At 40.8% G+C, this 230,686-nt stretch carries 167 protein-coding genes, 1 tRNA gene and 2 pseudogenes (1 of these 170 cut by a window edge); 74 read left to right on the top strand and 96 right to left on the bottom strand.

Translation table 11 applies throughout. The annotated features are described in order from the left end of the window. Window positions 1–89 precede the first annotated feature (89 nt). The 8 genes from H6G41_RS00005 to H6G41_RS00040 form a co-directional block, all read right to left on the bottom strand. Window positions 90–1,628 carry a transposase family protein gene (locus H6G41_RS00005; protein WP_242037764.1) on the bottom strand — a complete coding sequence of 513 codons (1,539 nt, stop codon included), beginning with the start codon at window positions 1,626–1,628 and terminating at the stop codon, window positions 90–92. Window positions 1,629–2,178: 550 nt separating this feature from the next. After that, window positions 2,179–2,712 carry a hypothetical protein gene (locus H6G41_RS00010; RefSeq protein ID WP_190742420.1) on the bottom strand — a complete coding sequence of 178 codons (534 nt, stop codon included), beginning with the start codon at window positions 2,710–2,712 and terminating at the stop codon, window positions 2,179–2,181. A 355-nt stretch (window positions 2,713–3,067) separates the two neighbouring features. Further along, window positions 3,068–5,974: an NHLP bacteriocin export ABC transporter permease/ATPase subunit gene (locus H6G41_RS00015; RefSeq protein ID WP_190742422.1), complete on the bottom strand. Its 2,907-nt coding sequence runs from the start codon at window positions 5,972–5,974 to the stop codon at window positions 3,068–3,070. Window positions 5,975–6,105: 131 nt separating this feature from the next. Then, entirely contained in the window at window positions 6,106–8,289 is a 2,184-nt protein-coding gene (locus H6G41_RS00020) for an NHLP family bacteriocin export ABC transporter peptidase/permease/ATPase subunit (RefSeq protein ID WP_190742424.1), read from the bottom strand. A gap of 322 nt (window positions 8,290–8,611) precedes the next feature. Then, on the bottom strand, window positions 8,612–10,063 hold the full coding sequence (locus H6G41_RS00025; RefSeq protein WP_190742426.1) for an NHLP bacteriocin system secretion protein: 1,452 nt from the start codon (window positions 10,061–10,063) through the stop codon (window positions 8,612–8,614). A 100-nt stretch (window positions 10,064–10,163) separates the two neighbouring features. Beyond that, window positions 10,164–11,261, bottom strand: a complete 1,098-nt coding sequence (locus H6G41_RS00030) for a cyclic nucleotide-binding domain-containing protein (RefSeq protein WP_190742428.1) — start codon at window positions 11,259–11,261, stop codon at window positions 10,164–10,166. 185 nt (window positions 11,262–11,446) lie between these two features. Continuing rightward, window positions 11,447–11,731, bottom strand: coding sequence for a CTB family bacteriocin (locus H6G41_RS00035; RefSeq protein ID WP_190742430.1), 285 nt, complete (start codon window positions 11,729–11,731; stop codon window positions 11,447–11,449). Between the two features lie 124 nt (window positions 11,732–11,855). Then, window positions 11,856–12,413 (bottom strand): hypothetical protein, encoded by a 558-nt coding sequence (locus H6G41_RS00040; protein WP_190742432.1) that lies wholly within the window; start codon window positions 12,411–12,413, stop codon window positions 11,856–11,858. A 14-nt stretch (window positions 12,414–12,427) separates the two neighbouring features. Here H6G41_RS00040 and H6G41_RS00045 point away from each other — a divergent pair, with 14 nt between their 5' ends. Further along, window positions 12,428–12,622, top strand: coding sequence for a hypothetical protein (locus H6G41_RS00045; RefSeq protein WP_190742434.1), 195 nt, complete (start codon window positions 12,428–12,430; stop codon window positions 12,620–12,622). 49 nt (window positions 12,623–12,671) lie between these two features. Here the strand turns inward: H6G41_RS00045 and H6G41_RS00050 are convergent, their stop codons facing one another. Next, window positions 12,672–13,124: an orange carotenoid protein N-terminal domain-containing protein gene (locus H6G41_RS00050; protein WP_190742436.1), complete on the bottom strand. Its 453-nt coding sequence runs from the start codon at window positions 13,122–13,124 to the stop codon at window positions 12,672–12,674. Window positions 13,125–13,696: 572 nt separating this feature from the next. On the opposite strand from H6G41_RS00050, the gene H6G41_RS00055 reads away from it, so the two are divergent. Together H6G41_RS00055 and H6G41_RS00060 are read left to right on the top strand one after the other, a co-directional pair. Further along, on the top strand, window positions 13,697–14,044 hold the full coding sequence (locus H6G41_RS00055; RefSeq protein ID WP_190742438.1) for a DUF6717 family protein: 348 nt from the start codon (window positions 13,697–13,699) through the stop codon (window positions 14,042–14,044). A 423-nt stretch (window positions 14,045–14,467) separates the two neighbouring features. Continuing rightward, entirely contained in the window at window positions 14,468–17,416 is a 2,949-nt protein-coding gene (locus tag H6G41_RS00060) for a HEAT repeat domain-containing protein (protein WP_190742440.1), read from the top strand. A gap of 596 nt (window positions 17,417–18,012) precedes the next feature. Here the strand turns inward: H6G41_RS00060 and H6G41_RS00065 are convergent. The 7 genes from H6G41_RS00065 to petC all read right to left on the bottom strand — a co-directional run bounded on the left by H6G41_RS00065 (window position 18,013) and on the right by petC (window position 27,257). Further along, window positions 18,013–18,540, bottom strand: a complete 528-nt coding sequence (locus H6G41_RS00065) for a GrpB family protein (protein WP_190742442.1) — start codon at window positions 18,538–18,540, stop codon at window positions 18,013–18,015. 115 nt (window positions 18,541–18,655) lie between these two features. After that, on the bottom strand, window positions 18,656–19,153 hold the full coding sequence (locus H6G41_RS00070) for a DUF427 domain-containing protein (protein ID WP_190742444.1): 498 nt from the start codon (window positions 19,151–19,153) through the stop codon (window positions 18,656–18,658). Between the two features lie 255 nt (window positions 19,154–19,408). Further along, window positions 19,409–21,010 (bottom strand): HlyD family type I secretion periplasmic adaptor subunit, encoded by a 1,602-nt coding sequence (locus H6G41_RS00075; protein ID WP_190742446.1) that lies wholly within the window; start codon window positions 21,008–21,010, stop codon window positions 19,409–19,411. Between the two features lie 123 nt (window positions 21,011–21,133). After that, window positions 21,134–24,190, bottom strand: coding sequence for a peptidase domain-containing ABC transporter (locus tag H6G41_RS00080; RefSeq protein ID WP_190742448.1), 3,057 nt, complete (start codon window positions 24,188–24,190; stop codon window positions 21,134–21,136). Between the two features lie 896 nt (window positions 24,191–25,086). Then, window positions 25,087–25,320: a photosystem II protein, Psb35-related gene (locus H6G41_RS00085; RefSeq protein WP_190742450.1), complete on the bottom strand. Its 234-nt coding sequence runs from the start codon at window positions 25,318–25,320 to the stop codon at window positions 25,087–25,089. Window positions 25,321–25,548: 228 nt separating this feature from the next. Beyond that, window positions 25,549–26,550, bottom strand: coding sequence for a cytochrome f (petA, locus tag H6G41_RS00090; RefSeq protein WP_190742451.1), 1,002 nt, complete (start codon window positions 26,548–26,550; stop codon window positions 25,549–25,551). 167 nt (window positions 26,551–26,717) lie between these two features. Further along, on the bottom strand, window positions 26,718–27,257 hold the full coding sequence (gene petC / locus H6G41_RS00095; RefSeq protein ID WP_190742453.1) for a cytochrome b6-f complex iron-sulfur subunit: 540 nt from the start codon (window positions 27,255–27,257) through the stop codon (window positions 26,718–26,720). 229 nt (window positions 27,258–27,486) lie between these two features. Here petC and H6G41_RS00100 point away from each other — a divergent pair, with 229 nt between their 5' ends. Then, window positions 27,487–27,795: a DUF3067 family protein gene (locus H6G41_RS00100; protein WP_190742456.1), complete on the top strand. Its 309-nt coding sequence runs from the start codon at window positions 27,487–27,489 to the stop codon at window positions 27,793–27,795. 42 nt (window positions 27,796–27,837) lie between these two features. Here H6G41_RS00100 and H6G41_RS00105 read toward each other — a convergent pair whose 3' ends face one another. The 3 genes from H6G41_RS00105 to H6G41_RS00115 all read right to left on the bottom strand — a co-directional run bounded on the left by H6G41_RS00105 (window position 27,838) and on the right by H6G41_RS00115 (window position 30,803). Next, on the bottom strand, window positions 27,838–28,437 hold the full coding sequence (locus H6G41_RS00105; RefSeq protein ID WP_190742458.1) for a cytochrome b/b6 domain-containing protein: 600 nt from the start codon (window positions 28,435–28,437) through the stop codon (window positions 27,838–27,840). Between the two features lie 84 nt (window positions 28,438–28,521). Continuing rightward, window positions 28,522–29,865 (bottom strand): DUF3131 domain-containing protein, encoded by a 1,344-nt coding sequence (locus H6G41_RS00110; RefSeq protein ID WP_190742459.1) that lies wholly within the window; start codon window positions 29,863–29,865, stop codon window positions 28,522–28,524. A 743-nt stretch (window positions 29,866–30,608) separates the two neighbouring features. After that, on the bottom strand, window positions 30,609–30,803 hold the full coding sequence (locus H6G41_RS00115; protein ID WP_190742461.1) for a type II toxin-antitoxin system HicB family antitoxin: 195 nt from the start codon (window positions 30,801–30,803) through the stop codon (window positions 30,609–30,611). A gap of 452 nt (window positions 30,804–31,255) precedes the next feature. Here H6G41_RS00115 and H6G41_RS00120 point away from each other — a divergent pair, with 452 nt between their 5' ends. Then, complete coding sequence (locus H6G41_RS00120) at window positions 31,256–31,834, top strand: TIGR04376 family protein (protein ID WP_190742462.1); 579 nt, start codon at window positions 31,256–31,258, stop codon at window positions 31,832–31,834. 480 nt (window positions 31,835–32,314) lie between these two features. Next, window positions 32,315–32,887 (top strand): nitrate transporter, encoded by a 573-nt coding sequence (locus H6G41_RS00125; protein ID WP_190742464.1) that lies wholly within the window; start codon window positions 32,315–32,317, stop codon window positions 32,885–32,887. Between the two features lie 11 nt (window positions 32,888–32,898). Here the strand turns inward: H6G41_RS00125 and H6G41_RS35570 are convergent, their stop codons facing one another. The 8 genes from H6G41_RS35570 to lepB form a co-directional block, all read right to left on the bottom strand. Beyond that, window positions 32,899–33,024, bottom strand: coding sequence for a hypothetical protein (locus H6G41_RS35570; protein WP_277877966.1), 126 nt, complete (start codon window positions 33,022–33,024; stop codon window positions 32,899–32,901). Between the two features lie 70 nt (window positions 33,025–33,094). Beyond that, complete coding sequence (locus tag H6G41_RS00130; RefSeq protein ID WP_190742466.1) at window positions 33,095–34,834, bottom strand: R3H domain-containing nucleic acid-binding protein; 1,740 nt, start codon at window positions 34,832–34,834, stop codon at window positions 33,095–33,097. A gap of 40 nt (window positions 34,835–34,874) precedes the next feature. Further along, a complete protein-coding gene (ldpA, locus tag H6G41_RS00135; RefSeq protein WP_190742469.1) occupies window positions 34,875–36,062 on the bottom strand; it encodes a circadian clock protein LdpA in 1,188 nt (395 codons plus the stop codon). A 294-nt stretch (window positions 36,063–36,356) separates the two neighbouring features. Further along, window positions 36,357–37,643 carry a response regulator gene (locus H6G41_RS00140; protein ID WP_190742471.1) on the bottom strand — a complete coding sequence of 429 codons (1,287 nt, stop codon included), beginning with the start codon at window positions 37,641–37,643 and terminating at the stop codon, window positions 36,357–36,359. A 131-nt stretch (window positions 37,644–37,774) separates the two neighbouring features. Next, window positions 37,775–39,610, bottom strand: coding sequence for a GGDEF domain-containing response regulator (locus tag H6G41_RS00145; protein ID WP_190742473.1), 1,836 nt, complete (start codon window positions 39,608–39,610; stop codon window positions 37,775–37,777). After that, a complete protein-coding gene (locus tag H6G41_RS00150; RefSeq protein WP_242037765.1) occupies window positions 39,607–42,471 on the bottom strand; it encodes an ATP-binding protein in 2,865 nt (954 codons plus the stop codon). Before H6G41_RS00150 ends, H6G41_RS00145 begins: the two co-directional genes overlap by 4 nt. A gap of 619 nt (window positions 42,472–43,090) precedes the next feature. After that, window positions 43,091–43,876, bottom strand: a complete 786-nt coding sequence (locus H6G41_RS00155; RefSeq protein ID WP_190742478.1) for an MOSC domain-containing protein — start codon at window positions 43,874–43,876, stop codon at window positions 43,091–43,093. 283 nt (window positions 43,877–44,159) lie between these two features. Continuing rightward, window positions 44,160–44,801 (bottom strand): signal peptidase I, encoded by a 642-nt coding sequence (gene lepB, locus H6G41_RS00160; protein WP_190742480.1) that lies wholly within the window; start codon window positions 44,799–44,801, stop codon window positions 44,160–44,162. Between the two features lie 243 nt (window positions 44,802–45,044). Between lepB and H6G41_RS00165 the strand changes: the two genes are divergently transcribed. Together H6G41_RS00165 and H6G41_RS00170 are read left to right on the top strand one after the other, a co-directional pair. After that, complete coding sequence (locus H6G41_RS00165) at window positions 45,045–46,388, top strand: dihydroorotase (RefSeq protein WP_190742481.1); 1,344 nt, start codon at window positions 45,045–45,047, stop codon at window positions 46,386–46,388. A gap of 227 nt (window positions 46,389–46,615) precedes the next feature. After that, window positions 46,616–47,797, top strand: a complete 1,182-nt coding sequence (locus H6G41_RS00170) for a patatin-like phospholipase family protein (protein ID WP_190742483.1) — start codon at window positions 46,616–46,618, stop codon at window positions 47,795–47,797. Window positions 47,798–48,867: 1,070 nt separating this feature from the next. Here H6G41_RS00170 and tsaE read toward each other — a convergent pair. Together tsaE and yvcK are read right to left on the bottom strand one after the other, a co-directional pair. Beyond that, window positions 48,868–49,362: a tRNA (adenosine(37)-N6)-threonylcarbamoyltransferase complex ATPase subunit type 1 TsaE gene (gene tsaE, locus H6G41_RS00175; RefSeq protein WP_190742492.1), complete on the bottom strand. Its 495-nt coding sequence runs from the start codon at window positions 49,360–49,362 to the stop codon at window positions 48,868–48,870. Continuing rightward, a complete protein-coding gene (gene yvcK, locus H6G41_RS00180; RefSeq protein WP_190742495.1) occupies window positions 49,352–50,722 on the bottom strand; it encodes a gluconeogenesis factor YvcK family protein in 1,371 nt (456 codons plus the stop codon). The genes tsaE and yvcK overlap by 11 nt, the downstream gene beginning before the upstream one ends. Before the next feature lie 168 nt (window positions 50,723–50,890). Between yvcK and ruvC the strand changes: the two genes are divergently transcribed. Further along, window positions 50,891–51,382, top strand: a complete 492-nt coding sequence (gene ruvC / locus H6G41_RS00185; RefSeq protein WP_190742497.1) for a crossover junction endodeoxyribonuclease RuvC — start codon at window positions 50,891–50,893, stop codon at window positions 51,380–51,382. A 21-nt stretch (window positions 51,383–51,403) separates the two neighbouring features. On the opposite strand, the gene H6G41_RS00190 is transcribed toward ruvC, so the two are convergent. Further along, entirely contained in the window at window positions 51,404–52,255 is an 852-nt protein-coding gene (locus H6G41_RS00190) for a D-alanyl-D-alanine carboxypeptidase family protein (RefSeq protein WP_190742500.1), read from the bottom strand. A gap of 180 nt (window positions 52,256–52,435) precedes the next feature. Here H6G41_RS00190 and mnmG point away from each other — a divergent pair, with 180 nt between their 5' ends. Both mnmG and H6G41_RS00200 read left to right on the top strand, forming a co-directional pair. Further along, window positions 52,436–54,391 (top strand): tRNA uridine-5-carboxymethylaminomethyl(34) synthesis enzyme MnmG, encoded by a 1,956-nt coding sequence (mnmG, locus tag H6G41_RS00195; RefSeq protein ID WP_190742502.1) that lies wholly within the window; start codon window positions 52,436–52,438, stop codon window positions 54,389–54,391. 211 nt (window positions 54,392–54,602) lie between these two features. Beyond that, the gene (locus H6G41_RS00200; RefSeq protein WP_190742504.1) at window positions 54,603–55,913 is read left to right on the top strand and encodes a hypothetical protein; all 1,311 of its coding nucleotides are present in this window, start codon (window positions 54,603–54,605) and stop codon (window positions 55,911–55,913) included. A gap of 550 nt (window positions 55,914–56,463) precedes the next feature. Here the strand turns inward: H6G41_RS00200 and H6G41_RS00205 are convergent. The 11 genes from H6G41_RS00205 to hepA all read right to left on the bottom strand — a co-directional run bounded on the left by H6G41_RS00205 (window position 56,464) and on the right by hepA (window position 77,085). Beyond that, a complete protein-coding gene (locus tag H6G41_RS00205) occupies window positions 56,464–57,915 on the bottom strand; it encodes a hypothetical protein (RefSeq protein WP_190742505.1) in 1,452 nt (483 codons plus the stop codon). 424 nt (window positions 57,916–58,339) lie between these two features. Beyond that, window positions 58,340–60,967 carry a CHAT domain-containing protein gene (locus H6G41_RS00210; RefSeq protein ID WP_190742506.1) on the bottom strand — a complete coding sequence of 876 codons (2,628 nt, stop codon included), beginning with the start codon at window positions 60,965–60,967 and terminating at the stop codon, window positions 58,340–58,342. 89 nt (window positions 60,968–61,056) lie between these two features. Continuing rightward, complete coding sequence (locus H6G41_RS00215) at window positions 61,057–64,581, bottom strand: filamentous hemagglutinin N-terminal domain-containing protein (protein ID WP_190742507.1); 3,525 nt, start codon at window positions 64,579–64,581, stop codon at window positions 61,057–61,059. Window positions 64,582–64,616: 35 nt separating this feature from the next. Next, window positions 64,617–66,911, bottom strand: a complete 2,295-nt coding sequence (locus H6G41_RS00220) for a DUF11 domain-containing protein (protein ID WP_190742508.1) — start codon at window positions 66,909–66,911, stop codon at window positions 64,617–64,619. Between the two features lie 1,280 nt (window positions 66,912–68,191). After that, window positions 68,192–69,622, bottom strand: a complete 1,431-nt coding sequence (locus H6G41_RS00225; protein WP_190742509.1) for an O-antigen ligase domain-containing protein — start codon at window positions 69,620–69,622, stop codon at window positions 68,192–68,194. A 104-nt stretch (window positions 69,623–69,726) separates the two neighbouring features. Continuing rightward, on the bottom strand, window positions 69,727–70,686 hold the full coding sequence (locus tag H6G41_RS00230) for a glycosyltransferase family 2 protein (RefSeq protein ID WP_190742511.1): 960 nt from the start codon (window positions 70,684–70,686) through the stop codon (window positions 69,727–69,729). Then, window positions 70,604–71,806: a glycosyltransferase family 4 protein gene (locus tag H6G41_RS00235; protein ID WP_190742512.1), complete on the bottom strand. Its 1,203-nt coding sequence runs from the start codon at window positions 71,804–71,806 to the stop codon at window positions 70,604–70,606. Before H6G41_RS00235 ends, H6G41_RS00230 begins: the two co-directional genes overlap by 83 nt. 351 nt (window positions 71,807–72,157) lie before the next feature. After that, on the bottom strand, window positions 72,158–73,126 hold the full coding sequence (locus H6G41_RS00240) for a glycosyltransferase family 2 protein (RefSeq protein WP_190742513.1): 969 nt from the start codon (window positions 73,124–73,126) through the stop codon (window positions 72,158–72,160). Further along, a complete protein-coding gene (locus H6G41_RS00245) occupies window positions 73,120–74,268 on the bottom strand; it encodes a glycosyltransferase family 4 protein (protein ID WP_190742514.1) in 1,149 nt (382 codons plus the stop codon). Before H6G41_RS00245 ends, H6G41_RS00240 begins: the two co-directional genes overlap by 7 nt. A 1-nt stretch (window position 74,269) precedes the next feature. Further along, window positions 74,270–75,127 (bottom strand): hypothetical protein, encoded by an 858-nt coding sequence (locus tag H6G41_RS00250; RefSeq protein ID WP_190742516.1) that lies wholly within the window; start codon window positions 75,125–75,127, stop codon window positions 74,270–74,272. 107 nt (window positions 75,128–75,234) lie between these two features. Continuing rightward, window positions 75,235–77,085: a heterocyst formation ABC transporter subunit HepA gene (gene hepA, locus H6G41_RS00255; RefSeq protein WP_190742518.1), complete on the bottom strand. Its 1,851-nt coding sequence runs from the start codon at window positions 77,083–77,085 to the stop codon at window positions 75,235–75,237. Window positions 77,086–77,224: 139 nt separating this feature from the next. Here hepA and H6G41_RS00260 point away from each other — a divergent pair, with 139 nt between their 5' ends. Beyond that, window positions 77,225–77,461 (top strand): hypothetical protein, encoded by a 237-nt coding sequence (locus H6G41_RS00260; RefSeq protein WP_190742521.1) that lies wholly within the window; start codon window positions 77,225–77,227, stop codon window positions 77,459–77,461. On the opposite strand, the gene hepC is transcribed toward H6G41_RS00260, so the two are convergent. The 13 genes from hepC to H6G41_RS00325 all read right to left on the bottom strand — a co-directional run bounded on the left by hepC (window position 77,438) and on the right by H6G41_RS00325 (window position 94,374). Beyond that, a complete protein-coding gene (hepC, locus tag H6G41_RS00265; protein ID WP_190742523.1) occupies window positions 77,438–78,184 on the bottom strand; it encodes a heterocyst development glycosyltransferase HepC in 747 nt (248 codons plus the stop codon). The genes H6G41_RS00260 and hepC overlap by 24 nt on opposite strands. A gap of 617 nt (window positions 78,185–78,801) precedes the next feature. Next, window positions 78,802–81,051, bottom strand: coding sequence for a polysaccharide biosynthesis tyrosine autokinase (locus H6G41_RS00270; protein ID WP_190742525.1), 2,250 nt, complete (start codon window positions 81,049–81,051; stop codon window positions 78,802–78,804). Window positions 81,052–81,056: 5 nt separating this feature from the next. Beyond that, complete coding sequence (locus H6G41_RS00275; RefSeq protein WP_190742527.1) at window positions 81,057–82,193, bottom strand: glycosyltransferase; 1,137 nt, start codon at window positions 82,191–82,193, stop codon at window positions 81,057–81,059. A 233-nt stretch (window positions 82,194–82,426) separates the two neighbouring features. Next, window positions 82,427–83,740, bottom strand: a complete 1,314-nt coding sequence (locus H6G41_RS00280) for an NAD(P)H-dependent oxidoreductase (RefSeq protein WP_190742529.1) — start codon at window positions 83,738–83,740, stop codon at window positions 82,427–82,429. Window positions 83,741–83,859: 119 nt separating this feature from the next. Continuing rightward, entirely contained in the window at window positions 83,860–84,414 is a 555-nt protein-coding gene (gene rfbC, locus H6G41_RS00285) for a dTDP-4-dehydrorhamnose 3,5-epimerase (RefSeq protein ID WP_190742864.1), read from the bottom strand. Window positions 84,415–84,509: 95 nt separating this feature from the next. Beyond that, window positions 84,510–85,358 (bottom strand): phytanoyl-CoA dioxygenase, encoded by an 849-nt coding sequence (locus tag H6G41_RS00290; RefSeq protein WP_190742531.1) that lies wholly within the window; start codon window positions 85,356–85,358, stop codon window positions 84,510–84,512. 30 nt (window positions 85,359–85,388) lie between these two features. Further along, window positions 85,389–86,396: a glycosyltransferase family 2 protein gene (locus tag H6G41_RS00295; protein ID WP_190742533.1), complete on the bottom strand. Its 1,008-nt coding sequence runs from the start codon at window positions 86,394–86,396 to the stop codon at window positions 85,389–85,391. Between the two features lie 209 nt (window positions 86,397–86,605). Further along, on the bottom strand, window positions 86,606–87,634 hold the full coding sequence (locus H6G41_RS00300; protein WP_190742535.1) for an NAD(P)-dependent oxidoreductase: 1,029 nt from the start codon (window positions 87,632–87,634) through the stop codon (window positions 86,606–86,608). A 256-nt stretch (window positions 87,635–87,890) separates the two neighbouring features. After that, window positions 87,891–89,102: an L-2-hydroxyglutarate oxidase gene (gene lhgO / locus H6G41_RS00305; protein WP_190742537.1), complete on the bottom strand. Its 1,212-nt coding sequence runs from the start codon at window positions 89,100–89,102 to the stop codon at window positions 87,891–87,893. Between the two features lie 70 nt (window positions 89,103–89,172). Then, window positions 89,173–89,949 (bottom strand): glucose-1-phosphate cytidylyltransferase, encoded by a 777-nt coding sequence (gene rfbF / locus H6G41_RS00310; RefSeq protein ID WP_190742539.1) that lies wholly within the window; start codon window positions 89,947–89,949, stop codon window positions 89,173–89,175. A gap of 685 nt (window positions 89,950–90,634) precedes the next feature. After that, window positions 90,635–92,809: a tetratricopeptide repeat protein gene (locus H6G41_RS00315; protein ID WP_190742541.1), complete on the bottom strand. Its 2,175-nt coding sequence runs from the start codon at window positions 92,807–92,809 to the stop codon at window positions 90,635–90,637. A gap of 58 nt (window positions 92,810–92,867) precedes the next feature. Then, window positions 92,868–93,650 carry a PP2C family serine/threonine-protein phosphatase gene (locus tag H6G41_RS00320; protein ID WP_190742543.1) on the bottom strand — a complete coding sequence of 261 codons (783 nt, stop codon included), beginning with the start codon at window positions 93,648–93,650 and terminating at the stop codon, window positions 92,868–92,870. A 49-nt stretch (window positions 93,651–93,699) separates the two neighbouring features. Further along, window positions 93,700–94,374, bottom strand: a complete 675-nt coding sequence (locus H6G41_RS00325) for a VWA domain-containing protein (protein ID WP_190742545.1) — start codon at window positions 94,372–94,374, stop codon at window positions 93,700–93,702. Window positions 94,375–95,096: 722 nt separating this feature from the next. On the opposite strand from H6G41_RS00325, the gene H6G41_RS00330 reads away from it, so the two are divergent. The 5 genes from H6G41_RS00330 (at window position 95,097) to H6G41_RS00350 (ending at window position 101,752) form a co-directional block, all read left to right on the top strand. Continuing rightward, the gene (locus tag H6G41_RS00330; RefSeq protein WP_190742547.1) at window positions 95,097–96,500 is read left to right on the top strand and encodes a response regulator; all 1,404 of its coding nucleotides are present in this window, start codon (window positions 95,097–95,099) and stop codon (window positions 96,498–96,500) included. Between the two features lie 43 nt (window positions 96,501–96,543). Then, the gene (locus H6G41_RS00335) at window positions 96,544–96,906 is read left to right on the top strand and encodes a response regulator transcription factor (RefSeq protein ID WP_190742549.1); all 363 of its coding nucleotides are present in this window, start codon (window positions 96,544–96,546) and stop codon (window positions 96,904–96,906) included. Between the two features lie 372 nt (window positions 96,907–97,278). Continuing rightward, entirely contained in the window at window positions 97,279–99,714 is a 2,436-nt protein-coding gene (gene pheT / locus H6G41_RS00340; protein ID WP_190742552.1) for a phenylalanine--tRNA ligase subunit beta, read from the top strand. Between the two features lie 503 nt (window positions 99,715–100,217). Then, window positions 100,218–101,327, top strand: coding sequence for a hypothetical protein (locus H6G41_RS00345; RefSeq protein ID WP_190742553.1), 1,110 nt, complete (start codon window positions 100,218–100,220; stop codon window positions 101,325–101,327). A gap of 152 nt (window positions 101,328–101,479) precedes the next feature. Beyond that, window positions 101,480–101,752 (top strand): YciI family protein, encoded by a 273-nt coding sequence (locus H6G41_RS00350; RefSeq protein WP_190742555.1) that lies wholly within the window; start codon window positions 101,480–101,482, stop codon window positions 101,750–101,752. A gap of 245 nt (window positions 101,753–101,997) precedes the next feature. Here the strand turns inward: H6G41_RS00350 and H6G41_RS00355 are convergent, their stop codons facing one another. Next, window positions 101,998–103,341: an HlyD family efflux transporter periplasmic adaptor subunit gene (locus H6G41_RS00355; RefSeq protein ID WP_190742557.1), complete on the bottom strand. Its 1,344-nt coding sequence runs from the start codon at window positions 103,339–103,341 to the stop codon at window positions 101,998–102,000. Between the two features lie 359 nt (window positions 103,342–103,700). On the opposite strand from H6G41_RS00355, the gene H6G41_RS00360 reads away from it, so the two are divergent. Beyond that, window positions 103,701–105,845, top strand: a complete 2,145-nt coding sequence (locus H6G41_RS00360) for a peptidase domain-containing ABC transporter (RefSeq protein WP_190742559.1) — start codon at window positions 103,701–103,703, stop codon at window positions 105,843–105,845. Window positions 105,846–105,953: 108 nt separating this feature from the next. Here the strand turns inward: H6G41_RS00360 and H6G41_RS00365 are convergent, their stop codons facing one another. Both H6G41_RS00365 and H6G41_RS00370 read right to left on the bottom strand, forming a co-directional pair. Further along, entirely contained in the window at window positions 105,954–106,343 is a 390-nt protein-coding gene (locus H6G41_RS00365) for a hypothetical protein (RefSeq protein WP_190742561.1), read from the bottom strand. A 215-nt stretch (window positions 106,344–106,558) separates the two neighbouring features. Then, window positions 106,559–106,888: pseudogene (locus H6G41_RS00370) on the bottom strand (response regulator); the annotation flags it as partial. Window positions 106,889–107,623: 735 nt separating this feature from the next. Between H6G41_RS00370 and namA the strand changes: the two are divergent. Both namA and H6G41_RS00380 read left to right on the top strand, forming a co-directional pair. Next, window positions 107,624–108,691 (top strand): NADPH dehydrogenase NamA, encoded by a 1,068-nt coding sequence (gene namA, locus H6G41_RS00375; RefSeq protein ID WP_190742563.1) that lies wholly within the window; start codon window positions 107,624–107,626, stop codon window positions 108,689–108,691. Between the two features lie 239 nt (window positions 108,692–108,930). Beyond that, on the top strand, window positions 108,931–110,430 hold the full coding sequence (locus H6G41_RS00380) for a site-2 protease family protein (RefSeq protein ID WP_190742564.1): 1,500 nt from the start codon (window positions 108,931–108,933) through the stop codon (window positions 110,428–110,430). 110 nt (window positions 110,431–110,540) lie between these two features. Here the strand turns inward: H6G41_RS00380 and H6G41_RS00385 are convergent, their stop codons facing one another. Then, window positions 110,541–111,791 carry a glycoside hydrolase family 10 protein gene (locus tag H6G41_RS00385; RefSeq protein WP_190742565.1) on the bottom strand — a complete coding sequence of 417 codons (1,251 nt, stop codon included), beginning with the start codon at window positions 111,789–111,791 and terminating at the stop codon, window positions 110,541–110,543. A gap of 495 nt (window positions 111,792–112,286) precedes the next feature. On the opposite strand from H6G41_RS00385, the gene H6G41_RS00390 reads away from it, so the two are divergent. Together H6G41_RS00390 and H6G41_RS36140 are read left to right on the top strand one after the other, a co-directional pair. Further along, window positions 112,287–112,784 (top strand): hypothetical protein, encoded by a 498-nt coding sequence (locus H6G41_RS00390; protein ID WP_190742566.1) that lies wholly within the window; start codon window positions 112,287–112,289, stop codon window positions 112,782–112,784. Between the two features lie 1,568 nt (window positions 112,785–114,352). Next, complete coding sequence (locus tag H6G41_RS36140; protein ID WP_374939403.1) at window positions 114,353–115,453, top strand: hypothetical protein; 1,101 nt, start codon at window positions 114,353–114,355, stop codon at window positions 115,451–115,453. A gap of 100 nt (window positions 115,454–115,553) precedes the next feature. Here the strand turns inward: H6G41_RS36140 and H6G41_RS35575 are convergent, their stop codons facing one another. Further along, a complete protein-coding gene (locus H6G41_RS35575; protein ID WP_277877969.1) occupies window positions 115,554–116,927 on the bottom strand; it encodes a CAP domain-containing protein in 1,374 nt (457 codons plus the stop codon). Window positions 116,928–117,691: 764 nt separating this feature from the next. On the opposite strand from H6G41_RS35575, the gene H6G41_RS00410 reads away from it, so the two are divergent. The 4 genes from H6G41_RS00410 (at window position 117,692) to H6G41_RS00425 (ending at window position 125,046) form a co-directional block, all read left to right on the top strand. Beyond that, window positions 117,692–118,444 carry a peptidylprolyl isomerase gene (locus tag H6G41_RS00410; protein ID WP_190742569.1) on the top strand — a complete coding sequence of 251 codons (753 nt, stop codon included), beginning with the start codon at window positions 117,692–117,694 and terminating at the stop codon, window positions 118,442–118,444. Then, window positions 118,441–121,362: a peptidase domain-containing ABC transporter gene (locus H6G41_RS00415; RefSeq protein ID WP_190742571.1), complete on the top strand. Its 2,922-nt coding sequence runs from the start codon at window positions 118,441–118,443 to the stop codon at window positions 121,360–121,362. The genes H6G41_RS00410 and H6G41_RS00415 overlap by 4 nt, the downstream gene beginning before the upstream one ends. A gap of 158 nt (window positions 121,363–121,520) precedes the next feature. Then, on the top strand, window positions 121,521–123,422 hold the full coding sequence (locus H6G41_RS00420; protein ID WP_190742573.1) for an HlyD family efflux transporter periplasmic adaptor subunit: 1,902 nt from the start codon (window positions 121,521–121,523) through the stop codon (window positions 123,420–123,422). A gap of 325 nt (window positions 123,423–123,747) precedes the next feature. Continuing rightward, window positions 123,748–125,046, top strand: coding sequence for a sodium:proton antiporter (locus tag H6G41_RS00425; RefSeq protein ID WP_190742575.1), 1,299 nt, complete (start codon window positions 123,748–123,750; stop codon window positions 125,044–125,046). A 170-nt stretch (window positions 125,047–125,216) separates the two neighbouring features. Here H6G41_RS00425 and H6G41_RS00430 read toward each other — a convergent pair whose 3' ends face one another. The 6 genes from H6G41_RS00430 to H6G41_RS00455 form a co-directional block, all read right to left on the bottom strand. Beyond that, window positions 125,217–127,505, bottom strand: a complete 2,289-nt coding sequence (locus H6G41_RS00430) for a PAS domain S-box protein (RefSeq protein ID WP_190742577.1) — start codon at window positions 127,503–127,505, stop codon at window positions 125,217–125,219. Between the two features lie 13 nt (window positions 127,506–127,518). Next, complete coding sequence (locus tag H6G41_RS00435; protein ID WP_190742868.1) at window positions 127,519–127,944, bottom strand: response regulator; 426 nt, start codon at window positions 127,942–127,944, stop codon at window positions 127,519–127,521. Window positions 127,945–127,952: 8 nt separating this feature from the next. Next, window positions 127,953–129,383, bottom strand: a complete 1,431-nt coding sequence (locus tag H6G41_RS00440) for a GAF domain-containing protein (protein ID WP_190742579.1) — start codon at window positions 129,381–129,383, stop codon at window positions 127,953–127,955. A gap of 214 nt (window positions 129,384–129,597) precedes the next feature. Beyond that, window positions 129,598–130,164 carry a phycobiliprotein lyase gene (locus H6G41_RS00445; protein ID WP_190742581.1) on the bottom strand — a complete coding sequence of 189 codons (567 nt, stop codon included), beginning with the start codon at window positions 130,162–130,164 and terminating at the stop codon, window positions 129,598–129,600. Window positions 130,165–130,360: 196 nt separating this feature from the next. After that, window positions 130,361–131,035, bottom strand: a complete 675-nt coding sequence (locus H6G41_RS00450) for a HEAT repeat domain-containing protein (protein ID WP_190742583.1) — start codon at window positions 131,033–131,035, stop codon at window positions 130,361–130,363. Next, window positions 130,956–131,141 (bottom strand): hypothetical protein, encoded by a 186-nt coding sequence (locus H6G41_RS00455; protein WP_206756933.1) that lies wholly within the window; start codon window positions 131,139–131,141, stop codon window positions 130,956–130,958. Before H6G41_RS00455 ends, H6G41_RS00450 begins: the two co-directional genes overlap by 80 nt. A gap of 180 nt (window positions 131,142–131,321) precedes the next feature. Between H6G41_RS00455 and H6G41_RS00460 the strand changes: the two genes are divergently transcribed. Both H6G41_RS00460 and H6G41_RS00465 read left to right on the top strand, forming a co-directional pair. Further along, window positions 131,322–132,458, top strand: coding sequence for a saccharopine dehydrogenase family protein (locus H6G41_RS00460; protein WP_190742587.1), 1,137 nt, complete (start codon window positions 131,322–131,324; stop codon window positions 132,456–132,458). Between the two features lie 44 nt (window positions 132,459–132,502). Next, the gene (locus H6G41_RS00465; RefSeq protein ID WP_190742589.1) at window positions 132,503–132,769 is read left to right on the top strand and encodes a hypothetical protein; all 267 of its coding nucleotides are present in this window, start codon (window positions 132,503–132,505) and stop codon (window positions 132,767–132,769) included. A gap of 54 nt (window positions 132,770–132,823) precedes the next feature. On the opposite strand, the gene H6G41_RS00470 is transcribed toward H6G41_RS00465, so the two are convergent. Further along, entirely contained in the window at window positions 132,824–134,023 is a 1,200-nt protein-coding gene (locus H6G41_RS00470; protein WP_190742591.1) for a DUF1624 domain-containing protein, read from the bottom strand. Window positions 134,024–134,241: 218 nt separating this feature from the next. Beyond that, on the bottom strand, window positions 134,242–139,680 hold the full coding sequence (locus H6G41_RS00475; RefSeq protein WP_190742593.1) for a phytase: 5,439 nt from the start codon (window positions 139,678–139,680) through the stop codon (window positions 134,242–134,244). A 680-nt stretch (window positions 139,681–140,360) separates the two neighbouring features. On the opposite strand from H6G41_RS00475, the gene H6G41_RS00480 reads away from it, so the two are divergent. After that, on the top strand, window positions 140,361–140,726 hold the full coding sequence (locus H6G41_RS00480) for a type II toxin-antitoxin system HigA family antitoxin (protein ID WP_190742595.1): 366 nt from the start codon (window positions 140,361–140,363) through the stop codon (window positions 140,724–140,726). A gap of 32 nt (window positions 140,727–140,758) precedes the next feature. Here the strand turns inward: H6G41_RS00480 and H6G41_RS00485 are convergent, their stop codons facing one another. From H6G41_RS00485 to H6G41_RS00495, 3 genes are all read right to left on the bottom strand, one after another. Then, entirely contained in the window at window positions 140,759–141,925 is a 1,167-nt protein-coding gene (locus H6G41_RS00485; RefSeq protein WP_190742597.1) for an alpha/beta hydrolase, read from the bottom strand. Between the two features lie 385 nt (window positions 141,926–142,310). Beyond that, a complete protein-coding gene (locus tag H6G41_RS00490) occupies window positions 142,311–142,988 on the bottom strand; it encodes a Coq4 family protein (protein WP_190742599.1) in 678 nt (225 codons plus the stop codon). 360 nt (window positions 142,989–143,348) lie between these two features. Further along, the gene (locus H6G41_RS00495) at window positions 143,349–143,813 is read right to left on the bottom strand and encodes a CYTH domain-containing protein (RefSeq protein ID WP_190742601.1); all 465 of its coding nucleotides are present in this window, start codon (window positions 143,811–143,813) and stop codon (window positions 143,349–143,351) included. Window positions 143,814–143,895: 82 nt separating this feature from the next. Here H6G41_RS00495 and H6G41_RS00500 point away from each other — a divergent pair, with 82 nt between their 5' ends. From H6G41_RS00500 to H6G41_RS00510, 3 genes are all read left to right on the top strand, one after another. Then, entirely contained in the window at window positions 143,896–144,558 is a 663-nt protein-coding gene (locus H6G41_RS00500) for a bifunctional 4-hydroxy-2-oxoglutarate aldolase/2-dehydro-3-deoxy-phosphogluconate aldolase (RefSeq protein WP_190742603.1), read from the top strand. A gap of 23 nt (window positions 144,559–144,581) precedes the next feature. After that, on the top strand, window positions 144,582–145,094 hold the full coding sequence (locus H6G41_RS00505) for a L,D-transpeptidase (RefSeq protein WP_190742605.1): 513 nt from the start codon (window positions 144,582–144,584) through the stop codon (window positions 145,092–145,094). A gap of 194 nt (window positions 145,095–145,288) precedes the next feature. Beyond that, window positions 145,289–146,410: an amidohydrolase family protein gene (locus H6G41_RS00510; protein ID WP_190742608.1), complete on the top strand. Its 1,122-nt coding sequence runs from the start codon at window positions 145,289–145,291 to the stop codon at window positions 146,408–146,410. Window positions 146,411–146,493: 83 nt separating this feature from the next. On the opposite strand, the gene H6G41_RS00515 is transcribed toward H6G41_RS00510, so the two are convergent. After that, complete coding sequence (locus H6G41_RS00515) at window positions 146,494–146,955, bottom strand: hypothetical protein (RefSeq protein ID WP_190742610.1); 462 nt, start codon at window positions 146,953–146,955, stop codon at window positions 146,494–146,496. Between the two features lie 467 nt (window positions 146,956–147,422). Next, a complete protein-coding gene (locus H6G41_RS00520) occupies window positions 147,423–148,277 on the bottom strand; it encodes a DUF72 domain-containing protein (protein ID WP_190742612.1) in 855 nt (284 codons plus the stop codon). Between the two features lie 343 nt (window positions 148,278–148,620). Between H6G41_RS00520 and H6G41_RS00525 the strand changes: the two genes are divergently transcribed. From H6G41_RS00525 to H6G41_RS00545, 5 genes are all read left to right on the top strand, one after another. Beyond that, entirely contained in the window at window positions 148,621–151,545 is a 2,925-nt protein-coding gene (locus H6G41_RS00525) for a tetratricopeptide repeat protein (protein ID WP_190742614.1), read from the top strand. A 334-nt stretch (window positions 151,546–151,879) separates the two neighbouring features. Continuing rightward, the gene (locus H6G41_RS00530; RefSeq protein ID WP_190742616.1) at window positions 151,880–154,567 is read left to right on the top strand and encodes a tetratricopeptide repeat protein; all 2,688 of its coding nucleotides are present in this window, start codon (window positions 151,880–151,882) and stop codon (window positions 154,565–154,567) included. 333 nt (window positions 154,568–154,900) lie between these two features. Then, window positions 154,901–157,945 carry a CHAT domain-containing tetratricopeptide repeat protein gene (locus tag H6G41_RS00535; protein WP_190742618.1) on the top strand — a complete coding sequence of 1,015 codons (3,045 nt, stop codon included), beginning with the start codon at window positions 154,901–154,903 and terminating at the stop codon, window positions 157,943–157,945. A 488-nt stretch (window positions 157,946–158,433) separates the two neighbouring features. Next, window positions 158,434–158,739, top strand: coding sequence for a PadR family transcriptional regulator (locus tag H6G41_RS00540; RefSeq protein ID WP_190742869.1), 306 nt, complete (start codon window positions 158,434–158,436; stop codon window positions 158,737–158,739). Between the two features lie 388 nt (window positions 158,740–159,127). Continuing rightward, window positions 159,128–159,751 (top strand): hypothetical protein, encoded by a 624-nt coding sequence (locus H6G41_RS00545; protein ID WP_190742620.1) that lies wholly within the window; start codon window positions 159,128–159,130, stop codon window positions 159,749–159,751. 43 nt (window positions 159,752–159,794) lie between these two features. Here the strand turns inward: H6G41_RS00545 and H6G41_RS00550 are convergent, their stop codons facing one another. Next, window positions 159,795–160,220, bottom strand: a complete 426-nt coding sequence (locus H6G41_RS00550; RefSeq protein WP_190742622.1) for a beta-lactamase hydrolase domain-containing protein — start codon at window positions 160,218–160,220, stop codon at window positions 159,795–159,797. Window positions 160,221–160,358: 138 nt separating this feature from the next. Between H6G41_RS00550 and H6G41_RS00555 the strand changes: the two genes are divergently transcribed. Then, window positions 160,359–161,582, top strand: a complete 1,224-nt coding sequence (locus H6G41_RS00555) for a chromate transporter (RefSeq protein WP_190742625.1) — start codon at window positions 160,359–160,361, stop codon at window positions 161,580–161,582. A gap of 64 nt (window positions 161,583–161,646) precedes the next feature. Further along, on the top strand, window positions 161,647–161,778 hold the full coding sequence (locus H6G41_RS35580; RefSeq protein WP_277877988.1) for a hypothetical protein: 132 nt from the start codon (window positions 161,647–161,649) through the stop codon (window positions 161,776–161,778). A gap of 50 nt (window positions 161,779–161,828) precedes the next feature. Here H6G41_RS35580 and H6G41_RS00560 read toward each other — a convergent pair whose 3' ends face one another. Beyond that, window positions 161,829–162,626: a phytochelatin synthase family protein gene (locus H6G41_RS00560; protein WP_190742627.1), complete on the bottom strand. Its 798-nt coding sequence runs from the start codon at window positions 162,624–162,626 to the stop codon at window positions 161,829–161,831. A 48-nt stretch (window positions 162,627–162,674) separates the two neighbouring features. Between H6G41_RS00560 and H6G41_RS00565 the strand changes: the two genes are divergently transcribed. Continuing rightward, a complete protein-coding gene (locus H6G41_RS00565; protein ID WP_190742629.1) occupies window positions 162,675–163,598 on the top strand; it encodes a bile acid:sodium symporter family protein in 924 nt (307 codons plus the stop codon). A gap of 110 nt (window positions 163,599–163,708) precedes the next feature. On the opposite strand, the gene H6G41_RS00570 is transcribed toward H6G41_RS00565, so the two are convergent. Next, on the bottom strand, window positions 163,709–164,911 hold the full coding sequence (locus tag H6G41_RS00570) for an FAD-dependent monooxygenase (RefSeq protein WP_190742631.1): 1,203 nt from the start codon (window positions 164,909–164,911) through the stop codon (window positions 163,709–163,711). Window positions 164,912–165,328: 417 nt separating this feature from the next. Between H6G41_RS00570 and H6G41_RS00575 the strand changes: the two genes are divergently transcribed. The 5 genes from H6G41_RS00575 to H6G41_RS00595 all read left to right on the top strand — a co-directional run bounded on the left by H6G41_RS00575 (window position 165,329) and on the right by H6G41_RS00595 (window position 168,563). Continuing rightward, window positions 165,329–165,598 carry a GlsB/YeaQ/YmgE family stress response membrane protein gene (locus H6G41_RS00575; protein WP_190742634.1) on the top strand — a complete coding sequence of 90 codons (270 nt, stop codon included), beginning with the start codon at window positions 165,329–165,331 and terminating at the stop codon, window positions 165,596–165,598. Window positions 165,599–165,735: 137 nt separating this feature from the next. Then, window positions 165,736–166,266: an alpha/beta hydrolase gene (locus H6G41_RS00580; protein ID WP_190742636.1), complete on the top strand. Its 531-nt coding sequence runs from the start codon at window positions 165,736–165,738 to the stop codon at window positions 166,264–166,266. 226 nt (window positions 166,267–166,492) lie between these two features. Next, window positions 166,493–167,173 (top strand): hypothetical protein, encoded by a 681-nt coding sequence (locus H6G41_RS00585; RefSeq protein ID WP_190742638.1) that lies wholly within the window; start codon window positions 166,493–166,495, stop codon window positions 167,171–167,173. A gap of 113 nt (window positions 167,174–167,286) precedes the next feature. Next, the gene (locus tag H6G41_RS00590; RefSeq protein WP_190742640.1) at window positions 167,287–167,502 is read left to right on the top strand and encodes a bromodomain-containing protein; all 216 of its coding nucleotides are present in this window, start codon (window positions 167,287–167,289) and stop codon (window positions 167,500–167,502) included. A 179-nt stretch (window positions 167,503–167,681) separates the two neighbouring features. Continuing rightward, the gene (locus H6G41_RS00595) at window positions 167,682–168,563 is read left to right on the top strand and encodes a UTP--glucose-1-phosphate uridylyltransferase (RefSeq protein WP_190742642.1); all 882 of its coding nucleotides are present in this window, start codon (window positions 167,682–167,684) and stop codon (window positions 168,561–168,563) included. Window positions 168,564–168,653: 90 nt separating this feature from the next. On the opposite strand, the gene H6G41_RS00600 is transcribed toward H6G41_RS00595, so the two are convergent. The 3 genes from H6G41_RS00600 to H6G41_RS00610 form a co-directional block, all read right to left on the bottom strand. Continuing rightward, window positions 168,654–168,881 (bottom strand): hypothetical protein, encoded by a 228-nt coding sequence (locus tag H6G41_RS00600; protein WP_190742644.1) that lies wholly within the window; start codon window positions 168,879–168,881, stop codon window positions 168,654–168,656. A 724-nt stretch (window positions 168,882–169,605) separates the two neighbouring features. Beyond that, window positions 169,606–170,070, bottom strand: coding sequence for a DMT family transporter (locus tag H6G41_RS00605; RefSeq protein WP_190742647.1), 465 nt, complete (start codon window positions 170,068–170,070; stop codon window positions 169,606–169,608). Window positions 170,071–170,073: 3 nt separating this feature from the next. Next, window positions 170,074–170,568: a DMT family transporter gene (locus H6G41_RS00610; protein ID WP_190742649.1), complete on the bottom strand. Its 495-nt coding sequence runs from the start codon at window positions 170,566–170,568 to the stop codon at window positions 170,074–170,076. Window positions 170,569–170,741: 173 nt separating this feature from the next. Here H6G41_RS00610 and H6G41_RS00615 point away from each other — a divergent pair, with 173 nt between their 5' ends. After that, complete coding sequence (locus H6G41_RS00615) at window positions 170,742–171,245, top strand: MarR family winged helix-turn-helix transcriptional regulator (RefSeq protein WP_190742651.1); 504 nt, start codon at window positions 170,742–170,744, stop codon at window positions 171,243–171,245. A 74-nt stretch (window positions 171,246–171,319) separates the two neighbouring features. Here H6G41_RS00615 and H6G41_RS00620 read toward each other — a convergent pair whose 3' ends face one another. From H6G41_RS00620 to H6G41_RS00635, 4 genes are all read right to left on the bottom strand, one after another. Then, window positions 171,320–174,541 carry an efflux RND transporter permease subunit gene (locus tag H6G41_RS00620; protein WP_190742653.1) on the bottom strand — a complete coding sequence of 1,074 codons (3,222 nt, stop codon included), beginning with the start codon at window positions 174,539–174,541 and terminating at the stop codon, window positions 171,320–171,322. Next, on the bottom strand, window positions 174,538–175,845 hold the full coding sequence (locus H6G41_RS00625) for an efflux RND transporter periplasmic adaptor subunit (protein WP_190742655.1): 1,308 nt from the start codon (window positions 175,843–175,845) through the stop codon (window positions 174,538–174,540). Before H6G41_RS00625 ends, H6G41_RS00620 begins: the two co-directional genes overlap by 4 nt. 141 nt (window positions 175,846–175,986) lie before the next feature. Further along, window positions 175,987–176,868, bottom strand: a complete 882-nt coding sequence (locus H6G41_RS00630) for an aminoglycoside phosphotransferase family protein (protein ID WP_190742656.1) — start codon at window positions 176,866–176,868, stop codon at window positions 175,987–175,989. A gap of 450 nt (window positions 176,869–177,318) precedes the next feature. After that, entirely contained in the window at window positions 177,319–177,813 is a 495-nt protein-coding gene (locus tag H6G41_RS00635) for an anthrone oxygenase family protein (RefSeq protein ID WP_190742658.1), read from the bottom strand. Window positions 177,814–178,073: 260 nt separating this feature from the next. Here H6G41_RS00635 and H6G41_RS00640 point away from each other — a divergent pair, with 260 nt between their 5' ends. Together H6G41_RS00640 and H6G41_RS00645 are read left to right on the top strand one after the other, a co-directional pair. Next, window positions 178,074–178,910, top strand: coding sequence for an FAD-binding domain-containing protein (locus tag H6G41_RS00640; protein ID WP_190742660.1), 837 nt, complete (start codon window positions 178,074–178,076; stop codon window positions 178,908–178,910). 165 nt (window positions 178,911–179,075) lie between these two features. Continuing rightward, window positions 179,076–179,492, top strand: coding sequence for a hypothetical protein (locus tag H6G41_RS00645; protein ID WP_190742662.1), 417 nt, complete (start codon window positions 179,076–179,078; stop codon window positions 179,490–179,492). Between the two features lie 118 nt (window positions 179,493–179,610). Here H6G41_RS00645 and H6G41_RS00650 read toward each other — a convergent pair whose 3' ends face one another. Beyond that, window positions 179,611–180,366: a TspO/MBR family protein gene (locus H6G41_RS00650; protein ID WP_190742664.1), complete on the bottom strand. Its 756-nt coding sequence runs from the start codon at window positions 180,364–180,366 to the stop codon at window positions 179,611–179,613. 181 nt (window positions 180,367–180,547) lie between these two features. Here H6G41_RS00650 and H6G41_RS00655 point away from each other — a divergent pair, with 181 nt between their 5' ends. Beyond that, the gene (locus tag H6G41_RS00655) at window positions 180,548–181,372 is read left to right on the top strand and encodes a hypothetical protein (RefSeq protein WP_242037767.1); all 825 of its coding nucleotides are present in this window, start codon (window positions 180,548–180,550) and stop codon (window positions 181,370–181,372) included. Window positions 181,373–181,395: 23 nt separating this feature from the next. On the opposite strand, the gene H6G41_RS00660 is transcribed toward H6G41_RS00655, so the two are convergent. Next, on the bottom strand, window positions 181,396–181,971 hold the full coding sequence (locus H6G41_RS00660) for a YIP1 family protein (protein ID WP_190742667.1): 576 nt from the start codon (window positions 181,969–181,971) through the stop codon (window positions 181,396–181,398). Window positions 181,972–182,210: 239 nt separating this feature from the next. Here H6G41_RS00660 and H6G41_RS00665 point away from each other — a divergent pair, with 239 nt between their 5' ends. Beyond that, window positions 182,211–183,236 (top strand): hypothetical protein, encoded by a 1,026-nt coding sequence (locus H6G41_RS00665; RefSeq protein ID WP_190742669.1) that lies wholly within the window; start codon window positions 182,211–182,213, stop codon window positions 183,234–183,236. A gap of 4 nt (window positions 183,237–183,240) precedes the next feature. On the opposite strand, the gene H6G41_RS00670 is transcribed toward H6G41_RS00665, so the two are convergent. From H6G41_RS00670 to H6G41_RS00695, 6 genes are all read right to left on the bottom strand, one after another. Further along, the gene (locus tag H6G41_RS00670; protein ID WP_190742671.1) at window positions 183,241–185,052 is read right to left on the bottom strand and encodes an iron uptake porin; all 1,812 of its coding nucleotides are present in this window, start codon (window positions 185,050–185,052) and stop codon (window positions 183,241–183,243) included. 313 nt (window positions 185,053–185,365) lie between these two features. Further along, a complete protein-coding gene (modB, locus tag H6G41_RS00675) occupies window positions 185,366–187,183 on the bottom strand; it encodes a molybdate ABC transporter permease subunit (RefSeq protein WP_190742673.1) in 1,818 nt (605 codons plus the stop codon). An 86-nt stretch (window positions 187,184–187,269) separates the two neighbouring features. After that, window positions 187,270–188,085 carry a molybdate ABC transporter substrate-binding protein gene (modA, locus tag H6G41_RS00680; protein WP_190742675.1) on the bottom strand — a complete coding sequence of 272 codons (816 nt, stop codon included), beginning with the start codon at window positions 188,083–188,085 and terminating at the stop codon, window positions 187,270–187,272. 273 nt (window positions 188,086–188,358) lie between these two features. Then, window positions 188,359–188,431, bottom strand: a tRNA-Ala gene (locus tag H6G41_RS00685). Between the two features lie 56 nt (window positions 188,432–188,487). Next, a complete protein-coding gene (locus H6G41_RS00690) occupies window positions 188,488–189,210 on the bottom strand; it encodes an HAD family phosphatase (protein ID WP_190742677.1) in 723 nt (240 codons plus the stop codon). Continuing rightward, a complete protein-coding gene (locus H6G41_RS00695; RefSeq protein ID WP_190742679.1) occupies window positions 189,207–190,112 on the bottom strand; it encodes a class I SAM-dependent methyltransferase in 906 nt (301 codons plus the stop codon). Before H6G41_RS00695 ends, H6G41_RS00690 begins: the two co-directional genes overlap by 4 nt. 316 nt (window positions 190,113–190,428) lie before the next feature. Here H6G41_RS00695 and H6G41_RS00700 point away from each other — a divergent pair, with 316 nt between their 5' ends. The 4 genes from H6G41_RS00700 to ychF all read left to right on the top strand — a co-directional run bounded on the left by H6G41_RS00700 (window position 190,429) and on the right by ychF (window position 194,903). After that, the gene (locus H6G41_RS00700) at window positions 190,429–191,610 is read left to right on the top strand and encodes an RtcB family protein (RefSeq protein ID WP_190742681.1); all 1,182 of its coding nucleotides are present in this window, start codon (window positions 190,429–190,431) and stop codon (window positions 191,608–191,610) included. Between the two features lie 71 nt (window positions 191,611–191,681). Continuing rightward, on the top strand, window positions 191,682–193,199 hold the full coding sequence (locus H6G41_RS00705) for a thioredoxin-like domain-containing protein (RefSeq protein ID WP_190742682.1): 1,518 nt from the start codon (window positions 191,682–191,684) through the stop codon (window positions 193,197–193,199). Between the two features lie 351 nt (window positions 193,200–193,550). Then, on the top strand, window positions 193,551–193,772 hold the full coding sequence (locus H6G41_RS00710; protein WP_190742683.1) for a hypothetical protein: 222 nt from the start codon (window positions 193,551–193,553) through the stop codon (window positions 193,770–193,772). A gap of 39 nt (window positions 193,773–193,811) precedes the next feature. Next, window positions 193,812–194,903 (top strand): redox-regulated ATPase YchF, encoded by a 1,092-nt coding sequence (ychF, locus tag H6G41_RS00715; protein WP_190742684.1) that lies wholly within the window; start codon window positions 193,812–193,814, stop codon window positions 194,901–194,903. Window positions 194,904–195,125: 222 nt separating this feature from the next. Here the strand turns inward: ychF and H6G41_RS00720 are convergent, their stop codons facing one another. Together H6G41_RS00720 and pap are read right to left on the bottom strand one after the other, a co-directional pair. Continuing rightward, the gene (locus H6G41_RS00720) at window positions 195,126–197,039 is read right to left on the bottom strand and encodes an alpha-amylase family glycosyl hydrolase (protein ID WP_190742685.1); all 1,914 of its coding nucleotides are present in this window, start codon (window positions 197,037–197,039) and stop codon (window positions 195,126–195,128) included. A gap of 277 nt (window positions 197,040–197,316) precedes the next feature. Next, window positions 197,317–198,828 carry a polyphosphate:AMP phosphotransferase gene (gene pap, locus H6G41_RS00725; protein ID WP_190742686.1) on the bottom strand — a complete coding sequence of 504 codons (1,512 nt, stop codon included), beginning with the start codon at window positions 198,826–198,828 and terminating at the stop codon, window positions 197,317–197,319. Between the two features lie 238 nt (window positions 198,829–199,066). Here pap and H6G41_RS00730 point away from each other — a divergent pair, with 238 nt between their 5' ends. The 3 genes from H6G41_RS00730 (at window position 199,067) to H6G41_RS00740 (ending at window position 202,964) form a co-directional block, all read left to right on the top strand. Then, window positions 199,067–200,281, top strand: a complete 1,215-nt coding sequence (locus tag H6G41_RS00730) for a hypothetical protein (RefSeq protein ID WP_190742688.1) — start codon at window positions 199,067–199,069, stop codon at window positions 200,279–200,281. 264 nt (window positions 200,282–200,545) lie between these two features. After that, window positions 200,546–201,595, top strand: a complete 1,050-nt coding sequence (locus H6G41_RS00735; protein WP_190742690.1) for a hypothetical protein — start codon at window positions 200,546–200,548, stop codon at window positions 201,593–201,595. 667 nt (window positions 201,596–202,262) lie between these two features. After that, the gene (locus H6G41_RS00740; protein ID WP_190742692.1) at window positions 202,263–202,964 is read left to right on the top strand and encodes a hypothetical protein; all 702 of its coding nucleotides are present in this window, start codon (window positions 202,263–202,265) and stop codon (window positions 202,962–202,964) included. 119 nt (window positions 202,965–203,083) lie between these two features. On the opposite strand, the gene cobO is transcribed toward H6G41_RS00740, so the two are convergent. After that, window positions 203,084–203,761 carry a cob(I)yrinic acid a,c-diamide adenosyltransferase gene (gene cobO, locus H6G41_RS00745; protein ID WP_190742694.1) on the bottom strand — a complete coding sequence of 226 codons (678 nt, stop codon included), beginning with the start codon at window positions 203,759–203,761 and terminating at the stop codon, window positions 203,084–203,086. A gap of 185 nt (window positions 203,762–203,946) precedes the next feature. On the opposite strand from cobO, the pseudogene H6G41_RS34890 reads away from it, so the two are divergent. The 3 genes and pseudogenes from H6G41_RS34890 to speY form a co-directional block, all read left to right on the top strand. Next, window positions 203,947–204,315, top strand: a pseudogene (locus H6G41_RS34890) (DUF6508 domain-containing protein); the annotation flags it as partial. Between the two features lie 57 nt (window positions 204,316–204,372). Further along, window positions 204,373–204,888 (top strand): O-acetyl-ADP-ribose deacetylase, encoded by a 516-nt coding sequence (locus H6G41_RS00750; protein WP_190742873.1) that lies wholly within the window; start codon window positions 204,373–204,375, stop codon window positions 204,886–204,888. 48 nt (window positions 204,889–204,936) lie between these two features. Continuing rightward, window positions 204,937–206,112 carry a deoxyhypusine synthase gene (speY, locus tag H6G41_RS00755; RefSeq protein ID WP_190742696.1) on the top strand — a complete coding sequence of 392 codons (1,176 nt, stop codon included), beginning with the start codon at window positions 204,937–204,939 and terminating at the stop codon, window positions 206,110–206,112. Window positions 206,113–206,495: 383 nt separating this feature from the next. Here the strand turns inward: speY and H6G41_RS00760 are convergent, their stop codons facing one another. From H6G41_RS00760 to H6G41_RS00770, 3 genes are all read right to left on the bottom strand, one after another. Further along, window positions 206,496–206,981, bottom strand: coding sequence for a gluconokinase (locus H6G41_RS00760; RefSeq protein ID WP_190742699.1), 486 nt, complete (start codon window positions 206,979–206,981; stop codon window positions 206,496–206,498). Window positions 206,982–207,022: 41 nt separating this feature from the next. Next, complete coding sequence (locus H6G41_RS00765) at window positions 207,023–207,790, bottom strand: armadillo-type fold-containing protein (protein ID WP_190742701.1); 768 nt, start codon at window positions 207,788–207,790, stop codon at window positions 207,023–207,025. Window positions 207,791–207,989: 199 nt separating this feature from the next. Further along, the gene (locus tag H6G41_RS00770; RefSeq protein ID WP_190742703.1) at window positions 207,990–208,574 is read right to left on the bottom strand and encodes a hypothetical protein; all 585 of its coding nucleotides are present in this window, start codon (window positions 208,572–208,574) and stop codon (window positions 207,990–207,992) included. A gap of 593 nt (window positions 208,575–209,167) precedes the next feature. Here H6G41_RS00770 and H6G41_RS00775 point away from each other — a divergent pair. The 14 genes from H6G41_RS00775 to H6G41_RS00855 form a co-directional block, all read left to right on the top strand. Next, window positions 209,168–210,073 (top strand): alpha/beta fold hydrolase, encoded by a 906-nt coding sequence (locus H6G41_RS00775; RefSeq protein ID WP_190742705.1) that lies wholly within the window; start codon window positions 209,168–209,170, stop codon window positions 210,071–210,073. Between the two features lie 112 nt (window positions 210,074–210,185). Further along, window positions 210,186–211,316: a succinylglutamate desuccinylase/aspartoacylase family protein gene (locus tag H6G41_RS00780; RefSeq protein WP_190742707.1), complete on the top strand. Its 1,131-nt coding sequence runs from the start codon at window positions 210,186–210,188 to the stop codon at window positions 211,314–211,316. Between the two features lie 471 nt (window positions 211,317–211,787). Continuing rightward, the gene (gene era / locus H6G41_RS00785) at window positions 211,788–212,762 is read left to right on the top strand and encodes a GTPase Era (RefSeq protein WP_190742709.1); all 975 of its coding nucleotides are present in this window, start codon (window positions 211,788–211,790) and stop codon (window positions 212,760–212,762) included. A gap of 187 nt (window positions 212,763–212,949) precedes the next feature. Beyond that, the gene (locus tag H6G41_RS00790; protein ID WP_190742711.1) at window positions 212,950–213,627 is read left to right on the top strand and encodes a response regulator transcription factor; all 678 of its coding nucleotides are present in this window, start codon (window positions 212,950–212,952) and stop codon (window positions 213,625–213,627) included. Window positions 213,628–213,930: 303 nt separating this feature from the next. Beyond that, window positions 213,931–215,487 carry a cell wall metabolism sensor histidine kinase WalK gene (locus H6G41_RS00795; RefSeq protein WP_190742713.1) on the top strand — a complete coding sequence of 519 codons (1,557 nt, stop codon included), beginning with the start codon at window positions 213,931–213,933 and terminating at the stop codon, window positions 215,485–215,487. A gap of 836 nt (window positions 215,488–216,323) precedes the next feature. Beyond that, entirely contained in the window at window positions 216,324–216,782 is a 459-nt protein-coding gene (locus H6G41_RS00800) for a PepSY-like domain-containing protein (protein WP_190742715.1), read from the top strand. Window positions 216,783–218,991: 2,209 nt separating this feature from the next. After that, entirely contained in the window at window positions 218,992–220,818 is a 1,827-nt protein-coding gene (locus tag H6G41_RS35585) for a calcium-binding protein (protein WP_190742717.1), read from the top strand. Between the two features lie 358 nt (window positions 220,819–221,176). Next, window positions 221,177–223,237 carry a glycosyltransferase gene (locus H6G41_RS00810; RefSeq protein ID WP_190742719.1) on the top strand — a complete coding sequence of 687 codons (2,061 nt, stop codon included), beginning with the start codon at window positions 221,177–221,179 and terminating at the stop codon, window positions 223,235–223,237. Between the two features lie 35 nt (window positions 223,238–223,272). Next, on the top strand, window positions 223,273–227,331 hold the full coding sequence (locus tag H6G41_RS35970) for an S-layer family protein (protein WP_306790382.1): 4,059 nt from the start codon (window positions 223,273–223,275) through the stop codon (window positions 227,329–227,331). Window positions 227,332–227,407: 76 nt separating this feature from the next. Then, entirely contained in the window at window positions 227,408–227,587 is a 180-nt protein-coding gene (locus H6G41_RS00840) for a hypothetical protein (RefSeq protein WP_206756934.1), read from the top strand. 116 nt (window positions 227,588–227,703) lie between these two features. After that, the gene (locus tag H6G41_RS35600) at window positions 227,704–227,826 is read left to right on the top strand and encodes a hypothetical protein (protein WP_277877975.1); all 123 of its coding nucleotides are present in this window, start codon (window positions 227,704–227,706) and stop codon (window positions 227,824–227,826) included. A 30-nt stretch (window positions 227,827–227,856) separates the two neighbouring features. Next, window positions 227,857–229,476 (top strand): pentapeptide repeat-containing protein, encoded by a 1,620-nt coding sequence (locus H6G41_RS00845; RefSeq protein ID WP_190742723.1) that lies wholly within the window; start codon window positions 227,857–227,859, stop codon window positions 229,474–229,476. Window positions 229,477–229,625: 149 nt separating this feature from the next. Then, the gene (locus H6G41_RS00850; protein ID WP_190742725.1) at window positions 229,626–230,492 is read left to right on the top strand and encodes a calcium-binding protein; all 867 of its coding nucleotides are present in this window, start codon (window positions 229,626–229,628) and stop codon (window positions 230,490–230,492) included. Between the two features lie 153 nt (window positions 230,493–230,645). After that, a protein-coding gene (locus H6G41_RS00855; protein ID WP_190742727.1) for a peptidase domain-containing ABC transporter crosses the window boundary here: on the top strand, window positions 230,646–230,686 show its 5' portion. 2,929 nt of this gene lie beyond the right edge of the window; only the first 41 of its 2,970 coding nucleotides appear in the window; the start codon lies at window positions 230,646–230,648; the stop codon falls past the right edge of the window.

Raw genomic sequence — 230,686 nt, forward strand, 5'->3', positions numbered from 1 at the left:
CATGGGCGCAAGAGTGGTTTTTGAGTTGTCGTTGTGAGAGACAATAACTCTACTACAAAGTGCCCTCTCTCCTCATCCTCTTATTTTGGCTAAGGTATTGAGTTAAAATGCTCTTTACGAGCTTTACTACGCTCTTTATTCAAGGCTTTCAATTCTTCTAAACTCAAATCATGGGTATCCATGTTTACGGCATGAGCATATCCAACAAAATCTTCTGCATTCTCATCAGTTTCAGAACTGTAGATATATAAAGTCAGGATATGGTCTGGGTCATATCGCAGAGTTACAAATTCACCTCTATATGCCTTGAGTGATTCTCCACGGTAAATTAAGTTCTCAAACTGTATAGATCCATGCGCTTGAACCACTCGTTGCGCTTCTTTCATCAAACAGATATCTAATTCTCGCTCATCCAAAGGTTCAGGCAATTTTCCTCCCATACCGTTGAACCAGCGTTCAAATCTTGTATCACGAGGTTCTTTGGGATAAGGTTCGTGATTATAAATATCACAAAAGAAACTCGCTAAAATCTTGTCCAAATCCTGTATTGTCAAACAGGCTTCTTTCTCTGCATTTTCGGGACGTTCCTGAACATTTGCGCCTGTATAACCAGGTAAATCTTTGAGAACTTGAGTATTAATAGTTTTGAAGATTCGTTCTACAATACCACCTTCGGGTGGGCGATCGCGGAGTTCACACTGAAATCCTAGTTTCTTGCCAATGGCTTTGAGATGTTTTGAGCGAAAATCTTTTCCACCATCAGTAAAAAAATATTGAAAAGGAGGCCCACATATCTGCCAAACTTTATTTAGCTCATAGTCATCAGGATAATTTTTCGGCAAAATAGCGTGTCTTAAGGCTAGAGCCACCTCTGTAGAACCTGGCTGTTTAATCCATAAACGGAAACCAACAACACAACTTGAATAGGTATCCACAATAGTCGTCAGCCAAGGACGCTCAGACAGTAAATCACCATGAATATCAACTATGCGAATATCTAATTTAGTATGGTCACACTGGATAATTTGGTTACTAAAGTCAGCCCTCAGTAGTTCGCCATCGCGTGTTACCACTGTCATCCAAGATCCTGAACCAGGATTTCTAACTTTTGTTTTCCGTTTGTGTTGTTCAATTAAAGGATCTAAAATTCTATAAACAGTAGCTTGATGAGGATAATCTCCTGGCTTAAGTCCAAGGTCAACGATCGCGTGTCGCTTCACTTCGCGAACTACAGATGCTGGTGAAATTGGATGTTTGTCTTTAATACTCTTTTGATAAATTGTTTTGATAAATTCTTGCCAGTATTCGCTGACTCGATATTTTCCCTTATCGGAGCGTTGTACTCCTGCTGTCTCGGATAGGGTGTCTTCATAGTGTTGCTTAAGTAGACGCTCTACCTGCCGAGTAGAGATAGCAAGAGTATTTGCAACTGCTTGCTTCCTTTGAGACTTAATTGTGCGATTTGGTGATTCAGCAAGCCACTGGATGAGGTTAAATGTCAGCTTATGTCTATCTGAAGTTTCCAGAATAATTTGCGATGGATCTACAGTGAAATTATTTTCACCAAGGAAAATAGCTTCCGGGGCTTCGGTCAATTCTTGTGTGAATTCAAATTCTTTGTTTGCCATTGGAGCGAGAAATACTCATTAAGGTACTAATGTACCATTATCTTGCTAAGAATGCGACAAACAATTTGCAAATTGACAAAATGTAAATAAACGACATTGAATATGCGAAACCGCAACTTACGACATTGAATATGCGAATTAAGCCAATTTGTCGCTTTGATTGATTATAAGCTTAAAACCTTTGCACAGCAGGACTTACAACGCTTTTAAGTAGTCGCGACATGATTTGCGAATTGCGACATATAATTAGCGAATGTACAGGCTTTATAAGATGACAACTAAAATGTTAATTATTTAAATATCGACATTTAATTTGTTAAAATCATTTAACTTTTAAATGGCAATCAAAAAGGCTATAATTATTGTGTAGTGGGGATTATAGCCTTTTTAATTTCAGCGACAATAATTTGTTAAGACGACATATAATTAGTTAACTGACATCAGAATTCTTAATTGAGATGTATGTCGATTGCCAAATTATTTGTCCGCGTTAACATATTCCTCTATTCTGACAAACAATAGTCCATAAAGTAACTAACTTTATACACCATTAGCTCAGATTGAGAAATTGGCGGATAACAGAGACTATTGGAATAACATCATAGGAGTAGTAGCCCTGAGTCAGTGGGATAATCTCGCCAGATTTAAGTTGAAAGCTAACTCTGTAGGATGTTCCCCCCATACCATCATTATCAGATGTGTCCACCTCAACGGCTGCAATTTGACTCAGAGGATACTCGACTATATCAATACAGCGCCACAATTTCTTGCGGGTTAAGGTGAAAGAATTGCGATCGCGATCGAGTATGCAATTTGAGCCACCTTCATATATATCTAAGGCAATAAAGAGTATATTAAATGCAAAAAATGGGATACTCCCGACTAAAATTATGATCCATTCTGGTTGCTCAATATTTAGGCGGGCGATTTCTGGTTTGGCAATATATTGATTGATTTCTTCTACAATTGGTTTGACATCGGCTTTTGCACCTTCACCTCCTCTACTCGTAAAAGTAAAGCGAACCGGAGAATCTTTAATTAACAATACTACGTAATAGTAGTATTCACCTGTTTCTTGATCCACTTCCTTTGATTTTTCAATTTTAGCCTCTCTCAAATCCGATAGGGGAAATTTTTGCTTGACTTGTATCCAAAAAGGAGATTGTACAAGTTCACAATTTCCTTGATTGGCAATGCTTCTCTCACATGTCAATCTAGAACCACCGCCAAGTATAATAATTCCTAATACTGGTAAAAAAGATGTACATAAAAATATGAACCAGAACAAAAAACAATTAGGTTTTAACGGTTTAAACAGTATTAATTGGTGTGAATTTAATTCCTGAACTTGCATAATTAGGGAGACAAGGGGGTGAGGAAGTGTGGAGACTGTGGGGAATGTGGGGAGAAATGACTTATGCTCAATGCCCAATACCCCATTACAATCGCTGTCGCTGAATCAATTGGCTAAATAATCCCGGTTGCTGGGCGAGTTGGTCAAAGTTACCTTGTTGGACTAAGCGCCCATTTTCCAATACATAAATGCGATCGGCGTTGCGAATGGTGCTGAGGCGATGAGCAACAACAATCCGGGTAACATTCAACTTTTCTAAACTTTCGCTAACTATCGCTTGGGTGCGGTTATCTAAGGCGCTGGTGGCTTCATCAAACACCAAAATTCGGGGACGTAATGCCAAAGCTCTGGCAATTAATAACCGTTGTCGCTGTCCGCCAGAAAGGTTAGTACCCCCTTCGCTAACTACTGTATGCATCCCCATTGGCATGGTGGCGATATCATCGGCTAAACCTGCCATTCTCGCTGCTTCCCATGCTTCTTCCATTGAGATGACAGCGTTACTGGAAATGTTTTCAAAGATGGATGCAGACATTAAGCGGCTGTTCTGCAAAACCACCCCTAACTGACGGCGAAGGGCATTGACATCTAATCCGGACAGTTCTTGCCCATCATAATTAATACTACCCGATTCTGGCGTGTCAAATCCTAACAACAATCTAAATAAAGTAGATTTACCACTCCCCGAAGGCCCTACCAAGGCGATAAATTCTCCTGGTTCTGCCCGTAAGCTGACATCATCTAAGGTGAGTGCGCCATCAGGGCGATAGCGAAATATAACATGGCTAATCTCAACTCTACCTGATAATCTGCCTGGGTCAGTTTTGCTACCGTCAACTTCTGGGCTGGCTTGGAGGATAGGTTGGGCGCGTTCCCATAAGGGTAGGGCTTCTAAGATATCTACGGCGGTACTGCTTAAGCTCGTCGCTCCACTAATAAATGTACCAAATGCTGCATTAAAAGCTAAGAAATGTCCCGGAGAAAAAGTTCCGCCATTGGCTTGGGATTGTTGCAGTAAATTAGTGGCGAAGGCAAAAATTATCACAGGAGTTAAGGCGGAAAGCAGATTGTTAATTACTACCAAATTATCTTCTATACTTTGAGCATCGAGCATATAGCGTAATTGCTGGCGATATTGCCCGCCCCAGTAAGCAAATGCTCTCGGTTGTGCGCCATTAGTCCGGAATTTAGCGACACCGTTAATGATTTGTACCATCATCCCAAAGAGTTTACCTTGCATTTCTAGTAACGGGCGGACTTTGCGGATGGTGAGAATACCGGAAATAATGGTGACAGCTATATTAATTAAGGCGACAAAAACAGCAATTAGGGCTAAGGAAGGACTGTAGTAAAACAGCAATCCTAAATTTAGCAGGGAAAAGAAGCTCGAAAATAAAGTTTTGAGTAATGTATTGCTGAGTTTTTGGCGAATTTGGCTGATAACGGCAACACGAGCGCTTAAATCACCGATGGAATATTGGCGGAAAAATGAAGCTTTGAGATTTAATAATCTATCCCAAATTGCGGCTTGGGTGGAAGTATCGGCAAAGGTTTCTAAGCGCATAATCGCTACGCCTTGGGTGAGTTGAAATAGGGTTGCGCCTAGAGTTGTGGCTACTAAACCAAAGGCGATTTGGTATAAGAGCGATTTATTGTCATCAGGAATGGCTTGATCGATGAGGATGGCGGTAGCTTGAGGTGTAATCATCCCCAATAAAGCGATCGCAATTCCGGTAAATAAAATTGTCGCTAATTCTTTAGAACGTCCTTCAAAGGCAAACTGTATCAAGTTCAACACCTTGAGGTTAGCGGGTAAAGGACGATAAAAAGTGTAAGCTGTAGGCGATATCGTTGCAGCGATTTGGCGATCGCATTTTATCCGCTTTTGTTCTATCGGATCGATAATTTCATACCGCGTTTCCGAAATGGGTAACAGTGCCACCGGGCGGTTATCTGCTACAGTATAACCTAACAAAGCGCCGCTATCTTGCTGCCACCAATTATCCCGCAAAGTGATGCGCCGGATGCGAATACGGGAAGCCCGCGCGATCGCATCTAAGGGATCGCGTACTCGGCGCAAGTCTTCTGAATTAGCCGGGGGACGAATAGATATCCCTAATACTTTTGCTACCGCACCAGCCGCAAATAACAGTGCTTCTTCGGAGTTAATTGCTGGTTTTGTGGGGGATGTGGGCGTTGTCTCAGCATCGAAGATGTTAGCAAAGTTACTGAGAGTAGAGGCGATCGCTTGATTATTTAACCGTTCCCTGGCTTGAAATCTGGCTAACTCTGCGGTGTTGGCTTGTTGTTCGAGTTGGGAAATTGCTTGTAAAACGAATATTTGTAAATGATGTAATCCGGTTAATAATGTATGAGTATCGGCTAAATCTGTAGTAGATAAGGCATCAATTTCAATTACCTCTTGAGATTGTAACCAGAGATATCCATATAAAGGAATGCGTCCAATTTCGGAAGTGATTTCTAAGCTATCTAAGCCTAATAGATTTCCTTTTCCTTGGAGAATTTGCGCCCAAACAACCATGTCATGTGGTGCTTGAAATATTTCTTTTTCGCCTAATATAGTACATCCGGGAATGTTCGCGGGTGTGGGGATTTTGGGGGAGATGATTTCGGCGACAGATGAACTAAGAAGTTGTACCCAATTTTCAATTAATTCTGGTGTAGAAGTGAGAGAAAATTCGGATTTTTTAAGTTGTAATAGTTCGGTTTCTTCTAAAGCGACTGCGAGGATTTGATAATGTCCGTTTGGGGAGTTTAATTGAGCGGAGAACATGGCTGCGCCGGCTTTGACGCTAAATAGATAACGTCGTCTTCCTTTGGGTATACCATGTTGGACGTTGATGGCGAAGATGGCGAGAGATCCCGATTTGACTAGCCAAATTGTTTCTGGGTTGTCGAGTAGTAGGGGGTCGTTATTTTTGAATATATATGATTCACTGAGTGGGTTGGTTTGATTTTCTTCAGCTAGCATAGTTAAATATTTGATATAAGAATTTATTTATTCTTTGCGTCTTTGCGGCTTTGCGTGAGAAAAAAGAAATGAATGAAACCGCCAAGACGCCAAGGACGCCAAGAAAGGAGAGTTGTAGAGAGTTTTTTGGTTTAGCTTTCGCTTTTAATTAAGTCTAAATAATGTCCTTCGACTTGACTTAATTCGTCGTGAGTACCGCGTTGGACGACTTTACCGCGATTGAGAACTATGATTTCATCGCAATCACGAATTGTACTCAAACGATGGGCGACAATTACGCAGGTACAGCCGCGTAAACGTAGGTTTTGATCGATGATTTTTTCGGTTTCTGCATCTAAGGCGCTGGTGGCTTCATCCATTAATAAAATTGAGGGATTATTGACTAAGGCGCGGGCGATTTCTAATCTTTGACGTTGTCCCCCACTCAAGTTACTTGCGCCTTCTAATAAGTCTGCATTGTAACCGCCGGGAAGCGATCGCACAATTTCATGCACAGCTGCATCGCGGCAAGCTTGGATTAAGTTACTATCAGGAATGGTAGTATCCCACAAGGTGAGGTTATCGCGGACGCTACCAGCAAATAGCATAATGTCTTGTTCGATTGTGGCGATGGAGTTTACCAATATCTGAGGCGGAATTTGCTGTTTGGGTTGTCCATCGAAGTAGATTTCCCCTGCCCAAGGTTGATATAATCCGGCTACTACCTTGGCGATGGTGGATTTACCAGAACCGCTACCACCAACTAACGCTACACGTTGTCCTGGTTTGAGGGAAAGACTAAAATTTTCAATTAGCGGTGGTGCAGTTCGGTTATAGCCAAAGGTGATGTTACGCAGTTCGAGATATCCTTCTAGTTTAGGGGAAGTAACAGACCAATCCCCCCTGCTCCCCTGCTCACCTGCTCCCCTGCTGTCTTCCACCGGGTTGCGTAAGACATCATCTAGGCGATTTAAATTTCCTTCCAGTTCTTGTAAATCCCCACCTAAACTGATGAGTTGACTGACTGGTTGCATAAATTGCTGCATTAAGGATTGAAATGCAATCAGCATCCCAATACTTAACCCTCCATCGATAACCCGAAATCCCCCGACAACCAGCAATAACATGGAGGTAATCCCAGATAAAAAGCTGGGTAAGATTCCCAAGCTTTGATTGAGATTGTCCATATCTTGACGCACATTGATGGCTTTGGCGTAATATCCAGCCCAACGGGTGAAAAAATCGGACTCTAAACCGGAAGCTTTCAGGGTTTCCATACTTTGCAAACCTGCGATCGCAATCCCGCTGACTTTGCCTTGTTCCTGCATCAGGCGTATATTAGTATCAACCCGCAATCCAGCTACCCACTGCAAAGCTAGGAGATTGACGACAACAAAAGCAATACCAATCAGAGTTAATAGGCGATCGTATTGCCACATGACAATGGCATAAAATATTACCATCACGGCAGAAATTACCGTTGTTGCCAGTTTACCAGAAAGGAGATTAGCCAGGCGATCGTTAAGTTGAATTCTGCTGCTAATTTCCCCAGCAAAACGCTGATCGTAAAAGCTTACAGGAAGATGGAGCAAATGCCAAATAAATTTACTCGACATTCCCATTGCTAATTTAATTTTTAGTCGTCGCAATAACTGTAATTGCAAGCGTGTTAATAATCCACTTAATAAAGCAGTAAATAACATCGCAAATATTAGCGGGCGCAACCAATCATCTCGACCTTGAATTAATACTTCATCTACAAATACTCGCGAAAATGTGGGGATGGCTAAACCAGGTATTACTAATAAAAATCCCGCCAATACACAATAAATTAAAGACCAACCTGAGCCGCGTAATCGTGAAGTTAAAGCTAAAAATAAGCTCGGTTTATGTCCCCCTGGTTTAAAATCTGCACCCTTTTCAAATACGAGAACTACCCCGGTAAAAGCTTCGCTAAATTCTCCTACAGAAACCGTCCTTCTTCCCGTCGCTGGATCGTTTAAATAAACGCGCTGTTTACTAAAGCCTTCAACTACTAAAAAATGGTTGAAATTCCAAAATACTATATAAGGACATTGAATTTGTTCTAATGCTGGTAAATCCGCTTTAAAACCTTTAGCTTGTAATCCGTAACTCCGCGCCGCATTTAAGATATTTGAAGCCTTACTTCCATCTCTAGAAATTCCGCAAGCTTGGCGTAATTCTGCTAAGGGAATAATTCTGCCATAGTAACCTAAAATCATTCCCAAAGCTGCTGCACCACATTCTACTGCTTCCATTTGTAGTAATGTTGGTGTGCGGCGAATTGAAGGGATTTTATTAAATAAAGATTTCATGGTTAATATTATTTATTGGTAAGGTTGCACAAGGTTTTAATTTTTAAACGCAAAGGTACGCTAAGGTTAACGCAAAGGGGCGCAGAGTTTTTTTAGATATATATCTTTGAGGAGAATTATGTGCCTCTATTCTTCTTTGGCGTTCTTCTCTTCTCCCAAGGGGAGACGCTGCGTGAACGAGACGCTAACGCGAAGGCGGTCTTGGCGGTTCAATTCATTTTTTTATCTCACGCAGAGACGCAGAGAAATTATATAAGAGGTTTAATTATTGGGAATATAAGAAGATTAAACCTCTTGAAAATTACGAATTACGAATTACGAATTACCCTAGTCCTGTCAAAGATTTGAAAATAGGTAATACAAAGGTAATCGGTGCGCGTTCTTCAACTGTAATCCGTACAGAAGTTGTGGTTCCTGCTGTAATTTCTAAGTCAGGCCCTTTTGATGAAGACCAACGATAGCCTTTATTAGTAGAAGTATCCGGTTGCAGTTCGCTAAAAACTGCTATTTGTGCCCCTTGACTCAATATACCTGGTAAAATATCAGGATTACCAATTAAACTGGCTACACCTTGCTGTGTTACCGGGAATGCAGAAATATTTTTTACCTTCGCTTCTATTCCACCGAATTCTTCGCGTTTCACGGTAGAAGGTGTAACTTGTAAAGACATCCCCGGTTTAATTTTCTTACCTTCACTCACAGGTAAAAAAGCCACATTAACTAATTTCGCAGATTCTTCATTAGCTGCTATTGTCCCAATTCCTCCACCTGGTTCTAATTGTTGTCCTGGTTTGGCGGTGATTTCTAGAATTCTTCCGGTGTAATCGCTGACAATTTGACTAGTTTTTTGTAATTGTAATTCTAATTGAGCAATGACACGTTGCGTTTCTTGAATTTCTTTTTTTCTGTTAGTAACAGTAGTGAAATCTTGCTCTTTTTGAGTTGCTTGACGACTTTCTAAAGCTTTTAATTGGGTTTGAATTTCATTAATTTGATTAAGGTTATTCATATACTGACGTTCGGTGTCAGTTTCCCTTAATTCCAGTTGATTTAATTGGGATTTGGCTTCATTGATTTGTGCTTGAGCATTTTTATAGTCTTGCTCTGCTTGTAAAGCTGTATCTTGGGGAACAGCGCCTTCTTTAAGGAGTTTTTTCCGTTTTTGCCATCTTTCATGATAAATCGGTAATAATTCTTGTAAAGTTTGGATACGTTGTTGCAGATTGAGCCGTTCGCGTTTCATTACAGTTTGTGTTTGTTCGCGTAACGCTGGGGTGAGAGATTGGACGATTTCTAAACTTCTTTGCAATGTTTGACGCTGTTGCTGAATTGCTATCTCTTCTAAATTAGAACGCTGTGTTTGCACTTGATTGGCGGTTTCATCTTGAAAACGCAACTGTACTAGTTTTTCTCGCGCTAGTTGCAATTGCTTGCGTAATTCAGCTTGATCTATAGTTGCAATGACTTGACCTTTTCTGACGCGATCGCCTACTTGCACGTTTAACGCTAAAATCCTTCCAGGGTTAGCCGCTTGCACAGTCACCACTTTACTGGGATAAATTAATACCCCCCGCCCAGAGACGACTATCGGAATACGCCCAAACACACTCCAAGCAGTTCCCACCGCTACCAAGGAACCCAGCGCCAACAAAGAAAACCAGCGTTTAGGATTTGTTACCTTAATTAATTGATCGAGTTGTTCCGGCGAAGCAACTCTATCTAAAGCTTCCTGACGAAAAATATTCCGTTTCTGCGTATCTTGCTGTGTTACCATTTTTTTACCTTTTTATACAAAGACTAGGGAAGGGGTAGGGGTGCAGAGGAAGCAGAGGGGGTAATAAAATAAATACTCAATGCCCAATGCCCAATGCCCATCACTCAATCCCAATCCGTTTGAGCATCCAGTCAAACCGCGCTCCGGCTAACGCCACTTGTGAGAGAGAATTTAGATTAAGTTCGTTAGCGTAGGATTGGTCTAAGGATTGTCCGCTACTGTAAGTTAGTCGTCCATATCCTAAGCGTTGGGCGATCGCTTGTTGTTTATCTGCCAACAAAATTCCCAACACGCGGTAAAATCGAGATGCAAAGCCGACATCATGCAATAGTTTTGCTGACAATCGCCACTTAGGAATCGATAATACTCTTGAGTTCCGTATTGTCCTCACTGTGACTGCTGGCGGTTGGACTTCAATAAATGGGGTTTCGCCCACAATATCGCCCCGCCATAATCGCGCAAATTCCTTTTCTAATACTTGATTTTGGCTATCTTCTAAATTAGAAAAAGCTCTCGTTAAGGGGTTAATTTCTCCCGTCGCGGCATTTAACGCCACAGCCCCATCAAGTAAAATATGTAACGCTTCTATCGGTCTACCGCCGCGAATTAAGACAGAACCAGCCGCAAATTGTTCGACTCTTCCCGCCGCAATTAACCAATCAATATCAGCATCCTGTAACTCTGCAAAGACAATCAATGCTTCCCGCAGTTGGGATTGACTCAAAACAACCGTACTGTTCCCCAACTGATTCATCATTTGCTCTAGACGATTGGCTAACAGCACTGCACTGGCGCGGTAGAGATGCGCCGCAAAACTCAAATCTTGTTGGAGTTTTTGGATAAGCTGGAATTTGGGAATTGTTAACACCAAAGATTTGGTTTTGGCACTCACAGTAGTTGCAGGTAGATAAGTTTCGATAAAGGGAATTTCCCCTACCATCTCCCCACTAGATAACCGCGCAATTTCCCTTCCGGGTAAAGTTCCCCCTTCCAGCACCGCAAAAGCTCGCCCTAAAGGATTGTTATCTGCTTGATTTAAGGAAACCGTCAATGCACCATCAAGGAGAATATGCAGTGCATCCAGAGGTTGACCTTGCTGAATTAAAACTTTTCCCGGCGCAATTTCTGCTTGCTTTCCTACCGCCAACATCCAATCTATATCTTCATTACTAAGTTCTTTTAATAGAACCTCTGCCATTACTCAACTCCCTATAAATCAACGAATGGGAGAAAAATTCTGCAACCTTCACCCCTAATTTTTCATTACTCAACCGTCAACACTTCCCTGCGGGACGCTACGCGAACGACAGGCTCCCTTCGACAAGCTCAGGGCATCGCAGTGCAGCGCAGTCAACAGTCAACCGTCAACCGTCAACACTCCTCTCATTTCCTACCAAAAAGCTTGGCGAAACCGCTGACAAAACTCAGCGCATCGCTCACAGAACTAAAGCCCAAACCGATAAATTGAAATGCTGAGGAAGATATATAAGAAGATCTAAAAAGAGAATTTCTGCTGTTTCTGCGAAAACTCCGGCGGTTGGCGGAAAATATATCTCTTTGTTCAAAAGTGGAGCCAGATAGGTAAATATCGATTCCACCTGAGACTGCGTCTAGTTCTTCGGGCGATAATTCAACGGGACTATTATTTATATTTGTTTCATTAGACATTCTTTTATCCTGCGGAATGCTGCTGAAACTTAGATATTTCTGAAGGGGTGGAACTTATGCAAAATGCGTAGATGCAAAGCAGTAAAGCAGTGGCTCACCAATGACAACCCTTGCCAATTACTAGTTAGGTAGCGCGAATATCAATAGTAATAGAGCTAAGTTTGTCAAAAACCTGTTGAGTTCGATGAATCGGCCACCAATCGTAAAGAAAAATTTCCAACGGTCGCCACATTGCTACCCAACCTACAATCAATAACCCTTCGGTGACGATGTTAGCAAAGGTATCATCGCTGAACAAGGTAATGAGTTTGCTAATCGTCACGCACAAGCCCAAAAACATTAGACCAATCAATAATGAGATCCGACCTTGGCGGAGAGTCTGACGCAGTTCTCTACCTGCGTTATGCTTTCGATAATCAAAATAGTTATGGATGGCTTCAGGTAAAATTTGTATTTCTGCGTCTTGTAATTGTTGTGGTACGTAGAAAACTAGCTTTAAAGGAGTTTTAAGTGAGAATTCGCTTGCTGATTGAAAAATATAAGCTTCAGCGTCTTCATCAAGGTCTTTTTCTAAAAATGGTGATGGATCAAAGGAGTTAAATATTTGACTTACATTACTGAGGCGGATTTCAATTAAATATATACCATTTTCATTTTTATAATAGGAGTCTAGGTCTTTCACATAACATAATCTCCTTGATTGAGATACATTTAGCAATTCTTCAGGAAACAATCAAAGCGATCGCAATCATTCGACGGAGATTTTTTGGTCAATTGCTCGCCTTAATCTTGAGGATAGACAATAAATTTGAGGAAGTTGTGAGAATTGTGAAAAAAAGCGATCGCATGAATGTAGGTAAGTGCGATCGCTTTTTTTGCAACTTTCACTAAAATCTATGCACCCCACCGTCAACGCAAATCAGGTGGGGTAGTTCCTTTTTTAGTAACCTGCTAACAATGCATCACGCAGAAAGATGTATTGTAATTCAAAGCCAATCGGCTCAAGTCTAGACAACAACTCTTTTGCTTGACCCGAAAGTTGATAATCAGATGGTACCGGAATTATCGTGGAATTTTCCATACCTTGAGCCAGTCGATACCAAAAAGCTAGCTTGGTATTGTTGTTCAAAGAGTCGTATTCCCGCCGAATCTCTGTGCTAGAAGGGGTCAACAAATCGCGCATGATTTGCAGTTGCTCTTCTTTGGACTTTCCTTTAACTTTATTAAACAGTCCCTCAGAATTATCAGGTGCGGTGTCTTCGGGGTCTTGGGGTCTGGTGGAACCACCCATTTGGACGTACAGATGCCACAATACGGCAAGTTGGTTATCTATGGACAGGTTTCTAAACAGCTCCGCATACTGTGCTGGTGCTGATTGAGTATATTGTGCCATGATTACTCTTCCAATTCAAAACTTCTAATCTTTAAGGGGGTCAACAATGAAGTTAAAGCTCCTTAAAGACTTGTTACCTAAGTTAACAATGAGTTGATGTATATTCGTCTAACTAAAGTTGTAGATACAGAATTTCCCAAATTTGTATAATTCAAAACCTGAGCAGGGTGAAGCTCAAGAATTTAGTCACCTATAGACAGATTTTCTCAAAAATCCTGAGAAATGTTGAACAAGTAAAGCTGAGGAGGAATCCTATATAGCAATCCTCAATGATTTGTGAAATATTACATGTAAGGTTGTTGACTGTTAACCGTTGACCGAATTTTAGATTTTAAATTTTGGATTTTGGATTGAAGATTCAAAATCCAAAATTTAAAAAGGTTTCAAGCCCCTGAATTTATTCATGGCATAAATCTAAAATCCAAAATCTAAAATTTTAGATTCAAGCCCCTACATTAATGTATGGGGATAATCTAAAATCTAAAATCCAAAATCTAAAATTGATTGACAGTCAACAGTCAACAGTCAACAGCCAAAACCGATATTTTTCACAACTGAAATAGGATCGCTATATGAATTCAATTATGGTTATTCGCCCTTATAAATATGATGATACTTGGGTATTCGACGATGAAAAAGTTGGTTTGATACGAGAACCCTTTGTAGCAGGTGCAGATAAAATTATCGATCGACTAGTAGCAAATATCCCTAATGCAGCAACGGGATTTAGTTTACTGTTTTCGGCTCGTCCATTTCCTGGTTATCAAGTTAAATTTGATTGGCGACGGGAGGAATATGGCGGTAATTGGTACTACAACGCAGATTTAGACATGGAAGGATGGCTATGTCCGGCTTTATTAAAGTATTTTCCTGAAGCTCCAAAAGAATTTTACGCTCAATGCAAAGCGATCGCTCTCTAAAAACTCGTGCATTAAGTATACAAGTTGTAAATCAAGTTTTCTATTCGTAAATCAACTATACAAGTTGTAAATCAAGTTTTCTATTCGTAAATCAACTATACAAGTTGTAAATCAAGTTTTCTTATTCGTAAATCAACTATACAAGTTGTAAATCAAGTTTTCTATTCGTTTAGCAAATACACAACTCGTAAATTAAATTTATTCATCGCAAAACTGAGAATAGCAATATATATTCCGTAATTTTATCGCATTTATGCTGTTTTTCACAAAATTTGGCTTGAGGCGATCGCTCTCCCCATCCGCCAATTCATCCCTAAAGTAATTAATTTTGAATTCCCCCGCAGGGAGTTGACAAAGGCGGAGTAGGGAAGTTGCTAAACTGGGATAATTCTTAGAACTTTGTCCAGTCTGAAAAATACAGCGATGGCAAGACCGAGTTATGGCCCAGAAGCAAAAAAGCGATCGCGCCGCTTATTAGAAGTATTATTGACTTATGCTAATGATGCGATCGCCACTCAGGATGAAGCGACTTTAGAAGCACTGCGTCCCCAAATCCAAACTCGCTGGTTATCGGAACATCGTCTAGTTATCAGAACTAAGCTGAGATTTTTGCAAGCACTGACAACCTTAGCGCCAGGAGAAATTCAATTAAACGCCGAACATCTTAAAGAAGCCTTAAAACGATTTACCGATTTCTTAGAAATTTTAGAAGATAATCGTCCTGCTCGTAGCGGTTCGGAAACTTGGCATTTTACCCTCAATCTTTGGCATCCGCGCCTAGATATTGCCGCAAATTTACAAAAATTTGAGCTTGAATGGGAAAGTCGTCGTCCTGAAAAGTCGAAGCAGGTAACAAGAGAACAAGACGAAGAAAGTTTTTCTGCATCTTCATCATCAACAGATTGGCTTTTAATTTGTCGTGATGCTTTAATGGCACAAAATCACCAACGACTGACAACCAATCCCTTAACTAGTGCTGATGGTGTAAGTTTTGAACTAGATCAAGTATATGTGCCGTTGGGATTGGTGGAACGCAAACATCGGCGGCGTTATGGTAGTGATGTTAGTCCTCAAGAAGGTTCGCGGTTGTATGAACCTGAAGATACGGAAGTTACCCAGATTTTTAATCATGAGGAATTTCTCCAACAATTGCTCAGAGAACAACAAAGTCAGCGCATTGCGATTGTTGGCGAACCGGGAGCAGGAAAAACAACTTTACTGCAAAAAATTGCCGCTTGGGTGTTAGATAATACCCAAGATTTGCTGATTTGGGTAGATTTAGCAGATTTACAAGGTAAAACTTTAGAGCAATATTTAATTCAAGCTTGGTTACCTGCTGCTGTTCGTAAGCTTCGCGTTCCCGCAGAAATTGAAGAAGCATTCTGCGAACAGTTTAATCAAGGACGAGTTTGGTTATTTCTAGATGCAGTCGATGAAATGGCTTGGGAATCTAGCCAAGCTTTAACGAAAATTGCGAGTTATCTGACAGGTTGGGTAGGAGATGCGAGGGTAATTCTCACTTGTCGGTTAAATGTTTGGGATGGGGGTAAAAATGCATTGCAATCTTTTCAAACCTACCGCAATCTTAATTTTAGCTATGGGGAAAAATCTGCTCTTAGTTCTTCAGATTCATGCAACCAAGTAGCACAGTTTATTCGTCGCTGGTTTCAGGATCATCCCGATTTTGCTGAGAGTTTAGAAGCTGAGTTAGCGCAACCAGAACGACGACGGTTAAAAGATGCAGTGAAAAATCCTTTGCGCTTAGCTTTATTGTGTCGCACTTGGGGATTAACTCAAGGAAGATTACCCACAACTAAAGCTATGCTTTACGGACAATTTGTGGAATCAATTTATGAATGGAAACAAGATAGATTTCCCACAACTTCCACCCAGCGACAACAATTAAATCGCGCTTTGGGAGAATTAGCGCTGTTAGCAATTTCTCAAGAAGAAACCAAGTTTCGCCTGCGACACCGTTTTGTCTGTCAAGTTTTAGGCGCGCCTGATGATGGGATGTTTCAATTAGCGCTACAGTTAGGCTGGCTCAATCATGTAGGCATTTCGGAAACTCAAGGCGAAAAAGTTTATGCTTTTTATCATCCCACCTTTCAAGAGTATTTCGCCGCTCAAGCTATTACTGATTGGCGTTTTTTCTGCAATTACAATGCATCTGATCCCAGTTACCGCATTTTTGCACCCCAATGGCGAGAGGTAATTTTATTGTGGTTGGGTAGAGATGAGATTCCCCCAGCGCACAAGGAAGAGTTTATTCAAACCTTAATTGAGTTTACTGATAATTGTGGCGGATATTATAGTTATCAAGCTTATTTTGTCGCCGCACAAGGCATTGCTGAGTTTACAGATTGTCAACAGGCTGAAGAAATTGTACAGCAATTAGTTAAGTGGCGATTTGGCTATTACCAATGTAACGAGCAACAGCAATTAAGATATCCTGCACCGATTGTGGAATGTGCGCGAGTAGCATTATTAAAAACCGATCGCCTAAAAGCGATCGCAGCTTTAGAACAATTCGTTACCTCTAGTCAAAACGAGTTCGACATCTGGAATGCAGCTTATAGTTTAGGTAAAGTCTTCGATCCGGGTAATCAAATTGCGATCGCAGGCTTAGAAAAGATTTTGCAAACTGTACGCTATGAAGCATTGCGATCGCAAGCAGCCTATAGTTTAGGTAAAGTCGATCCGGGTAATCAAATTGCGATCGCCACTTTAGTAGAAATTATTACCTCAACCAAGAGTGAATCTACTCGGCGCAAAGTTGCTTATAGTTTAGGCAAAATCGATGCTAAAAATCCAGTTGCTATCTCTACATTAGAGAACATCGCCGCATCTGCAACCGATCCATCCCAAAGCCGTCAAGCATTAGAAAATTTAGCCACCCTACACAGCGATAAATTATCTCCTGTAGTTAATTCAATTCCCCCACAATTTCCTAAAACTAGAAGACGTAAGCGTAAAACCAAGCCACCATCATCATATTACTCACTCAATTTTCAGATAGCCGAACTAACTCAAGGTATCACCTTAGCAGAGGATGAAGATACCCAAAGAAGAAGAGCATACAAATTAGCGCAGCTTGCTCCCGGTAATGTAATTGCACTCAATACCTTATTACAGCTAATCAAGTCTACAGCCAATGAAACATTGCGCAAACGCACGGCGGATAACATTAAAGAAATTTTACTTCCAGAACAATTCCCAGATGCGATCGCATCTTTAAAAAATTGCGGCTGCGAGGAATTGATAAATTACCAAGTAGAACGCTGCCGAGATTGTTATAAACTAATTTGGCATTGTGCAGACAAGATGGATTATTTAGAGTTTTATCGCATTTGGCATCAACCTAATCTATGAGATCAGGGACTTCCAAATAAAAAAATAATCAATCGCTTTGGTAAATGAATCGTAAAACAGTTGAGTCCGTCATTATGACATAATCTTGTCATGACAATGTAACCAAATGATGAGATATTTAAATAGATGGATTGTTAAGTTTATTTCCAAGGCAGGAGAACCTGCCTTTTACTTCATTCATCTCATAATAAATCTAAAAACTTTGTTTCCAGGGAATAATTTCAATCAAAAATGTAATTCGATATATAATTTTTTGCATCCGGAACATTTACAAAAATTAATTATACACGCGATCGCCCATTACAAAAAACCACCAGGAATAGGCAAACACTAGTAAATTACCAATATAAATAAACATCCTACCCAACATAAATTGAGTAGGATTAAGATCAAAATATTTCTTTAAACCCGGTTTCATTTTACACTGCTATATTCATAGTTCGTAGGGGGGTATTACCCCTCATTATGAGTATGTAATCATACTAATTCCCCATGAACAATTAAAAATATATGAGTCATCCAAGTTGCATAATCAAGCAAGGTGAAGTTGTTCTTGGAGATTGACGTTACTTATTTTAGCTAGGTTGGAGCGATACCTAAGGCAACCTAACGGAACGTATCCATGCTATTGCTTTTCTCTCCATCTCCTTAATAAATCCATCTTTCCCATTCACATATCCTTCCATATCTTCTGGATACTGCTTAGCTAATCCACGCTTCAAATCACTGTATTTCAGCGCATCTTCAGGATGTGCAATCATATAATCTCGAAATGCTAGATGTCTTTGAACTTCAGAAACATTAATTTGGAAAATGTGAACGTGATGCGTCCTAATTCCTTGATCATTATGCTTACGGAAGAAACGACGACCTGCAATCCCAAATTCACCCATAATTTCATAACCTAATGCAGTCATCGCTGAACTTTGCTCATCTACTTTAGCGATGTCTTTAACCTGAACTAAGATATCAATGATAGGTTTGGCATATATAGTAGGAATCGCAGTACTACCAATATGTTGAATATCAATAACGTTATCACCAAATGCTAAAGCAATCAGCTTAGCTTCATCTTCAAACTGACTACGCCATGTTGAATCATGGGGTACAACTTCTACTTTCATGAGAGACTGGAAAAATTGCAAATTCAAAATAGAAACAAAATTGACAACAGTTTTGCTGGAGTGGAAAATCTCCATCTCAAACTGAAGCCTCATGAAGATAATTCATCATTCATTATCACCATCCCCAACTACCAGGAATACCCTTAAAAGGCCCAACTATATCACTGGTAATCCAACCACCATAAAAGTTTCCCGGTTGGGGTTGCACTTGCTCGCCATCAACATAGCATACATCCATAGTATGAGCATAAAAAGCCACATAATCTTTGAGAGATGCAAAAGCAGGTGTCGGATCGGGATAAAACCAAGCAGTATTCTCAACTTCTTTATCGCCAACTCGAATACTGTAATAATTAGCGCGTCCTTTCCATTCACAAAAACTAGATTGTGGTGTGAGAAAAAGGTATTCCATTTTAATATCCGCAGGCGGAATATAGTATGAGGGTGGGTGGCTCGTTTCTAAAACACGCTTAGCAGAATGAGTATCGACAATCGTTACCTGGTTAAAAATAATTTGAATATGTTTGTTTGTATCCTCTAGGCGTGGGGGACGAGGATAATCCCAAACTGACTCTTGTCCGCGAGCAGGTTCAATACGTTGTGGATAAACCATACAAAAATTCCAAGTTTAGAAATTGAAAATTTACCAATTTTAGTAATACCAATCCGCATTCTGATATGTAATTAAGATTCAATTCAATATTACGTTTTAGATTGCAATTTGGTATTAAGTAGGGCTTGCTGAAAAAAATTACCCATGCCCAATACCCTCAATAAAAAAACAACACAAATGGCCTGATGAAACATCAGTGACCTTTTGCGTTTAAAAGGGAAATCAAACATTTGGGATGTGCCCGGAAAAAATAACCTAACGTACTTCTTTGAGACTTTCAACTTGTTTGGTGAACAACTCAGTAAATAAGCTCAGTACAGAACGTTCTTCGCGAACTTTAATATTAGCAGTGATCGACATACCTGACTGCAAGTTTATTTTTTTATCCTTAATCGTCAAGTATTGTCTTTCTAAACTAACTCGTGCGGGAAAGCGGTAAAACTGATATGTTTGATCTGGCGGTAAGGCATCAGAACCAATACTAATAACTTTTCCCTTAATATCACCAAATTCACTAAAAGGAAAGGAGTCAATTCTGACATCAACTTTCATGTCTTGCCTAACAAAACCAATATCTTTGTTGGTGATGAAAACTTCAGCAATAAAGCTTTCATTAGGTACAATTTGCAAAAGTTTTTGTGTAGGGTTAGCGACAAATCCTGGAGCTTTCGCTTGTAAATCAAAAATGGTGCCACTGACAGGCGCACGCAGTTCTTGATATTTAACATTCTGCCTAGTTTGAGCAATTTTGCTATTAATATCTGCTAAGCGCTGTTCATTTTCCAGAATCACTTTCATGAATTGGCTATCGATATCAGCAACTCTTTGTTTATTTTGCGAGATTCTTTCTAAAATGTCTTTATCAGAAGCTGCTACAGTATTGGTTAATTGTTGATTCCCTTTTTGAATCTCAAATTGGAGGCGTTTTTCTTCTTCGGTTAATTGGGCAATTTCTGCTTTTAAATTTTGTACCTGTTGTTGCTGGTTTAGATATTGGAGTTGAGAAATTCCACCTTCTTCTGCTAATATTTTGACTCGCCCTAAAATAGTACTCTGAATCTTTAAACTTTCTTGTGTATCCTGCTTTTTAACTTCAGTTTGTGCTAGTTGTTTGCGAGTTTTTTCGACTTCTAATTGTGCGGCTAGAGCACGGGAATCTAATTCTTTTCTAGCTACCGCTAGGCGTTGTTGCTCATCAGTTCCTAGTCCAGCTGCTGAACTATCTTTTTTCAACTGATTCCGTAACAATTCATTTTCTGAAACTAATGCCGACCGACTTTTCAACAGAAAAGCCGTCTCTTGAGGTAATCGACTCCGCAAAAATTCTAATTCAGATGCTGTGGCTGAACTTGCACCCATCAAGCGGCGATAAATTTGGTTTTCTTGGGTGATAGCAGCGCGAATTTGATTTAAAGAATTTAATTCAGCACGGCTAGCAACAGAATCAAATGTTAACAGTAAATCTCCAGCTTGGACATCTTGACCATCTCTGACAAAAACTTCTTTCACGACTCCATTAACAGGAGCTTGCACTTCTTTAACTGTTCCCTCTGGCTTTAATTGACCTGTGGCTGGTACTACTTGCTCAATTTTGGCAAAATAAGCCCAAGCCAGCCCAAAACAGGCTAATAGCATGAGAGATATCATGATTGTGCGTGACCAAACTGGAGATTGTCGCAGGACAACAGCTTGCTCAAGGTTAGCCCCTTGGAAGTTAAATGGAGACTCTTTAACAGGTTTGGCATAAGTAGATTCAGTAGATGTTGTGACTATCTGTTGTGAATCTGATTGTGTTTGAGTACTTGGTCTACCACTACCATTAGTATCGTTAAAGCTATTGCCATTAAGTTGAGTCATAGGAGTTTGAGATTTTGAATTAGTAATTGTTGTTATTTAGGAGTTATCAATTATCAGTTATCAGTTATCAGTTATCAGTTATCAGTTATTCAGTTGTATCTTGATAACTGAATAACTGACTCATTACAGGTTGACTTCTTGCTGCTGATACAGGTAAAAATAATGACCTCTAGCAGCCATTAACTCTTGATGGCTTCCTTGTTCTTTTATCCTACCGTTATCCATAACGATAATTGTATCTGCATTACTAACAGTACTTAGACGGTGGGTGATAAAGAATACTGTGCTTCCCTTAAAGTCTTGAGCTAAATTCAGACAGACCTGTCGTTCTGTGGGGTAATCGAGAGCACTAGTTGCTTCGTCTAATACTAGTAATTTTGGACGTTGTAAAACCGATCGCGCGATCGCAATTCTTTGTCTTTGTCCCCCAGAAAGTGATGCACCTCGTTCGCCCACACGGGTATTGTAACCATTAGGTAATCCCATAATAAATTCGTGAGCAACAGCAATGCGAGCAGCTTCGATAATTTCTTCGGTGGTTGCTTCGGGATTAGTTAAGGCAATATTTTCTTGCACTGTCCCATCAAACAACAGGGGATCTTGCGGTACTACACCCAGTTGTCGCCGTAGGGAATACAGTTCTACTTTGGAAATATCATAACCATCGATGAGAATTCTGCCGGACTCGACATCATACAGTCTTAGCAGTAATTTCATCATCGTACTTTTACCCGATCCACTCTGACCCACAATGCCAACAAATTGTCCTGAGGGAATCTCGACACTAACACTCGAAAGTTGCAGTGGGCCGCTAGCTGCAAAGCGGAAGGAAACATTTTCATATTTGACTGCTCCCTTAATTGCAGGTAAGGGGATGTTGTCGCGATTAGTTTCTGCTTCTTCTGGGGTATCAACAATATCGCTTAACCGCTCTAACGATAAGGCAGTTTCTTGGAAGTTTTGCCACAGTTGAGCTAAGCGTAATATGGGGCTAGTTACATAGCCGGAGATAATTCTAAAGGCAATTAATTCCCCTAAGGTTAATTCGTTTTGCAGTACTAAATAAGCTCCTACCCACAACACTAATAAACTACTGAGTTTGTTGAGAAAGTTACTCGTAGAATTAGCTAGGGTAGAGGTGACAACTGTTTTAAACCCAGCAGCGACATACCTAGCATAACGCTCTTGCCAAGAAAAGCGCGATCGCAATTCGATGTTTTGTGCTTTTACTGTTTGAATCCCCGACATTACCTCAACTAAATAAGATTGAGTTTCGGAGTTACGTTCGGCTTTACTGCGTAACTGTCTGCTAACAGTGGGCGAAGCAATTAAGGTGATAATTACAAAGACGGGAATTGTCCCCAAACCCACCAATGTCAGTTGCCAACTGTAAAACAGCATCACGATGATATAAACCACCGAAAACACTGCATCTAATCCCACCGTTAAAGCCGTACCTGTAAGAAATTGGCGGATATTTTCTAATTCGTTAATCCGCGTCGATAATTCACCAACTGGTCGCTTTTCAAAATATCTTAGTGGTAAGCGGAGTAAGTGGTCGATAATTTCTGACCCCAAACTCATATCAATGCGGTTGGTAGTATCAACAAATAAGTATGTCCGCAATGTAGTCAGCACGGCTTCAAATATGCCGACTACTAATAGCAATATCCCCAAGACATTCAGGGTATTAATGCTATTTTGGACAATGACTTTATCAATAATTAGCTGAATGACTAAGGGATTGGCTAATGCGGCCAATTGTACAAAGAAGGAAGCGATAAAAACTTCTATAAGTACGCGACGGTGGCGTGATAAATAGGGAATAAACCACCGTAACCCAAACCGCTCTTGAGGTGTTTCTTTCGTGGCAGATACCAGCAATATCCGCACCTGAGGCGGCATTTTGCTTTCATCTACGTCCAAACCAGCGACTAATTCAGCTGGTTTGCAGCGCAAGATTCCTTGAGATGGCACGCCCACCACTACAGAATTGGCGTCGGCTGCATATAAAACCGCAAAGCTATCACCATAGCGAATCAATGCTGGTGTGGGAATTCGCGTAATAGCGCTGGCGGGAATATCTACTAAATGGGATTTGAGTCCAATTAACTCTGATAGGTAAGCACAAAGTTGAAATGAGAGAGTACCTTGTTTTCTCATTTGCTCTGTTAAGATGCGCCGCACGACTTCCCGACGAAAGGGAATGTTAAGGTGCTTGCAGATCATCTGAAAACAGGCAAATGTGGTATTTATCTCCCCTGTACCCCGGAAGAAGGGAAATTTTTGATTTTTTTGTTTACCCTTGGAGCCAACTGCTGGTTGGGAAACTTCTTCCACAGAGGCGTAGGGAATATCTACTGAGTCGAGTGAGTAGCGCGGTTGAGAATAAGAGCGAGATAGAGATTGAGATTGAGATTGGGATTGAGATTGAGAGTGAATTGTCGTGACTTGCTCTTGTACCGGCTCATCCTTGAGGAAGCTTAAATTTGCTGGATCTAAACCGAGTATACGGATGGCATTTGGCCCTTGGACTTCGATTTTTCCGCCATCAGTCAATTGCAAGCGCGAACCAGTAGCTAAATTATCAACTGAACCACTACCACTCACAAACCAAATACTTTCGTGATTGAGTTGATTTAATCGGGTTTTTCCGGGGGGAATGTAGTTTACTTTCGCCTTTGGTAAAGCTTGTTCTGAAAGCTCTTTGAGATTAGCACTGGCTAAGGCCTGCTTTTCTAATTGCCAACCAATGACATCAAATATCTCAATAATATGAGGGTGGTTTTTCCGGAGATTAGTAAAAGCTGGGTATGAAGACAACAGCCGTAAGTATTCAACCGTGCTTAAGGTGACGCATACTGTTTCTGTGGATGCGATCGCTGTTTCACAGGCTACTTGACGCAAAAAACCGATTTCGCCGAGAACTTCTCCTGGTTGCAATAACCTTAAAGTTATTGGCATTTGTGTTTGCGGATCGTATCCCAAAAGGCGTACTTGTCCTTCATAAATTATGGTGATGCGATCGGGAATTGCTTCTTTACCGATAATTTTTTGACCTATGCGATACCGCCACGCTTGTAGTTGTTGGGCGAGATTGACGATTTCCTCTTGGGGTAACTGGTCAAAACCTTCGATACTGGGAAGAAATTCTTCAAAGGCGTTCTTTATATAAGTCATGCACTCAAATTAATTACTTTAATATAGGTTTTACTTATTTTTTATTGGCTACTAAGCCCTAAGAAACATATCTCCTGGCATACTACACATTATGCAGGGTAAAAGTTACAATGTTTGCGAAGTTTTACTGAAAAAAGTTACTCTTGGTGTCATTTTGCTAGTTAATCGCCAAATTATATTTATTTATTGTTAAATATAATACTTAATAGAGATGGAATTTGCTATTTTTGTGATATCTAGGAACAGGTAATTTTTGATGCGCCAGGTCAATGCTGTATGTATGCGTAGATACTTCGTGGCTTGTCATGAGAAATTGCTGCGGCAAAATTCTTCTGTTTTTGTTTTGTGCAGCTTAAATTAAAGAAACTCCAGATTGCCTCTCAGTATTTCTGGAGCTTTCTGGAGTGATTACAGATGCTTAATACGAATCAATTTTTACTTGCTTAACGCCTAATGTCTTTAGGGTATATACCGAAATTGCTGAAGTTAGGTAACCGACAAGGGCGTAATGATTGTGACTATTAGTTAAGGATCAGCCCTTATGCTACTGACAACTGATAACTGACAACTGACAACTAACAACTAACAACTGACAACTGACAACTGACAACTGACAACTGACAACTGACAACTGACAACTAACCTACCCAAAATAAAACCTCGGCCCGATGCGGAAGCCGAGGATAAAGAAGAAAGCTCCGAGATACCCAAATGTCAGATTTTCTTCTGCGTTGTCGTTGTTCAAATATTCAGATTTCTTAGCTTTGTAAGCTTATATTAATATATTTAACATATTCTTCATAAAACGTCAATCATTTGAAGTTTTTGTAAAGCCAAACCCCCAATCATGGGCTGGGGGCTGTATTTGTTGCCATGCTAGTATGCCACCTGAGCTTTTATCGGGGCAGATTGCTGCTGGTGTAGGCATCCATTGCATATGCATAGGCCGGAGTGCGTTCAGCATAGTCGATATCTTGCCCTGTAATCGACTTGGCTAAGGTTTCAAAAGCATCTGAGCGCCAGTTACGCTCGTGGATGGGCTTGCTTTGCTCTCCCAAAAAATAAGCCAGAGTCCCGATAACTGAAGCTGCTACCCAACCGACAACCAATAATGCAACTAAGATAGTCATTTCAAACCTCTATGGAAATTTTGTAACTTTATGTAAATAAATATAACTTTATCGTTACAAATATTGCAATATGCAAACTAACGTGCTTACCGATAAGGAAAGTAGGGGAATCCACACCCAAGTAGTTGGCGATCGCAATTACATCTCGGTTGACATGCCACTAAATTTAAAGTTAAAAAAAGACAGGCATATGGCCTGTCTTTTGAACAAATGAATTAGCAAAAGAGTTTAGAAATTCATTTCAGCGGCTTGAACTTTCTCAACCTGCTTCTTCTTCAAGACGAGCATGATTTGAGCTAACATGACAAGCGCAATGAATGCAATCAACCATTTAACTCGACTAGCATCTTGCAATACAATCTCTGCGTCTCTTTGACCAAATCCACCAACATTAGGATTGTTAGTCAAAGCATCACCAGCTTTTACTGTTTGCCCTTCAGAAACAATCAATTCTGGGCCTAAAGGAATTGTATCAGTGACAACTTCACCAGATTCGGTTTGGGTGCTCACTATATATTTGACGTTACCGTCTCCATCTTCTTCTTTAGCAATCTTGGTAATTGTACCAGCCGCAGAAGCGTTATAAACGGAGTTGTTGCTCTTTTCACCAGTTGGGTAAACTTGTCCGCGTCCCCGGTTACCACCTACATGCACTGAATATTTACCGAAGTGGATATTTTTATCAGTTGCGGGGTTGGGGGAGAGAACTGGGAAGACAATTTCCTGATACTGTTCGCCAGGTAAAGGGCCAACGATGACGACGTTCTCTTTATCTTCGCTGTAAGTTTGGAAGTAAGTATCGCCAACTTCCTCTTTCAGTTCTTCAGGAATGCGGTCTTCGGGAGCAATTTTGAAGCCTTCGGGGAGCATCAATACAGCACCGACGTTTAAGCCGACTTTAGAACCATCAGCACCTACCTGCTGGACGCTGGTATCGTAGGGAATTTTCACCACAGCTTTAAACACAGTGTCAGGTAGAACTGATTGAGGAACTTCCACTTGTGTCGGCTTAGCAGCTAGGTGACAGTTGGCGCAAACAATTCGCCCAGTTGGTTCGCGGGGGGTTTCTGGATAGGTTTGCTGTGCCCAAAAAGGATAGGCAGCAGCAGATTGGGGCAGAGCTAAATCGCTGGTGAAGTAGAATGTCACTGTAGCGATCGCAATTAGCAATACTTTAACTATTGCTTTGGTGCTGCGAGTTAACCTCGCGATTATCGAAGCATTTCTCATCTCTATAAGGGCAACGATTCTCTCATGAATTAGTCATTGGTGAACCAGTGTGGTCTTGGGGGTTTCCCCCATGAACAACTGGTGAACCCGTAGGGTCATTAGTCATTAGTCATTAGTCAGTGGAAAGTCAACAACTGACCGCTGACCACTGACCACTGACAAGATAATTAAGCCCACCAAGGTTCTTCGCCTGTGCGGAAGTCGGTTTCAGTCCAAGGACTAACGACGACTTTATCGTCTTGTACGCTGGTATGAGCCAAAGCCAAAGACAGAGGTGCTGGGCCGCGGACGACTTTACCTGTGGCGTCATATTGGGAACCGTGACAAGGACATTTGAATTTGTTCTCCGCCACGTTCCAGGGGACAACACAACCTAAGTGGGTGCAGATGGCATTAATGCCGTAATCGCCTATGGCTTCTTTGCTTTCTACAACAAGATAAGTGGGGTCGCCCTTGAGTCCCTGAACTAGGGCGCGATCGCCTACATTATGGCTTGCTAGAAATTTGCTGACGCTCACATCGTTGCCCAGTTCATCTTTTGCTGTTGTACCGCCACCAGCGCCACCACTAGCGGGTGGAATAAAGTATTTGACTACCGGATACAATACTCCCAGAGCCACTCCAGTGACGGTGCCAAAAGTGAGCAGATTCATGAATTGACGACGCCCCATATCGGGCACGTCTGCTGATTCAGAAAATTGAGCCATAATCTACGCGCTCTTTGTGTATTTTGTTAAGCATTTTGATAAGAGTACTAGTAGGTGAGCAACTCTTATCTAAGTCCAAATGTTAATGCCCACAAAAATGCCATACTTCTCTGTTCCAAGATATTTCTAGCATCTTTTCTGTTAGCATTACATTTCTTTATATCCTTATCATACTTGAGTTACGGAACTTAACATCATAACTAAATGTAAATTCTAATTGAGGCAACGTATGACAGGACAGGAATTACGTCAACTGTTAGTTGAGAAATGGGGCTATTCCTACGATGTGCAGCTGCGGCGCTCCCAAGGGAAAATTTTTCTCCAAGTGATGTGGAAATATCTAGAGCAAGCCTCTTTTCCTTTGAGTGAAGACGAGTACCAGGCTCATCTAGATAGCATTGCCAATTATCTCCATGCTTTGGGGGGAGCTTCCCAGGTACAAACATTTATTACACAGACACGCGAGCGTCCCCGGTTAGGCAAAGCTGTGAGTATTCCCCTTGATTTAGGCGAGCGTAGCTCCGAATGGATATTATGACTTGATTTGGCAAAAATTGCACGCCCTTAGCTGCCGTTGGGTTCACCAAAACATCGATTCTGTTAGTTGCTCACCCCCTGCTTTCCGTCCTAGTAGAGAATGAGCGATCGCAAATCCGATAACTATGGGGACTGAACAAAAGTGAGCAATTCGCAATGCTTGCCAACTCCCAAATAGATTTACAATCCAAGGAAACTGTGCAGGTTTATACATTCCGATACCTGTAAATATTGCTATTAGCAATATAGGAATAATAGCTGTATATACAATGCGATGCCAAGCATAAATCAGCCGCCGAGAATTCTGACTTTTTTGTAATGCTTGGATATCGTTCGCACCCACAAATCTATGTCGCCAACGACGGGTAATTAATATATAAACTCCATACCACAATAAATTTACAGAAAATAACCACATGGCAAAAAAATGCCAGTGTCTACCTCCTGCTAGCCAACCTCCTAATGTAAATATGGGCGGAATATGTAAACCTGAACGTCCGCCAAAAACGGGATTGGCATTATAAATTTGTAGACCACTGGTAAGCATGATAAACAAGCTAATAATATTTCCTGTGTGGAAAATCTTCGCTCCAATAGCTTGCTTAGGTAACTTGCGTTTTTGATTGGGAATGGTCGAACTCATAGATATTTGCTCTAGCCGAAATTCTCTATTTCCTACCTCCAAAATAATTTCACAACTTGGCTCGAATTGCTATATCCTTAATTTTCAAGCAGACTTATTCGCAGCAGAACGTGAAGATTTTACGCCAGCCCAAATAGTCAGCGGTTGTCCCACAGATTTATATAACAAACTCTCAAGAATTAGCCCATTATTATTAGCTGTCACAGCTTGATTGATTTGCTTGAGAGACTCATAAAAGCCGTTATACCAGCCTTTATTAGAGTGGAGATTTCTTTGCACAAAATTAAATAGCTGACGAGTGTAAGCGGTGTTATACAGTACATGCCAACCAATAGCCGCTTTAGTACTCAAAAAGCGTAAATCATGGTATTTTTCATGATTTTCTGTAATTGTCGCCCAAGGTTCTTTATTGACAAATAAACAGCTGTAAACAAAGTAGGGAGGAAGATCTACATAGTCTGCTGCTAGGGCTGTTAATTGTTTTGTGGTGAGATAACGGGCTTCTTGGGCAGCTAAAATCCTATCGGCGTAAGCTTTCGGCACAGTTTGAAATCCGGTTTCAATCCCATCAAGAATATAGGGTTCGCTGAGAACGTAGTTATTAGCTCCCGAATTTTCGTGATTGCGCTCGTCGTAAGGTACACCTTTGCCGTAAAGGTTCACAAAGGCCACATGGGACTGATAATTTAATGCTTCTTTGACATACAGTCCCCAAAGTTTTAACCCGTAGGCAGCATAATTTTCATAGCCTAAGCGTCCTTCTTGATGGTACTGTTCTTTACCGTTAATGACAGTAGTACCATACAGTTGTCCGTCTTTGGTAAGGCGTTGTACTTGCCAATGCCGCCAAACAGCTTCGGTTTGGTGTTGAAACTGAGGATATTTCGTGCCTAAAATCTTCAGCCAAATCGCTAATCTGCCGATATCAATGGCTGACCAGCCAATTTCTTCTCGTTTCTCTAGTTGACCATAATTTATGGGTATGAGAGTTTGAGAATTGTAGACTTTGTTTGGTAGTTCGCCTTTATACAAAGCTAAAGACGCTAGAGTGTGCAACATTTTGCCGATTTTGACTTCAAATTCATAAGCTGATACAAATTTGAGTTCTCTAGCACTGATCAAAGCGGCGATCGCGACTGCTTGATCGGACATGGTTACAGAAGTTAAGCCATCGACCGAATTTATCAAGCCTGTTTGCTCATTCCAGTTCCGCTGGAAATACAACCAAGCTTGATGAGCGATCGCAGTTTCTTCTAGGGTTAACGATCCTGCTTGGGGCGCTATATAGGGAGTTTTACTGATAGTCGCCTGACTAGGACTAATAGGTGTACCTGGTAAGGTTAAGGATTGAGCATCAAGTGTGGCAATTGCTGGTGCTGTATTGCCCGTAGTATCAGAGTGAGATGTTGAGATTTCAGTTTTTAGCACAGTATCAGTACTATAAAGCTTGTTATATCAATAATTTAGACTAAAATCTGGATTGTAGGTGTAACTACCTCTCCTACTTAAGCCAAGCTATATTAAGCTTTTAGCTTCTAGATAGAAATCCTATGACATGATTTCCATAAAATATATGTATTCAATAATACTTTTTTGCCAATATCAGGAATTTCTTTGAGATTATAGAAGAAATTAATACACTTTAACAGCTAAAATTTCAACTGTAACTACCGAAGATGAAAAACTGTTGTCGCAGTTGCGATCGCCCAAGAAGCACAAGCTTGCTTAATGATTGTGACATATGGATTGTCGCCCAGGGTAGAAAACCCCCAACTCTACCAATGCGTCTCTGTGATTGTTTTAGTAAATGAATAGAAGTACTGAATTTGTAAAAAAATTTATACCTGAAAGACATTCCCAATTTGTACTGATGGGGTTTGGGAAGAATATCGATTAATGTCCAAGGAAATTTCTAGCGTTGTTCAACTCTACTAGCGATCGCTAATAGGCAATATACAATGTTCTGCGCGATCGCCAAAACACTGCTGATTTTTAGATCTAGTTATAGTTTGTTAAATCAAACATAGCAACTTTTAACTGGTAATCGTTGCAAATATTAGTACATCAGTATTAACTTGAATATAAGTGAAATGGAGTCCATCACGAAAAACCAGCATTTTATGAATGCAGCGATCGTTAATGTTTAACTTCCTGAAGCGTCAATCATTCATCTATCCCACATCTACATAGCGTAACTCTGCATTTTGAGTGACTTCCTCAACATTTTCCAAATATGTTTTAATTGCTTCTTTGATATTTTCTAAGGCCTCTTCTTCAGTTTCTCCCAAAGTCCAACATCCTGGTAAAGCGGGACACCAAATCGCATATCCTGTTTTTGTTTTGTTTAATTTGACTTTGTAACGCATATATATATAACCGCTTTTGTTTGTTATTCTAACTTCTTAAATTAAACAAAAATCGCTCGTGTGATACTGCACAAACTGGAACTAGTCATTGCCAGTAAGGAATTTGAGGATATAGTGACATAAATATTATTCTTTAACAGAAAAATGTATTAAGGTTGACAATTTCACGGCAATTTTGCGAAATTATCAACGCCAAATTCCTTTTTTCATGTTTACCTGCAACATGACCAATAATGATGAATAAATTGCTATTAGCACGATAGTGTCAACAACTGTCAACCAGAGAAGGATTCTGTATCTATAGCGATAGTTTAACTAGTTGAAAAGCAGAAATTTGGCTTCAAGCCCGTCTAATATCAAAGCTACTTGAGAGTGAAATATTATCAGTAGCTTTCCCCCTAGGATAATAATTATTACAATAAAAGCACATACCTGAATCTGGAGTGCTAGCAGTGGGTTTATTTGATGATTTAAGCCGATTTCTGGAAAACCGTTTAGAAGAATTCTTGCGTAATAATCCCCATTTGGAATTAGAAGCGCTGTTAGAACAGCTGCGGGAGCAAGAGGAAGATACTTTAAAGCTGGTTGCAGATTTACAATTACAAGAGAAGCGATCGCAAGAAGATATTCTGTCTACAGCGCAAGAAATTCAGCGTTGGCACATCCGTGTTCAAAAGGCTAAAGCTGCTGGTAGAGATGATTTAGCCCTCGCAGCCCAAGAACGAGAAGCCGCCCTCTTGCGCGAAGGTAATCAGCGTTGGGGACACATGCAGGGATTAAAAGAACGCATTAACCAATCTCAAGAATTACTGCAAAAAATTCAGGTGCGGCGACAAGAGGTACAAGCCAAAGCTGCTGCTGCACAGCAAGCGCGTGTCAAAGCACAAGCTCAACAGCGTTTAGAAACTGATGGTTGGTCAAATGCATCTAGTAATTATTCGGATAGCTTTGACGACTTAGAAGAAAAGTTTCGGCGTTGGGAAACAGAAGATGAGTTAGAACAAATGAAACGCAATTTGGGCAAAAAATAATTTATAATTCGTCATTCGCAATTTAAATATTTTGCCATACTCAACTTCTACATATCGGCACGTTAATTTGCTGTACTCTTGCTTACCTTGTTAGGCAGTAATTAATTAGGAATTATGAATTGTTGATTACAGCATTTTTCAGCTAAATGAAGTACAAAGGTGGGGGCACAACAATGTTGTGCCCTGATGGTTTAACAAGTGACAATTTGCTATCTATTTGCTAGATTTTTTGGATGATTTAGCTTATAAGCATCCCAAATTTTAATTCTAAAAGTGAATTATTGAAATTTTATTTAATTTCTCAAGTTGGCTTTAATTTATTGTTAAATTTAAGTTAATAAGACTATCAGCCCTGATTGGGTATTTTTTATCTCTTCGTCTCCCTTTCCTTCGCTCTGGTTGTTGAGGGAAGCTGAGACGCTGCCTTGTTATTTGCAATTGCCGCAGTATTACCTAGACTTGCCAAATCATCACTGAGGCATGGAACATAGTATACCTCTAGATATTTTATCTAGCCTGCAAAAATTATTTGTTGGCTATATCCCAGCAGCTATTTTAGGTGGTTTTATTGGTTACTTAATCAGTTTAAATAACCCCATCTATCAGCTAAGTAAGCGGATATTTCAAATACCTCATAGTATCCCGCCTATAGCGTTGCTACCAATTTCTCTCATCTTATTTCCAGATAGTGAAGTTGCATCTGTAATGGTAATTTTCATTGGCACTCTCTGGACAATGATTTTGAATACGGCGATAGGAATGGGGCATTTTTACAGACAGAATAAAAGCTTTCGTGCAGCCATATTCCATACATTTCATGCGTTGAAAGTCAGCATTTGGGTAGCCTGGTTTACAGTCATTGCTATAGAAATGCTCATCGGCCCAAAAGGACTGGGTTTACTAGCCTGGGATGCTTATAAAGCTGGCAGTATTAATTACTTAATCCAGGCAATAATTTATATTGGTGTGATTGGCTGTTTACTAGATCAGTTTTTAGATTTCAGTACCTATCTTTTGGTACAAATGGTTTCTGGGAGTAAGAAATCTAGTTAATTAGATTTAATTTAGATTGCGTTCCCCGCAGGGGTTGCCGCAGGCATCGCAGCATCCACACCAAAAATACTTAATATTTGCTCAACTGGGGGAATTAAATTCTCTTTTACCTTTAAGACATAGAGTTTTTTCTTCACAAATGTTTAAATTTTGGATTTTGAATTTTCCATCCAAAATCCAAAATTTAAACTCTAAACTTCGGTGAAATTACGCCGGATAAATCCTTAAGCGGCGATTTGGTTCTTCACCAAAGCTATGGGACTTAAGCCGATAATGTTCTACCAACTCATGCTGCATTTTGCGGACTTGGGGAGAACGGGGTAATAACTCCACTGGTTGTCCTTTAGGAATAACTATCTGCTCTACAGCAAGTCTAGCTTCTTCCAGGGCGTCCATTTCGTCATCGCTACCACTGTGTAAAAACAGTTGCAGTTCTTGCTCGTCAGTGATTTCAGGCTCGTCAATGTTCAGCAATCGCCGCAAACCACGAGTAATTTGTGGTATGGTACTGGACTTAATCATGTGAATGGGTACATGACGGGCTTTAGCCATTTGCCTTAATTTGGCATGGTTTTTGACATGCGATCGCAGTGCCAAAATTGCATCCGCACTATCGATGTCTTTTGTCAATACCACGGGCAAAGATAGCACGCTAATTACCTGCTCTAATTGGTGACGGCTAACGCCATAGGGGTAAACGTGCAGTGGTAAATCTTCGCCATTGGGGCCTGGTTTTTTGCCAACACTAAAATCAATGGTGTCGGTGTAATTAAAGGACTCATCCAGCAAGCGGTCAAATTCACTGCGTCCAGTGACTCTCTCCCGTTCTATAGATGGGGGTGGTAAGGCTACCATCTGTCCAGATGAACGCCAACCGTTAGATTGGCGAGAACCCGCAAATGAGTCTTCCCCACCTGCTTGATTTGCCGCACCGCGACCGTTGACTACTGAAAGTTGGCGGGTAATGGACACTTTGCCATTTTCATCAACAGTTCTGGTTTGTGGGCTGGGTTGGCGACCCCGCAGTAGAGTATCTACCGTGTCTGCAACGCTTTCGTGTACTACCCAGCGTTGCCGTTCTAACATTTCCACAGCAATCTCAAAGGTGGGAGGGGCTTTGCGTTCCAAAACAGTCTTTTGACTGCCCCGGCGTCTCGCTTCGTCATCTCCTAAGGTCACCGCTTGGATACCCCCCACCAAATCTGACAGGGTGGGGTTTTTAATCAGGTTTTCTATCTGGTTACCATGGGCAGTACCTACCAGCTGGACGCCACGTTCGGCAATGGTACGAGCTGCCAAAGCTTCCAATTCTGTGCCAATTTCATCAATGACGATGACTTCTGGCATATGATTTTCCACAGCTTCAATCATCACTTGATGCTGAAGCTCTGGATGAGCAACTTGCATTCTTCTGGCGCGACCAATTGCAGGGTGGGCAACATCGCCATCTCCAGCGATTTCATTGGAGGTGTCGATAATTACCACGCGCTTATTGAGTTCATCGGCTAAAACCCGGGCAATTTCCCGTAAGGCAGTAGTTTTACCGACTCCTGGCCGCCCCAGCATCAGAATCGATCTACCAGTTTCTACCAAATCGCGAATCATGCCAATGGTGCCGAATACCGCCCGCCCGACACGACAGGTTAAGCCAATAATCTTACCCGTGCGGTTGCGAATGGCGCTAATCCGGTGCAAAGTTTGCTCAATTCCTGCCCGATTATCTCCGCCAAAGGTTCCAACTCGCTGAATGCAGTCATCTATCTGTTCTTGAGTGACAGGCTTTTCGCTCAGATACTCAGCTTGATTAGGAAAGCGAGCCTCTGGGCGACGGCCCAGATCCAAGACCACTTCTACTAAATAGTCTCTTTTAGGATGATCCTCTAGTATTTGTCGTAGGTCTTGGGGCAAAATGTCTAACAACTTTTGGAGATCGTCTGTAATCGTCATGCTTTCTATGGTGACGTTTTGCGAGATAACGAACGAGCGATTAGCGCTCCTGTTGTGACTTGAGCTGGGAAACGAGAGAATGGGCAAGCTCTACAGCCTGCCAGAGTAATATATCGTCTTCTTCCAGGCGGGTAGTCGCCTTAACACTGGTTTTACTCACCTCCTGAGTTTCTAACTGTGCCAAAATTGGCGACAGCAGTACACGGGCGTAGCTACCGTAGGCTACTCCGGCAATCGCAGACGAGGAGAGTGGGAGACGCTCTGACGCGGTGAGGGAGTTAGAGAAAATATTCCCCGCGTCTTTGTTTCCGCGTCTCCCCTTGTCCTCTTCCCCTGCTCTCTTGAGCATTCCCATTGCCTTTAACTTGGCAACGGTATAGCTATTGGTGCCGCCTGCTAACTGCACATATCCGGGTAACTGTGCTGCCAAAACTTTTTGTCCTAATTTCACTGCTGCTAAAGTGGTGCCATCGCCAATATCTCCACTCATGGGACGGCCGTCTGTCTGCCAAATTAAAGCATGGGGACGGGGGTGCATTAGGTCATATAGTGCTTGAAGGTAATCTATCATTCCTTCGCCGTCGGGACAGCTGATCGCTACTAACTTTAATTTATCTATCCACGGTGAAATTGCTTGCCATAGTCGCTGAAATTCTGTAAATCGCCCTACCTGTGTATGAATCTCGACAGCATCTACTCCTGTTGACATTACCAATGGTGCGATCGCTCCCGGCGTTGACATGTATGAGCTTGTATAAATTATATCATATGGACAAATTGGTATGCAACGACCACAGCCGTAACACTTTTGTTCTACCACACCTGAGTAGTTATCTTTTATACTGTCAAACACAATTGCTTGTGCGGGACAAATCCGTTCACAGGGGCGAGGACAGTCTGGCGGACAATCAGTTGGGTTAAACTCGGCTTTACGAAAATGAGGGTCTTCACCATCATTCAGGCTGACCATCAAAAATGGTAAATTCCCTTTAAAGGCAAAGCCGCGTTGCTGAGCATCAACAGCTAGATTCCTGGCTACTGCGAGCGCTTCTTGAGCGGCGGTAATCACCGCTGGATCAGCTGCGACATCTATACAGTCAGCGCCCGCCAAAGTGTAGGCTAATGTTAAACTTCTGACCGCAGGGAGATGCTGGAAACTGGCTCCACAGATGAGCTTGAACCAGTGACCTTGTTTGAGGGATTGTAAAGGGGTAAACAGATCAGTCACATCTCTATTATGCTTTTCTGAGACTGAAAAATGTAGTCTCTTATAGAGAAAAAATCCCGATTTCCTCATTTTTACTTCTGAGGGGTTTTACTTATCAATAGCAAATTTGCCTTTCAACCCCTGCTAGATATAGATTTCAGCTTTACTTAAGTATGTTTTATGCTTTTGGTTTTGGTTACAGAAATTAAACAGCGGGTATCAAAAATTCAGAATTTAGAACATACAGCGAGGATTTTAATTTAATACATCTAAGCAGATTGTGATGTGTTTAAATGAGATGCCAGACTTGAAGACTCAGCTGGAATACTCAGGTTGTTCGAGGGGAATTTCCAGTAAGAACTCTGCACCTTGTCCTGGGGATGAAGCACAAGTTATCTGTCCTCGATGTTTTTGCACCACAATTTGATAGCTAATGGATAATCCTAGCCCGCTGCCTTTGCCTACGGGTTTTGTGGTAAAAAATGGATCGAATAACCGCGATCGCAATGACTCTTCGATACCAGGGCCATTATCCGCGATCGCAATCTTGACTGTCTTTATTTGTGTTAGCTGTGTATGAATTTGAATTTGTGGCTTTTCTTGACTCACCGATCCATCCAAAGCATCGATGGCATTATTTAATAAATGCATAAATACTTGGTTAAGTTCGCTAGGATAACAACTAACTAAAGGCAAATTTTCGTAATCTTGAATAATTGCAATAGCTGGACGATTTGCTGTTTCCCGCAGTCGATGTTGCAGCATCAGTAAAGCACTATCAATACCTTCATGAATATTCACCTGCTTCATCACAGCTTCGTCGTGTCTGGAAAAATTTTGTAATGCGAGAACTATATCTGTGATTCGCTCTGCACCTCTATGCATAGCACCCATGAGAGTTTGCAGATCCTTGGTTACATAATTTAAATCTAAATCTTTGAGAATTTTTTCAATTTTATGATTTGGTTGGGGATATTCTTGTTGATAAGTACTAATAATATTTATTAAATCTTGTATATATTGATTAGCATATTGCAAATTCCCATAGATAAAACTGATGGGATTATTCACCTCATGGGCAATTCCCGCGACTAATTGCCCTAATGCTACCATTTTTTCATTTTGAATTTGTTGAACTTGCGCGGCTTGCAAATTAGCTAGCGCCTGTTCGAGTAAGATATTTTTTTCTTGCAGTTTAAGTTGAAACAACCGCAAATTAATTTGATTCTCGATCCGTAAAATAACTTCCGCACCATGAAACGGTTTAGTAATATAGTCAGCACCACCTACATCAAAGGCTTTAACTTTATCTAAAACATCATCTAAAGCACTAATAAAAATTACTGGCACTTCCGCAGTAATTTTGTCACTTTTTAATTGTTGACAAACTTGATAGCCATCCATTTCTGGCATATTAATATCAAGTAAAATTACATCTGGTAAAACTACGTGACAAGCAGTCAGAGCCATTTTTCCATTTAAAGCTTTGCGCACTTCATAGCCTTGTGCTGTTAACATAGCTGATAGAAGACGCAAGTTATTGGGGGTATCATCTACCACCAAAACATTTCCTTTATGATGATTGTGGTTATTTAAATTCATTGGTCATTTGTCATTGATCATTTGTCATTGGTCATTGGACAATATTTATGAATTATAAGTCATAGAAGATTGCTCAACTATATTTATACAAATGACTAATGACAACTGACAAATGACAACCAAGAAAATAATTACCATTGAGGCGCGGTTGTAAGTAAATTCAGAACTGATTGCTGTTCTATAGGTCGAGAAAATAGAAAGCCTTGCGCAAATTCACAGTTTAAACTTCTCAATTGAGCTAACTGTTCAGTAGTTTCCACACCTTCGGCGATCGCGCGCATACCCATTGAGTCAGCAATGTTAATCATGGCGGGTACTAAACCCATATCTTCTTGGTTTTCTTGCATCCTTTTGACGAAAGATTTGTCTATTTTTAACGCATTTAAAGGAAAACTATGCAAATAACTTAAAGAAGAATAACCCGTACCAAAATCATCCATGACTAACTTAATCCGCCGCTCTTTTAATTGTTGGAGAATTGTTTTCACGGCATGACTATTTTCCATAATTACAGTTTCTGTAATTTCCAGTTCTAAATTTTCGGGATTTACTTGAGTTTCATAGAGAATTTCATCAATCTGTGCCATTAAATTTGGTTGAGAAAATAAGCGCGCGCTCAAATTTACGCTAATAGTCAGGCTGTCGGGAATGGCTGGGTGATGTTGCCATAAACGTAATTGTTGACAAGCTGACTGTAATACCCAGGTGTTAATCGAATTAATTAATCCGGTTTCTTCCGCTACGGGGATAAATTCTGCGGGGAGAATTAAACCGCGAATGGGATGTTGCCAACGCACTAAAGCTTCAAAGCCAGCAATTTTACCTGTAAGTAAAGAAACAATTGGTTGATAATAAACAATAAATTCTTGGCGTGCAACAGCGCGGCGCAGATCGTTTTCAATCTCTAATAGCTGGATTGCTTCTTGATACATGATCGGATCGAAAACATGATACCTAGCTCTACCTAAAGCCTTAGCGCGATACATTGCTGTATCAGCATCCCGCAACAAATATTCTGGGCGATCGTAATCTTTATTTCCCCAAGCAATGCCAATACTGGCATTCATAAATACCTCATATCTGGTAAGTTTAAAGGGGAGCGAAAGCTGCTGCAACAGACGCTCCGCTACTTCAATTACCATATTGATATCTGTGGGGTTTTCTAACAAAATACCAAATTCATCTCCACCTAATCTGGCGAGGGTATCCATTGGTGTTAAAGTTGATTGCAGACGATGAGCAATAGCTAAGAGTAATTCATCGCCTACTAAATGGCCTAAAGAATCATTGACAACTTTAAAGCGATCGCAATCTAAATACAGAATGGCGAATTGATAGCTAGATTCTTGCTTAGCACGATTGAGAGCATTTTCAATTCTCCTGATAAATAATACTCTATTGGCTAACCCAGTCAGGGAATCATGTAATGCTAAATCTAGTAATTTACTTTGCAGTTGTTGGCGAGAATTAATTTCTCCCTGAAGTTTTTGCAGCGCTTTTTCTAGTTCCCAAGTGCGCTGTTTCACCCTTTGTTCGAGTTCAACATTCAACTTAATCACTTCTAATTGTGCTGCTCTCAGTGCCAGTTGATTTTGCACCCGAATTAAGACTTCTTGCAATTCAAAAGGTTTGGTAATGTAGTCTACACCCCCTACCTTAAAAGCCTTGATTTTATCAAAGACATCATCTAGGGCACTAATAAAAATTACCGGAATATTCGCCGTCAAATCCCAAGCCTTAAACCGTTGACAGACTTCGTAGCCATCAACTTCCGGCATCATAATGTCCAGTAAAATCAAATCTGGTAATACTGTTTGACAAGCAGTCAAAGCCATTTGCCAGTTTAAAGCTTTGCGAACGTTATACCCTTCTCTAGTTAGCAGTGACGATAAAACTCGCAGGTTATCTGCCATATCGTCAATGAGCAATATATCTTTTTTTTCTGGTTCTAACCGTTCGTAGTTCATTCTGCTTTTATTCTAGTCAGTTCCATAATTTTTTCAAACTGATAGTTGTGTGCTAATTGTCCCAAAAGCCGGAAGATTTGGCTTTGTTCTGGGGGTAATTGGGCAAGCAACTCTAAAATCATGTCATCGCTACAGCTAGCTGCGGCATGACGTATATTTCTTAACCAAGGCTGAGGCATCTGCGATAAGTGCCAGATGAGTTCAGCTTCACTGGGAAATATGTCTGTTTCTTGACTAGCAGCTGGATTTACAGTCTCTACTGGGCTGACATATTTTACACCCAGATGTTCGCTGATTTTTTCTAGTAATACTTCTTGAGTAAATGGTTTGCGAATAAAATCGTCGCATCCAATTGACAAAATTTTCTGTCTTTCTTCCTCAAAAGCACTGGCAGTTAAGGCAATAATAATAGGTACATGGCTAGTTTCCCTACTGGTAGATACTGGAATTGTTAATAATTGGTCAGTCAGCTGGGTAGCAACGTTGCCTATTTTTGGTGTTTGGCGATGAGATGGTAAGTTTTTTTCTTTGTACCCCATTTGGATTTGTTTTTTAATCGCTTTTGTGGCTTCGTAGCCGTCCATAATCGGCATTCGCATATCCATAAAAATTAGATGTGGTTGCCATTCTAAGGATTGGGCGATCGCTTCTTGGCCATTAGTCGCTTCCTGGACAATAAAGCCAATGGCTGTCAGCATTTTCACTAACACCAGCCGACTTTCTTTCACATCGTCAACTACTAAGATGCGGTATTCACCTTGATTTGGTGCTAAACCAACAACTTGATATTTATGTTGCTGACTTTGAATTTCGCTAGCAACCGCTGGGCTAATTTGAATATCAAATGTAAATTTACTACCCTCACCCGGATTACTAGTAACAGTAATATCTCCACCCATCATTTGGATGTATTTGCGGCTAATGGTTAAGCCTAGTCCGGTTCCCTGTTGGGATTGTCTCCCAGTTTCGGTTTGTCCAAAAGCTTCAAACAACAGGTGAAGTTCTTGAGGATCAATCCCCGGGCCTGTATCTTCAACTTCAAAGTAAAGGCGGGGATCGACATCTGCCAGTGATCCGCCACTCACTCTCACAATCACGTTACCTTTATGAGTAAACTTGATAGCATTGCCCAAAAGATTTAATAAAATTTGGCGTAGTTTGCTTTCATCTGTTTGCACATATTGGGGAAGATTGGCTGCATATTCAAAAACTAGTTGTAAATCTTTAGCCGCAGCCCGAAGAGCAAACATTTCTTCTAAGCTGGTCAATAGTCGAATTAAGTCAAAGCTTTTGATATTCAAGCTAGTTTTGCCGGCTTCGATTTTCGACATTTCTAGAATGTCATTGATTAAATTTAAAAGATGTTCGCCAGCGCGATTGATAATTGCCAAATTCTCTTTATTTTCCGAAGATAAAGAATTGTCATTATTCATGACCTGGGTAAACCCTAAAATGGCATTGAGTGGAGTCCGCAACTCATGACTCATATTCGCCAGAAATTTACTTTTGGCGCGGTTTGCCCGTTCCGCCGCTAATCTACCCCTGGCGGCGATTTTTTGCGATTGAATCAGTTGTTTTTGGGTTGTTTGTAGTTGTTGAATAACTTTGAGAAGTTCTTGGGTACGTTTTCTGACTTGTGATTCTAATAGGCGATTGTATTGGGTGAGGACTTTGTCTGTTTTTTGCGGTTGACTAACTTCAGGTAAATTATTTGCCTGGGCATTAATATTGCTGATTTCGTCATAGATAGGCATTTTCAAAGCTTCAATGAGAATTGTTTTTTCTGGATGGCGTACTCCTATTTCTTTGACTCTAAAACTTTGTCCTGGTAAAGCTTTAGCTCCTGGTAATCCATATTTAAAAACAAACTGCTTTTTATCTAAATCGCGGTATTTTGACTCGTTACTGTTTAGGTAATTTTGCTCAAATGCTGCTAAGGTTTCATGAGAAATGTTAGGGAATACTTGAGTAAAAATCTGCTGATTTAGGTGATTAATATCATCATGATTACCTGGCTGATTCTTCAGAGTTCCATCTGTTGGCATAGCAGTTAAAAATTTAGATGGTTGACACTGATTCACAGATAAAATTCTATTGAATGCTGTATGTGTGGCGGGTAAACTTGTAGCAATTTTTTGCAGGTTATTCTCTCGGTGATTTAGTGAAATCGCAAATTTATTCAGTTCTTCGGTAGGCGGTAATTCTGCGTTCTCTTCCGCCTTGTTTGTAGTCGTCTTCTTTGATTTATTGAATTGCATAATTAGCTTAAGCGTCCACCAGGTAATCAGAATCCCAAATTGGGCAACTATTAAAAAGGCAACTAGGGATAATAAGTTAGTAATGTTGTTAGGGTGAAGTTGTTTGGACAAGTTGGCTTTGGTAATGAACCCCAAAATCAACCAATCAATCCCCAATCGATCGCGATTTTTAAATTGCTGAAAATCGGGGCGATTTCCTAGGTTATTTGTCACGTAAACGTAAAGTTTACTCATACCCTGGTTAGGAGAAACTGCTTGTATCAACAAGCCCCGTTCTAAGCGTTCGAGTCTCATCAATTCCCCTTTGGGGTTGGCAAAATTGCGATCGCTACTTGAGAAAACTTGCATTTGCTTCCACAGGTAATTTCTCTTGGCTTGCAAGTCAGAAAAGTTGAGTAAACCTAGTTGATCGATTGACCCAGAAGTGGTGAAGTATTTACCAAGATATTTGTCGATGCGATCGCAGATTTCACTTTCTAACTGAATCGCTAAATCTTTAACAGCTTGTTGTGCATTGTGAACTGAAAGATAGCCAACAAGCCCTACAGTTCCACAAAATTGCAATACAACAGGCACAATTACAACATATTTGCGGGGCATCATATTTATATAAGTTTTCTCAACTAAACGGTTGAGACATTTGACAGACTGAAGTTTAGATAACATTGTTGTGGAATTTTGTACCCCAGACTACATTTGGGGTTTTTGTAAATAAAAATACAAGAAATAGCAGCATTAGTACTACTTTTAGGCGCAAAATACCTCTGACAATCTTCCTAATCTTGTATAAAAGATAGCAGTACTTTGTTTAATATAATTCCTGGACGAACTCTGTGCCTCCTCAATTTAATCTTCGAGTTTTCTTCTAATAGGCTAATTTGCTGAATTTTAGGGGAATATGCTGAGGCATATTTTCTCTGACTGGTGCAAAATAGCTATTTACACTGATTCGGAATGGCATCTATATTGGTTGAAATTTTACTAATTAACTACAGTATGCCAAACAAGATTAACTGTTACAATCGACACCAGAGTCTATAGGGAATTTTCAATTGTTTACCGCTTCAGTAGCCAGCCTGGAAATTTCTGGTTATTGGCAAACAATCATACATATTCAATTACAAAACGCGGAAAATTACTAGATAAGATCGTCGCGGAAACGGTAAAGAAATTTTTGATATTTTTACTGTTTGCTTTTTTCTTTGAAGAAAAATTACAAACTTTAAGTATTTATTGCAACTTCATTGCCAACTTGTAATATTTTGCCAACTGATGGGGCTGACAGTTGAGTATTAACAGTCAATTTGTAGAAATGATTAAATCGGGATGCAGCCGCCCAATCTGGCAAAGTTGCTTGTCGCTGCTGCACAAATATTTTTTGAAAGTTGCTGTCGGCTTTACCAGAATCAGGATGACGTGTTGGGACTACGCAGCGTTGACAAGGCTGAATTCCCAAAAAGCAGATATCACCGATGCGAAAGGAAACTGTTGCATCGCTTTGGTGACTAAATAATCGATCTTCCCAAAATGCTGGTACACCGCCAATTTCAATGTTGGCACGTAGGCGACGGCGCATTTGTGCCACAGTCATATCCGGGAACCAAGAAGCCACTTCTGTCAAAGTGGCTGTACTCACCACTGTCGGCCCTGGACAGTTGCGATCGTCGGGAAAACCCATTTCTAAATTCTGGCCTAATGTGACTGCAAAGCCAAAAAAATCGCTAAAAGTTGCCTCTAGGTGCTGCCGTTCTCTATCTAGATGGAAAATTCTCGGCGAATCGCTACCGGGAACTTGCAGAGATAAGGTTCTTTGTGCAAGTGAAAATTCTGTGCGCAATAAATGAATTTTGGCATGGCGTTTGCCATTAACAACATTGCCATCTTCATCGAAAAGCGCAAATTCGCGATCGCCCTTTAGCGCTCCACTAGGGAGAACTGTAACGTTCTCAACTTCAACACCATCCAACGACTTAATGGGGTAGAGTACAATCTTAGCTAAGTATGGCATTATACAGCGTACTCCAGGTAAGTAGGTCAGGGGGAAAACTTGTACCGATTAAAAGCCAGAGGGGGCAAAGCTTATAAGTAAATTTACTTTTTTAGCAACTTTGGTTTTTTTGTCACCCTCTACTTCCGGACTACCAATAAAAAACATCCCTATCATCAACTAATTTAGCCCCTAACTCGTAGGGGCGGAGTGACCCCGCCCCGACAATTTGGGATAATTTATTTTTTGGACTTCCCTATAGTTAATAGTTCAACTTAGGGGTAACAAGCATAGATCGCTAAGTTTAGGGATATAAGGGTGATTTATCAAGACCACCAACTTGATTGAGCGGCCAGAATCGCAGCACAGCCCGACCGATGATATTCTTTTGGGGGACAACACCCCAGCAACGGCTATCATAGCTACTGTTACGGTTATCGCCTAGGACTAAATATGAATTCGGGGGTATGGTCTGGGGTTTGGCTAAGAAGGGTACTTGCTGGCCTGAGGTACAAACGTCAATTACTGTACCTTGTTGGTTTTTGAGGTAGTTATCTTCCGGGAGAGGTTTGTTATTGATATAGACTTTGCCATTTCTGAGTTCTACTTTTTCCCCAGGTAAGGCAATGATGCGTTTAATGAAAGCATCGTGATATTGTTCTCTTTTTAACTCATCTGTGGGGGAAAAGACGACGATGTCCCCGCGCTGTGGTTGAGAAAACCTGTACTTCAATTTATCTACAATTATCTTGTCTGCCTCCCACTGGTTTGGAGTACCATGCAGGGTGGGTTCCATAGATCCCGAAGGAATCCAACGAGCTTCGGCAACAAAAGTACGAATTCCTAGGGCTAGAACTATGCTTAATATAACTGTTCTACCTAGCTCTCCAATCCAGGAATGATCGGGTTGTTGACTAGAATTTTTATCAGACACTTGATTTTGCATGAAATTACTGAAGTAAACAAAGATGCAGGTAATTAAATTGCCAAAGGGGAACTATATTTGGAAATTTTAACCGTAGAACTCTAATTGGATTTTCATGTTTTCATTTTGACAGTAATATACATAGATAACAATAAACTTTTTTAACCTGCGGCAAAAATTGACTACAAAGAGTGCAATCAAGTTTAACCTAAAAAAATAGTTCTCTGTTATGCATAGTCCTTTATTCTGAGTATTGTTAACTCTATGTCATCTGCCAAAAGTTTATTAATTCGCCATGCCCAGATAATTCTACCTAGTGGGGAATTAATGGTTGGGGATGTGCTGACGCGCGATCGCCAAATAGTCGAAGTTGCACCGCAAATCTCCACACAAACGGCTACTAGTGAAATTGACGCTACTGGCTTAACATTGTTGCCAGGAGTCATAGATCCACAAGTGCATTTCCGCGAACCAGGCTTGGAACATAAGGAAGATTTGTTTACCGCCAGTTGTGCTTGCGCCAAAGGAGGAGTAACTTCCTTTTTGGAAATGCCCAATACACGTCCGTTGACAATTAACCAAGAAGCTTTAGACGATAAACTACAACGTGCCTCCAATAAGTGCTTAGTTAATTATGGCTTTTTTATTGGGGCAACAGCAGAGAATCTACCAGATTTACTTACCGCCAAACCAACCCCAGGAATTAAAATTTTTATGGGGTCAATGCACGGTCAATTACTAATTGACCATGAAGCAGCTTTAGAGAAAATATTTTCTCAAGGCGTTAGCGAAGCTCCTGCGAAGCAGGCTCGCTTAATTGCGGTACACGCTGAAGATCAAGCGAGAATTAACCAACGTCGCCAAGAATTTGCGGGAATTCACGATCCGGCTATCCATTCCCAAATTCAAGATAACGAAGCAGCATTATTGGCTACTAAACTGGCATTAAAGCTGTCTAAAAAATACCAGCGGCGCTTGCATATTCTTCACATGTCCACCGCCGAAGAAGCCGAGTTATTGCGTCAAGATAAACCCAGTTGGGTAACCGCAGAGGTCACACCACAACATTTAGTCTTAAATACTAGCGCTTATGAGAAAATTGGCACTCTGGCGCAAATGAATCCACCTTTGCGATCGCCCCATGATAATGAAGTTTTATGGCAAGCTTTGCGTGATGGCGTCATAGACTTTATCGCCACAGATCACGCACCTCATACCTTAGCCGAAAAAGCCCAAGAATATCCTAACACTCCCTCAGGTATGCCTGGTGTGGAAACTTCCTTAGCTGTGATGTTAACTGCTGCTAAGGAAGGAAAATGTACAATTGCCCAAGTTGTACAATGGATGTCCAAAGCGGTAGCTGTAGCTTATGGTATTCCCAACAAAGGTGCGATCGCTCCCGGTTATGATGCCGATCTTGTACTGGTAGATTTAAATACTTACCGCCCAGTCCGCCGCGAAGAACTTTTAACTAAATGCGGTTGGAGTCCATTTGAAGGCTGGAACTTGACAGGCTGGGCTGTGACAACTATTGTCGGTGGTGAAATTGTCTATGACAAAGGCAAGTTAAATACCCAAGTCCGAGGTCAAGCTTTAACTTTCTTGTAGTCAATCTTGATTCTCTCCTTACTTAGCATACAACAGTAAATCATTACACTTTCAGGTGATGGTATAACGGACAAGAGTCATTTCCAGACCATTGCTTGTTTGGTCATGGGTTAATAGTCATTGGTAAAAAAGTTATCAACTCTGGAATCCAGACTTGGGATGATTTGAACTATTGACTATTGACTCTGAACTCTGGACTATTGACTATTGACTTTGGACTAACAAATATGACATTCAAAATCCTGAGTTTAGATGGTGGCGGTATGCGGGGAGTAATTACAGCACGAATCCTCCAAGAAGTTGAGAAACAGGTAAAAAAGCAAAAAGGTCAGAATTTAAATGAGTACTTTGACTTAATTACGGGTACTTCTACTGGATCGATTCTCGCCGCCGGATTGGTTGTTGGTAAAACTAGTCAAGAATTGATTGATTTATATATCAATGAAGGTAGGCGGATATTTCCCCTGAAATGCAAAAACCGCTATCATAAGTTTCCATCGTTTGTACAGCCTATTCTGGAAGCATTTTCACCCAGCAAGTATTCTCATGAAGGATTAGTCAACGTCTTAATTGAAAAGTTGGGATATAAAAGAATCAAAGATATAGATAGTCCGATAATTTTGATTTTGGCTTACGATACCCTGTATCGCAACACCACATTTTTTACTAATTGTCATCCAGATTTGGGCTACCGTTGGTACGATGAATGTTACTTATGGCAGATATGTGTCGCTTCTGCATCCGCCCCTACGTTTTTTCCCCCATATAAATTAGAGCCTGTCAATAAAGAAAAATTCGGTAATTGGGTGTTCCCGCATATTGATGGTGGGGTATCAGCAAATAATCCGGCTTTAGCCGCACTAAGTTTGGTGATGCGCATCAGTCAATCTTCAGATTTGCTTGTCTCTCCAGAAACTAAGCGCAAATATAAATTAGAAAATCTCCAGATGGAAGACATCTCCATTTTATCTATTGGCACCGGACAAACTGGTGAACCCTATCAATTTGAGCAAGTACACCAATGGAAGCCTTTGGACTGGGCGCAACATATTACTGATATATTTATGGAGCCTACGTCTGAGATTAATAGCACGATTTGCCGACAACTGATGGGCGGGTATGAATCTCAACGCTATTTACGCCTTCAGTTTGATTTGAATGAGAGATTTAAGGCGAAATCAAAAGAAACATATAAAGATACTCGCGTCGTCTTAAAACCACACGAGCGAACCAATAAATATACAGGTAAAAAAGTTAGTGAAGAAATAGATGACGCTAGCCAAGATGTTATTCAACAGTTGATAGATGCGACATCTGCATTTATTGATGAAGGACATACTTACTATACAAGAAACGATTTAGGCCCGAATGTCAAACAGGCGATCGCATCTTTTATTGCTATTAATTAGTGCATCTACTTAAAAATATATTGAGAGAGTTTTACAACAAAACTATCTTGCTCCAAATCTCGTATATACACGAGATTTTTGCGTATTTATCATTACATCATTTTATCAGGTTTATTTATATACAAAATAGAGTATAACTTATACATTTTGCCAAAAAGCAGGGGACAAATTAATTGCTAGGGTCTCCCAGCCTTGACTTGGCCATTATGCATGACCCATAGGTATTACTAGTATAAAAATATCTTTTTTGTAGTAGAATAATTGATTAATTTATTCTGGCTCTGAACTAATGAAGCTGATATTTACCTGTATAAACATTGAAATTGTGGGTAAACAATCAGTATATATATAGGTTGTAGTGCCGATAAAAAGTGAAGATTTTTTAATTTTTAGCGTTTAGCTTGCGGTATTTCAGTATTTTATCTTCTCTTTACGGAAATTTAAGAAAATACTCTGGATAAATAAATTTAAATTTGTTCTGTAAAAACTCTGTTTTCAGAGCAAGATAAGTCTATATATGCTTGATTTACAGAGTATAAAAATCTGTGTTGAAAAAATTACTTGTTTTATTGGGCAAATTCAGTCAGATAAACTATTACTGAGTGGCAAATTTGAACAAAGATAACCTAAAAAGTGTTTCACCAATAACAAACATCCCAAGAATTGAGGTCATGTCAGGATGAAACAGCATATTGCCATAAAATTCCCAAATTTCAGCACATATTGCTGAAACCAATGCACAGAATTCGGCAAAGCAATCTTATTTGATTGTCTGGATTAAGCGTATCTAATAATTGCTAATCACAATTGACCAAAAAAAGAGTACAGACATTTAGTTTGGTGATGTATGACCAATATCTATCTATCTGTACTGCTCATTTTGTCATTGCTATTTAGCTAATTCGTGATGCCAAATGAAGGGTTTGACTAAAAATTAACATTTGGTTTGTGGTTTTTACTAACTTGATTAAAATTGGAGAAATTAAGAGAATTATGTTAATTAATGAATCTGATGAACGTGGTAGTGGTAGATAGCAAAACCATAGTTGATGGCTGAAATTAGCCTATTGTCAAAGTTCAGCATCTTGAAAATAAGGAATAATAGCGGCGATTACCTGGCTAAAAGGATAATTAAATGCAGTTATTTTAGCTTGGCGATCGCCCTCATTCCCATAACTCAACTTGACAATCAAATAACTATCTGGTTGGTAGGGCATTCTTTCTGGCCATTCTATGGCGACAATTCCCGGTGTAACTTCAAAACCTTCCCAATAAGTCTCTAAATTTAAATCAGCAACTTCTTGTGGTTCTAAGCGATATAGATCCAAATGGTAAAGGGGAAGCCGACCTTCTGTGTACTCATTAACGATGGTAAAAGTCGGACTCACAATCGGTTCGCTCATCCCCAAACCTTTACCAATACCTTGGACTAAGGTGGTTTTACCCGCGCCTAAATCACCTTCAAGCAAAATTACACTACCAGCATCAAGACATTTTCCCAGAGTCATACCCAAATTCAGGGTAGCTTCGGCATCTGCGAGCAAAATTTTTAATTCATCTCCCATGATGAGCACCACTGTACCACCGCAATAAGACTTTTGCTAGTTTTTCGGGATTGTGACGGACATAACCGGTCTCATCTTCAAATAAAACATTAGCTGGGACAATTCTCCGCCCTAAGAGAGTAACAGCTTCTCTATCTAAAAAGACGGGGTGAGAATTTTGTTGGGCGTAGCGGATCAGTGACTTCGCCGAGGGGGATTTTTTATGTACGAGTACAGCATCAAATAGCCGACGATGATCGGTAGCCGCATCAATAGCGCGAATATGGTCAGCAACAGTATAACCCTCAGTTTCGCCAGGTTGCGTCATAATATTGCAGACATAAATGCGGGGGGCGTTAGATTGAGCGATCGCATCAGCAATTTCTGGTACTAATAAATTAGGAATCAAACTAGTATAAAGACTACCTGGCCCAATAATAATATAATCTGCTTCTTTAATCGCTTTTAAAGCTGCTGGTAAAGCTGGGGGATTAGCCGGAAGACAGCCCAATTTGACAATTCTACCGCCCGCTTTCGGAATACTCGATTCTCCTTCAATTCGCCGACCATCGGCTAATTCTGCCCAGAGGCGCACATCACTGAGGGTAGCTGGTAAAACTTGTCCCCTGACTGCGAGAACTTTAGAACTAGCTGCAACAGCCCTTTCCAAATCCCCAGTAATTTCAGTCATCGCTGTTAAAAATAAATTACCAAAACTATGACCGCTTAAGCCGTCCCCTGCGCGAAAGCGGTATTGAAACAATTCTGTGAGTAATTTTTCTTCATCTGCGAGTGCGGCTAAACAGTTGCGAATATCTCCTGGTGGTAGCACTCCAAATTCTTGACGCAAACGCCCAGAAGATCCACCATCATCAGCAACAGTCACAATAGCAGTAATATTGGCACTATAGGTTTTCAGCCCCCGCAGCAAAGTAGAAAGACCCGTACCACCACCAATCACGACCATTTTTGGCCCTCGGTACAATCGATGATGGGCTAACAAAACATCAATCAGTTCTTCTTCACCTTCTGGCCTGAGTACCTTAGTGATTGAGCCGACTGTACGAGTTTGTCCCCAAAGTAGCAACAGTAAGCCAAACAGCAGCACTAAAGGGCCGCTGATATAGTTGGGTAAAATATTAGCAATGAATCCCAAAAACCCCCTCAGCAATTCTATTGCCCAAAAAATTGGGGTCAGCTTAATCCAAATAGCCAACCCCAGACTCGCCATTAACACGCCGCCAACACTGATTAGTAACCAACGTTTCACGGATAAGCCAGGAGATAACCACTTGAACCACTGGTTTACCCGATGGGAAGTGCGACGGCGCGACTGCTGTTGCAGGGCGTTGAGGGCTTGTCTAAAAAAAACTATTGACATACCTGATTCAAAGCAGTGGGACAAACAATAATTAACAGAAAATGTACACTACCTGCTTGAAACAGCAAGCATAGACTTATTACAATTTTTCATTCCCTTAGACTTGGAGCAAGTGATCAAAGTTGCTAGCATTGCCAGTAAAAAACCCTTGTCGTAAAAGTGAATTGAATGGAAAAACGTATTTTAGGATTAGATCCAGGGCTGGCGATTTTAGGATTTGGGGTAATTACCTGCAAACAAAATCCAGCCAAGATCACAGAAAAAAGCGTCCAAATGCTCGATTTTGGTGTAATTAGTACTTCTGCGAATACGGAAATGGGGCAACGCTTATGTACTTTATTTGACGATTTGCACACCCTGATAGAGGAGTTACAACCTGACTTGGTTGCGATTGAGAAGTTATTCTTCTATCGTATGTCAAGTACTATTTTGGTTGCACAAGCCAGGGGTGTACTTATGTTAGTCTTAGCACAGCGCCGTCTCCCTTATGTAGAGTTTACTCCTGCCCAAATCAAACAAGCGTTAACGGGATATGGTAATGCTGAAAAATATGAAGTGCAAGAGGCTGTGGCCAGGGAGTTAAATTTAGAGGAAATTCCTAAGCCAGATGATGCATCTGATGCTTTGGCTGTGGCGCTAACGGCGTGGTTTCAGATTTAATTTTGTAAGCAAGCAATAAAGTTAGTAAATTGGTGTTATCCAATAGGTGATTCCTCTGATCAATTTTTTCTGGAAACCAAACTGAGGTAATTGGGACTCAGTTAATCCTAAATAAGTCCAATGAGGAGTATCACCTTCTACAGTTTGAAACCAGCCATTTTGATTTAAAGCCTGTCTTTGCTTTTGGCTGGATAGCCGTAAATCAATAGCTAATCCCCAGAGATGTTGTGATGTTCCTGGTGGTGCAACTATGCTTAAAATTGCTGTTTCTTTACCCTGACGAACTTTTTCTAAAGTTCTCTTGTTAGCATATTTTTGCCAAAATCGGAGATTGGTGCTGAAGGTGCGCGTACAGTCACCGCTACCGTAACCTGATTTGAGAGGAATTTTTTGGATTGTTTTCGCCTTGTTTAAAGCTAATCCTGCTGCTTGTTGTAAATAACAATCCTTCGTACCATTAATTTTAATCATCGCGAGGGTTGATTGAAATTCTTTAGTTTCTTGTTCGTTAGCCAAGATAACTTTTTTTGGTAGTTTAATTTCTGGTTCTTGATTGACAAATACTGCTCCATATTTATGTAATAAAATATATTCATAAGTACCTGGTTGGGGAATTGTCGGTAATTTCATCGCAATTGCTGACAAAAAACGCTGCTGCTCGTTTAATTCGGGATTGGGAGTAAATGGTTTAATGGGAGTCGGTGAAGTTATCGGTTCAGGAGAAATTAGACATTGTGCGTTATTTAAGCAAATATTAAATTGTGCGGTATGAATAACTGTTTGGTGATGAGCAATTCCATTACTAGCAACTAGGGTAAAAGTAATCAGGAAAATAATTGTTAGCAAAGTTAGTTTGTGAAAGATTCGGTACATATTCAAATAATGATTAAGTTGTTTAAATAAGTTCTGATTTTAGAGAATAGTCAGGTTGTTTAATAATTAATCAACAATTGGCAATTTTTGCATGGGTTAACATGCAATCCAAAGCACATCCATGAAACTACGGTATCAGCTAAAATTGAAGATAACTCTAAGTTTGTTGACCTTGTAAGTATGACCATGCACAATTCCATTGCCAAAACAGCTTTTGAGCAAGACGCTTTTGATGTTATTGTCGTCGGTGCAGGTCACGCCGGTTGTGAAGCAGCCCTTGCTACTGCCCGCCTCGGTTGTCGGACTCTGCTGTTGACACTGAATTTAGATAAAATTGCTTGGCAACCATGCAATCCCGCAGTGGGAGGGCCAGCTAAATCTCAATTAACCCATGAAGTTGATGCGTTGGGTGGAGAAATTGGGAAAATGGCAGACCGGACTTATCTGCAAAAGCGGATTCTCAATTCGTCACGGGGGCCTGCTGTGTGGGCTTTACGCGCCCAGACGGATAAGCGGGAATATGCAGCGGTGATGAAGGGGATTGTTGAAAATCAAGAGAATTTAACAATCCGTGAGGGAATGGTCACAGACTTAGTGCTGGGTGCTAACAATGAAGTAATTGGTGTTGAGACTTACTTTGGAGTGACTTTCCAGTGTAAAGCAGTTATCTTGACGACTGGGACGTTTTTGGGCGGGAAGATTTGGGTAGGAAATAAGTCAATGGCGGCGGGACGCGCAGGAGAATTTGCGGCGGAAGGCTTAACGGAAACCTTAAATCGCCTCGGTTTTGAAACAGGAAGACTAAAAACTGGTACACCTGCAAGGGTAGACAAGCGATCGGTGGATTACAGTAAAATGTCTCTCCAGCCGGGGGATGAAGAAGTCCGCTGGTTTAGCTTTGACCCAGAAGTCTGGGTAGAACGAGAGCAAATGCCTTGCTACATTACCCGCACGACTGCTGAAACCCATCGCCTGATTCAAGAAAATTTACACTTGTCCCCTGTATATGGTGGTTGGGTAGAGGCCAAGGGGCCGCGTTATTGTCCGAGTATTGAAGATAAGATTGTCCGCTTTGCTGATAAAGAAAGCCATCAAATCTTTATTGAACCAGAAGGTAGGGATATTCCCGAACTTTATATTCAAGGATTTTCTACAGGTTTACCGGAAAATTTGCAACTGCAAATGTTACGTAGTCTTCCCGGTTTAGAAAACTGTGTAATGCTACGTCCGGCTTATGCTGTGGAGTATGACTATTTACCTGCAACTCAGTGTTACCCGACAATGATGACGAAAAAAATTGCAGGACTGTTTTGTGCTGGACAGATTAACGGCACAACAGGTTATGAAGAAGCAGCAGCCCAAGGATTTGTGGCTGGTGTGAATGCGGCGCGGTTTGTGCGCGGTCAGGAAATGATTGTTTTTCCGCGTGAGCAAAGTTACATAGGAACTTTGATTGATGACCTCTGTACCAAGGATTTACGCGAACCTTACCGTATGCTTACGAGTCGGTCAGAGTACAGATTAATACTGCGCTCTGATAATGCTGACCAGCGATTGACACCTTTGGGAAGGGAAATTGGCTTAATTGGCGATCGCCGTTGGCAATTATATACCCACAAACAAGCACAGATTATTGCCGAAAAAGAACGGTTACACGCCACAAGGGTAAAAGAACATGATGAAATAGGAAGAGCGATCACAGCTGATACCCAACAAGCAATTAAAGGTTCGATTACCTTAGCTGACTTATTACGTCGTCCGGGATTCCACTATATTGATCTCGATAGATACGGACTGGGAAATCCCAGCTTGAATACTGTTGAAAAAGAAGGTGCAGAAATTGACATTAAGTATTCTGGTTATTTAGCTAGACAACAACATCAAATTGAACAGATTGCCCGTCAAGCACACCGCCAGTTATCCCCAGATTTGGATTACACAACAATTGATACCCTTTCAAAAGAAGCGCGAGAAAAGTTAAGTAAAGTAAAACCACTGACTATTGGTCAAGCAGCACGTATAGGTGGCGTAAACCCAGCAGATATTAATGCTTTATTAATATATTTAGAATTACGTAAAACAAAGAGCCAGTCAGAGTTTCCAGCCCTGGCTTCAAAAAAACTTCATGAAGCTTGAGTATAGTAGTAGGGAGGAGATGGGTATGATAGATGACATGGATTTAGAAATGGCATCATCAGCAGTCTCTAGATTCTCAGTTGAATTTAATACCATAAACCAATCAACTCGTCTAGTTTGGACGGAAGATTGAACATTTCACAGAAAATCCTGATTCCCAGGCAGTAAGGGCGGTATTGAGCCGTCCTCGCAGCTACCACCCACAAGCCTTATGTTAAAAGAAGCCAGTACTCATCTCATTATTCCAGAACCATCAGATGAATTGATTGCCAACGAGCCTTGGACAATTGAAGTCTACGCTGATGGCTTGATGGATGAAATCTTTGCCGATATCGATAATGTTCTGGATGCTACCGGGGATTTTTCCCACCAAACTGTGAATGTAGAGTATGTGCCTCTGCAAACAGTGAAAATGCCGCAGATTGTATTACCAGATGAACTACAGCAAGCTGTAGAAGGAGTTTCCCAAATGCGGGAAAAACCTGTCAGCAAAGTAGTAGTTGATACCCCGGCTAAAAAAGCAGTAATTCGCAAGTTGAAGAAAACCAAGAGTCCTTTTGGCACATTGCTGATTATAGGGTCAACTATTATCGGTGTGGCGATCGCGGGCATTATTTATTTGTTCAACTCGAGATTGCTAACTTTTGCCACCTCTAAGCCAATTACCTCCGCATATATCCAGGGACAACAGCCGCAATTACCGACAAAAGTTGATGTCCAAGCTGAGTTAGTTGATTACATGCTAGGGGCGCTGTCAATTATTGAACAGCAACAAAGCAAAAACAATCAAAGCTACGCCACTCCGGGTAATAACAACATTGGCGAAACTCCCAAAGTAGCAGCCTTACCTGTAGTTAGCACCCAGAAAAACCTGCTTTTGCCAACACCTCTGGCTGCAAATAACGTACCACCAGCCCCAAGACTTACCAAAAACATTGTTGAGCGCATATACATACCTGTGTATCAAGCACCAGCCCCCATGCGCAATGTCCCGTCCCTACTTCCACAGATTCCTAAAACCAAATCACCTGTGGCGGCTGTACCAACCATCTCCCGTCCTGGGGCTGTCAAAAATGCTTTAAATGCTGTGCGCAAACCAGCTAAACCTGTTAGCGTCAATATGTTTGCGGCTGCTGTACGCACAGATCTAAAACCTGTGAGTGTACGTACTGCACCAGTAGCAGTTGGGCAAACATCCAATCTGCTACCGACATTACCAGTTGTGCCATTTCGGGCTGCACCAGCACAAGCATCTACAGCTACAGCATCGGTATCTACTGTATCTTTGCAACAGGCTGTGTCAACTACATCACAACCTCTTCCTACCCATATCCTAGAGGGAATAATGGAGTTGGGAAACAAGTCTGCGGCTTTATTTAAAATTGATGGTAGTACACAACGCTTTGCTATTGGTGAAAGCATCGGTTCAAGTGGCTGGACACTAGTAGATGTGAGTAATGGGGAAGCGATCGTCCGTCGGAATGGTGAAGTGCGCTCAATTTATACAGGACAGAAGCTGTAAAACAATCTAAAACTTTCAATTTGACCCAAATGCATATTTATCATAGGTAGGGCTGATATCAATTCGTAATGCCCAATTACGAAAATCGGACATAATTTTGTGCTGAATTTTAGCAAATTGGTATTATGCCTTACCTACTTAATCTGAATATGCCTACACTTAACCACTAATTACAGATAAAAATGTGTGGTTGAGAATTGCCATATTGGGAATGGCTGCTTAAGTTTACTAGTATTTACTAGTTATCTTTGCAGAAAATATTTTTTGCTCGATTAATTGAATAAATAATACAGTATTTTCCCTTATCTGTTATCAGGGGTGTGACACCTCATTAGATGGTTAACTCGGTAATTAAACATAATTGGTGCTATGAGTTAGATCAATACTTCTGCGTATATCTGCGGTAATTGTTATTGAGTATGGGGCATGGGGCATTGGGCATTGGGCATGGGGCATTGGTAATTTGTTATTCTAATTTCAATAATGTTTGGTTTGTAGCACATCAATATATTTTAGAGGGCATGGCACTGCCATGCCCCTACCTGGGTAATTAATTAGGCTTGACTGTTAAAAACAAAATACTATTAGGTTCAACCGAAAAAGCCTGTCCGCGAATAATTGTGGATGGCAAAGTTGAACCAGTTACAGAGTTGCTACCATTTTGGTTGACTTTGTACAGTTGAATTTTTTGTCCAGAGGCTCCGGGTAACGCCCAACTTTGGGGTGCAATCATCTTCAGACGTGCGGAAACATTGACACCGGATCTGTTGACTAACATCAAGGATAAATACTTCTTACCACTAGCCTCACCCAAAACTGCTAAAGGTACTAAAGTAGAGCTGTTGGAACTGGTTGACTCCAGGACTTTACCGTAAAAACCCTGATTCAAATACTCAAAAACCCAGGATGCAGGGCGTCTGGGGAAAGAGGGAGAAGCGCCAAGTTTACCATACCAGCCATCAGCCTCGTTCCAAGCTGTCGCTCCGGTTGCGCCTGCATAGAGAATAGAACGTGCTGCTAAGGCATCAAATATGGCACTCACATCGTTAGTCATGCGCTGATCTGGCGGAGACCAACTGATGTTGTACTCGTTGTGGAAATATTCGATCGGTTTTGCAGTAAACTTCTTGACGCTGTTGCGCATGTAGTTTGTCGCCGCACCTACAGTTTTTTGTGCAGAGTTCCAAATTTCTGAGTTGGCATTGGTCTTAGAACCTGTGGAATAGGTATGATAGGAGATAAAATCTAATTCGGGGAATGCTGTCGAGACAAAAGCATCTATTCTCCCTGGGGTGTAAGATTGGGCGAAGGCTGGGCCGCCGATTTTGATTGTGGGATCGACTTTGCGCATTTCTCGCGCGGCGATCGCAAATATCTTCCCTACCTCGGCCATGTTATCGCGGTAGTAGGGTTTAGAATCAAGCTCGTTGGTTACCTCCCAATATTTAATCTTTTTTTGCTGCTTGATATTTAAGATTCTCACCAACTCTGCACAAAACTGTCCGTATCGCTTGTATTCAGAAGGTTTCAGCGCTCCCTTACTATCGGTTAAGTAAGCAGGAAAGTTGACAAGATTCATCATAATTACGGGGCTGTGCGGGTAGGCTCCATTCATCGCCGCAGTTATCTTTTCTACATCCCAAGAAAAGTTTGATGAATTGGGATTCTTTACCCAGCCACGTTTATCTGTGGTGGAGTCTTTCATCTGGCCTGCGTAATGGTATCTGATTAAGCCAGGGCGCATGGCATTTACACCATTACGATAGTTGGTATTACCACCTACGTTAGCTATTCCTGGGATATTTCCCTGATAAGAGTTGAGTCCGAAGTGCAAAGGCGTTGACACTAAGGGTTTTGAGGTAATTGGATTAGTTAGCTGTTTGCTCCAATTGACAGAGATACCAACCTCTTGGGAGAAGGCTGGTTGACTAACTATAATCAACAGAAAACTGCCGAGACACAAAGGTAAGAAACGACGAAAAAGTGAAATATTCAGGAACATACAAAACAAATCTCTAAAGAACAGCAGAAGTAACAAGACAAAGCCTAGATTTGGCGATCGCCTGTCGCTTCAAGGGGGAAGGAGAAAAATCAGCCCCCAAGATGATTGATTAGATACCCCTGAATTTATTAATGATGAAAATCAAGCCTATTTGCAGCTAGACAAAGCTAGCTAGGAAGTTTCAATTTGAAAATCGAATAGCTGAAGTAGTTTAGGACATGCCTAAAATCGTTGGTATCAGGTAGCCTGCACAATATTAAGTTTTTATTTTAGGTATACCAACCTGAAAACTTCATGCTTTCTTCACATAAGTTTATCATCTTTTATACTTCCTTTATCAAGTAAAAGTACTCAGAAAGTAGAAAGCAAGACTGGATATTTTAGCTAAAATCTTGACTCAGTAAGGGTTTCAGCCTGAGTTCGCTTATAACCAATTACCGACAAGCACAAACGCCGACCAAAAATAGGGATGTTGGTATAAAGGATCGGCCATGATTTTCAGTTGCGCTTGTCGTAATGCCTCAGCTTTAGTCAGGTTTGGGTTATTCAATTGCTGATAAAATTCTTTCATTAAGTTGGCGGTAGATTCGTCATTTACCGACCATAAACTAGCGATGGTACTTTTAGCTCCAGAACGCAAAGCAAACCCAGCTAAACCTAAGGTAGCGCGATTATCGCCAGATGCGGTCTGACAAGCACTCATAACTAATAATTCAATTGGTTGCTGAAGTCCTAACCTTCGGGATTGGAATAGGCGATCGAAATCTAAAATAGAAATGCGATCGCTCCATGTCAGTAAAAATGTTTCCTCTGGATTAGAACTAAATTGACCGTGAGTTGCAAGGTGAACTATGGGGAATGGTTGGCTATCAAGATATTTTTTTAAGGTATCGCGAGTAAATTCTTGATTTAGTAAGATTTTGGCATTAATTTTCGTCGTTACTTCTTGAATTTCTTCTGTAACAGCGGGTAAAGAACTAAACCCTTGGCGTGCTTCTGTTAACCCCGCAGCTAAAACCCCTAATTTTTGCCGTTCTAGTCCTTGGGGAAATAACTGTAATCCTGGACTGAGAGCCACATTATATTTTTCTACTACATATTGTTTGCCATCGTGCAGCGCTGCCATTGGTAAGTTACGCAACAAACCATCTAGCACAAAGACTAAGGTGGTAACTTTACTGCTGTTGAGTTTTTCCTCCGCAGGCGCGATTAACCATTTATAAACTCGTTGTGAGAGGCGAAAACTCTCTTCCCGAATATAACCACGGGACATATAAGAGTAAAGGCGTTTGAGGTTAGCTTCTACTTGTGCTTTGGGGATTTGGGTACTGTAGTGATGCAGGGGTTGATTGGGAATAGAAAGGATAACTTCTAAGCGATCGCTTAAAATAATTGGGTAAATAACAGCAGCTTGGACATCGATTTGATCGATAGCTACAGGATGGGTATCGACACAAGCATCTTTAAAATAATTATCCAATTCAGCTAGTTGTAGAGCTTCGATTACCTGACGCGCTTGTTTGAGGTTGTTTTGATTATCTCCTGGTTGTAATAACAAACTCACATAATCTCGATATATTGGTTCAATACTTTCTTTAAAGTCAAACTGGACATCGGGATTAATCGCAATTAAATCGCTGCGCAGGGATTGTAAGTTATTAAAGGCGATTTCATAAGCTGCGATCGCATTTTCAATATCTCCTTGTTCTTTAGCAATTTTCCCTGATTGTGCCGCAGTCCGCGCCACCAAATCAGGTGCATTCATTGCTTGAGCTAATATTTGTGCTTGTTTAGTTAGTTTTGTCGCCTCTGTTAATTGACCGTTCTGTTGGTAGAGTTTACCTAGTTGTTGCAGAGAATAAGCCTCGGATCTAGAATCTTGAATTTCTTGCGCTTGTTGGCTAGTTTTTACTAACAATTGAGCAATTTTGACATAATTGTGCTTTGAATCTGTCTGCTTACTCTCTTTTTGCATGAGGCTGTCTGCAAAGTTTATTTGAGCATAAATAGCTGGACGGCTAGGAGAAAGTAAAGCCAGGTTATTTTCAATTGCTGGAATTAGCGATTCAGTAGCTTCCCATTTTTGCAGTTTTACTAACAAGCTCAATTGATTTAATTGGGCTTCTAATTTAATTTGTGGTTCTGGAGATAAATTAATTGCTTCTTGATACTTGCTCAAAGCAACATCATAGTTTTTTAAATCTTTAGCAACATTACCCAGGCTGAAAATAACTGCACTTACATCAGCGGGAGAGTTAAGTTGTTTACTAATTGCCAAACTTTTTTCTAGTACTGTCTGAGATTGCTGTAAGTCACCTGTAGTTTGCAAAGCTATTCCTAAACTTCTCAATCCTTGGGCTTTTAGCAAACTATCGGGTTGATTTTGCAGTTCTTTTACCAGTCCTTCTAACAAGGTTTTTGACCGTCGATATTGTCCTAAAATTTGTAAACCTTGGGCTTGATTAATTTGACTGATGAGTTTACCTGTTTTATCTCCGGTGCGCTCGTAAATTACTGCGGCTTGCTTCCAAGTATCTATAGCAGTTTCTGTTTTTCCTTGCATTATTTGCAGCGAACCTTGGGTATTTAATGCTTGAGCTAACAGCAAACTAGTCTTGGTGTCTGATGCTTGAAACTGCTTGATTAAATTAATACTTTCGTTAATTATTTTGTCGCTTTGGGGGATATTACCTAAATTTTTATATACCAAACTCAAATAATTTAATATTTGAATTTGTTTGATTACTTCTTGTCTATTCTGATAAAACTTTAGGGCATTTTCCCATGTTTTAGCGGCTGCTTGATATTGCCCATTTTGATAGTAGTTTTTACCTTCAGACAATAAATCGGGATTATTAGATAGTTGTTGAATTAGCGGTTGCGAATTTGGTAAGTTAGGAGGTTTAGCGACAGCATAAATATTTTTATTAATTAATAATACAGTTAATATCAAGCTGAGAATAAATATATATATATTCTGTCGAATTTTCCTTTTTGCAGATAACTTAACAAATAAAATTTTGGCGATTTTGATTAGTGATTGATTATTCATAATATTTAATTTAAATAAATACACAAAGTGCTGAAATCAGGTTTAAGCCAAAATTTTTCATATTGGGCAATGTTGAGCATATAGAGTTATTAATAGGGATTTTTCAAGTTTTTTGGCTTGTTGTGCAATTTTGATAGATTACTACAGTCAGGAGATTTATTGAAGCTTTCTTGAGGTAAAGATGCAACTAATTCTACTTCTCCTTGGACATTTATTCTCCAACTGTTAGCAGCAATAATTAATTGTCTAATTTGCGGCAAGGTATTAGTTGCTTGATTGCGGCTCTCTGTAGTTGTAAAATCTCGCATATCGGACAAAAAAGTGAGTCCGCGAGCGGTTGTTGCTGGATCTGCGGGTAAACCACCTGTGCCGGTGATGGTAAAAGAATTACCCTCAGTTGCAGCACAACTAGCAACTATGCGATCGCTTGGATCGGTAGGTTTATCTGCTAACTCTACCAACCCCGAACTCGGATCGATTTCTGGATTGTTAATTGATACAGTTCCCGAAACACCGAAAACTGAACTGGCTGTAATATCACTTCTAGAAGTAGGCTGTGCTTGAAACCCAGTTCCAAACAGGCTGGTAGCCGTAATCTTGACATTACCACCACGACCAAAGAAAGCGTTAGCTGTAATATCGCTATCTTCTGCGGGGACAGTGACGATAAAATTGGTGTCGATGGTAATGTTACCGCCGTCACCACCTGCACCCGCATTTCCCGCAGTGGTGGAAATCTCGCTTTCACGGCGTAACAATAATAAATCTGGTAATCTTAAACTAATATTCCCGCCATTGGTGCTGTCTGTTGCCGCAGAAATAAGCGCTTGATTGTCAAGAATTAATTTATTGGCTTGAATTTCAATATCGCCACCAGTTCCCGTACCTTGGCTATTAACAGAAATGGCTGCACCATCTTTAATCTCTACCAATTCTGGATCGATGAAAATGCTACCGCTATTACCAGTAGAACCCGGAGTAGTATTAGAAAATAGACCTGTATTTGCACCTGAGAGTAAAACTCTATCTTTCGCGATAATTATGATATCGCCTGCTTTTCCCGCACTGGCGGTTAAGGCTTCTAACTGTGCGCCATTGGTAACAAATAAAGATGGGGTAGTAATTTCCAGCTTACCGGCTTCTCCGGTTGCACCTTCTAATGTACCGACAAAAGCACCACTAGGATCAAACGGTTCTCCAGGATTACCATCAAAACTTACTGATTCACTGGCATTAATAAAAATATTACCTGCATTACCAACAGAATTAGTACTAGAACTAATAAAAGCACCATTTTTCACTGTCAGTTGACCAGTTTTAATGGCAATATTGTTAGCATTACCTCGAGAACCGGGTAAGACTTCGCTGAGAATCGCGCTAGGAAGTACCACTGGTTCGGGAAAACCGGGGGGTGAAAATAAAACTGCACCATCAATAATCACGGATTTAGCAGATTCTATCTCGATTTTGCCTGCATTACCAATTCCCTCAGTGCTAGCTCTAATTTGCGCTCCCTGTTGTAGAGATAGGGAGCCAGTTTTAATTTTAATCATGCCGCCATTGCCTTGACCAGTATCCCTGACAACGCTACTAAAACCACTAAAAACTCCATCTAAAGTGCCGGTAAGAGCGATCGCATCTGCCACATTTACGGTAACATTACCTGCATTACCTAAACCTCTAGTTTGCGAGAATACTTGACCTCCATTAGTAGCGACAAAGGTTTTGCTATTAATTTCTACATCCCCTGCATTTCCGCCAACTGCACTTCTTGTTTGAGTGGCGATAACAGAGTTATTTAAAGAAATTGTCTCAGCATTAACAATGACATTCCCAGCATTTCCCGCACGAGTAACGGTAGATAAATTGGCTTGATTTGCTTCTAAGGATTTAGCAGTAATTATTATGTTACCGCCAGTACCTGTGGCACTGCGACGCAAATTACTTTGCACAAAGTTACTCAAAGAAATTAAAGGAGCGTTGAGTGTAACATCGCCACCTTTACCAGCACTAAAAGCAGCCGTTTCAATAAAGGAACTGAATTGAGGTGCTGCTTCTTGAATAATCGCTGATTGACTTTTTAAGGTAATATTTCCGCCTACAGAACCGTAGGAAAAAATTTGCGCCCCAGCAGGCATAAAAATATTACTTTGAGCTAACAATGTAATATTGCCACCAGGGTTATTAAACACAGTATTACTATCCTCGTAAGCAGAAGCACCAAGAACTAGGGGGGTAATAATTTTCCCCTTGGAGTCAATGACTATATCACCGCCGCCAGCATCAGTAAATGTCTGAGCTAGAGATTTAATATTAATATCACCGGATAAATTAGGATTCGGTTGATACTGATTAGTTAAATATATTAATCCTCCTTGATTGATAATTTGATTGATAGTAATATTGGCATTGCTGGGATTACCATCTGTGCTGGTAGGAGGAGAAAAAACAGCACTATCTCCGGTAATTCCTATGGGATTAAAGGCAGTTGTTCCGGCTCTAATATCAACAGTTGGTTTGAGACTACCATTAATGGAGACTTGAGTGACACCATCAGCTAAGGTAACTGTTTCATTAATAAAATTTGTATTATCAGGACTAGTAATATTTAAACTATCGATTGTGACGCTACCACCTGCAAAAATGTGCAGAGAAGCACCTGTATAACTATTAAAACTAACATCGCCACTAGCGCGAATAATCGGATCGTCAGTACTAGCTAAATCTCCACCATTACCATTGATTTGTTCGAGGCGAAAATTTCCACCAGTGGAAAATTTTGCATTTCCCCCAATAGCATTGGCGGAACGCAACAGCATATTATTACCTGCGAAAAAGCCACTATGAGGATGATTTAAGGCGAAAATGTCGATTTTATTGGCTTGGGCGAGTAATTTCTGCCCAGATGAGGCGATAAAAGGCTGATTGACGCTATCTCTAATTTTTAAGGTATCGGTAGCTTGTAAAGTTAAATTATTCCCTGCTTGTAACTGTCCTTGCAAGTCGAGATTTTTACCCGCTAAAGTTAAATCTTGCCCTACAGATAAGTTACCAGAGTTAGTGATGGTACTTTCGGGTGGTAACCAACTATCTAACCCTAAAGGTTGGTTAATGGTGAGTAGGGAAGGTGCTTTTGGGTTTTGCGTACCGAATCTTTCCCCATTGGGAAACAACAAACTTTTGCTGGTACTGGCGAAAAAAGAACCAGATATATCTAAACGCGCATCTTTACCAAAAACAATGCCGTTAGGATTAATTAAGTATAAATTAGCACCACCTAATACGCCCAGGGTTCCGAAAATAGTTGAGGCTTGATTTCCCGTAACTCGTCCGAGAATATTCTCAATCCCTGATGGATTAGCAAAATAGACTCGTTGCTGATTACCGACGTTGAAGTCTTGGAAGCTGTGAAATAAATTACTACCCCGAATTGCACCACCATCAATGCGTTCTATATTACCGCCTGATTGTTGTACATTCGGGGTTATTACTGAGCTTTCTGTGCCTAAACTATTGTCAGGGATAATCTGCGCCCATACACCAGGGGTTAAACTCAGGGTACAGGCGATCGCTCCACTGCTTACCAAAATCTTAATTAATTTGTAGTGCACCATCTTGAGTTAGCTGATTGCTTCACTGAGGACTCTGGTTAAAATATAAAATCGTTGATATTAACCGCAGTGACTCCTGTGAAAGTGATAGTACCACCATTTAAAGAGGTTAGATCTAGCTGGAGATTGTGATTGTTCAGGGAGACGAGGCTATCTTTAAGATTAAGGACGCGATCGCCATTACTATCCAACATACCTTTAACTAGCTTCAGTTCTCTTAGGTCGATTTTATCTTGACCTTTACAAAAATCTGTAATGATGTCGTTACCAAAGTTTACACCAAAGACAAAGTCATCAGCCCCCAATCCCCCGGTTAAAATATCGTTACCTCTACCACCGGTTAAGCTATCTCGACCATTACCCCCATTAATCGAGTCATTGCCATCAAAACCAGATAATATATCATTACCGTTACCGCCGACAATGACATCATTAAACCGACTTCCTGTAATGGTATCTTTGGCGTTATTGCCCTGTAACTGAAAATTTTGAATTGGATTAGTAATATTAACTTGCGACAAATCAATATTAGCTGACTTATTGCCTGATGCTAAAATTACTTGATTGATATTATTACCAATCGTGATGTTTTGAATTGACCAATTTTTCTCAAAATTATAAGTGCTAAGTTGTTGCAATCTGCTTCTAACTATTTTATCCCCATTGGCATCGTTAATCGTCACATTTACGCCAGTGGGATTGGTAAAATTAAATGAGTCTAAAGCCGCTTGCAAATTCCTAAAAGTCCCCACAGCATTACCATTGCGATCGGTGACGACAGCATTTGTATCTGTCACAGCAATATTCACAAAATCGGTAGTACCTGGACTAAATTCGCCTGCGTTAAATTCTATTGTTTCTGTTTGCGTACCGTTGTCAATAGTAAAGCTACCATTATCAAAGCGATCGCGGCTATAAACCCCATCTTCAATAAACTTAAATAGGGCGTCTACTACCGCTTTTTCATCTTCAATATTCGATAAATCTCCATCAGCTTGTAAAGTATCCCAAACTGCTAAATCGGCTAAATATTGCGGATCGTTATTTTTCAGCCAACTTGCAAAAAAACTCGCGCTTCCAGTTTGACCAGGTGGTAAAAATTCCGATTGATTATTGGTAGGATAAGCTTTAGGCGCTGGTTCTACATCAGGATCGGGATTGAAAATATACGATCCAGGAGTACTACTAGGATCGAGTAAATCTTCAATAGAATAAATAGTAAATTGCTGTCCGTTATTTAGCGTTCCAGCTATTTTAAAGCTAGAAACATCTAACCTGGCGTTAGCTGTAATTGAGCCAGGGTTGAGATTCTTACCGTTAAAACCGACAATTTCCGCTTGATTAGTAATATTTAATAAGCCAAAATTAGCCCTTGGTTGATTGGCATTTTTTTGCACGTTGTAATGCAGAAAAAATGTCCCATTAAAAGATGTATTATAATATTCTGGTAGTTCTGAATTAAGATTGCCTGTAAGCGGGTCAATTGTGCCTATTTGACCGGATAAATTAGCAGTTTTAACGTTATCAGTACTAACTTTGGCGTTAACTGTAATAGTTTTGGTTTCCCCAGGCGCTATACTATTAAATAGTACCTCAACTGTTTGGGCATTCCCATCACCGCCACCAGCAGTATCAAGATTCACACCACCATCCAGACTGAGGCTTTGCAATGTTAATCCAATGGGCAAAACCTGGGTCATATCGTCTAAAATTTTCACATTGGTAGCATTAACTGCACCATTATTAGTGACTTGAATTTGAAACGATACATCATCACCAGGAAGGGCTAAAAATTGCTCTGGTTTACCATCATTATTACCATCTACTTCCTTGGTAACTTTAGTAAACTTTTTGCTTAAATCTAACTTAACAACAGGTGCAGTTACACTAGTGTAGTCATCTTCATAGGGGTTGCGATTATTCACAACTGAATCTGGATCGTGTTGATTAGCCGCAATAATTTCTGCTACATTAGTGTAAGCATCGGCGCTAGTTGCATTGACAACTTTACCCGTCAATACTAGGGTTGCACTACGTCCCGATTTGATATTACCAACATCCCAAATTCCGGTTTTGCTATCATAATTCCCCAGACTAGTAGTAGCTTTAACAAAGCTAAAACCAGCAGGTAATAAATCTTGAATTTTTACCCCGGTTGCATTAGCAGGGCCGCTATTATTTAATCTCAATGTAAAAGTAGCTTCACTACCTAATACTAAAGGAGTATTAGAGATAGTTTGTTTTAGAGATAAATCAGCTACTAAAGGTTCGCAGTAGCTTTTGCTGCTATCTTGTAAAGAAGTATTTGAAACGCTCATAGTTTTAGTAGTCATAGAATTATTACATCGGTGAGTAGATGAGAATCGAAAAAAGTCGAGAGTGACAGCGTTCACCCTTGACTAATTAACAAACATTGTTCTGAAAGATTGGAGGTAAAAAGCTTAAACTTGCATAGCTTTAATTAGTCTGTACTAGCAAACCTAGGTTGATTTAGATTGGTAACCTTTGTTTAGTAAGTAGCAAGTATCTGCTTAGTTGAATGTTAATAACAAGGTTTTTTCAATATTGTTTTTAATTTGCAGATCTTCCTTCACAATTTTTGTGAGATTCAACTTAAATCTTTGTCAAAAAAATATACATATCCATGATTTTTGCTAATGGATAAAGTCTAAACTCTTGAGTAGATACAAGGTATTTTGCGAAACTCTGTATTCATAGCAAATAAACAAAATATTACTGTTTTAGTTATTAAAGCATAATGTTATGTGTTTCTAAAAATCTAGATAATATCTTTAAAAAAGCTATCTCAGAGGAGATTTTCTAAATAAATTATTAAGTAGGAGATTTTTGCGTTACAAGTATGTATGCTAAATAGTTTATGTATTAAAACACCTGAAATGCAGATGCAGTAAGGAACAAGTGGAAAATTAATTTGGCTCAACTTACTAATTGGATGATCTTACTTTGAAGAGAGAAAAATCACCCTCTTATTTAAAACTTCATATTTCCGAAAATAGGCTGAGTACCAATTGTATCTAAGCTTATCTGTAGGCAGTATCTGATAAAATTTTACCTGTATAAAATACATTTGCAATTAAATCACGATCGCATTCAGTGCAGTAATTCCAAAAAATAAATTATTTCGCTTCAATTTGTTGAGAGTGGATAGTTGACAGTTAACCAGGACTTACGGAACTGTTATATTATTTTAACTTAGTAGTGCTTAGCACGATTTTGGGGAGCCATTGCATTGAACTTAAGAAATCCTCATAGTCTGGTTCTAAATCGTGCTTACCGCCAACCACTACACAATAAGCATCAGAATATCTCTGCAATATTGGTGGTATTGCAACTATTAAAGTATACATTTCCTTACATATTTGCAATCATCCAACAATGCCAATTAACAACCCATGCAATGCTAAACGGCCGCGTTAGTAATACCAATTTGAAAAAAGAATGCGACAGATTATAGGGGCAAGGTATTGCCTTACCCGCTAGAATATTATTAATGTGTCGATTAACATATTGTTTATCTTTCCCTAGTAACTATTGACTATTGACTGTTAACTATTAGGCTATTCCACAATAACCACTGCTCGCTAACTAATAACTATTTAATCCCCTGATGCTGATAATATTTATGTGCAGCCATAGCCATAGCAAGAAATCCCCAAAGCATCATGCCACCAATACTCAGCATCCCGCTACTAATAACTAATTGTAAACAAAAACTGATACCAATAGCGCGGGCAGCACTAACAAAACTATCAAATCGGCTTTCAGTGTACTTACTAACATTAATAACTAATAAAATTAAACCACCTAAATAAGGTACAGCACCAAACCAGCCCAAAGTGAAGAATATATCTAAAACACCGCTATCAATGACAAATACTTCAATTTGTCCGGTTTTCTCGTTGACTTTCCAAATATTTCCTAAACCATTACCTAAACCATTAGAAAGAGCAATGCTCAGGTTTCTATCGTAACTTCCCGATCTATCTCTAAAGCTAGTATCATTTTCGAGATTAGAAAAACTCTCAAACCGACTAATAACTATTTCAGAAATTGGTTCGATGGTTGTTAATGGTACAACACATATTGCCATTATCAAAATAATAGTAATTAACCGCATTTGAATTTTGGCTTTGACCGAACCTAAAATCAGAACTACTCCTAGCAACCAACCACCCCAATTAGTCCGGGCTTGGGCTAGGATAAATGATAAATAGCCAACAATAGAGGCAGGAAAAATTAAAAATCCAGTTCTAGTAAATAATAATAATAAACCAGCTTGCATAACAGATCCAAAAGGCCCAACTGAGTGCAATGTACTCCATACACGCATCCCAAAAGGTTCTGGATTTCCAGAACTGGTAAACATTTTGGACTCTAGGAGCCAGTATTTATCCCACTCTGGTGCGACGACAAATTGATATACGCCATAAGCGCCCAAAATCAAAACACACCACAGAAATGTCCGCTGGATATGCTGGCGATAGCTCGGATAATCTCGCCAATTAGTAAATAAATGGAAACCAAAAATAATCGGACTGAGCCAATCTAAAAGACCGCGAGCTACAGGAATAGGTGCGTTATAAATTAGTCCTACAAGAAAACCATAAAATACCCCAATAAAACCTAAGAAAAAAGGTAACCCTCCTTGGCGGATGCTGCTAGGAAGATAACGTAAAAAGGTACCTATACATACAAAGACTACTAAATAGGGTGTAATCAGTATCTGACGAGTAGGATCCCAACCTATTCGATAGTCGATTAAACGAGCAACTAAAGGTGTGATAAACCAGATCCACCAAGTAAAGCCGATATAGAGAAGAGGATGACGAAAATAGAGAAATAAACCTACTAATAAAGCTGTTGCGGGAAACACTAGACGCAACATCCCAGCTGCACCAGCAAAATAACAAACTACTGTGAGAAGTACAAAACCCAAGATTACCATCCAAGCTTGTGGTGCTCGTTCTTGGGGAGAGAAATTCTCTTTTAAGACACTATTGAAAAGTAATTGCTGAGAGGCCATTCAATTTTGGATTTTAGATTTTATTTTTGGTTCGTAAAATCTGGAGATACTGGGCGTGAACCACCCTAATTAGATGAATTGTAATTGCTACCAATTCAACATAATTACGAATTACGAATTACGAATTGTCGATGTGTTTGCCATCCTTGCCAACGTCCGCGTAAAGATGCCCACCATTTTTTGCCAGCTAATTGACCTTGACTGGGTAAAAGTCGCAGCCATTGAATTAAGCCTAAACTATCTCTTGTACCAACTAAAATTGCCCATAATAAAAAAACTGCACGACGCAAGGGCGGCAGATTTTCTAATAACACTAATGTTTCATTATGAACTAAATTAATAAAGGCAATTTCGTTAAAATTATGGCGCTGATCTTCATCAAATCTTTGTGCAGGATAGTGATCTACTGCAACTTGTGGATCGTAAATTATTTTCCACCCAGCACGTTTTAAGGCTAGGGTAAATGCCATTTCAAAATGTACTTGTGCCCCTGTTCCGCGCATCCGTTCGTCAAAACGCAATTGAGCGTTGGCGTAGCCCGTCGTAGACATCGCACAGTGACGAAAACTCATGTTCACACCCTTGAGAACATCAACTTCACGGGGTTCTCCCACTCCTAGATGGTGATTACCTATTACCCTACCAAACCATTGCAATTTACCTACTATTTGCCGTGATTCATCTAGCAGTCGGTTTCCTTGATGAACCCAATCACGCCCACCCACACCAGCAATGCGGCTATCTGCAAGAAAATGGGCGTTGATTTTCTCTAACCAATCAGGGTGCGGTGCAGCATCATCATCTGTAATCGAGACAATATCACCTTCCACTGCTGCTAATCCGGCGTTGAGGGCGGCGACAACTCCGGGAACGCTAACTGTGACGGTATGTAGTGGGAGGTTGTGCAGTGGAAATTGGGCGAGGAATTCCCAAGTTTGGCTATCTGTATCACGGACAACCACTATTACCTGATCGACGGGTTTAGTTTGCGCCTGTATGGCTAAGAGACAACGAGACAGATCCAGAGGACGGCGATAAGTGGGGATGAGAACAGTGTTCTTCATTCTGAATTAACTCCTCAAATAGATCCACATAGGTTTGTGCCATCGTATTCCAGCTATATTGTTCAGCAACAGAACGGGCGGATTGCGCCATTTGCTGCATTAAAGGGCGATTCGTAACTAAAGCCAACAAAGCGGCGACTAAAGCCTCAATGTCATCTGAATCGGACAAAACTACCCCGCATTCTGGTGTTACCAATTCTGCACCTCCAGTAGCGGTGGCTGTAATTACAGGTAAACCAGAAGCGAGGGCTTCTAATAATACGAGGGTGCAAGCTTCATACCGGGAAGGAAATACAAATAAATCCACAGCCCGCATAATTGCAGCGATATCACGGCGATAGCCTAAAAAATGTACTCTTTCGCTAATACCCAAAGCTGCTGCTAGTTGGGGAAAGGGGCTACCTTCGGTGCTACCCACCACCGCTAAATGTAAATGAGGAACTTTGGCTAAAGCGTAGAGTACGGTGTCTAGGTTCTTTCTGGTGGTGCGGATATCGCCAGCAAAGAGGGCGAGGGGGACATTGGCTGGTAAACCCCATGTTTGGCGTTCGCTGATACCGGGGGTAAATTCTTCTAAGTCTACGCCGTTAACAATTACCTGAATCCGGGAACGGGGAACGCCAATATTTACTAATTCCTGGGCGACTTTCTCGGAGACAGCGACGACTACTTGCGCATTGCGGAAAGCTTGTTTTTCCCAATGGGCATTTAATGCAGTGTACAGCCATTGGTACAAACCATAAGCATCGCGACGAGTGCGGGAAAGATGTACAGGCGATCGCAACCAAGAACTATGGACAAAATGTACCGCATTCACATCTGCGAATGTATTAGTAATTGCGCCATTGACTTTAATTAAATCAATATCAGCACGATTTTTTTGCAACCAGCCGGCACTTTTTTTCGTAAACAGGAAATTACGCAGAAATTCTGTCGGGAACCGTTGCACGGGAATTTCTATCCATTGCACTTGGCTATTTTCTGCTAATTCTGGTGCGACTTCGCTGGCTAATAATGTGAGGTGATGACCGCGCCGAATTACTTCTTTAGCGACCTCATAATTAACTCTCCCTTGACCATCACCTTTTTTAAATTTGTGGCTAACAATGCAAAGTTTCACACACTACTTCCTTAATCAATTAGTTAATGAGGATACTTCTAATTAATATCCAGGATAAAGATATTTGTATCCATAAATAAACGCCAATAAATACACGAATTTTTTTGATAATTTTTTGAATTTTTCTGTGTTTATTCCTCATCGTCTGGCTTTTGTATTTAGAAATATATATATAGCAATCCTAAATCATTGATGAAATATTATAAGCAGGTTTGTTGACTGTTAACCGTTAACGATCAACAGTTAAAACCGAAATTTTTTGCAACTGAAATAGAATCGCTATAGTAGCAATGCCAACATTTTTATTTTTTTAATTTCCTGTAAAACACAGGACTTTATTACTGATTACATTTATAAAATAAATGTCAGCAATAATGCGGCGAGAGTGCGCAAATTTAATTTTTGCTGTCTCAATGTTTGCCACAGATAAGGACGTGCTGCTTGTTTTTCTTTATTGCGAATTAAACCAATCCCTAAAGTTGTATTAGCCTCTAACCATTTATTCTGAAAGTATGGCTTAAATTCTGCAAGTTTGGGGTCTGACATCAAGATTTGATAACAAAATAATTCGCTTTTAGCTTTACGAATTTTCGCTTGGACATCATGGGAACCACTGAGTATTGTATCTGTTTGCTCATGGATACGATAGCGCGTCAATCTCTCTGGACAATAGTAAGCAGCATAACCAGATATACAGCTCAGGTATGTTAAATATAAATCCCACATTCCGCCAACTTCTGCGGGAATTTTATCCCAATCTACAAGATTAGCGCGAATTACACAAGCAGCAGCGGTGGGTATACTTTTATCTATTAACCCAATTTTAGCAAAAGATTTATAAACTCCTGGAGCTAATTTATGGCGTTTAAAACCCCTTGTATTCTCTTCTGTACTAGCGTAATCAATATTACCTTGGGCATTTATAATATATTGGTCACAAAAAGCAAGAATCAAATCGGGATTAGCTTCTAATGGGGGTATTAGCTTGGCTAAAAAATCTTCATTCCACATATCATCATCATGCAGGCTGGCAACATATTTACCACGCGCCATTTTAAAGCCATGCATTTGATTAGCAATCATACCGATGTTTTGTGGATGTCGCCAAAAGCGAATCCGCGGATCGGCAAAAGATTCAACAATAGGTAGGGGATTTTCTGAACTACAATTATCAGAAATAATAATTTCAATATTTTGATAAGTCTGTTTAACGGCGCTGGCGATCGCGTGCTTGAGATATTGTGGTCGATTGTAGGTGGGAATCACTACACTTACCAGTGGTTCGGATTGTGGTTCGGATAATTGATTATCTATCAACATAAATTTCTCTGGTTATTTCTTGCATGAAATTCAGCGATAGTTTGGGCATAAATTGCTGCTAACCGCTGAAAATGAATATCGATGGTAAATTCTTCCTGATACCAAGCTTGGCCTTGTTCGCCAATTAATCTGGCTTGACGATAATTGCTAGCTAATTCGTTAATCGCCGCAGCCAACTGAGAAATATTATTAGGTGAAATGAGAATTCCTGTTTTCCCATTTTGTATATATTCGGGAATTCCGCCGACAGCACTAGCAATTACAGGTCGATAGCGTGCATAAGCTTCTAAAGTGACAAGACCGGCTGGTTCCGGCCACAAACTCGGAAAAATGACAGCCAAGCATTGTTGATAAAGAATTTCTAATTGCTCTGGGTTACACCAACCATGCCATGTAATGCGATCGCTTAACCCTAAATCTTGGGCTAATTGTTCCATTCGCGACTTACTCCAACCATCACCGGCAATATCTAAATGGATGTGTCGCTCAGTTTTGGTTAAGGCTTTGAGTAGCCACTCTAAACCTTTATCGGGAACAATGCGACCAACAAATAAAATGCGTTGATGTTGATGGATTGTCCGCTTGAGGGGTTCTGTGGGCACATTAGGCGATCGCACTCCACAGTGGAGGGTAATTATCCGCTCAGGTGCTACCCCTACGCGAATAATTTGTTGACGCACATATTCGCTATTGGCGATTACGGGAATTTTCAGTTTTTTCAGGTTAGTTAAAGGATTGTAAGCATTCCACCAATCACCAATAATTTTGTGCGGTCTGCGGCTACCACAACCATCTACCATATGACCCCACAAGCATCCTAGAGGATCGAGGGAGCGATCGCAGATTTTGCCTCGGTCTGCTAAATATTTGGTACCGCTAGGACAGTAGGTGCAGTGATTGTGGAGCGTAAATATTGTGGGACATTCTTCACGGACATCGACTAACAATTCCGGATCGTGGATGTGCAGCAACTCAAACTGAGTTTGATCCTCGGTTTTGATATCCTTGATAATGCGATCACTAACTCCAGGAATTTGCGATAGTGCTAAAGAAGCTACATAAGTTTCAACTCCTCCGCCTCCTTTCATATTCGTGTTAGTACAGTGATAAATCATTTTGGTACTAGTTACAATTTTGCTCATTTTATACACCGACATTTAACCAAAATTTGTGCCTGACATCGTTCACATAATGCCTTAAGGCAATCTGACAAGAAGCGTAACGGTCAGGATACATAAATTGGTCATCAACATTGATAATGTATTTATCTCCTGAGAGTGGTTTAGCATCAGCATTATGCATAGCTAAATGCACTACAGTTTGGTCTGTAAAAAAGATAGGTGAATTAACAAATTCAACCACTCTTTCTAGGGGTTTGTACCAATCTAGCTGCTGTTTTAAGATGAAGAAACCGGCGTTAACAGGATTGAGACGCTCGTGGCTTTCTATTAAAATGCGCTCGTCTAAAGAAGGTTTACAATCTGGCAAATACCAAGGTGATTTCTCTGGAGAATTGCATAAATTAATTAAGTCTGTAGCCCCAGGAAAAAACAAAATATCCGCATCTGTGTAAATTGTCGGTTGGTCAATATTTAATGACATTAAAGCTGCCAATCTTTTCCACATTGCCCTTGTCGCTTGGTGGGGATGATTGAGGGCATAGTCAAAAATATAATCGGGAATTTGCCGATCTGCTAGGTCTTGCCAATCGACCACATTTACACAACTATGAATTTGCGACAATAATTTACGCGAGTTAACTGTATAACTACCATCAGAGATGACGGTAAATTTATTGGGTAGGCCAACATGACGAATAAAAGAGCGAATACTTGCTACCTGTACAGCTAAATCCCGTTCGCAAGAAAAGGAATAAACATTGATATTAACTTGACGAAATTGTTTAATAGGAATGTTAATAATTTTATCAACAATTTGACTATAAAGATTGCTGATAACTTTTCCTTGAATCTTACTAGAATGATAGCCGATATTTACCATTATATTTACCTCATAAAATCTAGGTAAGTTAATTTTATTTACAGAGGTATTCATCATCGTCTGGAAATTCTGCTGAACCAGACGATGAAATCAATAAAAAGAAAACTTTATCCTGGTTTACCCATTTCGTACTGAGATTTGTGATATTCCCAAAGTTTGCCTTTTAACTCTAGGAGTTCTTGATATTTACCTTGTTCAACAATGCGTCCTTGTTCGAGAACGACAACTTTATCGGCGTTGGCGATGGTTGAAAGACGGTGAGCGATCGCAATTACTGTCCGTCCAGTAGATAGCTTTTCTAAAGATTCCTGAATCAACCGTTCACTGACAGAATCTAACGCACTGGTAGCTTCATCCAAAATCAGAATTTCTGGATTGCGTAATAAAGCACGGGCGATCGCAATTCTTTGGCGTTGTCCCCCAGATAATCTGACACCCCTATCACCTAATTGGGTATCAAAACCTTCAGGCATTTCTAAAATAAATTCCAGTGCATTCGCTTGTCTAGCAGCTTCTTTGATAGCCCCTTGACTAGCAGTTGGCGTACCGTAAGCAATATTATTCCAGACAGAAGTGTTAAAAATAAACGTATCCTGACTGACAACAGCTATCTTGCGACGTAGGGAATTAATTTCAAACTTCCGCACATCAACTTCATCAATATATATATATCCCTCAGTAGCATCATGGAATCGGGGAATTAAATCAGCCAATGTGGTTTTACCTGCCCCCGATCCGCCAACTAAGGCAGTCATTTTTCCTTTTTCAATCGTCAAGGTAATATTATTGAGGACTAAATTCTCACTATCATAAGCAAAATCTACTCCCACCAAATCAATAGACCTTTTTAAGCCGGGGAACACAAGCTTACCGTTTTCAAAGTAAGTTTTATCCTCAGTTTTCAGCAGGTTCTTAATATTATCTGCCGAACCATGCATCGTGCTGAGAAATGCTCTCGTTCCATTCATATCTTGGACAAAGGGCACTAGGCGAAATAAAACAAAGAAAAAGGTCAGCAGCGAAGCAACTTGTAGGGTACCATTAGCTACAAAAAACGTAAATGCTAAAATAATCATGCCAATTAAAACCGTCGTGGCTACGCCTTCGGCAATTGGCTTCACCATTGTCCAGGTGTAGATAACTTTTGTCGAACTACTGACGACGCGATCGCTAGCTTTGTAGTAACGCTGACGCTCAAATTCCTGAGTAGAAAATGCGTTGACAGTGCGAATTCCATTAATAAATTCTATTGCTGTAGAGGTAAAATCTCCATTAGCCACTGACATGCCAAAACTACTTTCTCTGACTCTGGCATTGAGATTGGATAATCCCACACCCAAAAGAGTAAATAACAAGATAGAAATTATTGCCAGTTGCCAAGAAAGCAAAAACATTGAGATTAAATAGACAAGAGTGGTAATGATTCTGGTAAACAGAAAAGCTACGCCACTAAAACCCTGTCTAATCCTTTCGATTTCTGTAGTAATGGTGTTGATCAGTTCGCCAGAACGAATTTGCCCATAAAAGCTTAATGGTAGAGCTTGCAACTGTTCAAAAATCTGCTTACGTAAGCGATCGCCAAGATACAGTTGGGTTAATTCTGTATAGACTTGACCAAAATAATTGAAAGTTGCCCGCATCCAGGTAGTTAATAAAATCAGCAAACAGATACGATATAAACGACTAGTTGCTGATTGATTAATTCCCAAAATTGCTATATCAAACCATTCTATCCCTGTACGTACTGGTTGGGCATTGGGAGTAGTAAGACTCTGCAAAAAAGAAAGTAAAAAGCCAATGCTGACCCCTTCAAATGTCGCTGCCAAAAAAGAAAATATCACTGCCAGCACAGCAATTTTGCGAAAATGTTTAAATTCTCGTAATATTAAATAATTTTCTTGCCAAAAGTTGGTAGCTTTAAATAAGTCTCTCAGTGCTGGTTTAATCTTTAAATACATGGATATTGGTTACGAATAGTTGAGCTAGGCATACAGGCAGTTAGGGAGTTTTACGATAGTAATGCGGAGTAACCAAAAATCTAACATCCGCTAACTGCACTGAATGTGGAGAGTCTTGATTTGCAGAAATTCCCAATAATTGAAATGCAAATTTATTTTATGGAATTCATCTGCGATCGCTTCTCATCAGCAACAAATTACAGAAAGTCGGCGCTCAATTGCCCACTTCTTCAAGGGATGGGATGAATCGCCCGCCGACTTGGGGCATTGGGCATTGAGAAAAACCACCAATGACAAATGCCTACGAAATCCCATTCCTTTTAGGGATGGGATGAAAGACACCCCGACACCGTCAACCGTCAACGGTCAACGTTAAATCCCATCCAGATGTAATTGCTGGTACTGGATTTAGTTCGGTTTGTGCTTCTGAACTGAGGCTTACTGCATCCTCTAAAGTCCAACAACGAGAGCCAATTAAACCGCGATCGCCTTGCAATACATTAAATAGCTGTGGCAAATTGTGCAGATTATATTGACGCATCCAACGCCCCAAACGTGTCAGGCTTTGCTGCTCGGTGGTACGAAAATTCAAAGCACGAAACAGTTTACCACCCTCTCCCACCTGCCACTCAGAGGCGAAAATAGACCCCGGTGAGTAAACCTGCATCAGTAAAACCAGTGCTAATATCGCTGGAGTTGCTAATAATAGCAATACTAAAGCCACAATCCAATCAATTAGACGCTGGAACTGCTTTTTCCAAGATTTACCTTTACCTTGTTTGAGTCGGTGATTACCAGAGGATAGGCGCAGGTAGATTGGCTTATTAGCTTGTTCGCAAGCTTCTGCCCATAAAGACAGCCAAGCTTCACCCAGGCGAGAATCTATACTTACCAATTTCACTGGTGAATGTTTTAAACAATCTACTAACAACTGTTCGTTATATAAAGAAGGCAGATATGGCTGTTTTCCATGTTTAGGAGACTTCACCCACAGCTGACCTCGTCGCCACAATAGCGTGCAATATGGAGACTGGAGGTTTTGCTGTGGCTCAGTTTCGCTGTAGAGATTTGGGAGAGTGGGAATTATTGAAGTAGTCATAGGTCTAAAGAGGTGTAGAGTAGTAGATTCTTGACCCGTTATCAAAGACTATCTTTGCCAACAGCGTTAATCTGAGGTGACCAACTCAAGAAGCGATCGCTTACTCATCAAAGATTAGTAGCTACACACAAATAGATATCACTAGCGAGTTTAGAAGTAATGGTAATAAAATAACTGTAGAAAAAATTACCCTATTTCCTATTTATTGATACTCACCAGGTTATTGTTGCGATCGAGCGTTCAAAATCAGTTTACGCTTGAGTTTTGGCTATTTAAACTTGCTTTGATCTCTAGAATATAAGACATTTAATAAATAAATCTTAACCAGAGAAAAACTTTATTTAGTCTTTAAAAAATCTTATTTTTTCCCGACAATTATAAAGCTTCCGTGAACTTGACGATTCCACCCTCGTACTAAGGGCGCAAAATCTCACTCATCAAAAATGCAGATAATCAAATAAAGCCCACGGGGGTGGGCTTCTTACTGTTAGCCCCAGGCTTCTGGTTCCTGCGGGCGATATATTCAGGTATGCAAAACCGTTAACAGTCAACCGTTAACAGTCAACCGTCAACGACTTAAAACAGAATAATGTATGTTTTAAAGTTCCCCAATTCCCTTATTTTTCCACAACTTGTTGCAATGCCAATCGTTGTGGCTTGTTATAGGGTACATAGGTGCTTTGAGAACTAGAAGCACCATTGGCGACAACCCCAATCAAATTTAACTTGCTCAACATTGCTGTCGCTTGAGCCATTTGAGAGCGAGTTACTCTACCAATACTGGCTACCATTACCACACTGCGACAAGATGAGGCTGTGAGCATTGCATCCACCAAACCCAGAACCGGAGAAGCGTCTACAAGTATCAAATCGTAATTCTCCTCAAAGGCCGCCATTAATTGTGTCATCCGAGGAGAACTCAAGAGATTAGCTGCATCAGCTGGTATGGGCCCAGCGGTCAAAATATCAATGTAAGATGAACCTGAGTATTGAATACTCATTTGGTTTGGAAGCGCAGTTTCACTCGTGAGGAGGGTGGAAAGTCCTTGATCGTTGGGGAGATTGAGCTGATGATGCAGACTAGGTTCGCGTAAGTTGGCATCAATTAAGAGGACTTTTTTGTGTAAGCGCGCAGCACTCATAGCCAAACCTAAAGCCAAAGCTGACTTACCCTCATCAGCTAAAGCCGAAGTGATCATCAAAGATTTCAAATTCGTAACGGTATTGAGCAACTCAATATTTTTATAAATTAAATCGAGGGATTCCCAACTAGGAGGGGATTGGAGTACTTGAACTGTCCAGGGTGCGAGAACTTCAGGCTTACCAAAAGGTAACTTAATCATTGAATCTCGCGGTTGTGTAGACGGTAATTTGGGAGTAACGCCTAATACAGGAAGCGCAACATGCTTCTCTAATTCCGCAGTTGTATGCACCGCATCATCAGATGCTTCTCGGACAAAAGCCGCAATCCCGCCCAACATTAACCCAACCACTGCACCTAACAACAAGTTCTGTTGAAGATTGGGGCCCATCATCATACCTTTTTGTGGTTCTTCCACAACTTCCCAGTTAAATCCACCTTTGGAAAGTTCTTGTCGCAACTGTTGTTCTGCTCTTAACAGTTGTTCCAAGCGTTCGCGGCTAAATTGTAACTGCGGTAGTATGCGATTGTAATAAGCCAACAGAGGCGGAAAGCGTTTGAGTTGAAGACGCAAATCGTTCTCTTTTTGAGCCAAAGTTTGATCGCGTGCAGCTAATGCAACTATAGTTGTCTGGGTTTCTACTAACTGACCCGCAAGATTCAGGTCAATTTGTCCGAGTTGTCCTTGTTCTAGAAGATCCTGTCCCGCAACAGCACCGGCTGGTGTTCCCCCTAAAGTTCTGCTGACTTCTTGTTGTAATAATTCCTTCTGTCCTTCCAGTTGTTCTTTCAACTTTTGCACGCTAGGAGTCTCATCAGTGAAGCGTAAACGTTCTTGTGATAGAGCCAACTCGGTTTTTTGAATTTCGTTCAGTAAACCTTGATAGCGAGTAGATTGGCTCAAACGCGAAGAAACCAGCGCATTTTGCGGAGAACGATTAAGTTGTTCTTGCAAAGATTGTTGACGAGCAACAGCTTCTTGATATAAAGAACGAGTAGCGCGTCGTTCTTCTTGCAATTTATTTAAATTATCTTCTAGTGCTTTTGCTTGTGTTTCTGGATCGATTAAATTCTGAGTTCTGCGAAATCTTTGCAGGTTGGTTTCTGAAGCATTTACCTCATCACTGGCTTTTTTTAACTGGTCGCGGATAACTTGCAGACCTTTTTGTAAGCGTGTAGACTGCTGCTGCTTGTTATATTCCACATATACTTGGCGAATAGCAGCCAGAACTTTTTGAGTTTTGTTTGGATCGTTAGAAGTATATTCGACTTGGAAAATTTTGGTTAAAACATTATCTTCTTTGGTTTTGATTTGATTTAAAACCAAAGAAGCTTTAATTTCAGCTACAGTGATATCTGGATAATCTTTTTCCAGGAGATCGACGGCTTTTTGAATTAATCCCGAACTCTGCATCAAGTTAAGCTGAGTTGCTGTATCTATTTCAATGTTGATGTCAGTAAATTGGTTTTCTGCTGTGGCTTTTTCTGGTTTAACTTGATAGTTAGGTTCGACCAACAACTGCATCGAACTTTTATAGGTGGGCTTAGTTTTAGTAGTAATAAAACCTGCCAAAGTGATTGAAGTCAAAAATACAAGTATAAACCAAGGAAATCGGCGCACAAGTACGGCAAACATTTGCCCATAACCAACTTCATTGTCGGAATTTGCATGAGAAATTGAATTGGGGCTGGAATTAATACTGGGATTGAGACTAGCTTGAACCACGTTTATTATCCTTCTATTTGCGACGCTAAACGAATACCTGATGAATTACTTGATTGATGTCTTCTCCAAGCTTGGTCAATAATTTGTTCGACCTTACTAAAGAATGCGGTTTCCGAAAAATTTGTCACTGCATGATTACGAATATTTTGATAATCCCAGGTTATTTTCCCAGCTTCTAATAATGCAGCTTGTAAAGATTCTGGTGTTTGTCTTTTGAAAAACACCCCTGTTTTTTTAGGTACTTGAGTATCTAAAACACCACCTGCTCCGTATGCAATAACTGGAGTACCGCTAGCATTAGCCTCTACTGGGACTAAACCGTAGTCTTCTAAAGCTGCAACAATCACAGACTTAGCTTTAGAAAATAAGTCCTGACGTTGGCGATCGCTCACATGACCTAAGAACTCAATATTATCTAATGCTTTGGATTTTAAGCGTTCTTCTTCTGGCCCGTCACCGGAAATTAATAATCGCCATCCTAACCAATTAAAGGCTTCAATTATTATATCTAAACGCTTATAACTGATCATCCTGGCTGATGCCAAATAATATTCGTCTTTGGTTTCTGAAAAAGTAAATTTACTGGTATCAATAGGATAGTTAACTACTAGAGCTTGCTTTTGATATATATCTTGAATCCGGCGAGCGACAATGGAAGAATTAGCAATATACAAATCTGGTTCTTGAGAATATTGCAAATCTACCTTCCGCATGAGGTGGAATATTTTTTCAATTAACGGTGTAAAAAACCGATAGTCTTTATATTCTCGTAAATACGTTTCTGTATCCCATAAAAACCGGGTAACATTATGACAAAAGCAGATATGTAGCGCATGAGGACTTTTTCTGACTGCTTTAGCAAAGCTAGTACTACTACTAATAATCAGATCGTATTCTTGTAAGTTTAACGCCCGAAAAGCAGGAAAATACAAAGGAGCGATGAGGCGAAAATAATTAACTGCACCGGGAATATTTTGTAAGAAAGTTGTATTAACTATCCGCTCCCCTAAATCTATAGTTTTTTGGTGGTCGTATAACGAAGTATAAATATCGGCTGTAGGATAGCGTTTACAAAGTAACTCAAATACCCGCTCTGCTCCACCGCGCTGGGTTAAGTAATCATGGACTAGAGCAATTTTCATAGTTTTAATTTCCTCTAAAGTTTATTTGAATACTCCCCAGCAAGCTAATTCGTAATACTTCGACTTCGCTCAGTACTAGTTCGTAATTCGTAATTAAGACTATTTTGTTGAAAAAAATACCGCAGCGATCAAGTCTTAATTAGGAAATTTGAGACTGTTGTAAGCACCTCAGTACTTAACAAGAGAACTAAAGTGCTTACAAGCAGGACTAAAGTACTAACGACGAAATTAATTTAACCAACTGTAGCGAGCATTTTTTCTGTGGCGAAATAAGCGTTTTGTTCGGCTCGTAGTTGGTCGCAAAGTCTACCTGGGGGTAATTCAACATCATCGTAGGTGAGGACTCGATCCTTAGGAATATCGCGTTTGAGACGACATCCTTCGGCTAATCCCATTGGTAAGAGGTTTTGCTGTTGGGCGATCGCAGAATTTTCGCACTGTCCGTAGGTCATGTAGTAGCCGATACCATCTAAGGTTTCACCAGCTTTCAAATCAATTTTGGCGGTGGTGACTACATCTACCACTGGCCCAGCGAGGGGAGACATCACCGCATCTTGGAAGAGAACAGCACGGGCTACTGATAAAGGAACTTCAAAATGACAGAGGTGATAAGGGGTATAGAAGCTGTAAAGCGGCCCTTCACCGAGTTTGTATAAGTTGAGATAGTGGCGTTGTTTGGGGTCGTCGTGGGTAGCAAACACAAACACTCCTGGCCCTGGTTTTGCACCGACGACATAATCAACAATACCGCCGAGTTCCTTCAGCTGTTCTACGTCATACATATTGGTCATTTCATCCACATGACCGCTAAAGTCATAACCCAGCATTCCCCGTTTAGCCACCTTCATTCCTGTGGCGTTAGCAACAATCGCCTGTTCAAAGGAGATTTTTGTCCCATCAGCAAAGCTGGTCACCATGTGGGCTTTTTGACCCCAACGTTTTGCAAAGGCTTCTTGGGTGGTGGGATTGCGATATGGGTCTTGCAAACCTTTGATGTTACCGCACAACAAAGGAGTTAGACCAATACTTTTGACAAATCGGTAGAGGTTCATTTCTACCCCTGGCTGATCGCCGTCGCAAGCGCTGAGAATCACACCTGCTTTATCTGCATAAACCTTGAGGATCGGGCCGATAGTACCATCAAGTTCGGCATTCATCATAATCACATGCTTGCGATGGGCGATCGCACTCATGACAATCTGTGCGCCAAATTCCACCGCGCCAGTCACTTCAATTAAAGCCTCGATACCTTCAGCGCGACAGAGCAATTCTGCATCTTCGGTGACTGCATATTTACCATGCGCGATCGCATCTTCAATTTCTGTGATGTTGGCAACAATTTGCATATCTTCAATCCCAGCTTCTTGATAAGCAAGCTTGGCCGCATCAATTTTGCGGTTAGAGATAGCAACTAACTCCATTCCGGGGACTGAGTTAATAATTTGATTAGCAATTCCTCGACCCATAAAGCCGGCACCAATCATCCCCACTTTAATAGGTCTACCTAAATCCGCACGGGCTTGTAAAGCGCGATCGATAATAATCATGAGTTTAATTTCCTTTATTAATTTATTAAGGCAGAAGGAATAGAGGCAAGGGGGCAGGGAGCAGGGAGCAGGGGAGAAAAACTTACTCAATTCCCAATGCCCCATGCCCCATGCCCAAATTACACACTTACCCCACCAACAGGCATCATGCTTAATAATGGCCAATTTAAATCTTTTTCAGAAATTTCTGTGACTTCTATAGGCCATTGAATATTGAAAAATGGGTCATCATAACGTAAACCCCGTTCATAACCTGGGGTGTAAAATTCACCAACTTGATAGACAACTTCCGCATCATCTGTGAGTGCCTGATAGCCATGTGCAAACATTTCTGGAACATACAAAGCGCGGTGATTGTCTGCGGTTAGTTCAACACCAATATGGGATAAAAAGGTGGGAGAATCAGGACGCATATCAATAATTACGTCATAGATAGCGCCTTTAGTACAGCGAATTAATTTGGTTTCTGCTGCTGGTGCAAGTTGATAATGCATTCCCCGCAATGTACCTTTTTTGTAGTTAAAAGATACGTTACACTGAGCTACTTTTGGCTTTAATCCATGTGCCATAAATTCTTGAGCGCAGAAACTCCGGGCAAAGAAACCACGGTTATCTTGCTTCTTTTCTAATTCAATAATAAATGCGTCTTTCAGTTCAGTTTTGGTAAAAATCATAAATAGCCTCAAAGAGTAAATTGTATTTATTGGGCATTGGGCATTGGGCATTGGGCATTGGGCATTTGCCTCCTTCCCTAGTTCCTCACCCCTATCTAAACTACTTGCACGGTTTCTGATGAGGAATTGAAATTTAATCTGGGAAATCTATCATCCCAATATTGAGTACAAAGTTCAGGTCTTTCTGGTGGGTTAGCTGTGTAACAGAAAAATAAAGTTACTCGTTCTTCTTGGCGTACAGTTCCATGATGTAAGGTATTTTTCGTATCTGCAATTACTACAGTACCTACCGGGCCTGTACATGATTTCCAAGCTGATTGAGGAATAACTTTCTTGACTATTTCATCATCAATACCCATATATCTAGACTGCCAAAGTTTGTAGTACAGCCAGTAATATTGCCACTTAAATAAAGAAGTCAGAGAGCGAGGAATATATTGAAAAGGCCCTGATTTTTCTCCTACATCTTTTAAGGGAATAAATATTTTGATAATCCGGCGGTCTTCAGCATCACTATGCCATAATAAAGTACCAAATTGATGGTCGCTAGGGAAATCTTGGCGCAAGTGTACGCCATGAAAATTGACAGGCAAACCGATATAATTTTCAATGATATCCAGCAGTCTTTTTTCTGTCGCCCAGGCGTAAATTTCTGGTGACTCTGTAACTGTATGAATTTGCGGCCAATTTTCGTGGAGCGGAGCTTTTTGATATGTTTGTATCTGAGACCAGAGATTATTAGCAGCTTTGAGCATATCGGAAGTAGAAGATAATCCCAATTCTGCCAATGTAGTTGTATAAACACCCTCGCGTTTGAGTGTTTTTAAAATTTGGCGATCGCGTTTTTCAAGAACAGGTAAATTTTTCCGATGCTTCCAGCGCGCGATCGCACAGACTAAGTCAGAATATAAGGCATAAATTTTACCTTTGACCGCGTTCCACATAAAATCAATTTCCTTTGAGTATCTAATGACTTAGTTCTCTTTTTTTTTGAAATTGTTGAGTAGCAACTTCCGCAGTTTCAGCAATCCTAGCTTCTTTAAATACATTGCATCAACAACAGATAATCCAATTAAAGCTATAAATGGAACTACTGTTTTAATCGCTGACATCGGCCATCGTCTTAAAGCACCGAAAAAAACTTTCAGATTAACTTCTTTACCATTTTGCAACAACATCCGTCTGCAAAATTGCTTGGAATAACCGCTATCTTCTAGTTTTAAGATAACTTCGGGTATGTGTTTGTATTGCATTAATAGTGCAGACTTTGGCTCTTTTTGCCAATAACTCACACCTACAACACATTCTAAAAAAGTTTCTTTTGTTACAATTACACTACCGTTAGCAGCACAATATCCCGCTAAATATGCTAGAGATATCCAATTATTTGCTGCATCTGGCCAACGTTGCAGAGCTTGTTTAACTATATCAGTGCGATAAACTGTAGCCGTGAGAAATATGACTGCGCCTACACTTTTAGAAAAACAATGTTCAAAGATGGCTTTACCATCGCCACAACCATCTTCACTATCTACGTCAAACCAGCGATTTCCCACTATTGTTGGTGGGTGGACTGGTTCACCAGTAATTTTATTATGACCAGAAAAATTTAGAAATATTAGTGATAAATCTTCATGCTGTTTTAGCTTATGAATAACATAAGGAATAGCTCGATTTTGAATTGGATCGTCATCGCCAATTGTCCAAACATACTTGGTTTTAGCAGAATTTAGACAATAAAGGATATTTCGCATTACACCTAAATTTTCCGAATTTCGCTGAGATTTAAATGTAATGTTACTGAGTATTTTTTGCCACTTTTTAATTACATCTTGTGTATTGTCCGTCGAACAATTATCAGATACGAAAATTTCACATTCCAATTCAAACCCTCTAATAGCTTGAGACAACCAGTCTAGCTGTTTGTCAAGCAATTCAGCGCGGTTATAAGTAGGAATCGCAATAGTAAGCAATTTATTCATTTAATAGTGGAAATCTATCTAATTAATTGAAAAATAAATTGTTGTAAGTGATAATTCCTAAATAAAACCAGTAATCCGGAGATTTTTATTTATTTCTAGAGTAAATTTAGCTTGTATAAATTAGTCTAGAAATTTATAGTTAAAAATACCCAAAAACCTGGTATACAGGTTTTTGAGTGTAATTGTTGGTTAAATAAGTAGCAAGCTACCTATCTTTTAGCCCAAAAAAAGTCTTTGTCAATTTGCTCGGTGCGAATTAAATATTCTAGTTGCTTTAACCGCGTAAATCCTCTAAACAAGAAAGTATCTTCTGTCATATCAATTTGGCTGAACAAATTGAATAATTGTTGAGCACCAAGTTGGGCATTCCAATCACATTTAAATCCGGGTAATATGGCGTTAATTTTCTCAAAAGATACCCGATAACTGCGGTTATCTGCACCATTTTCACCAAAAGATAACTGACAACCGGTAAATACATCTGCAATGATTTCTGCGATTTCTTTAACTCGATAGTTGTTGGAAGTATCGCCAACGTTGAAAATTTGCTTGTGTACAATATCACGGGGTGCTTCAATAGCACAAACAATGGCTTTGCAGATATCTAGTGCATGAACCAAGGGACGCCAAGGAGTACCATCACTGGTCATTTTGATTTCCTTGCTAGTCCAGGCTAATCCAGCCAAATTGTTTAACACAATATCAAATCGCATTCTGGGAGAAGCGCCAAAAGCTGTAGCATTACGCATAAAGGTAGGTGAGAAATCATCATCAGCTAATGGCATGACATCTCGTTCTACCAAAGTTTTACATTCTGCGTAGGCTGTCTGGGGATTCACAGGTGATTCTTCTGTGACATCGCCCTCGGTGGCTACACCATAGACGCTGCAAGAGGACATATAGATAAAACGACGTACACCTGCTTCTTTAGCCAATTTAGCTAGGCGGACTGAACCTTGATGATTGATGTCATAGGTAATATTGGGTGATAACTGTCCGGTGGGGTCGTTGGAGAGTTCTGCCATATGAACGACAGCTTCCACACCTTGCAAATCTTTGAGGATGATATTGCGAATATCTTTATTGAGGGTTTTGGCTGTTACATCAGTACCGTTATACAACCAACCAACTTTATAAAAGCCAGTATCGACACCAATAACTTCATGTCCGCGTTCGATTAACAGAGAAGGTAATAATGAACCGAGATAACCTTCTGTTCCAGTGACTAATATTTTCATTGTTGTCTGTGCCTATGTATTTCTATGAGATTGAAGCGTTATATAGGATTCATACTTGACTTTTGAAATATACGTAGGGAAGCCACTGCGCCTTTACAGCTTTCCCATCTCTTCAGTGGCGTTAGGCATTGCCCACCCTACAGATACTGATATTTTTTCACCAAATCAAATCAGATTCCTATAGTATTTATTGCTGGGAAATTATAGCCAGTTCAATACAATTTTTACTGAGCTTAATTACTTCCGCAAATTGAAATTAATGAACAGATAAAGCTAAATGTGACTGTTCGGGGATTTGTGCCACAATTGCTTTGCCAATTTCTAAGGAAGAAGTAGCAGCTGGGGAAGGCGCATTGCAAACATGAATCGAGTTTTCACCTTGAACAATCAAAAAGTCATCGACAAGGGAACCGTCGTTTTTCAATGCTTGGGCGCGAACTCCGGCGTGGGTGGGAACTAAATCATTGGCTTGAACTTCGGGAATGAGTTGTTGCAAACTGCGAACGAAGGCGGCTTTGCTAAAGGAACGAATAATTTCTTTAATACCTTCATCGGCGTGTTTGGCGGCTAATTTCCAGAAACCGGGGTAAGCCATGACTTCCGCAAAATCCCGCAAGTCAAAGTCAGTTTTGTGATAACCTTCGCGTTTAAGGCTGAGAACTGCATTCGGCCCGGCGTGAACGCTACCATCAATCATGCGGGTAAAGTGAACGCCCAGGAAGGGGAAATCGGGGTTAGGAACTGGATAGATGAGGGTTTTGACGAGATAGCGTTTTTCTGGGGTGAGTTCGTAATATTCGCCCCGGAAAGGCACAATTTTCGCTTGTGGTTCAACTTGCCCTAGTTTAGCAATGCGATCGCTATGTAAACCAGCACAATTAATGACAATGCGAGTTTCAAAGCTACCGTTGTTGGTTTCTATTACCTGATTTTTACCACTACGGCGAATGTTCTCGACTTTGGTATTGAGGCGTAAATCTCCACCCTGTTGTTTAATTAATTCAGCGTATTTCTGGCTAACTTGCTTATAGTTAACAATACCAGTAGAAAATACTCTGATTCCCCCTACACAACTCACATGGGGTTCAATTTCTTTGACTTCTTCGGGACTAATTTTTTTTACGGGAATCCCATTTTCTAAGCCACGTTGGTAGAGATTTTCTAGGCGTGGTAATTCTGCTGCTGAAGTAGCGACAATTACCTTACCACAAATCTCATGTTCGATGCCATTTTTTTGGCAGAATTCTACCATTGATTTAGCACCATCACGGCAGAATTGAGCTTTAAAACTGCCTGGCTTGTAATAAATTCCTGAGTGAATTACACCACTATTATTACCTGTTTGGTGAAATGCCCAGTTGCTTTCTTTTTCTAATACGAGAATTCTGGCGTTGGGATAACGGTTACCTAATGCCATCCCTGTAGAAAGCCCAACTATTCCCCCACCAATAATTGCAAAATCGTACATTAGTATTATTGCGCCTGTAAAAACAAATTAGTAGTTAGGAGCTAGATTTTATTTATAACTCATAACTCAGTTATGACCACACTTTCCAAGGAGCCTGGCCTCTCTTCCATAGGTCTTCTAGATAGTTTTTATCGCGTAGCGTATCCATTGGCTGCCAAAAGCCTGTGTGTTTGTAAGCTGATAATTGTTCCATATCAGCTAGCTTTTCTAATGGTTCTTTCTCCCAAACTGTAGCATCATCAGTAATAAAGTTAATTACTTCTGGTTCTAGCACAAAATAACCACCATTAATCCAAGCACCATCGCCTTCAGGCTTTTCTCTAAAGCTAGTAATTTTAGTTTGTTCTTGTCCTAAAGAAATTGCCCCAAAACGACCCGCAGGTTGGACGGCTGTAAGTGTGCCTAAAGTCTTTTGTTCTTTATGTAATTTAATGAGTTCTGTAATATTTACATCACTCACACCATCACCATAAGTAAAACAAAAAGTATCATTTCCCAAATGTTCGCGCACTCGTTTTAAGCGTCCACCTGTCATGGTATTATCACCAGTATTAACTAAGGTGACGCGCCAAGGTTCTGCATAGCCAGAATGCACATTCATCTGATTAAATCGCATATCAAATGTTACATCTGACATGTATAAAAAGTAGTTAGCAAAATACTCTTTAATGATGTAACCTTTATAACCGCAGCAGATAATAAAGTCATTAATCCCATGAGCAGAATAACTCTTCATGATGTGCCATAAAATTGGCTTTCCACCAATTTCTACCATTGGCTTAGGTCTGATACTAGTTTCTTCACTGAGGCGTGTACCAAGACCTCCAGCCAAAATCACTGCTTTCATGCAATTACCTCAAAGATTTGCAGGGTAGTTAGTTAGTTATTGATATGTACTGTGGTTAAGCTCATCCCACCCCTAAAAGGATACTGCTGGCGAATTAGGGATAAGACCATCGCTTATTCCGAAATCCCGCCTTTACCCTAGAAAGGTGTGCCTTTGCAAGCTCAATTTCTTTAGCCTGCGGAGGCAGGCTTTGTAGCATTAGCCCCAGACTTATAGCCTGTGGGCAATCTGTCGGACAAGCGAGAAAAGTGTTTGGATCAACAAATTAGCGAATGAGTATTTTCTGACTCAAAAATTGACAATTTGGTAGTCCACCCTTCAGCCAAGCTTTGTCTACAATGAGTCGGTGTCTCAATACCCAACTGCTGGAATTCTGAATCTCGATCGAGATGAAGCGAACGCACCTTGTTTGAGAAAAATTCTTATGCGATTTATTTTTCTCCGTAAATAATCTAACTAGATTTTTGCCTTGATTTATAAAGGAAAGATGAATTAAAATGTTTTATATGTAAAAGCTTTATGAATATTCTTTAGATTAAAAATTTAAAATCTAAATGAAATATAAATTTAACATCCAAATAAATAGGGTTAGCGCAAGCTAACCCCGATATAGCTGATTTTTCAGCAATAATTACTAAGAGACACGAGTAATTAAATTTACTCCCGGTCAACAGTCAACAGTCACCTACCTTGTAGTCTCACCATTCAACATTGATGTACTTTGGAATAAAGTATCACATTTGTTTTCGACAACAATACAGAGACTACTGAGAGCTTGTTGGTAATTATCCATATCTTCAAGCTCCAGAGATACCTTAGCTGAGGTCTGCAAATCATCGATGGCTTGGAGACGATTTGTATTGGCGTTACGACCACCGTATTGTGAGAGTTCGTAGCGAATCATACCTCGTTTGAGGTAGGCTTTGGCCATTTGTGAATTTATGCTTAATGCTTGGTCAAAGTCAGCGATCGCCCGATTGTACTCTTGCACATAATTACTGCTATATTGGGCGATTTGCGAATAGACAACACCCCTTTGGTAGTAAGCTTCTGCTTTTGTGGGATTGAGATTAATCGCTTTGCTAAAGTCATTCAGTGCTAGCTGATAATCTTGTTGAGAGTCGCCGCTATATTTAGCCATTTGCGATCGCACTACACCGCGTCTGATGTAAGCTTCAATTTCTTTACTATTCAGGCGGATTGCGTTGTTAAAATCGGCGATCGCTAGAGTATATTCCCGATCGGGATCGTTACTATATTCAGCCAGCATGTAGCGAACGTTACCCCGATTCACAAAAGCTTTAATTTCTTGGGGATTGATTTTTAAAGCTGCGGTATAGTCTGTCAGTGCCCCTTCGTAGTCTTTCATATTGTAGCGAGCATTAGCCCGGTTAATATGAGCTTTGGAATGATTGGGGTCTTTTTCTAGGGCTTGATTAAAGTTTTCAATGGCGCGCGCATAATCGCGGATTTTATAAGCCGCATGACCTTGTTTATAGTAGTCAGCAAAGTTGAGATTGTTGTTAGTTTGTTTTTGTGGTGTAAGCAAACTTTGCTGAGTATAAGCATTTTGGGTGACATTGGTAAATTTTACCATCACATCTAAGTACCCTAACATGCCAAAACCCAACAAACACAAGGCTACAGGATAAAACTTCTTCTGTTGCTTGAGTCTTTGATACAAGGGTGTTTTTTGCGAAACTCCTGTTTGCCAATAAGTTGACAAGGGAATTGCTGGTTGAGTTGGTCTGTGGCTTGGCTGATTGGCGCGTTTTTTGGTGGGGATACGGGGTTTAAGATGTTCTTTGGCAGCGATCGCTTTATGTGATGGGAAGGGATCGCGTCCGCCTAAACGTAAAGTCCGTTCGCACCAAGGACAGGAGTGGAGATGGTTGTTGTAGTTATGTTGGGGATTGACGCTACAGGTAACTAAGCTATCTTCAGCTTCCGCAATTGCCGATAGCCAAGTTTGAGCGCTAGGACGCAGATGGGGATTTTGATGGCCATCCTCAAAACAACGCAAAAATAGTTCTTGCAAGGCGGGATGGAGAATTTCCCAAGCTGGTGCAATCGGTGTTGGTTGGTAGGGTACTTGCCGCTTTTTACTGTAAGTAAAATGACCGGCTGCAATGCGGGATTCATAGGCTGGTGGTTCGCCAGCGCCTTGATAAATCCCAGAAAATGGGTGAGTACCTTCCATTAATAGTTGGAAGATGATCACTCCTAACCCAAATAAATCATGGGTAATTTCGCGATCGTATTGGGAAAAAATCTTATTTTGCAGTTCTGGTGGGGTAAACTCTGGTTTACCTACAGGACAGCGGTAGACAGCATTGCTATCTGGATCGATAACTTGGAAGGAATCTGTGTCTACTAAGGTTACTAGGGCGGTGTCGCTGACGAGAATATTTGACTCGTTGACATCACCGATACAATAGCCACTATTATGCAAAGCTGCAAAAGCTGCTGCCAGATTTCGCGCCGTGCGCAGCAGGTACTGATAGTTGAATAAAGGACAATGTTGGCGGCGGGTTCTGGGGTTGTAAAAGTCAATAATTGGACGCATCCCCCGAATGCGCGGCATTAAAAAGCCGATAATGCGATCGCTACCATCGACGGCGCGCAATAAATCCAACGGCCAAGCAATCGAAATATGTCCCAGACTCGCTGTCGGGTTTTCTGGCGGATTGGCCAGCATGGCTTGCAGTTTGTAAGCGTGGTCTACTGTCGGTTTATGATAAACCTTAGCCACTAAATTGCTATGAGATGGTACTGCATAGATACATGCTTCACCACCCCGCCCTAAACTGACGTTAAGGCTGAGAATTTCTTGTTTCGGAAAACAACGTAGTACCTGCATGATAAAGTCACGGTTAACGGGGGTTATTTAAAAATGCTTAATCTGGCGGAATCGTGGCTTATGGTTTGCCCAGAGCAGCTATGATGAGCGTTAAATCATCATCGGTACGTTGTGTAATCCGCTCAGACCCTAAAAATTTGACTAACTGTTCCTTGGCTAAAGTCTTATCCTGGGTATTCGCCACAAAGTCGAATAAGGGAAAGAAGAATGGTTTGTGTGGTTCTCCAACTACCATATTTAAAGCCAGCATTTGTAGTCCATCGGTGAGCAGGCCAACGTTGACTATGGCTTCTCGCCATAATCTCATTTGCGCTGTTTCTAAAGCTCCCGGCGAAGTCAGAAAAGTGGTTTCATTAATGTATTCACCACTATCAGGCATGGTTAATGCCAGTAGGTTACCCATGCTATCCTTCGCTACTGCTAAGCCGTCACCAATTTGAGCTACGGCCACCACTTCTGGTGTGGCAACCATAAGAATTAAAGTAGTTGCTAAGTCCTGAGGTTGTTTATTACAAGCTGCGGCTTCGTCTTCCACTGCTTTTTTTGCGGCTAGCATCGCGTCTGCCAACAGCGATCGCACACTCGCGTCATCAGCTAGGGTATCACAAGTTACTTCTTTAATCGATATATTTTCTATTGCTGTTTCTACAGCAATCATTGCTCCGACTTTCCCTTGGCTAGCTGAACCAGCCCCATCTGCTGCCGCCGCTACTAACACATTATCTGACAATAATTGCCAGTGGTGAGCATCCTGACACAGCTGTTTGTTTTTGAGATGGCTAGTACCACATACTGATGCAGCTACCACCTGCCATTGAAGTATCTGTTTGGTCATATTCATAAATTTTCTTGCAACAACTAGCTGTGTTAGTATCCAGTTGCAACGCCGATTAAACAGTACCCCAACCAATTGGTGGTAGTGCTACCTGTTCATCTATCTGTGAGTGAGAAACAGCTGACATACTAGCTGACAGCCAAACAAACATTTCGATAAAATTTAGTCCTTTGAGTTTTAGCGGTGTCCGCACACCTATTTGATTTAGGCGTGTCATATTGGCATTTTCTACCCCAACAGTAAAAAATGCTACCCGCTTGCTGGCTTCATCCCCTTGTAAACGCTTACTCGCTTGCTCGACAACTTGGTCTAGCTCCCCTTGTGGCTCTCCATCGGTAATCATGAATACCCAAGGACGGTAGTAAGCAATACCATTGCTCCGGTACTGAGATTTCCGCTCCTGAATCATATCCAAGGCTTTATTAATCCCTGAACCCATTGTAGTCAATCCTTGTGCTGTCAGGATTGGTGGGTTAAATTGATCGGCAGTGACAAAGTCTTGTACCACATTGACATTACTATCGAATGTGACTATTGCTACTTCTACCCTTCTAGCTGCTAATGAGTTCTTGATTAATTCATCCTTTAAACTCAGCAAACCTTGATTTAAAGCCTCTATTGGCTCTCCTTGCATAGAACCAGATGTATCTAGTAATAATACGCAAGGACAACGAGGTTCTGGATTCTCAGCAAATTCTACGACTTCATCAAGCCTTAATGTATCATGCATAACGTTTTGTGTTATGTTATAATTCAAACTCTTTTTTCCTTTTACTAAAAGTATATAGTTCCTAAGGTGGCACAAACTACATTTAAGAGATTTTTTGGTAGATAGCTTAACCTTTATTAATTAAGATAATTGGGACTCAATTCTCTAAATCTTCAGAAAAATCTTCAGCAAGAGCTATTTGAGTCAGATAGGAAACCACTTAGAGTTTACATTAACTTTATCAAAACAGCTATTAACGGTTATAGTTACCGTAAACCCAGAATACAATAAACACATACCTCTGGCCATACAGAAATTTAAAGCTTTTGTGTAGAAACCCCTAATTTTATATAAAAAGAATAAATCTCTCAGACTCAACAATATAATCATCAGAATTATCCTCAGGTAAATCTATCAATCTGAGTTGATTTAGTGAACTTGCAAACTAGAGGTAGAAAACAGCAGTTAAAGCGCTTCTAAGTGTAATTAGCTAAGTATGCGCCAATCAAATAGGAGTCCTATATGTTCGCTACAAATTAAAATCACTAGTTAAATTAGCAGCTTCAGTAAGCCGTACAAAAATTAACAAACAAGCTATACTGTTGTCTTTATAGCTTCTGAGATATAAATATATTTCCCTAAAAATAAATTGTTTTTAGAGAAAAATAAACACTAAAACCATTCCTCATTAGCGTCATTTTAAATTTACCTAGATTAACGTTGATTTCCGGAAAATTGAGCATATGAATCTTAGCGGCACATTTACCAAACTCAGTCCCCAGAATTTATTAAGTCAGTTATCTAAAAGTTCTGACAGCACTTGTCTGCAAGCATTTAGTAACTCAGTTTCTTGGGCTGTTTATCTAGAACAAGGCAAAATTACCTATGCTACCCACTCAATCGAACCCTTCGATAGACTAGAACGTCATTTACGCCGTCTTAGTCATCAAGTACCTCTACTGAACAGTCAAACTCGCGTTCAATTACGTCTGATGTTTGAACTTGACTCCCCCAGTCAACAGATAGAACAACAGAGTAATTTGGTTAATCATCCGGCTGAGTACCAAGCTATTACTTGGCTTGTTAACCAAGGACATTTGCACTCGACGCAAGCAGCTGTGTTGATTCAAGAATTGGTGAAAGAAGTAATTGAATCTTTGCTGTTAATTAAAGTAGGTAACTTTGAATTAAGCAACTTACCTCCTGATGTCCCAAAACTTTGCAGGCTAGACGTAGAAAAAATTATCGAACGTTGCCAAGCAAGAATACAGCGCTGGCAAGCTTTTGCTCCTTATATTTCTTCTCCTTATCAGCGTCCTTACCTGTTTATCAACAAATCTATCCAGAACCCAACATTTTTAGATTTGCAACCAAACTTAACTAACTGGATGAAGGGTTTTAGCCTGCGTCATTTGGCAGTAATTATGAACCAAGATGAGATCCAACTGGTTCAACAACTGTACCATTACATCGTCAATGGCGGAATTATCTTGCATGAAGCAGACCCACCATTTGATAAATTACCAAAGACATTTGGCGAATTCACACCCTCTGCTGAACAGATAACAGCACCTGTACCACAGGAATTAGTCGATCCAGTAGTAGAATCAGGTAGTATAGATGCTAAAACCTATCCCAACCTGTTTGTAGATGATATACCTTACTTTGAAGAACCACCATATACTTCTTCTCCGGTTGAAGACGAGTTTCAGGAATTAACCACAACAAATAACATAAATTTTGCGCCGGAAAGAGTAACTACTGCTACTGCTACTGCTAAAAAACTTTACAAAATCATTTCTGTAGATGATAGTCCGACTATTCTTAAAGAAATTAGTCGTTTCTTAGAGGATGAAAATTTTTCTGTAGTTACTATTGAAGATCCATTAAAAGCTGTGATGTCAATTATTCGGCACAAACCAGACTTAATTTTATTGGATCTAAATATGGCAGGTATTGATGGTTATGAATTGTGCCGAATTATACGTAATAACTCACTATTCAAAAATACTCCCATTATATTTGTTACAGGAAATAAAGGACTTGTAGACAAGGTAAAGGCAAATTTAGTAGGAGCTTCTGGTTACCTCACCAAGCCTTTTACCCGTGCTGAATTACTAAAGCTTGTCTTTATGCATTTAGCCTGATTACCTAAAATCATACCAGTTTAAAAAGTGAATTAACAGCAATATGGCTACAGTTTTGGTCGTTGAAGATACGCCTTCGCAATTAGAATTAATTAATAATTTTCTCAAAGATAGCGGTCACATTGTGCTGAAAGCTTATGATGCTAAAGATGGTCTAGATCAAGCAGTCAATAACCATCCTGATGTGATTATTACTGATGTAGTTATGCCAGGATTGAGCGGATTTGAATTTTGTCGGCAATTGAAAAGAAATCCGGTGACAGAGAAAGTACCGATTATTATTTGTAGTTCTAAGAACAAAGAAATTGACCGAATTTGGGGGATGAGGCAAGGCGCAGATGTATATTTAACTAAACCTTTTACTAAACAAGACTTACTACGCGCTTTGGAATCGGTTTTTGGTTAAGATCATCGATAATTAAATACATAATGTATTGTTAGTAAATTAAGTATTTTTGTAGGGGCACAAACATTTTTGTGCCCTTGTAATAATTTGCACATAGAACCAAAATATTTTATACCAATTTAAATATGATTTGCGGCATATCAATATATTCTAGGGGGCATGGCATTGCCATGCTGTTGCATTATTTTCGCCAATTGGTATGAATTCACGTTGATAAATTCAACATCTACCAGATTATTTCCGCAATTTGCTGGAAGCAACATAGTAGGATTGTTCAAGTGAATGGGTAGACTTTGCTATAGAGCTGCGATCGCTCTTTAGCAAGCACCCTAAAATGAGAGCAAAAGACGATTCCTAAAACAAGCACACTCCATGCGTATCTCTTTAAACTGGTTGCAAGAACTAGTAGAAATCAAACTGAGCCATGAAGAATTAGCCGAAACCCTGACAATGGCTGGGTTTGAAGTAGAAGATATTGAAGACCGCCGCACTTGGGCTAATGGCGTGGTTGTGGGGAAAGTGCTTGAGCGTCAACCCCACCCCAACGCTGATAAATTAAGTGTGTGTCAAGTAGATATTGGTGCAGCTGAGACTTTAAATATTGTCTGTGGTGCGGCGAATGTCCGGGCTGATATTTATGTACCAGTTGCGACTACAGGTACTTATTTACCAAATATCGATTTAAAAATTAAGCCGGCGAAACTGCGCGGTGTTCCTTCTCAAGGAATGATCTGTTCTTTAAAGGAACTGGGTTTAACTAGCGATGTCGATGGAATTCATATTTTTACCCAAGAAAATCTCGCCTTGGGTAGCGATGTCCGGCCTTTGTTGGGGCTAGATGATGTCATTTTAGATGTCACCGCCACAGCCAACCGCGCTGATGCTTTAAGTATGGTGGGTATCGCCAGGGAAGTCGCCGCTTTGACTGGTGGGAAGTTGAATATTCCCCAACCGGGTGAGGTGACGATTAACCAAGGTGGGGGAAATTTAGGCTTAAGCATTTCCGAAACCCAAGCTTGTCCTGCTTATTTTGGCACTGTAATTGAACAGGTAACAATTGCGCCTTCGCCAGCATGGTTACAACAACGCCTACAAGCTGCTGGCGTGCGTCCCATCAATAATGTTGTGGATATTACTAACTATGTATTGTTTGAATGGGGACAACCTTTACACGCATTTGACCGCGATCGCCTGCAAGCTGTGGCGGGAAATGGTAATTTAAATATTGGCGTCCGCTTCGCCGCAAATGGGGAAACCCTGAAAACCTTGGATGGACAAACGCGCAACCTCACCGCCCAAAATTTATTGATTACCGCTAACGATAAACCAGTGGCGATCGCAGGTGTGATGGGTGGAGAAGAAACGGAAGTTGATGCAGGTACGCAAAATCTAGTTTTAGAAGCCGCTTTATTTGATTCTGTGGCGATTCGTCGTTCTTCTCGCAGTGTAGGTTTAAGAAGTGAATCCTCTGGAAGATATGAACGGGGCGTCAACCGGGCGGAATTAGAAGTCGCCTGTCGTCGCGCTTTATCCCTGCTCACAGAACTGACTGGTGGCGTCATTATTCAGCAGGAAATTGCCGATACTCGCCCTGATCCGTCAACTTGGACAAGTTCCATTGGGTTGCGTTTAGATAGGCTGAATCAAGTACTCGGCCCCATCGATTTAGGGGAGGAAACTGGGGAATTAGAAGAACAAGACGTTGAACGCATCCTCACCGCCTTAGGCTGTCAACTTACCCCAACAGGCGATCGCTCTTGGACAGTTTCCGTACCGCCTTACCGTTACCGCGACTTAGAACGGGAAATTGACTTAATTGAAGAAGTCGCCCGTCTCTACGGCTATGACAAATTTTGTGATACCCTACCGCAAAAAGCCGAAGCAGGTTATTTACCTTTAGATCAGGAATTAATTCGCAAATTGCGCGCTTATTTCCGCGCCGCCGGACTGACGGAATTAATTCAATATTCTTTAGTTAAGCCCGGTGAAGATAGACAAGTCGTACTCTCAAATCCCTTGTTTGTTGAATATTCGGCGCTACGTACCGATTTAATGGCTGGGTTAATTGATGCTTTTCAATATAACTTAGAGCAGGGGAATGGTTCGCTGAATGGCTTTGAAATTGGGCGGATTTTCTCCCAAGGGGAAGATGGTTTACAAGAAGGCGAAGCGATCGCGGGTATTATGGGAGGCGATCGCACCCTCAGCAAATGGACAAGTAGCGGACGAGAACAACCCCTGACTTGGTACGAAGCCAAAGGGATTTTAGATAGCGTTTTTCGCCAACTAGATTTACAGGTAGAATACCAACCAGATTGCCGTGACGAACGCTTACACCCTGGGCGCACAGCTTCTCTGTGGATTGGCGGTAACAGACTGGGTATTTTTGGACAACTCCATCCCCAAATCCGTAGAGAAAAGGGTTTACCAGATTCCGTGTACCTGTTCCAGCTAGATACTGATGTGCTGTTAGATGCGTTAGATCGCGATGAAAGTCTAGTACCAGTATTTCATGCTTATTCCACCTATCCCGCCAGCGATCGCGATATCGCTTTCTTTGCACCTGTAAAAGTTACCGTTGCGGAAATCGAAAGAGCAATTAATAAAGCTGGTAAAGGCTTACTGGAATCTGTGGAATTATTTGATGAATATCGCGGCGAACATGTTCCTACAGGACAACGTAGTTTAGCATTTCGTCTAGTTTACCGTGCGAGCGATCGCACTCTCACCGATACCGAAGTTGAACCAGTACACAACAAAGTCCGGGAAGCTTTGGTAGAAAAATTCGGTGTCAGTTTGAGAAGTTAATGCAGCGTAAATAGGGCTGTGCAATGAAAATACTGGCCAAGGCTATGATTTTTCGTTGCTAAGGGTTGCAGCACATTGACGATGGGAGATAAGGGAACTCCAAAAAATAAATTATCCCAAATCCTAGGGACGGGGTCACCTCGCCTCTAGGATTTACTGCATCTGAGTTTCTGAATTGCGAATTGCTACAAATTCTACATTGGTGTAGCGTCTTTGCAAAAGAAGGCGTGAAACTTGCTTCACCGTAAGTTTACAGCTAAAAGAGAATTACTTGAGTATTTTTAATTAAATAAATTCACTCATGTAACTAAAATTTTAAAATTTTTAGGTGTTATTAGCTCGCTAAACAACGGAGATTTTACTTAAGTAAGTAAACCATTTAATGAAATTTATTTAAAGTTAATCAAAAAGTCTTTCGGGAATTATTACGAGATATTAAAATCAAATGATCTAAGCAACTGTAAATAACTGATTGTCATTAATCGATTTAAAAATAAAAGTTTATGCAAACCAATGTAAATAATAATTTAGAAGCAGTTTCTGATATAGACAATCAAACTGGTGTGGAGTCTTTAGCCCAACAGTGGGCAAAAAAGTATGTGCAGAACCTGCAAGTTGATACTAACTATTCAGATAGCGTCAAGACGCAGGATTTAGCGGAAATAGTCTCACTCACAGGTAGAGAGAAAACTGCACAGAAAATTACCGAGTCTTTACGGAGTGTCAGCGCCAAAGCCTGGAACCAAACAGAAGCACTGTTAGCAGAACAAGTTAAGTTACATTCTATAAATTCCAGCCTCATTAATCCCTGGGAAATTGCTGGAGATTCGTTTAACATTTATCAAAAAGTTTTGGAAGTATATACTCAAAAAGCCACATTACGACCGTTGGCTTTGGTAATGCAACTAGCACAAGAAGGTAATCCACTTTATGAACAAGCATTACAAGTCTATACAGAACAAGTTGCTCCTAACCAATTAGCTACAGTTGTGGGTGCAGATATTGGAGTAATTAGAAAAAAATATACAAGTAAAGATCCTAGAGTTATTGGCTTTGTGACAATGCAGTTTCATTACACCAGCCAAATGTTGCTAGAAGATCTTGAGCCAATAGAGCGATCGCTAATTGGTGCATACTTTAAAGTGATTGACGATCACTTATACATGCCCCTACAACGAGCTTATGAAGCCGCAGCTAGGCATGATTATAATTCAGCAGCAATGTCCGCAGTTCGCAAGCTGTTACCCATTAGTACAGCAATTGCCAAGAACATTTGCCACAAGGTAATAGAACTCTATCCCCATTCCCGTTGTCTTTCTGGTGCTTTGAGCGATCCAATAGTCAAAATCTCTAGCATCCGCGATGTAGAAATGTTTCAGGTATACCTGTGGGTGTGTGTTTTAGAAGGAAATATTGACGCTGTGTTACAAGAGTTATTTCCCTTGTGTCTGATGCTGTATCCGACATTAAACGTGGAGTGGGATATAGTTCGGCAAATGCTGGTTTTGCTCAAGCAAGAAATAGAAACACACCTCACATCAGCAGAAAATCATACCTTAATTGCCTATTTGCAAGCGTTGCAGGAGATGTTCTCTAAAGAAGTCATTGGTTGATTTGGGTACTGATAAAAAAGTTAAGATGCTCTCGTTAGTTTAATATGATTGATGCGGCATAAATATCTGAGATATTCAGAGATTTGCAAAATGCCGTTGATTTTTTTGGCTTTTAATCAAGCCTAATTCTGTAATTTAATTTCGACTTTGTTATGCCCAAATACATCATGTGGGGAAGTTACTGCGAAGACGTTTTGGAAAAACGCGCCCCTTATCGCCAAGCTCATTTAGACGGATTAGCCAAACAAAAAGAATCTGGCGTGTTGATTACTATCGGCCCTACCAAAGATGTGACCCAAGTTTTTGGTATTTATGAAGCTGAAGATGAAGCCACCGTGCGCCAGTTAGTTGAAAATGACCCCTACTGGCAAAATGGTATCTGGACTGAATATTTTGTCAAAGAGTGGATTCAGGCGATTGGGTGAAATAATTCGTAATACTTCAGCTGCGCTCAGTACAAGTTCGTAATTTTTGCTCTGCGTACTCTGCGTACTCTGCGTCTCTGTGGTTATACCAAATCAAATATGTTTGCGACACATCAATATATTCTAGAGGGCACGGCAGTGCCATGCCCCTACTGTCGCATTCTTTTTTCAAATTGGTATTAGATAATTTTTTTCACCGCAGAGAACACAGAGAAATAAAAGATTTTCAATCAATAAAGCTTCTACTAAACCCCTACTAATAACCTGGCTTTGCGCAAAATAAAAGTTAGAATCGTCTCTTCTTGCGAAATAATATCTGCTTGTACTTCCATCCCTGGAAAAATTGCATATTGGCGATCGCTTTTGATTAAATAAGTTTTTTGCGGTTGAATTGTCACCTCAAAATATGGCGCAGTCGTTGTAGTTGGGTTGGGATTTTGTTCGGTAATAGCATCGGCAGCAACCCCAGTCACTTTACCTTCTAAAGTACCATAATCTGTATAGGTATAAGCCGATACGCGCATATTCACCCGTTGTCCAAGGCTCACTGTGCCAATATCTTGGGGAGATACCCGCGCTTTGATTGTTAAGGGAGAGTTCTCCGGAGCAATTTGGGCGATGATATCACCAGGACGCACTAGTTGTCCTGGGTTGCGTAAGTTTAGCTTCAAGATGGTTCCATCTACTGGGGTACGAAGTACCATATCTTGCAAGTCATCGCTAGTCTGTTTGAGTTCCTTGGTGTCTCGATCAATTTGCGTCTGAAGCTGGATTTTTTGTTGTATCAAGGCTTCCCTATCCTTTTGCAGGGTAGCAAGAGTTGATTTTCCTCTGGCTTGGGCTTGGGCGATTTGTTGTTGAGCGATCGCAATTGTCGCAGAAGTTGGATTAAGGCTAGTTTTCGCCCGTTCTAACCTGGCTTTTGCAGCTATATAGTTTTGGCGCTTGCTTTCCACTTGCACCATTGCAATTGCTCCTTCTTTCCCCGCACGTTCAAAGGCTGTAAACTCGGCTTGAGTTGCAGCGACATTGGCTTGGGCTTCTTCTACTTCCCGTAGAGCGATCGCTTTTTTATCTTCGTACTCCCGCTCAATGCGAACTAGCTCAGATTGTGCAGATGCAGTAGTGCGATTCATTAAATTTTGCTCTGCGGCTATCTGAGAGTTAAGATTTACTCTTTGCGCTTCTAATTGTCGAATTTGTTGGAAAATTTGCTGAATACTGGTTTCTAACTGCTTTTTGCGGGTTTGTAAGCGAGAATCATCAATCAGTGCAATTACTTGCTCCTGTTTAACTTTTTGATTTTCAGCTACAGCTAACTTGTTAATTGTCCCTTCCGCAGCCGCCTGGATAATTTTTACCTCACCATTAGGGCGCACCACAGCAGGCGATCGCACAACTACGGGGAATGGAGTCACTGCTGCTATCCCAACAGCTATACAAATTCCCCCCAACAGAAAAGCACCGCCCAACGTCGCCCAACGACTAATTGGGGGCATAAATTCATCGCTATCCAAAGGAATGACAAATTCTTCATTAGCGGATTGCGGCTTTTTCTGGGGAAACTCTGGGCTGGATGGGCTAACCATGCGGCTTAAATATCAAGGTATATTTTTTGGCTCTGTATTTAGATTACCCACCACAAATATTTTCTATCTTTCAGCTAGGTGTTGCTTTAGCTCTACTTTTGGGCATTTTAGGGGATAAGAACCAACAAAAAAATCCCTTTTAACTTCTTATACCAATTCTCCAAAATTCAGCAACAGATACAAAGTCTGGAAGCCTTGTGACATCTGGCTTTCTTAATTTTGAATTTTAAATTGGTATTATCTCTGTGTTCTCTGCGCCTCTGCGGTTCAATAAATCTTTTAAAAACCACACCAGACACAGAGAGCGCAGAGAAAAACCGAACCCTATTGAAATCACAGGTGCTATTCACGTTATATATATGAAATACAAAAGCGTTTTACAGCATAGTGAAGAAGATTGCGGAGCGGCTTGTCTGGCGACAATTGCCAAGCATTATCAAAAAATATTTGCACTCAACCGTATCCGGGAATTTGTCGGTACTGGTAAGCAGGGAACAACACTACTAGGATTAAAGCGAGGGGCGGAAGCTTTAGGCTTTAATACCCGTTCGGTGAGGGCTTCACCCGCTATTGTAGATAGGCTAAACGAGCTACCTTTACCCGCGATTATTCACTGGAAAGGTTATCACTATGTAGTTCTTTACGGACAACGTGGTAACAAATACGTCATTGCCGATCCGGCGGTGGGAATTCGCTACATCCCTAAGCAGGAGTTAGTTGCAGGTTGGAATGATGGCATTATGCTGTTGTTGGAACCCGATCCGATTCGCTTTTACCAACAACCGGAAGATAAAGTTAGTGGATTCACTCGATTTTACAAACGTGTTGCGCCTTATCGGGGAATTTTATTTGAGTCTTTACTAATTAACTTATTTCTTGGCGTGTTTTCCCTAGCATCGCCGTTTCTGATTCAAATTCTCACCGATGATGTGCTGATTCGGGGCGATACCCAATTACTCAAAGGATTAGCGATCGCCATTATCATGATGACAATTGTCAGTAGTGCCCTCAGTTTAATTCAAGCTAACCTCGTTACCCAATTTGCCCAACGTCTAGAATTAAGTTTAGTTATGGAGTTTGGGCGAAAAATTCTCCGCTTACCCTTAAGCTATTACGAAGCCCGTCGCAGTGGAGAAATTATTAGCCGCTTACAAGATATTCAACAAATTAATCAATTAGTAGCGCAATCTGTCATTACCTTACCAAGTCAATCTTTAATTGCTTTAATTTCCTTGAGTTTAATGATGTTCTATAGCTGGAAGCTAGCAATAATCGTGCTGATTCTAGCTGTAATTAGCAGTATAACTACCCTGATTTTTTTACCAATTTTGCAACAGAAAATCCGTAGCATTATGGTGTTAGATGCAGAAAATCAGGGATTGCTAGTAGAAACTTTCAAAGGTGCTTTAACTCTCAAAACAACTACAGCACAACAGCAATTTTGGGAAGAATTGCAAAGTCGTTTTAGCCGCTTGGCTAAGTTAATTTATAGTACTGCACAAATTAGCATTACTAATAACACATTTTCGACTTTCATCTCTGGGGTGGGTGGTATTGTTCTGCTGTGGTTTGGTAGCAGTTTGGTAATTGGGCGAGAACTGAGCATTGGACAATTAATCGCCTTTAATACTATGAGTGGCAATTTTCTCAACTTTATTACTGGTTTGATTAACTTCGTTGATAAATTCATGCGGGTGAAAACTGCTACTCAACGCTTATCGGAAGTGATTGATACCACCTCAGAAATTGACGAAACTGATAATAAAGCTTATGCCCAAATTCGTGATGATGCGGATATTACTTTATCTGAATTAGTATTTCATCACATTGGGCGGGTGGATTTACTCGATAATTTCTCATTAATAATTCCCGGGGGAAAAACTACAGCCATTATTGGTAAATCTGGATGTGGTAAAAGTTCCATAGCCAAACTAATTTCTGGGCTTTATGCTTACAAATCGGGTAATATCCGCATTGGCGCGTTTAACTTACAAGATTTGGCGCTGGATTGTCTGCGCCAGCAAGTTGTACTAGTACCCCAAGATGCTCACTTTTGGAGTCGTTCGATTGTCGAAAATTTTCGCCTGGGTTCCCCAAATATTAGTTTTGAGCAAATTGTATTTGCTTGTCAAATTGCCGGAGCCGATGAATTTATTAGTAAATTACCAGATAAATATCAAACTATTTTAGGTGAATTTGGTGCTAACCTATCTGGAGGACAAAGACAAAGGTTAGCAATAGCCAGAGCGATCGCAAACGATCCACCTGTGCTAATTATGGATGAATCCACAGCCGGACTAGATCCCATCAGCGAAGCCGAAGTCCTCAATAGATTACTAGCTGCGCGTCGGGGAAAAACCACAATTATGATCAGCCATCGCCCCAGAGTTATACAGCGAGCCGATTGGATTATTTTCCTAGAGCAGGGGAAAGTAAAAATCCAAGGTACCTGCGAAGATTTAGAAAATCAAGATGGCGATCACATTAACTTCTTAAAACCCTAATAACCTGTAACTGACAACTGTACGGGCGGGTTCACAGATATCCTCAAATATCCATAACGATCTCCCATAAACCCGCCCCTACTGACAACTGACAACTGACTATTTAATTTAAAATCTCACCCCTAACTGTCCATTAAAACCGCGAACGGAATTGTAGCCAGCGCCCACAAAAATATTATCTGTAGCACCTACTTGAACGCCACCAGAAACAGCAACACCTTTATCTTCAGAATAATATCCCAACCCGACATAAGGAGATATTACAGGGAGACTGATAAATTTTAAAACATCTACGCCTGTAGCACCATCAGGCCCTACGCCTACTTCTACACCCAAATTTAACGCTCTCGCACCCACAGCATAGGTAACATCGCCATCATTACCACCGACTGACACCCAAGGTTGTGGTATGAGTTGTGCAGAAGCCTGATTTGGGCTGAAAAAAGTTAAAAAACCGAATGATACTAAGATTGTTTGGATGATTAGTGCTTTTTTCACGTTTTTATCCTAAAATTACTCACTATATTTTAATTTTTATGTGATAAATCTCCGGCTTTACATGACTGTTAACCGAGATTTATCTATGATGTGTAATTATGACGGATTAATTGGGCTGAAGTGCCCAATTAATGTATCAGAGTTTCTGGTGCGATCTCGATTCAGGAAATGCGATCGCTATTATCGTCTCTCCAGTTATTATTATTTCCACTAGGCAAAATTTTCGATACCTTTACCTCTAATTCTCCTAAACCAAATGGCTTAGCAAGGTAATCATCAGCCTCTATACTGACATCTAAATAATTAGTCAGCATAAGTAAAAATGCTTCACCCATAATTTGGATTTCTTTGCAGAGTTCGTGGATATTATCATCTGGTAAAGTCATGTCTAAAATTACCAAATCTGGGTGGAAGCTGTGGAATGTAGCTCTTGCTGTTTCACAATCTGCCGCAGTTTCTACTTGGTAGTTGAGTTTAGTTAAAAACCGCTGCATTAAATTTCTCACTGCTATATCATCATCAACTATTAGGATTTTTCCTCGCATATAATTTTCTCTGAATTCAAAATATCTGACGGCTTGGCTAAAGTAGTGTATTACATCTTACTCAAAACTGCCATAAAATAATTGTAATTTACAGGCGATCGCTTCAGATAATAATTTTTATGCATCGTTGACTAATGAACTCAAATCAGGAAAATTTTAAGTTTAATTAATTTTTTTCATGCATTTGCGCTGGGGTGAAGGGTCTAAACTTTATTTAGACGAAAAATCAACAAATAAATCACCTGATGCCACAATAATAATTTTTTCAATTATTTTATAAATGAGTAAATTACTTGAGGATTTTCTTGAGAGAATCACCCCTGATACAGTAGGGAATTTTAGTTACATAATATATTTATCTCTAACTCGGAAGTTTTGTAATAAATTGAATATAAGAAACTCAGACAATGAGTTTCTTAATCGGGATGCCGATTCTTGATTCAGAGATGCATCACGCAAACCTCTAAAACCAATTCTGCATCTTTATTTTGGTATCAACTGTTGAAAGCTACTCTCTCATTTGTAGGGTAGTAGATTTATGCACTCGGCAATGACAGATGCAGATTCTAGCCATGTAATCATTTTTGTAATCGCAAATTATTCCTGTTGGTTATTGTTTTATTTTTCTTAATAAGTAGGTTGAAAAAAGCATCTAAAAATGTTTTATTAACCTAGGTCTACTGCGTAACTCTCTGACTAATTTCTTTTACCTAGCAAGAGAAGGAATCTATAGCAATGGCACAATTGTTTGAAGCATTCAAAATTCGTGAAGTTACTTTTCGCAACCGCATTGCCGTTTCACCGATGTGTCAATATTCCAGTACCAATGGTTATGCAAATGACTGGCATAAGATACATCTAGCTTCCCGTGCAGTTGGCGGTTCTGGTTTAGTTTTAACAGAAGCAGCCGCAGTAGAACCAAGAGGACGCATTAGTCCTCAAGATTTAGGAATTTGGTTAGACGAACATGTTGAGAATTTAGCCCAAATTGTCGAATTAATTCATAATTTTGGTGCTGTTGCGGGGATTCAACTAGCTCATGCGGGGAGAAAAGCCAGCACAGCCAAACCCAGCAAGGGAGGAAAATTTTTAGATGAAAATCAGGAAGGTTGGCGGCCTTTAGTTTCCAGTAGCGCGATCGCTTTTAGTAAAGATAGTCCCATACCAGAAGCGCTGACTATTGAAGGTATTAAACAAGTTACGGAGGCTTTTGTCAAAGCTGCTCAACGTTCTTTACAAGCCGGGTTTAAAGTTATTGAAATTCATGCTGCTCACGGTTATCTAATACACCAGTTCCTCTCACCCTTGGCTAATACTCGCACCGATGATTATGGTGGTAGTTTTGAAAATCGCACCCGACTTTTACGGGAAATCGTTCAAGGTGTACGAGAAGTTTGGCCGGAAACACATCCATTATTTGTGCGGATTTCTGCTACTGACTGGGTAGATAAAGGTTGGGATATCGAACAAAGTATTGCTTTAAGCGACAAACTCAAATCTTTAGGTGTTGATTTAATTGACTGTTCTTCCGGAGGCATTATACCGGGTATCAACATCCCATCAAAACCAGGATATCAAACTCAGTTTGCCGAACGCATCCGCCGGGAAGCAAATATTGATACAGGCGCAGTCGGCTTAATTACATCTGGTGAACAAGCAGACAAAATCATTCGTACAGGTAGCGCTGATATTGTCTTGTTAGGTCGTGAATTATTGCGCAATCCTTACTGGCCGCATCTGGCAGCTAAACAGCTAGGACATGATAAACTTTGGCCAGTTCAATATGACCGAGCTTGGCAATAAGAGACTTCCCACTAAAAAAATAACCAATCACTAGGGGTAATGTAGGATTAGGGAAAAACCCACAAGCACATATTAAAATTTCTCTCACCTCACACCTAGCCCCCAGCCCCTAGCCCCTGAGCGAAACGGCAGAAATTCTGATTAAAACTTGGGTAAGCCACAGACGGCGTTATAGATTAAATAATGTACCTGCAATACCGCAGCTGTACTAGCTCGGTCTCAAAATCAAAGGTTTGGAGATGTTTACTCTATCAGAAACTTCTATCGTTACAACAATTGTCCTGGTAGCTTTTGGCATTTTGGGTTGGGGCTTTTATCGCGCTAGACCTTTTGGTAAGCTGGGAATCTTAGCCTGGTTACAGTCGGTGGTGTTGATGGCTCCTTGGCTATTGTTTTTTGGCTTGTTTGCCACCGGAATTTACATCAACATAGTAGGTATATTGTTTTTGGTAGTAGCTTCGGCTGGGTTGTATATCTTCTTAGGGAAGCAGTTGCGCTCAGCTGGACAAGATGAACTCATTAAGCAAAGAGCAAACCAAAGGCTAGCCGCTGAGGCTTCATCTGAAGGTAATACCACACCAGATGCGCAAACTCCTGTGGGAATTGGGGAAATAAAAATTGAGGTGGTGTCAATTCCCGAAAATGATTTAAGTGCAATTAAAGGTATTTTTGGCATTGACACCTTTTTTGCTACAGAAACAATCCCCTACCAGGAAGGGGTAATTTTTAAAGGTAACTTGCGGGGAGAAGCTCAGGAGATACATGCTCGGTTGAGTGCAAGTTTAAAGGAGCGTGTAGGCGATCGCTATCGTTTATTTTTGGTAGAAAATACAGATGGTCGGCCTGTAGTCATTGTCCTCCCCAGCCGCAATGATCCGCGCCCCATGTCTTTAGCCCAAAAAGCTTTTGCGGGTATCCTCCTAATCGCTACTGTTACCACAAGTTTGGAAGCTGCGGGACTACTGCTGGGTTTTGATTTATTAGCACAAACCCAACGTTTAGTAGAAACTTTACCCATAGGTATAGGGTTATTTACAATTTTGGTAGCCCATGAAATCGGTCATTGGTTACTGGCTCAGCGTCACCAAGTCCGTCTCAGCTTGCCGTTCTTTCTCCCAGCAGTGCAAATTGGCTCTTTTGGGGCAATTACTCGCTTTGAGTCACTCTTACCCAACCGCACAGCCTTATTTGATATCTCTTTGGCGGGGCCTGCGGTTGGTGGTATAGTTTCTCTGTTAATGCTGATTGTCGGTTTGTTGCTTTCTCATCAAGGTAGTTTATTCCAAATTCCCAATCAGTTTTTCCAAGGTTCAATTTTAGTAGGTAGCTTGGCGCGAGTTGTCCTTGGTTCGGCTTTACAATCACCTGTTGTCAGTGTTCATCCTTTAGTGGTGATTGGTTGGCTGGGGTTAGTAATCACGGCGTTAAACTTAATGCCAGCCGGACAATTAGATGGTGGGCGCATTGTCCAAGCAATTTATGGACGTAAAACCGCAGGTAGAGCCACCTTAGCAACTTTAATTTTGCTAGGTATTGTATCCCTTGCCAATCCTTTGGCGATGTATTGGGCAATTTTAATTCTGTTTTTACAACGGGATTTAGAACGCCCCAGCTTGAATGAAATTAGCGAACCCGATGACGCGAGGGCGGCTTTAGGGCTATTGGCGCTATTTTTAATGATTACTACTCTGCTTCCCCTGACTCCTGGCTTGGCTGGGCGCTTGGGAATTGGGGGGTAAGATAGGGGCTAGGGGCTAGGGGTTAGGGATGAAAAAAATAACAATAGTTTGCTTACTTTATTTATTTTCTCATCTCTCCCCTGCACCCTGCACCCTGCCCCCTGCCTCTTCTATGGTTTCCAGCCGGTGAGTAAATTCGGGTAGGCTGTGCGGGTGGGGAAGATTTTCTGTAATGCGGTTTGTCGGTCTAAGGGTTTTTCTTTACTCATGTTCCAGAGAGTTTCATAGAAAAAGAAAGCGACACCAGCAAAATTGCGATCGCGTACTTTTTGTACTTGTGTTTGAATTTGTTGCATGGGTACAGATCTACCTTTTAACCCAGATAATATGCCGATACTTACGGGAATATGACTTTTGGCGGCTTTGACTTCTGGATACTCTAATTCCTTAACAAATACATTCAGATCATCTCGATATATTTGCAATACTAAATCTTCTACCAATCCCATTCGTTCCCATTTCTCCCAGTCTGCTAAAAAGAACTCATAGGAAAAACGTTGCGGATTGGGCGCTACAGATACTATACAGTCTTTTTTCACAGCTTTAATCGCTGTAAATACCTGTTTCATGTAGTCGGTAATTTTATTTGCTCGCCAGCGTACCCACTCAGGATCTTTGAAGTTGGCAGCAGGGGCACGTCCCCGGTGTTCTTTTTTATAAAGTGCTACTGTATATGGATCGTAGCCTAGTTCTGAGGGTAAGCCAAAATGATCGTCAAATTGAATACCGTCGATGTCATAGTTTTTGACAATTTCCACGATTAAATTTTGGATAAATTTTTGCACATCTGGGCGAAAGGGACTGAGCCAAACTCGGTCGTGGGTACCTTCTTTGACAATTCGCGTCCCATTACGGCGATTAGTTAGCCATTGAGGATAACGTTTGGCTAATTGGGAATCAGCCGGAGCCATAAAGCCAAATTCAAACCAGGGAATAACTTTTAAACCTTGTTTGTGTCCTTCTTCAACTACTTCTTTGAGCATGTCTCGCCCTTGCAATCCGGGTGTGGGGTCGAGCGATCGCCCGATGGTTGCGGCGGCAACTTTGCTAGGATACAAGGTATAACCCCAATTCCATACTGTGGGGTAGACAATATTAAAATTCAGTTCGCTCAGCCGTTGTAAGGAAGATTTAAGGCGATTTTGCTCAAACAGCACATCGCTATCGATATTAGTTAACCATACACCTCTTAATTCCGAATCAGGCGATCGCAAAGGCGGAGTTTGTGCATTAACAGTTAAGGAAAGCATCACAGTCGCCACCATGCTCACAGCCAGGGTAATCGCAAATAATGCCCGCTTTCTAGTTTGGTAAAAATTCCAGCTCACAACAGTTGCTAACCACTTCACCAGTTTCTTCATCTTTTGATACAAGCTTTTTCATCCACGAATCATGACTTTAATCATCCACCAGAAGTTGCATTATTACCTGCTGGTTAATGGCATGTTAAATATTTATACCAATTTTGCTCATGAACAGACGCCAATGGGGTAAGTTTATATTTACCACTCTTAATGGAATTTTTGAGATAGAATTTTTGACAAAATTTGTCCAATTATTTTTTCTCGTGAAGTGAGCAAACTAATGTAACAAACCTTGATTATTGTCTGTAAATTACTCAATGAATGTGTGAATTTGGATTCTTTGTTATTTGAATTACATACCTTTAGGCTATTTTTCCGTAAATGTGGGGTCATACACTCCACCCTCAAATCTTAAATTATGCGTACGATTACTGTAGGTCATCAAATAAATTGTTATCGAATTTACCCAAAAATACTTTGGATAACTAGTTGATGAGCGAATTAAACTGAAAAGGCTAAGGTACTTTTAAAGACCAAAGGCAGGATTTTATAATGATCGGCAGCTTTAACAATTCACAAGATGGTATGGGAAATACCGTCGTAGCCACCAAACGGCTCGCAAGAGCCATGATGGTTTCTGCTGGTGCATTTTCATTAATCTTGGTATCTTGTAACTCTGCCCATAGGCAACAACAAGTACTGAATCTACTCACAGAGTTCTCATCAGCCCAAATCCAAGAGATTGTTCTCCCACCAGGAGCAGAAACACTGTATACAACTATTTCAACTACAGTCGGCGTTGCTCAACCTGAAGTTTTGATGGTCAGAGGTTTAGAATCTGTGATTGATATTAATGAACTCATCATTAGTACCAATCTGATGCGAGACGAATTCCGCAAACAGTTTCATTGTCCTTTGGTGTTGTGGGTAAATGATGAAATTCTGAGAAAACTAGTTTGGCTAGCACCCGATCTCAAAGACTGGGCAGCTAGTACTATTAGATTTGATGTCCCAAATCAGACCTTGGAACAACAGGCTCTTAGTGCTTAATAGTTTTGGCGCGAACGCTCCAGATGTCAGATGAATGTCAGATTAGCATCTGTAACAGATGGAAAAGCAGCAATAATACATTTGATGCGCCAAACAATCAATAAATATTCAACGCTTAAGACTATATGTGAATTTTAGGTTTTATGTTGACTGAGAATAAAGTAATAGTCAACTTATAGTCAACTTAGAGTCTCGCAGTCAAAACATCTTAAACCCTGGCGAAAGCCTAATTAGAAATTTTACATGGTGGTACTAGCTCTAATAAGTCAGGAACAAACCATCAACTTATAGGCGTCAATCTTCACATCTGCAACAGAAGATTGACGCTTGTTTAATTTCTGGCTGTTTAGGGATGTGCTTGAAAATAAAGTACCGGATATCCAGCTTGGTAAGCTATTTGACTGCAACTCCTGTAGCTGAGAACTTTCTGATATTCCCAAAATGAGTGTATAAAACTCTGATATTTGCGTCTTTAGCAGTGCCGCGATTAAACGCTCTCATGCTTATTCAATTAATGATTGTGACATATAGATTGTCGCCAAGGGCAAAGCAACCTCACCTCTAGAGATGCATCTGTCTTATTCTTTTTTCATATTGGTATAAATATGGTTTTTTATGTCAATGGATGATACAATCCACCAACAAAAAAGTCCCAAGAGACAAGAATCAGTTTGGCAACAATTCACGCAAATACATTGATTCTTGATGATCTGTTCTTGTCAGACAATTTATGGACGCTTGTTAAGAGTACGCTGCTTTTCTTTCCACACCTAAAAGGTGTAGGTTTTTAATTGAGGTATTTTATGAAAGGCTGTTTGGGTAATTATTCTACCAACAATAAAGCACGGATTTTCACTGCCTTAGTGTTAACGGGAATTTTGTCTGTTGGTAGCGGGTTAACATCTATCAAAAGTAGTATGGCTGCTGCTTTAGAAACTGCTCCAGAGACGACAAACACAGTCAGCAAACAAAATCTCAGACAAAATAAATTACCGCGTTCAATAGTGAATATGGTAATCCAAGATGTATCGCGCAGAACAGGAATTACTCGCAACAAACTGCAACTGATTAATTACAGTCAACACAATTGGCGCAATGGTTGCTTAGAACTACCTCAACCCGATGAATTTTGTACCCAAGCCATAGTTCCGGGTTGGCGATTTGTCATTTCTGATGGTACACAAAACTGGGTTTATCATACCGATAATAATGGGCGTTCGATCCGGTTAGCTTCAGCACAGAATCCAACAAATAACCCTACTAACCAACTACCACAATCTTTAAGAAATTTGGTTTTACAAGCTGCATCTACAAGTTTGCAACAACCTATTTCTCAGTTAAAAATTATTCAAGCACAACAACAAAATTGGAGTAATGGCTGTTTAGAATTGGGTAAGGCAAATGAAGGTTGTATCAGAGCTATAGTACCAGGTTGGCGGATAGCGGTGGCAGCAGTGGGACAAACTTTGGTATATCACACTGATGAAACAGGTTCTGCTATCAGGTTAAATGAAGCAGCTAGCCAAACTGCAACTCAAAAATTACCGCAAACAGTTAGGGATGCTGTCTTGCGTCAAGCTTCCCAGGTTTCTGGATTACCCATCAGCGCACTGAACATTGTTGCGTATAAACAAAAGAAATTTGCTCAGGGTTGCGAACAATCAACTTTCCCCAATCCTTGCGATCGCATATTGGTATCTGGCTGGGAAGTCTTTGTCAGAGGGAGTAACAGAATTCGTCCTTGGGTTTTTCTCAGTGATGAAAGTGGTAAACAAGTCCAGCTGGCTAATAGTAATCAACCAAATGGGAATACTAGCGCGATCGCGCCGGTGTCAATTCCAGAAAATGAATTACCATCATCTTTAGATCGAAATGTCGTATTTCGGCAAATTTCTAGTGGCGGTTTGGCTGGGACTAGCTATGAAACGGTTTTACTCAACGATGGACGCTTGATTCGGGTAAGAGTTGGTGCTAGTAACGATTCTGAGCGGACAGTTCGCCGTGTTTCTCTCCAAGAGGTGCAAAGGTTTCAACAATTATTACGCAACAAAAAATTTGCTGAATTCAAAAATTTGAGTTATCCCGCACCTAGTGGTGCTGCTGATTACGTTACTTATACCCTCACCAGTCCAGAAGGTACTGTCAAGTACAACAATATTTCTCTCTATCAACTACCGCAAAATTTACGGCTGGTGTTGAAAGGCTGGACTAATTTGCGGAGTAATTCCGTAGCTGATAGCAGTACAGGTGGTACAAGTAACGCCGTCCCAATTCCCATCAATGAACTACCATTACCTTTAGATCAAGATGTGGTATTTCGGCAAATTTCTAGCGGCGGTTTTGCTGGGAGAACCTATGAAACTGTTTTACTCAAAGATGGAACCTTGATTCGGGTAAGAGTTGGGGATGCTAATGATTCTTCTCGGAGCGTTCGCCGGATTTCTCCCCTACAAGTAAGACAATTTGAAGAAATCATCGCGCGATCGCGTTTTGCTGAATTCAAAAATTTAAGTTACCCAGCACCCCCAGGTGCAGCTGATTATATTACCTATACTCTTACCAGTACCCAAGGCACGGTAAGATATAACGATGTTTCCCAAAAGAATTTACCGCAAAATCTTTTGCAAGTGGTGAATGCTTGGAATCAAATTGGTAATATTGCACAGTAATTAGTAGCCAGTCATTAATCGGGAACAGAACAAATTTAATCTAGGAAAGGGCGGGTTTTCCCCGCCCAGAGTGCAAAGGAAAGCAGAGGAACGGGACTAATTAGACAAGAAAATTACTAGCATTTAAGCTAGAGGCATTGACTTTTTCTAAGAGAATAAATTTATCAAAGCCACCAGCTTTCTTATTACCATCCATGTCTAATTTAACAACTGTATCGCTGCCTACTTGTTGCAATTTGAGGAAATCAGAAAATTGATTTTTGCTTTGATAAGCTGAGCCTGCCATAATTTGGCGCAGGTCAATCTTATCTTGGCTGCTACTAAAGTCAGTGATGGTATCACCTTTGTCTTGCAAACTTTTATAGACGAAGGTATCTTTTCCTGTTCCACCAGTTAGTTTATCTATACCGATACCACCAATCAGGCGATCGCTACCACCACCTCCATTGAGGGTATCGTTACCTTTACGACCCCAGAGGACATTATTACCGCTATCGCCTGTGAGGACATCGTTACCGTCTCCACCTTTGAATTCTTTACCAGCTTGAGGTGCAGGTGTGGGTTGAGTTCCAGCGTTAGATGGAGAATTGGGAATTTTACTAGTAGGGTCGAGATCGTCACTACCGAAATTCTGCACCCAATATTTGTCGTCTTCACCAACACCAAGTTGAGTAAACTTACCATTGAGGATATTAGCTCGGTGTCCAGGGCTATTCATCCAAGCTTTTACCACTTGTTCTGGTGTTTGTTGACCAACGGCGATGTTTTCTCCCATGACTTGAGCTTGAAAACCAACTGCTTTCATTCTGTCCCAAGGAGATGTACCATCCGGGCCTGTATGATTAAAGTAATTTTTATCGGACATCAACTCTGCATATTTATCGGCTGCATAGTTGAGTTCTTTATTAGCTTTGAGTGGTGCTAAACCTTGTTTACTTCGTTCGATGTTGGTGAGTTCGAGAACTCTTTGTTCAAATGTGCCGTTATTATTCACGGGAGGTGGTGTGGGTATTGGGTTGGGTGTGGGTGTTGGGTTTGATGGTGGCGTGGGTTGAGAGCCTGAGCCAGATGAAGAATTAGGAATGTTGGTAGTGGGGTTGAGATCTTTACTCCCAAATTTCTGCACCCAGTAATTCTGCTCAAAACCTACACCGAGTTCAGTAAAATTGCGATTCAAGATATTAGCGCGATGTCCGGGGCTATCCATCCAAGCTTGCACCACATCTTTTGGTGTTCTTTGACCAAAAGCAATATTTTCTCCCATTGTTTGGGCTTCAAAGCCGACTTTTTTCGCTCTATCCCAAGCTCTTGAACCATCCGGGCCTACGTGACTAAAGAATTTTTTCTCCGCCATTAACTCTGCATATCCGTCAGCCGCATAGTTGAGTTCGGTATTACCTTTGAGTGCGGGAAGACCGAATTTAGCTCGTTCGTCATTGGTAAGTTTGAGAACTTCTTGCTCAAATGTCGCCATATCTATTCAATCCTCATAATGATTTGTTCGCATGAACTCCACAGCGACACAAATACCGCTGCAAATTGTGGTAGAAGCAAACCTGAGGAGGTGTCAATTAGAGTTGTGAAAGCAAAGCTGTCACTATCTGGTGTTAATTGTGAAAATCTTGGATCAGAAACATCAAAGTTACTGGTTAGAGGCGTTTTCCTCTGTAGCGACTTTCCAAGTGCGAGGTCTGGGGTAAGTTTGAGCGCTAGTAAGTGAATTCAGACCCGTAGGTTAAAAGGAAATTGATGTAAGTAGTAATACATCAGTCGCTTCACCTCAGGATAAAAGATACAGTAGCGCGATCGCTCCTTGCCTTGTGTCGGCTGATAAACTGTCACATGGTAAGAAAAATAAATTTTATACCTGAATCCCAAACTCTTGATCAGGTCTCAAATCGTGTATTTGCAGAATAAAAACAGTTTGTATTCTGCAATACTATTAGTAGACTAAGTAGCTTAATTTACCAAAAAATCAGAAAAATTTCCGTGTAGCTCATCTAACATTGTCAAAAATTACTCTCAGAACAATATATAATTTAAAGATTTAGCTAAGTTACCTAAAATTGGGGTAAAAAAATTCACAAAGAATTTTTGAAAAAGTTCCGGATGTCCTGAAAATTTCTTGCACAGAGAAAGAAGATACCCATCAACCAGGAGTATCTTTAAATACTCTCAGGCGAGAGATATACAGATTTCTGCCCAAACTTTAGAATGCTGACGTGCTAGTCAAGAATTATGACGACACAAACATTACAACTGGGTAACGAAAATCTTCAGACAGAAAAATTACTGTCTTTGTTAAATCGTTATCAACTGTTACCACAGGTATTACGTGCCAAAGTGATAGACGAAGCGATCGCATCTTTCTCCTGTACCGAAGCAGAACATGTAGCTGCGATCGCCAAATTTCGGGAACGTCACCAACTTACATCACCAGAGATAGAACAAGCATGGTTGCAAAAGCATCAACTAACTGAAGCAATCATGGAGGAGATAGCAATCCGTCCCCGATTAATCCAAAAATTCCAACTTGCAATGTGGGGCAATAAACTAGAGTCTTATTTTCTGCACCGTAAAGCAGATTTAGACCGGGTAATCTATTCTATGATTCGTACCCAAGACGAAGGTTTAGCCCAAGAGCTATATTTTCGGATTGTTGAGGGAGAGCATCCTTTTGCAACCATAGCTCAGCAGTATTCCCAAGGCTCGGAAGCACAAACAGGCGGTGTTATCGGGCCAGTTCCTTTATCTCAACCGCACCCAACAATTCAGCAAATTCTCTATGTGAGTCAACCCGGTCAAATCTGGAAACCCCATCTGATAGCGGATTGGTATGTAATTATTCGCTTAGAGCAATTACTACCTGCCCAGTTAGATGAAAATATGCAACAGTATTTGCTTAATGAACTCTTTGAAACCTGGATAGAAGGACAAATTCAAACTCACTTAGAATCTGCTAACCATTGTGTGGAGTATCTTTTGGCATGATGCCAATTATCACCCAGACCGAAATTGTCGAATTTCTCGCCGCCACTCCCCCATTTAACTCACTGGGATTTGATACTTTAAAAACCGTTGCCGATCGTTGTCAACTGTTGCAATATCGCACCGGACAATGGATGCTGGTCAAAGACAGAATGCCAGCACAAGTCATGGTAATTTATCAAGGACAAGCGCGGGTATTAGCTGACGACCAGTGGACTAACTCACAAATTAGTTTGACTGTTCTGGAACCAGGAGAGTTGATCGGCTCCTTAGGATTGGTGCGGAGGGTAAGTTGCGAGGCGGTAATGGCCTCGACAGAAGTTATTGCTATCACTCTCGAAGCCGCAGAATTTCTGCAATTACTGGATAAAGAACCAGAATTTGCCACATCTGTGCGATCGCGTCCCCATATTAGTGAGGTTTTTGAACTCCTCAGTTTAGAAATTCAGCGTTACGCCGATGCAACCACCGACATTAAAGATTTAGCCCGCCAACTTTGGCAAGAAACACAGGTAGTCAATTTACCCCCTGGGTCAGTGAATTCCCAGGATTTTGACGATCGCCATTTATGGCTAATCAGTGCAGGTAGCATTGCGGGGATGACTGTGGGCTATCGATTAGCTTTGAGTGAATCGCCACAAACTTGGGAAAACTCCACCCCAGTGCGCTTATTAGGAATTCCCTGGAATAATCCACAGGAAAATGTCGCCAGTGTCAAAATCGCCCCAGCGCCAGATTATCCCCCAGATCCGGTATTGCAAAATCTCGCCCCTGCACAAACGATTTTTGTTGCTGGGAAGGGCGATATTGATACCCCTTTAGCCTGTTTTCAGATGTTGCATCAGATATTGGGGGGTACTTTTCGCCGCGATTTAATCCGCAAAGTTTTAAGCGATCGCCTCAAAACCCACAACCAAATTACCTTACCTGTAGCTGGTGCAGTGGTAGAAATGATGGGTTTACAAGCCCATTTAGTAAAAGTTCCGGTTCATGTCATTAACCGTTTGAGTGCGCCAGCGATAATTTATTGGCAAGATCATCTCGCCTTACTATATAAAATTACCGAACGGGAAATTGTCGTTGCAGCCCCGGAAACGGGCATAAGTCAATATAATCCCCAAGAATTTGCCAAAATTTGGGGAGATTCAGGACAAGTATTGACGGTAGAAATAGCAGAAAGCGATCGCCCGGAAAAATTCAGCCTCCGTTGGTTCTTACCTTCCATCTATAAATATCGTCTGGTATTGTTTGAAGTCCTGGTTGCGTCCTTTTTTGTGCAGATATTTGGATTAGCCAACCCGATTGTTACCCAAATCATCATCGACACCGTTTTAATCCAAAAAAGCCTCGATACTCTCGATATTTTGGGCATTTTCTTACTGGTGATTGGTGCATTTGAGGCGGCTTTAACAAGTTTGCGAATTTATTTATTTGCTGACACCACCAACCGGATCGATATCCGTTTAGGTTCAGAGGTGATTGAACATTTACTACGCCTACCTCTGAGCTATTTTGAACGTCGCCGCGTCGGAGAATTAGCCGGTCGGATTAACGAACTAGAGAATATCCGCCAATTCCTCACAGGAACAGCATTGACAGTAGTTCTCGATGCTGTATTTTCAGTGATTTATATTGGCATCATGCTGTTTTACAGCTGGATGCTTACCCTGGTGGCTTTAGCGACTGTACCATTATTTGCCATTCTCACCACCTTTGTGGTGCCAATTGTGCAAAAACAATTACGCAAAAAAGCCGAACGTTATGCGGATACCCAATCCTATTTAGTGGAGATACTTACCGGGATTCAAACAGTTAAAGCCCAGAATATTGAATTAAAATCCCGTTGGCAATGGCGCGATCGCTATACTCGTTACATCAGCGCCGGCTTTAAAAATGTCCTCACATCTAGCACTGCTAACTCCATCAGCGGCTTTTTAAATCAATTTTCTAGTTTTGTGTTGTTATGGGCTGGGGCGCATTTAGTGATTTCCAATCAACTGAGTTTAGGACAGTTAATCGCCTTCCGGATTATCGCCGGTTACGTTACCAGTCCTTTGCTGCGATTAATTCAACTCTCACAAAACTTTCAAGAAGTAGCATTATCAATTGAACGACTGGGTGACGTTTTAGACACAGCCCCCGAAGTTAAAGCCAGCGATCGCCATAACATTCAATTACCAGAAATTGCAGGTGCAATTAAATACAATGGAGTTTCCTTTGGTTTTCACCCAGAAGATAGCTTAAAACTGATCAATATTACTTTAGATATTGCTCCAGGAACCTTTGTTGGTATAGTTGGACAAAGCGGTTCCGGGAAAAGTACACTGACAAAATTATTACCACGGCTATACGAACCTGTAGCCGGACACATCCAAATAGATGGTTATGATATAAGGAAAGTAGAGTTAAACTCCTTGCGCCGCCAAATAGGCATAGTGCTACAAGATACCCTTTTGTTTGAAGGTACAATTCAAGATAATATAGCTTTGATTCGCCCAGAAGCCACCACCGAAGAAATCATCGCCGCCGCCAAAACCGCTGCTGCACATGATTTCATCATGGGACTACCTGATGGCTACAACACCATAGTTGGCGAACGAGGTTCCGCCCTGTCTGGGGGACAACGCCAACGGATTGCGATCGCGCGTACCGTTTTACAAAATCCAAGATTACTGATTCTCGATGAAGCAACAAGTGCTTTAGATTACGAGTCTGAACAACAAGTCTGTCGAAATTTAATGGAGTTTTTTCGTGGGCGTACCGTTTTATTTATTACCCATAGACTCAACACCGTTAAAAATGCTGACACAATTATCATCATGGATCGGGGTGTAATTGCTGAACAGGGAACACATGCCGAACTTATGGCAATGAAAGGGCGATATTACTGTCTATTTCAACAACAAGAATCGCAGTTATGAGGAGATAGCAAAGAAATTAATGTTAATTGTTGACTGTTAACAAATAGCAACTGACAACTGACAACTGTACGGGCGGGTTCACAAATATCCTCAAATATCCATGACGATCTCCCATAAACCTACCCCTACTGACAACTGACAACTACCAAATAAGAACTATGCCAGATTTATCTTTGCTGTTAGCTTGCACACAATGTTCCAACGTTTCGTCAAAACCTGCTCAGCACTGTCAAGAAATTCGTAATGATGAGATAACTCCAGCAAAATCTGACATTGGTGATTGTGTTAGTCAACCAGAAAGCATGGAGTTAGCTTTTTCACCGCCTGTTAATCAAGAGACTAGTCAAAAAGATGGGCAGAAAGTGGCGCAAGGACAATCAGAAAATCGCCACAATCACCAAAATTATGTTGCTGCTGGGGAATATCGCCCTTTAAGCCTAGAAATGCTCTTACCTACGGGCGGATTTTTATTTTTATTTGCAGTTGGTGGCATATTTTTAATCGCGAAACGCTTCCCAGAAGCTCAGCGTCAATGGCAACTTCTTTTACAAGGTGATGCGGGGATTTTCGGCTCTGGATTGACTTTACCTAAAGAGAAAGAGGAGTTCGATCAACCTGTTATCCTGCAACAATCTCGCGCCTGGTCTCATGCTATTGTTTGGAGCATAGTTGGAGTCACAACTTTTGCTGTCGTTTGGGCTTCTACTGCCAAAATTGACGAATCTGTTCCCGTACAAGGGAAACTCGAACCCAAAGGTTTTGTCAAGGATATTCAAGCGCCAGTAGGGGGAGTCATCGATCAAATTCACGTCCAAGAGGGACAAAGAGTTAAAAAAGGCGATTTGTTAGTTAGTTTCGATCGCACTACAACTCAGGCGAAATTAAAATCCCTGGAAGCAGTTCGCGCCAGCTTGATGGCAGAAAATCAGTTTTACCAGATGCAAATGCGTTCGTCGGAGACGTTGCCAAAGGCATCGCCTATAACTAATTCTAATACGGCGCAATTAAAAGAATTACCGGAATTAGCAGCGTTAACAGAAAATCGTAGTGCTTTAATCCAAGAGAATCAACTTTTTCGTGCAGAATTAAACCAAAGCTCAGGAATTCGCGACTTAAACCCCCGTTCTCGCCAACGCTTACTAACTAGACAATTAGAACGAGAGACGCGGATTGAGTCGGTGCGCTTAGATCGGGAACAATTAACCCGCCAGTTAAATCAAGTACAAGCCCAAATAATTAACGCTAGAGGTAGTCTGACAACCAATTTAGAAATTGCCAATAATCTAGAAACTTTAGTGCAAAAGGGAGCATTTGCGCGTTTACCTTATCTAGAAAGACGACAAGCCGCAGACGCTAGCCAAGCCGAAGTTAACCGCCTCGTCCAAGAACAAGAACGGTTAAAATTAGCGATCGCCCAAGGACAAAAGAAACTCGAAAATGCGATCGCTCTTTCCAAAGAAGATTTACTCAGCAAAATAGCCGACAACGAAAAGCGCATCGCTGATATAGATAGCCAACTTACCAAAGTAATTATTGAAAATAAGAAAAAAATCCAAGAAATTAATAGCGAAATTAGCGAACTCCAGGTAAATATGAAATATCAAGAATTGCGAGCCGCTAATGACGGAATTATTTTTGATTTAAAACCTCGTAGTTCTGGATACGTTTATAACAGCAGCGAAACCATTCTCAAAATTGTGCCTCCAGAAAACCTAGTAGCCCAAGTTTATATCACTAATAACGATATCGGTTTTGTCAAAGCCGGAATGCCTGTAGATGTGAGAATTGATTCCTTTCCTTACACCGAATTTAGTGATATTAAAGGACAATTAGTCCGGATAGGTTCCGATGCTTTACCTCCCGATCAAACCCATCCTTATTATCGTTTTGCTGCGGAAATTCGTTTAGATAAACAATCTTTGAATGTAAATGGTACAGAAGTACCTCTGCAATCAGGGATGTCTTTAAATGCAAATATTAACCTGCGTAAACGGACTGTGATGAGCATTTTTACAGACAAGTTTTTAGGGAAAGTTGAAAGTTTGAAATATACTCGTTAGTTCGTTAGTGGTTATCAAGAAAAGCAAAGAGGTTTTTAGGTAACTTTACTTTTCTTTACATGCTTCGGTTGATTTGCACCGTTCTACTTAGGGACTTGCAGAAAATAAATTACCCAATTTATTTAATCAGATTTTTCTTTACTCCCCCTGCTGCCTGCATAGTGATTGATTATTTTTTATTTGGAAGTCCCTTATCTGTCCTCAGCTAATAGAGGTAGAAATGATTGTCAATGATTTTCCTAAAATCTCTCCCCAGGTAATTCAGTAATAACTGCGATCGCCCTTACACTGACAAGGCGTCAGCTAAATTTTTATACAAAAAGCTATGGTAGATGTTTATATTCTTGACTTATTGGTCATTGGTCTACTTTTGCTTATAGTTACATTAGGCTCAGGGTGGATTTCACGTTTACCTCTTTCCTTCGCCTTGATATATCTCTTGGTAGGAATTTTTTTAGGCCCTTATGGCATAGGGTTAATTCAATTGCGCCGGGATGATGTATTTAATGCCGAGATTCTACAAAGAATTACCGAACTTGTAGTTATCATTTCTGTGTTTAGCTGTGGGTTAAAAATAGTACGACCATTTAAATTAGGTATTTGGGACATTACAGCTCGCCTCATTGGATTTTTAATGCCAATTTCTATTTTTGCCCTAGCTATTGTCGGTAAATTATTACTAGGGATGGATTGGGGGGCGGCTATTTTATTAGGAGCAATTCTCGCACCCACCGACCCGGTTCTCGCTTCCGAAGTCCAATTAACCGATACAAACGATCAAGATGAGTTGCGCTTTGGTTTAACATCTGAAGGTGGTTTGAATGATGCATTAGCATTTCCCTTTGTTTATTTTGGGATTTATGCCTTAAAAGATAGCAATTGGGATAATTGGTTAAGAGATTGGTTGTTGGTGGACTTAATTTGGGCGATCGCCACTGGTATAGTAATGGGAATTATTGTGGCTAAAGCTATAGTTTGGTTAGATAAAAAAATCCAAAGGCGACGTGCTGCTGATAATTTGATGGAAGATTTTATTGCTATCAGCATGATTTTTATCACTTATTCACTCACAGAAGTAGTAAATGGTTATGGATTTTTAGCGGTATTTGTTGCTGGGTTAGTTGCACAACACAGTTACCAAGATCCAGAAAAACCACTGGCACAACTTGAATTTATTGAACGACTGGAAAAACTCTTAGAAGTTGGCACAATTTTGTTATTGGGCTCAATATTATTATTTCAGCCAATGCTTAATTATGCACTACAATCTTTAATAGTAATTGTTCTATTATTTGTAGTAATTCGACCTTTAGGTGTGTGGATTAGTACCATAGGTAAACGTCCGCTCAATTCTCCTCACCGCACTATGAATTCTGGAACGCGCTTGTTAATTGGTTGGTTTGGGATTCGTGGTGTTGGTTCTTTATATTATCTAGCCTATGCATATGGTAATGGCTTAAAAGGCAATGTTGCTGAACAAATTGCTTGGATAATTTACACTACGATTGTTGTTTCTGTGATTGTGCATGGCATTAGTGCCACACCATTAATGAATTGGTATGAGCGCAATATTGCTCAAGAGCAAAAACCTCATATTCCAGCGACAATTGATGAATTTGAATAAGGGTATGGGGCATTGGGCATTGGGCATTGAAACAATTTTGGATTTTGGATTTTGGATTTTAGATTGGAATCCAAAAGACGCTCGCGGACTCGCTAACGCTACGCTAACGCAAATCTAAAATCTAAAATTCCTTTTCCCCCTGTACCCTGCCTGTTTTTAATTGCAAGTTCCTAATCCAGCACCTTTTGTAGGGTATTAAGTAAAACTTGGGCAGTAAAGGGTTTGGCTAAGAATTCGCGAATACCTAAGTTCCTTTTTTGTGCAGGAGATTCATAGGACATAAGTCCACTCATAGCAATAATTTGTACTTGTGGATTCATGCGTTGCAACATAAGTATTGTGCTAGCACCATCCATTACTGGCATCATCATATCCATTAATACCAGTTTAATTTCATCCATGTGCTGAGCGTAAAGCGCTAGCGCCCCAATGCCATCGCTAGCAGTAATAATTCTGTAATTATGGCTTTCTAAAGTAGTTTTTGCAATTTCACAAATTGAGACTTCATCATCAACAACTAAAATTAATTCGCCATTACCATTAGGTAATTCTGTTTCTGTAACTGAGTTAGTTTCTGAAACTTCTCGACTGGGTAAATAAACTTTAAAACTGCTTCCCTTACCTACTTCACTATACACAGTTATAAAACCACTGTGGTTTTTAATAATACCCATGACTGTGGAAAGTCCTAAGCCTGTACCTTTACCGATTTCTTTAGTGGTAAAAAATGGGTCAAAAATTCGATCCATGATTTCTGGTGCAATCCCAGTACCAGTATCCGCAATGGTGATGACAACATAAAAACCTTCTTTGGCATCAACATGCATACTAGCTGCATAATTTTTATCAAGCCAAAGATTTTCCGCATTAATGTAGAGAGTGCCACCATTTGGCATGGCATCACGAGCATTAACGCATAAGTTCATGAGTACTTGATGTAGTTGAGTAGCATCGGCAAAAACTGTCCACAGAGTGGGAATAATATCAGTTTTGGTTTCAATAGATTTGGGAAAGGTGCGTTGCGTCACCTGGGCTACATCTAATAGTAAATGTCGCAATTGAACTATAGAACGACTACCTTCAACTCCCCGTGTAAATGAGAGGATTTGCTGAACTAAATCAGCACCTCGCTTGGCGCTGCTTTCGAGTATATGCAATAATTGCTGCGTACTTTCATCCAGGTTAGGGAGTTTGATCGGTAGGAGTTGAGCCGTGGCTAAAATTGGCGTGAGGATGTTGTTAAAATCATGGGCGATACCGCTGGCTAGAGTCCCCAAACTTTCTAGGCGTTGAGCGCGGAGAAATTGGGCTTCTAGTTGTTTTTTCTGGGTAATATCAGTACTGAGGGTCAAAATAGATTTGGGGTTACCAGCTTCATCGCGCATCATTGTCCAACGACTTTCAACGATGATGTTTTTACCATCTTTTGTAACTTGCTGTAACTCACCTTGCCATTTACCTTCTGTGGCTAATATTGTTTGTATATCCACAAAAGGTGGTGCAGTTTCCCCAGATTTCAATAAAAGTTTAGCGGCATTTTTACCAAAAACTTCGGCTGTAGTCCAGCCGTAAAGACGTTCAGCACCTTTATTCCAAAATAAGATATTATTTTCTAGGTCACAAACTGCGATCGCATCAATAGAAATATCTAGTAGTGCAGCTTGCTCGTAGATTTTCTGTGCTGCTAATTTGCGATCGGTAATGTCTTCAACTGTACCTACATGACCGAGAAAGCGATAGTCTGCGGAATACATCGGGCTAGCAAGAGCACGTACCCATCGGACATCGCCTTGGGGAGTGAGAAGTCTGTATTCCTGTACCCAGGTGTTGCGTTCAGATACTGCTCTGTGCCAATCTTGAACAACTCCATCTCTATCTTCGGGATGAATCGCTTGAATCCAATTGTAACCCAAACTCTCCTCTTCAGTGAGTCCAGAAATCTTGTACCATAAAGGATTATTGTATGTACCCTGTCCTTGAGCATCGGTTTGGAAGATAGCCAAAGGTGCTGAAGAGCAAAGTGTGCGGAAACGGTCTTCGCTTTCTTGAAAAGCCTGTTCTGCACTATGGCGTTTATAGCGTTCTTCCGCCTCCCGCAGCTCCCGTTCTACAGCTGGGACTAAGCGGGTAAGGTTACCCTTGATGAGATAGTCGTGCGCTCCCGCTTTCATCGCCCCCACGGCAATATCTTCGCCAATTGTGCCGGAGACGATAATAAACGGTAAATCTAGCTTGCGTTTTTGCACAACCTTTAAGGCATCTAAACCGCTGAAGGCAGGTAGACTATAATCTGCAATCACAATATCCCATAATTCTTGATTGAGTGCTGCTTCCATTCCATCTGCGGTATCAACCCTGACATAATGCAAATTGTATCCAGCGCGACGCAATTCCCTAACAAGTAGGAGCGTATCATCTTCTGAATCCTCAACAATCAAAACACGCAGGTGGGGGAGCATCTTGACTTAGTCTCTAAATGGGCGGCGCTTCGTTCATTAGTAACCAGTACATTCCTAGTTGTCGGACTGCTTCCGTAAATTGAATAAAATCTACTGGTTTGCGGATATAACTGTTGCACCCTAGGCTATAACTATTAATTAAATCTTTTTCTTCACTGGAAGTAGTTAAAACGACTACAGGTAACAAGCTGGTGCGTTTATCTTCGCGTAAACGACGCAATACTTCTAGACCATCAATCCGGGGTAGCTTGAGATCCAACAAAATTACAGTTGGTTTAATGCTGATATCTCTTTCAGAGTGAACTCCAGTACCAAATAAATAATCGAGAGCTTCCACACCATCGCGAGCTACGACGATCTCATTACTGATATGATTGCGCCTGAGTGCGCGAATGGCTAAAGCTTCGTCATCAGGATTGTCTTCTACCAGCAAAATCATTTTATTGGTCACGCTTGTGCTCCAGCCTCATCTGCTACTAATGTAAAGTAAAAAGTAGCTCCCTGTTCGACAAATCCTTCTGCCCACACTCGACCGCCATGTCGATGGACAATGCGTTGCACTATAGCTAACCCAATTCCAGTTCCGGGAAATTCATCTACTCTATGCAGTCGCTGGAAGGGGCTAAATAGTTTGTTTGTGTAGGCCATATTAAAGCCCGCTCCATCATCGCGCACAAAGTAAACCGGGACGCCACTTTCTTGAGGGATTGCACCAAAGTCAATTCTAGCGCGATCGTGTTTGGAAGTAAATTTCCATGCATTATCGAGTAAATTTGTCAATAGCATTTGCAAAAGTCGGCTATCTCCTTGAGCCGTCAGTCCTGGTTGCACGATTAACTCAACCTGCCTTTCTGGGTGGCTTTCCTGTAACTCTGTGCCAATTCTCCTGGCTAACAAACTTATATCTACAGTTTCTAACTGGATATCGCTACGCATCAACCGGGAGAGATTCAGCAGGTCATCAATTAATTGCCCCATGCGTTGCGTAGCTGACCGGATACGGTGGAGATAGTCTTTTCCTGTATCGTCTAGCTGATCTTGGTAATCTTCTAAAAGTGCCTGACTAAAGCCATCAATACTGCGGAGAGGGGCGCGTAAATCGTGGGAAACCGAGTAGCTAAAAGCTTCCAATTCTTTATTTACTGCTTGTAATTCAATAATTGCCCGTTGTAAGCCTTGATTGAGGGAAGTAACTGCTTGTTCAGCCTGCTGGCGTTCTCTTACTTCTGCTTGCACATCAGCTAAAAGTTCGGCGTGTTGCAGCGCTACCGCTAAGTGACTGGCAATTTCTGTAGCAAATTCAATCTCTGTAGCTTGCCATTCTCGTGGCGCGCGACATTGGTGAATACACAACAATCCCCAAAGATTGTCACCTTGTAACAGCGGTACTACTAAGTTAGCTCTAATTTGAAATTGCGCTAAAACTTCAACGTGACAATCGCTAAGTCCATAATTATAAATATCTGCAACAGCTTGAATCCGTCCTTGTTGATACTGAATTGCAAAGCGATCGCCAAAACAATGATCGTGGATTCTTTGCGCCATAGCTGATGGAAAAGCTGGATCTACATCCTCAGAAACAAATTCGCCATCATCCCAATGAGAATCTGGGTAGAAACGAAACATCCCCACTCTGTCTGCGGCTAAGAGTTGGCGGACTTCTGTAGCTGTGGCTTGAAAAATTGTTTCTAGGTCGATTGGTTGACGCAGACGAGTAATTACACGAAATAATGCTTTTTGTCGCTGGTTCTGAAAATTTGCTTGATTTATTTCTTGCTGTAAATTTTGAATTTCATCTCCCAGGATCTGCTGTAGCTGTGCAAATGCGGCTTCATCGCGGCATAAATCCCGCAGTCTTGCTAATCTCTCTGGGTTCATGCTTTTTTATTCACTATGTGCTGGTAATAATGCGCAGATATTAATGTTAAAAAAAATTAGATATAGATAGTGGTTATTACTCACCTGACTCTGTGTTCTCAGCGTCTCTGCGGTTTAAGAATTATGTAACCGCAGAGGCACAGAGGAGCCAGCGTGTTGCGGGGTTTCCCCCCTTATAGTAACTGGCGTGGCACGGAGAGATTCTGTCAAAAAACTAACTGGATGCTGCATTAGCTGCTGGTGCAGCCTTCGTATTTGCGGGAGCGCCACCCATGCGAATTTCTGAGGTGAAAGAACTCATGTTATAGCCACCTTGATGTTTGATTACACTTACCCGCATCCGTAAGTTAGGGCTAGCAAACCAGAGGCGCTCTTCAGTCCACATGGTTTCCGATTCTACAGTTAATGTTAAAGCTTCATCACTGCCGATTTTATAGCGTCCAGCAACGGGAGCTTTTTCTGCATTCCCGGTATTCCAAAGTAACTTTCCTTGATTGGGGTTATCTGCATCGGGTACGGAAACTAACACAGTAGTTCCACTGTGTTTTTCTTTATCACCTGTCATAGCGCTACCCCCAGTCACTTTGATAGCACAAGCAGCACTACTGGGATTCACTTCATTTATTTGACACAGTTTAATGACTTCTGGATGATCTGCTGTCAGCATTTCAATGATGATATTTGACTTACCGCTTTGCGATTCCTTAGAAGCCAAAATATGGCTGGTACGATGGGAAAACCATTTACCAGCGCTTAACTCAAAAAACTCTTCTATATTCATGTTTGAAACTCACCTGCATCAAAATGCTGAACATCCCACTTATTACAAGGTAGCAGGAGGTGTTGCTTTAAAGTTAGGGAATGGGGAATAGGGGCTAGGGGCTAGGGTCTAGGGTCTAGAGAAGGGAGACAAGGAGGACAAATGACAAGTGACGAATGACCACTGACCACTGACCACTGACAACTAACTACCCAATTTAATTGCTGGTGCTTTCTAGCCGTTGCAGGGAAATTCTGGCGGCTTCAGCGACATGGGGATGGCTATCTTTTTGGAGGTATTTTAAAGCGGAGATACTTTTGGGTGTGGGGAGGTTACCTAAAGCTTCTGCAAGGCGTTGGCGTACTAGCCAATCTTCGGCTTGGGCAAAGCGGAGGATGAGATCTACAGATTCGATGTCTTTAATTTCTCCTAAAGCGGCGATCGCAGCTTGTTGGATGATGACTTCTTGACTATCTAGCGCTTCAATTAAAATGGCATGGGCGCGGGGATCTTGAATATTGCCCAGAGAAACTGCTGCACTAAAGCGGACTAGCCAATCAGTATTTTCATAAAATGCCCGTGATAGGACTTCAAAAGCTCGAGGATCGCCTAAATATCCTAAAGCACCAGCAGCGTCGGCTCTAATGCCATAATCTGGGTCAGTTTCCAAAATTTTGACTAAAAGCGGGTAACTTTCTGGTGTTTGTTTCACTCCCAAGGCGAAAATTGCCATTGAACGCAGTTGCAGAGAATCATCATTCAATACCTTTTTAATTAAAGGTAAGGCATCTTCAGAAGGAACATCGCGGAGATTAGCCAAAGCTACCATGCGATCGCGCAAATTGGAACTTTCTAACTGAGTAGAAATTTCTTCTAAGGTTAAAGCTGCCATTTTTATCACTTTCTTTACTTATCTTTACTTTATAAAATTTTTTCTCATAAAGGGTAGCTTTTTCTGGGGCGGTTAACCAGACAAGGTTTAGTAGGGCATTGGGCATTGGGCATTGGGCATGGGGCATTGGGCATTAGTCCATAATTTATCTCCTCTGCTCCCTAGCCCCTAGCCCCTATCCCCTAACTAGACTACTACCTACCTAACACCCAATGTCTTACTTGTTGCTGATGACAACTAGAACTGAAAATTGATGCAATAAGTCTAGTTTTGACCAGCAGTAATCATGACAAACCGCGTTTTGATTCTTGGAGGTAGGGGAAGGATTGGTAGCAGTGTTGCTCAGGATCTAGCCACCCACACTCAGGCAGAAATTACAATTACCGGACGTTCCCCTGTAGCTGAGGGGGATGATGCCAGGTGGCTAAGTAGCAAAAATAACTGGAATTTAGGCACGCAGGTGCAGTTTTTATTGTTGGACTTGGCGGAAGTTGATAGACTGCAAGAAGCGATCGCTAATTCCGATTTAGTTGTTCACTGTGCTGGGCCTTTTCACTACCGCGATACCAATGTGTTGGAAATCTGTATTGAACAAGGCGTTAATTATCTAGATGTTAGCGACCATCGTTCCTATACTAGTAAGGCTTTAAAGTATCACGAAAAAGCTGCGGCTGCTAATGTTACAGCAATTATTAATACGGGAATTTTTCCTGGTATTTCTAACAGTATGGTGCGGCAATGCGTCGAGCAATTTGATAAGCCAGAAAAAATTCATCTCAGTTATTTAGTATCTGGTTCTGGTGGTGCTGGCGTTACCGTTATGCGCACAACTTTTTTGGGTTTACAACATACCTTTGAAGCTTGGATAAATGGCAATTGGCAATTAGTTAAACCCTACAGCGACCGAGAAATTATAAATTTCCCCCCTCCCTATGGACGTAGTGGAGTTTATTGGTTTGATATGCCAGAGACATTCACTATGCCCCATTCGTTTCCCTCCGTTAAAACTGTAATTACAAAATTTGGTTCCATACCCGATTTCTATAATCACCTAACTTGGATAGCAGCCCACATCTTTCCTAAATGGTTAATGCAACGTCGTAGCACAATTGAATTTTTATCTCATGTCAGTCATTTTATGACAGATGTTACTAATCCTTTTACAGGAATTGGGGTAGCAGTTCGTGCAGAAGTCACTGGAATAAAAGACGGTAATACAGGTATTTATTGTGCAGATTTAATGTATGAAAATACAGCATTGGCTTCTGGCTGCGGTACAGGTAGTATTGCACAATTGTTACTTGAAGGTAAATTGAAAAAACCAGGTGTTTTACCTGTAGAGGAGGCGCTACCTACAGATTTATTTGTACAAACAATGGATAGTCGAGGTATTAAGATTAATCATAATTGGTTAAAGAATTAGCAAAAGTTTTTAGGTTCGTAGTCAGGATTAAAGTCCTGAATTAAGTGACTAAAATCCTGACTTCAGGTTTTAAAATATTAATTGGTAGTGAGGACTTTAGTCCTAAAATAAGGACTGAAGTCATTACTACGAAATTTATAATCATTGTAGGAGACAAACTAAGCGCTGCTGATATTGTCATTGGAGGGGTGTTATTATGGGCTTTAAAATTGGGGATGCTCAAAGAAAACGATCCTCTTGACAGATATATCAAGCACTTGATGGAAAGACCTGCTTTAATGCGTGCTGATGAAAACTTATATACGAGATAAATCCCTAATACAAAGGTAATTATTCAGATAATATTCAACCTGATGACAGGTGAACTATAAATATTTTAACCACTTGCTAGGATACTTTTTCCTGTAATTCTTGAACCAACTACAAAGAGGATAAAGCAGAATTATCGTGATTATCCAAATATTGTAAATTACTGGTAAATCGTATCCATAGTCTGCTGGCATACGTGGTGCAACTATAAAGGGCAAAATAATTGCTTTTACCCCATATTTAGGTAAAGCTAGCAATATGGCAGTGAAATGAACTAGCCAAATGTGGACTATATAAAAAAATAAGGGAACTTGACCGAATAAAACTAGAGGTTTAAAAATCTGCCATTTCTGCTTTTCAAATAGATAAAGTAAGAGTGTTGATAAACCTAGAGTCATTAACAAAAACAGCAAAGAAGGTGGATATTTATGACAGTTAATAAACGATAGTATGGTGTAGGGTAAATTTTTTTGTACTGTCCAATGGTAGGGGTCGCCATATATATTCAAAGCCCGGAAAACTACGAAGCCAGCAAGTAAACCTAGTCCTAAGCGCAGCAATAATTGCTGTCTCAAAGTTTTTTCCCATAAAAATACACGCCCAAATGCATAACCTATTGCCATCACCCCAATCCAAGGAATTAGAGGATAGGTAATAAAAAAGTTTTTATTAGGAAAAGGTGTCAGCATTGCTGGTTGATGAAAAATTGCCCACAACCAACCCCATTTTCCTAGTTGTTCATAATGGATATTATCAAATAAATTGTGTCCACCTATGAGCAAAATTCCTAATGCAGCGATTAGAGGAATTGGCATTCTAATTAATGCCGCTAAAACAACCATTGACCAACCAATCGCCCATAATACTCCCGCCGATGCAAAAGAGTAAGTTGGCTCGAATAGCCAGCCAAAACGTACCACTGTTAACTCTAGAAATACTAAAAACAGTCCACGAATTATTAGATAGCGGGCGAGTTCTTGCTTACTTTGTGGTCGATTATAAAAGTAAAGATAAACTGCAACTCCAGCCAAAAATATAAATGTGGGTGCGCATAAATGAGTTATCCAACGTGTGAGAAATAAAGGTATATTTGTTTGGGTTAAGTCTGTAGGACGGAAGCGAACATTGGTGAAAAAAATTCGCACATGATCTAGCACCATTAACACCATTACTAGCCCACGCAACATATCAATAGATATGATTCGCTTGGTTCGTAATTGGTCAGAACTAGAAGTTTCTGTAGTTGGAAAAGTCATATATTATAGTTGTTGATTGTTGATTGTTGATTGTTGAGAGATTTGAAAGGATTTTATTGTTAGGATTTTATCTTAGCTTGATGTCCTAATCTATCTGGCTATGGCTTTACCAAGTTAGTTATCGATTTTACTATCCCAAAATAAAATTAATTGACAAAATAGATATAAGGGCACAACAATGTTGTGCCCTGATAATTTATCTGCTATGGGATGTATTTTTATGCAATGAAGGTAAAGTTGCTTGCTGCAAGGGTATTTGCGGTGATTCCTAGTAATGAAACTAACTCATAATTTCCGATTTTCACTAAGGTATCACTACCCTGTTGTAGTAAAGTTAGCTCGCTGAACTGAGTTAATCCAATACCGCCAATGCCAATTACATCAATTCCTAGGGTAAAATCGGTAACAATGTTTTTACTAGTGGGAATACTAGCGTTAGCAATCCAAAATTGATCGGTACCAGTACCACCAGTCAGGCGATTACCACCACCAGAACCAGCAAATAACATATCATCACCATCGCCACCTACTATGGTGTCATTGGTGTTAGAAAAGAGTTTGTCATCGCCGGAACCGCCGTAAAGTCGGTTATTGTTACCGTTACTAGTCAGGGAATCGTTACCGGAACCACCAAAGAGGGATTGACGAGAACCTTCGATTACTTCCAGGGTATCGGAACCAGCCGCGCCAAATAGATTATTCTGGCCATTAGCTTCAATTACGGTGATTTCGTCGTTACCTGCACCACCATCTACATCAGTATTTTTTGCAGGTTCATTAGCGCCAAGAAAAATGCGATCGCTCCCATTACCGGTGGATACTGAAGAGTCACTACCCGCAAATACTATATCATCACCGTTACCAGTGTTAATAGTATTTTCTTTGGTAGCCTCAACAATATCTGCACCGTTTCCTGTAAATAGAGTTTCACCAGGCTGAAGATTAATGGTATCGCTATCACTAGAACCAAATTGAATATTAGGTTTCACAACAGCGATGTTATTAGGTAATTCTAAAATTCCTAATCTTTCCGCCGGACTATTACCAGTAACGTTGAAATCGTTGTCATTAATTAAGGCTAAAGTATTGGGTGCAACTAATGCTAAACCCTCTAATTTTTCTACCCCGGTGTAACCCAACTGTGCCGCATTAGCGATTAAGCTTTTGGTTACAGGCGTAATTTTGGCAGTAGCTAATTCTGCCGCAGTTAGTTGTTCAATGGTTTTACCTGCTGGCAAACTAAAGTTAGCAGGATTATTGATATTTGTTGCACCTTTTAAATCAATTTGGAAGATTAATTTATTCCCGGCGGATGTGCCATTATCATCGCGTTCTACAACTGCAAATTTACCTTTACCTAAGGAAACTGCATCGCCAATTTTGTCAGTTGCAGGTAAACCTTCAAGAAGATATAAATACTCCCCTGTTACCTGTTTACTATTAATATCAAATTCTAAAATTCTCAAATTCAGAGAAGCTTTAGAAGTACCATCATTGGCGACATCGGGGTTATCGATTGGGCTTTGAATAAAGGCGTAGAGTTTAGAACCTTCCAAAGCTACGGCTTCAAAACCGCGATTATTGCGACGTTGGGCGTAAACTTCTGGTAATACTTCAGTTCCAAAAGTACCCGCGCTTTGATCTGGGTTAGGTGCAGTTGCAGTTCCTTTGGGAATAAATCGCTCAATTAATTTACCGTTACTATCAAAATGGTAAATTGCGGGGCGGTATTCATCTACCATCCAATAATCACCGTTTTTGGTAACGACTATTCCCTCTAAATCTGCACCTAAAGGATCGTTAGGTAGGCGATTATTATCTAAATCAACACCAATTTCATCAGTATAAGCTGTACCATTCGCCCCAGCTTGTAAATTTGGTAGTCCGGTTAATGGGGTTTTACCATCTTGGCGAAATAACCCGGTACGCTTAGTAATTGTAATTTCGCCGGTGGTGCGGTTGAGTTCAAAATTAACGATTTCTGGTTGGAAATCTGGTAATAAAAATGGTCGATTTGCACCCACGGGTTCGCCATTGGGGCCTCTGTCTGTGTGGGTAACAAATTTGAGGTTACCATTAGGGGCAACGCCTTGAAAATATAACCCAGAAAAACCACCTAAGAAAATATCTTCACCTTTGGAAGTGGTTCCTAATTTAGGTAGGTTTTCAAAATCATATATAGTGAGTTTTGGTTGAGCAACAGGATTGCGAGGATTGTAACTAGTGGTGTCAATTTTTAAAGGTGTAGGTAAGGCGTTAGCGATATTTTCCCAGGGTACTAACTTAAAGTTAGAGTTGATATTTTCAAACTCGCCTTCATCTTCAACTAATTTTGCTGGTTCATTAGAACCATCTTGAGTGACAAATAAACCATAGGGAAAATTAGGGCCAAGGGGTACGTTAATCACATCTGCACCATCTGATTCTTGGACACTATCAATTGCGCCATTACTACCAATTGCAAAGTTACCCAAATAATCGTTGTTTCCTTCACGTGTGTAAGCAACAAAAGTATTATCACCTTGGCTAGATGCTAATAAATAGCCTGTGCCATTTTTACCGTAGTAAATAGTTAATCCTTCCACATCATCGGTGAGGTAACTACCACCTAAGCCTTTAACTTTATCAATTAATTTGCCAGTGCTACCACCGTTGGGTTCGGCTTGAAATTTCCAAATCCCCACATCTTCTTGTCCAATGTAGAGGAAACCGGTTTCTTGGTCTACAACCATTCCCTCTGTTTGTGCTGAACGTTCAGGGTCGGAGGGTGAAGGAATGGTAAATTCCCGCACTCGTTCCGCGCCGATTTTACCGTTACCTTTATCAATTAGTTTAAACTGGGCTACATCTCCAGTTTCCCGGCGACTGGTAAAGACATAGTAATCATTAGTGATGGGACTGCGATATAAAGCTAGTCCGTAGGAACTGCGAGAAGATGAGGAATAAGGCGCAAGAAAGGGTGGTGCTTGGAAAATTGTCCCTAAACTGCTATCGGTAATGTTTTCAAGATATTTACCGGGGGTGGTGGGATTGGGATTTATCTTGAATATTGCTAGTTTATCGTTTCCGCGATCGCTTGCTACGGCAATATCTATTTTTTCCCCGCCTAATTCAAAACCATATTGCAAATCAATGTTGTTGTAGCGAATTCCACCAGGATTTACTTCCTGCAATAAATTCCCAGACAAATCATACACTCGCAGTCCAGCATTTTTTACTGAGGTAAGAACTAGACTATCAGCCGCATTGTTAGCATTAATATAGATAGCAGGGTCATCAGCATCCGCACGCTGGTCTGTTGGTAATGTCTCATCATCCAATAAATCCGGACGAGTTTCGACTTTTGGCGCTGCGGTAGGGACTAAATCTGCATCTAAAGTCAAAATTTGCGTAAATTGGGCTGGATTAAAGTTATTATCACTGACCAAAACGATAGATTGACGACCATCCGCTAATTTCGCACCGAAAGCTATACCCTCGATATTATCTGTACCATTCGGCAAATCTAGGTCATTTAAATTCAAGACTAGCCGTTTTTGCGCTGGTTGAATAGCCGCTAATTCAGTGTCGCTGAAATCTTTCAAGGAGTCGATACTGCTAATATCCGTTGCACCTTGCAGAGTAATTTCGTAAATTTTAATTGTATTTCCGACACCTTGAGCAAAAGAACGTTCTACAGCTAGTAATGTACCCCGATTATCAATAGCTAATAAATCTACTAAGCCATTATCGCTAAAGCCTGTTGCTGGGTTTGGGGTAACAGATGCATCTGTAATATAAAGATATTCCTTTTCAGGCTGTCCCGTTAACAAATTGTATTGCAAAATCCGCGATCGGCTACCGGTTGTAGTGGTAACCCTTGAACCATCTTGAAATAAAGCGTTTTCTGTGGCGGTAAATAGGGTTTTTTGGTCAGGTGTGATTGTTAGACTTTCAAAAGCTAAATTATTATATACACCTGCTTTTTGGGTATCGCCAGCATCTACTATAGTGTTACCGTTAGTGTCCTCAACTACTGGTAAAAACTTAGTGGGGACAGGTAAACTGCGGACTTCTTGCCCCGTAGTGAGGGAAAATTCTTTAATAAAGGGATTGCTGACACGACCTGCGCTAATATTTACCTCACCTTCAGAAGATACGAAAACTGTACCATTGTTAGTTAATGCAATCCCTTCTGGGTCGATGGTGTTGAGTGGAAATAAATCTCCATTAGCATCTTTGAGGGGTGTAACATCGGTAAAAGTCACCCCTTCTGTGGCGATGTTCTCAGGGTCGGTAGTAAAAGTATAAAATCGGGCGGGTGCAAATTGAGAGCGATCGTCAGAAATTGCATAAAACTGGTTTTTAGCTGCATCATAGGCGACACCAGATAAGCCACCCAACACCGCTGATGTACCATTGACTGTTCCCGCTTCCCCAGAGGGAATAAAGCCTGTTGGGAATGTAGCTTCTCCCAAAAATTCCACCTCAGGAATCGTTTTCCCTGGTGTAGTTGCGCCCACTTCCACATCTGCATATACTAAACGATGGTCGGAACTAGGAAAGGGAAAAGTACCTACCAAAGGAAAATTCGGGTCAGTATTTACAGGCCAAAACACTGCGGAATTGCTAACATTTAAATCAGCCGAGGGTAATACATAATCAGTCCGCAGATTACCAGGTGCAGTATCAGGAAAGTCTGCGGTATCAAAACTTGCATTACCTTTTTGATTGAGGTTTGCACCACCTTGTAAAGTCGCTTGTTGTGCTGCGCCAAGACTGCTAGGAATGACATTAGTATTGATACCAGGATTCTGTAATAGTTGGTGGATAGCATTGTCGTAACTATCACCATCTACGGGGTCAGCATTTTGGTCGCCCATAATCACAAAGCTAGAACCAGCAGTAATCCCGCCCTTTTTACCCGCATCATCATAGATGTAATCACCTTTACTAGGGGTGATATAATCTGCCCAAAAGCGAATCTCATCATGATTGCGCTTACCGTTGCGGTCTTCGCTTCCATCAAAGGTGGGTGGTGTGGGATGACTCACGAGAACATGAATTGTCTCACCGTTAATTTTAATTGGGACATCCCAATGACTTTTAGAAGAAAGGCGTAAAGCGTTTTGTTCTTCTGAAGAATACCAAAGAGTATTAGAATTAGGAATTGAAATTGTAGAAAGTAAAGAATCTGGCATATCCTTCCACAGAAAATTTTGGAAGGTGCGGATATTGGCAGTATCAATAGGATGTTTAGAAAGTAGCAACATCCCAAACTGACCGGGAAAATTACCAAATCCCAAAGCATCATCGCCATATCCACTTTCGCCTGGGGTTGTGACAACTTTACCGTCATTATTTAAATCAAAACCCGAAGCAATCCCTGTATTTGAAGGGGCGATATAAAAGTAGGGATAATTAACAGGAGTTGCACCATTTTGACTTACAGCCAGGTAATTTTGCAGAAATAATTGCACCGCCTGTGAAGGATTTCCTTGGAAATAATCAAATTCATTGATTAATAGTATATCGGGATTGTTGCGCTGGATAATTTCGGCAACAACTTTTGGCTGATTATTATTAGGTGTAGATAAATCAGTAATTAGCTGACCATCAGCATTCCGGTTTAGGGAAGCATTGAATTGCGAAAAGCGAATTGTGTTTGTGGTTACCATAGGTTAGTACTGAGGTGAATTCTAGATTGAGAGAATAGGAAAGTATTTAAGGCAATAAACTATAAATTTTTTAGTTTGGTATTGGCTGAATAAATATATGAATTAGCCTCACGCAGAGGCTTGATTTCATCCTCATACTCAGTCATATCTATATAATTAATATCTATTTCAGTAGTTCAACTTATCTTGGTAACGTTAAGAAATCGCTAGGGCAAGGTTAAATAATAATAATTATCAGGATTTGCTAATTAAAATTTAAGTATTAAGCTGTTATGTGGAATACTATGCAGTTATTAGCAGTATGAAAATGCTAATTTTTACGATTAATAAAAATATATAGCAATCCTATTTCAGTTGCGAAAATATCGGTTTTGACTGTTGACTGTTGACTGTTGACCGTTCACAGTCAACAACCCTGCTTGTAATATTTCACAAATCACTGAGGATTGCTATATTATTTTGTTGTAAATTTGATTAATTCAGTATCAATAATGTCTTAATTAAGGCATCGTATAACTTATAAATTTGTGACAAAATGCCAAAAGCTTTTCTATACTAAAGTTATTTTGTGTTTTCAGATTATAACCATAAAATTAATTTGGATAATATCGAATATTGTATGACCTTGCTTGACATATAACTCTCAAAATGAGAGCATAAGATTAATTGATTTCTATTTAATGAACAGAGCAGAAGTTGTGCCTGTAGCAATAGAAACAGAGGAAGAGTACGAACGTGTTTTAAAATTAGTTGAACAGCTAACTTTTAAAAAAAATCGTACCACAGAAGAACAAGCCTTAAACAAGTTGTTGGTAATATTGATTGAGGCTTATGAGACAGAAAATTATCCAATGGAAAAATCTGCACCTCATGAAGTTCTTCAGCATATTATGGAAGCAAGCGGAACTCGTCAAGCGGATTTAGTAGGAATTATTGGTTCAAGTGGTGTCGTGTCTGAAGTTGTCAACGGTAAACGTTCGATTAGTAAAGCACAAGCTAAAGCATTGGGTGAATATTTTAAGGTTTCTCCTAGTTTATTTATTTAAATTTTTTTAACGATTTAATCGTTATTCATTTCTTATTCCCGCAACGCCCAAGCTAAGAACCTTTCGGTGTAATATAGGGCAATTTGATTACTTATACCTGGAAAGACGCTATCAAAGGAATGTTCTGCCCAAGGAATGTTAATCCAAATAGCTGTGTTACCTTTAGCTTGGAGACGCTGATATAGTTGCTGACCAAAAATTGGCTTTACGAGATGATCGCGATCGCCATAAATTAATAATGTTGGCGGTAAGTTAGATTTTACATAATTTATCGGAGATGCCAATTTATACTGGGTTTCCACCTCCTCAGGAGAACCACCTAAAAAGGCTGTTAAAACAGCTTTGGTATTGATAGGGTCAGGTGATGGTGGTTCTTTATAGCCTTGTAACAAATTTGTCGGGCCATAATAGTTAATTACTGCGCGAATGGGGGTATTATCTGGCTGATATGCGGCTAATAATGCTAAATGCGCTCCCGCAGACCAGCCCATTATTGCAATGCGGCTAGAATCTATCTCGTAATTAGTCGCCTGTTGCAATATAAAATTCAATGCAGCTTGTACATCTTGAATTTGTGCGGGGTAGCGATATCGAGGTGCGTGGCGATAGTCAATTGCCATTACTGTATAGCCTTGCGCTGCCATATATTGATTGAATGTAGCTTTTTGTGTGGGTTCACCGCTACGCCATGCGCCACCATAAATAGTGACAATCGCCGGATGCTTACCAGTAGTTAGAGGCTGATAAATTTCGAGATCTAGGGGAGTTCCATCAGCAGCAGCAAAATTTTGTTGATAATGGCGGACTTTGGTTTTTGGTAATCCGGTAAATAAATCAGCTAACACAAAGGGATGACGGCGCAGTTTGGGTTGTAAATCAGCCGGAATTTGCAGATTGCTCAATAAAGGTTGCATTTGTGCATCTGCTTGTTGAATTGTATTAGGTAGCTGTAATAAAGGCAGGCTACTGATGAGAATCCCGATTAAACTACAGCCTATGGCAAAACGACTGATTAAACGCTGTTTTTTAGTAGGAAATGACAGTAATAGGGCAATTAAATTAGCAATTATTAATATAGGGCTGATTTCTGGACTACCCACAGCTAGAGGTAGCAAGGTAAAATTAGGAGCCGGAACGATAATCCAGCTACTTAAAAATAGTCCGAGTACACTGAGAATTAACCCTAACCGCGATCGCATATTTTTGCCTTATTTATTGGTTAACTCAAGTCATAAACTATCTCCGCACTCCGATAGCTGCTATGTGCGAGGTTTTTGATGTTTCACTTGCAGAACTTTCCTCAAACCTTAACCCGTTAGTCGCAAATGAGTTAAGGTTCTCTATGGATGAGATAACGTTAATAACAAACCTTAACCCGTTAGTCGCAAATGAGTTAAGGTTCTCTATGGATGAGATAACGTTAATAACAAACCTTAACCCGTTGGTCGCAAATGAGTTAAGGTTCTCTATGGATGAGATAACGTTAATAACAAACCTTAACCTGTTGGTCGCAAATGAGTTAAGGTTCTCTATGGATGAGATAACGTTAGCCACAAACCTTAACCTGTTGGTCGCAAATGGATCTCAAGCTGCGGCAAAATTTTGATTAGCTGGCTGAACTCCCAACTCACTACGCCATTGTTTGAGGGATTTTTGCCAATGTTCTTCCCATTTTTGCGCTATGAAAGGTTTGGCTGCAAGTCCCATTTGCCAACCCAGAATGATTTGCTGCATTTTGGCTGTCAGTTCATTTGTTTGATTTAAGCTACTAATTATACCTGCGGTCATAATGGCGATCGCAATTGGCGATCGCATCTGTGCTAGCTGAAAGGCTTGTAAACCTAGTTCTCCAGCCGGATCGGTTGCAAAGCCTGTAATTATATGATGAATGTCATGGGTTTGACTGCGGCGTAAACTCACATAGCTAATATCATCTTTGACTTGTCGTTGGCGATAAAATACTGGGTCAAAATGATTAGCTGTAAGATGAGCTGCAAAGATATAACCCAGAGAATCTTTTGGATAGGTGAGAAGTTTCTCTAAATCTGGTACATCTGCTAAATAACGTTCTTGAATAATTGCTGCAACTTCTGGTTGTGATTTGAGATACTCCACAGAAACTTCGCTGAGTTCTGTTTTAGCCAGAATTGCATCTAAATCATAAATTGCTTCAAAGATTGCTGAACCTTGTGTGAGTGCGCAAAAGCTATTTAGTGCCTTAATTTGTTCTGTTAAGGGAATTTCTAGTTTGGTTTTTGACATTATGTCATCCTCTTGTCATCAGTGAATACAATCAAGTTATTTCTGAACATCCCTAATTGCTGCTGTTCCAGAAAGATACGAAGACTTTTGAGAATTGGTTGTTCTCAATCAAAAATTCCAGTAGTGACTACACACAATTGAGTGGCGATTTCTTACGAAACCATATTTCAAGACAATTAACGCCGAAAATTTGCAAATTTTAGTACAAAAAAGGCTTTATATTGATGATTGACCTATTATCGTTCATTTTCAAGATTTATTCTCAGTCAACACTTCCCTGCGGGACGCTACCCGTAGCTTGCTTCTCCGCAGGATCGCATCACAGTCAACCGTTAACAGTCAACCGTCAACCATCAACAGTTACCATTCAGAAAAAGGATGTTTAACTAAATTGCTGTTGAAATACTTGGCGTCATGTGAAACTTCTTCACCAATCCAGATTGGTAGTTCAATCTGTTGTTGTTCATCACTGAGTTCAACTTCTGCAACGATTAGTCCTTGATTGACACCATGAAATTCATCGATTTCCCAAAGCAAATTACCATATTCTATCCTGTAGCGCATTTTTTCGATTAAAGGGCGATCGCATAAAGTATCGAGCATTTCCTGGGCATCTTCCACAGGGATAGAGTACTCATACTCTGACCTGGTATATTGGACACTCTGCCCCTTAATGGTTAAGTAACCTTGGTTTCCGACGATGCGAACGCGAACAGTAGCTTGTTTCGCTGTAGAAATATATCCCTGAACATATCGGCTACCTTGGGCTAGCTTTCGCCAGCTATCGCCTTTAACTAAAAACTTGCGCTCTATTTCTGCTGCCATTGTTATTTACTGAGACTGTAATATATATAAACCTAATCCAAGTTGAGAACTGGAGTTTTTCCCAATTTTCTATGATTTCAGAATGTCTAATTTAGTTTGGTTATCACAATTGCAACAACACCGGGCGATCGCCGTTATCCGGGCGTCAAAGTTAGAATTAGCACAGCAAATGGCTTTGACTGTTGCAGGTGCAGGAATGCAACTAATTGAGATTACTTGGAATAGCGATCGCGCTGGACAATTAATTAGCCAACTCCGTCAGGAATTACCACATTGTACAATTGGCACGGGTACTTTATTTAACGTCGCACAGTTAAAAGATGCGATCGCCGCTGGGGCGCAATTTCTCTTCACACCCCATGTTGATTTACCCATGATTCAAGCCGCTGTAGAGCAAGATGTACCAATTATTCCCGGCGCGCTGTCACCCACAGAAATTGTTACCGCCTGGAATCATGGCGCTAGCTGTGTCAAAGTATTTCCAGTAGAAGCAATGGGCGGAGCTAATTATATTCAAAGCCTGCAAGGGCCGTTAGGCAAAATTCCCTTAATCCCCACAGGGGGGGTAAATCTAGAGAATGCTCAGGAATTTTTACAAGCAGGTGCGATCGCAGTTGGTTTGAGCAGTCAATTATTTCCCAAGCATTTAGTGCATCAGGGAAATTGGCAGGCAATTGCCGAACAGGTGCAAAGATTGATACAACAGTTAGGGTACTTTAGGGTAAAAACAGAAACTTTGCCCTAAGCTTCCTACTATGTATATTTACGATGAAAAGCTTGATTAATCATCAATTGATGCGCCGCCTAGGCATCATACTTGCAAGTGTAACCATCTCTGCGATTGTAGCGAATTCAGAAATGGGTGAAGTTGCCGCTAAAGCAAAAGATAATACAAATACCAAAAGCATCGAGACACTAAAACAATCTGAAAAACGCTGGATTCAAATCGATCTGGCAAAACAACGGCTAATAGCTTGGGAAGGTAAAACACCTGTTTATGCAATTACTGTTTCCACAGGTAAAAAAGCTACCCCTACCCGCATTGGGACTTTTAAAATTCAAACCAAACTCAAATCTACTAGAATGCGGGGTAGAGGCTACGATGTTCCCAACGTTCCTTATGCAATGTTTTACCAAGGTAATTACGGAATTCACGGTGCTTATTGGCATCGCAGGTTTGGTACTCCCGTCAGTCATGGTTGCGTAAATGTTGCCCCAAATCATGCTAAATGGTTATTTGATTGGGCATCAGTAGGTACAGCAGTCTTTATTCATAAGTGATGGGCATGGGGCATTAGGCATTGGGCATTGGGCATTGGGCATTGGGCATTGGGCATTGGGCATTGGGCATGGGGTATTGGGCATTGGGCATTGGGCATGGTAGCAAGTAGTAGTGAGACAAGGAAAACAAGGAAGACAACTGACAACTGACAACTGACAACTGACAACTGACAACTGACAACTGACTAATTATTATGAATTTGGCTGACATTCCCTTAATTGATCAACACGCCCACAATTTACTGCGTCCGGAGGTGGCGGCGCGTTATCCTTATGCTGCGGCTTTTACAGAAGGCTATGACGAAGAGATAGTTAATCATCATGCCCGACATACTTTATTTTATCGGCGTAGTCTGAGAGAAATTGCGGCTTTATTGGAATGCGATCCTCAGGAAAGCGCGATCGCAGCGCGGCGAGAAAGTTTAGGATTAGAAAACCTCACCCAACTTTATTTTCGTAGGGCAAATCTGGAAGCGATTTATCTGGATGATGGATTAGACTCGGAAAGTATTTTACCGCTGTCATGGCATGAAAAATTGATTCCTGTCCGCAGAATTCTGCGTTTGGAGGTGCTAGCAGAACAACTAATTCCGCAAATAGAAGATTTTGCTGCTTTTCTCGCCCGGTTTCACGGTGAAATCGATCCGCCACCACCGGGAGTTGTCGGCTTTAAGAGTATTGTTTGTTATCGTACTGGTTTGAACGTGCAACCTGTGACTTTTGAAGTTGCAGCATCTCGCTTTGACGAAATTAAACGACAGCTAAATCATCAACCACTACGTTTAGTTGATAAACCCCTAATTGATTTTTTGTTACAACAAGCTTTATTAGTTGCAGCTAAATATCGGTTACCAGTGCAATTACATACAGGCTTTGGCGATCCGGATTTAGATTTGCGATTAGCTAATCCTCTAAATTTGCGATCGCTTTTAGAACAACCCCAGTATCGTCATGCACCTCTGGTATTACTACATGCATCTTACCCTTATATGCGGGAAGCTGGATATTTAGCTTCTGTCTATCCCCAAGTCTATTTAGATTTTGGCTTGGCAATACCATCTTTGAGTGTATCAGGGATGCGAGAAGCCATCAGACAATTACTGGAATTAACGCCAACTACTAAATTAATGTATTCTTCCGATGCACACTCAATTCCAGAGTTGTATTATTTAGGCGCTAAATGGGGGCGTCAATTATTAGCAGAAGTACTAGACCAAGCAATTCAAAATTCTGATTTAACAGGGGATGAAGCATTTGCGATCGCTAGGGCAATTTTACGCGAAAATGCTTTATCTCTGTATAGCCCTCAGTTGTGAAAAATATAAATCTTGCTAAATTTTGGCTGTCAACAGTCCGGATTTAACAGTTAACAGCCAACAGAGTTTACATCGAGAAATTATTAATTTGCTCTTGGTCTAAGATATTGGCGGTCAATTCCCTTATATTGACCTTCTAGTCCTTGTTTAATCCAACTTAGACACTCAAACTCTGATTTAAATAATTTTGGTGCTGCAATATTATTCAGCAACTCTGGTGGGTAATGGTCATAAAAATATTTACCCTCCTGTTGAGAAACAATTATCAAATTGTTACGGTAAATATAGCGAGATTTAAAACTATCTCCGCAGTTGATAAAATCTGCATGTTTATCAATATGCTCCTTGGCAATATCAATGATATTACCAATGTTACTACCGTAAATTTTTGCTGGATTTTCTGCTTTGTGAAATTGGCTTTGATTGCCAATTTCTGCCAATAACTTATAGGAATAGATTTCGTAATTATCGGCTTTACCAAAAACAAATGGAATGATGAGATATCCTTTATATGACACTGAGTTCTCATAAAGTAGACGACTCATCTCTACCTCCTTTGGTGTAACTGCTCCCTGAGTTTTTCTCCCATTCTTTCTATACTAACAGATGATATTTTTCTGTCAGTTACTATTAGGATACATATAATTATGTTATCCCTTTGCCAAGGGGGTTATCACCCCTTTTTTGTAAAAAAATAGAAAGAATAGTATTGGAACACAAAAGTGTGTAATTACCATTATCCATCTTTTGAAAATTTGCAACTATGAGATATATTGCAAAAGTCAAAAAATCCTGAATTTGCGTAGTTAATATTAGTTTATAATTCCTAAAGCCTTACAAATACTAGGTTTATAGATTTGAATCTATTATTTAATTTTCGTGTCTTGGTATAATATTTTATGTAAATTTAGCAATTATTAAGAGTAATTGCTAATTGATTCGGCTCAACTCGATAGATTGCATAGAAAAACTTAATAATCTAGTTGCATCTGAAGAATTTGAAATCAGATAGTCACCATAAACTCAGTTGATTAGGCGATCGCTCAATTTGATTCCAAGGTAGAGGCGGAACGGCGACACTATGCTGTTCTAACAAATTTTGAAAGTGACGCGCTGTGTTAGGCGATCGCTCTTCTATTGGACAATGAACAAAAAAATAAATTCGCACTCCCGCCTGTAACCATTGTTGAATCTGCATCACCCACTCTTCCATAAAGGGTTGATTAACAGATAAATTTGGATGAGAAATAAATCGAATCAAGCTAAAAGGGGCTGTGACGCTAAATTGTACAGGTAATTTGGGTTTGCGTCGTTCCGATTGCAGTTGGGGGTCATCATCTCCTGTATAGATAGGGCGTGAATCTAACAAAACTCTACCCACATTGAGACTTTCTAACAACGCTGTCAAATTACTTGCATGAGGTTCTGTAAACCAATCGCGATGGCGAACTTCTAAAGCTAGCGGTGCTACCTTATGCGGCCAAGCTTCTAGAAAATTCACCAAATCTGCCATTAATTTAGGTGCGTAACTCGGTGGTAATTGAGCAAATATCGGCCCAAGACGTTGACCTAAAAGTTGCATTCCCTCCAGAAACTTTAAAGCCGCCGGAATCTGAGGTTGCAACAAACCCTCATGGGTAATAGTTCGCGGTAATTTCAGACAAAACTCAAAACCTGGGGGTGTTTCTGTTACCCAACGCGCCACAGTTTCTTGGTTAGGGATAGCGTAAAAAGTAGTATTCCCCTCAACAGTTGTAAACCGCCGACTGTAAAGCGAAAGAAACTCAGCTGTGCGAGTACCTGGTGGGTAAAGTTCCCCCACCCATCCTTTATACGCCCAAACTGCACACCCAATAAAGAAATTCACGAGCTTTATACTATTTCACTTTAATCATGATACCAATACCTTGGTAAGTTCACAGGCATTGCTGTGCCCTGACGATAGATATCGGGCAAATACGTGAAAACTGCTGTAAAAGCAGAATAATTTACTCACAATTCGTCAACGATATCCGAAAGTTGCATACCCTCACCTTGCTTAGAGCTATGTAAGAGTAAGCCATCAAATAACGGGGGTATTGTGGTTAATATATGCCAAAACTTAGCCAAATTCATCAAATCTTTAGCATTTTTACTCAGCCAAAAAGCATAACCTAATTACTTAAGCCCCATCCAGTCTTAACTTCATAATTCATCATTCATCCTTTAATATGCGTTTTCACAAAATTGGTCTAAGTTTCCTCGCCTTAGTTATCGCCACAGCTTCCACACCAATAAATTTCAGCCCAGGAACGCCAGGAGAGTCACGAGTACTAGCGCAAACACCACAAGCACGGAAAGCCGAAGCTGATAGATTGTTGGATCAAGGTGTTCAGCAGTATCAAACTAGCCAATTTGAAGTAGCATTGCGATCGTGGCAACAAGCACTGATTATTTATCGAGAAATTAAAGACCGTAAAGGGGAGGGTAATGCGCTGGGTAATCTCGGTCTTGCTTACTATTCTTTGGGAGACTACCCAAAAGCGATTGAGTACCACCAGCAGCACTTAGAGATCGCCAAAGAAATTAAAGATAGATTAGGCGAGGGTGCGGCACTGGGTAATCTCGGTATTGCTTACTATGCTTTGGGAGACTACCCAAAAGCCATTGAGTACTACCAGCAGAGTTTAGCGATCGCCAAAGAAATTAAAGATAGATTAGGGGAGGGACAGTCCCTGGGTAATCTCGGTAATGCTTACTATGCTTTGGGAGACTACCCAAAAGCGATTGACTACCAGCAGCAGAGTTTAGCGATCGCCAAAGAAATTAAAGACCGATTAGGGGAGGGTACGGCGCTGGGTAATCTCGGTAATGCTTACTTTCAGTTGGGAGACTACCCAAAAGCGATTGACTACCAGCAGCAGAGATTAGCGATCGCCAAAGAAATTAAAGATAGATTAGGGGAGAGTGCAGCGCTGGGTAATCTCGGTACTGCTTACTTTCAGTTGGGAGACTACCCAAAAGCGATTGACTACCAGCAGCAGAGATTAGCGATCGCCAAAGAAATTAAAGATAGATTAGGGGAGGGTACGGCGCTGGGTAATCTCGGTAATGCTTACAAAGCTTTGGGAGACTACCCAAAAGCGATTGATTACCACTCCTCACATTTAGCGATCGCCCGTGAAATTAAAGATAGATTAGGCGAGGGAAACGCCCTGGGTAATCTCGGTATTGCTTACTATGCTTTGGGAGACTACCCAAAAGCGATTGACTACCAGCAGCAGAGATTAGCGATCGCCCGTGAAATTAAAGATAGATTAGGCGAGGGTACGGCGCTGGGTAATCTCGGTAATGCTTACGATGCTTTGGGAGACTACCCAAAAGCGATTGATTACCACTCCTCACATTTAGCGATCGCCAAAGAAATTAAAGCTAGATTAGGGGAGAGTGCAGCGCTGAGTAATCTCGGTAATGCTTATTATTCTTTGGGAGACTACCCAAAAGCGATTGACTACCACTCAAAAAGTTTAGCGATCGCCCGGGAAATAAAAGATAGATTAGGCGAGGGACAGTCCCTAGGTAATCTCGGTATTGCTTACGGTGATTTGGGAGACTACCCAAAGGCGATTGAGTACCACCAACAGAGATTAGCGATCGCCCGTGAAATTAAAGATAAATTAGGGGAGGGACAGTCTTTAAACAATCTAGGAGTTGCTTTCTACAAACAAGGTAATAAGAGCGCCGCAGAGAAAACTCTGTATGAGGGAATAAAAGTTTATGAATCTCTGCGAGGTAAAAATTTAGCTGATACTAACAAAGTCTCACTTTTTGACACCCAACGCAGCACCTACAGAATTTTACAACAAGTCCTCATCGCCCAAAATAAAACTGATGCTGCTTTAGAAATTGCCGAACGCGGTCGCGCTAGGGCATTTGTTGAGTTGTTAGCATCTCGTGTATCTACTAATAATAAACAGGCTGATAAATCACCCCAAGCACCAACAATTGCCGAGATTAAACAAATTGCTAAACAGCAAAATGCCACTCTCGTTCAATATTCTATTATTTATGATGATTTCAAAGTTTCAGGGAAACAACAATACAAAGAATCAGACCTTTATATTTGGGTTATTAAACCGAATGGTGAAGTCACATTCCACAAAGTTGACCTTAAACCCCTGTGGCAAAAAGATAATACAACTTTAGCAGAATTAGTCACTCAAAGCCGTCTAGGTATTGGTGTAGTTAGAGGTGCGCGTGCTGGTGGTATTATCGCTCAGCAAAATCCTGATGCGGCAAAAGTTCAAAAACCATTACAAAAACTGCATGATATTTTAATTAAAGATATCGCCGATCTCTTACCAAAAAATTCTAACGATAGAGTTATTTTCATTCCTCAAGGTTCTTTATTTCTTGCTCCTTTCCCAGCTTTGCGAGATGAACAAGGTAAGTATTTAATTGAAAAACATACCATCCTGACTGCCCCGGCAATTCAGGTGTTAGATTTTACTCATCAATTAGGGTCAGGGAGACAAATTAATTATAATAACGCTTTGATTGTCGGTAATCCTACTATGCCTGTAGTTTCTACTGAACCAGGCAAACCTGCAACACGGTTAGATCCACTACCAGGGGCGGAAAAAGAAGCAAAGACGATCGCTCAGATGTTGAAAACTCAGCCGATTCTGGGTAAAGAGGCGACAAAAGCCAATATATTGCAACGCTTATCAACTGTTGATGTGATTCATTTAGCTACTCATGGTTGGGCGGATGATAACCGGGGTTTGGGTAGCTGGATTGCTTTTGCACCTTCTCTTAAAGATGATGGTTTACTCAAGGCTGAGGAAATTTTAGATTTAAAATTAAAAGCTCAATTAGTGGTTCTCAGTGCTTGCGAAACGGGGAAAGGAAAACTTTCCGGTGATGGGGTGATTGGGTTGTCGCGTTCGTTGATTTCTGCGGGTGTTCCTAGCGTGTTGGTATCGTTGTGGCAAGTACCGGATGAACCGACACAATATTTAATGGTGGAATTTTATAAGAGTTTGCAAACTCAGCCAGATAAGGCGTTGGCGTTGCGTCAGGCGATGTTGAAGACGAAACAGAAGTTTCCGAACCCTGTGAATTGGGCGGCGTTTACTTTAATTGGGAATTCGTAATTCGTAATTCGTAATTATTTAGGGAATCTCTAGTATCGATAGATTTTTTGTCAGGAGACGGGTTTTGCTGTGTCCTGACAATATATTCTAGAGGGCATGGCAGTGCCAGTGCCCCTACATAACTATATTACCTTCGCTTCACTGCAAAACTGCATACCCCTACCGTGCTGAGAGCTACATAACAGTAAGCCATCAAATAACGGGGGTATTGTGGTTAATATATGCCAAAATACATGCCAAATTCATCAAATCTTTAGCATTTTTATCCAGCTAAAAAGCATAACTTAATTACTTAAGCCCCATACAGTCTTAATTTCATCATTCATCCTTTAATATGCGTTTTCACAAAATTGGTCTAAGTTTCCTCGCCCTAGTTATCGCCACAGTTTCCACACCGATAAATTTCAGCCTTTGGGAAACGCCGGGAGAGTTACCAGCACTGGCGCAAACACCACAAGCTAGAAAAGCTGAAGCTGATAGACTATTTAAGCAAGGTATTCAGCAGTATCAAACCAGTCAATTTGAAGCAGCATTGCGATCGTGGCAACAAGCATTGATTATTTATCGAGAAATTAAAGTCCGTAAAGGGGAGAGTAATACCCTGGGTAATCTCGGTATTGCTTACTTCTCATTAGGAGACTACCCCAAAGCCATTGAATACCACCAGCAGAGATTAGCGATCGCCAAAGAAATTAAAGATAGATTCGGGGAGGGACAGTCTCTAGGTAATCTGGGTATTGCTTACTATGCATTGGGAGACTACCCCAAAGCCATTCAGTACCAGCAGCAGAGTTTAGCGATCGCCAAAGAAGTTAAAGATAGACTTGGGGAGGGACAGTCTCTGGGTAATCTCGGTCTTGCTTACCGTGCATTGGGAGACTATCCTAAAGCTATTAAGTACTACCAGCAGTTCTTAGCGATCGCCAAAGAAGTTAAAGATAGATTAGGCCAACGACAGTCTCTTGGTTATCTCGGTGGTGCTTACCATGCATTGGGAGATTACTCTAAAGCCATTGAGTACCACTCACAAAGTTTAGCGATCGCCAAAGAAATTAAAGATAGATTAGGCGAGGGAAAATCTCTGGGTAATCTCGGTATTGCTTACTATTCTTTGGGAGATTACCCTAAAGCCATTGAGTACCAGTTACAAAGTTTAGCGATCGCCAAAGAAATTAAAGATAGATTAGGCGAAGGACAGTCTCTGGGTAATCTCGGTAATGCTTACTATTCTTTGGGAGATTACCCTAAAGCCATTGAGTACCAGTTACAAAGTTTAGCGATCGCCAAAGAAATTAAAGATAGATTAGGGGAGGGACGGTCTCTGGGTAATCTCGGTATTGCTTACTATGCATTGGGAAACTACCCAAAAGCCATTGAGTACTACCAGCAGTACTTAGCGATCGCTAAAGCAGTTAAAGATAGATTAGGCGAAGGAAACGCACTGGGAAATCTCGGTCTTGTCTACAATACATTGGGAAACTACCCCAAAGCCATTGATTACCTCCAACAGAGATTAGCGATCGCCAAAGAAATTAAAGATAAATTAGGTGAGGCAATATCTTTAAATAATCTAGGATATACTTTCTACAAACAAGGTAATCTCGCCGCCGCAGAGAAAACTTTATATGAGGGAATTAAGGTTTATGAATCTCTGCGAGATCAAAAGTTAGCTGATACTAACAAAGTTTCATTTTTTGACACCCAAAGCAATACCTACAGAACTTTACAACAAGTCCTCATCGCCCAAAATAAAACTGATGCTGCTTTAGAAATTGCCGAACGTGGTCGCGCTAGGGCGTTTGTTGAGTTGTTAGCATCTCGCGTATCTACTAATAATAAACAAACCGATACATCACCGCCAGCACCCACAATTGCTGAAATTAAACAAATCGCCAAACAGCAAAATGCCACTCTGGTTCAATATTCAATTATTACTGATAATTTTCAAGTAGCTGGTAAAGATAAATTCCAAGAATCATACCTCTATATCTGGGTTGTCAAGCCTACAGGTGAAGTCACATTTCGCAAGGTTGACATTAAATCTCTATGGCAAAAAGATAATACAACTTTAGCAGAATTAGTTAACCAAAGCCGTCTAGGTATTGGTGTAGTTAGAGGTGCGCGTGCTGGTGGTATTATTGCTCAGCAAAATCCTGATGCTGTAAACGTGAATAAGCCATTACAAAAATTGTATGACATCTTAATTAAAGATATCGCCGATCTGTTACCAAAAAACCCTAACGATAGAGTTATTTTCATTCCCCAAAGTTCTTTATTTCTTGCACCCTTCCCAGCTTTGCGCGATGAACAAGGTAAGTATTTAGTTGAAAAACATACCATCATGACTGCACCAGCAATTCAGGTGTTAGATTTTACTCATAAATTAGGATCTGGGAGACAAATTAATTATAATAATGCCTTGATTGTCGGTAATCCTACCATGCCTGTAGTATCTACAGAACCGGGTAAACCTGCAACACAGTTAAGTTCACTACCAGGGGCGGAACTTGAAGCCAAGACGATTGCGAAGATGTTAAAAACGCAGCCGATTTTGGGTAAAGAGGCGGAAAAAGCCAATATATTACAACGCTTATCTTCAGTCGATGTAATTCACCTAGCTACACATGGTTGGGCGGATGATTACCGGGGTTTGGGTAGCTGGATTGCTTTTGCACCATCGGCTAATGATGATGGTTTACTCAAGGCTGAGGAAATTTTAGATTTAAAATTAAAAGCGCAATTAGTAGTTCTCAGTGCTTGCGAAACGGGGAAAGGTAAACTTTCCGGTGATGGGGTGATTGGGTTGTCGCGTTCGTTGATTTCTGCGGGAGTTCCCAGCGTGTTGGTGTCGTTGTGGCAAGTACCGGATGAACCGACACAATATTTAATGGTGGAGTTTTATCGAAGTTTGCAAACGCAGCCTGATAAAGCCTTGGCGTTGCGTCAGGCGATGTTGAAGACGAAACAGAAGTTTCCGAACCCTGTGAATTGGGCGGCGTTTACGTTGATTGGGAATTCGTAATTCGTAATTCGTAATTATTTAGGGAATCTCTAGTATCGATAGATTTTTTGTCAGGAGACGGGTTTTGCTGTGTCCTGACAATATATTCTAGAGGGCATGGCAGTGCCAGTGCCCCTACATAACTATATTACCTTCGCTTCACTGGAAAACTGCATACCCCCACCCTGCTGAGAGCTACATAACAGTAAGCCATCACATAACGGGGGTATTGTGGTTAATTTATGCCAAAACTTAGCCAAATTCATCAAATCTTTAGCATTTTTACCCAGCCAAAAAGCATAACTTAATTACTTAAGCCCCATCCAGTCTTAACTTCATCATTCATCCTTTAATATGCGTTTTCACAAAATTGGTCTAAGTTTCCTCGCCCTAGTTATCGCCACAGCTTCCACACCAATAAATTTTAGCCCAGGAACGCCAGGAGATTTACGAGTACTGGCGCAAACACCACAAGCTAGGAAAGCCGAAGCTGATAGATTGTTTAACCAAGGTAATCAGCAGTTTCAAATCAGTCAATTTGAAGCAGCATTACAATTATGGCAACAAGCACTAATTATTTATCGAGAAATTAAAGACCGTCAAGGCGAGGGTGCGGCGCTGGGTAATCTCGGTCTTGCTTACCATGCATTGGGAGACTACCCAAAAGCCATTAAGTACCACTCAGAAAGTTTAGCGATTGACCGTGAAATTAAAGATAGATTAGGTGAGGGAAATTCCCTGGGTAATCTCGGTACTGCTTACCATGCATTGGGAGACTACCCAAAAGCCATTAAGTACCACTCAGAAAGTTTAGCGATTGCCAAAGAAATTAAAGATAGATTAGGTGAGGGAAATTCCCTGGGTAATCTCGGTACTGCTTACCATGCATTGGGAGACTACCCAAAAGCCATTGAGTACCACTCAGAAAGTTTAGCGATTGCCAAAGAAATTAAAGATAGATTAGGTGAGGGAAAGTCCCTGGGTAGTCTCGGTCTTGCTTACTATGCATTGGGAGACTACCCAAAAGCCATTGAGTACCACTCAGAAAGTTTAGCGATCGCCAAAGAAATTAAAGATAGATTAGGCGAGGGACAGTCCCTGGGTAATCTCGGTACTGCTTACTATTCTTTGGGAGACTACCCAAAAGCCATTGAGTACTTTCAGCAGATATTAGCGATCGCTCAAGAAATTAAAGACCGGTTAGGGGAGGGAAAGGCGCTGGGTGGTCTCGGTCTTGCTTACCATGCATTAGGAAACTACCCAAAAGCCATTGAGTACCACCAGCAGCACTTAGCGATCGCCAAAGAAATTAAAGATAGACTAGGCGAGGGAAAGGCGTTGGGTAATCTCGGTCTTGCCTACTTTCAGTTGGGAGACTACCCTAAAACCATTGAGTACCAGTCCTCAAGTTTAGTGATCGCCCGTGAAATTAAAAATAGATTAGGTGAGGGACAGTCTCTGGGTCATCTCGGTCTTGTTTACTATTCTTTGGGAGAATACTCAAAAGCGATAGAGTACCACTCAGAAAGTTTAGCCATCGCCCGTGAAATTAAAAATAGATTAGGCGAGGGTGCGGCGCTGGGTAATCTCGGTAATGCTTACTATTCTTTGGGAGACTACCGCACAGCCATTGAGTACTACTCAGAAAGTTTAGCCATCGCCCGTGAAATTAAAAATAGATTAGGCGAGGGACACTCCCTGGGTAATCTCGGTAATGCTTACTATTCTTTGGGAGACTATCCAAAAGCGATAGAGTACCAATCTTCAAGTTTAGCGACCGCCCGTGAAATTAAAGATAGATTAGGCGAAGCTGGGGCGCTGAGTAGTCTCGGTCTTGCTTACCATGCATTGGGAAACTACCCAAAAGCCATTGAGTACCACTCAGAAAGTTTAGCGATCGCCCGTGAAATTAAAGATAAATTAGGGGAGGGAAATTCTTTAAACAATCTAGGACTTGCTTTCTACAAACAAGGTAATCTCACCGCCGCAGAGAAAACTCTGTATGAGGGAATTCAAGTTAAAGAATCTCTGCGAGGTAAAAATTTAGCTGATACTAACAAAGTCTCTCTTTTTGACACCCAACGCAGCACCTACAGAATTTTACAACAAGTCCTCATCGCCCAAAATAAAACTGATGCTGCTTTAGAAATTGCTGAACGCGGTCGCGCTAGAGCATTTGTTGAGTTGTTAGCATCTCGCGTATCTACTAATAATAAACAGGCGGATAAATCACCGCAACCACTGACAATTGCTGAGATTAAACAAATTGCCAAACAGCAAAATGCCACTCTCGTTCAATATTCAATTATTTATGATGATTTCAAAGTTTCAGGGAAACAACAAACTAAAGAATCAGACCTCTATATCTGGGTTATCAAACCTACAGGAGAAATTACATTCCGCAAAGTTGACCTTAAACCCCTGTGGCAAAAAGATAATACAACTTTAGAAGAATTAGTTACTCAAAGCCGTCGAGGTATTGGTGTAGTTAGAGGTGCGCGTGCTGGTGGTATTCTTGCCCAAGTCAATCCTGATGCTGCAAACGTTCAAAAACCATTACAAAAACTGCATGATATCTTAATTAAAGACATTGCTGATTTGTTACCAAAAAACCCTAATGACAGAGTTATTTTCATTCCCCAAAGTTCTTTATTTCTTGCACCCTTCCCTGCTTTGCGAGATGAACAAAGTAAATATTTAATTGAAAAACATACTATCCTCACTGCCCCAGCAATTCAGGTGTTAGATTTTACTAATAAATTAGGGTCAGGGAGACCAATTAATTATAATAATGCCTTGATAGTTGGTAATCCTACTATGCCTTTAGTGTCTACGGAACCTAATAAACCTGCAACACAGTTAAGTTCACTACCAGGGGCGGAAAAAGAAGCAAAGACGATCGCTCAGATGTTAAAAACTCAGCCGATTCTGGGTAAAGAAGCGACGAAAGCCAATATATTGCAACGCTTATCAACAGTGGATGTAATTCACCTAGCTACTCACGGTTGGGCGGATGATAACCGAGGTTTGGGTAGCTGGATTGCTTTTGCACCATCGGCTAATGATGATGGTTTACTCAAGGCTGAGGAAATTTTAGATTTAAAATTAAAGGCGCAATTAGTAGTTCTCAGTGCTTGCGAAACGGGGAAAGGTAAACTTTCCGGTGACGGGGTGATTGGGTTGTCGCGTGCGTTAATTTCTGCGGGGGTTCCTAGCGTGTTAGTGTCGTTGTGGCAAGTACCGGATGAACCGACACAATATTTAATGGTGGAGTTTTATAAGAGTTTGCAAACTCAGCCTAATAAGGCGTTGGCGTTGCGTCAGGCGATGTTGAAGACGAAGGAGAAATTTCCGAACCCTGTGAATTGGGCGGCGTTTACGTTGATTGGGGAAAGGTAATGGTTTATTTACCCAAATACAACGCCGTCACCTCCGGGTGCGGCTAAATAACTCAGCCCACCTATATGGGCTAATACCAATTAATCATCTTTGCGGCACATCAATATAATGAAGCGTAAATTTTAGTTCTTAATGGTCAAGGTTTAGTTCTTAATGGTCGAGGTTTTGTTCTTAATGGTCAAGGTTTAGTTCTTAATGGTCGAGGTTTTGTTCTTAATGGTCAAGGTTTAGTTCTTAATGGTCGAGGTTTTGTTCTTAATGGTCGAGGTTTTGTTCTTAATGGTCAAGGTTTTGTTCTTAATGTTGTAGAGTTAATGACTAAGGGGAGAAGGGGTGAGGGCGAGGGTTTTTGTACAACACGCGCCGTATATAGCTTTTAGCTTAAGTTGACACGTATGCGCACCGGCTCCCCCATGCTCAATTTTCTGAAATCATCTCAATATAAGGGAGAATGAAATCTTAACTGATTTTTGCCAAAACTTTGCCTGATGGATGGTAGAGAGTTCTATTCGAGTTTGATTCGACTGCATATTCTACATCATGCAGTTAAAGAGCCAATTTTTGGTCTAGGTATTATTGAAGAACTGGCGCGTCACGGTTACAAACTCAGTGCTGGAACACTTTACCCGATGTTACATGATATGGAGCGTAAAGGATATCTGTCTTCTGTTGAGGAGCGGGTGGGGCGACAAAACCGAAAACTTTACAGAGCTACGGATTTAGGAAAAGTTACTCTAGAGAATGCCAAAGAAAAGGTAAGAAAATTATTTGGGGAATTATTCGAGGAGTCTTGATATATTATTAGCCCGATAAATGGGTGATAAAAAGCGATACATCAATATATTCTAGAGGGCAATGCCTTACCCCTACAATTTGTCGCATTCTTTTTTCAAATTGGTATAAATATTTAGCCAATTGATTATTACCAATTTAAATACTTCTTCAAAAAGAATTTTCTTCAAAGCTAATCAGTGCGATCGCACTGCCAAAAAATCCCCAGAATAGCCTATATAAGACTATTCCGTTAGATAGAAGCGCAATCCTCTACTAATTATTTAAAGTACATCTATTAAAGTAAAACTACTTTTTTCTGCGCCGGGAATGTCTCGGCGGGAGATTTTTATAAATCTCAAAAAGTAGCGGATTTCATAGCTAAATAAACTCATTATTAACTATAATAATATGCAAATCTATAGTCAGAAATACAGTTCTAATAACATCGAAAAGAATGGTAATATTCTTAGTACAAAGTTATGGCTGAGGAAAGCAACGCTTTTTACAGTCTTTGTCACTGGGATTACTGCTTGCGCTCTCGAACCACAGCAACCTAATGTTGTGGTTGTACCTACGCCACAAGCAACAGTTACCGTCACCGCTACACCACAAGTAACAGCTACAGTTGTTGTCACTCCGACTCCGCAAGTAACAACTATAGTTCAGACTGAACCTATCACAGATGTATTAGTAATTACCAACGCCAACAAACAGACACTAGTAAATCGCCCAGTACAGTTTACCAATGTGAATGTTCAAAGCGTAGTAGGCGATCGCACTTTCTGGGTTGGTTCCAGCAATACTCAGCGAGTATTTGTAGTTTTAGCTCCTAAACTAGATGCGGGAACGGCTGAAAACAAAGTTGTTGTCAAACCAGGACAAACCCTAGATTTAGCAGGTGTACTCAAACCAGCACCCAGCGCTAAACAAGCACAGCAGCAGTGGAAGGGTTTAACTGCTACGGAAGCTCAAGGATTACAAAACCAAATAATTTACCTAGAAGCAAATCAAATTAGGTTTAAGTCTACTTAATGGAAAATTAGGCATTACCAATGCCCAATGCCCAATGCCCAACTTAACCAAGACTATCTAAAAACTGCTTGATATGAGGCTGTTCTGGGTTAATACCAAGTTCTTGCGCTTTAGCTAGAACTTGTTCGCGGTTGAGCTGTTGTTGAGTTGCAAAAGTAATGAGTGCTAAAGCGCTGGCTCGTCCACCTGCACCACAATGAAAGTATATAGGAGTCGGCAATTGCTCTACTTCTGTGAGGACTTTTGCTGTCAAGTTATCGTCGGCTGAGTTGGATTTGAGGGGAATATTGACATATTCAAGCCCTACGGCTTGGGCTTGCTGTTCTTCGTCTTCTAATACTCCAGTTTCATCAAGGGCGCGCAAATTCACCACAGATTTGTAGCCTTGATCCGCTAGCTGTTTTAGTGTTTCTGGTGTTGGTTGTCCACCTGCGGAAAACTCATCGCTGACTTTATTGATTTCACTCATAGATACGCCATAAACTCGATTGTGTTACCGTATTTTCACAATGGCATGGTAGCATATACTTGCTGCTGAATAATATAGATTTCCGTTATCGAAACTCGATATATTAATTGTGTCCATAAAATTATTAGGAAAACTAGAGTGACACCGGAAGCTGAGGGTATCCAGAAAGAGCCAGAAGCGGTTTCCTATAACGCTTTAACTCCCAAAGAACAAAAGCAGCGATTAACGGAATTAGCAATTACATTTTTGCGATTGGGAACGATCGCTTTTGGCGGGCCTGCTGCCCACATCGCCATGATGGATAATGAGGTGGTGAATCGCTATCGGTGGATGAGCCGGGAAAAACTGTTAGATTTGCTGGGAATTACGAATTTGATTCCTGGGCCTAACTCAACGGAATTAGCGATTCATATCGGTTATGAGCGAGGCGGATGGCGTGGTTTAGTAATTGCGGGTAGCTGCTTTATTCTACCTGCTATGCTGATAGTTTGGGCTTTAGCCGCAATTTATACCCGCTATCAAACAGTTCCCCAGGTGGAATGGCTGCTTTATGGTATCAAACCTGTGATTATTGCCATTGTGCTGCAAGCCTTGTGGAATCTAGGTAAGAAAGCAGCCAAAGACTGGCCGACAAGAATTGCCGCCGTAGTAGCGATCGCCGCTTACTTTGCCGGATTGAATGAAATTTTGCTACTAATTCTTCTCGGTATTGCCGTCATGGTAGTGAAGAATTGGCAAAGTAGAAGACATACAACTGGTGCATTGCTGTTGCCTTTTTCCGGTATTTTGGCACAAGTTGGCAGTACAACAGCCGCAGTCACATCAATTAGTTGGGTAAGTGTGTTTCTCTTCTTTCTCAAAATTGGCTGTGTACTTTATGGTAGCGGCTATGTATTGCTAGCATTTCTGCAACGGGATTTAGTCGAACGCAACCAATGGCTAACTTCTCAACAGTTATTAGATGCGGTAGCCATTGGACAGTTAACACCAGGGCCTGTATTTACGACGGCAACATTTATTGGCTATTTGTTAGCCGGTCATGCTGGAGCGATCGCTGGTACAATCGGTATCTTCTTACCAGCTTTTGCATTAGTATGGGTAATTAACCCTTGGGTAAGCAAATTACGCCAATCGCCTTGGGCTAGCGGTTTTCTTGATGGTGTGAATGCAGCTTCTATGGGATTAATGGCAGGAGTTACTTATACCTTAGGACGAGCCGCACTAGTAGATTGGGTAACAATTATTGTGGCAATTGTGAGTGCGATCGCTGTTTTCCGATTCAAAATCAATTCTGCTTGGTTAGTTTTAGCAGGCGGTGCGATCGGACTTGGTTCGCATCTGTTAGGTTTTGTTAATAGTTAATAGTCAATAAAGCCTCACAACACCCTGCATCGGGAATCAAATTAATTTCATACCTGTTAATTAAATGGAAGCTAAATTCAACTTTTTTCAACAGTGGTATCCTGTTTCACCAATCGAAGATTTAGCCTTAGAGCAACCAACTCCAGTCACACTTTTGGGACAAGAGATAGCAATTAAGGCAAAATTTCCTAACTAAATTAATACTCAGAATGAGTGCGATCGCATCTGGGGAATGGCTATTTTTAGCTATTTTCTCACAATTAAGTATCCGCGTGTTTGCTGGGAAATAGTATCAGTAGTATTCATCCCCTTCCATAGCGTTGATGCTGAAACCCAAACAGGAGGGTATTTATAACTTGATACATCCAAAATCAAAAATTTATCCGTTTTTTCAGAATAAGCTGCTAGCGGGGAGATATGCCCTTTGCCATCTTGCCCTAGCTGCGAACGGTCATAATTGACGATAATAAAATCTCGCTCGTTTTTCAGATTTGCTTTGGCTTGATTCCGAAACTGTTCTAAAGTGATGCTTGATGCATGATATACCTGAACTTGACGGTTATGGCTGCGTATCAGTGCCGCTAAATCATCAAGTGTCATGCCTAAAAAAGTTACTAAATAAGGTGAACGAACACCTTGAGTAGCGCTAGTAAAAAAAGTCTGTTGATTAAGATATTGAGATATACTTTCACTTTTACTTAAAGCGTTAAGTACCATTACTCCACTAGCAACACTACAATAAGCAGGGCGTTTTTGGGTTTGAAAATAAGTGTTAAGTAGGGTGTAGTCTGCCCTAATTTCGCTTTCGCTAAGGATTTTTTTGCCGACAGTTGACTCTAAAGAAATCAAATTTTCTGGAAGTGGTAACCGCTTAACAGGCGGAGGAACAAAGGCAAAATATCCAACTATAGACAAACCGCTAAGAGATACCAATCCAGTAACGCTAGATAAGGTAATTGCAATTTGTTTAACTCGACTGTGGTGATGATTTCCCCTATATTTGATATTTGGACTTTGCTGTGAAAATCTGGTAGTGTGTCTCATGTATATGTGGGCAAATTTTATGTAAAGTGACAAGTCCAGATGCAATAAATGTCTTACCAAATTAATCGTCTCATCAAGTTCAGCCAAGATCTATTTTTTGTTTGGGTATTAATTGGCGCTTTGGGTGGTTATTTCTTCCCAAAAATTGCTGCTAGTGGTAGTAGCAATATTTCCATAGCCCTGGGAGTTGTGATGTTAGGAATGGGTTTAACAATCACTACTGAGGAACTAAAAAGCTTAAGAAAAGCTGGTAAAGCTTTAATTTTGGGAGTGTTGTTACAGTTTACTATCATGCCACTTTTAGGATGGTTAGCGGCAACAGTTTTGAAATTACCACCGATGTTGGCATTGGGAGTAATTCTTGTTGGTGCTAGTCCGGGGGGAACAGCTTCAGAAGTAATTACTTTTTTGGCTCGTGGTAATGTACCTTTATCTGTAGCTTTAACTACTGTTTCTACACTAATTAGCCCAATTATAACACCAGTGTGGATTTGGTCTCTCAGCGCCAATTGGGTAGATATAAAACCGTTATCTTTAATTATGACTACAGTGCAATTTGTACTCTTACCAGTATTAATAGGAATTGGCATTCGCCGTTTTTGGACTCCTAGTAAATTGGTAATGGAAGGAATACTACCTCTAGTTTCTATGTTCGCAATTGTGTGGATTATTGCTACAGTTGTCGGCTTAAATCACGACCAATTATTGAACACACCAATAGTCATCATCGCCGTAATTTTACATAATGTCTTCGGTTTAATCTTGGGTTATGTTGGTGCAGCTATTACAGCTCAACCACCAGCTATTTGCCGTACAATTTCCATAGAAGTGGGAATGCAAAATTCTGGTTTAGCTGTAGCATTAGCGATCGCACATTTTGAACCAGCAGCAGCCATACCAGGAGCTATATTTAGCGTCTGTCACAATCTTACAGGTTCGCTGATAGCTGCATTCTGGCGGAAAAATTCTTAGTCAACACTTCGACAGGCTCAGTGCGGCGCAGTCAACAGTCAACAGTCAACAGTCAACAGTCAACAGTCAACAATCAACAGTCAACAGTCAACAATACTTCGATAAGTGCATCAAACCGTTAATTGTATTTGTTTGATTCCTTGACGCAGCTGGATTTGTCGCATCAGCCAAGAGCGGCGCAGGATTGGGCGGAGTACAGGAATTAGCTTCATTACTGTCCATCGCAGAATTGGGCTTTTACCTAGTAGTTCAGCCTGAGCCGCTTCTTGAGCTTGAAGTCGCTGCACGCGTACAATCTCTGGCTCTCGTTGTGCTTGAATTTGCGGTAAGGTAGCATCAATATCTGTATGCTCTAGCTTTAGCGATCGCAATACTGGAACTAAATGGTTAGCAGCCACAATCACATCTCGCAATGCCATATTAATACCTTGAGCGCGAATCGGTGACATCGGATGAGCCGCATCTCCTAAAAGTAATAATCCTGGTACATACCAACGGGGACAGCGCCCCACCACCACAGACAACAATACCGGTCGCTCAATAGTTTGTGCATATTGCTGCAAATGCTCTGCTAAAAAAGGCGGCGACGCTGACGCTAACATCCCAGGCCAATCAACTTCCCGCCAATCATTAGCACCGCCCTGACTCAGCGACCAGCCCAATTGTAAATTGCCTTCTGACCCAGCAAACAAACCAAATGCGCGATCGCCATTAAGAATCGAATAAAATATATTTTCAATCTGAAAATCTGGACTATTTGCTACTTTGAACCAGAGAACATCAAAAGTTTTATCATAATGTTGCAAAAGTAAATTTGCTCGTTGCCGAACAATAGAATTACGACCATCTGCACCGATAACTAAATCGGCATCAATACAGCGCTCGTTATTGAGTTTGACACCGCTAACCCGTTGCTCTTGCCACAGCAAATCCTGTACAGCTACACTCTGGATAAACTCAAAATTAGCATAGGTGCTAGCTTCTGCAATCAAGGCTTCTAGCAAAGCTGGCTGTGAAACAAGGGTTGTTGGCTTCTCACTAATTGCAAATGGTTCCTCTACCCGAAATAGCAGTTGATTGTCTAAGAAGAATTCCCAAGCATCTAAAGCATGATGGGGAATGCGTTCCAAAATAGGTAACAATCCCATTTGTTCGAGAGCATCTAATCCACTCGGCATCAACCCTTCACCACGAAAAATCCGGCGAAAGTTGCGAGATGCTTCAATTAATTTCACTGCAATGCCACATTTGGCAAACAAAAGCGCCAACGTTGCACCAGTAGGCCCTGCTCCAACAATGACAACTTGAGACATCACTTTTTTGCTATAGCTGAATAATATTAGATTAGTACATTACAGAAAGTTGGCGTTCGCTGCTGAATTTTTTAGCACCTAACTAAGTTTGAGTTAACTACCCGATTTCTGCCCAATTTTTGCTTCCTATTTTCACCATAGGTTATTAGACTCATACTAAAAGATTACCTTGCTTACCAAGGCAAATATATCTGTTTTATCAGACATTTTTTGTTGGCGAAAGTTGATTAGAAGAGTTTTCTTACTTTAGATAGTGTCAATTGCCTGGACTTAACAATATTGTGTAAATAGCTAGAATGACGGCTCATTCATTGTTGAAGCCGAAAGTTTAATTTGGGCTTGATTTCGATAATGCTGAGAGTTACTGATTATATTTTCAGTGCTCTTAACAAAAGATGTTGTTAATGGAGAAAACTCATGAATATTCTTGCTTGGATCGTTTTAGGATTGATTGCAGGGGCGATCGCAAAAATGATTTATCCCGGACATCAAGGGGGTAACATTTTAGGAACACTACTCCTGGGAATTATTGGTGCGTTAATTGGTGGTAGCTTATATACTTTGTTAACCACGGGAACGCTAGCCCTGACCTCAGCAGGATTTAGTATTGGCGGTATTATTGTCTCGGTCATTGGTGCCATTATTGGTTTATGGCTTTACTACACCTTTACTCGCAGAGCTTACTAAATCAATAGCCTCTGTTGAGGAATTGTCAAATATATGTCTTTCAGCATAGAAGAAGACAGCGGCTACTTAGCAGAGGCTTTTTAATCTACGCGCCAGTGAATTAATATGGTGTGAACACTAGTTATTAAAGGACGGAGATGGGCACAGTTAAAATAAAAATTAAGTTATTAGCAAGTATTGTTACCCTCCTTTACACTAACAGTGCGATCGCTGCGGAAAAAGTTACTTTGAAATATGGTATTTTTCGTCCGTCTATATCAGTTGATGAATTAACCAAACTTGCCCAGACTGGAGAAGTTTCTCAAAGCTTAAATTTCTACTTAACTAAGGCTGGACAAAATCCCAAGGCATTTCGTAACATCTTGTCACAGGAAGTAAATGCTGATCCTATTTTATTAGATCGCTTACTCAATAACCCAATAGGTGAATTTTTATTAGATCGAATTGGTCAGTCTGTTAGTACTTCATCTGGTGAAGCAAATAGACAGGCTTTGCGTTCAGCGATTATTTTATCTGCTAACAAAGATAATAAAGTTTCATTAATTGAAATTATTCAAAATTACCCAACAACAGAGGTTGTTGTGGATGGCGAACGTCTTGCCCAAGCTTATAGACAGCTATATATTCTAGGAGAAAATCTACAACGGGTTCTGCCTACTCCTAGGTAATTTATCGCTGAGTTTTCCTTCCGGCTTGTCCGCAAGGTGTATAAAGCTTACCAGACACCAGAGAAAATTTGGGTATGTTTGGGGATGCTTTTTTTTTGCTTTATAGTACAATTGTTCTAGTAGCAAACTTTATTTTCCAACTTCCACCAACTGAAGTGCGATCGCCCAAGAAAAACCTAAGGCGATGGATTTGTAGTGTTAGGGAGTTTTTAGGAGGTCAACATTTATGATCGCACAAGTACAGAGTGTAGTTCCCACCCAGGTTGACTCTAAAGCGATTACAAAATCAGAATTTGAGCAATATGTTGAAGAAAAGTCAAACGCCCTCAAAAGTGTTGGTGGAGAAAAATTTTCCCTACTTTCTTTAGCTGATGTTACCAAAACAATTTTACATCACGCCTTTTGGTTAGCTGAACAAAAACAGCAACTGTCATTAAGACAGTACAAAAAGCTACTTGTTGACCGAGGTTGGAGAGGGGAAGAAAAAAAGTATTTAAAGATTGCGGCGGTATTTGGTCAATTTTCGCCCCAAGATTTAGCGCAAATTGAACCTTTAACGGTATATCAGCTCGCAAATAACAGTAATAAATATCAGCCAGTTATCGATGCGCTGTTAGACTTAAGCGCTATTACTCAAGAAGCTGTACGTTCTTTAGTCAAAGAACATCGCACACCCAAATTGCCAAAACCAGAAAAACCCAGTATTTGGCGACGGACAAAGAATGGTGGTAGGTATTGCCAAATTCCCGCCATTCACGAAGAGAATGAGTTAACAGGGGTAACTCTGCAAAGCATGATGGATACAGAAGGTTTAAGCGCACAACAAATCGTAGCCGAAGCAGTCGCTTTGCGAAAAGCATACAAAGAAGGAAAGCTAGTTTTAGCCAACGACGAAAATAAGAATTGATCTAAATCTATCTAAATCTAGACTAGCTTCGACTTATGGTAGAAGCACAACGTTTACTTCATCTCTACTATTGAAACCGTAGAAATCAACGCAGTTAAACTGCTGTGTAACTTATGGACTTTAAGTATCGGTGGAAAAATGGCACTCCGCCAAGTCGAGATGAAGCAGCTAGAAATCGTCATTTGCTAGATGAGAGTCAGTTTGAAAGTAAGGAAGACCACAGACTAGCTGAAGAAATGGCTAGAAAACATTTAAATGTACCTCTAACAACCCAAGACGAAGACCTTTCTATATTGCCAAAAGCGGCTCCTCCTGAAGAAAAACGGTAGTAGGAGATGATGCGATCGCTCAATTTTACTGTTATCCAACTTATACCTTTAGAGTCAAGCGATCGCATCCGGCTGGCTAGGTAGTAGGATTGCACGCTCTCAAGGCGAGATCTCAAAGTTTTGAGAATTTTGCCGATAAGTTGCATAATTACTTAGCCTTGCTCCGTTGATTTTTTAATATGCCCATAAATCAAGTAAGAAAAGCAGTAATTCCGGCTGCTGGTTTTGGTACTAGATTATTTCCAGCAACTCAAGTTGTTAAAAAAGAACTTTTCCCCATTATTGACGAAAATGGCAGAGCTAAACCGATAATTTTAGCAATTGTCGAAGAAGCAATTAGCGCGGGTATTACAGAAGTAGGTATTGTTGTTCAACCTAACGATTTGGGAGTTTTTACAGATTTATTTAAAAATCCCCCCAAACCAGAACTTTGGCAAAAACTCTCACCATCCAATCAAGAATATAGTCAATATCTGCAAGAATTGGGTAAGAAAGTTGTGCTATTAACCCAACCACAACAAGAAGGATACGGTCATGCCGTATTTTGTGCTAAAGACTGGGTACAAAATGAGCCATTTTTGTTAATGTTGGGCGATCATGTTTATAAATCTGATATCGATAAATCTTGTGCGCAACAAATGGTGGAACTTTATGCACAAGTTAATCAAAGTGTAGTTAGCTTAACATCAATGCCAGCATCAATTATCAATAAAGCGGGATGTGTCGCCGGAGTTTGGCAAGAGTCCAATTCACTGTTGAAAATAACACAGCTAGCAGAAAAGCCTAGCATTGACTATGCACGCCAGCATCTGCGAGTAGAAGGGATGACAGAAGATGAATTTTTATGTGTATTTGGGTTATATATATTGACACCACAAATTTTTGATTATCTAGCACAAAGCATTCAAGAAAATGCCCGCTATCGTGGTGAATTTCAGTTAACAACTTGTTTGGATCAATTATGTCAAGTAGAAGGAATGACAGGTTATGTAATCAAAGGTAAATATTTTGATACAGGGTTATCAGATACCTATCGCCAGACATTAATGGATTTTCGTTGAGAGCCAAGATTTAGTTGCTCCTCACATAGCTTTGCTATTTGGCTAAATCAAGAGGAGCAACGTTTTTAACAAGCGGCTTGGTTACCAAAACTAATATAGAGAACCACACAAAGCTTGAAGCTGAGGTTCTGGTTGTCCAAAATGTTGTTGGCGACAAAGTAAAACTTGAGCCGAGCGGTACCGATAGTAAAACTGATGGCTAAACCAGCCTAAGGGAGCACCAGCAACCAAACCAATTAAAAAACCAGTTAATAAAAGAGGTAATGGATTACGTCTTTTTGGATAAATATCTTGTCTTGGGGTAGTATTTTGTACCATTTTTTGTTCTTCACTTGCTCTCTTTTCTTAATAAAGAACAAAAAATAATGTATCTTGACTTCTCTCTGTGTAGGTATTTACCTTGCTTTTTGGTTCTGCGTCAGGATGATTTACTGATTTTTGATGCTCAAGCCCAAAATCTTCAATTCTTGGTAGAGTTATTCTTTGATTCATCAATTTACAAATATTAAATACAGCAGAACTTATATAGCAATCCTAAATGAATTATAAATACTTACAGTAAATGAGGTACGCACTTCGGGGCATGGCAGTGCCAGTGCCCCTACAGTCAACGATAATCTGTACCTCACTAACTAGAAATCTGCTGTGTCTTCCTTGTCCCTTTTGTTTGCATCTCAAATAGGATTGCTATATAGGATTCTTGATTTTTGAAATATACGTAGACATTGTCCACCAAAACACTGATATGGTGAGCAACGCCTACCCTACATGTTCAGAAATTAGTGGTTTCTGTTTCCACGTTTTGGTAATTAATTATTAAAATGAGGAGGAAAATTTTGTACAAATTGCAACCACTTGGAAACATTATTACCAGAAATTTTTAAAGTAGGTACGTTAACCATATTTCTGGCTTTGTGATAGTAAATAGTACATATACTGTTATTTCTCAATTAATAATCAGTAAGTTTTATCTGTCAGCAGTCAGTAGCAAAAATAACCGAGTGCTGACTACTGACTAAGTAGTGCGAAATCCTGTTCGTAACTATTTGGAATGAGATGGTTGGTCTAGTTGAGTCAAGGTAACCGCCACTAACAACAACCCAATGGCAACTACTCGATATGGGTTCACAGGATGGGGTGCGATCGCAAACCAGCCAAATTGATCGATTACCAAAGAGAGAATCATCTGACTGCACACTACTGCCAATGTCGTTGTGGTTAACCCCAAGCGGGGAATTACTATAGTGTTTAATGTGACAAATATTGCCCCCAGCAAGCCTCCGAGAAACGCCCACCAGGGAACGCTGACAAGCCTATCAAGATTTTGTGTGCTAAAAATACCCGTAATTATCATTACTGTGATTGTCGTAAATCCAACTATAAAATTGATGGCAGCAGCGGCAATCGGGGAATGCAGCGTCTGCCGCAATCGGGCATTGGCAGCAGCACCAATCGCTACAAAGCTTCCCCCAGAACCAGCGCCAATCAGTGCGAACAGAATATCCATAATTTACCTCCCTTGGGAAAGAAAGAATATAGAAACAATTAACAGCCCAACTGCAAAGCGACGATTCTGGGTGAGGCGACGCTGGGGCACTCCTAACCAGCCAAAGTTATCAGTAACAATCCCTGCGATCGCCTGTCCGCAAACCACAAATCCCAGAGTCAAGGCTGTTCCCAAAACCGAGACAAAGTAAGTGCTGCTAGCTATATACCAGGCTCCCAAAACCCCACCGAGCAAACTCCAACGAGGGGCTTTAGGTAAAGCAGTCCAGTCTGGATGACCAAATTGTCTAGTGGATAACAAAGCTATTAATACCAATGCGCCAACAAGGTAGGAAATGTCGGCAGCTAAGGGAATAGAATCTAGCGATCGCGCCAGTTGGGCATTCAGGCTGGCTTGAATTGGCAAAATCGCGCCACTCAACAATGCCAGCAGTAAATACACAGAAGTTTGGCATCGAGAAGCGATCGCTCGTAAGCGATTTAAATAAATAGAAATCATATGTTTGGTTGCGGAAGCATAAATGGTTTGTGCGATCGGCTTGCCATTGCCTCAGACAGCGATCGCCGTTTGCTTAGTTAAGTTTTTAGGCCTTTTCTAGAAATATCTTGATATCAAGATACTCAATATAAAGATAAAAGTCAAGTATCTCGACATCAAGATATAATTGCTCTATGAACCAAGATCGCATTGATGAAATTATTAGCCAATGGCGGCAAAAATCACCTCATTTGGACGTTTCTGCCTTAGCCGTGGTGGGGCGAGTGCTGCGGATTGCCCGGTTGCTGGAAAAGCATCGGGAAACAGTGCTGACAGAATACGGGCTAAACGTCTGGTCATTTGATGTAGTGGCAACGTTGCGGCGGCAGGGATCTCCTTACCAACTCAAACCGACAGATTTGTATAGCTTGCTGATGCTGTCATCGGGAGCGATGACGAACCGCATTGATCGCCTAGAACAAGACGGTATTGTTCTGCGCCTGCGAGATCCGAGCGATCGCCGCAGTGTGATTGTGCAACTCACTCCCAAAGGCATTCAACTGGCAGATACTATCATGCCCGTTTTGTTAGAGAGCGAACAGAAACTGCTAGCTCAATTCACGACTCCTGATGATGCAGAAACCCTAATTGCATTGTTGCGCCGATTTTTACTGACCCTGGAGAAAACTGTGAAATAACTGAATTTTGAATTAATCCATAGTGGCGTTCGTCACATTAGACTTAGCCATTAGTTAGCAATGCTGATTGCTAACTAATGGCTGGCTGTATGCTTAGGGCGATCGCGGGAAAAATCATGCAAAAGTGCCATCAATGCCGGTACCACTGTCGGGGTGAGGATAGTGGAAAAGGCTAAACCGCCGGTTAAGGCAATTCCTAAACCTTGATACAGTTCAGAACCTTGTCCGGGAAAGATTGCCAGGGGAATCATCCCCAACACACTAGTACCTGCGGACATGAAAATGGGACGCAGGCGATCGCGTGTGGCATTGTACAAGGCTTCATCATACTTTTGCCCTTCATCCTGAAGCTGTAAGACTCGCTCCACAATCAAGATGGCGTTATTTACTACTACCCCAGTCAAAATCAAAAACCCTAATCCGGTAATCATATCCAAAGGTACAATTACCCCAGGAATCCAGTTAGCAAGAACTAGACTCAGTAATGCCCCTGTCAATCCCATTGGGACTGTAGCCATAATTACTAAGGGATAGAGGAAGGAACGATACAGAGCAACCAGGAGCAAATAGGTGATAATCACCGAGAACACAAACGCAGCCGCGAGTTGTCCCACAGTTTCGCCCAGGCGATCGGCAGAGCCAGCCAATTCTACGCGAAATTGCGGCGGTAATTTGCTACGTAATGGTGTCAAAATTTGATTCTCTGTTTGATTGACAAGTTGTCCTAATGGTGCATCTGGAGTCAGGCTCACCGTGAGAGTAGTAGAGCGTTCTAAATCCACATGATTAATTACACCAGGCCCAGTGGTTTCCCGTACAGTTGCCACATCTGCCAGCTGCACTTGTCCCCCTTGGGTAGCGATCGCTTCGGAGTTATTTTCAACTCCTTGCCCTTGGGGAATTCGCGAACTGTACAACGATAATTGGCGTAACTGTTCTGGTGTTTTGACAAAAACATTTTGCAACTGCACAGTTACATCCAATTCTTCCTTACCATCGACAAACTCAGAAGCAAAGCGTCCGCCTAAAGCTGCTTCCACCATTGCCCCTACTTCCGATTCCGACAAACCCACTTCGGCCAGTCGGGCGCGGTTGGGAATAACTTGCAGTTGGGGTGCGCCGTTAACTGAGTTAGAGCGCGCATTGGCGACTCCCGGTAAAGCAGAAATTTGTTGCGTTAACTGTTGTTCTAGCTGCGTGAGTTGTTGCAAATCCGGGCCAATAATTTGCACCTCAAAAGATTTACCCGGATCGTTGAAGATAGGGAAGCGAATCGGGAACATGAATTTATAGCCTGGATAGCCAAAGCTTTTAGCAGTTAAACGTTGTACCATCTCTGCTAGACCGCTACCTGTGGCTGATTCTGGCTTCAAACTAATGCCAATCCCGCGAAATTGGGGAAAGTTGACAAAAAACGTATTGGCAATTTCCGATTGCTGTTTCAGGAATCCTCTAGCAGGTGCAGACAACTCTACTGCCTCTGGCACACTAGTTCCGGGGAAATTCTCGGTTAACCAAAACACAAAGTTGAGGTTGCCTTCTGGTAAATAATCTGCTGGAGGTAGCAAAACAATACTGGAAACCAGCAACACAATGGGAATAGATAATAATACGAGTCTGCGCTTGAGCCGACGCGGCCCCAACGCCCAACCTACCGTTGCCAATAAAAAGCTTTCCAACTTGCTTTGTAAGCGTCGAAACCGGAGCGAAATTTGCATGACCGATCGCTCTAACCAGTTACCGCTACTTTGTAGCTGTAATTGGGAATCGCTGGCGTTTCCTAATTGAAAGGTTTGTTGTGCTTCTGCTGGGTTGAGAAACAAACTCGCTAACATCGGCAGCAATGTCAATGAGGCAAACATCGATAATACAGCCGCCGCCGTAATTGTGATTGCCATATCAACAAATAACTGTGCAACTTCACCGGTCACCAACACCAGCGGTGCAAATACGGCTACGTTAGCTAATGTTGCCGCCAAGATTGCGCCACCAACTTCCTGAGTACCGTCGATGGTTGCTTGCAGACGAGTTTTTCCCTGCTGCATGTGGGTAAAAATGTTTTCAATGACGACGATCGCGTTATCCACTACCATCCCCGCCGCAAATCCCAAGGCTGCCAAACTGATGATGTTGAGCGATCGCCCCAGCACTGCACTGACGATGAACACCACAATCATGGCAATGGGAATGCTAATGGCCACCACCACAACGGTACGCAGCGAACCCAAAAATAACAGCAAAACTGCGATCGCTAACACGCCACCGGTAATCAAATCACCCCGGACGTTAGACACCGACTGCTCAATATAGGTGCTTTCATCGTAGAGAATCTCAAACTCTACCCCTTCACCTTGGCGATCGAATTGCTGCTGTAAGCTGGCTAAAGTGGCGCGGACTCCCTGAGATACTTGGGGTACATTCGCACCTACCCGACGGATAATACCAACACCCGCAGAAGGATCGTCATTGAAGAGAAAGGCGCTGTCCTGGAACTTCCGCCCCATTGCTATCTCAGCCACATCCCCCAGATATACCGTACCGCCATCGTCGCGCCGTAGCACAAAGGTTTTGAGTTGATCTAACTCTTGCGCTCGGTTGACTGTGCGCACCTGATATTCCCGTTTTCCTAGTACCAAGGGGCCGCCGCGAATATCGCGGTTATTGGTTCTCAAGGTATTGGTGATATCAGTGAGGGTGAGATTGCGATCGGATAAAGCTTTAGGATCGACTAATACCTCCACTTCCCGTTCCTGTCCACCGACAATAAAAAACCGACTCGTTCCTTTCACTCGTCGTAGTGCAGGTTCAATCACTTCTTCAATTAGATCACGGTAGCGGTTAGAGTCAGTCTGATAACTTGGTTTGGGCTTGAGGACGATCCACATCATCGGGTTATTGTTACCGCTAGCAACTTGAACATCAGACTCCCCCGCTTCCTCTGGAAGTTGTTCTAGCTGCTGTAATTTGTTTAGTACATTGACGAGGCGAGCATCAACATCTGTACCCCAGTCAAACTTGATTGTGATAGTGCTAATTCCGGATAAACTTTGGCTGGTGATTTCCTCAACGCCTTCGATTTCCTCCAATACATCTTCAATTGGGCGAGTAATCAAATCTTCTACTTCTGCGGGGGCAGCACCGATGTAGGGTGTAGTAATCGTAATTTCTGGGCGATCGCCTCCTGGTTGCAGTTCTAAAGGCAATCTAAATAGGGCAATCAACCCAAACATCGTCAACAGACAGAATAAAACAAAGGTGCCATGTCGCCAACGGACAGAGGTTTCAATAAAGTTCATGAATCTGGCCTCGTGTTTTGTTCAGCAATCTGGACTGGCGCTCCCGGCATCAGGGCTTCACCACCGCGCACCACTACAGGTTGTCCGACTTGTAATTGATCGCTAGAAATTGCCATTGTTTCGCCCATATCCACGACTAATTTCACCTCTACTTGGGTGGCTTTGCCATTAGCAACGGTGTAAACTAGCCAATTTTCATCGCGGCGCACCAAAGCATCGCGAGGGACTACAAAGCTATTCGGATCGACCTGTAATTGTAATTCTGCCGCGATCGCCATTTTGGGTAACAAATTTTGCGGGGGATTTTGTAATCGCACCCTGACCATTTGCCGTCGTGATGCGGCGTTAGCTGCGGGAACCACGCCGCTAATTGTGGCGCGTCTTTGCCAGTTGGGAATAGCACGGGCAGTCAGTTGTACAGGTAAACCAGGGGTAATGCTGCCGCTGAGTTGTTCTGGCAATTCCAGAAAAACATCCAACTCGTTGCTATTTACCAAGGTGAACACCGGATCGCGACTCTCGACTAGATCGCCCACGCTGACTTCTCGCGATCGCACAATTCCCGCCACCGATGCCTTAACTTGCGTCCGCGCTAGGGTAAGTTGTGCCTGATTTACCGCAGAGACGGCGGCGGCGACGCTAGCTTGTTGCGCCGCAATTTCTTCCTGGGTAGGCCCGGCTTTGGCTTCGGCTAGAGCTGCTTGGACTTTCAAGCGTTCTGCTCTGGTAGCATCTACCGCCGCTCTTTCTTCTAATAGCGCTTTTTCACTGATTGCGCCTGCTGTCACCAACTCTTGATAACGTTTGAGGTTCTGCTGTGCTTCCCTTTCCCGTGCTTGCATAGAGCGGAGTTCAGCTTCGCGCTGGGCAATGATTTCCGGTCTGGTGCCTACTTCTAGACGCGCCAGTTCGCTGCGCGCCTGTGCTAGCTTTGCCTTGGCTTCTGCTAATACTAGCTGTTGATCGGCATCGTCTAAGGTAGCGATCGTCATTCCCGGTGTGACGCGATCGCCTACTTCCACAAAAACTCGCTCGACTGTCCCGGCGGTTTGGGTGCGGAGTGTGGCGCTTTTACTGGCTTCTACTTGCCCTAATAACTGGATACGTCTCAGGCCTTCACCACGTTTGAGGGAAATGGTTTCTACGGTTGTGGGCGGAAATCCTTGCGCCATTGGCGCAGATGGGGGTTGAGTGCTAGGAGTTACTGTCCGCCAAACAACTATACCGCCACCCACTAGGAGCAGCAGTCCTAACAGCCCAAGTTGCGATCGGTTGAGACGGCGAAATGGCATGGAAATTTTCATAGTAAACGAAGCACCTGAGATTAGTTGCGGGGTATGGCTGATCAGCTATTCTGCTTTTAAGTTGCACAATCCATCGTGAGGGTTGTTGACTGTTGACTGCCCTTATGAGTAGTTATGCAATTTAGACGCGCATTAGCTTATTTATTGAGATATTGCTTGTGTATCTCGTAGGTGATTGAGCATGGCTTTGGCATGTTCGCTCCAGTTAGGAAACTCTGGTAGTAACGCATAAACCCAAACAATGGCGTGGAGTTGTCGCATCTTGGTATATGGCTCTAGTACGGTAGAGTCAGGCGCGTGGGGATAAGCCGCTCTTCCTTCTTCATCCAGATTGATTAAGTCCCAAGCAATATGCCCTCTGCAAGTATCTTCAAAGTCGTTCCACAGCCATCCTTGTGCAGTAGGGACTAAATTTAAAGCATTGGCATCTCCATGCAATGGTTGTGTGTGATCGCTAGTTAACTGAGGCAATAAGCGCTCGTAAGTCTCTTGCAGCAATGTTAAATCGCTGGTAGTGAGAATATCGCCTGCCTGTTTCAACCGCTCCAATCCGCGGGGAATATCGTTGAGGGGCGGTACTAATAGAGGTAGATCGCCAGGATAATCTTGCAACAGGGCGTGTAATTCCGCCAGCATTCGCCCAATGATTTGCGGTTCTGGCAGGCTATCAGATACTGGTGGGATATATTGCCAAAAGCTCATCAACAACCCGTCATGCTGGTGGGGGATTGCTCTTAAGCGATCGCTTGGCGCAATTACAGGCGCACCCCTTGCAGCCAGAAACTCTGCCACAGAGATTTCCCGCTCCAGCCAAGACTCGATAGGAGAACGAAGTACAGGCGTTAGGGTACTGACACGGGCGACAATTGGTGCTGGGTGTAAATAAACCCGCAACGAATAAGCATTATTTAGCACATAAGGAGATTCAACCTTGATACCATAGGCAGAAGCAACCGATACAGCTGCGGCGACTGCTCTTGCTCTGGCAGTGATTGTGGTACAGTTTGCATTCTGAGATGACATGATGAAGAATTTTTGGTTTGTAGCGTGTAATTCATAAATAGTTGAACAAAATTAAAATCATTCGTGAAGAAAGGGAACATGTTACACAACCTGGTAATCAATTATGTATAAATACTGGAAAAACAAGTATGTTGGTTTATTATATAGCCTGTAGCATGAATGTAGTATATTCTCTAGCCGCCAATTGAGTCGCTCTCAAGAATAGTTTTCTCTAGCATGAGTTAAGCTAATTCCATCTCTGCAAAGGGCGAGATTGGGAACATTGTATTTCCTCTATTTAATAAAGTGTTGCAATAATCTTCTTAGAGTAGCAATTGTCTCCTCCATCTGCTTCACCTGATTGGGTGAAGCAGAAAAATATTTATTAACAGCAACAGAAAACTTCAATCCATAGAGAGATACTGTAAATTCTTCCCCATACCCCCTTGCATAGCGATTGGTTATTTTTTATTAATTGGAAGTCCCTAGGGCAATCGTCAGCAATGTAGCTGCACTCAACGCGGCTATTGTGCGAACATGGTTCCACAGCGTCCAGTTGGTTAGATATCTAGCCCAGAGATTTGCAGCTTCAGTACTATCTGGGTTAGCGATCGCGAGGGCATCATTTAGCGGTACATTAAAGGCAATTGTTACTAGAACTGTACCCACCAGATAGAGCGAGCTACCAACAAGCAAGTAAACTGCACCAGGTTGATGCAACTGTAACAGCGAAGCGATCGCCAAAAACAAACAAGCCAAAGCCGTACCAAACAGCGCTATCATGAACCAGGGATTGATCGCTGTGATATTTATCGATTGCATAGCGATAATGCCTTCTTTTGGCTGAAGTCGAGCCAGTGCACTCATCACAAAAGTCGAGAAGGCAAAGAAGACTCCAGCCACCAATCCGCAACCCAAGATAGCGAACAGTTTTAATGCCAAAGGCAATTGATCGACATTTGTCATAAAACCTTCTATAAATCAGTTTCCTTTAGTTTAGGAAAACAATAGATTTCTTACTATCTGATTTTTGTGCCTGCAATTGTACTGCGATCTACTTACTTTGAACGCTAAGCTAGTGCGCGTCTAAATTGCATAACTACTAATAAGATCAGTCAACAGTCAACAGTCAACAGCCCTCACGATGGATTGATGTAACTTAAAAGAATGGTAGTTTATCTTAAATTATGTAGCCGCACCTGTTAATTTTTGTAAATAGGTAACTTATGCAGCGCGAATTTGCCAGTCGAGATGAATTAATAGCTTATCTCAAGGAACAATTCCCCCAAGCCACAGAACGTGACGATTGTATCAGCAATACAGTCGGAGGAAGAAAAGCCGCGAAAAAAGCCTTACAAAAGGTTGAACCTGGTTTATATGCAAAAACACGCAATTTTTTAACAGGTAATGTCACTCAGCTTTCACCATATATCCGTTATGGAGTTTTGAGTTTGCGAGAAATTCGTGATTATGTACTGGATAAAGTCCAAAACCGTGATGACGCAACAAAACTAATTAACGAATTAGGTTGGCGAGATTACTGGCAAAGACTATATGCCAAACTAGGAAATAATATTTGGCAAGACCAAGAAGAATACAAAACAGGCTACACCATAGCAGAATACTCGCTCCTGTTACCCCAAGATATTAAAGATGGTAATACAGGCTTAGTTTGCATCGATAACTTTAGTCGAGAACTGCGAGAAACTGGCTATTTACATAACCATATGCGAATGTGGTTAGCCGCTTATATTGTTCATTGGCGACGTATTTGCTGGCAAGCCGGTGCGAAATGGTTTTTAGAACATTTATTAGATGGCGATCCTGCCAGTAATAATATGTCATGGCAATGGGTAGCCAGCACCTTTAGTCATAAACCTTATTTTTTCAACCGCGAGAATTTAGAACGCTACACCAAAGGATTGTATTGTCAAAAATGTCCTCTTTACGGTCATTGTGACTTTGAAGGTAGCTATGAAGAATTAGAACAACGCTTATTTCCTAAAGGAGAATTTACTAAAAAACCTAACAGTCAAAGTTGGCAAAAAGGGAAGAAGAAATAGGAATTTGGCATGGGGCATGGGGCATTGGGCATTGTGATAATAACTAATGACAACTGACAACTGACAAGTGTACGGGCGGGTTCACGGATATCTTCGCCGATCAACGATGATCTAAATAAACCCGCCCCTACTGACAACTGACAACTGACAACTAACAATTGACAAATGACTAACCAAATAATTTGGATACATGGCGACTGTTTGAGTCCTCATAACCCGGCTTTACAAGCATACCCAGATGCGCCTGCAATTTGGGTTTGGGATGATGCTTTGATAGAAGAATGGCAACTTAGTCTCAAGCGACTGACTTTTATTTATGAATGCTTGCTAGAGTTACCTGTAGAAATTCGTCGCGGTAAGGTAGCGCAAGAAATTTTAACTTTTGCCCAAGAAAATAACGCTGATTTAGTAGTAACAGCCGATAGTCCTAGTCCTCGCTTTCATCATATCTGTGATGAACTTGAGCGTTCTTTAAATTTAGAAGTGTTTGAGGTAGAACCGTTTTTTGATTACGACGGATATATTGACCTCAAACGTTTCTCTCGCTATTGGAAGGTAGCAGAAAAGTATGTTTTTGAATAATCCGTTGAGGATTTGTGAAATATTAGATTTATGGTTGTTGACTGTTAACAGTCAACTGTCAACAGTTAACAGCCCTGATTAGTAGTTATGCAATCTAGACGCCCATTAGCTTATATATTTATTTCTCCACAGATGTGAGTTTTAAAGGATACAATGGTTCAGATCCATTTAATTGCCAAATTCTCAATACTAATACAGCAGCTACAGTGAGCCAGACACAAGAAAATGATAAAATCATGCCCGCTACTGGGTTAGTTTGCCAATAAACTGCCGTCACTACCACAGCAGATAACCAAGGCCCTAAAATAACTACAGGAACAGCAGCACCTAATCTCCGTTCTACAGTAAAAATCGTATTCCAAGTATCGCCTAAAGCCAGATGTACTACAAACAAAATTAAAGGTAGTACTAAAAATTGGTGATTCATTTGTTGCCAAACCAATACAGAAGAAATTACCCGCAAAACAGCAATTACCATCCAAACTATGGGAAATACTAAAGGTGGTGGCGACCATCTTGGTCGAATTACTTGGTCATAGGTCTGACGAGAACGGGTATTATCTAAAAGAGAAAAAATTCGCGAACGTATGCTTAATAAAGCAAAAAATAATCCAGCCAATACAGTGCTAACCCAACTGGGGAAGTCAAAATTATTATCAATTAATTTTACTAATTTTTCCATTCCCAGTAACGCAAGAATCATTGCTCCTATTTGGAGGATAGTTCCAATTTTATAAACTACAACTGCTCTCATATCTAGTGCTTTTGTGGTAGCTATTGATGTATTGGGATACTGTTGTTGATTTCCCGTTTTTACACCCATAACTGTATTGACAAACTTTTCTAGTATGCTACTACTATTTGATTGATTCATAACTAAGAGATTAGCCGTAGTTCGTAATTAACAACAATCAATCATTATACGCTTGTCTCATGCCCAAAAAATAATTGCTTTCACAAAATATTGCTATCATCAGAAGTTCAGTTCTAATTTTGAGGACTAAAGTTCTGACTATAAATTCAATATTAATATGCCAGGTGCGTAAGTTCTAACTATGAATAGCTTCAAAAACAACCACAATCACAGCAATAATATTACCCAAAGTCCCAGTTTACAAGAAAGGCTGGGTTATGTATCGGGATTAATTTTCCTGTTAGTATTAGCTTTGTTAGTTAGAGAAGGAAAGCTGTTTAATTCAGCAGAAAATTTGCCGAATAAATCTGAAATTGCTCACAATACAGCAGAATTTATTGGTAAATCGGTGAGTATTAGAAGCAGAGTAATGGAAAAAATTGGTCTGAGTTCTTTTACTGTCAGCGATCAACGATTGTTTGGCGGCGAACCTCTTGTAGTTGTGAATGCTTCAAGTATACCTTTCGATCTACCAGTTAAAAAAAATATAGAAATTTACGTTACAGGTCAAGTTCGTAATTTAGCGATCGCCAAAATTGAGCAAGAATTTAATCTCAAACTAGAGGATAAATATTATAAAGATTACATTAACAAACCTGCAATTATTGCTCAATATATTGCCCTATCACCCCCACCTGGACGAATCACCCAGAATCCTGAAGAATATTCTGGTCGTCAAGTTACAGTCACAGGGAAAGTAGCAAATATCCGCAGTTCAATTTTATTAACACTAGATGATAATCAATTATTTGGTGGTCAAGATTTACTAGTGTTATTAACCGCACCACCCAAAGACTCAATTAACCAAGGTCAGACAGTATCAGTGATGGGTGAAGTACGTCTGTTTGTTGCAGCTGAAATTGAGCGAGAGTACAACTTTACTTGGAGTATGGATGCGAAAAAACAGTTAGATTCTGAGTACGCGAATAGACCTGTTGTAGTGGCGGAAAATGTCTACCCTTCTTAAGAATTGTTAGTAAATTAATTTACTCAGTTTATCCAGGTTACTAAGTTTTGTTCTAAAATTTGTACAAACCCAATGGCAATTTGAATTAAAGGCCAGCCTACTAAACAGATAAAAGCTGCTCGTTGAGTAGTAATATCTAATCCTTGGCGGACAGCAACAATTACTGCTAATAAACTCCACACTGCCAAGATTAGCTCAATTGGTCGTCCAAGTAAGGGAATCAGGGTTAAAAAATTCAGGACTTGCGGTGCATAAGCAAAGCCTATGGGTACAAGTAAGTCACCGTAGGTAGGATCGATAGGTTTGAGCCATTGCCCAATTTTCCAAATTGTGAATGTCCAAAAATAGTAGCCGACAACAACAGCGATCGCATCAATCGTCAGACCAATTAAAAGTACAAAAATAGTAGCTCTATTAATTAATAAAATTACGCCACTACCTATGGCGTGAGAAATAGCAGCCAAAATGACAATGCTTAGGCCTAACCTGCGGTTTCGCTGTGTATTGCGAGCATTTTCATAGAAGTCGCCATTCAAAGCTAAAGCATACCGCAGCGTACTACATAAACCTGGCTTTGATGTGATTTTATTACTACTCATTTTTTCTAACTTACGAAAGATGACAGATGACTAAAAGCATAATTTTATAAAATAAGCTATCAAAAATCAAAGTTTTAAGCTCAATATGATTTTACTAACTATAGCAATCCTAAATGATTTGTGAAATATTATATGTAGGGTTGTTGACTGTTGACTGTTAACGGTTAATAGTCAACAGCCAAAACCGATATTTTTCACAACTGAAATAGGAGCGCTATATATAAAACAATAATCATCACATGCGTAAGATTGGCGGACAAATATTGGTATGGTTACAAAATGGCACATCAAAGCTGTTGATTTTAGCAGGAATTATACTTCTGGTTTGGGGAACTGTTGCCCCTGTTGGCACTTTGGTCTGGTGGATAAGTCAAAGTTCTGAAAGCCTAGGTATCAAGAAAAATTCCGCGAAAAAATTACCTGAAAATAACCGTTTGCGGAAATTTGATAAGTCAAAAAATATCGATTGCTATATAGTTTTTTTACCAGGAGTAGGGGATTTCTCCGCTAATGAATTAACTCCAGGCGAAGAATTTTTTCTCGATAAATTAGAGCAAATTCATCGTAATTGTGTAACAGTACGCGATGTTTTTCCTTATTCTGCTGCTAACGAAAGTTTAGGAGGACAAAGATTATTAGCACCTCTATGGAGCGCAGCCGAAAATGCAGATGGTTGGCTTTCTAATACAGATATTTTCATCAAAATTCGTAATCTCTGGCGGTTTGCAATTTCTGCCGATGACCGCTATGGACATATTTATAACTCAGGAATTGCGAATGCGATCGTTAATCGCATGGATGCTGTATATCCTATACCTGAAAACCCTAAACAAAACTTGAAACTGATTTTAGTGGGAACCAGCGGCGGAGTACAAGTCGCTCTGGGTGCAGCTTCTCATCTCGACCAATGGCTCAATGCTCAATTAATTGTTGTCTCCATCGGTGGTGATTTTGATGGTGAAGAAGGCTTTGATGCAGTTGAGCATGTGTACCAACTAGTAGGCGAGAGAGATTGGATTGAAGATATTAGCAAGATTTTATTTGCTTCACGCTGGCCAATCACCGTAGGTTCGCCATTCAATCAAGCTCGTCTTGCGGGACGTTATACCGTTGTGCAGACAGGCCCTCATGCTCATAGCGGTTCTCAAGGCTATTTTGGTACCACAAAAATCAAACAAAGTCAGACAACTTATGTAGAATTAACACTCAAAAAAGTGAATCAACTGCCAATTTGGTCTAATGAAAAAATATCAGCACCCAGGTGAGAAATTAAAATCTGAATGTAGTCCGAATCAGGCCTGTATAGATGGTGTCGTTATTGCTATTATGTTCGGGATTAAATATCACAATCAAACCTGGTGTAATCGAGAGATTGTTATTCACTTGATAACGATATAAAGCCTCTAAATGGAAGGAAGTATTAGTGTCTATACGTCTGTCTGGTACAAGATTAGTCGCACTAACGCTATTATTGCCAAAGTCGTTACTAGTTACCTTGGGTGGTTGTCCAAAGATAATACCCCCAAGATTACCCTTTTTACCCAAGTCTGGGAAGGCTAAAGTCACCGCCCAGTTCCAAATGTCGGCTTGATCGCCACGATTCACATTAGCACCAGAACTATTTTCCGCGATCGCTTGTGTATATCCTACCCAACCAGCGAGGGTAAATTGAGGGCTGAAACGATAGTTGGCTTGTAGTCCATAGTGATTGCTGGTCGTGTTGACTGGAGTAGTAGCGCTAGAGTTGAAGGGATTATTTGCAAATGCACTACCATAGGAACCCGAAACTACCACATCACCATCATTGTTAGCACCTCTGAGGTAGGAGTGTGCATAAGTTAAACCTAGAGTAAAGTCTTTATTTGGTTGAAACGCCAATTGTGCTAAAGCGCCATAACTCCCATCAAATAGGCCTTTACCGTTACTCGGATCGTTTGCTCTGCGAGCGAGATAACCACCTGATAAGGTAATGCTGTCACTCAACTTAAAAATCGCACTGATACCTGAACCGATATTGCTACCAGAGCCAGTATTACTAGCGCGATAAATTGGCGAAAAACGACCAAAACGAGACAATGAACCAACGGGAGTAGAAGACAACAAGGGATTAAAAGTATTGAAGTTGTCGTAAAACTCGCCACCAATAGCATCAACAATCACGTTGAGGCGATCGCCTACAGGAAAGCGATAATATAACTTACCCATCTGAACGCTGTTATCAGCATTATTGGTAGTGTCCCAAGAGTTGCGAGTCATGTTTGTCCCGGTGACAGCACCACTAAAAGCAATGGTGTTGTTAGCTTCTAAACGGGTAAATAATTGGTCTTTACCAGTAAAGCTAGTAACGAAATTGATGCGGATGCGATCGCTCAACGTGGCTCTATCTTGCAGCCTCCGTCCACCGGATGCAGCATACTGATTGTTAGCAAAAGTTTCTCTAGTTGCGCCTGCGGGACGAGCGTTAATTTCATTCCACACATCTGAGTTTAAAGCGCGATCGCCACCAAACACACTACCAAGACTGATAATCACTTCTGCATTTAACTTGGTAGTGGTAGAAAATTGTTGACTTTCCAAGGTTGCTGTACGACCTTCTAAGCCATCCATCCTTCCCCGCAGTTCTGTTAGCCCATCAGCAAACTCTTGTTGTAATTTTTGCAATGTTTCTAAGTCTTGCTTAGTTACTAAGTCGGCTGTAGCAGTTGCAATCAGTTCGTTGACTCGATTCAAACAAGCATTCAAACCTGCTGCAAATTCATAGCGTGTCAGCGCCCGATTTCCACGAAAGCTACTATCTGGATATCCAGCAATACAACCATAGCGCTCAACCAAAGATTGCAAAGCACCAAAGGCCCAATCTGTGGGTTGGACATCAGAAAGTTGCGATACTGATGTCACCTGCTCCATTGCAGAGTTGGACTGTTCTATATTGTCATCAGACAGTTGCTGACTCTGTTGGGATAGTTCATTCTGTGACTCATCTAGTTGGCTATTTCCTAGCACTGGATTTGCTGATGCAGCTTTAGCTGACATCATTGTAGCTAGCATGAATAAAAAAGAAGACCGTACAAAAGTGGACATTACCCTCACACCTCAAATCTATTCAAATCACCAAATATATTGGTATAGGTGGCAAGAATAATACCAATATTGTTGGCTAAAATCAATTGTATTAAATAGGCAAATCCTGACTTTATCAAATCTTTACGCAATCAAATCGGCTAGATCTCTAGCCTTAGGCGATCGCTACAGCATCACAAGCTTAAATTCATAGTAGTATGATTACCAACCTAATTATGTTGATTGGGTTGGTAACCCTACCTGAAGTATCAGCTTGCAACTTTTCTAACTCTCGAAAAAATGGGCGAACTGGGAGTACTGATTTAAAAGTCTCTCAAGATTCCATCAAAATTAAGCTGAGGGGATCGAGACGCAAATACCAAGGAAAAGGCTGATCTTTAATTGTTACCCATTTTTCTTTAAAGACTTCTGCTTGCAAATGGTAGTCTTGAGGATTATTAGCAGCAGAATGCAGTTTTAAAAATAAAGTCATGCGGTGTGGTGTTTCACTAGTTCTGACTAACCAACAAGGAAAAGTATTTTCCTGATTAGGGTCTTTGGTAAAGCTGATGTGATGGGCACGAATACCAACATAAGATATATTTTGAGGCATCGCTGCCATAATTTTCAGCTGACAACCCCAATCAAGAGCTTCAATCAAACCCGATCGCAATAGCTGCGCCTGTGAAAAGTTCTTACAACCGGTGATTTGCGCAACGCTCACGGTGCTAGGATGCTCAAAAATATCGTATTTAGAACCATATTGCACAGCTCGACCATGTTCTAAAACCAACAAATTAGGGCAAACTCGGTAAGCTTCTTCCATATTATGGGTGACAAACAAAGCCACGCCTTGATAATCAGCTAAAGTTGCGGTCATTTGCTGTTCTAATTGACTCCGCAGGTGGGTATCGAGTGCAGAGAAAGGCTCATCTAATAGTAATGCTTGAGGTTTCGAGGCTAATGCTCTAGCCAAAGCTACACGTTGTTGCTGACCTCCAGAAAGTTGGTGCGGATAGCGATCGCCTAATCCTTGCAACTGCATAGCTAATAATTGCTCTTCTATCTGTAAGCGGATACTACCCTTAGATAGTCCTTTGGGTAAGGCAAAAGCAATATTTTGTGCCACAGTCATGTGGGGGAATAAAGCATAATTCTGCACTAAAAACCCGATGTGGCGATCGCGACTGGGCAGATTAATTCTTTGTTCGGAATCAAACAATACTTTACCATTAAGGACAATTCGTCCTTTGGTTGGTGTTTCTATCCCCGCAAGACAACGCAGAATCATGCTTTTACCAGCACCAGAACCTCCCAACAATCCTAAGGTTTGCTCGTCGGTATTAAAAGCTACTTCCAGATGAAAACTCGGCAGTGTTTTTGCGATATCTAAACTTAATCCCACAGTCGAAGATATTTTAGGGGACACAGAGGCTTCATTAACTTGTGTGCTTTTTTTGCGTATCCTTATTTCCCTGTGTCCTCGCCGCCCTTTTTCTCTAGACTCTTGCCAAAAGTTGACACCAATAATTCCCGATAGGGAAATTGCCATAATTACAATCGACCAAAACCAAGCTTCATCCATAGCTCCGGCTTCCACAGCAAAATAAATTGCCATTGGAATCGTTTGCGTTTGTCCGGGAATGTTACCAGCCAGCATCAGCGTCGCCCCGAATTCACCCAAAGCACGGGCAAAAGCCAGAGTTGTCGCGGCTAAAATTCCCGGTAGTGCTAACGGTAAACTAATTCGCCAAAAAATTGTCGATTCCTTTGCTCCCAGAGTTCTGGCTACCCGCAGGAGATTACTATCAATTTGTTCAAAAGCTCCAAGCGCAGTTTTATACATTAAAGGAAAAGAAACCACCGTAGCTGCGATCGCTGCACCATACCAAGTAAAAACAATGCTGAAGTCCAAGGGCTGCATGAGTTTTCCTACAGGCCCGTTTTTCCCAAAAAATAGCAATAACAAAAAACCAACCACTGTAGGAGGTAAAATCAGTGGTGCCACAAAGATCCCCTCAATCAGTGATTTTGCTTTGCCTCGATATCCTAGCATCCAATAGGCAGCAGTAATACCTAAAAAGAAAGTAATAAATGTGGCAAGTAATGAAGTTTTTAGTGATATCCACAGGGGCGATAAATCCGGTGCCATAGTTTTTTGCTGAAAAATGTAGTGAATTAGAGCTAGTTTGAATGGGTGCATTCCATGCTCAAACAGCCCTGTGAAAATTTCTTTTGTTAACTACCAGCTACGATAAATCCCTGTTTTTCAAACACTGTTTTGGCTTCATTACCTGATAAAAATTGCACAAAATCCTTAGCAGCATCGACATTTTTACTGCTTTTGAGGACTGCAATGGGATAAACGATAGGAGAATGAGTGTTTTGGGATGCCGTGGCGACAATTTTTACTTTTGGGGTACTTTTAGCATCTGAGAAGTAAACCAACCCCGCATCAGCATTACCTGATTCTACGTAATTGAGAGCTTGACGAACGTCTTTAGCGTAAACTGCCTTGCCTTTAACCTGGTCAAGAATTTTTAATGAAGTTAAGACTTGTTGAGCGTAAACTCCAGCCGGGACACTTTTGGGTTCGCCTAGAGCAATCTTTTTAATGCTTGGTGAAGATAAGTCTTTAAAATCAGTGATCACTGGAGAATTTTGAGGTGCAATCAACACTATTTGATTTTTCAACAAATCCTTGCGAGTTTCATTAACTAATAAACCTTTTTGCTGTAAAGCATCTATCTGTTTAGTTGCAGCTGAGATAAATACGTCAACCCTTGCGCCTTGTTCAATTTGTTGCTGTAAAGCACCCGACGAACCAAAGTTGTATATCAGATTGACATTTGGCTTTTGTTTGCTGTACAGAGGCTTGATTTCATCCATTGCATCTTTGAGGCTAGCAGCTGCTGATATTGTTAAACTTGCTGTTTGTGCTGCTGGGCTAGCAGTTGAAGATGGGTTAGGTGTCGTCGTTGGGCTACAGCTGACAATGAGTAGGAACGAAATTAATACCCAACTCACAAAAGTCAGGATGGGTTTATTAATCATTTGAAACCTCTCAAGCATTTTTTCTTAATTCATAATTTACCAACCTATTACCCTAGAATCCAAAAAAATTGGTACAAGATTTACCAATTGTCAGGGTTTCATTACCAAAATTGCTGGTAGTCATCACCTAAACTAGGGCAAAAAGTTGATCAATCAGAACGAACTTTAAGAGGTTTGATTAACTTTTTCAGCTATAATTATTGACAATGGAGACATGTAAAACTGGTTGTTCAAAAGCCTGTAAGAGCTTCATGCGTATAAATTTTAAGTTAATGGAGAATAGGGAACTCGAATCCCTGACCTCTGCGGTGCGATCGCAGCGCTCTACCAGCTGAGCTAATTCCCCTTATTTTCAGATTTAGGATATCCTAATTTTTGTATTCACCATTTTTAATTATATCATTACTCTGCCTTTGCTTTTAACTCTTTTTGGGAAAATACTTCTTGCACTCTGTCAAGTTCCAAATCTGTCAGATAATCCACAGTCCAGTTACAGCAACGCTGAAGCATGTGGAAAGGGTAGGTATTCGCTACACCTACTACCTGCATTTGCGCAGTTTTTGCGGCTTGGATACCTGCGGGGGTATCTTCAATTGCGAGACATTCTTGTGGTTGCAGATTTAAGTCAGGATATTTTTGATTCAAGCGTTCCACTGCTAACAGATAACCATCGGGTTTTGGTTTACTGGTAGTGATATCATCACCAGCAACTATGACTGAAAAATGTTCGGCTAGATTAGCGCGTTCGAGTACTAAATCTATTTCTTTGCGAATTGCACCACTAACCAACCCTATTTTTAGGTTGCGCGAACGTACCTGAAATATCAAGTCGTCTAAGCCTGAATACAAAGGCAATTTTTCTAATTTCTCTAGTTCGAGGATATAACTCTGCGCTTTGCGGTTGAGTAATTGAGTTAAATATTCTTCACTGACGACTCTACCACGATTATCTAACAATTCTTGAAAACAAGCGCGATCGCTTCTTCCTAAAGAAAATTGACGTTCATTATCCCGTTGCGGTTGGAGATTTTCTGCAATCAATATCTCATCGATCAATTTTAGGTGGATACGCTCATCATTAATGATGACACCATTAAAATCAAATAAAACTGCCTTTAAACTCATGCTTTTATGCCAAAAACAGGGGAACCTAAATCCTCCAAATCACCGTTATCTGTTGATTTTGATTCGTACTGACGAACTTGTTTGTGAATAGTTACATCTTCTTTAGACAATGGTTTAACGCCACTCGTTATTTGATGTATCCACCAAACATCCTGGGTTGGTAAGGTTGCAAATCCTGCTTGCTCCATACTTTCATCCAGATTGAAAGCAGCATACTCACGAAGATATGGTTCTTCGATCGCATCATTGAGCCATTCTAGCTGACGCAGGGCCTTTTGATTAATATCTAAAATTAATACTTGTCCTCCTGCAACTAGTAACCGAAAACATTCTTGCACAATTGTTTGGGATACAGTCGTAGGGATTTCCCGAAATAGTAAACTAGCTGTGACTAAATCAAAAGCAGCATTAGGGAAAGCTGTTTTTTCTGCATTACCATGTCGCCAAATAATGTCTAAACCTGCACTGGTGGCTTTAATATCTGCTTTGACTAACATATAAGCAGATAAATCTAAGCCGATCACCTCCGCTTGCGGGAAAGCTTGTTTTAACATCAAGGTAGTAGAACCGGTACCGCAACCCAAGTCAAGTATGCGTCTCGGTTTAACTTTAATTGCATCAATCAAAGCTTGACGTACCAGATTTTCGTTAGGTGGCAGCAGATATTGAATAATTGGATCGTAGGAAACTACTACCTTGGGATTGAGATAACCGCCCTCAATACCGCGAAATTTATGGTTACTGTAGTAAGTAGGGATTATGACATCAGCACGTTGAAAGCCATTGCTTTGTTTGTCCCAGTCTATACTTAGGGCATAACGTTCTAACCCTGCTTCATCAATCAAAAACCGGACTACAGGGGATAAAAAACGTTCCCAGAATAGATTTTGCGGAATCGCCATAGGATTAGGCTATTACTACCACAGTGATATTATTTACAAATTTTAATATATTTCTCAGATATTTGCTTTGACCGCAGTCACTCATGGCTGATCTAGCCTAGCTTTTATCCGAGAGTTGACATATATAAATTACAAATACTACAATAATGTTACATGCAATTCAAGCTGCAAAAAACTGTAACCGCTTTCTTAAGTTTGGTCAAGCCAAGTAACAGTGTCTAAAAATGTAAATTTATACAATTGCTCGTGACTAATAAATCTAATTTTATTTTACATTTCCAACTACACACAAAAAACTGAAAATAGAGAAAAAATTATGCCCTACGAAAAATTAGAAATTACTACACCAACACCAGTATTATCTTGGGCGAATCACCCTTTAGGGACAGAAGAAACCAAGATGGCGAAGAATGTAGCATCATTACCATTTGTATTTAAACATGTAGCATTAATGCCAGATGTGCATTTAGGTAAAGGTGCTTTAGTTGGTTCTGTATTAGCAACAAAAGAAGCCATTATTCCTGCTGCTGTGGGTGTGGATATTGGTTGCGGTATGGCTGCTATTAAAATGCCGTTTACTGGTGAAAAACTAGAAGGCAAACTCAAGAAAATTCGTCTAGATCTTGAAGCAGCAATTCCTACTGGATTTAACGAAAATAAAGAAATTGAAAAATCTGTCACTAATTGGCAACATTGGAGTGATTTTAAAGACTTGCATCGCGGTGTACAAAACCTAGAAACTAAAGCGATGAAACAAATGGGTTCTCTTGGCGGAGGTAATCACTTTATTGAAGTTTGTCTCGATACAGAGAACTACGTTTGGTTAATGCTACATTCTGGTTCGCGTAACATCGGCAATAATTTAGCCCAATGCCATATTAATACAGCTAAAGAATTAGCGAAGATGGCAGATAATAAATTACCCGATCCAGATTTAGCGCATTTTGTAGCTGGTACACCAGAATTTGCAGCCTACTGGAACGATTTACAATGGGCACAGGAATATGCACGTTTCAATCGTGATGTGATGATGGCGCGATTTAAGCGCATTATCGAAAAACATCTTGCAGGTGGTAAAGCAACCAAACCCTTATTAGAAGTAAATTGTCATCACAATTACGCCGAAAAAGAAGTACATTTTGGCGAAGATGTGTATGTTACTCGTAAAGGTGCAGTGCGCGCACAAACTGAAGATTATGGCATAATTCCCGGTTCAATGGGAGCAAAATCTTTCATTGTTAAAGGTAAAGGTAATGCTCATAGTTTCTGTTCTTGTTCCCACGGTGCAGGGCGTTTATTATCGAGAAATAAAGCCAAGAATGTCTATACTCTTGATGATTTGATTGAACAAACCAAAGGTGTAGAATGCCGTAAAGATGAAGGTGTATTAGATGAAATTCCCGGTGCTTATAAACCAATAGAACAAGTCATGGCAAATCAAGCTGATTTGATTGAAGTTGTAGCCACACTCAAACAAGTCTTGTGTGTGAAGGGATAAATTACGTAAGGTGGGCAGTGCTCACCTTACGTATTATTTATTTTTTTGTTATTTTTAATTTATAGCTATTTATGGTACCCCGTGTTAGAGCGCCAGAATTTCCAAAAAATTATCCTTGGTTTAATACAGATAAACCATTATCCATTAAACAACTTAAAGGCAGAGTTATCGTCTTAGACTTTTGGACATATTGTTGTATTAACTGTTTACATATACTCCCGGATTTGAAATATTTAGAACAAAAATATCAAGATAACTTGATAGTTATTGGTGTCCACTCTGCTAAATTTGCTAATGAAAAAGAAACAGAAAATATACGCCAAGCAATCTTGCGCTATGACATCGAACATCCAGTTATAGTAGATAGTGATTTTCGCATTTGGCAAGAATATGCTGTACGTGCTTGGCCGACTTTAATGATTATCGATCCTGAAGGTTATGTAATTGGCTATGTTTCTGGAGAAGGAAATCGGAATGCTGTAGACGAACTCATTGCTAAGCTAATTCAAGAACATCAAGAAAAAGGTACAATTAACTTTCAAGAAATTAGCCTTAATTTAGAAAAACAATGTCAACAATTAATTACACCCCTGGCTTTTCCTGGTAAAGTTTTAGCAACATCAGCAGGATTATTTATCGCTGATTCTGGACATCATCGTTTAGTAATGAGTGACTTCGATGGGGAAATTCTCCATGTAATTGGTACAGGAAAATCTGGTTTAATTGATGGTGCTTTTAATGAAGCACAGTTTTTTGCACCGCAAGGAATGGCGTTTGATGTAGAACAGCAAATTCTCTATGTTGCTGATACAGAAAATCATGCTTTAAGGCGAGTTAATTTACAAAGTCAAGTTGTAGAAACGATTGCGGGAACTGGCGAACAAAGTCGTAATCTTCGTCCTCATGGTGGCGCTGCTTTGGAAACAGCTTTAAATTCTCCTTGGGATTTGGTGAAGGTAGGAAATACTCTATTTATTGCAATGGCGGGAACTCATCAAATTTGGGAAATGAATTTAGCCACAGGAGTAATTAAAACTTATGCTGGTATGGGTGCAGAATCTTGTGTTGATGCTTCCTTGAATGAATCTGCTTTTGCTCAACCTAGCGGTATTAGTAGTAATAGCGAAGAGTTATTTATTGCTGACAGTGAAGTTAGTTCAATTCGCGGTGTGGGAATTGTGGAACCGCGTTTAGTAAGAACTGTGTGCGGTAGTGGCGATTTATTTGGCTTTGGTGATATTGATGGACAAGGTGAAAATGTGCGGTTACAGCATTGTTTGGGGGTAGAATATTCGCAGAATTATTTATGGGTAGCTGATAGTTACAATCATAAGATTAAATTAGTGAGTCCTAGCACGGGTAATTGTCAAACAATTTTGGGCGATGGTGCTATGGGTTTGCAGGATGGTGTGGGGAAAAATACGCGATTTTTTGAACCTTCAGGATTGAGTATTTTGGGGTCGAATTTATATATTGCTGATACTAATAATCATGTGATTCGCCGTGTAGATTTGAATAAGTTTGAGGTGACAACGTTGAAGTTTAAGGGTTTGTGTGCGCCGGATGTTTGTGTTCCGGTTAATTTTTAGGTTGATTTCTCACACATTCGACGTTCGCGGTAGCGTTGCTTAGCAAAGAGTAGACGCAAAGGCGCAACGCACCGATACCTCATCAATAATTCAAGGTGCGTTAGCCTAGTCTGTGGGAAGGCTAAAAGCGAACGAAATCCTAATATAATGAGGAAATTACGCAACCAAGAACTTAAACTCTATTGAAGAGTCGATAGTATTGCGATCGCTAAAATCATCAAACCCACACCAAAAACTGACAACAGTTCTTGAGCTTCAGTACATCGTGGATAAATGACTATTTAGGAAGATGTCACCAGGTTAAGTTGTCATCTAGCGTGAAAAAGTCGGATAAATTAACCAAGACTTTCCATGATTCAACCTCAAGCTATTTCTATCCCTGAACCACAAATTCCCAATCCTGTCCCCAATCCCTTACCCAGTCCCGAACCTACACCGGGGCCAACCATTCCTCAACCTATACCCGAACCAGCACCGGAACCCGTACCTTCTCCCATTCCCCAAACGGTTCCCGCACCAATTCCCCAAACTGTTCCCGGAACAATACCCCAAACAATTCCCGAACCTGTTTAAATTATCTTGGTAATGTAAGCCAACATCTAAAAATCTAAAATGCTACGAGCCGGAATTGTCGGACTTCCCAACGTCGGAAAATCTACTTTATTCAATGCTTTGGTTGCTAACGCCAAAGCTGAAGCTGCTAACTTCCCATTTTGCACCATTGAACCGAATGTCGGCGTTGTCGCAGTACCGGATGAGCGTTTAAATGTTCTCTCGAATATATCCGGTTCAGCACAAATCATCCCAGCGCGGGTTGAGTTTGTGGATATTGCTGGTTTGGTTAAAGGTGCGAGTGAGGGTGAGGGATTAGGAAATAAATTTCTGTCCCACATCCGGGAAGTTGATGCAATTGTCCATGTGGTGCGGTGTTTTGAAAATGATGATATTATTCACGTTGCTGGTTCTGTTGACCCAGCACGAGATATTGAAATCATTAATTTAGAACTTGGTTTAGCAGATTTAGGACAAATTGAACGCCGGATTGACCGTACCCGTAAACTAGCCAGGACTAGTAAAGATGCACAATTTGAAGTCACTGTTCTTGAAAAATTATCTGCGGCTTTAAATGAAGGTAAATCAGTTAGACAGGTAAGTTTAACAGCAGAAGAAGCCGAGATAATTAAAGGATTAGGACTGCTAACAAGTAAACCTATTATTTACGCTGCGAATGTTTCTGAGGATGACTTAGCAACGGGTAATGATTTTGTTGAGAAGGTGCGAGGAATTGCATCCCAAGAAAATGCGCAAGTTGTCATAGTTTCCGCCCAAGTAGAAGCGGAACTTGTAGAATTAGCAGAAGAAGATAAAGCTGATTTTCTAGCATCCTTGGGCGTGGAAGAAGGCGGTTTAAAATCTTTGATTCGTGCTACTTACACTTTGTTAGGTTTGCGGACTTATTTCACCAGCGGGCCGCAAGAAACTCGCGCTTGGACAATTCACGCGGGAATGTCTGCACCCCAAGCAGCAGGTGTAATTCACTCAGATTTTGAACGGGGATTTATTCGCGCGGAAACTGTGGCTTATGAAGATTTAGTCACATGTGGTTCGATGAATGCTGCGAAGGAAAAAGGCTTAGTCAGAAGTGAAGGGAAAGAATATGTTGTCAAAGAAGGCGATGTGATGTTATTCCGGTTTAACGTGTAGGGTTTGTCGCTAAGCGCCGCACCCATAATAAGCTAATCTGCTTTTAAGTTGCACAATCCATTGTGAGGGCTGTTGATGGTTGACGGTTGACGGTTGACGGTTGATTGTCCTTATTTGTAGTTATGCAATTTAGATGCGTATTAGCTTACATCCTATGGATTAAGTTAAGGGCGGGGGAAACCCCGCCCCTACAATTTGAAATGTTGTGTTCAGAAAATCGCTTTAAGCCCAAGTATCACGCCACTTCACAGTACCTTCTTTCGCAATTACCCAACGCCGGGGTACGCTATTTTCGCGCAGGGGCGATCGCCCTTCGCGCCACATGGCATATTTATAACTAATTAACTTACCTGCACTCTCGTCAAAAGGAATTTCGGCAAACCAGGTATTTGTGTTAATATACTCCAAAGGGTAGGCTTTGCTAATATCCCAGTTACCTAACTCTGGACAGTCTCCAGTAACGACTATGGTTTCACCTAGTTGAGTTTGGACGCCGTTTAATTGTACGCGCACAATTGTCTGTCCTTTAATTCTTTCGCCAACGTGACTGAAAACAATTACTCCCCGTTCTGCAAGTACGAGGTTGTGAATTTTGCCGTCTTTGACTTCATACTTGTTACGAGTGACTACACAGGTATGTTCTCCATCTGGTAGTTCGGTTTCTACTTCTGCTAGAGTTACTTCTCCCCCCCGATTCAAGGCGACAAAACATAAAGAATCACGATAGCGGCGCACGTAGCAATAAACATCTGCTGTTAAATATTTTTGCCAATGACTACCCATTGATACTGCTGGGTTTAATCGCCGCAAACCAGATAATAATCTCACGTAACGATAAATTTCTGTATCGGTGTCCCAATTTTCCATCATTGGGCGATTGTATGGATCGTTACCACCATCAGTATCGTTGTGTAGATATTGTTCTGTGCCGTAATAGAGGCAAGGAATACCGCGACAAGTCATAATTAAAGCGATCGCTACTTTTAACATCGCTGGATCGGGATTCAGCGATTGAAAACGAGCCATATCGTGGTTATCGATAAAGGTAATTAACTCTGTCGCGCCGTTGTAGCGATGGTCTTGGTCAAAGATATATTGAATTGTCTGGAAGCCATTTTCTGAACCTTGGGCTAATGCGACTCTAATCGCCACACACAACCCAAAGTCTAAAATTGTCATTCCCGAATTGTTGGCAAATTCTACAGAGGGATCGTCATTAGGACTGCTATAAATCCATTCACCGAAAATAAATACATCTGGCTTATGATTCAACATATCACCAGTAAACTCTTGCCAAAACCAAATTGGCATATGCTTGACAGTATCTACTCGCAGTGCATCTACGCCCCTGTCTAGCCATTGTTTAATTGCCGATTTGATATACTCACGATATTCGCTATTATTTTCATTAAAGGTCGCTAAACCAGCTAATTCACAATTTTGGACTTGCCACTCATCTTCCCAATTTTGGACTTCACCGTAGTGATGATACCAATGATTAACATCATTATGGAAGTCGGCAATTTTTACCCCATCATCATATAATTCACCTTTGCTACCACTAGTATCTGGGGTGCTATGGTTGCAAACAATATCTAAGATTAGTTTCATATTCCGCTTGTGTATTTCTGCAATCAAGCGGTCAAAAGTTGTATCTTTGCTGTCTTGAGTGGCGTTTAAAGAAGGGTTTTCTCCCTGAGCAATAAACCGGGGATTGATGCGCTTAAAGTCTTTTGTCCAATAACCATGAATCGCCGCATTACCGACAAATAATTCTTCTACTTGCTCAAACAAAGGAGTTAGCCAAATAGCTGTCACTCCCATATTTTTTAAATAGTCTAATTTATCAATTACGCCCTGTAAATCGCCACCCCAGTACTTACCCCAATCTTTCCCTGTGGGATCGTACAGTTCTGAATTGATACCTTCGCTATTATCTGGATCGCCATCATGAAAGCGATCCACCACAATAAAGTAAATAGTTTCCTGACGAAATTCAATATCTCTGGTGTAGAGAAACTCTAAATTAATATCTGTCTCTGATGGAGGCGAGGAGATAATGTTTTCTACTTCTTGATTAGGTTCTGTTACTTGATATTGTTCTGAGGATAATTGAGATGGAGGAGTCTGTACCATAAAAATATTCCAAGTCCTTGATAATACAAGTTTGCAATCCCAGAAATAAAAGTTTTGCACCAAGTTGTTGACTGCAAACATGGGTATTATCTAATTATTTTTTTTATGGGGTCATCTATCTTCAGTTAGTGTCAGTCTCAGTCTAGAGAAAGATTACGATTGGTCAGTTATCATACCGTTTCTGGATGAAGATGCATTGAATTAGCCCACTTAGGTGGACTATTCCTGAGGGCGGTATAGCGCAACTTCATATGCAATTGCTATCAGTTGTTAGTGGTTAAAAAAGTAAACGATTTCCTTTTTTGCGGCGTTTGATTTCTGCTTGAATGGCATCAACTACTGTTTCAATGACCTTGACTCTGGCATAATATTTATCATTGGCAGCTACGACTGTCCAAGGCGCATTTGGGGTAGTAGTGCGTTGAATCATTTGATTAACTGCGACTTCGTAATAAGGCCATTTTTCCCGATTTCGCCAATCTTCATCGGTGAGTTTATACTGTTTAAAAGGATCGTTTTGCCGTTCAGTAAAACGTTTGAGTTGTTCTTCGGCGCTAATGTGCAGCCAAAATTTCACTAAAACGTAACCAGCAGTAGTTAATTGTGCTTCAAATTCATTAATTTCTTGATAAGCCCTGCGCCATTCTACTTCTGCTGCAAAGCCTTCCACACGTTCCACTAATACCCGTCCGTACCAAGAACGGTCAAAAATACCAATTGTTCCTGTGGTGGGTAATCTGCGCCAAAATCGCCATAAATAATGATGGGCTTTTTCTTCATCTGAAGGCGCAGCAAAGGGAAATACAAAGTAACTCCGGGGATCGAGAATATCTGTTAATCGTTTAATCGCCCCACCTTTTCCTGCTGCATCCCAACCTTCAAATAAAACTAACACGGGTATTTGATGTTTGTGGATGCTTAATTGTAGCTGACGTAGCTGGATTTGTTCGTTTGCTAATTGCTCATCATAATCTACTTCTGAGAGACTTTGGTTTAAATCAATTTGTGCTAAGTAGTCTGGTTCTGTGGGTTCTAAATGGGTTTGTGCTGGTAGGATGGGGATAGGCAGTTGAATTTGTTGTCGATCTAAAGCAGCAGTTAAGGTTGCAGCTAAATGGGTTAATACTTTCACCCTAGCCCAGCGTTGTGAATCACCTTCAACTAAAGTCCAAGGGGCGCTACCAGTACTAGTTTGGGCTAGCATATCTTCAGCATAAGCCGTATAGCGATCGTAATGTTTTTCTTGTTGCCAATCTTCTTTGCGTACCCGCCAAGCTGTTAGGGGATCTTTTGCATATTCTTTTAAACGACTTTTCAATTCTTTACGGCTTAAATGTAACCAAAATTTAGCGATCGCAACTCCATCATCTACCAACTGGCGCTCAAAAGAGTTAATTTGTCCCATTAATAGGGGGATTTGGGCGCTGGATACCCGCTCAAATAAACGGTCTTCTAAAACATGGGTATACCAGCTGTGGTAAAAAATACTAATTGCACCTGTGGCGGGTAATTTTCCCCAAAATCTCCAAAGAAAAGGATATTGGCGTTCCTCTGGTGTCGCCGCCCAAATGGGATGTACCTTAAATCCACGGGGGTCAATGTAAGATACCATTTGCTTGACTAAACCACCTTTCCCTGAAGCCGCCCAACCTTCTAAAACGACAATTACAGGTAATTTCTTTTCCCAACAGGCGGTTTGCAGTGTCCGCAGTTGATGCATTAACCGATCAATCTCAGATTTGTAGCTTGCTTTGTCTAAAGTTAAGTTTAAATCTAATGTATCTAGCATATAAGGTGTCAAATATGATCTTCGCTGAAGTCTAGATAATATGCCGAAAACGCTGGCACAGGCACGGAACAGCTCATGAAATATAAACTTATTTACACATATTTAGGAATTGGGCTGTTATCTCGTGACAGTATAAATAGCAGCTGTCTTTCTCCCAAAAATGGAAAAATTTAAACTTTCCCAAATATTACAAACTGCGAAAAAAGCCAAATATTGACAATAAAAACGGTAGAAACACATGAGCCAAACACCAATGAATCTCAAGTTTCCCCAAGGGCGCACAGCTTTTTTACTTATCCACGGGATTGGTCAACAAAATCCTTATGAAACATTAGACTATTTTGCTCAGAATTTACTCAATTATTTCCACCAAGAGCATTTAGAAACTGATTTAGAACACCATATTGCTAGGCGCGAATTAGCTAATGGTAGTCGGTGGACAGAAAGCTTTGTCAGATTAACTCCCAAGGATTCTACACAACCAGGAATCATAGATGTTCATGAATATTATTGGGCACCTGATACCGAAGATAAAATTTCTGTGCCGGAAATATTACAATGGGCAGAGCAGACGCTTGACGGTACAATTGAGTTTTATAACCGCCCAGAAAATCAGGATTTATTAGATAGTCTGCTGCAAAATCAACATCGCCAAGGCTTGTTTAAATTTCGCTTGCGATCGCTCACCATTGTCCTGCGCATATTTAACTTTATTTACCCCATATTACGACTATTAATTTTACTAGCTTTATTAGTTGCCGGCCCTTTTCTTAAAGGTCGTTATCTCCAATCAGCCTGGAAACTAAGTAAAAAGCTGATCACTCCATTATTAATTAATTTTGTCGGTGATGTGGCTATCTACACCAAAACCGATCCCAAATCACCTTACCAAAAAATTCGCCAACAGGTGATTACAGAATGCTTAACATTACTTCAACAAATTATCAAAGACCCAAATGCAAATTACGACCAAGTAATTATCTTGGGACATTCGCTAGGTAGCTGTATCGCCTACGATACATTAAACCTGCTTTGTATTGAATCCAGCCTGTCTGGGGATTTGGGTAAAAGTATGGATATTGATAAGCTCAAAGGTTTAGTTACCTTTGGTTCTCCCCTAGATAAAATTGCTTTTTTCTTCCGCAACGTTGCTCAAGAACAGCAGTATATTCGCCGGCGGATTATGGAACACCTCAATTCTTTCCGTGTCAAGCCAGAATTGGTAAAAAAAAGTGATTATTTAGGTAAAAATCCAGTGATTTGCCAACTTGAGCATATTACCTGGGTGAATTATTATCACTTAGAAGACCCCATCAGCGGTAACCTAGATTACTACGAAAATCTGATCAATGAAGAAATGACATATCCAAGTAGTTGGGGAAGTTCGGGACATTTAGGTTACTGGACTGATATGAAGTTTTATGAAAGCATTGCTAAATATTTTCTTGATTAGTCAGTTGTCAGTTGTCAGTAGGGGCGGGTTTATTTGGATCGTTGTTAATCAGTGAGGATATCTGTAAACCCGCCCATACAGTTGTTCTTGGTGAGGGCTTTAACTCTTTGTTGGGAAATAATAACTCTTAACTATTGCCAAATGACCAATTCACGAATCTTTTGCGGCACAGATTCGCTACATTGCTAAACTGAGACTTGCACGATTCTCAATCAGCAGAGGTTGGGCTATGCTCAACCAGCGATTTTTTAGGAGGTAGCAAGAATGAGCAAGTACGATCGCATTTTTGATTCAAAACAGACTACGGAAGAATTTTTAAGTCCAGAGGAAGGAGTAGCGGCGATTGCAGTGATTAGTGCGATCGCAGATTCTTCTATAGAAGAAGTTGATGCAGAAGCTTTAGCCGTTGTGCTTTGGGACTTTGAGGTATTTGAGGAATACTCAGAAGAAGAAATCACAGAGATAGTTTATCGATTGATAGAAATTGCTCAAGCCGATGGACTCGGTGCTTTATTTAACAGCGCTAGTGCCGCTTTGAGCGATGATGTAGTCTTAGATGCTTATGCAGCAGGTGCGATCGTCCTTTTAGACGAAGATTTGGTCATTACTAACGATAAAAAGCCTTATCTGAAAGATTTACAAAAAGCTTTAGACTTAGAAGATGAAGAAGCAGAAGAAATTGTTCAAGAAATAATTGCTGCTATTGAAGAAGCAGAAAATGGCAACTTTGGAGATGATGAAGTAGAAATCACCTTAGTAGACGACTATGGCGACCAAGTATATGCATCGCCTCTAGGAAATTTTAGCGTACCAATTCCTGTCAACGCAGAGCAAGGCGGTAAAATTCAAAGTCAAGAAGGAGTGGTTGGCTTTTCTGATGATTTTGGTACTTTAGTGAGAATCGATTATTATCCCATTCCCCCCGAACATGAAGAAGAAATAGAATCCCTCGGACAAGAAGAATATCTGCAATCAATTTTAGTCGATAGGTATGTACCTCAGGCCATTATTGCCAACGTACCCAATGCCGAAGTGAAGTATGGCGAATATTTAGAAAATACCCTAGCCGGAGCTTACTATGTAATGGTTGATATGCCCCAGGGATCAACAATTTCCAAACAAGAATATAATGGCAATGCTAAAAGATTAGATGCATACCGAGGGTTACTGACCTTTATTAATACTGACTATTTATATATAGTTAGTAATCAACGCAGCTTTTTTAATGGCGAAACGCCCGCGACATTGGAACAAGAAGCTGAAATCCTGAAAAACAAGATTTTAGATTTTGTGAAAAGCATACAGTTCAATTAGGGAATACCAAAAAATCAATTTTCCCGGCTTCTAGGGGCGAGGTAACCTCGCCCTGACTATTTACTATGCGAATGCTCAACCTTGACCCTTTGACTACGACCCTTCGACTACGCTCAAGGTCGAAAATCAAAAAACTTATTTATTATCTTTACGTCATACGGAAGAGTATGTTTATTGACGCTGTGGTGTATCGGTACCTTGAGAAGCATAATGTTTTTCAGTCCACTTCCATGACAGCCTACAGGCTTAAAACCTTGCTCAGGAGGGGTTTTAAGAATTTTGAAAAAATATTGGAAAATTTTTGAAAAAATTCCGTAATAGCAAACTGAGCTATTGTAGTTACCGATACCAAGACAAAAGTTACAGGACAAAAGTCACATGTTTTTAGCTAGATGTCATGAGTTGTTCAAATTTACAAAAGTAAACAAATCTTGTGGCTGAGATTTACATCACCCGATAGGGTGAGGCTACAGGGTGAAGCAGGAAAAAGCTAAAAGACGGTAATTTAGGATTGCGATCGCAAAATATATAAAAATTTTCAGTTTTTAGGCTTTTTTTTCCTGGACAATAGAAATCAAACCTTTGGCCGAGCCTAGCTGCATAAATACTTAGTTAAGTTTAAGTCAGGTGTTGAGAGAGTAGTTAGTTTTGTAAGAGGAGAAGTCGGGTGCTTAACAAACTTTATCAGTTCTGTTCCTCTCGTCAAGTGGCAATTCCAGCTGTAGCTTTAGTAATTACCTTTGGCGTGTTTGGTGAACAAATTAAATCAGTACTAAGTCATCCCATCACAATTGATTCTCAAAATGTTTCGGGAAATTATCTCTTATCACAGCTAAGAGAAGTTAAAGAACAGAGAAATCAAAATTGGAAAAATGATAATTTGCAGCAACCATCTTCTCAAGGTTCAGCAAAGGATTTAAAAGCAGCACCCGAAACCACAGCGATGGTGACGAGAAATCAAAAATCCGCCACAGTCAGAAATTTACCAGTAAATAATTTGCCCGTAGAAGATGGAGTTTATCTCTATGGTCAGTCAGAAAAACCAAACCAAATTGGGCAAGGGTATATTATATTTGAAAAGCGCCGAGCTACAGTAAAAGGTGCATTGTACATGCCTAGTTCTGAATTTAGTTGTTTTCAAGGCACAATTGACCGCTCAGGAGAATTAGCAATGACTGTTAATACTTCCCCTGATGAAACTAGCTTCAATCCAGTTGCAACAACTAATACAATACCAAGCATTAGCGATGACGCTTTCAGTCCCTATCCTTATTCTGTAGCATTGCAAGATTATCATCAACTCAAGTCTATTAGCGACAATGACAGACAAATTTTGCAAATGTGCAATCAAATTTCTCCAAGAGAATAAGACAAATTAGCCAGACTTTTAACCATAAAAAAGGAGTTATAAAAACATAACTCCTTTTTTATTTTGGAAAAACTTGTAGTAATGGATCTATGTTTCTGCTGGGGTGATGACAAATTATTTTAATACTCGATTCCTGGTTGAGCTTTCACACCTTGATCGCGGAAAGGATGTTTAACTAGGGTCATTTCTGTTACTAGGTCGGCGCGCTCAATTAACGCAGGTGGTGCGCCTCTACCGGTGAGAATAACGTGAGTATCATTAGGTTTGGTAGCTAAACCGGCTAATACTTGCTCAACTTGTAAGTAACCCATTTTCAGAGCAATATTAATTTCATCTAATAAGACTAATCTAAATTCTGGGTTACGAATGTATTCTAATGATTTTTCCCAAGCAGCTTGAGCTTTATCTAAATCGCGATCGCGGTCTTGGGTTTCCCAGGTAAAGCCTTCGCCCATAGCATGAAATTCTAACTGGTCTTGCCAACTGCTGAACACCCTTTTCTCTGAGGGTTCCCAAGCTCCTTTGATAAATTGCACGATCGCCACTTTATACCCATGACCAAGCGATCGCAATACCATTCCTAAAGCCGCAGTGGTTTTCCCCTTCCCGTTACCAGTATTGACAATCACTAATCCCTTTTCTGGGACAGCTTGCGCTATCCGTTTATCTTGGACTTCTTTACGTCGCTGCATCTTTTGACGATACTGTTCGTTACTCAAAGATGAGGACATCACCTCGTCAATTACGCGTGCAATCTCTTGGTCTGTATCTAATTGTTGTGGGTTATCGTTTTTCATCAATTATTAGTTGTCAGTTGTCAGTTGTCAGTTGTCAGTTGTCAGTAGGGGCGGGTTTATTTGGATCGTTGTTAATCAGTGAGGATATCTGTAAACCCGCCCGTACAGTTGTTAATAGACTATAATTTCTTCACCAATGCCCAATGCCCATTAATTAACAATACGCAGCTAGATTCCTATGTTATATGTCTACTCAAATTACACTGAAAAATCTGGAAACTATATTAGGTTTTGTCACATTATTTACGAATCAAGAAGTTAAGCTATATGAGATCCAAACTAAACCATTGACTTTTGAGCCATATTGCTATTCTAAAGAATTTAACCAGTTTCTTACATCGCTTTATCAAGAAAACTTTATCATTTCTTTTGATTGATTAGCTTGGAAACAAGAAGCAGATCGTCTTGTTACTAATCCTGAACTATTAACTGTAGCAGATATTTCTACATTACAAAAATTGTTCACAACGCACATTCGCCAAGAACGATTTTGTAGCGGTCATTTAGCTATGATGATTGACAATAAACACTTATTAGCAATATTCCAAAGATTACAAGCAATTTATGCATCTGGGATGTTAGAAAATAATCACAATAATGGTGAAGCGAAAATGAGCCAGCAAACATCAGTTATTCAAGGTGATATCACCCAGCTACCAGTCGATGCAATTGTCAACGCTGCAAAAAACTCTTTATTGGGTGGTGGCGGTGTGGATGGTGCAATTCATCGCGCTGCGGGGCCAGAATTATTAGCTGAATGTCGTCTGTTAAATGGTTGTGCTACTGGGGAAGCAAAAATTACCAAAGGTTATCAACTCCCCGCAAAGTGGGTAATTCACACCGTCGGCCCTGTGTGGTATGGTGGCGATCGCGGTGAAGATGAAATGTTAGGGCGATGTTACCGCAATAGCTTGACTTTAGCAGCACAATATCAAATTAAAACCATTGCATTTCCGGCGATTAGCACTGGCGTTTATGGGTTTCCGATGGAACGCGCCTGTAAAATTGCAGTTTCGGAAGTTAACAAGTTTTTACACAGCCATAAGTCTATCGAACAAGTGATTTTTGTCTGTTTTGGACAAAGTGCTTACGATTGTTACCTAAAAGTTATACGAGAATTAACGTAATCCTAGATAACATTAGATTCGGCGTATTTACTTTTCGGGATTCTCAGAATGTCAAAACAACTAGGTCAAAAAATTGCACCGATTCCCATGTCAACGGATATCGGCGTAGTTGATTTGATTGATAATTACTTTACCGCTTACAACTCCGCGCGGTTGCGGGAAATTTGTCAACTTTTGAGTCGTGAGGTATTAACCCCAGGTGTCACCGTCGGTGTAAGTCTTTCTGGGGCGATGACACCGGCGGGATTTGGAGTTTCCGCCCTTGCGCCTTTAATTCGCAACGGCTTTATTGACTGGATGATTAGCACTGGTGCAAATCTTTATCACGATATGCACTATGGTTTGGGTTTTGAATTGTTTGCGGGTAATCCCTTTTTGGATGATGTGAAGCTTCGCCAGGAAGGGACTATCCGTATTTATGACATTATTTTCGGCTATGATGTGCTGCTAGAAACTGATGCATTTATCCGCAAGATATTGCAAGCAGAAGCTTTTCAAAAGCGTATGGGAACGGCTGAATTTCACCATTTGCTAGGTAAGTATGTCTGGGAAATTGAAAAGCAATTAGGGGTGAAAAATTCCTGCTTGCTAGCAACAGCTTATGAATTTGGCGTACCAATTTATACCTCATCTCCTGGGGATAGTTCGATTGGGATGAATGTCGCCGCTTTAGCTTTGGAAGGTTCGCAATTAATTATCGATCCTTCTATTGATGTGAACGAAACAGCTGCGATCGCCTACAATGCACGAGAAGCTGAAGGTAAAAGCGCAGCTGTGATTATTGGTGGTGGTAGTCCGAAGAACTTTTTGCTACAAACTCAACCGCAACTTCACGAGGTACTAGGCTTAGAAGAACGGGGACATGATTACTTTGTCCAGTTTACCGATGCGCGTCCTGATACAGGTGGCTTGTCCGGTGCGACGCCTTCAGAAGCGGTTAGCTGGGGTAAAATTGACCCGGAAGAGTTACCCAGCACAATTGTTTGTTACACCGATAGCACGATCGCTTTACCATTGGTAACAGCATACGTTATGCAAAAAAACCAGCCACGCCCATTAAAGCGGCTATACGACAAGCGAGAAACAATTGTCGAAAAACTTCGCCAAGATTATCTTGCAGCAAAAGCGCAACCATCAGATAAAATTCCTGCGGCTGTAGTCGAAAGTGCAAACCAGCAAGCAGCTACCTATCCTTGCGGTAGGTTAATTCCTAACACACCATAATTAATTTTTGGGGCGGAGTTTTCCCGTCCCAAAAGCAGATAACTGTCTTGAAAATAGCGTTAACTGTTGACTGTTGACTGTTGACTGTTGACTGTTCAGAGAGATTTTCATACCCTCGTTGTGTGATTGATCGCATGACCGTCTAGCGTGAAAGTCCCACAGTAAATGCGATCGCATTAATCAGCAGCATATCTGCATGTTGTAATCAGCGATCGCGATCCGAAATGCGAATTTTTCATAAAATTAATGAAATTATGACAATTCAATCCGGCGATCGCTATTCATCAGCTGTAATGATGAGTAAGTTCATAGTATTGTTGTTTGTCTGTCAGGCGGATAACGTTAGCAATGTGAGTCCGCCTATTTACTAGATTTTATAAAAACTAAATTTTGAAAACTGTTCTAATGTTTTGCACAATAGCCTGGGGTGGTTGTGAAACATCTATATATAGACTGTTTAACGGCTCTTCCAGACTCTCAAACTGACTCTGGAGGAGTATTTCCGTCATATAGTGATTTTGACGCTCTTGTAAGCGATTTTGAATTAAATCATAAGTTCCCTTGAGGTAGACTAGCTGAATGCCATCGCTATCCACTACCAGAAATTGACGATAGCTGTCTTTTAAAGCCGAACAAGCCAAGACTACATTTGTATTTTCTTGCAACCATTGTTTAATTGCTGTTTGCAAATCTTCTAACCAAGGCTTTCTATCAGCTTCACTTAAGGGAATACCACGCCGCATCTTGTCCACATTCTCTGGGGAGTGAAAAGCGTCAGCATCGCTAAACTTCCAGCCTAAAGACTCTGCCAACAGTTTGCCTACAGTGGTTTTACCAGAGCCAGCAACACCCATAATGATAATAATCATAAAGCAAGCAGGTAAAACACCATATATTTGGCAGCAAATTCTTAAGAAGGAATTTGACTTCTGATTTTGGCAGAAACAGGAATAAAAATACCAGATGTATTGGTTGGAAGTACTTGTGCGCTATCTAAAGTTTGTAAACTTTCAAAAGCTGCTTCCCGAATTACGGCTTCTTCTTCCTGAGTTAATAACAATTGCAAACATTCAATTACATTTTGTTTTACACCTGCATCAACCCGTTTGCGACTGACAAGTTTAGTTAATTGACGTACAGCAACCAGACGCTTTAAGGAGTCTGGTTGTGTTAAGTTATCTAACAAGCGATCGCATTGGTCTTCTTGACGAATTCCGTAGAAATTGACGATTTGGGAAACTAGCAACATTAAGGTTAATAAGGTTCCTAAACCCTGGAAAATCACACCCGCAGCAATCCAAGGGTTGTTGGAGTCAAACCAAATAGCCGCTGCTATGTAAGTTGTAAAAGTCGCAATCCCACCGCTACTCACAGCCAAGATTAACTGACGGTTAGGAGCATTAACAAACCCCTGCATTTGAGACCAACGTTTTTGCCAGTCCCACTTCTGCATGGAGTAGACTGATAACATCACGCCAATACCAATCAGCAGCGCCAAAAGAAGTTTCCAGTTCCACAACAGCATAGCAACGATAATGGTCACGAATCCCAACAGGCCGCCTGGCCCGGAAAACCGCTGAAATTTTCGCTGCTTTGAGGCTCCTGTCTTAAGATCTGGAAGCGACCAGTTAGAAAGCTGGTTAATTAATTGCTGCCATGAAGACAAAGCCTGCGCCACGGTGTTTACCTACTAGATTACAAGATTATTAGTTTATAGTTTTACTTGATAGAATGAAAGAATGGGAGACCCATTAATTATTAAGGCTGTCGATGCCTATGGGCTTAGAGATGCCAGCTATTAGAGTCGCCTCAAGCTGCCATCGAGAATCAATAATACCTTATTTGTTTGTTAATTGTTGACTGTTGACTGTTGACGATTAAAAACAAAACCGAAAGTTATCTAGGGTAAATTGACCGTCAAAGGCACCGAAGGTCAGATAATGGATATTATTTGCAGCTATGGATAACAGGGTGTTGGGAGGGATGGAAGAGTCAGAATTGGCGAGATTTGCTCCTGGTAGTACTGTTTGCGCCAGCATTTGGCGATCGCGATCGTAAGCTGTCAGTACTAGCCGCTGTGAACTGGTGACAACCGCACTCACCCAATTTACGGGTTGTAAAAAACTTACCTCTAACAATCCACTCTTCGGCGATCCCATCAATACTGTCGAACTTGAGTGCGTGGGAAATGCTGGATTTGAGGGTTGTATGGCTAGACAATTCTCAAAAATCACACCCCAGGACTCGTACTGGCGTTCTACAGTTTCAAAACATTTCAAATCCTCAAAGTTTAAAGCAATACAAGTAGGTGTATTTGCTGATGCAGTTTCATAAACTTCTTTTACCGAACCCTGCCACTCTGAAGCTAAAGTTTGGTGATGAATATGACCGCTATCAACCGCAAATTCACTTCCATCAAACTTAGGGATTTTATCTGATTTAAGAATAGCCTCCTTTACCATCACACTCCGCCTTACAATTTTCTTAAGAATAATTTAGTTTAATAATTCGTCATAATTACGAGCAAGGTTTATTTTTTTGCTGGCAGTACTAAAATTAACAGCTGTTTGCCTCAGCGTTTTGACTTAATAGTTTACTTGCAAAAATTATCCGTAATCTTTCTGATAGATTACCACATAAAACACATGCCATATTTAATATCTAAGTTATCCTGACTACCAAGTTAAAGCCTGATGGGACAGTACATAGAGGCAAAACTAGGCAAGGTTTATAACAAAAAAAACACAATATCTTCATACACAATAAGGTAATTTTACATCTACTTAATCTGACGTTGGCTAGAAGTTTCAACATGATGGATTCACTCATAATGAAAGAGATCTGAAAGTTAGCAGGTAATACTAAGCTACGATCCGAGATAGTCAACCACATAGGTATGCAGGAGAGTGCTAAAAGATTTTCTCCATACTTATCGATACTGTATGTTAATACTCGATTACTTAGTGCTATTCCGGAACGTAATTTAGTATAAATACTTAAGATTAGCTAAATTTTTACTTTTCCCAAGCAACCACAAAAGTGAATCACAATACTTATGTTTCAACCACTAGGATTTGAGCAACGATCGCTAATTACCTCTCTAGGGAGAATAGTTTACTACACGAACACAGGTTCACTCTGGCAAGACGATAGCACTCAAGACGAACGAGAAACTTTAGTGTTTCTTCACGGATTTGGTGGTGGTTCTTCAGCTTATGAATGGTCTAAAGTTTATCCTGCTTTCGCTAGCGACTATCGCATTATTGCACCTGACTTACTGGGGTGGGGCAGATCTGAGCATTTAGGACGCAATTACCTCATTGAAGATTACTTAACAACGATTCAGGAGTTTTTCCAGCAGACTTGTACGGTTCCAGTCACAGCGATCGCATCTTCTTTAACCGCAGCAATCATAATTAGAGTAGCGATCGCTCATCCTCAGCTATTTAAATCTTTAATACTCACGACTCCCGCCGGCTTGTCTGATTTTGGTGAAGATTACTCGCGCAGTTTTTTTGCCCAATTAGCCAGCGTTCCCATTGTCGATCGCTTGTTGTACAGTACGGGAGTAGCAACTAGTAACGGAATTCGCACTTTTTTAGAGCAACGACAATTTGCCCAGCCTAGCCGAGTTTATCAAGAAATTGTCGATGCTTATCTACAATCTGCACAACAGCCGAATGCTGAATATACAGCACTGTCTTTTGTTCGTGGCGATTTGTGCTTTGATTTATCGTTATATATTCAGCAATTAACTACTCCCACCGCTATCATTTGGGGAGAAAAATCCCAATTTACCGGGCCAGAAATTGGTCGCCGTTTAGCGGATCTCAATCCCCAAGCCATTAGAATTTTTCAACATTTAGAAGATGTCGGATTAACACCACAGTTAGAACTACCAGCAGTGACTGTTGGCTTAATTCGTCAGTTTTTACCTCTGCTGAATTCCTCAATTATTTAGTCAGCATTGAAAAAACAGAACAATATGTCAATACTTGATTTATGCAATATGGGTATGGTGGGTAACGCCCATCATACTTGTTTTATTTTTGAATTTTGAATTTTGAATTTTTATGCAACCAATTATTGAAACGATTTCTTTACGTCAAATGGCTTCAGGCGATCGCCTATTTTTACAAGTTTATAAATTTATTGGCGCTCATCCAGGTAAAAAAGTTTACATTCAATCTAATCTTCACGGTGCAGAAATAGCGGGTAATGCAGCGATTCACCAACTGATTGAGTTTTTACTAACAATAAATGATACAGATTTAGCTGGGGAAATTTGGCTAGTTCCGGTTTGCAATCCAATGGGAGTAAATGAGCGATCGCATCATTTTTCTCCTGGAAGATACTGTGTTTATGAAGCCAAAGACTGGAATCGGATATTTTGGGACTACGAAAAAGAAGCTGATGATTTAGTAGCCTTTACTAAATCTCAACTTCAGCTTAATAGAGAGGTCGTCCGACTCAATTATCTAACTACGATTAAAGAAAAATTTGCCAAAATTTTAGAAAAAATTAATTCCCCAGTGGGATTAGCTTATACTGAGCAATTTGCCTATAAATTACAATCTCTGAGTATAGATGCAGACTATTTAATTGACTTACATAGTTCCACAAATCAAGCAATAGACTACCTTTATTACTTCCGAAATCGCGAAGACAGTGCCAAATATTTCTTACTTGATTGGGGAATTTTACTAGATCCTTATGATGGTGATGCTTTTGACGAAGCCTTTATTAAGCCTTGGTTAGCGCTAGAAGCGTGCTTTGAAAAACTGGGGAGAAACATCCGGTTTGATATCGAAGCTTGGACACTGGAACTTGGTTCGGGAATGCAGATAAATCCTGATTCAGTAAACAAAGCAATTTTAGGTATAAAAAATTATTTAGCCCACAAAGGAGTCTTGCAAATACCTGAATTTCCTAAAGAACAAACCAGCGATCGCCAAATGACTTTTTCCGCCACCAGTAAAATCATCAAATATTATGCGATCGCAGGTGGCATGATTCAATCTAGAGTTGCAGTAGGTAGTAAAGTCAAAAGACAAGATAAACTCTATCAAATTCTCAGTTTCAACAAAGCCAGCCAATTACCCCAGACAATCGATATATTTGCAGAACACGATGGATTAGTTTATGAAATTTCTACTAATCAAGCCGTGAATCAAGGTGAATTAGTACTGAGAATTATGCAGTAGTTCGGGCTAATCAACCACCATAAAATAAAATATCTCTTCCCCGTGCAGTAATTACCTAACTGAAAAAACAGAATAATAGCACTATTGTTGATTTATGCAAAGAAAAAAAAGAGAAAAATATTAATTTTTAGATTTGGATTTATCCTTGGGATGATTAATTTTGCAGACTTCCACAGAGCTTCAGTGGGAGTTTTGAATTTTCAATTCCCCCAAAGGGGGTTAGCTTCTCTATTATCGGTATTGATGACACCATGAAATACAATTGCAGCACAGTGTTATCATGAGAGCAATACCCAATAAGAGAGAAAAATTTAGCGAGTTTGTATACTCCTGTCTCTTTTTTGGATATTGGAACACAATATATTTAGTAGTAGATTAAACTTAAGCAGAGGCAATCCCCAAAAAATGCCAGGGTGATCTTATGTTTCTTACTTGTCTAAGAAGAAAAACAACTTATCCCAACTATAAAATATGACGGTGGAGCTAAAGGTGACTAGTATTGATAATCACATCTTCTCTTTTTCAGGAGAAGTATCGATTCCCCAAGCTCCTCCTGAATTTAAGTCAGGTTTCATCGGCATTATCGGTCGCCCTAATGTCGGTAAATCTACTTTAATGAATCAATTGGTAGGACAAAAAATAGCGATTACGTCCCCGGTAGCCCAGACTACACGTAATCGCTTAAGAGGGATTTTAACTACACCACAAGCCCAACTAATTTTTGTAGATACGCCAGGAATTCATAAACCCCATCATCAATTGGGAGAAGTACTGGTGCAAAATGCCAAAATTGCCATTGAGTCAGTGGATGTAGTGCTATTTGTAGTAGACGGAACCGTGGCTTGTGGTGCAGGCGATCGCTTTATTGCAGAATTGCTCAGTCGCAGTCAAACACCAGTAATTTTAGGTTTGAACAAAGTCGATCAGCAACCCACAGATTCTCAACAGATAGATGATAGTTACACACACTTAGCTGAATCGTATCAATGGCAAACAGTCAAATTTTCTGCCAAAACAGGACTGGGATTGCCAGAATTACAAAATTTACTCATTGAAAACTTAGACAACGGCCCATTTTACTATCCCCCTGACTTGGTAACAGACCAACCAGAACGCTTTATTATGGGTGAATTAATTCGCGAACAGATTTTGCTGTTAACGCGGGAAGAAGTACCCCATTCAGTAGCGATCGCTATTGATCTGGTAGAAGAAACCCCAAGTATTACCCGCGTCCTCGCCACCATCAACGTAGAGCGAGATTCCCAAAAAGGAATTCTCATCGGTAAAGGTGGTTCAATGCTCAAAGCCATTGGTAGTGCAGCACGCGAACAAATTCAAAAGTTAATTTCTGGCAAAGTCTACCTGGAATTATTCGTCAAAGTCCAACCAAAATGGCGACAGTCTCGCGTTAGTTTAGCAGAGTTAGGGTATCGCGTGGAAGAATAGAAATTAGTCAATAGTCAGTTGTCAGTAGGGGCGGGTTTATGAGAGATTCTTATAGATATTTGAGAATCTCTGTAAACCCGCCCGTACAGTTGTCAGTTGTCAGTCGTGATTGATGATTGATTTTCTACTAATGACTATTGACTAATGACTATTGACTAATGACTATTGACTAACACCATCGATAAGAATGTCTCCAGATCGTAGCTCCTTCTTAAATTTGCCAGCAGATGCGCCGCCTTTGCGCATTTTAATTATTGAAGACGATCCGATGATGCAACTGGGGCTGGAACAATCTTTAATGGTTCATCCCCAGTTAGAAATTGTCGGACAAGCAGAAGATGGCTATTTGGGTGTACAAGCAGCATTGCAACTCAAACCCGATTTGGTAGTCATGGATATCGGATTACCAAGACTCGATGGAATTGCGGCGACACAGCAAATAAAGGCCGCATTACCAGAAACTCATGTAGTGATGTTGACATCCCATCAAACGGAGACAGAAATTATTGCAGCATTATCTAGCGGTGCAGATGCCTATTGTATCAAAGGTGCGAGTGTGGAGCGGTTATTAAGTGCGATCGCCGCCGCCATTGATGGCGCAACTTACCTCGATCCCCAAATTGCACGGCGAGTAATTGAAAATCTCCGCCCACCCACCGCTAAGGGAAACACCGCTAATCTTTCGTCCCGTGAGTTAGAAGTATTGAAACTCATGGTAGAGGGTTTAAGTAACCCAGAAATTGCCGAAAAACTTTATCTCAGCCCCAACACTGTGAAAACGCACGTCCGGGGAATTATGAATAAATTAGCAGTAGACGATCGCGTGCAAGCAGCAGTTGTCGCTCTGCGATCGGGACTGGTATGATCCCCACAAATAACCCCAATTTGCGCGACTAACAATAATTAAGCTCATCCCTGTGTCAGCAGCGATCAGAAGATCGTTATCTTTGCGCTCACATTGTATAATTTAATTTCGGGAATTCTCTAGCTATAGATATGCTACTATCTCTGCGGCGGTAACTTATATCAATTAAAAAACAATGCTACAGACAGGTAGGGGCACAACAATGTTGTGCCCTTAAGAATAATTGATATGTCGCAAACATTATTTGAATTGGTATTAAGTATAAAAGCTATAAAATCAGCCATAATTTTTCATCATAAAAATATGATCAATGAGGACGACACAAGTAATAACCAGCCAGCAGCAAGCAATAATTCAAAAACTAATAAGGGGTTTTTGTGGGCTGCACGTACCCGGATTCTCTTCTGGTATGTGTTAATTTTAGGTATTGTATTTGTAGTATTTATTCCGGCTTTTCGTCAAGTTTTATATGCAAGAGTCAATAGCCGCGTTCAGCGAGAGAACAACGCCAAGATGAGAATTTTTGAGGACTTAATTACTGGACAACCCCTTTTTTTTGGGGAGCATCCAGATAATAGCGATGATGACAAAGTAATTAATGAACTAAAAGAGTCTGATAACCGCCTGATTAAACCACCAACATCAAAAGAAGAGTTAAAAGATTTTTTTGATGCTTTTTTAGGTACGCAAATTCCGGAAGATGACACATTTTTAATCGCATTAATTGAAGGAAAATTTTATAAATCTAGTCCCAGAGCCAGACCGAAAGAACTAAGCCGAGACTCAGAAATAATGCGCTATTTTGCGACTTTAACCCAACCCAAAGAAGGGGAAAAAATAATTCCTGGTAGCGCTGTTGAAAGTATCGTTTATTTGGCTCAACCTGTAAAAATTAAAGGCCAAGTTATGGGTGTATTTGTAATAGCACACCCAACTTTTGGCGAACGTGGAGAAGTGGTAGAAGCTGTAGCAGTTATCGTTCAGGTAGGTGCAGCGGTTGTAATTTTAGCTTTAATATTGGCTTGGTTTGCTTCCGGAAAAATTCTCGCACCCTTGCGTTTGTTAAACCAAACTGCTTGTAATATCAGCGCCTCAGATTTAAATCAACGTATTTCTGTTAGTGGTCAAGGAGAACTAGCGGAACTAGCAACTACCTTTAATGCCATGATGGATAGGTTGCAAAATGCTTTCATCAGTCAGCGAAATTTTATTAATGATGCGGGTCACGAATTACGCACGCCAATTACAATTATTCGCGGTCATCTAGAGTTGATGGGGAATCACCCAGAAGAAATAGAAGAAACTCTAGCCTTAGTCATGGATGAACTAGAACGGATGAATCGGTTTGTCAATGACATGATTTTACTAGCAAAGGCAGAGCATCCCGATTTTTTGCATTTAGAAACAGTGGATGTTTGTGCTTTAACCGAAGAATTGTATGCCAAAATTCAGGCTTTAGGCGATCGCCAATGGCGACTCCAAGCCACCGCCAAATGTAAAATAGTCGCGGATCGTCAGCGTCTCACCCAGGCTGTGATGAATTTAGTCCAAAACGCTACCCAACATACCACAGATATTGATACTATTACCCTTGGTTCAGCGATACATCAAGATAAGGTTAGCTTTTGGGTACATGATACGGGAGAAGGTATTGCTGAAGCCGACCAACAAAGAATTTTTCAGCGTTTTGCGCGTTCTGCAAACAGTCGTCGTCGTTCTGAAGGCGCAGGTTTAGGATTATCTATTGTCCAAGCTATTGCAGTAGCTCATGGTGGACATGTTACTTTGAAAAGTAAGCAAGGAGCGGGAGCTAAATTCACTATCATTTTACCTTTGGAACCGCCCCAAGAAAGAAAATAGTTAGAAACTCTAAATTTACAATTAACACACTTAAATATAGTAAAAAATCTCGTTATCCCACTTTTACAAATCAAAAACCTAGGACTTAGCTATTGATAATAAATACCTAATCTTGATGCTTGCAAAACCCTACATATCCTAGGGTTTTAGGAGTGCTAAACCCTCCTATATTGCAATACAGTTCAGTTAGCGCCAAAAACCTTAAGTTGCGTAGGTTGGGTTGAGGAACGAAACCCAACATTTCCAGGAGTTTGTTGGGTTTCACTTCGTTCAACCCAACCTACAATTATCCTTAACTGAACCGTATTGTCCTATATTGCGACTTTGGTAATACCAACAGGACTTACGCAAACAAAATTTGTCATTGCGATCGGAACGCAGTGTAGGGAAACAATCCCATAATATCAGCCAATTACGCCTCTGCGCTCTTCATGACTTAATTCCCTAACTTTTGCGTAAGTCCTAACCAATTTAAATAGTTTTTACAGCACATCAATATATTCTAGCGGTCATGGCACTGCCATGCCCCTACCGTCTGTCACATTCTTTTTTTAAATTGGTATAAATTATGCCGATTTCAATAACGTTGGCGACATATAGATATATTCTCAACAGAACTGCCTCAAAAACCCTAGATAAGCTAATATGTGTCTAAATTGTATAACTACTAATAGGGGCTGTTGACTGTCAAGCCCTGAGGATAGATTGTGCAACTTAAAAGCAAAATAGATTATAGTGGTTTATGGTAAGTATTTTTGCTAATATCACATAAAATTGGATATTTAAATTTCAAAAATAAAGTAATAATTTTCTCTGTCAAATAACAATTTCAAATAATGTCGTTCAAATCAATTATACTAAATACTTGTAAAGGGTTTATACTTATAATTTTAACGGCTTGTAATAGTTGGAAAAATCAACAAAAACCTGTAATAGTACCAACAAATGTACAAGCCGCATTCCAAGCCAAATATCCTCAGATTTCCCCAAAGTGGGAAAGGCATCACTACGGTTATGAGGCAATCTTTACTGAAAAAAATATTTCTACTGAAGTTGAGTTTTCCGATACAGGTGAATGGTTAGAAACAGAATATTTAGTAACAGTTAATGAATTTCCCGATTTTATTGTAAAACGCATCAAACAAGAATATCCAAAATTTATTATTACAAAATACGAAATTGAAATTACACCTCAGGGTAAGTTTTACGAAGTAGATATTACAGATGGTGAAACTGAAAGCGAATTATATTTTGATGTTAAAGGTAATCCTCAAGTTGATTTATATGAAGATTAGGGGCATTGGGCATTGGAAAGACAGATTTTTATGTTTGGTTATGGCGGAACTACCTTGAAAATAGGGACTAGAGGCTAGGGACTAGGGGCTAGTGAAGAGATATTTTCATGCCCTCGTTGTGTGAAAAATCACATGACCGTCTAACTTGACAATAGGGTTGACTAATGAATAATCATGTTTAATGTTGAGCGTTTCTGAGTTGTATTACTTGCTACGCTCTGGAGAACTGTTACTTGTATATAATTGGAGGAACCACTTGCTGCGTTCTTCCGTCTGGTACATCAAGTTAGCCTATGCTGGGAAAGAACCACAACCAGGTTCTATAAATCTTGCACAAAAAAATACCAGCCTCTAAATCTAGAATATAAAAGCACTTTTGGTAATTACAGTCCAGTTTTCTGACAGTGGTTTGAGCGACATATCCCTGAATAATTTATTCCGTCTCTAGGCTGAGATGCAGATCGAGATTTAATCATTATTTCTATCAATGGTTAATTGAGATAGTATAGGTAATCCTGACGATTCGCCTTTTTAGGCTAATTTTACGAATAGATATAGATTCGCATCTATCAAAAGATAGATATTTTTATATGCGATCGGAAATGAATTTGAGCAGAAAGGTAACTTATATGAAGAAGCAACCACAAGGGTAGTATTAAGCACTCACAATCGAATCAGGGCAGGATTAAAATGGCTGTGACTATACGATGACTCCCGATTTACTAGATACTTGTATTGCTTCATAGAAGTAGAATTATCTATTTTTTGAAAGTGTGTTAGAAATCGCCAAAGCCTTTCACTACAAGGCAAAAGCCCAATTATTTATGAGATTATTAAATCTTTATATTCTGCTCACAATCATTTCCGCTTTACCAAAGATTTAAATTTGGGATTTCAAATTTGATCAACAGAGAATCAGTAAATTGGAAATAATTTTGAGGTTAAAAGGGCATTTTCAGATATTGACAGATGCACGGTAAGCATAAGAGAATACTACTCGTGATTCCTAAATAGATTTCTTAAGAAGACTAATTTTTTCTTTAGACCCGGCTAGATAATTCAATCAAATCAGACGTAAATTACTTTGGCAGAGCATAGTAAATGTTTATCCTACATTTAAACAAATACTTAACTAACAGTTAACTAGGGTTAAGTAAAAAACAAAAGCTTTGTTCAATCAGTGATTACTGAAGTTATAAAATCTCGGTGAATTGGCAACAGACTTTAATTTTGGGGTTGGGTGGTCTACTATCATGTTATTTACATACTATCATTTTAGGTTTCTGGCGCAAAGAGATTGCATCATGAAAGCGATCGGCAATAAACCGCTATTTCAGCATTGCTCGATCTACTTAAATGATGTCATTGAAAATCAGCTAAATTTGTGATAAATAGGAATAGTCTCTAATGATAGAATTACATTGTTACAGACTGAACTAATCTTAATTGATTTACAACTGATATCCTTGTAATTCGATGGTTAGAACTGTTTGTACTTACCTAAGATTTGCAGTTAAGCACAAATGAAATCTACGGTAATGTGGCTAGAGACTAATCAATAAGGCTAGAGAACTGAATTTTTGACGTACTTTTTAGGCTAGAGAATCTATAGCACGAAAGATAATTGGTAAATTAGTGCTATGGTTAAGGCAATTCGGTATTGAGTGTTTCCCATCAAAGACTTTCGTAATAGTTAATTAGCTCCAGGCGACTGGTGTTAGTTTTCACGGTATGAAATTTTAAAGTTTACTGATTTGGCTTTTGCCTAGCATAATTTGCTGGATGCATATTAGATAAACATAGTTTCGTGCTGGTGAAATAACTGCACTTGACATAGGGATATAGTGAAGTTTGACAACAGGCTTCTAAGATAGCTGGAGGCAAATTATGGGGCATAAATTTATGTATTTATGCCGAGCTTGGAATGGCTAAATTAGCTATGGCTTAACAATGATTTAAACATTTTATACTGATGTGTGAATTTTCAACAAACGTTGTAGTGAAAAATTTTTTCTCGCGGAGTAATTGGGAGTATGTATTACGAAAGCAAGCAATATTTTCTCACTATGGCTTGATTTCCCCTCTCTCAAATTTGGGAGAGGGGAGTAGTGAGAGTAGTAAAAATTAATTCCCAATAGAGGGAATTGTGTATCTAGCACCTTTAAGTTAGCTAGCAAAATACTCTTTTGACAAAATAAGGACAATAGACATGGCAACACCAGATAACGATTTGCTTATAGGCACTGCCGCCAGGAATATAATTGATGGCTTAGAAGGCAATGATACCATCGAGGGCAGAGGTGGCAATGATGATCTGTTTGGCAACATAGGCGATGACATCCTCCGGGGTGAAGCTGGCAATGACAGACTCTTTGGTGGCGGTGACAAAGACATCTTAGAAGGTGGAATTGGCAACGACACCCTTGATGGTGGAGACAGCGATGACGAACTCTTTGGTGGAGATGGGAATGATAGTCTCAATGGTGGAGATGCCTCAGACATCCTCTATGGTGGATTGGGTAATGATAGGCTCTTCGGCGATGCTGGAGATGACACCCTCTATGGTGAAGATGGCAATGACTTCCTAGATGGTGGGGAAGGTAAAGGCGAACTCCACGGTGGAAATGGTGCTGATACCCTAGTTGCTGGACTAGAAGAAGCCGTCCTGTTTGGGGATGCTGGCAATGATTCCCTAGTTGGTGGTAGCAACAAAGACAACATCGATGGTGGTGCTAACAATGACCGCATCTTTGGTAATGATGGCGACGACACTCTGTTAGGTGCTGCTGGTAATGACTTTATCAATGCTGGAGATGGTTTTGACAACGTTGATGGTGGCGATGGTAACGACACCATAGAAGGCGGCGCTGGCTTTGACACCTTAGCAGGCGGTGCTGGCGTTGACAGAATCCTTGGCGGCCTTGACAATGACATCATTGAAGGTGGCGACGGCAATGACTTTTTACTCAATGCCACTACTGGAGTGTTTACCAAAGGACTCTTTGGTGAAGACGGCGATGACAACATCAATGGCAACGCTGGTAATGACTACCTCAATGGTGGAGAAGGTAATGACACCCTTGAAGGTGATGACACCTTAAGTGCTGCTGGTAGTGACACCATTGATGGTGGTGCTGGTAATGACATCATTGAAGGCGATGCTGACAGCTTGAGTGGTGGTAACGACTCCCTGTTGGGTGGCGACGGTGATGACCAAATCTTTGGCTTTAGCGGTGCTGACACCGTTGATGGCGGTACTGGCAATGACACTATTGAAGGCGATGATGCCTTCGGAGACCCTGGTAACGACTCCTTATTGGGTGGCGACGGTGATGACCAAATCTTTGGTGGTGGCGGCGATGACATCATTAGAGGTGGTCTTGGTATTGACATCCTGGATGGTGGCGACGGTAATGATGTCCTCACTGATGAGGGTGGCGCTACTACTTTCTTTGGCGGTGCAGGTAATGAAAGCATCACTGGCGGTATTGACGCTGACTTTATCGATGGTGGAGAAGATAATGACTCCCTATTGGGTGGAGGCGGCAACGACACTATCTTAGGTCAAGGTGGCGATGATACCCTCAATGGTCAAGCTGGTGATGACTTCCTCAATGGTGGCACCGGCATTGACCGGATTATAGGTGGTGCAGGTAATGACACCCTCACTGGTGGAGAAGACCTGGAAGGTCAAACCGCAGCCGATATCTTAAATGGTGGAGCTGGCGCTGACATATTCCAGTTATCAAGCACAGGCTTCTTGCTAGAGCCATTAGAACCAGGTGATCCTACCCCAATTCTTCCTCCCGGTGACATCATCCAGGGCTTCGAGGATGGGATCGACTTTATTGAGTATGAGTTTGTCACTGGCTTTGAAGAACTGATCATCACTGGTAACGGCACTTCTCAGGTTACTATCAGCGTTCTCAATCAAGGTATACCTGGAGAAATCCCTGATTTCTTAGAAAAAGTTGCAACCGTGAATGGACTCAATGGTTCCGCGATTACAATCACAGAAGCAGATTTCCTCGTCTAAGAAATGGGCAACTAGGCGGTGTACTTGGGTACGAACCAAGTAACACACACCTAATAGTTACCCTAACCTTCAAGAGTAGCTACAGAGTCTGGACAACTTGTTGAGCTACTCTTGGGATTAAGTCTCAATTATAACTATTTGATTTCTTTATGGACTTCAAAGTTAACTTTGAGCAATAGTAGGGCGAGCAATAATCACTCTACTATCTAAAACTCCAAAATTGTTTGGCGATCAATCGCAAATACCTCCAATTACATACCCACAACGTTTTTTTGCTTGTCAGATTCTCGATTTTTGCAATCTATCGAGAATCTGCTTACCCATAATCAGCGAGCAGAAAACTAATATTTAACAAGCCATGCGAATATTATTTTTACATAAGAATTTCCCTGCCCAATTTCGGCATGTGGCTGCGGCGTTAGCTCAGGATAAAAATAACCAAGTCTTTTTTGGTACTACTCGCCAAGAAGGTAGTTTGGCTGGTGTTAATCGAGTGGTTTATAACCCTAAACGGGAAGCTAGAGCAGAAACACACCATTATGTTAAACCCTTAGAAAATGCGGTGCTGCAAGGTCAAGCTGTGTATCGCCTAGCAGAGCAACTGAAAGCACAGAGCTTTGTTCCCGATGTAGTTTATGGTCATTCGGGTTGGGGCCCGACTTTATTTATTAAAGATATTTTTCCGCAAGCTAAATTACTTTGTTATTTTGAGTGGTTTTATCACGCTCATGGAACTGACGCAGATTTTGATCCTAGCGATCGCATGACGGCTGATGATGAAGCCCGAATTAGAATTAAAAATGCGCCTATTTTACAAGATTTATATAGTTGCGATCGCGGTTTGTCTCCTACCTATTGGCAGCGTCAGCAATTCCCGTTAGAATATCACAACAAAATTACCGTAATGCATGACGGGGTTGATACTAACTTTTTCTCTCCAAATCCCGGTGCTAAGTTAGTTTTACCCCGGATCAATCTTGACCTTTCCCATGCCCAAGAAATTGTCACTTATGCTACTAGAGGCATGGAACCTTATCGGGGATTTCCCCAGTTTATTGAAGCGGTGGCTTTACTCCAGCAACAACGCCCTAACTGTCATGTGGTGATTGTCGGTGAAAACCGCGTTGCTTATGGAAAGAAACTCCCCGACGGTAAAACCTATAAGGAGGTGATGCTAGAAAAATACGATCTCGACCTCAGCCGAATTCATTTTACAGGTTGGTTACCTTATTCTGAATATTTGCAAGTACTGCAAGCTTCATCGGCTCATGTTTATTTAACTCGTCCCTTTGTTTTATCTTGGTCTTTAATCGAATCTTTAGCTACAGGTTGTTTGGTAGTGGGTTCGCGAACTGCGCCGGTGATGGAGGTGATTCAAGATGGTGTTAACGGATTGTTAGCAGATTTCTTTTCACCACAGGAAATATGCGATCGCATTTTAGAAGCTCTGAACCATCCAGATAAAATGGCTAGTATCAGGGCGAAGGCTAGACAAACAGTGCTTGAGCGCTATGATTTAGCCCAACTATTACCCCAACATTTGCAATGGATACAGCAATCAGAAGAACCTCAACTAATTTCGCCTTGGGAGGGAAGAAAGTTAGAGTTGGTGGATAGTGGCGAATCTAAGGGATTTGGGAAACAACAAAAAGCCCAGAAGTCTTTAGCTAAATCTGCGCAAATTTTACAAGTTAATCATCAAACCTTAACCACCCAAGAAATTATTCCTCTGTTGAGTCGCTATCAACTATTACCCAAGCTTCAGCAAGAACTGATAATAGATAGTGCGATCGCTTCTATTACCTGTAGCAACGAAGAAAAAACCCAGTGTTATCAAGATTTTTGCACACAAAATCAATTGTCATCGGAAGCAGAACGCCGAGCTTGGTTAAAACAGCAAGGGATGAATGAAGCCCAATTCTTAGATTTAGCAACTCGCAATCTGAGAATCGAGAAATTCAAAAAAGCCACCTGGGGTAGTAAGTTAGAGAATCATTTTCGCCAAATCAAACCGAAACTTGATCAGGTTGTTTATTCTCTGATTCGCCTTCGTGATGGTGCGGTAGCGCAGGAATTGTACTTTCGTCTATTAGAAGGTGAACAGTCCTTTGCTGAACTCGCAAAACAATATTCCCAAGGTGCAGAAGCTCAAACTGGCGGGTTAATAGGGCCAGTATCATTGAGTACACCTCATCCCCAACTTGCCCGCATTCTTGCCATCAGCCAACCCGGACAATTGTTGCCACCTAAAAATATTGGTGATTTGTGGTTAATTGTGCGTTTAGAAAAGTTTATACCAGCACAATTTGACAAACCAATGCAACAACGGCTGCTTAACGAACTGTTTGCAGCTTGGTTAAAAGAGCAAATGCAAAAAACTGCTCAATCCCCATCTTTAGATATCCAACATTCAGCTTAAATTACTGATTCTTTAAACCCAAATAGGTACCTAATATGCCAGCTTTCAACTTTAACGAACAATTACTCACAGGAAACGATTTTACTGGTCAAAACCTCAATGGTTCGACATTTTTCAAAGCCACTCTCACCAATGTGCTTTTAGTAAATACACAATTGAGAGGAACAAACTTTGAAGAAGCGAAACTATATAATGTTGATGCCCGTAATGCGATTTTTGCCCCGCAAAATAACTTTGGCCCGGCTAATTTATTTAAAGCGACATTAGAAAATGTCAATTTTAGAGGAGCCAATTTTACTGGGGCTAATCTCTCACTGATTGACACCAAATTTATCAACTTGTCCAACGCTAATCTCACTAATGCCAATCTGCGAGAAGCAAATCTTAGTGGAGAACAATCGGAGCGACCAAACCTGAGAGGTACGAACTTTACCGGAGCCGATTTATATAAAGCGAAGCTCAAAGCTGCTGATTTGACAGGTGCTAATTTAACAAATGCCAAGTTAGAAGAAACTGATTTTGAAGCAACTTTTTTAGTCAATGTTGATGCAACCGGTGCTGATTTCCGATTAGCAAAACTCACAGATTTAACTATAATAAATTCAATATTTGACTTGGCTAATTTCAGTAATGTTGTTCTCAGTGATGCGCCTCTAGAACCAGGACAAACTGCTAATGCTAGGTTTCGTGGTGCTAATTTAACCAACTTTATTCTCGATGATGCAATTTTAACGGGTTCTGATTTTAGTGCCTATGTAGCTGCTAATGGCGCTGTCACAGTTACAGATTTGAGTGGGGCTAAATTAATCGCCACCGATTTTACTGGCTCAAATTTCAGTAGCGCCAAGCTGTTGAACGCCGATCTATCAAAAAGTAACTTCACAAATGCCAATTTTACCGGGGCTAACATGAGTGGAGTGCTGACAACAGATGCGTTTTTCAATGGAGCAAATTTCACTGAAGCCAATTTGAGTAACGCTAATTTGTCAAAGGGCGACTTTACAAATGCTACCTTTATCGGAGCCAATCTTACAGGCGCGATCGCGGTGGATGCGATCGGTTTATCTCTTGGTGATGGCGGTAACAACACCCTTAACGGTACTAGCGGCGGCGATAACCTATTTGGTAATGGTGGTAACGATACCCTCAACGGTGCTGGCGGTAATGATTATCTCGATGGCGGCGCTGGTTCTGACAGGATGGTTGGTGGCGCTGGTAATGACACTTATGCAGTTAATGTTACAGGTGATGTTGTCGTTGAAAATGCCAATGCAGGTATAGATACTGTCCGTTCTAGCCTTGCTAGTTATACTTTAGGCAACAACGTCGAAAACCTGACTTTAACTGGTACAGCCGTTAGCGGCACAGGTAATACACTGAATAATATTATTACTGGTAATACTGGTAATAATACCCTCAATGGCTTAGGTGGTAACGATACCCTAATTGGCGGTGCTGGGAATGACACCCTTGATGGTGGTGCTGGTGCTGACTCCCTAGTTGGTGGTACAGGTAACGACACATATATAGTTGATAGCGGTGATACGATTACAGAAAACGCCAACGAAGGTATAGATACAGTTCAAGCCAGCCAAAACTATACTTTAAGCAATAACTTAGAAAACCTGACCTTGACTGGTACAGCAGTCAGTGGTACGGGTAATACAGACAACAATACTATTACAGGTAACGCTAGCAATAACATTCTCAATGGGTTAGGTGGTAACGATACCCTGATTGGTGGTGCTGGTGCTGACACCCTTGATGGTGGCGCTGGTAATGACTCAATGGTTGGCGGCACTGGTGATGATAGTTACATAGTTGATAGTGCCACAGATGCGATCGCCGAAAACGCCAACGAAGGTACAGATACAGTTCAATCTAGCTTTAACTACACCTTAAGCAACAACTTAGAAAACCTAATTTTAGTAGGTACAGCCGCCAACGGTACTGGTAATACAAGCGCCAACACCATTACAGGTAATGAACTCAACAACAACCTTAATGGTGGTGATGGTACTGATACCCTAATTGGTGCGGCTGGGAATGATACCCTTGATGGCGGTGCTGGTACTGACTCCCTGATTGGCGGCACTGGTGATGATAGTTACATAGTTGATAGTGCTGGGGATACGATTACAGAAAACCCTGGCGAAGGTGTAGATACTGTGCAATCTAGCTTTGACTACACCTTAAGCAGCAACTTAGAAAACCTCACCTTGATTGGTACAGCAATTAGCGGTACTGGTAATGCAGATGCCAATATCATTACAGGTAACGCTAGCAACAATATCCTTAATGGTGGTGATGGTACTGACACCCTTAATGGTGCTGGTGGTAACGATACCCTTGATGGTGGTGCTGGTGCTGACTCCCTAGCAGGTGGTGCTGGTGATGATAGTTACATAGTTGGCGCTGGGGATACGATTAGCGAAAACGCCGATGAAGGGGTAGACACTGTACAATCTAGCTTTGACTACACCTTAAGCGACAACTTAGAAAACCTAATTTTATTAGGTACAGCTGAAAACGGTACAGGTAATGAACTTGCTAATACCATCACAGGTAACGCTAGCAATAACAGCCTTAACGGCGCTGGCGGTAACGATACTGTAATTGGCGCTGGGGGAAATGACACCCTTGATGGTGGTGCTGGGGATGATTCCCTGATTGGTGGTGCTGGTGATGATAGATATATAGTAGATGGTGCAGGAGATGCGATCACCGAAAACGCCAACGAAGGTACAGATACCGTTCAATCTAGCTTTAACTACACCTTAAGCAGTAACTTAGAAAACCTGACCCTAGTTAGTATAGCCGTCATCGGTACTGGTAACGAGCTTGATAACACTATCATAGGCAACGAGTTAGATAATACCCTCAACGGCGCTGGTGGTAACGATATCCTCATTGGCGGCACAGGTAATGACATTTATGTAGTCGATAGCGCTGGGGATACAGTTACAGAAAACGCCGATGAAGGTCTAGATACTGTGCAATCTAGCGTTGACTATACTTTAGGCGACAACCTAGAAAACTTGACCCTGATTGATACAGCCTTAAACGGTACTGGTAATGAACTTGCCAACATCATTACAGGTAACGTTAGCAGCAATACCCTCATTGGATTAGCTGGAAACGATATCCTTGAGGGATTAGCTGGTGCTGACATCCTAGACGGCGGTATAGGAGATGACACCTTAATTGGTGGTAACGGCAATGACTTGCTTTCTGGTGATGAAGGCAATGATATCCTGGATGGCGGTGCTGGAGCCGATATCTTGAATGGTGGTACAGGCGATGACTCCCTGATTGGCGCTGGTGGTGCTGATATCCTGGATGGCGGTGCCGGTAATGACACAGCTAGTGGTGGTTTGGGTAACGATATATACATAATCGATAGTGCAGGAGATGTCATTACAGAAAACGCCGATGAAGGTACAGATACTGTTCAATCTAGTGTTGACTACACCTTAGGCGATAACTTAGAAAACCTCACCTTGACTGGTACAGCCGTAGCAGGTACAGGTAATGGACTAGCTAACACCATTATTGGTAATGAAACTAACAATAGCCTCAATGGTGGTGCTGGAGCCGATACACTTTTTGGTAACGCTGGTGCTGATACCTTGCTGGGAGCGGGTGGAAATGACTATCTTGATGGCGGTGACGGCGATGATAACCTTAACGGTGGAGCAGGTAATGATACCCTGATCGGTGCGGCTGGTAATGATATCCTCATAGGCGCTGATGCCAATGATGTTTTAGTCGGCGGTACAGAAAATGACACCATCACCGGTGGTTTAGGTAGCGATACCATTCGCTATGCCTTTGGCGACGGACAAGACCGAGTTAATGGATTTGTTACAGGAACAGGGGGAGATTTCCTTTCCTTCAGTGGTATTGCTGCTATTGATGTATTTACCAATACTACTAATGGCAACACAGTATTTCGAGTTGGCGATGGAATTATAGGTAACGCCGGGTTCAACCAGGGTACTTTGTTGCTGACTTTGGTTGGTACTCCCTTTAGTCAAGTAGATATCGCCACCAACATTGTTGACTCAGCCGGAACAACCTTCTTATTCTCCTAGATTCCTCAGAGATACAAACTCAGAGATACCAAGTAACAGCGTGCATCTTACCAACATTCAGCAAACAAGGGAAATTATGGAAAAAGTGAGTTTTAACGATCTGACTCTAAATATTGGTGGTGTTGCTACAGCTAGTAGCCGGATTGAAGTTACTGGAACTGGCGAAGTGCTAGCGGTTGTCGCTGGGATTACTGCTGGACAATTAACAGGAGCAAATTTTATTAGCGGTTTTATAGAAGCTCCTGAGCCTATTTAAACAATTTGCTGCTGTTCGCAATTACCTTTTGCGTAGACATGAAGCGGCTTGTCGCTAGACATCGCTTCTACAGCGAACACAAAACAAGCAATAGGGGATGAGGGGAGGATGAGGGAGTGTGGGGAGTGTGGGGAGTGTGGGGAGTGTTCTTACCCATGCCCAATGACGCCAGTTGCTACAACGCGGGAAACCCGCGCAACGCACTGGCTCCCCAATGCCCCATGCCCAATGCCCAATGACAACTAATAACTTTTCTGAGGGTGCATACCATGACAGCTCAAAACTTTAACAATCAAGTTCTGGTGGGAAATAATTTTAACGGACAAAATCTGAATGGTTCGACGTTTGTCGCCGCTAGCCTCACGGATGTCCAATTGGTTGGTACCCTACTCAGAGGCACTGACTTCTCACTAGCAACTCTGATTAATGTTAATGCCTCAAATGCCATCTTTGCTCCGAATACTAACTTTCCCGCACCAGCAGATTTTTCGCAAGCAACATTGCAGAATGTCAATCTCAGTGGGGCAAACTTGAGACGGGCAAATCTGACATTAGTCAACACATCAGGTATTAACCTTTCAAATGCCAACCTGACTGATGCCATTCTCCGGGAAGCCAATCTGAGTGGTGAACAATCTGAGCGTCCCAATTTTACTGGTGCTAACTTAACCCGCGCTGACTTGTCTTTGGCGAATCTCAAAGCTGCTGACTTTACAGGTGCGAATCTCACAGATGCTAACCTCCAAGGGGCTATTCTGGAAGCGACTCTCCTAGTCAATGTCAATGCTACAGGTGCAGATTTCCGGTTGACAAATTTCACGGATGTGACTCTGCAAAACGCTATTTTTGACCGGGCTAATTTCAGTGGTGTCTCTTTAAGTGATGCTCCCCTTCAACCAGGTCAAACTGCTAATTTGAGCTTTCGTGGTGCAGATTTAAGTGGTGCGCTGATAGATGATGCCATTTTGACAAATTCAGATTTTAGTGCTTCTGGTAGTACAGTTACTAACCTGACTGGAACCAGATTTGATACTACCGATATCAGTGGATCTAACTTCACCGCCGCTAATGCTGAAGGTGTTTTTATTAACGGATCTGCGGTTGGTGCTAATTTTACCGATGCTAACCTAGTTAACGCTGACTTTACGACAGCTAACTTGACAAATGCCAACTTCACTGGCGCTAACCTGACTGGGATAAGGACAACCGATGCGATCGCTATTGGTGCAAATTTCACAAATGCCATTTTGACTAACGCCGATCTGTCAAAAACCAATTTTACTGATGCCATTTTCATTGGCGCTGACCTCACTGGTGCGATCGCTGTTGATAGTATTGGTCTGACTCTAGGAACTGCTGGTAACGATAATATTACTGGCACAAGTGCTAAAGATAACATCTTTGGCTTTGATGGCAATGACACCCTCGCTGGTGCTGGTGGTAATGATTATCTTGATGGCGGTGAAGGTGCTGATAACCTCAATGGTGGCGATGGTAATGATTACCTCGTTGGTGCTAATGGTAATGATGTCTTAACTGGGGCTGGTGGTGCTGATACTTTAGTTGGTGGTGCTGGTGCTGATAACCTCAATGGTGGTGCTGGTGTCGATCGCCTCACTGGTGGTGCTGGTGCTGATACCCTCAATGGTGGTGCTGGTAACGATACCTATATTTTTGCATCAGGCTTTGGAAGCGATCGCATTACCGCTTTCACCAATGGTGGTGACAAAATTGACCTCACAGCATTTGCAACCAGCTTTGGCTCTTTGACGGTAACTCAAAATGGGGTAAATACGCTGATTTCTGGGGCGGTATTTGGCAGTGGTAATAATATCATCTTGGCAAACTTCACCGCCACTAATGTAGATGCGAGCGACTTTATCTTTTAATTTTCTGTGATTTTGTGTGAATCATAGCTAGCAAAACTTTAGATCCCCAACTTTTTTTAAGCTGGGGATCTATAAATTATCTGTAAACCTTTATGATTAATTTGTTGGACTAAAACTAATATAATTAATGACAAAATATTGAAATAACCATGCGGATTCTGTTTACTATAGCCCACTTTTTTAATCCTCATGGTCAGGGTAAGCACGCCTCCCAAAGGAAAGACCCCCGACCGCGATTGATCGCATTAACTCAAAGTCTTGCAGCTTTACATCAGCTATTTGGCAAGTCTCAAAGCATCATCGATATTGGACAGCGAGTAGCTTTACCAGCAAATCAACCCCAAGCTGACGATTTAGATATTGTAATTTGTACTACCCAAGGTCATCATCTCCTAAATCACCTATCTTTGCCAGATCACTTTTATCAAGAGAATTCTACTCAAGTAGAACCAATGCTGTTAGGATTTGAATGTCAAGCAATATTGCGTGATTCACTTGGTAAATATGATTATTACTGTTTTTTAGAGGATGATTTAATCCTGCACGATCCTTGGTTTTTTATTAAATTAAACTGGTTTAACCAGCAAACAAATAATCTCAATCTCCTCCAACCGAATCGCTACGAAGTTGCCACTCATAATTTAACCTGCAAAGCTTATATTGATGGGGACTTATTACCTAGAATAACTGCAAATTTTCAAAATATCAATGAAAATCCCCAAATTCAGGGGACAATTATGGGTATGCCTATTAAATTTCGTCGTACTCTCAATCCCCATTCTGGCTGCTATTTTTTGAATGCTCATCAAATGGCTCATTGGGCTAATCAATCTGATTTTCTTGACCGCGATACCAGTTTTATTAGCCCTTTAGAAAGTGCTGCGACTTTGGGAATTATGAAGACATTTCGCGTTTATAAATCTGTCCCAGACCAAGCAAGTTTTTTAGAAATACAACACTTTGGTACTCGGTTTCTCAGCCTGATTGGTAAAGAAGTAAGTTTAGCAGCTATTTAAATTATGATTTGCAAATGAATTAATTCTCAACAAATCTAATCGGCAGAGATAATCGATTTTATTTCTACAAAAAAATGAAACCAAATTAATTTCAGCCCCCGGATTTATCTGTGGGGTTATTAATTTTTAATTTTAAATTCGGAGCAAAACAAGGTGACATATACTCAAAGCAGTTTTCAAGATTTTCTCGCAGC

Source organism: Tolypothrix sp. FACHB-123, assembly GCF_014697075.1.
Lineage (GTDB): Bacteria > Cyanobacteriota > Cyanobacteriia > Cyanobacteriales > Nostocaceae > Aulosira.

Excerpts from the sequence above, each read along its gene's own strand:
- H6G41_RS00005 (WP_242037764.1), bottom strand. The coding sequence starts at position 1,628 with ATGGCAAACAAAGAATTTGAATTCACACAAGAATTGACCGAAGCCCCG.
- H6G41_RS00015 (WP_190742422.1), bottom strand. The coding sequence starts at position 5,974 with ATGCTAGCTGAAGAAAATCAAACCAACCCACTCAGTGAATCATATATA.
- H6G41_RS00020 (WP_190742424.1), bottom strand. The coding sequence starts at position 8,289 with ATGAAATCTTTATTTAATAAAATCCCTTCAATTCGCCGCACACCAACA.
- H6G41_RS00025 (WP_190742426.1), bottom strand. The coding sequence starts at position 10,063 with ATGGTAACACAGCAAGATACGCAGAAACGGAATATTTTTCGTCAGGAA.
- H6G41_RS00030 (WP_190742428.1), bottom strand. The coding sequence starts at position 11,261 with ATGGCAGAGGTTCTATTAAAAGAACTTAGTAATGAAGATATAGATTGG.
- H6G41_RS00035 (WP_190742430.1), bottom strand. The coding sequence starts at position 11,731 with ATGTCTAATGAAACAAATATAAATAATAGTCCCGTTGAATTATCGCCC.
- H6G41_RS00050 (WP_190742436.1), bottom strand. The coding sequence starts at position 13,124 with ATGGCACAATATACTCAATCAGCACCAGCACAGTATGCGGAGCTGTTT.
- H6G41_RS00055 (WP_190742438.1), top strand. The coding sequence starts at position 13,697 with ATGAATTCAATTATGGTTATTCGCCCTTATAAATATGATGATACTTGG.
- H6G41_RS00060 (WP_190742440.1), top strand. The coding sequence starts at position 14,468 with ATGGCAAGACCGAGTTATGGCCCAGAAGCAAAAAAGCGATCGCGCCGC.
- H6G41_RS00065 (WP_190742442.1), bottom strand. The coding sequence starts at position 18,540 with ATGAAAGTAGAAGTTGTACCCCATGATTCAACATGGCGTAGTCAGTTT.
- H6G41_RS00070 (WP_190742444.1), bottom strand. The coding sequence starts at position 19,153 with ATGGTTTATCCACAACGTATTGAACCTGCTCGCGGACAAGAGTCAGTT.
- H6G41_RS00075 (WP_190742446.1), bottom strand. The coding sequence starts at position 21,010 with ATGACTCAACTTAATGGCAATAGCTTTAACGATACTAATGGTAGTGGT.
- H6G41_RS00080 (WP_190742448.1), bottom strand. The coding sequence starts at position 24,190 with ATGACTTATATAAAGAACGCCTTTGAAGAATTTCTTCCCAGTATCGAA.
- H6G41_RS00085 (WP_190742450.1), bottom strand. The coding sequence starts at position 25,320 with ATGACTATCTTAGTTGCATTATTGGTTGTCGGTTGGGTAGCAGCTTCA.
- petA (WP_190742451.1), bottom strand. The coding sequence starts at position 26,550 with ATGAGAAATGCTTCGATAATCGCGAGGTTAACTCGCAGCACCAAAGCA.
- petC (WP_190742453.1), bottom strand. The coding sequence starts at position 27,257 with ATGGCTCAATTTTCTGAATCAGCAGACGTGCCCGATATGGGGCGTCGT.
- H6G41_RS00100 (WP_190742456.1), top strand. The coding sequence starts at position 27,487 with ATGACAGGACAGGAATTACGTCAACTGTTAGTTGAGAAATGGGGCTAT.
- H6G41_RS00105 (WP_190742458.1), bottom strand. The coding sequence starts at position 28,437 with ATGAGTTCGACCATTCCCAATCAAAAACGCAAGTTACCTAAGCAAGCT.
- H6G41_RS00115 (WP_190742461.1), bottom strand. The coding sequence starts at position 30,803 with ATGCGTTACAAAGTCAAATTAAACAAAACAAAAACAGGATATGCGATT.
- H6G41_RS00125 (WP_190742464.1), top strand. The coding sequence starts at position 32,315 with ATGGAACATAGTATACCTCTAGATATTTTATCTAGCCTGCAAAAATTA.
- H6G41_RS00130 (WP_190742466.1), bottom strand. The coding sequence starts at position 34,834 with ATGACGATTACAGACGATCTCCAAAAGTTGTTAGACATTTTGCCCCAA.
- H6G41_RS00140 (WP_190742471.1), bottom strand. The coding sequence starts at position 37,643 with ATGAATTTAAATAACCACAATCATCATAAAGGAAATGTTTTGGTGGTA.
- H6G41_RS00145 (WP_190742473.1), bottom strand. The coding sequence starts at position 39,610 with ATGAACTACGAACGGTTAGAACCAGAAAAAAAAGATATATTGCTCATT.
- H6G41_RS00150 (WP_242037765.1), bottom strand. The coding sequence starts at position 42,471 with ATGATGCCCCGCAAATATGTTGTAATTGTGCCTGTTGTATTGCAATTT.
- H6G41_RS00155 (WP_190742478.1), bottom strand. The coding sequence starts at position 43,876 with ATGCCATACTTAGCTAAGATTGTACTCTACCCCATTAAGTCGTTGGAT.
- lepB (WP_190742480.1), bottom strand. The coding sequence starts at position 44,801 with ATGCAAAATCAAGTGTCTGATAAAAATTCTAGTCAACAACCCGATCAT.
- H6G41_RS00165 (WP_190742481.1), top strand. The coding sequence starts at position 45,045 with ATGTCATCTGCCAAAAGTTTATTAATTCGCCATGCCCAGATAATTCTA.
- H6G41_RS00170 (WP_190742483.1), top strand. The coding sequence starts at position 46,616 with ATGACATTCAAAATCCTGAGTTTAGATGGTGGCGGTATGCGGGGAGTA.
- tsaE (WP_190742492.1), bottom strand. The coding sequence starts at position 49,362 with ATGGGAGATGAATTAAAAATTTTGCTCGCAGATGCCGAAGCTACCCTG.
- yvcK (WP_190742495.1), bottom strand. The coding sequence starts at position 50,722 with ATGTCAATAGTTTTTTTTAGACAAGCCCTCAACGCCCTGCAACAGCAG.
- ruvC (WP_190742497.1), top strand. The coding sequence starts at position 50,891 with ATGGAAAAACGTATTTTAGGATTAGATCCAGGGCTGGCGATTTTAGGA.
- H6G41_RS00190 (WP_190742500.1), bottom strand. The coding sequence starts at position 52,255 with ATGTACCGAATCTTTCACAAACTAACTTTGCTAACAATTATTTTCCTG.
- mnmG (WP_190742502.1), top strand. The coding sequence starts at position 52,436 with ATGACCATGCACAATTCCATTGCCAAAACAGCTTTTGAGCAAGACGCT.
- H6G41_RS00200 (WP_190742504.1), top strand. The coding sequence starts at position 54,603 with ATGTTAAAAGAAGCCAGTACTCATCTCATTATTCCAGAACCATCAGAT.
- H6G41_RS00205 (WP_190742505.1), bottom strand. The coding sequence starts at position 57,915 with ATGTTCCTGAATATTTCACTTTTTCGTCGTTTCTTACCTTTGTGTCTC.
- H6G41_RS00210 (WP_190742506.1), bottom strand. The coding sequence starts at position 60,967 with ATGAATAATCAATCACTAATCAAAATCGCCAAAATTTTATTTGTTAAG.
- H6G41_RS00215 (WP_190742507.1), bottom strand. The coding sequence starts at position 64,581 with ATGGTGCACTACAAATTAATTAAGATTTTGGTAAGCAGTGGAGCGATC.
- H6G41_RS00220 (WP_190742508.1), bottom strand. The coding sequence starts at position 66,911 with ATGACTACTAAAACTATGAGCGTTTCAAATACTTCTTTACAAGATAGC.
- H6G41_RS00225 (WP_190742509.1), bottom strand. The coding sequence starts at position 69,622 with ATGGCCTCTCAGCAATTACTTTTCAATAGTGTCTTAAAAGAGAATTTC.
- H6G41_RS00230 (WP_190742511.1), bottom strand. The coding sequence starts at position 70,686 with ATGAAGAACACTGTTCTCATCCCCACTTATCGCCGTCCTCTGGATCTG.
- H6G41_RS00240 (WP_190742513.1), bottom strand. The coding sequence starts at position 73,126 with ATGTTGATAGATAATCAATTATCCGAACCACAATCCGAACCACTGGTA.
- H6G41_RS00245 (WP_190742514.1), bottom strand. The coding sequence starts at position 74,268 with ATGAGCAAAATTGTAACTAGTACCAAAATGATTTATCACTGTACTAAC.
- H6G41_RS00250 (WP_190742516.1), bottom strand. The coding sequence starts at position 75,127 with ATGGTAAATATCGGCTATCATTCTAGTAAGATTCAAGGAAAAGTTATC.
- hepA (WP_190742518.1), bottom strand. The coding sequence starts at position 77,085 with ATGTATTTAAAGATTAAACCAGCACTGAGAGACTTATTTAAAGCTACC.
- hepC (WP_190742523.1), bottom strand. The coding sequence starts at position 78,184 with ATGACTACTTCAATAATTCCCACTCTCCCAAATCTCTACAGCGAAACT.
- H6G41_RS00275 (WP_190742527.1), bottom strand. The coding sequence starts at position 82,193 with ATGAAAATTGCTCTAGTCCATGATTACTTAACCCAGCGCGGTGGAGCA.
- H6G41_RS00280 (WP_190742529.1), bottom strand. The coding sequence starts at position 83,740 with ATGATTATTATCGATCGCGCTTTACAAGCCCGTGCGGATTTAGGTAGA.
- rfbC (WP_190742864.1), bottom strand. The coding sequence starts at position 84,414 with ATGATTTTTACCAAAACTGAACTGAAAGACGCATTTATTATTGAATTA.
- H6G41_RS00290 (WP_190742531.1), bottom strand. The coding sequence starts at position 85,358 with ATGTGGAACGCGGTCAAAGGTAAAATTTATGCCTTATATTCTGACTTA.
- H6G41_RS00295 (WP_190742533.1), bottom strand. The coding sequence starts at position 86,396 with ATGAATAAATTGCTTACTATTGCGATTCCTACTTATAACCGCGCTGAA.
- H6G41_RS00300 (WP_190742535.1), bottom strand. The coding sequence starts at position 87,634 with ATGAAAATATTAGTCACTGGAACAGAAGGTTATCTCGGTTCATTATTA.
- lhgO (WP_190742537.1), bottom strand. The coding sequence starts at position 89,102 with ATGTACGATTTTGCAATTATTGGTGGGGGAATAGTTGGGCTTTCTACA.
- rfbF (WP_190742539.1), bottom strand. The coding sequence starts at position 89,949 with ATGAAAGCAGTGATTTTGGCTGGAGGTCTTGGTACACGCCTCAGTGAA.
- H6G41_RS00315 (WP_190742541.1), bottom strand. The coding sequence starts at position 92,809 with ATGCAGGTACTACGTTGTTTTCCGAAACAAGAAATTCTCAGCCTTAAC.
- H6G41_RS00320 (WP_190742543.1), bottom strand. The coding sequence starts at position 93,650 with ATGAATATGACCAAACAGATACTTCAATGGCAGGTGGTAGCTGCATCA.
- H6G41_RS00325 (WP_190742545.1), bottom strand. The coding sequence starts at position 94,374 with ATGCATGATACATTAAGGCTTGATGAAGTCGTAGAATTTGCTGAGAAT.
- H6G41_RS00330 (WP_190742547.1), top strand. The coding sequence starts at position 95,097 with ATGAATCTTAGCGGCACATTTACCAAACTCAGTCCCCAGAATTTATTA.
- H6G41_RS00335 (WP_190742549.1), top strand. The coding sequence starts at position 96,544 with ATGGCTACAGTTTTGGTCGTTGAAGATACGCCTTCGCAATTAGAATTA.
- pheT (WP_190742552.1), top strand. The coding sequence starts at position 97,279 with ATGCGTATCTCTTTAAACTGGTTGCAAGAACTAGTAGAAATCAAACTG.
- H6G41_RS00345 (WP_190742553.1), top strand. The coding sequence starts at position 100,218 with ATGCAAACCAATGTAAATAATAATTTAGAAGCAGTTTCTGATATAGAC.
- H6G41_RS00350 (WP_190742555.1), top strand. The coding sequence starts at position 101,480 with ATGCCCAAATACATCATGTGGGGAAGTTACTGCGAAGACGTTTTGGAA.
- H6G41_RS00355 (WP_190742557.1), bottom strand. The coding sequence starts at position 103,341 with ATGGTTAGCCCATCCAGCCCAGAGTTTCCCCAGAAAAAGCCGCAATCC.
- H6G41_RS00360 (WP_190742559.1), top strand. The coding sequence starts at position 103,701 with ATGAAATACAAAAGCGTTTTACAGCATAGTGAAGAAGATTGCGGAGCG.
- namA (WP_190742563.1), top strand. The coding sequence starts at position 107,624 with ATGGCACAATTGTTTGAAGCATTCAAAATTCGTGAAGTTACTTTTCGC.
- H6G41_RS00380 (WP_190742564.1), top strand. The coding sequence starts at position 108,931 with ATGTTTACTCTATCAGAAACTTCTATCGTTACAACAATTGTCCTGGTA.
- H6G41_RS00385 (WP_190742565.1), bottom strand. The coding sequence starts at position 111,791 with ATGAAGAAACTGGTGAAGTGGTTAGCAACTGTTGTGAGCTGGAATTTT.
- H6G41_RS00390 (WP_190742566.1), top strand. The coding sequence starts at position 112,287 with ATGATCGGCAGCTTTAACAATTCACAAGATGGTATGGGAAATACCGTC.
- H6G41_RS35575 (WP_277877969.1), bottom strand. The coding sequence starts at position 116,927 with ATGGCGACATTTGAGCAAGAAGTTCTCAAACTTACCAATGACGAACGA.
- H6G41_RS00410 (WP_190742569.1), top strand. The coding sequence starts at position 117,692 with ATGACGACACAAACATTACAACTGGGTAACGAAAATCTTCAGACAGAA.
- H6G41_RS00415 (WP_190742571.1), top strand. The coding sequence starts at position 118,441 with ATGATGCCAATTATCACCCAGACCGAAATTGTCGAATTTCTCGCCGCC.
- H6G41_RS00420 (WP_190742573.1), top strand. The coding sequence starts at position 121,521 with ATGCCAGATTTATCTTTGCTGTTAGCTTGCACACAATGTTCCAACGTT.
- H6G41_RS00425 (WP_190742575.1), top strand. The coding sequence starts at position 123,748 with ATGGTAGATGTTTATATTCTTGACTTATTGGTCATTGGTCTACTTTTG.
- H6G41_RS00430 (WP_190742577.1), bottom strand. The coding sequence starts at position 127,505 with ATGCTCCCCCACCTGCGTGTTTTGATTGTTGAGGATTCAGAAGATGAT.
- H6G41_RS00435 (WP_190742868.1), bottom strand. The coding sequence starts at position 127,944 with ATGATTTTGCTGGTAGAAGACAATCCTGATGACGAAGCTTTAGCCATT.
- H6G41_RS00440 (WP_190742579.1), bottom strand. The coding sequence starts at position 129,383 with ATGAACCCAGAGAGATTAGCAAGACTGCGGGATTTATGCCGCGATGAA.
- H6G41_RS00445 (WP_190742581.1), bottom strand. The coding sequence starts at position 130,164 with ATGAATATAGAAGAGTTTTTTGAGTTAAGCGCTGGTAAATGGTTTTCC.
- H6G41_RS00450 (WP_190742583.1), bottom strand. The coding sequence starts at position 131,035 with ATGGCAGCTTTAACCTTAGAAGAAATTTCTACTCAGTTAGAAAGTTCC.
- H6G41_RS00455 (WP_206756933.1), bottom strand. The coding sequence starts at position 131,141 with ATGCCCAATGCCCTACTAAACCTTGTCTGGTTAACCGCCCCAGAAAAA.
- H6G41_RS00460 (WP_190742587.1), top strand. The coding sequence starts at position 131,322 with ATGACAAACCGCGTTTTGATTCTTGGAGGTAGGGGAAGGATTGGTAGC.
- H6G41_RS00470 (WP_190742591.1), bottom strand. The coding sequence starts at position 134,023 with ATGACTTTTCCAACTACAGAAACTTCTAGTTCTGACCAATTACGAACC.
- H6G41_RS00475 (WP_190742593.1), bottom strand. The coding sequence starts at position 139,680 with ATGGTAACCACAAACACAATTCGCTTTTCGCAATTCAATGCTTCCCTA.
- H6G41_RS00480 (WP_190742595.1), top strand. The coding sequence starts at position 140,361 with ATGAACAGAGCAGAAGTTGTGCCTGTAGCAATAGAAACAGAGGAAGAG.
- H6G41_RS00485 (WP_190742597.1), bottom strand. The coding sequence starts at position 141,925 with ATGCGATCGCGGTTAGGGTTAATTCTCAGTGTACTCGGACTATTTTTA.
- H6G41_RS00490 (WP_190742599.1), bottom strand. The coding sequence starts at position 142,988 with ATGTCAAAAACCAAACTAGAAATTCCCTTAACAGAACAAATTAAGGCA.
- H6G41_RS00495 (WP_190742601.1), bottom strand. The coding sequence starts at position 143,813 with ATGGCAGCAGAAATAGAGCGCAAGTTTTTAGTTAAAGGCGATAGCTGG.
- H6G41_RS00500 (WP_190742603.1), top strand. The coding sequence starts at position 143,896 with ATGTCTAATTTAGTTTGGTTATCACAATTGCAACAACACCGGGCGATC.
- H6G41_RS00505 (WP_190742605.1), top strand. The coding sequence starts at position 144,582 with ATGAAAAGCTTGATTAATCATCAATTGATGCGCCGCCTAGGCATCATA.
- H6G41_RS00510 (WP_190742608.1), top strand. The coding sequence starts at position 145,289 with ATGAATTTGGCTGACATTCCCTTAATTGATCAACACGCCCACAATTTA.
- H6G41_RS00515 (WP_190742610.1), bottom strand. The coding sequence starts at position 146,955 with ATGAGTCGTCTACTTTATGAGAACTCAGTGTCATATAAAGGATATCTC.
- H6G41_RS00525 (WP_190742614.1), top strand. The coding sequence starts at position 148,621 with ATGCGTTTTCACAAAATTGGTCTAAGTTTCCTCGCCTTAGTTATCGCC.
- H6G41_RS00530 (WP_190742616.1), top strand. The coding sequence starts at position 151,880 with ATGCGTTTTCACAAAATTGGTCTAAGTTTCCTCGCCCTAGTTATCGCC.
- H6G41_RS00535 (WP_190742618.1), top strand. The coding sequence starts at position 154,901 with ATGCGTTTTCACAAAATTGGTCTAAGTTTCCTCGCCCTAGTTATCGCC.
- H6G41_RS00540 (WP_190742869.1), top strand. The coding sequence starts at position 158,434 with ATGGATGGTAGAGAGTTCTATTCGAGTTTGATTCGACTGCATATTCTA.
- H6G41_RS00545 (WP_190742620.1), top strand. The coding sequence starts at position 159,128 with ATGCAAATCTATAGTCAGAAATACAGTTCTAATAACATCGAAAAGAAT.
- H6G41_RS00550 (WP_190742622.1), bottom strand. The coding sequence starts at position 160,220 with ATGAGTGAAATCAATAAAGTCAGCGATGAGTTTTCCGCAGGTGGACAA.
- H6G41_RS35580 (WP_277877988.1), top strand. The coding sequence starts at position 161,647 with ATGGAAGCTAAATTCAACTTTTTTCAACAGTGGTATCCTGTTTCACCA.
- H6G41_RS00560 (WP_190742627.1), bottom strand. The coding sequence starts at position 162,626 with ATGAGACACACTACCAGATTTTCACAGCAAAGTCCAAATATCAAATAT.
- H6G41_RS00565 (WP_190742629.1), top strand. The coding sequence starts at position 162,675 with ATGTCTTACCAAATTAATCGTCTCATCAAGTTCAGCCAAGATCTATTT.
- H6G41_RS00570 (WP_190742631.1), bottom strand. The coding sequence starts at position 164,911 with ATGTCTCAAGTTGTCATTGTTGGAGCAGGGCCTACTGGTGCAACGTTG.
- H6G41_RS00575 (WP_190742634.1), top strand. The coding sequence starts at position 165,329 with ATGAATATTCTTGCTTGGATCGTTTTAGGATTGATTGCAGGGGCGATC.
- H6G41_RS00580 (WP_190742636.1), top strand. The coding sequence starts at position 165,736 with ATGGGCACAGTTAAAATAAAAATTAAGTTATTAGCAAGTATTGTTACC.
- H6G41_RS00585 (WP_190742638.1), top strand. The coding sequence starts at position 166,493 with ATGATCGCACAAGTACAGAGTGTAGTTCCCACCCAGGTTGACTCTAAA.
- H6G41_RS00590 (WP_190742640.1), top strand. The coding sequence starts at position 167,287 with ATGGACTTTAAGTATCGGTGGAAAAATGGCACTCCGCCAAGTCGAGAT.
- H6G41_RS00595 (WP_190742642.1), top strand. The coding sequence starts at position 167,682 with ATGCCCATAAATCAAGTAAGAAAAGCAGTAATTCCGGCTGCTGGTTTT.
- H6G41_RS00600 (WP_190742644.1), bottom strand. The coding sequence starts at position 168,881 with ATGGTACAAAATACTACCCCAAGACAAGATATTTATCCAAAAAGACGT.
- H6G41_RS00605 (WP_190742647.1), bottom strand. The coding sequence starts at position 170,070 with ATGGATATTCTGTTCGCACTGATTGGCGCTGGTTCTGGGGGAAGCTTT.
- H6G41_RS00610 (WP_190742649.1), bottom strand. The coding sequence starts at position 170,568 with ATGATTTCTATTTATTTAAATCGCTTACGAGCGATCGCTTCTCGATGC.
- H6G41_RS00615 (WP_190742651.1), top strand. The coding sequence starts at position 170,742 with ATGAACCAAGATCGCATTGATGAAATTATTAGCCAATGGCGGCAAAAA.
- H6G41_RS00620 (WP_190742653.1), bottom strand. The coding sequence starts at position 174,541 with ATGAACTTTATTGAAACCTCTGTCCGTTGGCGACATGGCACCTTTGTT.
- H6G41_RS00625 (WP_190742655.1), bottom strand. The coding sequence starts at position 175,845 with ATGAAAATTTCCATGCCATTTCGCCGTCTCAACCGATCGCAACTTGGG.
- H6G41_RS00630 (WP_190742656.1), bottom strand. The coding sequence starts at position 176,868 with ATGTCATCTCAGAATGCAAACTGTACCACAATCACTGCCAGAGCAAGA.
- H6G41_RS00635 (WP_190742658.1), bottom strand. The coding sequence starts at position 177,813 with ATGACAAATGTCGATCAATTGCCTTTGGCATTAAAACTGTTCGCTATC.
- H6G41_RS00640 (WP_190742660.1), top strand. The coding sequence starts at position 178,074 with ATGCAGCGCGAATTTGCCAGTCGAGATGAATTAATAGCTTATCTCAAG.
- H6G41_RS00645 (WP_190742662.1), top strand. The coding sequence starts at position 179,076 with ATGACTAACCAAATAATTTGGATACATGGCGACTGTTTGAGTCCTCAT.
- H6G41_RS00650 (WP_190742664.1), bottom strand. The coding sequence starts at position 180,366 with ATGAATCAATCAAATAGTAGTAGCATACTAGAAAAGTTTGTCAATACA.
- H6G41_RS00655 (WP_242037767.1), top strand. The coding sequence starts at position 180,548 with ATGAATAGCTTCAAAAACAACCACAATCACAGCAATAATATTACCCAA.
- H6G41_RS00660 (WP_190742667.1), bottom strand. The coding sequence starts at position 181,971 with ATGAGTAGTAATAAAATCACATCAAAGCCAGGTTTATGTAGTACGCTG.
- H6G41_RS00665 (WP_190742669.1), top strand. The coding sequence starts at position 182,211 with ATGCGTAAGATTGGCGGACAAATATTGGTATGGTTACAAAATGGCACA.
- H6G41_RS00670 (WP_190742671.1), bottom strand. The coding sequence starts at position 185,052 with ATGTCCACTTTTGTACGGTCTTCTTTTTTATTCATGCTAGCTACAATG.
- modB (WP_190742673.1), bottom strand. The coding sequence starts at position 187,183 with ATGGCACCGGATTTATCGCCCCTGTGGATATCACTAAAAACTTCATTA.
- modA (WP_190742675.1), bottom strand. The coding sequence starts at position 188,085 with ATGATTAATAAACCCATCCTGACTTTTGTGAGTTGGGTATTAATTTCG.
- H6G41_RS00690 (WP_190742677.1), bottom strand. The coding sequence starts at position 189,210 with ATGAGTTTAAAGGCAGTTTTATTTGATTTTAATGGTGTCATCATTAAT.
- H6G41_RS00695 (WP_190742679.1), bottom strand. The coding sequence starts at position 190,112 with ATGGCGATTCCGCAAAATCTATTCTGGGAACGTTTTTTATCCCCTGTA.
- H6G41_RS00700 (WP_190742681.1), top strand. The coding sequence starts at position 190,429 with ATGCCCTACGAAAAATTAGAAATTACTACACCAACACCAGTATTATCT.
- H6G41_RS00705 (WP_190742682.1), top strand. The coding sequence starts at position 191,682 with ATGGTACCCCGTGTTAGAGCGCCAGAATTTCCAAAAAATTATCCTTGG.
- H6G41_RS00710 (WP_190742683.1), top strand. The coding sequence starts at position 193,551 with ATGATTCAACCTCAAGCTATTTCTATCCCTGAACCACAAATTCCCAAT.
- ychF (WP_190742684.1), top strand. The coding sequence starts at position 193,812 with ATGCTACGAGCCGGAATTGTCGGACTTCCCAACGTCGGAAAATCTACT.
- H6G41_RS00720 (WP_190742685.1), bottom strand. The coding sequence starts at position 197,039 with ATGGTACAGACTCCTCCATCTCAATTATCCTCAGAACAATATCAAGTA.
- pap (WP_190742686.1), bottom strand. The coding sequence starts at position 198,828 with ATGCTAGATACATTAGATTTAAACTTAACTTTAGACAAAGCAAGCTAC.
- H6G41_RS00730 (WP_190742688.1), top strand. The coding sequence starts at position 199,067 with ATGAGCCAAACACCAATGAATCTCAAGTTTCCCCAAGGGCGCACAGCT.
- H6G41_RS00735 (WP_190742690.1), top strand. The coding sequence starts at position 200,546 with ATGAGCAAGTACGATCGCATTTTTGATTCAAAACAGACTACGGAAGAA.
- cobO (WP_190742694.1), bottom strand. The coding sequence starts at position 203,761 with ATGAAAAACGATAACCCACAACAATTAGATACAGACCAAGAGATTGCA.
- H6G41_RS00750 (WP_190742873.1), top strand. The coding sequence starts at position 204,373 with ATGAGCCAGCAAACATCAGTTATTCAAGGTGATATCACCCAGCTACCA.
- speY (WP_190742696.1), top strand. The coding sequence starts at position 204,937 with ATGTCAAAACAACTAGGTCAAAAAATTGCACCGATTCCCATGTCAACG.
- H6G41_RS00760 (WP_190742699.1), bottom strand. The coding sequence starts at position 206,981 with ATGATTATTATCATTATGGGTGTTGCTGGCTCTGGTAAAACCACTGTA.
- H6G41_RS00770 (WP_190742703.1), bottom strand. The coding sequence starts at position 208,574 with ATGGTAAAGGAGGCTATTCTTAAATCAGATAAAATCCCTAAGTTTGAT.
- H6G41_RS00775 (WP_190742705.1), top strand. The coding sequence starts at position 209,168 with ATGTTTCAACCACTAGGATTTGAGCAACGATCGCTAATTACCTCTCTA.
- H6G41_RS00780 (WP_190742707.1), top strand. The coding sequence starts at position 210,186 with ATGCAACCAATTATTGAAACGATTTCTTTACGTCAAATGGCTTCAGGC.
- era (WP_190742709.1), top strand. The coding sequence starts at position 211,788 with ATGACGGTGGAGCTAAAGGTGACTAGTATTGATAATCACATCTTCTCT.
- H6G41_RS00790 (WP_190742711.1), top strand. The coding sequence starts at position 212,950 with ATGTCTCCAGATCGTAGCTCCTTCTTAAATTTGCCAGCAGATGCGCCG.
- H6G41_RS00795 (WP_190742713.1), top strand. The coding sequence starts at position 213,931 with ATGATCAATGAGGACGACACAAGTAATAACCAGCCAGCAGCAAGCAAT.
- H6G41_RS00800 (WP_190742715.1), top strand. The coding sequence starts at position 216,324 with ATGTCGTTCAAATCAATTATACTAAATACTTGTAAAGGGTTTATACTT.
- H6G41_RS35585 (WP_190742717.1), top strand. The coding sequence starts at position 218,992 with ATGGCAACACCAGATAACGATTTGCTTATAGGCACTGCCGCCAGGAAT.
- H6G41_RS00810 (WP_190742719.1), top strand. The coding sequence starts at position 221,177 with ATGCGAATATTATTTTTACATAAGAATTTCCCTGCCCAATTTCGGCAT.
- H6G41_RS35970 (WP_306790382.1), top strand. The coding sequence starts at position 223,273 with ATGCCAGCTTTCAACTTTAACGAACAATTACTCACAGGAAACGATTTT.
- H6G41_RS00840 (WP_206756934.1), top strand. The coding sequence starts at position 227,408 with ATGGAAAAAGTGAGTTTTAACGATCTGACTCTAAATATTGGTGGTGTT.
- H6G41_RS00845 (WP_190742723.1), top strand. The coding sequence starts at position 227,857 with ATGACAGCTCAAAACTTTAACAATCAAGTTCTGGTGGGAAATAATTTT.
- H6G41_RS00850 (WP_190742725.1), top strand. The coding sequence starts at position 229,626 with ATGCGGATTCTGTTTACTATAGCCCACTTTTTTAATCCTCATGGTCAG.